The organism is Stenotrophomonas sp. YJH_SMC_21 (genome assembly GCF_059369555.1).
Genome location: NZ_JCAFSU010000001.1, coordinates 1 through 226,822, shown reverse-complemented (window position 1 = coordinate 226,822; position 226,822 = coordinate 1). Strand labels below are relative to the sequence as shown.

The 226,822-nt window shown below is 66.8% G+C and carries 194 protein-coding genes, 1 tRNA gene, 1 other RNA gene, 1 pseudogene and 1 riboswitch (1 of these 198 cut by a window edge); of the genes and pseudogenes, 98 read left to right on the top strand and 99 right to left on the bottom strand.

From position 1 onward, the window contains the following. Window positions 1-852: the 3' portion of a D-alanyl-D-alanine carboxypeptidase family protein gene (locus AC5P67_RS00985; RefSeq protein WP_005411069.1), read on the top strand. It extends 366 nt beyond the left edge of the window; only the last 852 of its 1,218 coding nucleotides appear in the window; the start codon falls outside the window, past its left edge; its stop codon occupies window positions 850-852. 348 nt (window positions 853-1,200) lie between these two features. Here AC5P67_RS00985 and AC5P67_RS00980 read toward each other — a convergent pair whose 3' ends face one another. Further along, a complete protein-coding gene (locus tag AC5P67_RS00980) occupies window positions 1,201-2,259 on the bottom strand; it encodes a lipid A deacylase LpxR family protein (RefSeq protein WP_005411068.1) in 1,059 nt (352 codons plus the stop codon). 351 nt (window positions 2,260-2,610) lie between these two features. Here AC5P67_RS00980 and AC5P67_RS00975 point away from each other — a divergent pair, with 351 nt between their 5' ends. From AC5P67_RS00975 to gnd, 7 genes are all read left to right on the top strand, one after another. Continuing rightward, window positions 2,611-2,889, top strand: coding sequence for a YbeD family protein (locus AC5P67_RS00975; RefSeq protein WP_005411067.1), 279 nt, complete (start codon window positions 2,611-2,613; stop codon window positions 2,887-2,889). Further along, on the top strand, window positions 2,877-3,587 hold the full coding sequence (gene lipB, locus AC5P67_RS00970) for a lipoyl(octanoyl) transferase LipB (protein ID WP_005411066.1): 711 nt from the start codon (window positions 2,877-2,879) through the stop codon (window positions 3,585-3,587). Before AC5P67_RS00975 ends, lipB begins: the two co-directional genes overlap by 13 nt. A 17-nt stretch (window positions 3,588-3,604) precedes the next feature. Next, window positions 3,605-4,615 carry a lipoyl synthase gene (gene lipA, locus AC5P67_RS00965; protein WP_005411065.1) on the top strand — a complete coding sequence of 337 codons (1,011 nt, stop codon included), beginning with the start codon at window positions 3,605-3,607 and terminating at the stop codon, window positions 4,613-4,615. A gap of 279 nt (window positions 4,616-4,894) precedes the next feature. After that, window positions 4,895-7,072: a carboxy terminal-processing peptidase gene (locus AC5P67_RS00960; RefSeq protein ID WP_308310008.1), complete on the top strand. Its 2,178-nt coding sequence runs from the start codon at window positions 4,895-4,897 to the stop codon at window positions 7,070-7,072. 244 nt (window positions 7,073-7,316) lie between these two features. Further along, on the top strand, window positions 7,317-7,907 hold the full coding sequence (locus AC5P67_RS00955) for a DUF2242 domain-containing protein (RefSeq protein ID WP_024957044.1): 591 nt from the start codon (window positions 7,317-7,319) through the stop codon (window positions 7,905-7,907). 17 nt (window positions 7,908-7,924) lie between these two features. Continuing rightward, window positions 7,925-9,160: a hypothetical protein gene (locus tag AC5P67_RS00950; RefSeq protein ID WP_308310009.1), complete on the top strand. Its 1,236-nt coding sequence runs from the start codon at window positions 7,925-7,927 to the stop codon at window positions 9,158-9,160. A gap of 10 nt (window positions 9,161-9,170) precedes the next feature. Next, window positions 9,171-10,076: a phosphogluconate dehydrogenase (NAD(+)-dependent, decarboxylating) gene (gnd, locus tag AC5P67_RS00945; protein ID WP_005411061.1), complete on the top strand. Its 906-nt coding sequence runs from the start codon at window positions 9,171-9,173 to the stop codon at window positions 10,074-10,076. A 290-nt stretch (window positions 10,077-10,366) separates the two neighbouring features. Here gnd and AC5P67_RS00940 read toward each other — a convergent pair whose 3' ends face one another. After that, entirely contained in the window at window positions 10,367-11,410 is a 1,044-nt protein-coding gene (locus tag AC5P67_RS00940; RefSeq protein ID WP_024957042.1) for an oxidoreductase, read from the bottom strand. Between the two features lie 171 nt (window positions 11,411-11,581). Between AC5P67_RS00940 and AC5P67_RS00935 the strand changes: the two genes are divergently transcribed. From AC5P67_RS00935 to AC5P67_RS00920, 4 genes are all read left to right on the top strand, one after another. Continuing rightward, the gene (locus AC5P67_RS00935; RefSeq protein WP_005411059.1) at window positions 11,582-11,965 is read left to right on the top strand and encodes a BON domain-containing protein; all 384 of its coding nucleotides are present in this window, start codon (window positions 11,582-11,584) and stop codon (window positions 11,963-11,965) included. 234 nt (window positions 11,966-12,199) lie between these two features. Continuing rightward, the gene (locus AC5P67_RS00930) at window positions 12,200-14,017 is read left to right on the top strand and encodes a sensor histidine kinase (RefSeq protein WP_308310006.1); all 1,818 of its coding nucleotides are present in this window, start codon (window positions 12,200-12,202) and stop codon (window positions 14,015-14,017) included. Then, a complete protein-coding gene (locus AC5P67_RS00925; RefSeq protein WP_005411057.1) occupies window positions 14,014-14,454 on the top strand; it encodes a response regulator in 441 nt (146 codons plus the stop codon). The genes AC5P67_RS00930 and AC5P67_RS00925 overlap by 4 nt, the downstream gene beginning before the upstream one ends. Window positions 14,455-14,458: 4 nt before the next feature. Beyond that, the gene (locus AC5P67_RS00920) at window positions 14,459-15,970 is read left to right on the top strand and encodes an ATP-binding protein (protein ID WP_059035445.1); all 1,512 of its coding nucleotides are present in this window, start codon (window positions 14,459-14,461) and stop codon (window positions 15,968-15,970) included. Between the two features lie 988 nt (window positions 15,971-16,958). Here the strand turns inward: AC5P67_RS00920 and AC5P67_RS00915 are convergent. Then, the gene (locus tag AC5P67_RS00915; RefSeq protein WP_012481280.1) at window positions 16,959-17,702 is read right to left on the bottom strand and encodes a proteasome-type protease; all 744 of its coding nucleotides are present in this window, start codon (window positions 17,700-17,702) and stop codon (window positions 16,959-16,961) included. A gap of 92 nt (window positions 17,703-17,794) precedes the next feature. Between AC5P67_RS00915 and folK the strand changes: the two genes are divergently transcribed. Beyond that, a complete protein-coding gene (gene folK, locus AC5P67_RS00910) occupies window positions 17,795-18,280 on the top strand; it encodes a 2-amino-4-hydroxy-6-hydroxymethyldihydropteridine diphosphokinase (RefSeq protein WP_308310005.1) in 486 nt (161 codons plus the stop codon). A gap of 31 nt (window positions 18,281-18,311) precedes the next feature. Here folK and AC5P67_RS00905 read toward each other — a convergent pair whose 3' ends face one another. After that, the gene (locus AC5P67_RS00905; RefSeq protein ID WP_060381102.1) at window positions 18,312-19,049 is read right to left on the bottom strand and encodes a pteridine reductase; all 738 of its coding nucleotides are present in this window, start codon (window positions 19,047-19,049) and stop codon (window positions 18,312-18,314) included. Window positions 19,050-19,108: 59 nt separating this feature from the next. Here AC5P67_RS00905 and AC5P67_RS00900 point away from each other — a divergent pair, with 59 nt between their 5' ends. Together AC5P67_RS00900 and AC5P67_RS00895 are read left to right on the top strand one after the other, a co-directional pair. Beyond that, window positions 19,109-20,293: a class I SAM-dependent methyltransferase gene (locus AC5P67_RS00900; protein ID WP_060381101.1), complete on the top strand. Its 1,185-nt coding sequence runs from the start codon at window positions 19,109-19,111 to the stop codon at window positions 20,291-20,293. Next, the gene (locus AC5P67_RS00895) at window positions 20,290-20,682 is read left to right on the top strand and encodes a VanZ family protein (RefSeq protein ID WP_308310004.1); all 393 of its coding nucleotides are present in this window, start codon (window positions 20,290-20,292) and stop codon (window positions 20,680-20,682) included. The genes AC5P67_RS00900 and AC5P67_RS00895 overlap by 4 nt, the downstream gene beginning before the upstream one ends. 105 nt (window positions 20,683-20,787) lie before the next feature. On the opposite strand, the gene AC5P67_RS00890 is transcribed toward AC5P67_RS00895, so the two are convergent. From AC5P67_RS00890 to AC5P67_RS00880, 3 genes are all read right to left on the bottom strand, one after another. Next, a complete protein-coding gene (locus tag AC5P67_RS00890) occupies window positions 20,788-23,145 on the bottom strand; it encodes a family 20 glycosylhydrolase (protein WP_308310003.1) in 2,358 nt (785 codons plus the stop codon). Between the two features lie 111 nt (window positions 23,146-23,256). Continuing rightward, on the bottom strand, window positions 23,257-25,965 hold the full coding sequence (locus AC5P67_RS00885; protein ID WP_005411048.1) for a TonB-dependent receptor: 2,709 nt from the start codon (window positions 25,963-25,965) through the stop codon (window positions 23,257-23,259). Window positions 25,966-26,108: 143 nt separating this feature from the next. Next, the gene (locus AC5P67_RS00880) at window positions 26,109-27,128 is read right to left on the bottom strand and encodes a glucokinase family protein (RefSeq protein ID WP_024957032.1); all 1,020 of its coding nucleotides are present in this window, start codon (window positions 27,126-27,128) and stop codon (window positions 26,109-26,111) included. 378 nt (window positions 27,129-27,506) lie between these two features. On the opposite strand from AC5P67_RS00880, the gene AC5P67_RS00875 reads away from it, so the two are divergent. The 6 genes from AC5P67_RS00875 to AC5P67_RS00850 all read left to right on the top strand — a co-directional run bounded on the left by AC5P67_RS00875 (window position 27,507) and on the right by AC5P67_RS00850 (window position 36,483). Next, on the top strand, window positions 27,507-28,796 hold the full coding sequence (locus AC5P67_RS00875) for a sugar MFS transporter (RefSeq protein WP_005411046.1): 1,290 nt from the start codon (window positions 27,507-27,509) through the stop codon (window positions 28,794-28,796). 39 nt (window positions 28,797-28,835) lie between these two features. Next, window positions 28,836-29,903, top strand: coding sequence for a LacI family DNA-binding transcriptional regulator (locus AC5P67_RS00870; protein WP_005411045.1), 1,068 nt, complete (start codon window positions 28,836-28,838; stop codon window positions 29,901-29,903). 7 nt (window positions 29,904-29,910) lie between these two features. Further along, a complete protein-coding gene (locus tag AC5P67_RS00865; RefSeq protein ID WP_049450606.1) occupies window positions 29,911-30,939 on the top strand; it encodes an SIS domain-containing protein in 1,029 nt (342 codons plus the stop codon). Then, entirely contained in the window at window positions 30,939-32,087 is a 1,149-nt protein-coding gene (gene nagA, locus AC5P67_RS00860; RefSeq protein ID WP_005414488.1) for an N-acetylglucosamine-6-phosphate deacetylase, read from the top strand. The genes AC5P67_RS00865 and nagA overlap by 1 nt, the downstream gene beginning before the upstream one ends. Next, window positions 32,087-33,154: an acyltransferase family protein gene (locus AC5P67_RS00855; RefSeq protein WP_099474228.1), complete on the top strand. Its 1,068-nt coding sequence runs from the start codon at window positions 32,087-32,089 to the stop codon at window positions 33,152-33,154. The genes nagA and AC5P67_RS00855 overlap by 1 nt, the downstream gene beginning before the upstream one ends. Window positions 33,155-33,453: 299 nt before the next feature. Then, the gene (locus AC5P67_RS00850) at window positions 33,454-36,483 is read left to right on the top strand and encodes an autotransporter family protein (protein ID WP_495214265.1); all 3,030 of its coding nucleotides are present in this window, start codon (window positions 33,454-33,456) and stop codon (window positions 36,481-36,483) included. Window positions 36,484-36,692: 209 nt separating this feature from the next. On the opposite strand, the gene AC5P67_RS00845 is transcribed toward AC5P67_RS00850, so the two are convergent. Then, the gene (locus tag AC5P67_RS00845; protein WP_043034009.1) at window positions 36,693-37,127 is read right to left on the bottom strand and encodes a hypothetical protein; all 435 of its coding nucleotides are present in this window, start codon (window positions 37,125-37,127) and stop codon (window positions 36,693-36,695) included. 411 nt (window positions 37,128-37,538) lie between these two features. On the opposite strand from AC5P67_RS00845, the gene AC5P67_RS00840 reads away from it, so the two are divergent. The 3 genes from AC5P67_RS00840 to AC5P67_RS00830 are packed head-to-tail and all read left to right on the top strand — an operon-like array spanning window position 37,539 to window position 39,408. Beyond that, the gene (locus AC5P67_RS00840; protein ID WP_111117933.1) at window positions 37,539-38,576 is read left to right on the top strand and encodes a S41 family peptidase; all 1,038 of its coding nucleotides are present in this window, start codon (window positions 37,539-37,541) and stop codon (window positions 38,574-38,576) included. A gap of 3 nt (window positions 38,577-38,579) precedes the next feature. Next, window positions 38,580-38,924, top strand: a complete 345-nt coding sequence (locus AC5P67_RS00835) for a hypothetical protein (RefSeq protein ID WP_329754660.1) — start codon at window positions 38,580-38,582, stop codon at window positions 38,922-38,924. Between the two features lie 49 nt (window positions 38,925-38,973). Then, on the top strand, window positions 38,974-39,408 hold the full coding sequence (locus AC5P67_RS00830; RefSeq protein ID WP_005411035.1) for an SseB family protein: 435 nt from the start codon (window positions 38,974-38,976) through the stop codon (window positions 39,406-39,408). A gap of 79 nt (window positions 39,409-39,487) precedes the next feature. On the opposite strand, the gene AC5P67_RS00825 is transcribed toward AC5P67_RS00830, so the two are convergent. Both AC5P67_RS00825 and AC5P67_RS00820 read right to left on the bottom strand, forming a co-directional pair. Next, complete coding sequence (locus AC5P67_RS00825) at window positions 39,488-40,708, bottom strand: multifunctional CCA addition/repair protein (protein ID WP_495214264.1); 1,221 nt, start codon at window positions 40,706-40,708, stop codon at window positions 39,488-39,490. Between the two features lie 204 nt (window positions 40,709-40,912). After that, window positions 40,913-42,898 carry a transglycosylase SLT domain-containing protein gene (locus tag AC5P67_RS00820; protein ID WP_495214263.1) on the bottom strand — a complete coding sequence of 662 codons (1,986 nt, stop codon included), beginning with the start codon at window positions 42,896-42,898 and terminating at the stop codon, window positions 40,913-40,915. A 151-nt stretch (window positions 42,899-43,049) separates the two neighbouring features. Here AC5P67_RS00820 and AC5P67_RS00815 point away from each other — a divergent pair, with 151 nt between their 5' ends. Continuing rightward, window positions 43,050-43,457, top strand: coding sequence for an ExbD/TolR family protein (locus AC5P67_RS00815; RefSeq protein WP_043034017.1), 408 nt, complete (start codon window positions 43,050-43,052; stop codon window positions 43,455-43,457). A gap of 9 nt (window positions 43,458-43,466) precedes the next feature. Here the strand turns inward: AC5P67_RS00815 and AC5P67_RS00810 are convergent, their stop codons facing one another. Next, the gene (locus tag AC5P67_RS00810) at window positions 43,467-43,808 is read right to left on the bottom strand and encodes a hypothetical protein (protein WP_134948574.1); all 342 of its coding nucleotides are present in this window, start codon (window positions 43,806-43,808) and stop codon (window positions 43,467-43,469) included. A 362-nt stretch (window positions 43,809-44,170) separates the two neighbouring features. On the opposite strand from AC5P67_RS00810, the gene AC5P67_RS00805 reads away from it, so the two are divergent. Both AC5P67_RS00805 and AC5P67_RS00800 read left to right on the top strand, forming a co-directional pair. Next, window positions 44,171-47,032, top strand: a complete 2,862-nt coding sequence (locus tag AC5P67_RS00805) for a TonB-dependent receptor plug domain-containing protein (RefSeq protein WP_005414478.1) — start codon at window positions 44,171-44,173, stop codon at window positions 47,030-47,032. 125 nt (window positions 47,033-47,157) lie between these two features. After that, window positions 47,158-48,339, top strand: coding sequence for a hypothetical protein (locus AC5P67_RS00800; protein WP_012481258.1), 1,182 nt, complete (start codon window positions 47,158-47,160; stop codon window positions 48,337-48,339). Window positions 48,340-48,479: 140 nt separating this feature from the next. On the opposite strand, the gene fhuE is transcribed toward AC5P67_RS00800, so the two are convergent. From fhuE to AC5P67_RS00785, 3 genes are all read right to left on the bottom strand, one after another. Then, the gene (fhuE, locus tag AC5P67_RS00795) at window positions 48,480-50,639 is read right to left on the bottom strand and encodes a ferric-rhodotorulic acid/ferric-coprogen receptor FhuE (protein WP_111117932.1); all 2,160 of its coding nucleotides are present in this window, start codon (window positions 50,637-50,639) and stop codon (window positions 48,480-48,482) included. A gap of 171 nt (window positions 50,640-50,810) precedes the next feature. Next, the gene (locus AC5P67_RS00790) at window positions 50,811-51,362 is read right to left on the bottom strand and encodes a M23 family metallopeptidase (RefSeq protein WP_049396487.1); all 552 of its coding nucleotides are present in this window, start codon (window positions 51,360-51,362) and stop codon (window positions 50,811-50,813) included. A 9-nt stretch (window positions 51,363-51,371) separates the two neighbouring features. Beyond that, on the bottom strand, window positions 51,372-51,854 hold the full coding sequence (locus AC5P67_RS00785; protein ID WP_012481255.1) for an Lrp/AsnC family transcriptional regulator: 483 nt from the start codon (window positions 51,852-51,854) through the stop codon (window positions 51,372-51,374). A gap of 72 nt (window positions 51,855-51,926) precedes the next feature. Here AC5P67_RS00785 and AC5P67_RS00780 point away from each other — a divergent pair, with 72 nt between their 5' ends. Next, entirely contained in the window at window positions 51,927-52,796 is an 870-nt protein-coding gene (locus AC5P67_RS00780; RefSeq protein ID WP_012481254.1) for an EamA family transporter, read from the top strand. A 109-nt stretch (window positions 52,797-52,905) separates the two neighbouring features. Here AC5P67_RS00780 and AC5P67_RS00775 read toward each other — a convergent pair whose 3' ends face one another. The 4 genes from AC5P67_RS00775 to AC5P67_RS00760 form a co-directional block, all read right to left on the bottom strand. Continuing rightward, complete coding sequence (locus AC5P67_RS00775) at window positions 52,906-53,643, bottom strand: endonuclease/exonuclease/phosphatase family protein (RefSeq protein WP_005411026.1); 738 nt, start codon at window positions 53,641-53,643, stop codon at window positions 52,906-52,908. A 53-nt stretch (window positions 53,644-53,696) separates the two neighbouring features. Continuing rightward, on the bottom strand, window positions 53,697-54,533 hold the full coding sequence (locus AC5P67_RS00770; protein ID WP_005414471.1) for a thiol:disulfide interchange protein DsbA/DsbL: 837 nt from the start codon (window positions 54,531-54,533) through the stop codon (window positions 53,697-53,699). A 106-nt stretch (window positions 54,534-54,639) separates the two neighbouring features. Beyond that, window positions 54,640-55,290 (bottom strand): thiol:disulfide interchange protein DsbA/DsbL, encoded by a 651-nt coding sequence (locus AC5P67_RS00765; protein ID WP_005411024.1) that lies wholly within the window; start codon window positions 55,288-55,290, stop codon window positions 54,640-54,642. A 106-nt stretch (window positions 55,291-55,396) separates the two neighbouring features. Further along, window positions 55,397-56,197 carry a c-type cytochrome gene (locus AC5P67_RS00760; protein ID WP_005411023.1) on the bottom strand — a complete coding sequence of 267 codons (801 nt, stop codon included), beginning with the start codon at window positions 56,195-56,197 and terminating at the stop codon, window positions 55,397-55,399. Between the two features lie 156 nt (window positions 56,198-56,353). Between AC5P67_RS00760 and yihA the strand changes: the two genes are divergently transcribed. Then, window positions 56,354-56,956, top strand: a complete 603-nt coding sequence (gene yihA, locus AC5P67_RS00755; RefSeq protein ID WP_005411022.1) for a ribosome biogenesis GTP-binding protein YihA/YsxC — start codon at window positions 56,354-56,356, stop codon at window positions 56,954-56,956. A gap of 72 nt (window positions 56,957-57,028) precedes the next feature. Here yihA and AC5P67_RS00750 read toward each other — a convergent pair whose 3' ends face one another. From AC5P67_RS00750 to AC5P67_RS00740, 3 genes are all read right to left on the bottom strand, one after another. Then, window positions 57,029-58,000, bottom strand: coding sequence for an MBL fold metallo-hydrolase (locus AC5P67_RS00750; RefSeq protein WP_111117931.1), 972 nt, complete (start codon window positions 57,998-58,000; stop codon window positions 57,029-57,031). A gap of 676 nt (window positions 58,001-58,676) precedes the next feature. Then, entirely contained in the window at window positions 58,677-59,501 is an 825-nt protein-coding gene (locus AC5P67_RS00745) for a helix-turn-helix transcriptional regulator (RefSeq protein ID WP_005411020.1), read from the bottom strand. Then, a complete protein-coding gene (locus AC5P67_RS00740; RefSeq protein WP_012481248.1) occupies window positions 59,498-60,202 on the bottom strand; it encodes a VIT1/CCC1 transporter family protein in 705 nt (234 codons plus the stop codon). The genes AC5P67_RS00745 and AC5P67_RS00740 overlap by 4 nt, the downstream gene beginning before the upstream one ends. A gap of 152 nt (window positions 60,203-60,354) precedes the next feature. Between AC5P67_RS00740 and AC5P67_RS00735 the strand changes: the two genes are divergently transcribed. Further along, window positions 60,355-61,719, top strand: a complete 1,365-nt coding sequence (locus tag AC5P67_RS00735; RefSeq protein WP_495214262.1) for a glutamate--cysteine ligase — start codon at window positions 60,355-60,357, stop codon at window positions 61,717-61,719. A gap of 91 nt (window positions 61,720-61,810) precedes the next feature. Here the strand turns inward: AC5P67_RS00735 and AC5P67_RS00730 are convergent, their stop codons facing one another. Beyond that, complete coding sequence (locus tag AC5P67_RS00730; protein WP_024956059.1) at window positions 61,811-62,869, bottom strand: NAD(P)-dependent alcohol dehydrogenase; 1,059 nt, start codon at window positions 62,867-62,869, stop codon at window positions 61,811-61,813. A gap of 107 nt (window positions 62,870-62,976) precedes the next feature. Here AC5P67_RS00730 and AC5P67_RS00725 point away from each other — a divergent pair, with 107 nt between their 5' ends. After that, on the top strand, window positions 62,977-63,861 hold the full coding sequence (locus AC5P67_RS00725; RefSeq protein WP_024956058.1) for a LysR family transcriptional regulator: 885 nt from the start codon (window positions 62,977-62,979) through the stop codon (window positions 63,859-63,861). A gap of 157 nt (window positions 63,862-64,018) precedes the next feature. Here the strand turns inward: AC5P67_RS00725 and AC5P67_RS00720 are convergent, their stop codons facing one another. After that, window positions 64,019-64,681 (bottom strand): TetR/AcrR family transcriptional regulator, encoded by a 663-nt coding sequence (locus tag AC5P67_RS00720; RefSeq protein ID WP_005411015.1) that lies wholly within the window; start codon window positions 64,679-64,681, stop codon window positions 64,019-64,021. Window positions 64,682-64,757: 76 nt separating this feature from the next. On the opposite strand from AC5P67_RS00720, the gene AC5P67_RS00715 reads away from it, so the two are divergent. Beyond that, on the top strand, window positions 64,758-65,453 hold the full coding sequence (locus AC5P67_RS00715) for a DAPG hydrolase family protein (protein WP_005411014.1): 696 nt from the start codon (window positions 64,758-64,760) through the stop codon (window positions 65,451-65,453). A gap of 12 nt (window positions 65,454-65,465) precedes the next feature. On the opposite strand, the gene AC5P67_RS00710 is transcribed toward AC5P67_RS00715, so the two are convergent. Beyond that, a complete protein-coding gene (locus AC5P67_RS00710) occupies window positions 65,466-65,882 on the bottom strand; it encodes a VOC family protein (protein WP_049403557.1) in 417 nt (138 codons plus the stop codon). 114 nt (window positions 65,883-65,996) lie between these two features. Here AC5P67_RS00710 and AC5P67_RS00705 point away from each other — a divergent pair, with 114 nt between their 5' ends. Continuing rightward, window positions 65,997-66,674 (top strand): SMI1/KNR4 family protein, encoded by a 678-nt coding sequence (locus tag AC5P67_RS00705; protein ID WP_005411012.1) that lies wholly within the window; start codon window positions 65,997-65,999, stop codon window positions 66,672-66,674. 101 nt (window positions 66,675-66,775) lie between these two features. Here AC5P67_RS00705 and AC5P67_RS00700 read toward each other — a convergent pair whose 3' ends face one another. Next, the gene (locus tag AC5P67_RS00700; RefSeq protein WP_005411011.1) at window positions 66,776-67,879 is read right to left on the bottom strand and encodes an alkene reductase; all 1,104 of its coding nucleotides are present in this window, start codon (window positions 67,877-67,879) and stop codon (window positions 66,776-66,778) included. A 129-nt stretch (window positions 67,880-68,008) separates the two neighbouring features. On the opposite strand from AC5P67_RS00700, the gene AC5P67_RS00695 reads away from it, so the two are divergent. The 6 genes from AC5P67_RS00695 (at window position 68,009) to AC5P67_RS00670 (ending at window position 73,298) form a co-directional block, all read left to right on the top strand. Further along, on the top strand, window positions 68,009-68,914 hold the full coding sequence (locus AC5P67_RS00695) for a LysR family transcriptional regulator (RefSeq protein ID WP_049396494.1): 906 nt from the start codon (window positions 68,009-68,011) through the stop codon (window positions 68,912-68,914). A gap of 70 nt (window positions 68,915-68,984) precedes the next feature. Continuing rightward, the gene (gene frmR, locus AC5P67_RS00690) at window positions 68,985-69,260 is read left to right on the top strand and encodes a formaldehyde-responsive transcriptional repressor FrmR (protein ID WP_005411009.1); all 276 of its coding nucleotides are present in this window, start codon (window positions 68,985-68,987) and stop codon (window positions 69,258-69,260) included. 59 nt (window positions 69,261-69,319) lie between these two features. Beyond that, entirely contained in the window at window positions 69,320-70,429 is a 1,110-nt protein-coding gene (locus AC5P67_RS00685) for an S-(hydroxymethyl)glutathione dehydrogenase/class III alcohol dehydrogenase (protein ID WP_108270532.1), read from the top strand. A gap of 8 nt (window positions 70,430-70,437) precedes the next feature. Further along, window positions 70,438-70,797 carry a YqcC family protein gene (locus AC5P67_RS00680; protein WP_005411007.1) on the top strand — a complete coding sequence of 120 codons (360 nt, stop codon included), beginning with the start codon at window positions 70,438-70,440 and terminating at the stop codon, window positions 70,795-70,797. 63 nt (window positions 70,798-70,860) lie between these two features. Continuing rightward, window positions 70,861-71,691: an S-formylglutathione hydrolase gene (gene fghA / locus AC5P67_RS00675; RefSeq protein WP_049459665.1), complete on the top strand. Its 831-nt coding sequence runs from the start codon at window positions 70,861-70,863 to the stop codon at window positions 71,689-71,691. A gap of 161 nt (window positions 71,692-71,852) precedes the next feature. After that, a complete protein-coding gene (locus tag AC5P67_RS00670; RefSeq protein ID WP_133050311.1) occupies window positions 71,853-73,298 on the top strand; it encodes a GGDEF domain-containing protein in 1,446 nt (481 codons plus the stop codon). Window positions 73,299-73,337: 39 nt separating this feature from the next. Here the strand turns inward: AC5P67_RS00670 and AC5P67_RS00665 are convergent, their stop codons facing one another. Both AC5P67_RS00665 and AC5P67_RS00660 read right to left on the bottom strand, forming a co-directional pair. Next, entirely contained in the window at window positions 73,338-73,808 is a 471-nt protein-coding gene (locus tag AC5P67_RS00665; RefSeq protein WP_005411004.1) for a hypothetical protein, read from the bottom strand. Window positions 73,809-73,813: 5 nt separating this feature from the next. Then, on the bottom strand, window positions 73,814-74,260 hold the full coding sequence (locus AC5P67_RS00660) for a universal stress protein (protein WP_495214261.1): 447 nt from the start codon (window positions 74,258-74,260) through the stop codon (window positions 73,814-73,816). A 141-nt stretch (window positions 74,261-74,401) separates the two neighbouring features. Here AC5P67_RS00660 and AC5P67_RS00655 point away from each other — a divergent pair, with 141 nt between their 5' ends. From AC5P67_RS00655 to AC5P67_RS00640, 4 genes are all read left to right on the top strand, one after another. Further along, window positions 74,402-75,319: a LysR family transcriptional regulator gene (locus tag AC5P67_RS00655; RefSeq protein ID WP_005411002.1), complete on the top strand. Its 918-nt coding sequence runs from the start codon at window positions 74,402-74,404 to the stop codon at window positions 75,317-75,319. Between the two features lie 153 nt (window positions 75,320-75,472). Continuing rightward, window positions 75,473-77,002 carry an MFS transporter gene (locus tag AC5P67_RS00650; RefSeq protein WP_495214260.1) on the top strand — a complete coding sequence of 510 codons (1,530 nt, stop codon included), beginning with the start codon at window positions 75,473-75,475 and terminating at the stop codon, window positions 77,000-77,002. 21 nt (window positions 77,003-77,023) lie between these two features. After that, the gene (locus AC5P67_RS00645; protein ID WP_012481236.1) at window positions 77,024-78,106 is read left to right on the top strand and encodes an HlyD family secretion protein; all 1,083 of its coding nucleotides are present in this window, start codon (window positions 77,024-77,026) and stop codon (window positions 78,104-78,106) included. After that, on the top strand, window positions 78,103-79,515 hold the full coding sequence (locus AC5P67_RS00640; RefSeq protein WP_012481235.1) for an efflux transporter outer membrane subunit: 1,413 nt from the start codon (window positions 78,103-78,105) through the stop codon (window positions 79,513-79,515). Before AC5P67_RS00645 ends, AC5P67_RS00640 begins: the two co-directional genes overlap by 4 nt. A gap of 144 nt (window positions 79,516-79,659) precedes the next feature. On the opposite strand, the gene AC5P67_RS00635 is transcribed toward AC5P67_RS00640, so the two are convergent. The 6 genes from AC5P67_RS00635 to AC5P67_RS00610 all read right to left on the bottom strand — a co-directional run bounded on the left by AC5P67_RS00635 (window position 79,660) and on the right by AC5P67_RS00610 (window position 85,266). Next, the gene (locus AC5P67_RS00635; RefSeq protein WP_049459660.1) at window positions 79,660-80,223 is read right to left on the bottom strand and encodes a DUF3916 domain-containing protein; all 564 of its coding nucleotides are present in this window, start codon (window positions 80,221-80,223) and stop codon (window positions 79,660-79,662) included. Between the two features lie 245 nt (window positions 80,224-80,468). Continuing rightward, window positions 80,469-80,807, bottom strand: coding sequence for a hypothetical protein (locus AC5P67_RS00630; RefSeq protein ID WP_005410998.1), 339 nt, complete (start codon window positions 80,805-80,807; stop codon window positions 80,469-80,471). A gap of 77 nt (window positions 80,808-80,884) precedes the next feature. Beyond that, window positions 80,885-81,826, bottom strand: a complete 942-nt coding sequence (locus AC5P67_RS00625) for a DegV family protein (protein ID WP_478437371.1) — start codon at window positions 81,824-81,826, stop codon at window positions 80,885-80,887. 94 nt (window positions 81,827-81,920) lie between these two features. Then, the gene (locus AC5P67_RS00620) at window positions 81,921-82,553 is read right to left on the bottom strand and encodes a 2-hydroxychromene-2-carboxylate isomerase (RefSeq protein ID WP_005414448.1); all 633 of its coding nucleotides are present in this window, start codon (window positions 82,551-82,553) and stop codon (window positions 81,921-81,923) included. A gap of 20 nt (window positions 82,554-82,573) precedes the next feature. Then, window positions 82,574-83,857 carry an amidohydrolase family protein gene (locus AC5P67_RS00615; RefSeq protein ID WP_111117777.1) on the bottom strand — a complete coding sequence of 428 codons (1,284 nt, stop codon included), beginning with the start codon at window positions 83,855-83,857 and terminating at the stop codon, window positions 82,574-82,576. Continuing rightward, a complete protein-coding gene (locus tag AC5P67_RS00610) occupies window positions 83,857-85,266 on the bottom strand; it encodes an amidohydrolase (protein WP_111117778.1) in 1,410 nt (469 codons plus the stop codon). The genes AC5P67_RS00615 and AC5P67_RS00610 overlap by 1 nt, the downstream gene beginning before the upstream one ends. Before the next feature lie 154 nt (window positions 85,267-85,420). Between AC5P67_RS00610 and AC5P67_RS00605 the strand changes: the two genes are divergently transcribed. Both AC5P67_RS00605 and AC5P67_RS00600 read left to right on the top strand, forming a co-directional pair. Further along, a complete protein-coding gene (locus AC5P67_RS00605; protein WP_005414446.1) occupies window positions 85,421-86,197 on the top strand; it encodes an AMP nucleosidase in 777 nt (258 codons plus the stop codon). 43 nt (window positions 86,198-86,240) lie between these two features. Then, window positions 86,241-86,780: a DUF924 family protein gene (locus AC5P67_RS00600; RefSeq protein WP_005410992.1), complete on the top strand. Its 540-nt coding sequence runs from the start codon at window positions 86,241-86,243 to the stop codon at window positions 86,778-86,780. A 77-nt stretch (window positions 86,781-86,857) separates the two neighbouring features. Here the strand turns inward: AC5P67_RS00600 and grxD are convergent, their stop codons facing one another. Beyond that, a complete protein-coding gene (gene grxD / locus AC5P67_RS00595) occupies window positions 86,858-87,784 on the bottom strand; it encodes a Grx4 family monothiol glutaredoxin (RefSeq protein ID WP_033835209.1) in 927 nt (308 codons plus the stop codon). A 59-nt stretch (window positions 87,785-87,843) separates the two neighbouring features. Here grxD and AC5P67_RS00590 point away from each other — a divergent pair, with 59 nt between their 5' ends. Further along, window positions 87,844-88,623, top strand: a complete 780-nt coding sequence (locus AC5P67_RS00590; protein ID WP_049396506.1) for a polysaccharide deacetylase family protein — start codon at window positions 87,844-87,846, stop codon at window positions 88,621-88,623. A gap of 120 nt (window positions 88,624-88,743) precedes the next feature. Here AC5P67_RS00590 and AC5P67_RS00585 read toward each other — a convergent pair whose 3' ends face one another. Genes AC5P67_RS00585 through AC5P67_RS00575 form a run of 3 tightly spaced genes read right to left on the bottom strand, consistent with a single transcriptional unit; the run spans window position 88,744 to window position 91,362 of the window. Continuing rightward, window positions 88,744-89,463: a class I SAM-dependent methyltransferase gene (locus tag AC5P67_RS00585; protein WP_285315480.1), complete on the bottom strand. Its 720-nt coding sequence runs from the start codon at window positions 89,461-89,463 to the stop codon at window positions 88,744-88,746. A gap of 4 nt (window positions 89,464-89,467) precedes the next feature. Continuing rightward, entirely contained in the window at window positions 89,468-90,085 is a 618-nt protein-coding gene (locus AC5P67_RS00580; protein ID WP_242874942.1) for an SGNH/GDSL hydrolase family protein, read from the bottom strand. A gap of 2 nt (window positions 90,086-90,087) precedes the next feature. Further along, window positions 90,088-91,362 (bottom strand): pyridoxal phosphate-dependent aminotransferase, encoded by a 1,275-nt coding sequence (locus AC5P67_RS00575; protein ID WP_049459653.1) that lies wholly within the window; start codon window positions 91,360-91,362, stop codon window positions 90,088-90,090. 114 nt (window positions 91,363-91,476) lie between these two features. On the opposite strand from AC5P67_RS00575, the gene rsgA reads away from it, so the two are divergent. Both rsgA and AC5P67_RS00565 read left to right on the top strand, forming a co-directional pair. Continuing rightward, window positions 91,477-92,586 carry a ribosome small subunit-dependent GTPase A gene (gene rsgA / locus AC5P67_RS00570; protein WP_032965961.1) on the top strand — a complete coding sequence of 370 codons (1,110 nt, stop codon included), beginning with the start codon at window positions 91,477-91,479 and terminating at the stop codon, window positions 92,584-92,586. Window positions 92,587-92,792: 206 nt separating this feature from the next. Then, window positions 92,793-94,046, top strand: coding sequence for a flavohemoglobin expression-modulating QEGLA motif protein (locus tag AC5P67_RS00565; RefSeq protein ID WP_005414439.1), 1,254 nt, complete (start codon window positions 92,793-92,795; stop codon window positions 94,044-94,046). A 438-nt stretch (window positions 94,047-94,484) separates the two neighbouring features. Here the strand turns inward: AC5P67_RS00565 and AC5P67_RS00560 are convergent, their stop codons facing one another. The 5 genes from AC5P67_RS00560 to AC5P67_RS00540 form a co-directional block, all read right to left on the bottom strand. Then, window positions 94,485-96,782: a TonB-dependent receptor gene (locus AC5P67_RS00560; RefSeq protein WP_049396509.1), complete on the bottom strand. Its 2,298-nt coding sequence runs from the start codon at window positions 96,780-96,782 to the stop codon at window positions 94,485-94,487. A gap of 160 nt (window positions 96,783-96,942) precedes the next feature. Beyond that, window positions 96,943-97,467, bottom strand: coding sequence for a hypothetical protein (locus AC5P67_RS00555; protein WP_062605671.1), 525 nt, complete (start codon window positions 97,465-97,467; stop codon window positions 96,943-96,945). A 209-nt stretch (window positions 97,468-97,676) separates the two neighbouring features. Next, window positions 97,677-98,417 carry an acetoacetyl-CoA reductase gene (phbB, locus tag AC5P67_RS00550; protein ID WP_005414435.1) on the bottom strand — a complete coding sequence of 247 codons (741 nt, stop codon included), beginning with the start codon at window positions 98,415-98,417 and terminating at the stop codon, window positions 97,677-97,679. Window positions 98,418-98,441: 24 nt separating this feature from the next. Continuing rightward, window positions 98,442-99,770: a CitMHS family transporter gene (locus AC5P67_RS00545; protein WP_012481220.1), complete on the bottom strand. Its 1,329-nt coding sequence runs from the start codon at window positions 99,768-99,770 to the stop codon at window positions 98,442-98,444. A 74-nt stretch (window positions 99,771-99,844) separates the two neighbouring features. Next, window positions 99,845-100,984, bottom strand: a complete 1,140-nt coding sequence (locus AC5P67_RS00540; protein WP_043034042.1) for an OprO/OprP family phosphate-selective porin — start codon at window positions 100,982-100,984, stop codon at window positions 99,845-99,847. A gap of 242 nt (window positions 100,985-101,226) precedes the next feature. Here AC5P67_RS00540 and AC5P67_RS00535 point away from each other — a divergent pair, with 242 nt between their 5' ends. The 4 genes from AC5P67_RS00535 to AC5P67_RS00520 are packed head-to-tail and all read left to right on the top strand — an operon-like array spanning window position 101,227 to window position 105,037. Beyond that, window positions 101,227-101,916 carry a response regulator gene (locus AC5P67_RS00535; RefSeq protein WP_043034043.1) on the top strand — a complete coding sequence of 230 codons (690 nt, stop codon included), beginning with the start codon at window positions 101,227-101,229 and terminating at the stop codon, window positions 101,914-101,916. Continuing rightward, entirely contained in the window at window positions 101,909-103,306 is a 1,398-nt protein-coding gene (locus AC5P67_RS00530) for a sensor histidine kinase N-terminal domain-containing protein (protein WP_495214259.1), read from the top strand. The genes AC5P67_RS00535 and AC5P67_RS00530 overlap by 8 nt, the downstream gene beginning before the upstream one ends. Then, a complete protein-coding gene (locus tag AC5P67_RS00525) occupies window positions 103,303-104,358 on the top strand; it encodes an ABC transporter substrate-binding protein (RefSeq protein ID WP_005414429.1) in 1,056 nt (351 codons plus the stop codon). Before AC5P67_RS00530 ends, AC5P67_RS00525 begins: the two co-directional genes overlap by 4 nt. Before the next feature lie 28 nt (window positions 104,359-104,386). Continuing rightward, window positions 104,387-105,037, top strand: a complete 651-nt coding sequence (locus AC5P67_RS00520; protein ID WP_005410976.1) for a response regulator — start codon at window positions 104,387-104,389, stop codon at window positions 105,035-105,037. A gap of 558 nt (window positions 105,038-105,595) precedes the next feature. Here AC5P67_RS00520 and AC5P67_RS00515 read toward each other — a convergent pair. After that, window positions 105,596-108,238 carry a hybrid sensor histidine kinase/response regulator gene (locus AC5P67_RS00515; protein ID WP_495214258.1) on the bottom strand — a complete coding sequence of 881 codons (2,643 nt, stop codon included), beginning with the start codon at window positions 108,236-108,238 and terminating at the stop codon, window positions 105,596-105,598. A gap of 66 nt (window positions 108,239-108,304) precedes the next feature. Beyond that, a complete protein-coding gene (locus tag AC5P67_RS00510; protein ID WP_005414426.1) occupies window positions 108,305-109,474 on the bottom strand; it encodes an OprO/OprP family phosphate-selective porin in 1,170 nt (389 codons plus the stop codon). Between the two features lie 332 nt (window positions 109,475-109,806). Between AC5P67_RS00510 and AC5P67_RS00505 the strand changes: the two genes are divergently transcribed. Beyond that, entirely contained in the window at window positions 109,807-111,150 is a 1,344-nt protein-coding gene (locus AC5P67_RS00505) for a dicarboxylate/amino acid:cation symporter (RefSeq protein WP_005410972.1), read from the top strand. 231 nt (window positions 111,151-111,381) lie between these two features. Beyond that, entirely contained in the window at window positions 111,382-113,673 is a 2,292-nt protein-coding gene (locus tag AC5P67_RS00500) for an NADP-dependent malic enzyme (RefSeq protein WP_012481213.1), read from the top strand. Window positions 113,674-114,249: 576 nt separating this feature from the next. On the opposite strand, the gene AC5P67_RS00495 is transcribed toward AC5P67_RS00500, so the two are convergent. Then, window positions 114,250-114,993 (bottom strand): basic secretory protein-like protein, encoded by a 744-nt coding sequence (locus AC5P67_RS00495; protein ID WP_032966989.1) that lies wholly within the window; start codon window positions 114,991-114,993, stop codon window positions 114,250-114,252. Next, window positions 114,990-118,334: a GH92 family glycosyl hydrolase gene (locus AC5P67_RS00490; protein ID WP_495214257.1), complete on the bottom strand. Its 3,345-nt coding sequence runs from the start codon at window positions 118,332-118,334 to the stop codon at window positions 114,990-114,992. The genes AC5P67_RS00495 and AC5P67_RS00490 overlap by 4 nt, the downstream gene beginning before the upstream one ends. A gap of 421 nt (window positions 118,335-118,755) precedes the next feature. Here AC5P67_RS00490 and AC5P67_RS00485 point away from each other — a divergent pair, with 421 nt between their 5' ends. From AC5P67_RS00485 to AC5P67_RS00470, 4 genes and pseudogenes are all read left to right on the top strand, one after another. Next, complete coding sequence (locus AC5P67_RS00485) at window positions 118,756-118,953, top strand: zinc-finger domain-containing protein (protein ID WP_005410967.1); 198 nt, start codon at window positions 118,756-118,758, stop codon at window positions 118,951-118,953. A 15-nt stretch (window positions 118,954-118,968) separates the two neighbouring features. Then, window positions 118,969-120,084 (top strand): glycosyltransferase, encoded by a 1,116-nt coding sequence (locus AC5P67_RS00480; protein ID WP_065183165.1) that lies wholly within the window; start codon window positions 118,969-118,971, stop codon window positions 120,082-120,084. Further along, window positions 120,065-121,396, top strand: coding sequence for an O-antigen ligase family protein (locus AC5P67_RS00475; RefSeq protein WP_012481209.1), 1,332 nt, complete (start codon window positions 120,065-120,067; stop codon window positions 121,394-121,396). The genes AC5P67_RS00480 and AC5P67_RS00475 overlap by 20 nt, the downstream gene beginning before the upstream one ends. 149 nt (window positions 121,397-121,545) lie before the next feature. Continuing rightward, window positions 121,546-121,910, top strand: a pseudogene (locus tag AC5P67_RS00470) (transposase). 42 nt (window positions 121,911-121,952) lie between these two features. On the opposite strand, the gene AC5P67_RS00465 reads toward AC5P67_RS00470, so the two are convergent. Then, window positions 121,953-122,870, bottom strand: coding sequence for an LpxL/LpxP family Kdo(2)-lipid IV(A) lauroyl/palmitoleoyl acyltransferase (locus AC5P67_RS00465; protein WP_005410964.1), 918 nt, complete (start codon window positions 122,868-122,870; stop codon window positions 121,953-121,955). A 60-nt stretch (window positions 122,871-122,930) separates the two neighbouring features. Between AC5P67_RS00465 and waaA the strand changes: the two genes are divergently transcribed. Both waaA and AC5P67_RS00455 read left to right on the top strand, forming a co-directional pair. Beyond that, on the top strand, window positions 122,931-124,229 hold the full coding sequence (gene waaA, locus AC5P67_RS00460; protein ID WP_099527286.1) for a lipid IV(A) 3-deoxy-D-manno-octulosonic acid transferase: 1,299 nt from the start codon (window positions 122,931-122,933) through the stop codon (window positions 124,227-124,229). Between the two features lie 216 nt (window positions 124,230-124,445). Next, on the top strand, window positions 124,446-125,663 hold the full coding sequence (locus tag AC5P67_RS00455) for an amino acid transporter (protein ID WP_495214256.1): 1,218 nt from the start codon (window positions 124,446-124,448) through the stop codon (window positions 125,661-125,663). A gap of 203 nt (window positions 125,664-125,866) precedes the next feature. On the opposite strand, the gene gmtX is transcribed toward AC5P67_RS00455, so the two are convergent. The 6 genes from gmtX to AC5P67_RS00425 all read right to left on the bottom strand — a co-directional run bounded on the left by gmtX (window position 125,867) and on the right by AC5P67_RS00425 (window position 133,669). Continuing rightward, window positions 125,867-126,547 (bottom strand): gamma-mobile-trio protein GmtX, encoded by a 681-nt coding sequence (gene gmtX / locus AC5P67_RS00450; protein WP_049417537.1) that lies wholly within the window; start codon window positions 126,545-126,547, stop codon window positions 125,867-125,869. Continuing rightward, a complete protein-coding gene (gmtZ, locus tag AC5P67_RS00445) occupies window positions 126,544-129,141 on the bottom strand; it encodes a gamma-mobile-trio integrase GmtZ (protein ID WP_049417539.1) in 2,598 nt (865 codons plus the stop codon). The genes gmtX and gmtZ overlap by 4 nt, the downstream gene beginning before the upstream one ends. Window positions 129,142-129,143: 2 nt before the next feature. Then, on the bottom strand, window positions 129,144-130,535 hold the full coding sequence (gene gmtY / locus AC5P67_RS00440; protein WP_049417540.1) for a gamma-mobile-trio recombinase GmtY: 1,392 nt from the start codon (window positions 130,533-130,535) through the stop codon (window positions 129,144-129,146). A 294-nt stretch (window positions 130,536-130,829) separates the two neighbouring features. After that, the gene (locus AC5P67_RS00435; RefSeq protein WP_005410961.1) at window positions 130,830-132,188 is read right to left on the bottom strand and encodes a TolC family outer membrane protein; all 1,359 of its coding nucleotides are present in this window, start codon (window positions 132,186-132,188) and stop codon (window positions 130,830-130,832) included. A 16-nt stretch (window positions 132,189-132,204) separates the two neighbouring features. Further along, window positions 132,205-132,852 carry a protein-L-isoaspartate O-methyltransferase family protein gene (locus tag AC5P67_RS00430; protein WP_005414414.1) on the bottom strand — a complete coding sequence of 216 codons (648 nt, stop codon included), beginning with the start codon at window positions 132,850-132,852 and terminating at the stop codon, window positions 132,205-132,207. A gap of 136 nt (window positions 132,853-132,988) precedes the next feature. Next, window positions 132,989-133,669 (bottom strand): TetR/AcrR family transcriptional regulator, encoded by a 681-nt coding sequence (locus AC5P67_RS00425; RefSeq protein WP_005410959.1) that lies wholly within the window; start codon window positions 133,667-133,669, stop codon window positions 132,989-132,991. 117 nt (window positions 133,670-133,786) lie between these two features. On the opposite strand from AC5P67_RS00425, the gene AC5P67_RS00420 reads away from it, so the two are divergent. Next, window positions 133,787-134,917: an efflux RND transporter periplasmic adaptor subunit gene (locus tag AC5P67_RS00420; protein WP_005410958.1), complete on the top strand. Its 1,131-nt coding sequence runs from the start codon at window positions 133,787-133,789 to the stop codon at window positions 134,915-134,917. 4 nt (window positions 134,918-134,921) lie between these two features. Next, window positions 134,922-138,083: an efflux RND transporter permease subunit gene (locus tag AC5P67_RS00415; RefSeq protein WP_005410957.1), complete on the top strand. Its 3,162-nt coding sequence runs from the start codon at window positions 134,922-134,924 to the stop codon at window positions 138,081-138,083. 81 nt (window positions 138,084-138,164) lie between these two features. On the opposite strand, the gene AC5P67_RS00410 is transcribed toward AC5P67_RS00415, so the two are convergent. Continuing rightward, window positions 138,165-139,070 (bottom strand): LysR family transcriptional regulator, encoded by a 906-nt coding sequence (locus AC5P67_RS00410; RefSeq protein WP_495214255.1) that lies wholly within the window; start codon window positions 139,068-139,070, stop codon window positions 138,165-138,167. A 117-nt stretch (window positions 139,071-139,187) separates the two neighbouring features. Between AC5P67_RS00410 and AC5P67_RS00405 the strand changes: the two genes are divergently transcribed. Further along, window positions 139,188-139,961 carry an SDR family oxidoreductase gene (locus AC5P67_RS00405; protein ID WP_005414410.1) on the top strand — a complete coding sequence of 258 codons (774 nt, stop codon included), beginning with the start codon at window positions 139,188-139,190 and terminating at the stop codon, window positions 139,959-139,961. Window positions 139,962-140,062: 101 nt separating this feature from the next. Here the strand turns inward: AC5P67_RS00405 and leuB are convergent, their stop codons facing one another. From leuB to ilvC, 9 genes are all read right to left on the bottom strand, one after another. Beyond that, the gene (leuB, locus tag AC5P67_RS00400; protein ID WP_005410954.1) at window positions 140,063-141,124 is read right to left on the bottom strand and encodes a 3-isopropylmalate dehydrogenase; all 1,062 of its coding nucleotides are present in this window, start codon (window positions 141,122-141,124) and stop codon (window positions 140,063-140,065) included. Beyond that, complete coding sequence (gene leuD, locus AC5P67_RS00395; protein ID WP_005410953.1) at window positions 141,114-141,692, bottom strand: 3-isopropylmalate dehydratase small subunit; 579 nt, start codon at window positions 141,690-141,692, stop codon at window positions 141,114-141,116. The genes leuB and leuD overlap by 11 nt, the downstream gene beginning before the upstream one ends. Further along, window positions 141,692-143,110: a 3-isopropylmalate dehydratase large subunit gene (gene leuC, locus AC5P67_RS00390; protein WP_043034057.1), complete on the bottom strand. Its 1,419-nt coding sequence runs from the start codon at window positions 143,108-143,110 to the stop codon at window positions 141,692-141,694. The genes leuD and leuC overlap by 1 nt, the downstream gene beginning before the upstream one ends. 60 nt (window positions 143,111-143,170) lie before the next feature. After that, a complete protein-coding gene (locus AC5P67_RS00385) occupies window positions 143,171-143,950 on the bottom strand; it encodes a class I SAM-dependent methyltransferase (protein WP_005410951.1) in 780 nt (259 codons plus the stop codon). Between the two features lie 10 nt (window positions 143,951-143,960). Then, the gene (locus AC5P67_RS00380) at window positions 143,961-145,547 is read right to left on the bottom strand and encodes a 2-isopropylmalate synthase (RefSeq protein WP_043034058.1); all 1,587 of its coding nucleotides are present in this window, start codon (window positions 145,545-145,547) and stop codon (window positions 143,961-143,963) included. Further along, window positions 145,544-146,635, bottom strand: a complete 1,092-nt coding sequence (locus tag AC5P67_RS00375) for a threonine dehydratase (RefSeq protein ID WP_033835631.1) — start codon at window positions 146,633-146,635, stop codon at window positions 145,544-145,546. The genes AC5P67_RS00380 and AC5P67_RS00375 overlap by 4 nt, the downstream gene beginning before the upstream one ends. Window positions 146,636-146,731: 96 nt before the next feature. Then, window positions 146,732-146,983: an ACT domain-containing protein gene (locus tag AC5P67_RS00370; RefSeq protein WP_005410947.1), complete on the bottom strand. Its 252-nt coding sequence runs from the start codon at window positions 146,981-146,983 to the stop codon at window positions 146,732-146,734. Then, on the bottom strand, window positions 146,967-148,703 hold the full coding sequence (ilvG, locus tag AC5P67_RS00365; protein ID WP_005414404.1) for an acetolactate synthase 2 catalytic subunit: 1,737 nt from the start codon (window positions 148,701-148,703) through the stop codon (window positions 146,967-146,969). Before ilvG ends, AC5P67_RS00370 begins: the two co-directional genes overlap by 17 nt. A gap of 39 nt (window positions 148,704-148,742) precedes the next feature. Continuing rightward, the gene (gene ilvC, locus AC5P67_RS00360) at window positions 148,743-149,717 is read right to left on the bottom strand and encodes a ketol-acid reductoisomerase (RefSeq protein WP_005410945.1); all 975 of its coding nucleotides are present in this window, start codon (window positions 149,715-149,717) and stop codon (window positions 148,743-148,745) included. A gap of 659 nt (window positions 149,718-150,376) precedes the next feature. Here ilvC and ggt point away from each other — a divergent pair. Continuing rightward, entirely contained in the window at window positions 150,377-152,095 is a 1,719-nt protein-coding gene (gene ggt / locus AC5P67_RS00355; protein WP_495214254.1) for a gamma-glutamyltransferase, read from the top strand. 565 nt (window positions 152,096-152,660) lie between these two features. Here ggt and AC5P67_RS00350 read toward each other — a convergent pair. Then, window positions 152,661-154,238: a BCCT family transporter gene (locus AC5P67_RS00350; protein WP_005410943.1), complete on the bottom strand. Its 1,578-nt coding sequence runs from the start codon at window positions 154,236-154,238 to the stop codon at window positions 152,661-152,663. Between the two features lie 220 nt (window positions 154,239-154,458). Next, window positions 154,459-154,559, top strand: a riboswitch (TPP riboswitch). A gap of 82 nt (window positions 154,560-154,641) precedes the next feature. On the opposite strand from AC5P67_RS00350, the gene thiC reads away from it, so the two are divergent. The 6 genes from thiC to AC5P67_RS00320 all read left to right on the top strand — a co-directional run bounded on the left by thiC (window position 154,642) and on the right by AC5P67_RS00320 (window position 164,303). Then, a complete protein-coding gene (gene thiC / locus AC5P67_RS00345) occupies window positions 154,642-156,486 on the top strand; it encodes a phosphomethylpyrimidine synthase ThiC (RefSeq protein ID WP_005410942.1) in 1,845 nt (614 codons plus the stop codon). A 132-nt stretch (window positions 156,487-156,618) separates the two neighbouring features. After that, a complete protein-coding gene (locus tag AC5P67_RS00340) occupies window positions 156,619-157,290 on the top strand; it encodes an ion channel (protein ID WP_005410941.1) in 672 nt (223 codons plus the stop codon). 269 nt (window positions 157,291-157,559) lie between these two features. After that, window positions 157,560-159,890, top strand: a complete 2,331-nt coding sequence (locus AC5P67_RS00335; RefSeq protein ID WP_461292000.1) for a winged helix-turn-helix domain-containing protein — start codon at window positions 157,560-157,562, stop codon at window positions 159,888-159,890. A gap of 114 nt (window positions 159,891-160,004) precedes the next feature. Then, the gene (locus AC5P67_RS00330; protein WP_005414398.1) at window positions 160,005-160,904 is read left to right on the top strand and encodes a helix-turn-helix transcriptional regulator; all 900 of its coding nucleotides are present in this window, start codon (window positions 160,005-160,007) and stop codon (window positions 160,902-160,904) included. 49 nt (window positions 160,905-160,953) lie between these two features. Further along, window positions 160,954-163,917 carry a TonB-dependent receptor plug domain-containing protein gene (locus tag AC5P67_RS00325; RefSeq protein ID WP_005410938.1) on the top strand — a complete coding sequence of 988 codons (2,964 nt, stop codon included), beginning with the start codon at window positions 160,954-160,956 and terminating at the stop codon, window positions 163,915-163,917. Window positions 163,918-164,108: 191 nt separating this feature from the next. Continuing rightward, the gene (locus AC5P67_RS00320) at window positions 164,109-164,303 is read left to right on the top strand and encodes a hypothetical protein (RefSeq protein WP_223846439.1); all 195 of its coding nucleotides are present in this window, start codon (window positions 164,109-164,111) and stop codon (window positions 164,301-164,303) included. Between the two features lie 57 nt (window positions 164,304-164,360). Here the strand turns inward: AC5P67_RS00320 and AC5P67_RS00315 are convergent, their stop codons facing one another. Beyond that, on the bottom strand, window positions 164,361-165,482 hold the full coding sequence (locus AC5P67_RS00315; protein WP_005410936.1) for an HDOD domain-containing protein: 1,122 nt from the start codon (window positions 165,480-165,482) through the stop codon (window positions 164,361-164,363). A gap of 152 nt (window positions 165,483-165,634) precedes the next feature. Continuing rightward, complete coding sequence (gene ppa / locus AC5P67_RS00310; protein WP_005410935.1) at window positions 165,635-166,171, bottom strand: inorganic diphosphatase; 537 nt, start codon at window positions 166,169-166,171, stop codon at window positions 165,635-165,637. Window positions 166,172-166,355: 184 nt separating this feature from the next. On the opposite strand from ppa, the gene AC5P67_RS00305 reads away from it, so the two are divergent. From AC5P67_RS00305 to AC5P67_RS00290, 4 genes are all read left to right on the top strand, one after another. After that, window positions 166,356-166,829, top strand: a complete 474-nt coding sequence (locus AC5P67_RS00305; protein WP_044570834.1) for a hypothetical protein — start codon at window positions 166,356-166,358, stop codon at window positions 166,827-166,829. 72 nt (window positions 166,830-166,901) lie between these two features. After that, complete coding sequence (locus tag AC5P67_RS00300; protein WP_005410933.1) at window positions 166,902-167,402, top strand: RNA polymerase sigma factor; 501 nt, start codon at window positions 166,902-166,904, stop codon at window positions 167,400-167,402. 104 nt (window positions 167,403-167,506) lie between these two features. After that, on the top strand, window positions 167,507-168,442 hold the full coding sequence (locus AC5P67_RS00295; RefSeq protein WP_227415624.1) for a FecR family protein: 936 nt from the start codon (window positions 167,507-167,509) through the stop codon (window positions 168,440-168,442). A 201-nt stretch (window positions 168,443-168,643) separates the two neighbouring features. Beyond that, window positions 168,644-171,562: a TonB-dependent receptor gene (locus AC5P67_RS00290; protein ID WP_495214253.1), complete on the top strand. Its 2,919-nt coding sequence runs from the start codon at window positions 168,644-168,646 to the stop codon at window positions 171,560-171,562. Window positions 171,563-171,712: 150 nt separating this feature from the next. Here the strand turns inward: AC5P67_RS00290 and AC5P67_RS00285 are convergent, their stop codons facing one another. Next, the gene (locus tag AC5P67_RS00285) at window positions 171,713-171,970 is read right to left on the bottom strand and encodes a DUF2789 domain-containing protein (protein ID WP_024957127.1); all 258 of its coding nucleotides are present in this window, start codon (window positions 171,968-171,970) and stop codon (window positions 171,713-171,715) included. A 107-nt stretch (window positions 171,971-172,077) separates the two neighbouring features. Here AC5P67_RS00285 and AC5P67_RS00280 point away from each other — a divergent pair, with 107 nt between their 5' ends. From AC5P67_RS00280 to AC5P67_RS00260, 5 genes are read left to right on the top strand one after another with little or no spacing between them, the layout of a single operon-like run. Then, on the top strand, window positions 172,078-172,665 hold the full coding sequence (locus AC5P67_RS00280) for a biliverdin-producing heme oxygenase (RefSeq protein WP_005410929.1): 588 nt from the start codon (window positions 172,078-172,080) through the stop codon (window positions 172,663-172,665). A gap of 31 nt (window positions 172,666-172,696) precedes the next feature. Next, a complete protein-coding gene (locus AC5P67_RS00275; protein WP_043034067.1) occupies window positions 172,697-173,164 on the top strand; it encodes a YbaN family protein in 468 nt (155 codons plus the stop codon). Continuing rightward, window positions 173,151-173,879 carry a tonB-system energizer ExbB gene (gene exbB / locus AC5P67_RS00270; protein WP_049396214.1) on the top strand — a complete coding sequence of 243 codons (729 nt, stop codon included), beginning with the start codon at window positions 173,151-173,153 and terminating at the stop codon, window positions 173,877-173,879. Before AC5P67_RS00275 ends, exbB begins: the two co-directional genes overlap by 14 nt. Before the next feature lie 9 nt (window positions 173,880-173,888). Continuing rightward, entirely contained in the window at window positions 173,889-174,314 is a 426-nt protein-coding gene (exbD, locus tag AC5P67_RS00265) for a TonB system transport protein ExbD (protein WP_005410926.1), read from the top strand. Next, window positions 174,311-175,030, top strand: coding sequence for an energy transducer TonB (locus AC5P67_RS00260; protein ID WP_111118081.1), 720 nt, complete (start codon window positions 174,311-174,313; stop codon window positions 175,028-175,030). The genes exbD and AC5P67_RS00260 overlap by 4 nt, the downstream gene beginning before the upstream one ends. Before the next feature lie 77 nt (window positions 175,031-175,107). Here AC5P67_RS00260 and AC5P67_RS00255 read toward each other — a convergent pair whose 3' ends face one another. Next, a complete protein-coding gene (locus tag AC5P67_RS00255; RefSeq protein ID WP_329754667.1) occupies window positions 175,108-177,135 on the bottom strand; it encodes a sodium-translocating pyrophosphatase in 2,028 nt (675 codons plus the stop codon). A 354-nt stretch (window positions 177,136-177,489) separates the two neighbouring features. Between AC5P67_RS00255 and AC5P67_RS00250 the strand changes: the two genes are divergently transcribed. Beyond that, complete coding sequence (locus AC5P67_RS00250) at window positions 177,490-177,993, top strand: hypothetical protein (RefSeq protein ID WP_005410923.1); 504 nt, start codon at window positions 177,490-177,492, stop codon at window positions 177,991-177,993. A 72-nt stretch (window positions 177,994-178,065) separates the two neighbouring features. Here AC5P67_RS00250 and AC5P67_RS00245 read toward each other — a convergent pair whose 3' ends face one another. After that, window positions 178,066-178,455, bottom strand: a complete 390-nt coding sequence (locus AC5P67_RS00245; RefSeq protein ID WP_005410922.1) for a DUF488 domain-containing protein — start codon at window positions 178,453-178,455, stop codon at window positions 178,066-178,068. Between the two features lie 118 nt (window positions 178,456-178,573). Further along, on the bottom strand, window positions 178,574-179,830 hold the full coding sequence (locus tag AC5P67_RS00240; RefSeq protein WP_005410921.1) for a 6-phosphofructokinase: 1,257 nt from the start codon (window positions 179,828-179,830) through the stop codon (window positions 178,574-178,576). Window positions 179,831-179,966: 136 nt separating this feature from the next. Between AC5P67_RS00240 and AC5P67_RS00235 the strand changes: the two genes are divergently transcribed. From AC5P67_RS00235 to AC5P67_RS00225, 3 genes are all read left to right on the top strand, one after another. Next, the gene (locus AC5P67_RS00235; protein ID WP_005410920.1) at window positions 179,967-180,530 is read left to right on the top strand and encodes an adenylate kinase; all 564 of its coding nucleotides are present in this window, start codon (window positions 179,967-179,969) and stop codon (window positions 180,528-180,530) included. A gap of 330 nt (window positions 180,531-180,860) precedes the next feature. Beyond that, window positions 180,861-182,225 (top strand): UDP-N-acetylmuramate:L-alanyl-gamma-D-glutamyl-meso-diaminopimelate ligase, encoded by a 1,365-nt coding sequence (gene mpl, locus AC5P67_RS00230; RefSeq protein ID WP_114618190.1) that lies wholly within the window; start codon window positions 180,861-180,863, stop codon window positions 182,223-182,225. Then, window positions 182,222-182,800 (top strand): LON peptidase substrate-binding domain-containing protein, encoded by a 579-nt coding sequence (locus AC5P67_RS00225; RefSeq protein ID WP_012481182.1) that lies wholly within the window; start codon window positions 182,222-182,224, stop codon window positions 182,798-182,800. Before mpl ends, AC5P67_RS00225 begins: the two co-directional genes overlap by 4 nt. 150 nt (window positions 182,801-182,950) lie before the next feature. On the opposite strand, the gene AC5P67_RS00220 is transcribed toward AC5P67_RS00225, so the two are convergent. Further along, complete coding sequence (locus AC5P67_RS00220; RefSeq protein ID WP_114618189.1) at window positions 182,951-184,948, bottom strand: bifunctional DedA family/phosphatase PAP2 family protein; 1,998 nt, start codon at window positions 184,946-184,948, stop codon at window positions 182,951-182,953. Between the two features lie 85 nt (window positions 184,949-185,033). Here AC5P67_RS00220 and AC5P67_RS00215 point away from each other — a divergent pair, with 85 nt between their 5' ends. Beyond that, window positions 185,034-185,696: a serine/threonine-protein kinase gene (locus tag AC5P67_RS00215; RefSeq protein WP_114618188.1), complete on the top strand. Its 663-nt coding sequence runs from the start codon at window positions 185,034-185,036 to the stop codon at window positions 185,694-185,696. A 14-nt stretch (window positions 185,697-185,710) separates the two neighbouring features. After that, on the top strand, window positions 185,711-186,199 hold the full coding sequence (locus tag AC5P67_RS00210; protein WP_217279012.1) for a DUF2867 domain-containing protein: 489 nt from the start codon (window positions 185,711-185,713) through the stop codon (window positions 186,197-186,199). Between the two features lie 51 nt (window positions 186,200-186,250). On the opposite strand, the gene AC5P67_RS00205 is transcribed toward AC5P67_RS00210, so the two are convergent. Next, the gene (locus AC5P67_RS00205) at window positions 186,251-186,934 is read right to left on the bottom strand and encodes a hypothetical protein (RefSeq protein WP_005414380.1); all 684 of its coding nucleotides are present in this window, start codon (window positions 186,932-186,934) and stop codon (window positions 186,251-186,253) included. Window positions 186,935-187,042: 108 nt separating this feature from the next. Here AC5P67_RS00205 and AC5P67_RS00200 point away from each other — a divergent pair, with 108 nt between their 5' ends. Together AC5P67_RS00200 and AC5P67_RS00195 are read left to right on the top strand one after the other, a co-directional pair. After that, the gene (locus tag AC5P67_RS00200; RefSeq protein ID WP_329754668.1) at window positions 187,043-187,861 is read left to right on the top strand and encodes an SDR family oxidoreductase; all 819 of its coding nucleotides are present in this window, start codon (window positions 187,043-187,045) and stop codon (window positions 187,859-187,861) included. Window positions 187,862-187,954: 93 nt separating this feature from the next. Continuing rightward, window positions 187,955-188,947 (top strand): YiiG family protein, encoded by a 993-nt coding sequence (locus AC5P67_RS00195; protein ID WP_100438083.1) that lies wholly within the window; start codon window positions 187,955-187,957, stop codon window positions 188,945-188,947. A 55-nt stretch (window positions 188,948-189,002) separates the two neighbouring features. Here AC5P67_RS00195 and AC5P67_RS00190 read toward each other — a convergent pair whose 3' ends face one another. After that, window positions 189,003-189,875, bottom strand: coding sequence for an ion transporter (locus AC5P67_RS00190; protein WP_005410911.1), 873 nt, complete (start codon window positions 189,873-189,875; stop codon window positions 189,003-189,005). 63 nt (window positions 189,876-189,938) lie between these two features. Between AC5P67_RS00190 and AC5P67_RS00185 the strand changes: the two genes are divergently transcribed. Continuing rightward, window positions 189,939-191,165: an acetylornithine transaminase gene (locus tag AC5P67_RS00185; RefSeq protein WP_329754669.1), complete on the top strand. Its 1,227-nt coding sequence runs from the start codon at window positions 189,939-189,941 to the stop codon at window positions 191,163-191,165. A gap of 53 nt (window positions 191,166-191,218) precedes the next feature. Here the strand turns inward: AC5P67_RS00185 and AC5P67_RS00180 are convergent, their stop codons facing one another. Next, window positions 191,219-191,821: an HAD-IA family hydrolase gene (locus AC5P67_RS00180; RefSeq protein ID WP_005410909.1), complete on the bottom strand. Its 603-nt coding sequence runs from the start codon at window positions 191,819-191,821 to the stop codon at window positions 191,219-191,221. A 122-nt stretch (window positions 191,822-191,943) separates the two neighbouring features. Between AC5P67_RS00180 and azu the strand changes: the two genes are divergently transcribed. Further along, entirely contained in the window at window positions 191,944-192,393 is a 450-nt protein-coding gene (gene azu, locus AC5P67_RS00175) for an azurin (protein ID WP_012481174.1), read from the top strand. Between the two features lie 72 nt (window positions 192,394-192,465). Here the strand turns inward: azu and hemL are convergent, their stop codons facing one another. Together hemL and thiE are read right to left on the bottom strand one after the other, a co-directional pair. Beyond that, complete coding sequence (gene hemL / locus AC5P67_RS00170; RefSeq protein ID WP_329754670.1) at window positions 192,466-193,755, bottom strand: glutamate-1-semialdehyde 2,1-aminomutase; 1,290 nt, start codon at window positions 193,753-193,755, stop codon at window positions 192,466-192,468. 16 nt (window positions 193,756-193,771) lie between these two features. Beyond that, on the bottom strand, window positions 193,772-194,398 hold the full coding sequence (gene thiE, locus AC5P67_RS00165; protein WP_049460853.1) for a thiamine phosphate synthase: 627 nt from the start codon (window positions 194,396-194,398) through the stop codon (window positions 193,772-193,774). 34 nt (window positions 194,399-194,432) lie between these two features. On the opposite strand from thiE, the gene AC5P67_RS00160 reads away from it, so the two are divergent. Further along, entirely contained in the window at window positions 194,433-194,657 is a 225-nt protein-coding gene (locus tag AC5P67_RS00160; protein WP_005410905.1) for a rubredoxin, read from the top strand. A 78-nt stretch (window positions 194,658-194,735) separates the two neighbouring features. Here AC5P67_RS00160 and AC5P67_RS00155 read toward each other — a convergent pair whose 3' ends face one another. The 8 genes from AC5P67_RS00155 to AC5P67_RS00120 all read right to left on the bottom strand — a co-directional run bounded on the left by AC5P67_RS00155 (window position 194,736) and on the right by AC5P67_RS00120 (window position 198,868). Further along, complete coding sequence (locus AC5P67_RS00155) at window positions 194,736-195,581, bottom strand: SirB1 family protein (RefSeq protein ID WP_495214252.1); 846 nt, start codon at window positions 195,579-195,581, stop codon at window positions 194,736-194,738. Between the two features lie 144 nt (window positions 195,582-195,725). Continuing rightward, window positions 195,726-196,169 (bottom strand): DUF192 domain-containing protein, encoded by a 444-nt coding sequence (locus tag AC5P67_RS00150; RefSeq protein ID WP_005410903.1) that lies wholly within the window; start codon window positions 196,167-196,169, stop codon window positions 195,726-195,728. A gap of 21 nt (window positions 196,170-196,190) precedes the next feature. After that, window positions 196,191-196,838 (bottom strand): ribose-5-phosphate isomerase RpiA, encoded by a 648-nt coding sequence (gene rpiA / locus AC5P67_RS00145; RefSeq protein WP_005410902.1) that lies wholly within the window; start codon window positions 196,836-196,838, stop codon window positions 196,191-196,193. Between the two features lie 22 nt (window positions 196,839-196,860). Next, window positions 196,861-197,340 carry an EVE domain-containing protein gene (locus tag AC5P67_RS00140; RefSeq protein WP_005410901.1) on the bottom strand — a complete coding sequence of 160 codons (480 nt, stop codon included), beginning with the start codon at window positions 197,338-197,340 and terminating at the stop codon, window positions 196,861-196,863. After that, on the bottom strand, window positions 197,337-197,930 hold the full coding sequence (locus tag AC5P67_RS00135) for a 5-formyltetrahydrofolate cyclo-ligase (RefSeq protein WP_087802398.1): 594 nt from the start codon (window positions 197,928-197,930) through the stop codon (window positions 197,337-197,339). Before AC5P67_RS00135 ends, AC5P67_RS00140 begins: the two co-directional genes overlap by 4 nt. A gap of 83 nt (window positions 197,931-198,013) precedes the next feature. Further along, window positions 198,014-198,199, bottom strand: a non-coding RNA gene (ssrS, locus tag AC5P67_RS00130) — 6S RNA. A gap of 154 nt (window positions 198,200-198,353) precedes the next feature. Next, window positions 198,354-198,650, bottom strand: coding sequence for a cell division protein ZapA (locus AC5P67_RS00125; protein ID WP_005410899.1), 297 nt, complete (start codon window positions 198,648-198,650; stop codon window positions 198,354-198,356). Beyond that, the gene (locus AC5P67_RS00120; protein ID WP_005410898.1) at window positions 198,647-198,868 is read right to left on the bottom strand and encodes a TIGR02449 family protein; all 222 of its coding nucleotides are present in this window, start codon (window positions 198,866-198,868) and stop codon (window positions 198,647-198,649) included. Before AC5P67_RS00120 ends, AC5P67_RS00125 begins: the two co-directional genes overlap by 4 nt. A gap of 153 nt (window positions 198,869-199,021) precedes the next feature. On the opposite strand from AC5P67_RS00120, the gene AC5P67_RS00115 reads away from it, so the two are divergent. Together AC5P67_RS00115 and AC5P67_RS00110 are read left to right on the top strand one after the other, a co-directional pair. After that, the gene (locus AC5P67_RS00115; RefSeq protein WP_005410897.1) at window positions 199,022-199,570 is read left to right on the top strand and encodes a YecA/YgfB family protein; all 549 of its coding nucleotides are present in this window, start codon (window positions 199,022-199,024) and stop codon (window positions 199,568-199,570) included. A gap of 5 nt (window positions 199,571-199,575) precedes the next feature. Continuing rightward, the gene (locus AC5P67_RS00110; RefSeq protein ID WP_086010248.1) at window positions 199,576-200,898 is read left to right on the top strand and encodes an aminopeptidase P N-terminal domain-containing protein; all 1,323 of its coding nucleotides are present in this window, start codon (window positions 199,576-199,578) and stop codon (window positions 200,896-200,898) included. Window positions 200,899-201,441: 543 nt separating this feature from the next. On the opposite strand, the gene pepQ is transcribed toward AC5P67_RS00110, so the two are convergent. The 7 genes from pepQ to rph form a co-directional block, all read right to left on the bottom strand. Continuing rightward, window positions 201,442-202,773, bottom strand: coding sequence for a Xaa-Pro dipeptidase (pepQ, locus tag AC5P67_RS00105; protein WP_059035314.1), 1,332 nt, complete (start codon window positions 202,771-202,773; stop codon window positions 201,442-201,444). A 75-nt stretch (window positions 202,774-202,848) separates the two neighbouring features. After that, window positions 202,849-203,223 carry a PilZ domain-containing protein gene (locus AC5P67_RS00100; protein ID WP_005410894.1) on the bottom strand — a complete coding sequence of 125 codons (375 nt, stop codon included), beginning with the start codon at window positions 203,221-203,223 and terminating at the stop codon, window positions 202,849-202,851. Further along, window positions 203,220-205,499, bottom strand: coding sequence for a DUF1631 family protein (locus tag AC5P67_RS00095; protein WP_329754920.1), 2,280 nt, complete (start codon window positions 205,497-205,499; stop codon window positions 203,220-203,222). Before AC5P67_RS00095 ends, AC5P67_RS00100 begins: the two co-directional genes overlap by 4 nt. Window positions 205,500-205,701: 202 nt before the next feature. Then, window positions 205,702-206,928 (bottom strand): radical SAM family heme chaperone HemW, encoded by a 1,227-nt coding sequence (gene hemW, locus AC5P67_RS00090; protein ID WP_033834955.1) that lies wholly within the window; start codon window positions 206,926-206,928, stop codon window positions 205,702-205,704. A 56-nt stretch (window positions 206,929-206,984) separates the two neighbouring features. Next, window positions 206,985-207,581, bottom strand: coding sequence for an RdgB/HAM1 family non-canonical purine NTP pyrophosphatase (gene rdgB, locus AC5P67_RS00085; RefSeq protein ID WP_005410891.1), 597 nt, complete (start codon window positions 207,579-207,581; stop codon window positions 206,985-206,987). After that, window positions 207,578-207,967, bottom strand: a complete 390-nt coding sequence (locus AC5P67_RS00080; RefSeq protein ID WP_005414366.1) for a VOC family protein — start codon at window positions 207,965-207,967, stop codon at window positions 207,578-207,580. Before AC5P67_RS00080 ends, rdgB begins: the two co-directional genes overlap by 4 nt. Further along, window positions 207,964-208,689 (bottom strand): ribonuclease PH, encoded by a 726-nt coding sequence (rph, locus tag AC5P67_RS00075; protein WP_043034086.1) that lies wholly within the window; start codon window positions 208,687-208,689, stop codon window positions 207,964-207,966. Before rph ends, AC5P67_RS00080 begins: the two co-directional genes overlap by 4 nt. Window positions 208,690-208,813: 124 nt before the next feature. On the opposite strand from rph, the gene AC5P67_RS00070 reads away from it, so the two are divergent. Then, complete coding sequence (locus AC5P67_RS00070) at window positions 208,814-209,674, top strand: YicC/YloC family endoribonuclease (RefSeq protein ID WP_005410888.1); 861 nt, start codon at window positions 208,814-208,816, stop codon at window positions 209,672-209,674. Window positions 209,675-209,731: 57 nt separating this feature from the next. Here the strand turns inward: AC5P67_RS00070 and selD are convergent, their stop codons facing one another. The 8 genes from selD to fdnG all read right to left on the bottom strand — a co-directional run bounded on the left by selD (window position 209,732) and on the right by fdnG (window position 220,298). Next, a complete protein-coding gene (selD, locus tag AC5P67_RS00065) occupies window positions 209,732-210,811 on the bottom strand; it encodes a selenide, water dikinase SelD (RefSeq protein ID WP_043034087.1) in 1,080 nt (359 codons plus the stop codon). A gap of 26 nt (window positions 210,812-210,837) precedes the next feature. Further along, a tRNA-Sec gene (locus AC5P67_RS00060) sits at window positions 210,838-210,933 on the bottom strand. A gap of 24 nt (window positions 210,934-210,957) precedes the next feature. Next, a complete protein-coding gene (gene selB, locus AC5P67_RS00055) occupies window positions 210,958-212,889 on the bottom strand; it encodes a selenocysteine-specific translation elongation factor (protein ID WP_087802591.1) in 1,932 nt (643 codons plus the stop codon). After that, window positions 212,886-214,310, bottom strand: coding sequence for an L-seryl-tRNA(Sec) selenium transferase (gene selA / locus AC5P67_RS00050; RefSeq protein WP_495214251.1), 1,425 nt, complete (start codon window positions 214,308-214,310; stop codon window positions 212,886-212,888). The genes selB and selA overlap by 4 nt, the downstream gene beginning before the upstream one ends. A 4-nt stretch (window positions 214,311-214,314) precedes the next feature. Next, a complete protein-coding gene (gene fdhE, locus AC5P67_RS00045; protein WP_495214250.1) occupies window positions 214,315-215,298 on the bottom strand; it encodes a formate dehydrogenase accessory protein FdhE in 984 nt (327 codons plus the stop codon). Between the two features lie 359 nt (window positions 215,299-215,657). Then, window positions 215,658-216,305, bottom strand: coding sequence for a formate dehydrogenase subunit gamma (locus tag AC5P67_RS00040; RefSeq protein ID WP_005410882.1), 648 nt, complete (start codon window positions 216,303-216,305; stop codon window positions 215,658-215,660). Further along, the gene (gene fdxH / locus AC5P67_RS00035; protein WP_005410881.1) at window positions 216,302-217,219 is read right to left on the bottom strand and encodes a formate dehydrogenase subunit beta; all 918 of its coding nucleotides are present in this window, start codon (window positions 217,217-217,219) and stop codon (window positions 216,302-216,304) included. Before fdxH ends, AC5P67_RS00040 begins: the two co-directional genes overlap by 4 nt. Window positions 217,220-217,229: 10 nt before the next feature. Beyond that, the gene (gene fdnG, locus AC5P67_RS00030; RefSeq protein WP_146200850.1) at window positions 217,230-220,298 is read right to left on the bottom strand and encodes a formate dehydrogenase-N subunit alpha; all 3,069 of its coding nucleotides are present in this window, start codon (window positions 220,296-220,298) and stop codon (window positions 217,230-217,232) included. A 291-nt stretch (window positions 220,299-220,589) separates the two neighbouring features. Here fdnG and gmk point away from each other — a divergent pair, with 291 nt between their 5' ends. From gmk to recG, 5 genes are all read left to right on the top strand, one after another. Next, window positions 220,590-221,255, top strand: coding sequence for a guanylate kinase (gene gmk, locus AC5P67_RS00025; protein ID WP_049465727.1), 666 nt, complete (start codon window positions 220,590-220,592; stop codon window positions 221,253-221,255). A gap of 110 nt (window positions 221,256-221,365) precedes the next feature. Continuing rightward, on the top strand, window positions 221,366-221,665 hold the full coding sequence (rpoZ, locus tag AC5P67_RS00020) for a DNA-directed RNA polymerase subunit omega (protein WP_005410877.1): 300 nt from the start codon (window positions 221,366-221,368) through the stop codon (window positions 221,663-221,665). A gap of 105 nt (window positions 221,666-221,770) precedes the next feature. Then, window positions 221,771-223,933: a RelA/SpoT family protein gene (locus AC5P67_RS00015; RefSeq protein ID WP_005410876.1), complete on the top strand. Its 2,163-nt coding sequence runs from the start codon at window positions 221,771-221,773 to the stop codon at window positions 223,931-223,933. 183 nt (window positions 223,934-224,116) lie between these two features. After that, the gene (locus AC5P67_RS00010; RefSeq protein WP_005410875.1) at window positions 224,117-224,503 is read left to right on the top strand and encodes a RidA family protein; all 387 of its coding nucleotides are present in this window, start codon (window positions 224,117-224,119) and stop codon (window positions 224,501-224,503) included. A gap of 7 nt (window positions 224,504-224,510) precedes the next feature. Continuing rightward, entirely contained in the window at window positions 224,511-226,622 is a 2,112-nt protein-coding gene (recG, locus tag AC5P67_RS00005; protein ID WP_012481152.1) for an ATP-dependent DNA helicase RecG, read from the top strand. The last annotated feature ends 200 nt before the right edge of the window (window positions 226,623-226,822 follow it).

Here is a 226,822-nt window from a genome sequence, read left to right as displayed (position 1 = left end):
TACAGCGGATTCCCGGTCAACCAGACCGCGCGCCTGGAAGACATGGAAAAGGGCATGGCGATCCAGTCCGGCAATGATGCCGCGATCGCCTTGGCCGAACATGTGGCTGGCAGCGAAGAGGCCTTTGCCTCGCTGATGAACAGCTACGCCGCCAAGATCGGCATGAAGGACTCGCACTTCGTCAACGCCCATGGCCTGACCGCGCAGGGCCACCACAGCACCGCCTACGATCTGGCGCTGCTGGGCCGCGCGATGGTCCGCGATTACCCGGAAACCTACGCGTACAACAAGATCAAGGAATTCCAGGTCGGCAACATCAAGCAGCCGAACCGCAACCTGCTGCTGTGGCGCGATGGCAGCGTGGACGGCATCAAGACCGGCCACACCTCCGAGGCGGGCTACTGCCTGATGAGCTCGGCCCAGCGTGGCGACCAGCGCCTGATCGCGGTGGTGCTGGGCGGTGCGTCGGAGAAGCAGCGTGCCGATGACAGCCTGGCCCTGCTGAACTGGGGCTTCCGCTTCTTCGAGACCCACCGCCTCTACGAGCCGGGCAAGGCCGTGGCCGAGCACAAGGTCTGGAAGGGCACCACCGACAAGGTGCAGCTGGGCGTGGCCCAGCCGATGCTGGTCAGCGTGCCGCGCGGCCGCTACAACGACCTGAAGCCGAGCATCGACGTGCCCAAGACCCTGGAAGCACCGTTCACCGCCGGCCAGCAGATCGGTACCGTGAAGGTCACCCTGGATGGCAAGGTCATCGCCGAGGCACCGCTGGTGGCCGTGGCCGCCGTCGAGCAGGCCGGCTTCTTCAAGCGCCTGTGGGACAGCTTCTGGATGTGGTGGGAATCGGAATGATCCACGCCCTGGCGTGGTGAACGAAAAGGCCGGCGAATGCCGGCCTTTTCCGTTTCGGGATGCCGGCTCCGCATGATTCCCGCCGGATATGGGTAGTGCCGGCCGCTGGCCGGCTCCCCATGAACCCATCCGGATGTGGGTAGTGCCGGCCGCTGGCCGGCTCCTCATGGACCCATCCGGATGTGGGTAGTGCCGGCCGCTGGCCGGCTCCCCATGAAGCCATCCGGATATGCCGGCAGCCGGCCAGCGGCCGGCACTACCCTCAGCCCCTCGCTTACAGCGAGCCATGCAATAACCGGTGTGCCGACCAACGGTCGGCACCTACCCGCTTCACCCTCAGCCACTCGCTTACAGCGAGCGGCTGATGGTGAAGCTGCCGAACACCGGTGCTTCGCGCTGGCCGTTGAACTCGCGTGTGCTGTGGTAGCGCGCCGCGGCGAACTTCCAGCGCCCGTACATCACGGCCACGCCGTAGCCGCCGTAGGCCACCACATGGCGCTTGTCCACGCTGTGACTGTTGCGGAACGTGTTGCCATCCAGCGTGATGTCGCGGATCACCCAGGCCGCGTCCGAGGTCGCGAACAGGTGCCAGGACCAGCCATTGGGACGGCCGCCGCGGGTCGGCGCAGTGTTCTCGCCGGCCGGGCGCAACGGCGTGCTGCCGAAGTCGTCCGGCAGCTTCCAGCCGAAGCGCACCTCACCGCCGAGGTTGGCCTTGGTTTCCAGGTTGCCGATCGACCCGCCGTAGTGGCTGATCGCGTCCCAACCCCAGCCGTCGGCATTGACGCTGGCATCGCCCGGCCAGCGGCGCATGCGCTCATGGGTGAGCATGAACAGGGGCTCGTTGTGCAGCTGGTTGTCCCATCCCTTGAATTTCTCGTCGCCCAGCACTTCGTGCACGGCATTCTGCACCTGCTTGCCCTGTGCCCACGGGCCGACCACGCCCAGCGTCAGCTGGGTGGTCTGCAGGCGGTCGCCGCTGCGCGCATTGAAACCGAAGTTTGCGATCAGTACGCCGGCGTAAGGACGGTCGTCCTCGATCAGGTCCCTGCGGCTGAAATCGGTCGGGGTGAAGATGCCCTGGCCGATGCTGAAGATCATGTTCTGCTGTTCGAACCTGCCCGGATGCAGCCCTTCCAGGTACTGGTTCACCCAGCGCGCCATGCGCGGCAGGCAGGGGTCGTCGGTGTAGTCGACCAGATTGGGCGAGACCAGGGTCAACAGCGCCCCGTTGGTGTAGCCCTGGTCCTGGTGGCGGCCACCAAACAGGTCGTTGTCGACGCGGAAGTTGATCTGCGGCGGGTGGTCGCGCATCGCGTCCGGGCCACATTGTTCGGCCGCCTGGGCGGCAAGGGGGAGGGCAGAGGCCAGCAGGCCGGCCAGCCCCAAGGCTGCGACACTACGCATGGATGGAATGCTCATGGGGAAGGGGACGGTTTTCAGTCGTTGTATGCAACGCTACGGTACTCGCGCCCGCGCGGCGGAACGAGCACGTTCGAATCACTTGTCTGTTCCGAAAACAACATTGTCCAGCGGACACAATTTGTTACCCGCGCAAGCGCCGCGGGTCTGGTGTGAAGGTGACCACTGGCCGCCATACGATGCCTGGGCCAGTGCGTGACAGCAGATTGCAGTCAGCTGCCGTTGGGCTTTCGCCCCGCGCCTCTGGGTGCTCTGCAACGCAGCAGGCCGCCGGTGCCGTCTTTGACGTTGATGAATACTCTTGGGTTTGTTGCCCTGCGGCCCGATAATGGGTCCATGGAAATCAAGTCCGACAACCCCGACCACGGCTTCCAGTTCCCCGGCCAGTTCGAGCTCAGCGCCATGGGCCCGGCCAACCGCGGCCTGGAACATGAGCTCCCCCGCCTGCTGCTGGCTGCCGGCATCGATGTCGTCAATGAACGCATCAGCTGGAAGCATTCCTCCAACGGCAAGTACGTGTCCGTCCGCATCGTGTTCAAGGCTGAGAGCCGCGAACAGTACGACCTGGCGCACCAGGCGCTGCGCGACCACCCGGAAGTGAAGTGGACGCTGTAGCCGACAGCTGCCCGGCTGAAGCCGCCCCCGAGGACCGCGCGCCGCGTCCGGCGCTGGTGCGTGACCTTGGCCGCCAGGCGTACGAGCCGGTGTGGCGCGCCATGCAGCGCTTCACCGACCAGCGCAGCGACACCGATGCCGACGAATTGTGGGTGGTCGAACACGACCCGGTGTTCACCCTGGGCCAGGCCGGCAAGGATGAGCATGTGCTGGCGCCGGGCGATATCCCGGTGCTGCATGTGGACCGTGGCGGCCAGGTGACCTATCACGGCCCCGGCCAGATCGTGGTCTACCCGCTGCTGCGCCTGCCGCGCCTGGGCATCGGTGTGCGCGATTACGTGTGCCGCATCGAGCAGGCCATCATCGATACGCTGGGCGAGTGGAACATCGGTGCCGAACGCCGGGAGGGCGCCCCGGGCGTCTATGTCGGCGGCGCCAAGATCGCTGCCCTCGGCATCCGCGTGCGTCGCGGCTGCACCTTCCACGGGCTGGCCTTCAATGTGGCCATGGACCTGGAACCCTTCCACCGCATCAATCCCTGTGGCTATCAGGGGTTGCAGGTGACCTCGGTGGTAGACTTGGGCGGTCCCTCCGGGATGGAGGCCGTCAAGCCGGTGCTGCTGGACCACCTGGCCCGCCAGTTCGGCCTGCTGCTGCAGCACACCCCCGAACTGCCCGATCTTTCTGCGGCCGCCTGACCGCCCCCGGAACTGCCATGACTGAAACCACCGCCCGTTCCATTCCCCTGCAGATCGTGCAGGGCGACTCCCCGTCCGCCGCGCCGTTGCAGGCCGGGGTCAAGCAGCTGGGCGGTGACAAGATCAACCGCTCGCCGGTGCAGTTCGCCGACGCGCCGGTGCTGCGCAAACCGTCCTGGATCCGCGTGCGCATTCCTTCGGGCAATGCCGTGCAGAACCTGAAGGCCAAGCTGCGCGAAAACCGCCTGGTGACCGTGTGCGAGGAAGCCAGCTGCCCGAACATCCACGAGTGCTTCGGCCACGGCACCGCCACCTTCATGATCCTGGGCGAGGTCTGCACCCGCCGCTGCTCGTTCTGCGACGTGGCCCACGGCCGCCCGAAGCCGCCGGATGCCAACGAACCGGCCAGCCTCGGCCAGACCGTGGCCGACATGGGCCTGAAGTACGTGGTGGTGACCAGCGTCGACCGCGATGACCTGCGCGACGGTGGTGCCCAGCACTTCGTCGACTGCATCACCGCCATTCGCGAGAAGTCGCCGGGCACCCGCATCGAAGTGCTGACCCCGGACTTCCGTGGCAAGGGCCGCATGGAGCGCGCGCTGGAGATCCTGGCGCAGAACCCGCCGGATGTGTTCAACCACAACATCGAGACCGTGCCGGACCTGTACCGCAACGTGCGCCCGGGTGCGGACTACCAGTGGTCGCTGAACCTGCTGAAGAACTTCAAGGCGCAGCATCCGGACGTGCCGACCAAGAGCGGCATCATGCTCGGCCTGGGCGAGGACTTCGAACAGATCAAGGCCACCCTGCGCGACCTGCGCGCACACGACGTGGACATGATCACCATCGGCCAGTACCTGCAGCCGACCGCACACCACCACCCGGTGCTGAAGTACTGGACCCCGGAAGACTACAAGGCGCTGGAGGACTACGGCTACGAGCTGGGCTTCAGCCATGTTGCTTCCGGCCCGATGGTGCGCTCGTCGTATCACGCCGACGTGCAGGCCAAGGGCGCCGGCGTCTCCTGAGGTGGGAGCGGACCTCCTCACTGGTGGGTGCGGACCGTTGGTCCGCACGCTTCCGCCGGGCATGGCCCGGCGCTACCGGTAGCTGCTGACCTCTTCCCGGGTGGGTGCGGACCGTTGGTCCGCACGCCTTCGCCTGCATTCACAATTTGCTACACCGGCCCGGCTAGGCTGGTTTTCCACCGAGCGCGGCCGGGTGACAAACCCGGCAACTTTCGGCACTGTCGTGGTGTCTTAACACCCCGCAGTCTTCCCCTTGGCAAGGCGCCTTCGAGCACGTCAATGAAATTCAAAGCCCCCGCATTCCTGATGGCCCTGGCGCTGGTCGCGCCACTGGCGTTGGCGGCCAAGGCCGACTCGCCCGCATTGCCCGCGGCGGCCACCGCCGACCAGGTGACCACCTCCAAGCTGGTGTACGGCCTGCTGTCCGACAGCCGCTACGCCTATCGCCCGCGCGCGCTGGACGAGGCCACCTCCAAGGACGTGTTCAAGCGCTATCTGGAAACGCTTGACGGCGGCAAGCAGTACTTCACCCAGGCCGACGTGGCGCGCTTCGCACCGTTCGAGGCCAACATCGCCTCGGCCATCCGGGGCGGCGAGCTGGAGCCGGCGTTCCAGGTGTTCGCCGTCTACAAGCAGCGCGTCGGCGAGCGCGTGGCGTACGCGCGCAAGCTGCTCAAGCAGGAGCCGGACTTCACCACCGACGAGCGCTTCGAGTACGACCGCAAGAAGGTGCCGTGGGCGGCCAGCAGTGCCGAGCTCGATGAGCTGTGGCGCAAGTCGGTGAAGAACGATTGGCTGCGCCTGAAGCTGGCCGGCAAGAAGCCGGATGACATCCGCAAGACGCTGGACAAGCGCTACGCGACGCTGGAGAAGTCGGTCAATGAACTGAAGGGCGAAGACGTCTTCCAGTTCTTCATGAATTCGTACACCAGTGCCGTTGACCCGCACACGGATTACTTCACCCCGCGCACCGCCGAGAACTTCAACCAGGCGATGTCGCTGTCGCTGGAAGGCATCGGTGCGCAGCTGCAGCGCCAGGACGATGTGGTGGTCATCCGCGAGATCATTGCCGGTGGCCCGGCCGCGGTGGATGGCACGCTGAAGCCGGGTGACCGCATCGTCGGCGTTGGCCAGGGCAAGTCCGGCCTGGTCGAGGACGTGATCGGCTGGCGCATCGACGATGTCGTGGCCAAGATCCGCGGCGCCAAGGACACCCAGGTCAAGCTGGAATTCATCCCGGCTGCCGAAGGCGCCGATGGCAAGCACCACACCCTGGTGCTGACCCGCCAGAAGGTGCGCCTGGCCGAACAGGCTGCCAAGGGGGAGACCATGACCATCCCGGCTGCCAACGGCGAGCCGGCACGCAGGATCGGTGTGATCAAGCTGCCGACCTTCTACCAGGACTTCGAAGGCCGTCGCCGCAATGCCGCCGACTACGCCTCGGCCACCCGCGACGTGGCCAAGCTGCTGGCCGGCTTCAAGAACGACAAGCTGGACGGCGTGGTGCTGGACCTGCGCAACAACGGCGGTGGTTCGCTGGATGAAGCGATCGAACTGACCGGCCTGTTCATCGAACAGGGGCCGGTGGTGCAGGTGCGCGAATCCGGTGGCCGCGTCACCGTCAACAGCGACCGCAACCAGGGCGTGGCGTGGGATGGCCCGCTGGCGGTGTTGATCAACCGTGGTTCGGCCTCGGCCTCGGAGATCTTCGCTGGCGCCATCCAGGACTACGGTCGCGGCCTGGTGATCGGTGAAACCAGCTTCGGCAAGGGCACCGTACAGAACATCGTCGACCTTGACCGCTGGCCGAGTGGCGAGACCCAGCGCTTCGGCCAGGTCAAGCTGACCATTGCCCAGTTCTTCCGCATCAGCGGCAGCAGCACCCAGCACAAGGGCGTGGTGCCGGACCTGGCGTTCCCGGCCAGCGTCGATGCCACCGAGTTCGGCGAGAGCACCTACGACAACGCACTGCCGTGGACCCGCATCGCCGCCGTGCCGCACACCCAGTACGGCAACTTCGCGCCGTTGCTGCCGAAGCTGGAAACCCGTCACGACGCGCGCATCGCCACCGACAAGGAGTTCCAGTGGTGGAACGAGGACGTGCAGCAGTTCCGCACCGAAGCGGCGAAGAAGTACATCTCGCTCAACGAGGCGACCCGTCGCGCTGAGCGCGAGCGCCAGGATACCCAGCGCAAGGAGCGCCAGGTGCAGCGCAAGGAGCTGGGCCTGGCCCTGGACCCGCTGGCCGATGACAGCAGCGATGACGGCCTGACCGGCAACGAGCGCGACATCGTCAAGGATGCCGCGCGCGAGAAGGCTGCCGAAAAGCGCCCGGACCCGCTGCTGCGCGAGTCAGCCTGGATCCTGGCCGACGCGGTGAACCTGCTGGCCAACGACCGCCCGCTGTCGGCGCAGGTGCTGCCGCAGTCCACCGGTGCCGGCCGCTGGGCGGACTGAGCCGGCGACGGCATGTGATACCCGAGGGGCCGGCATTGCCGGCCCTTCTCCGTTTGGGGGACCTCGTTCACGGTAGCGCCGTGCCATGCGTGGCGGGGCGAAGTGCCACAAACGACTTAATCCCCTCCGTCCCCTTTTCCGTGCATGAACCGGCAGCAACGGCGGGGGCTGGCGGGCGTACTTTCGACCTGCCGCACACGGCCGCAGGACTACCCTTGGCGGTACCGTCCTCGCAGGAGTACCCATGCGGGCCTCCCGTCTTTCCAGTGTTGCCGTGGCGCTCGCCAGCGCCCTGATCCTGTCGGCCTGTGGTGGCCGCGCTGCTGACAGTACGTTGCTTCGCGAATCCTTTGATTCCGGCGACACCTTCTCGCGCACCGTTGATGGCCGTCCCGGTGACGCCTGCGAGGCCGCACGGCGCACCCTGCTCAGCCAGGGCTATGCCATCGCCCGTTCCGACGCGGCGCAGGTGGAAGGCAACAAGAACTTCCAGCCGCGCGAGGACGATCACGAGCAGCTGGTGCTGCGTATTTCCTGTGCACCGCGCGGGAGCCAGACACTGGTATTCGTCAGTGCCGTGCAGGATCGCTATGCGTTGAAGAAGAGTCCGACCTCGGCCAGTGTTGGCGTCGGTGCGCTCGGATCTGTATCGCTGCCGTTCGGCAGCAATGACGACTCGCTGGTGAAAGTGGCCAGCAGCACGGTTACCGATGCTGAGTTCTATCGTCGCTTCTTCCAGCGCCTGCAACAGTACCTTCCGGCGGAGGCAGGCAAGCCCGTTCCGCCCGTGGTCACAACCCCGGAGCCCGCACCGGCGAGCACGGACCAGGATTGAACGTGCGCGGCAGATGGATGGGCGTGGCCCTGCTGCTGCCCGCGCTGGGCGCGGCAGCCACGCCGCTGGACTGTACACAAGGCCTGCTGCAGCGCCTGGGGTGGCACTTCGAAACACGCGCGATCGGTGCACCGCAAGTGCATGGTGGCCCTGTGTGCACGCGCGCGTCGCTGCAGGAGGCTCAGGCGGCAGGCGATCTACGCGTGCAATGGCCGGCGGACATGCCCGCTGCAGCGCGCAAGGCGTTGCTGCAGCAGGTGCTGGACGATCCGGCTACGGTTTGCGCCTACGCCTTCCAGCTGGGTGCAGCCACGCAACGTGCCGCTGCTGCACTGCAGGGCAATGCAGGATTCCGCTTCTCTGGCCTGCAGCTCGGTTGGATCGGCTTCGGCCTTCACGGCGCACAGGCGCAAGGCTGGCAGCGCACGCGAAGCTTCGGCCGTGGTTTCGTGCCCATCAAGGGCAACAGCCAGGCGCTGCAGGCGTTCTACAGCGGCAATGTACGCGCCGAATGTGGAGTCGGTCGCCAGGTCGCACAACTGGCCACACAGCGCGAGCTGTATGGCGATGCGGCCTTCGACGCTGGATTCTCCGCAGAAGAACTGTCGATCGGTACGTTCCTCGCGCTGCACGATACCGACAGCATCCTGCTTGGCGCACACGCCGGTGACTACTTCGCCGATGGCAAGGCGGTGCGCACCTCGGCGATGGGCCGCCAGGCCTTCGTCGGTGTGCCTGGTTTCATCGAACATGTGTACGACAAGGGCATGCTGGACGACCTGAGCAACCAGGCCGAAAACTTCGTGGTGGTGTCGGTGGGCGAGGAGGCCGCGCAGGCGTTGGCCGCGCACGGCGGCCTTGCCTGGTACGACCAGCGCAATGCCGAGCTGTGGGCGCTGGCGCAGGACATCCCGCGTATCGGCCGGCGCTACTTCGAACGCCTGTTGTTCGAGCGCGACCCGGACCTTCGTGCACGGCTGGAACCGCGCTACCACGCCACGCTGGCACGCATGGACCGCCTGCTGGACGATCCGTTCTACCAGCAGTTCGTGATCTATGTGCATCCGCGCGGTATACGTCCCATCGGCTACCACATCGCCCGCCTGCTTGACCGCAACCCGCGAACCCCCTTTTCGATCGACCTGGCGGTGCACAATCTGCATACCACGCTCTACCGGCGTTGGCGCGAGGCGCAGCTGCGCCACTGCGCGGCTACCGGCAGGCCAGGCAGCCTGACCCTAGACCCCAACTGAAGGTGAAACAATGGATATTGCAATGATCGGCCTCGGCCGCATGGGCGCCAACATGGCCCAGCGCCTGCATCGCGGCGGCCACCGCGTCGTCGGCTACGACCCGGGCGAAGGTGCCCGCCAGCGCGCCGCCGAGGCCGGCCTGGAGGTGGTCGATTCGCTGGCCGCCGCGGTGGCCGCGCTGCCGGTGCCGCGCGTGGTGTGGCTGATGGTGCCGGCCGGCGAAACCGTCGACCAGACCCTGGGTCAGCTGACTCCGCACCTGGCCGAGGGTGACATCGTCATCGACGGCGGCAACTCCAACTACCAGGACTCGATCCGTCGCGCCAAGGCGCTGGCCGAAGACGACCTGGGCTACGTCGACTGCGGCACCAGCGGTGGCGTGTGGGGCCTGCAGGAAGGCTACAGCCTGATGGTCGGTGGTGAAGCGGCGGTGGTGGAGCAGATCGCACCGCTGCTGCGCACGCTGGCACCGGCCGAAGACCGTGGCTGGGGTCGTGTCGGCCCGTCCGGCGCTGGCCACTTCACCAAGATGGTCCACAACGGCATCGAGTACGGAATGATGCAGGCCTACGCGGAGGGCTTCGCGCTGATGGAGCGCAAGCAGGAAATGGAACTGGACCTGGCCCAGGTGGCCGAAGTCTGGCGCCACGGCAGCGTGGTGCGTTCGTGGCTGCTGGACCTGAGCACCGAAGCCCTCAAGCGCAATCCTTCGCTTGATGGCATTGCCCCGTACGTGGAGGATTCCGGTGAAGGCCGCTGGACCGTGGCCGAAGCGATCGCGCTCGATGTGCCGGCACCGGTGATCACCCTGTCGCTGCTGGAACGCCTGCGCTCGCGCGAATCCAATTCGTTCACCGACCGCCTGCTGTCGGCGATGCGCAATGAATTCGGCGGCCACGCCATCAAGAAATCGTAAGCACGAAGCTGGGGTCGGATCCCTTTCCGCAGGAAAGGGCTCTGACCCCATGCAGGCAGTCGAGCATGGCTCGACTCTGCAAAAGCCGTCTCCGATGGCTTCCACGTCGATGTGTCGACCAAGGTCGACACCTACCGTCGGGCGCGGGAATCTGTCGAAGGCGGGGTGGGTCCGGCTCCCCGCAACCGGACCCATCCCGCCATCTCACGGATAGCCGGTTTTTGCCGTTGCTGTTGAGGTTGCCGGCCAGCGGCCGGCACTACCGCGGGTGCAGGGCGCAGCCCTGCCGATCACCCCAACGCGATCCGCCGCCCTTCGCGCGCACTGTCCATGCCTGCCTGCAGCAGCCGCATCAGCTGCAGCGCCTGCACCGGATCGACCGTGGCTTCGCCGTCGCCATGCATGGCCGCGGCGAACTGCGCATACAACCGACGGTAGTCACCGGGCAGATTGTCGACGGTGCCGCGCTGCACGTTGTCCTCGGCATCACAGCGCACCAACTCGCCATGCCGCGGGTCGATGCCCCAGCCGGGCGCACCGGGCGCCACACCGCGGCGCAGCTGCGCTTCCTGTACATCCAGGCCGTGCTTGATCCAACTGGCCTTGCTGCCATGCACGCTGAAATGCGGCGTGGGAGCTGCCACCAGGGAACCGGAATGCACGATCGCGCGATGCCGCGGGTAGTGCAGCACGGCGTGGAAGTAATCGATGGCGCTGCCGCCATCGCGCTGCACGGCCAGATCAGCATCGATCGCTTCGGGCCAGCCGAACAGCACCAGCATCTGGTCCAGCAGGTGCGGGCCCAGGTCGTACCACAGGCCACTGCCGGGACCGTCCTGCTCGCGCCAGCGGTCACGCACCTGCGGGCGATAGCGATCGAAATGCACATGGCACTCGGCGATGTCGCCCAGTGTCCCGTCTGCAAGCAGCGCCTGCAGCGTGAGGAAGTCGGCATCGAAGCGCCGGTTCTGGAAGACGGTGGCGATGCGTCCGGCATCGCGTGCCGCAGCCAGAACGGCTTCGGCTTCAGCGACATCCAGCGCGAACGGCTTGTCGACCAGCACGTGCTTGCCGGCGGCCAGCGCTGCGATCGCCAGCGGCGCGTGCTGTTCATTGGGCGTGGCGATCACTACGGCATCCACCGCCGGGTCGTCGAACACCTCCTGCGGCGTGGCACGCACGTGCACGTCACTGAACGCGCGCAGCAACGTGTCTCGCTGCGAACTGACGATGCTGTGCAGCACCAGGCCGGGTGTGTGCTGGATCAGCGGTGCGTGGAAGACACGGCCGGCGAGGCCGTAGCCGATCAGGGCCAGTTGCAGGTCGGGGCGCATGACAGAGCTCCGGCAGTGGGGAAGGGCAGGGTAAACGACGCGGGCTCACGGGCCAAAGCTGAACGGTTGTCGTTGCAGATAGCCCGATTCACAGCGGCATGACCGCAACCCCACGCCTGCTCTACGCCGGGTTGTCCAGACTGGCAGCACATTCCGAAGGAGTACGACACGATGAGCAATACGACCCGCACGCTGATTGCCTCCGCCCTGACGCTGGGCCTGGCGCTGTCCTCCTCGGCCGCATTCGCCAAGGATCCGGCCGCGAAGAGCCCGCCGACCAGCGCGCACCCGGCGACCCATGCTGATCGCCACGATTCCAACGAGCCGGTGACCGATACCTGGATCACCACCAAGGTGAAGGCCGACCTGCTCGCCAGCAGCAACGTTCCGGGTACCGAAATCAAGGTGGAAACCGTGAACGGCGTGGTCAGCCTGAGTGGTGCCGTAGCGAGCCAGGCCGAGAAGGACAAGGCCGTCACCACCGCCAAGGGCATCAAGGGCGTGACCCGCGTTGATGCAGCCGCATTGAAGGTCAGCGCTGCCGCCAAGCGCTGAACCTGATGGGCGCCCCCTCGCGGGGCGCCCGTTGAGCTGTAGGGCCGCGGCCATGTTCGGCTGGAACTCCAAGGCAGCCGAGCATGGCCCGGCTCTACAGGTCTGAGGACTGCGAACCTGTTCAGCCAACCAGGGGGGAAACCCCTGCGTTGTGACCGCCTGCGCTATATTGCCGGTTCCGCCGCAGCCGGACAGGGTCCGGCCGACGCCCTGCGGCCGTGCTGAAGAGGAACTATGGCGCTGGTTTTCAGTGACGACATCTGGGACCGCTGGCGGTTGCCGGCCCTGGCGCTGGCGGCCGCAGCGATCATCGTGGTGCCGTGGTTGACCCTGCGCAAACTGCAGCAGGACAACGAGCAGGCAATGGCCTGGGTCAACCATACCCAGGCGGTGGGCGTGGCCCTGCAGCAGCTCCAGGCTGATGTGCGCGACGTCGAATCGGCCGCATTGACGCTGTCCAAGGGCGTGGACGCACCCGGGCTGCGTGAGCGCATGGCCGCAGCCAACGACATTCCCGGTCGCTTGGCCGAACTGGGGCGGATGACCCGCGACAACCCCGACCAGCTGATCCGCATCGGCCGTATCGAATCGATGCTGGAAGGGCGGATGGCGCTTGCCCGCGAGCTGGCCAGATCTGAACCCAACAGCGATCAACGCGAGCTGGTGAAGGACCTGAGCACGCGCTATCCGATCCGTGGCCTGGTGGAAGAACTCCAGGCCAGCGAACAGCAACTGTTGACACTGCGGGCCGAGCAGGCGGCGCGCCAGCGCAAGCAGACCGAGCTGGTGTCTTGGAGTTCGCTGGTGATCCAGCTGGGACTGCTCGGCCTGGTGCTGTGGCTCCTGCAGCGGCAGATCGGGCGGCGCCTGCACGCCGAACGCCAATCGCTGCGCTCGGCGGCACGCGCGGCATCGGTGTTGCAGACCGTGCGCGAACCCATCGTGCTGCTCGACCGCGACCTGCGCGTGCAGTTGCATAACCCCGCCTTCGCCGAGCTGTACGGGCTGCAGGACGAACGCGCCGATGGCCTGCTGCTGGAAAGCGTCGGCGACGGTGCCTGGAAGGACGCCGTCGTGCGCCAACGCCTGTCCGACGTGCTGCTGCGCGGCCGCGAGCTGTGGGATTTCGAGCACGAACAGCGCACCGCCGACGGCATGGCGCGCTACATGCTGCTGAACGCACGGCGCATGCCGCTGCCCGATACCGATGATGAAGTGGTGCTGCTGACGGTCAGCGATGTCACCATGCAACGCGCAGTCCAGCTGCGCGTTGAAGAGCTCAACCGCCAGCTGGAAGGCAAGGTCGCGCAGGTGTCCGAGGTCAACCGCGAGCTGGAGGCCTTCAGCTACTCGGTCTCGCATGACCTGCGCGCACCGCTGCGCCACGTCGCCGGATTCTCCGACAAGCTGTCGCGCCACCTGGGCGACGCTGCCGATGACAAGAGCCGTCATTACCTGGACGTGATCTCCAGTTCGGCCCGGCGCATGGCGGCGCTGATCGATGACCTGCTGGTCTACTCGCGCCTGGGCCGCGCGGCGATGCGCCAGCAGGCGGTGGACATGCAGTCGCTGGTGGCCGATACCCGTGCCATGCTCGATTCCAACCTGCAGGCCGAGGCGGAGAACAGTGGCCATGTGCACCAGGTGGAGTGGAGCATCGCGCCGCTGCCGATCGTGGTCGGCGATGAGAACATGATCCGCCAGGTCTGGCTGAACCTGCTCGGCAACGCGGTGAAGTACTCGGGCAACCGCGAACCGGCGAAGATTCGCGTGGACTACCAGCCGCAGCCTGACGGCGGTCATCAGTTCACGGTCAGCGACAATGGTGCAGGCTTTGACATGGCCTACGCCGGCAAACTGTTCGGCGTGTTCCAGCGCCTGCACAAGGCCAGCGACTACCCGGGTACCGGCATCGGCCTGGCCAGCGTGCGCCGCGTGCTCACCCGTCATGGCGGCCGTATCTGGGCCGAGGCTGAACCGGACGTCGGCGCCACCTTCCACTTCTACCTGCCTCCCGCGATCGATGCGGAAAAACAAGGGCCTTCTGCATGACCACTTTGCGCACCATTCTTCTCGCCGAAGACAGCCCGGCCGACGCCGAAATGGCGATCGACGCCCTGGAAGAGGCGCGTCTGGCCAACCCCATCGTGCACGTCGAGGATGGCGTGGAAGTGATGGACTACCTGCTGCGGCGCGGCGCCTTCGCCAACCGCGAGGAAGGCCTGCCGGCAGTGCTGCTGCTGGACATCAAGATGCCGCGCATGGATGGCCTGGAAGTGTTGCGGCAGATCCGCGAACACGAAGAGCTCAAGCGCCTGCCGGTGGTGATCCTGTCGTCCTCGCGCGAGGAAAGCGATCTGGCCCGGAGCTGGGACATGGGCGTGAATGCTTATGTGGTCAAGCCAGTGGACGTGGACCAGTTCTTCGGCGCCGTACAGACGCTGGGCAAGTTCTGGGCGTTGATCAACCAGGCACCGGAACTCGAGTGAGCCCATGCCCTTGACCGGTCCCGCCCTGGGGGCGCTGCGCATCCTGCTGGTGGAGGACTCACCGGAAGATGCCGAGCTGATGTCCGAACAGATGCTCGATGCGGGCCTGGAGGCCCGCTTCGAGCGTGTCGAGAGCGAGGCCGAACTGCGCCAGGCACTGGCCGCGTTCCAGCCGGACATCGTGCTGTCCGACCTGAGCATGCCGGGGTTTTCCGGTGATGATGCGCTGCGCATCGTGCGCGAGACCTCGCCGGAAATACCCTTCATCTTCGTCTCCGGCACCATGGGTGAGGAGAATGCGGTGGCGGCGCTGCAGAAGGGCGCCAATGACTACATCATCAAGCACCAGCCGGCGCGGCTGCCGTCGGCGGTGGCACGTGCGATCCGCGATGCACGCAGCGCGATCGAGCGCGCACGGGTGGAAACCGAGCTGATGCGCGCACAGCGCCTGGAAAGCCTGTCGCTGCTCGCAGCCGGGCTCAGCCACGACCTGCGCAACATCCTGCAGCCGTTGCTGATCATGCCGGACCTGCTGAAGGCGCGTACCGACGATCCGCAGCTGCACCACCTGGCCGATGTCATCGCCGAGTGCGGCCGCCGTGGCCATGAGATGGCCGAATCGATGCTGTCGTTCGTGCGCGGTTCGCGCAAGCCGAGCGAGCGCATCGAGATCGATGGCCTGTTCGATGCGGTGGCACTGCTGTTGCGCAGCAACGTGCCTGATGCGGTGCGCCTGGAGTTGCAGGTGCAGGACGAAGGCCTGGTGGTCGACGCCAACTACACCGAACTGCAGCAGGTGATGCTGAACCTGGCGCTCAACGCGATACAGGCGATGCCCAACGGTGGCCGCCTGAGCCTGACTGCCAGCCATGCCGGCCATCGCGATGGCGTGGACTGGATGCACATACGGGTCGCCGACGAAGGCATCGGCATGGATGCGGACACGCTGTCGCACCTGTTCAATCCGTTCTTCACCACCAAGGCCGACGGCACTGGCCTGGGGCTGATTTCCTGCAAGCGCATCGTCGAAGGTGCCGGCGGCAGCATTCACGTCAGCAGCCAGCCGGGGCAGGGCACCTGCTTCGAACTGCGCCTGCCGATGCACGACGCCATCGATGGCAGCGAGCCGATCGAACAGCTGGTGGCCTTGGGCAGCGGCCAATCGATCCTGGTGGTCGATGGCGAAGCCACGCGTCTATCGCTGCTGGGCAATGCGTTGTCCAGCCAGGGCTACCAGCTGCAGTTGGCTTCCGATGGCCCGGCAGCGCTGCGCTGGATGCAGCAGGAGGCGATGCCCGCGCTGGTGATTGCCGATGCCGGCTCCAAGCTGCTGCCGGCCAGCCAGCTGCTGGGCGAGATGGCGACGTTGGGCTATCGCGGCCCGGCACTGGTACTGGAAGACCCGGCAGTGCCGGTCGCGGCCGATGCCTTCCCGGACGGCGTGGAGGTGCATGTGCTGCACAAGCCGCTGCAGATGCAGCAGGTCTTCCGCGCCGTGGCCGAAGCGCTGGGCTGATGCCCCGGTAGTGCCGGCCGCTGGCCGGCATCCCTGTGTGGCGGGATCAATGCGGTTGCCGGCCAGCGACCGGCACTACCGTTCGGCAGTTTGCCAGGGGAAGCGTGGCAGGGCGTCCACCGCCTGTTCCAGCCGCTGCAGATGCAGCAGGTCTTCCGCGCCGTGGCCGAAGCGCTGGGCTGATGCCAGGTAGTGCCGGCCGCTGGCCGGCATCCCTGTGTGGCGGGATCAATGCGGTTGCCGGCCAGCGGCCGGCACTACCGTTCGGCAGTTTCCCAGGGGAAACGCGGCAGGGCGTCCATCGCCTGTTCCAGCCGCAGCAGATGCAGCTGGTCTTCCGCGCAGCGGCCGAAGCGCAGGGCTGATGCCAGGTAGTGCCGGCCGCTGGCCGGCATCCCAGTGTGGTGGAATCAATGCGGTTGCCGGCCAGCGGCCGGCACTACCGGTCCACGGTCTCCCAAGGGGAAGCGTGGCAGGGCGTCCACCGCCTGTTCCAGCCGCAGCAGATGCAGCAGGTCTTCCGCGCCGTGGCCGAAGCGTTGGGTTGATGCCCCGGTAGTGCCGGCCGCTGGCCGGCATCCCTGTATGGTGGGATCAACGCGGTTGCCGGCCAGCGGCCGGCACTACCGTTCGGCAGTTTCCCAGGGGAAGCGTGGCAGGGCGTCCACCGCCTGTTCCAGCCGCTGCAGATGCAGCAGGTCTTCCGCGCCGTGGCCGAAGCGCTGGGCTGATGCCCCGGTAGTGCCGGCCGCTGGCCGGCATCCCTGTGTGGCGGGATCAATGCGGTTGCCGGCCAGCGGCCGGCACTACCGTTCGGCAGTTTCCCAGGGGAAGCGTGGCAGGGCGTCCGCCGCCTGTTCCAGCCGCTGCAGATGCAGCTGGTCTTCCGCGCAGCGGCCGAAGCGCAGGGCTGATGCCAGGTAGTGCCGGCCGCTGGCCGGCATCACAGTGTGGTGGAATCAATGCGGTTGCCGGCCAGCGGCCGGCACTACCGTTCGGCAGTTTCCCAGGGGAAGCGTGGCAGGGCGTCCACCGCCTGTTCCAGGCGCCGTGACCAGTTCTGGTGGATGTCCGCATACAACGTTGAATCCGCGCCGAGCCGCAGCTGCTGCCCGATGCGCAGTTCACCATCACGCAGCAGCGCCAGGTCGATCGGCAGGCCTACCGACAGATTGGAGCGAATGGTCGAATCCAGCGACACGATTGCCGTGCGCGCCGCGTCCTCCAGGCGTGTGGCCGGGCTGAGGATGCGGTCCAGGATGGGCTTGCCGTACTTGGACTCACCGATCTGAAGATAGGGCGTCTCCGGCGAAGCGGCGATGGCGTTGCCGAGCGGGTAGATCATGTACAGCCCGGGCCGCTCGCCAGCGATCTGGCCACCGAAGATCAGCGTCGCCTGGGTGTTGACCCCGTCATGGCCGTGCTCGCTGTGGCTGCTGTGCACCTGGCTGTCCACCAGCAGCTGGCCGACGTACTCGGCAGCTTCGAACAGATGGGTCATGTCGCGCAGGTTGGGCGTGCGCCGTTCACCGGCGTCGCGCCCCAGGCGTGACACGAGCAGCTGGGTGGTGGCCAGGTTGCCAGCCGCCATCAGCACGTAGGCTGCCTGGCCGGGGTACTCGAACACGTGCAGCTTGCGGTGCACGCGCACATCGTCCAGCGAGGCATTGGTCCGGGTGTCGGCAGCGAAGACCAGGCCTTCGTCCACCTCGATTCCAACGCAATAGGTCATGTCGGTGCCCTATCATGTGCGTCCCGGATTGTAGGCAGGCCGCCGTGACGACGGCATGTCCACGCCACCCCAAGTGCCGTCACCTGAACCGCATGACCACCGTGCTCCTGAGCCTGGGCAGCAACGTCCAGCCCCGCCGCTACCTCCACGCCGCGGTGACGGCCCTGCGCGAGCGCTTTGGCGCACTGCAGGTGTCACCCGCCTACCGTACTGCCGCGGTCGGCTTCGATGGCCCGGCCTTCCTCAACAATGCGGTGGCGATCGAGACCGATCTGCCACTGCAGGAACTGGACGACTGGCTGCATGCGCTGGAAGACGTGCACGGCCGCGATCGCAGCGGGCCGCGCTTCTCCGACCGGACCCTGGACATCGACGTGGTGTTCTACGGCGACCTGGTGGTGGAAGGCCCCGGCCACCTGCGCATTCCGCGCCCGGAACTGAAGCATGCCTTCGTGCTGAAGCCGCTGGTGGACATCGCGCCGGGATTCATCGACCCGGTCAGCGGGCAGGACCTGGCCACGCTGTGGCGGGCGCACGCGCAGTTTGGCGAAGCGTTCGAGGTGGTGGACCTGGAATGACGGCGGTTGCCGGCCAGCGGCCGGCACTACCTCAACTGACCGTGCGCCCACCATCCACGCGCAGGGTGTGGCCGGTGACGAAGCTGGCTTCGGCCACCAGCCAGTAGACCGCTTCGGCGATCTCCTCGACCGTGCCGATCCGTGCCAGCGGCGTGCGCGCCAGCAACGCCTCGCGGGCGAAATCGTCCTTGCCCTGCTCCGGCCACAGGATCGCACCCGGGGCCACCGCATTCACACGCACCTTCGGTGCCAGCTCCAGCGCCAGCGCGCGGGTGGCCATCTCCAGCGCGGCCTTGGCCATGGTGTAGGCGATGTGGTCGCGCATCGGGTCGGTGCCGTGCAGGTCGGTCAAATTGACGATGCAGCCCTGCTGGCGGCGCAGGTAGGGCGCCGCCGCCTGTGACAGCAGCAGCGGCGCGCGCGCGTTGACCGCGTACAGCTCGTCCATTGCCTCGGCGGTGACTTGGCCGAGCGGGGTGGGGAAGAAGTTGGAGGCGTTGTTGACCAGCGCGTCCAGTCGGCCGAAGTGGGTGACCGCCTGTTCCACCAGGTCGGCCAGGGCGTCGGCGTCACGCAGGTCGGCCTGCAGGGCCAGCACGCTGCCCGGGCGCACGTTGTCGAAATCGAACGCGGCCTGCTGCAGCTCGGCGCTGGAGGCATTGGCGTGCAGCACCACCGACCAGCCACAGGTGTGGAACTGGCGGGCGATGGCCGCACCGATCCGGCGCGCGCTGCCGGTGATCAGGACCACGGGGTGGGTATCGCTCATCGAGGGTCCTCCAAGGCTCGGCTATCCTGTGCACCATTGTCACCGCATTCGAAGACGCCATGCAGCCCACCTTTCCCCTGCCCGAAGCCGATGCCCTGGCCCATAGCGACCAGCTGGCGGCCGCCCTGCGCGCCGAGATCCTTGCCCAGGGCGGGGCGATGCCGTTCTCGCGCTTCATGGAGCTCTGCCTGTATGCCCCCGGCTGGGGCTATTACAGCGCCGGCGCCAGCAAGTTCGGTGGCAGTGGCGACTTCACCACCGCGCCCGAGCTCGGCAGCCTGTTCGCCGGCAGCGTGGCCAATGCGCTGGCGCCGGTATTTGCACAGCTGGGTGCGCAGGCGCGGATGCTGGAACTGGGCGGCGGTACCGGCGCCTTTGCCGAGGCGGTGCTGCTGCGCCTGGCCGAGCTGGATGCGCTGCCGTCGCGCTACGCCATCCTGGAACCCAGTGCCGACCTGCGCGAGCGCCAGCAGCAGCGCCTGCAGCAGAACCTGCCGGCCGAGCTGGCCGCGCGCGTGGACTGGGTCGACCGCCCGTTCGAGGAGGACTGGGAAGGGGTGGTGTTCGCCAACGAGGTGATCGACGCGCTGCCGACCCCGCGCTTCCTGATCCGGGATGGCGAGGTCTACGAGGAAACCGTCGAGCTGGACGCCGAGGGCAACTTCATCCGTGGCGCGCAGCCGGCCGACATCCTGCTCAACGGTGCGGTGCGCCATATCGAGCGCTACCTGGAAAAGCCTTTCGCCGAGGGCTACCGTTCCGAAGTGCTGCCGCAGCTGCCGTACTGGCTGCAGGCGGTGGCCGGTGGCATGCAGCGTGGTGCGATGCTGTTTGTCGACTACGGCTACAGCCGCGGCGAGTTCTACCAGCACGACCGCGACGATGGCACCGTGCGTGCGTTCTACCGCCACCATGTGCACAACGACGTGCACCGCTGGCCGGGGTTGCAGGACATCACCGCGTCGGTGGATTTCACCGCGATGGCCGAGGCCGGCATGCACGGCGGATTCGAGCTGGCCGGCTACTGCAGCCAGGCCAGCTTCCTGCTCGGCAACGGCCTGGACCAGGTGCTGCTGCTGGCCGAGGAACGCACCGATGAGGTCGGCCGCATCCAGCTGCGCGACCAGGTGAAGAAGCTGACCCTGCCGACCGAGATGGGCGAGCTCTTCCAGGCCATCGGCCTGCAGCGTGGCGTCGACTTCGAACCGGCCTTCGAGCTGGGTGACCTGAGCTGGCGCCTGTGAGCGAGGTGTTGCCGGCGATCAAGCCGCTGCGGCGGCCGCGGTTGTGGGCCGGGCTGTGGGCGACGGCAGTACTGCTGGTGATCGTGGTCTGCCTGATTCCACCGCCGCCGATTCCGTTGCCGGAAGACAGCGACAAGGGCGAGCACTTCCTCGCCTACTTCATCCTGGCCGGCAGCGCGGTGCAGCTGTTCCGTCGGGGCCGCCCGCTGCTGTGGGTGGGCGTGGGCCTGGTGTTGATGGGCATCGGCATCGAATTTGCCCAGGGTGCGCTGACCAGCAACCGCATGGCCGACCCGATGGATGCCATCGCCAACACGGTCGGTGTGCTCGCCGGCATGGCCACCGCACTGACCCCGCTGCGCGACCTGCTGCTGCGCTGGCGCGGGTAAAGGCGTGCCAACCCAGGTTGGCACCTACCCGTAGATCCACGCCATGCGTGGATGCTCTGCCCGAGGTGCCGACCAAGGCCGGCACCCACCTGGACAGGCCTGCCGTCATTTCCCCAGGGTCACCTCATCCAGCACCCACATCGCCGGGCGCGTGTCGCCGGTGAAGTTGATGCACAGGTCACCGCTGCCCTGCGTGCCCTTCGGCAGCGTGGCCTTCAGCGTCACGAAGCCATCGGCATCCGGCGTGGCCGGCAGCGGTACTTCCGCGAGCACCTTGCCGCTGCAGTCGCCACGGCGTACCTGCATCTCGCCATGCGCGCGCTTCGCTTTCTCGAAGCGACGCTTGGGCTCGTCGTGGGCCAGCTGGAAGTAGTACGGAATGCGACCCGCGCGGACCTCCACGCTGCCGATGCCGTCCAGCTGTGCCTGCGGCCAGCGCCAGCACGGCTGGAAGATGTCCACGTTGAACACCGCACGGTTGCCTTCGCGTGGGCCATCGTCTTCCAGGCGCAGCACCAGGCCCTTCTTGCCCACGCAGCTGAGCAGCTCATCGCTGCGGCGGCTGAGCAGCGACTGTGCGGTGAAGGTGGCAATGGTCGGTTTCGCCGCCAGCATCTGGCCCTGGTAGAACGCGGCAGCCTGCACGGTGGTTGGCAGTTTTCCGGTCAGCGGCTGCTGGTACAGCGGTGACTGCGCGCTCACCGGCTGGCCATCGGTGCTGTAGCGCACTTCATAGCCCAGCGGATTGGCCAGCGACACCGTCACCGTGTTGTCCGCGCGATTGTCGGTGTAGTCCACGCCCACTTCGAACGGAGTCTGCGCATAGGCCAGGCCCCAGGCACGGTAGCGCTGCAGCTGGGACGGCAGGCGCGCGAGGAAATCGCGGAAATCGCGATGTTCCGGCGTGCTCCAGCCGGTCTCGGCCACGGCGGCCAGGCGTGGGAACAGGTTGTGCTGCAGGCGTGCGTAGCTGCGCGTGTGCTCGGTGAACATGTTGGCCTGCAGGCCGAGGATGTGCCCGCGCTTGTCAGCGGCCAGCTCGGCCGGCACCGGCTCGAAGTTGTACAGCTTGCCGAGGTTGACTTGGGTCGGGCGGCCGGGCGGTTCGTTCGGCGAGGCCGTCTGCAGGTAATCCAGATAGAGGTAGCCGACCGGCGACATGATCACGTCATGGCCGGCGCTGGCCGCAGCCAGACCGCCTTCGGTGCCCTGCCAGGACATCACCGTGGCCTGCGGCGGCAGCCCACCTTCGAGGATCTCATCCCAGCCGATCAGGCGCCGGTCGTGCTCCTCCAGGAAGGTCTCCAGGCGCTTGATGATGTGGCTCTGCATGGCCATTTCATCCTTGATGCCCAGCGCACGCATGCGCTGCTGCACCTGCTTCGACGCTTCCCACTGGTCCTTCACCGCCTCGTCGCCACCGACGTGCACGTACTTGGCCGGGAACAGGTCGATCACTTCTTCCAGCACGTTCTCGAGGAAGGTGACGGTGCTGTCTTCAGTGTTGAACAGGTTGGGGAACACGCCCCATTCACTGATCGGTTTCAACGGCGTATCGATGGTGCCCAGCTCCGGATACGCAGCAATCGCGGCAGTCGCGTGGCCCGGCACATCGATTTCCGGAATCACCTGGATATGCAGCTTCGCCGCATAGGCGATCACCTCGCGAATCTGGTCCTGCGTGTAGAAGCCGCAATACGGATGCTCCTTGCCAGTGACCGGATCGATGCCACCGTCGCCGGCCGGCAGGCGGCAGCTGCCCACGTCGGTCAGCTTCGGATAGCGCTTGATCTCCATGCGCCAACCCTGGTCATCGGTCAGGTGCCAGTGGAAGGTGTTGAGCTTGTGCGCGGCCATCGCATCGAGCACGCGCTTGATCTCGTCCAGGCTCTGGAAGTGACGTGCGGAATCGAGCATGAAACCGCGCCAGCTGAAGCGCGGCGCGTCCTGGATCTGCACCGCCGGCAGCACGCCATTGCTGCCGCCGGTGGCGAGCTGGGCGAGGGTGGTCGCGCCGTAGAACAGGCCGGTTTCGTTGCCGGCCTGGATCAGCACGCCCTGCGCGGTGCTCTCCAGCGTGTAGCTTTCGCCGCTGTCGCGGAAGGTGGGCACGATCTGGAAGCGGATGCTGCCCGACGTGCCTGCCGCCTTGCCCCTGGCTGGTGCAAGGCGCGGACCACCGCTGCGGGCCAGCAGATCGGCGAACTGGCTGGCGACGCGCTGCGCGGCTTCGCCTTCGGCCTGCAGCACGGTGTCGGCGCGGACGGTGATGCCGCTGCCCTGGCCGCGCTGCACGGTGGCCGGGGCAGGAATCAGCATCAGGTTGCCGGCGCGCAGCAGGGGGCCGGGTGCTTCAGTGGCGGGCGTGGGGTCGGCGGCAAGTGCCGGCAGTGCCGGCAACAGGGCGAGCAGGCTGCCCAGCAGCGCTGCGCTGCGCATCCGGGCGCGGGAAGGCTTGACCATCGGTACGACTCCTTGGATCGGTGCGATGAACGCTATACATGAAAAACGCCGGGCCCGGAATGACCCAGGCCCGGCGTGCGTGCACGACTCGGCGATGTTGCCGCCGCTGGATCAGTACTTGAAGCGGAAGTTGAGGTAGTACTGGCGACCGTTGCTGTAGAACGAGGTCGGGATGGCCGCGGTCTGGTAGTACTTGTAGGTCGGGTTGTTGAGGTTGAGCGCATCGAAGCTGATGCTCAGCCAGTCGGTGGCCTTGTAGCTCAGCGACGCCGACAGGGTGCCGAAGTCATCCTGGTAGTACGGGTTGGCGCCGGACAGGCCGATCAGGAACGACGAACGGCGGGTATAGCTGACGCGTGCACCGAAGGTATCGTTCTCGAAGTAGGCACCGACGTTGTAGGTGTTCTTCGAAGTACCCAGCAGGTTGTCGCTGCCATCGGCCCAGGTGTGGTCGGTGCTGCCATCGGCGTAGGTGTAGTTGGCATTGACACCGAAGTACTCGCCGATCGGCTGCTCATAGGCCACTTCGATACCGCGCACCTTGCCGTCGGCATTGCGCGGGCGGGAGATGTTGTATTCCTCGAGACGGTTGGTCAGCTCGCTGAACAGCATTTCCTTCTCGGTGCTGAAGGCGACGTAGTCCTTCAGGCGCATCGAGTAGGCACCGATCGACAACATGCCGCGCGGCATGAAGTACCACTCCAGGTTGGCGTCGAAGTTGGTCGACACCACCGGCTTCAACTTCGGATTGCCGCCACCGCCGGTCCGGTTCAGGTCCGAACCGTAGGACGAGGCACCCAGTGCCGAGAAGTCCGGCAGGGTCTGGGTCTGCGATGCGGCCACGCGCAGCACCAGGTCGTCACGCAGGTCGTACTTGAAGTTGGCGCTCGGCAGCACACGGTTGTGCTTGTTCTCGAAAGCTTCGCGGGTCCACGCGCCGAACAGGCTGCTCACGTCCGGCACGGTCGAGCCGGTGGCGGCGGCGTAGGTATCGATATCCTGCTTGATGTTGACGTAGCGCAGGCCGACGTTGCCGCTCCAGCGGTCGCCGCTGAAGTTGCCCTGTACGTAGGCAGCAAAGTTCTTCTCGGACACCTTCCACTCGGCGCCGTAGTTGTGGCGGCCGGTCGGGCCGTCATTGCCGGACAGCCAGGTGGAGTTGTTGGTCACTGCTTCCTTCAGTGCGCCCGGGGTGAAGTACCACAGGTCACGCGGGAAGCTGCCACCGATGCCGTTGGCGAAGCCACCGGGGAAGTTGGCAGTGGCGCCGTTCTTCAGCGCATTCCAGATCGCGCCCGGGGTTGCGCCTTCCGGCGACTTGGCCTCGCGCTTGTGGTCGCCGAAGCGGGCGCCGAAATCAATCGAGTTCAGTACGCCAGCGTCGGCGAAGTACTGGTTGAAATCGAGCGTGGCCCACTTTTCCTTGTCGATCGCGGTGACCTGCTGGTTGCCCCAGGTACCGAAGTCGGTCACGCCGCTCGGGCCGATGTTGCCACCGACGTTCCAGTCGATCGGCGAGCCGTTGCCGTGGGTTGCCCAGGTGGCGCCGCCACCACGGGCCAGGTTGACTTCGGCGATGTACTGGCGCGGCGTTTCGCCGGTGCCCTTGGTGCTGCCAGCCTGGAATTTCATGCCCAGGTTGTCGCTGATCTGCCAGTCGGCATCGAAGGTGATGTAGTTGGTCTTGGCCTTCGACTCGCGGTAGATCATGTCGTACACCGCGTAGTCGCGGTCGGCCTGGCCGGCGAAGGTGGCGTTGGACAGTACGCCATCCTTGATGACGTAACCCGGATTCGGGGCCTGGCCCGGAATCAGGATCTTGTTGCCATTGGCATCTTCAACGGTGCGGTCGTTGAGGATGCGGCCACCCCACAGCATGAAGTTGCGGTTGTAGTTGTTCGCCTTCAGTTCCGAGCTGAAGCCTTCCAGGCCCAGGGTCAGGTTGTCCATCGGCTTGAACTGCAGCGACACCAGGCCGCCCTTGCGCTCGCGGGTCTGTTCGAACAGGGTCGAGCCGAGCAGGCCCGGCGCGTATACGCCGGCCAGGTCCGGGTTGGACTTGGCCACGGTGCCATTCGGATCGATCTGGAAGAAACCGCCCGGGATTTCCTGCGCTTCGCGGCGCAGCTCGCGCTTCTGGCTGAAGGCCTGCACCATCACGCCGAAGTTGCCTTCGTCGTTCTTGTAGTTGAACAGTGCCGACAGCTGCGGGTCGTTGGACTTGGCCTGGTCCGAACGCACCATGCCGATGGAGCCTTCCGCAGTGAGCTGCTTGGAGAATTCCAGCGGCTTGCGGGTGAGGATGTTGACGGTACCGGTGGTGCCGCCGTCCTGCAGCTTGGCCTGCGAGGACTTGTTCACTTCCACCGAGCGCACCAGTTCCGACGGCAGCAACGAGTAGCTCACGCTGCGGCCGACGTTGTTGCCCTGGCTGAGCACGAACCAGTCGGCGGTGCCGACGGTGTGGCCGTTGATCAGGGTCTGGGTCAGGCTCGGGCTGGTACCACGCAGGCTGACGCGGTCGGCTTCGTCGAAGCCGCCTTCGTCGGCGCTGGACGAGCTGATGTTCACGCCCGGCAGGCGCTGCAGGGTGTCGGCGACGTTGTGCGCGGGCAGCTTGCCCACGTCTTCGGCGGTGACCACTTCCACGCGCGCATTGGCTTCGCGCTTGGTGTCCAGCGATTTTTCCATCGACCCACGGATGCCGGTGACCTGCACGGTATCCAGGTCGGTGGCGGTCTGGGCGGCCTGCTGCGCATGTGCACTGAAGGCGATGCAGCTGACGATGGCGGCCGAAAGCAGGGTCTTGCGGGTGTTCATGATGTCTCTCCTCATCACTCGATTGGATGCCGGCGGCGGTGTTCGATTACGGTTGCGATGACATGCGCGGGGCGGCGGCGAAGTCCCGTGCGTTGGCGTGCCACGTACTGCGTGCTGCGATTGCGTTGAAGCCTGTTGCGGTGTCAGGCGGCCGACTGCTGCTGCAGGTACCAGCTGGCAGCGCCGACCACGCCCAGCTGGCCGTGCTCGACGACCTTCACCGGGATGCGTGCCAGCGCTTCGCCCATCGGCCCCTTCTGCAGGTAGCGTTCGACGAAGGTGCTGGCGTGCAGGTATTCGCGGATCTGCGGCAGGATGCCGCCGGCCAGGTAGACGCCACCATGGGCGCCGTAGAACAGCGCCATGTCGCCGATGGTGCTGCCGAGCAGGCCGCAGAACACATCCAGCGCCTGGCGCGCATGTGCATCGCTGTCGGCCATGGCCGCAGCGGTGACCGCGTCGGGGCTGGCCAGGGTCGGCGCCTGGCCCTGCAGTGCGCACACCGCGCGGTACAGGTTCATCAGGCCCGGGCCGGAGATCGCATGCTCGATCGACACGTGCGCGCGGTCGCGCTGCATGTGGCGGACGATGGCCATCTCCAGTTCGGTGCTGGCGGCCAGGGTCGGTTGGCCGGCTTCGGTCGGGAGCACCACCGGGCCGTGCGCGGTGGGGATCCACAGCGCGGCGCCGAGGCCGGTACCGGGGCCGACCACCAGGGTCGGGCCGCGGGCGGCGGTTTCCGGTCCGCACAGGTGCAGCACGCCACTGGCGTCAACCTGCGCAGCGGCATAGGCCACGGCTTCGAAGTCGTTGACGATGAAGACCCGCTGCAGGCCGACGTCGGCTTCCACCTGGCGCGCCGACAGCGGCCACGGCAGGTTGGCGGTGATCACCGTGCCGTCCTCGCGGGCGTAGCCGGCACTGGCGACCACGCAGTGCGTGGGCCGCGGGCCTTCGCCGAGGAAGTCGGACAGGATCGCGCTGAGGCCTGCATGGTCGGCGTTGCGGTACTTGCGGTACTCCAGCACCTGCACCGGATGGGCGGCATCACCGCTGGCCTGGACCCGGGCCACACGCACATGGGTGCCACCGACGTCGGCGGCCAGGAACGAGGGCGCGATTCGGGACAGGACATGGGCCGGGGCGGGGTGGCTGGCGGTCACGCGGGCTCCTGCTGCAGGTGGGGCCGTCCCCAAGGCTCGAGGGCGGCGATTGGGGCGGAGTCTGTAACCGCGCTGACAACGATGTCAACGAGTTCGTGACACTTTCGTTGCTGCGTCGCAACGAATGCGGCGTGCAGTAAACGTTTACATGGCGTGAGCATGGGTTTCACGCTGGAGCCGTTGCTGCACGGGGCTCAAGGGCTGCGGCGCATTCAGCACGATCCGCTGCCATCGGGTTGCGCAGTGCAGCACGAGGTTCACGCGGCCTCGCGGGGAAGTTGACAAACCGCGGTTGTCCATCGAAAGAATGTGACAACGTTGTTCCCAGCCACTCTCCGACGCCGCGTTCTGCGGCCGTCGCCGCAGGAGCCCTTCCCGATGTCCGCCGTCTCCGCTGCAAGCGTGCGCCCGAACGTGGCCACCTCCATCGCCATCGTCGGCGTGCTGTTCTTCCTGATCGGCTTCTTCACCTGGCTCAACGGCCCGCTGATCACCTTCGTCAAGCTCGCCTTCGAACTCAGCGAGGTCGGCGCCTTCCTGGTGCTGATGGTGTTCTACCTGTCCTACTTCTTCCTGGCCCTGCCGTCATCGTGGATCCTGCGCCGCACCGGCATGAAGAAGGGCCTGAGCCTGAGCCTGCTGGTGATGGCCGGGGGCGCCGCGCTGTTCGGCGAATTCGCCACCCAGCGCTGGTATCCGGGCGCGCTCGGCGGCCTGTTCGTGATCGGCAGCGGCCTGGCCCTGCTGCAGACCGCGATCAACCCCTACATCTCCATCCTTGGGCCCATCGAGACGGCGGCACGCCGCATCGCGTTGATGGGCATCTGCAACAAGATCGCCGGCATGCTCGCGCCGGTGCTGATCGGTACCGTGGTGCTGCATGGCATCGGTGATCTGTCGGCCACGGTGGCCGCTGCCGATGAAGCGACCAAGGCGCAGCTGCTCAACGAATTCGCCGCCAAGATCCATGTGCCGTACCTGGCCATGGCCGGCCTGCTGGTGCTGCTGGCGGTGGCCGTGCTGTTCTCGCCGCTGCCGGAAATCAAGTCGTCCGAAGCCAATGCCACGCCGGTTGCGGCCGGTGCCGCCGAGCGTCGCAGCATCTTCCAGTTCCCGCATCTGTGGCTGGGCGTGCTGTGCCTGTTCGTCTACGTGGGCGTGGAGGTGATGGCCGGCGATGCCATCGGTACCTACGGCCACGGCTTCGACCTGCCGCTGGACCAGACCAAGATGTTCACCTCGCTTACCCTGGGCGCAATGCTGGTCGGTTACGTGGTCGGCCTGCTGCTGATCCCCAAGGTTGTCTCGCAGTCGCGCTACCTGACCATTTCGGCGGTGCTGGGCGTGGTGTTCTGTCTTGGCGCCTGGGCCACCCACGGCTACGTGTCGGTGGCTTTCGTGGCCCTGCTGGGTTTTGCCAACGCCATGATGTGGCCGGCGATCTTCCCGCTGGCGATCCGTGGCCTGGGCCGCTTCACCGAGACCGGTTCGGCGCTGCTGGTGATGGGCATTGCCGGTGGCGCGATCATTCCGCAGCTGTTCGCCGTGCTCAAGCAGCACATCGACTTCCAGCTGGTGTTCGTTCTGCTGATGGTGCCGTGCTACCTGTACATCCTGTTCTATTCGGTGATCGGGCATCGCGCCGGCCTGCCGCAGGACAAGGCCTGATCGGCGATGATGGACGGCAGCCAACCCCAGGGAAAACCCATGCGCAGAGCGACCATCAAGGACGTTGCGGAGAAAGCCAAGGTCTCGCTGAAGACGGTCTCGCGCGTGATCAACAACGAGCCCTCGGTGATGCAGGCCACCCGCGCGCGGGTGCTGCGTGCCATCGCCGAGCTGGACTACGAGCCCGATCCGTCCGCGCGCAACCTGCGCAGCGGCACCACCTTCGTGATCGGGCTGGTCTACGACAACCCGAACCCATACCACATCATCGGCGTGCAGAACGGCGTGCTCGCCGCCTGCCGCGAGACCGGGTTCGGGCTGCAGATCCATCCCTGCGATTCCAGCTCGCCGCTGCTGGCCGATGAACTGGCCGACTGGGTGCAGCGTTCGCGCCTGGCCGGGCTGGTGCTGACCGCACCGATGTCCGAGCGCCGCGACCTGATCCAGGCGCTGACCGCGCGCGGCATCAAGCTGGTGCGCATCATCGCCGCCACCGAAGACCCGGCCGATGGCGCATGTGTGTTCGTGGACGACCGCGAGGCCGCCTACGAGATCACCGAGCACCTGATCCAGCTGGGCCACCAGCGCATCGGCTTCCTCTGGGGCGGCAGCTCGCACCGCTCCTCTGGCGAACGCTATGCCGGTTACGAAGCCGCGCTGAAGGACTACGGCATGACCGTGGACAAGCATCTGGTGGTGCAGGGCGACTACACCTTCGACGATGGTTTCCGCGGCGCGCGCCGCCTGCTGGCGCTGCGCGAGCCGCCCACCGCCATCTTCGGTTCCAACGACGAAATCGCCGCCGGCGTACTGGCCGCCGCCAAGTCGGCCGGCATGAACGTGCCCTACGACCTGTCCATTGCCGGGTTCGAGGACAGCCCGTTCTCGCGCCAGTCGTGGCCGCCGCTGACCACCGCCAAGCAGGCCACCGAGGACATCGCCCGCCACGCCGCGCGCCTGCTGATCGCGCAACTGCGCAGCGATGCCTACGACGATGCGCCGGCGCCGCTGCACAACCAGGGCTTCGTGCCGCAGCTGGTGGTGCGTGGTTCGACCGCGCCGATGCGCCCCGCCGGCGCACGCCCCCTTCCTTCCGATCCTGCCTGAGCCTGCCATGTCGCTGTCAGACCCCACGTCCACCCTGATGTTCGCCGAGGCCGCTGAAGCGGCCGACGTGGTCGCGCGCCAGTTCTCGCGCAACCACGCCACCATGGAAACCCTGGCCGCCAGCCTGCGTGCTGAACCGCCGCCGTTCGTGGTCACCTGTGCACGCGGCAGCTCCGACCACGCCGCCACCTATGGCAAGTATCTGCTGGAAACCCAGCTGGGCCTGGTGGTCGCGTCGGCCTCGCCATCGGTGGGGTCGGTCTACGCCGCACCATTGCAGCTGCGCGGCGCACTGTTCATCGTCATCTCGCAGTCGGGCAAGAGCCCGGACCTGCTGCGCAACGCCGAGGCCGCCAAGGCGGCCGGTGCGCGCGTGATCGCGCTGGTCAACGTCGAGGATTCACCGCTGGCGCAGCTGGCCGATACGGTCATTCCGCTCCACGCGGGTGCCGAAAAGAGCGTGGCGGCGACCAAGAGCTACCTGGCGTCGCTGGCCGCGCTGCTGCAGCTGGCCGCGTACTGGAAGCAGGACAGCAGCCTGCGCGCTGCGCTGGACCTGCTGCCCGACGCGTTGCGTGAGGCGTGGCAGTGCGACTGGAGCGCGGTGACCGAAGGCCTGGTCGAGGCCACCAACCTGTTCGTGCTCGGCCGTGGCCTGGGCCTGGGGGCGGCGCAGGAAGCGGCGCTGAAGTTCAAGGAAACCTGCAGCCTGCATGCCGAAGCCTACAGCTCGGCTGAAGTGAAGCACGGCCCGATGGCGCTGGTCGACCGCGGCTTCCCGGTGCTGGCCTTTGCCCAGCCGGATGAAACCGGCGCCGGCACCCGTGCCGTCGTCGAGGAATTCACCGCGCGTGGCGCACAGGTATGGATGGCCGGTGCTGGCGGCAACCTGCCGGTGGCTGCTGCGCCGCACCCGCTGTGCGCACCGCTGCTGACCGTGCAGAGCTTCTACCGCGCGATCAATGCGCTGGCGCTGCGTCGTGGCTTCAACCCGGACCTGCCGCCGCACCTGAACAAGGTGACGGAGACCGTGTAATGGCGACCGTCCTGCGCAATGCCCGCATCCTGGCGGGCGACGACTTCCGTGATGATCTGGCGCTGGTGATCGAGAACGGTCGCATCAGCGCGCTGTTGCCCGACGCCGCACCGCAGCTCGGCCATGCCGCCGAGCAGGTGGACCTGGGTGGCGGCTGGCTGCTGCCCGGCTTCATCGATGTGCAGGTCAATGGTGGCGGTGGTGCACTGTTCAACAACACGCCGGACGTGGCGGCACTGCGCACCATCGCGCAGGCGCACCGCCGTTTCGGCACCACGGCGATGCTGCCGACCCTGATCAGTGATGACGTGGCAGTGATGCGCGAAGCGATCGCTGCGATGCGCGAGGCGATCACGCAGGGTGTACCAGGCGTGATCGGCATCCACCTGGAAGGCCCGTACATCGCACCGGCGCGCAAGGGCACGCACGATGCCAGCAAGTTCCGCGTGCCGGACGAAGAAGAAATCGCGCTGGCGGCATCGCTGGACAACGGTGTGACCGTGCTGACGCTGGCGCCGGAGCGCGTGCCGCTGGAGACCATCCGTGCGCTGGTCGAGCGTGGCGTGATCGTTGCGGCCGGGCACACCGCAGGTACCTACGAAGCGATCCGTGCCGGCCTGGATGCCGGTGTGCGTGGCTTCACCCACCTGTACAACGCGATGTCGCCGCTGCAGGGCCGTGAGCCCGGTGCGGTGGGCGCCGCATTGGAGGACCGCGACAGCTGGATCGGCATCATCGTTGATGGCGTTCACGTGCACCCGGCCAGCCTGCGCGTGGCGCTGGCGGCCAAGCCGCGAGGCCGCCTGCTGCTGGTGACCGATGCGATGCCGCCGGTCGGTGCCGACGATCCCAGCTACGTGCTGTACGGCGAAACCATTACCGCCGTCGACGGCGTGGTGCGCAATGCTGCCGGTTCGCTGGCCGGCTCGGCGCTGGACATGGCCACCGCGGTGCGCAACACCGTGCAGCTGCTTGGCCAGCCGCTGGCCGAAGCGGCGCGCATGGCATCGACGTACCCAGCGCAGTTCCTCAATGTCGATGATCGCCTGGGCCACATCGCCGAGGGCTACCAGGCTGACCTGGTGCTGCTGGACGACGCCCTGCAGGTGCGCGGTACCTGGATTGCCGGACAGTACGAGGCCGCCTGATGAACAGTTCGCCGCCACGCCGGCTGGGCTCGATCGATGCCCTGCGCGGCATCACCGTGGCGGCGATGCTGCTGGTCAACAATCCGGGCGACTGGAGTGCGGTGTTCGCGCCGCTGCGTCACTCGGAATGGCATGGCTGCACGCCCACCGACCTGGTGTTCCCGTTCTTCCTGTTCCTGGTGGGCGTGTCAATGGCCTTCAGCGTGGCACCGCGCGCGCAGGATGCGGCGGCGCGACCCGCGTTGGCGCGCGGCGTGCTGGAGCGCGCGCTGCGCATCCTGGTGGCCGGTGCGCTGCTGCATCTGCTGATCTGGTGGGCACTGGATACGCATCACTTCCGCATCTGGGGCGTGCTGCAACGCATCGCGGTGTGTGCGGCGTTGGTGGGCGTACTGGCGGTCTACGCGCGACCACGCGTGCAGGTGGGCGCTCTGATCGCGCTGCTGGTGGGGTACACCCTGTTGCTGCTGGGCATCGGCGACCTGGCGCCGTGGACCAACCCGGCCAGCCGCCTGGATACCGCGCTGTTCGCACCGTGGATCTACCAGTGGCATGCCGATACCGGACTGGGCCATGACCCGGAAGGATTGCTGAGCACGCTGGGGGCGCTGGCCAGTACCGTGCTCGGCCTGCTTGCCGGTGGCCTGCTGCGCAACGGGCGTTCGGCGGCATTGGCAGGGCTGGGCGTGGCGACCGCTGTGCTGGGCCTGCTGCTGGCCGTGGTTCTGCCGTTGAACAAGCAGCTGTGGACGCCCAGCTACGTGCTGTGGACCGGCGGCCTGGCCGCGCTGGCGCTGTGGCTGGGCCACGTGCTGATCGACCAGAAGGGTTGGCCGGCACTCGGCCGGCGCTTCGGGGTCAATGCGATCACCGCGTACCTGGGGGCATCGGTGATGTCGGTGGTGCTGATGGCCACCGGGATCTGGGGGTGGATCTGGCAGCAGCTGGCCACCGCGATGCCGCAGGCGCTGGAGCTGGCGTCGATGCTGCAGGCGCTGGTGTTCGTCGCACTGTGGTGGGGCGTGGCGTGGTGGCTGGATAAGCGGAAGATCTACCTGAAGATCTGACCCCATCCGCCAACGGCATCCAGGCATGACGTAGATTTACCAGGTGCCATGAGCGAATCGATTGGCGATGCAGGATCAGTAGATCCACGCCATGCATGGATGCTTTGCGCGTGATTCCGGATGCCGGGAAAAATGAATGATTTCAGCCACATCACATCGGCGTGAGGGCTGGGCGATTTCACATCTGAACTGTGATTTCCCGCACGCAAGTTCACCTATCGAAATGGTTCACCACACGGCAGACTGCAAGCGCCGTGCCGCACATACGCAGTTCCTGATTGCCCGCCCAGGAGTGCCCCATGTACCGTGCCGTTCCGCGTGCGTTCCGTCCGCGCCGCCTTGCTGTTTCCGTGTTGCAGGCCCTCGCCGTTCCCTCCCTGCTTCTGACGACCGCCAGCGTTGCCTGGGCCGGCTGCAACAGCCCGGCACCGACCGCCGGCCAGACGGTCACCTGTGATACCAACGCGCCGAATCCGCAGACCACTCCCGTTACCGCAAATGGTGCGGCCGGCATCACCGTCAATGTCGCCGCCGGTGCACAGCTGCAGCAGAGTGGTGGTGGATCGGCCATCGCGCTGGTCGGCGCCGGTGGTCACCTGCTGTCAAACCAGGGCGCGATCAGTTCGGTCGGCGGTGTAACCGTGCAGCTTGGGGGGGGCAGCCGCGTCGACAACATCGGCAGCATCAGCACCGGCAACAACACCGCCCTGCAGTTCGTCGGTGCGGGCGACAGCGTGCTGGTCAATCGAGGAGCGATCAGCGGGCGCACCGGCGTACAGTTCGATGCGGGCAATGATCGCCTCGAGATGCAGAGCGGCAGCATCACCGGCGGCGTCCTGCAGGGCGATGGCAATGATGTGCTGCTGCTCAGCGATGGCACGATCGACAGCGTCGACCAGGGCGGCGGCGATGACCAGATGACCGTCACCGGCGGCGCCGTCACCGGCGTGGTGGCGCAGGGCAGTGGCCGCGATGATTTCATCATGAGTGGCGGCACGATCGGCGCGCTGCAGCAGGGCGACAACATCGATACCTTCCGCATGAGCGGTGGCCGCATCATCGGCGCGTTCGAGGATGGCGACCAGGCCTGGATGACCGCTGGCCGCATCGGCCGCGTCAACATGAAGCTGGACAAGAACCTGTGGGACCAGTCTGGCGGTACGGTTGACGGCAACGTGGTGACCGGCTTCGACACCGATACCATCATCATCTCGGGCACGGCCTACATCGGCGGCAACATCAGTGTCAGTGGCGGCAACGACAGCGTGACCATCACCGACGGCACCGTGCGCGGGCAGGTGCTGCTCAGTACCGGCAGCGACACCTTCAACTGGAGTGGCGGTGGCATCGTCTACGGCGCGATCGACATGGGGCCGGACAACGACGTGGCCAACCTCAGCAGCCTCAACCAGGGCAACCTCGGTGCGGTGCCGCTGTTCGACGGCGGCAGTGGCATCGACCAGCTCAACTTCAACAACGTCAAGACCACGGGCGTGGCCCGCTTCCAGAACTGGGAGGCGATCAGCCTGGCCAACAGCACCGAGATGACCTTTGATGGCGATCTGGTGCTGGGCGACAGCGCAACCGGCACCGGCACGCTCACCGTGGATGACACCAGTACCGTGTATGCGGGCAGTGGCGGCCATGCCATCCGTCCGTTCAACAGCGCCGCACTGGTGGAGATGGTCAATGCCGGGCGCATCGACCTGACCGGTACCGGTGCCGGCGACGTGTTCACCGTGCGTGGCAACTATCGCGGTGATGGCGGTGGCCTGTACCTGCGTACTGTGCTGGGCGCGGACAATTCCACCAGCGACCGCCTGGTGATCGATGGCGGTTCCGCCACCGGCACCACTGGCATCGGCGTGCTCAATGCCGGCGGCAGCGGTGCCGCCACGCTGGCCGATGGCATCCTGGTGGTGCAGGCCTTGAATGGTGGCCGCACCGCGCCGGGCGCGTTCTCGCTGTTTGCGCCGGTCGCCGCCGGTGCCTACGAGTACTTCCTGTTCAAGGGGGGTGTCAGTGCCGGTACCAGCGAGAACTGGTACCTGCGCTCGACCCTGGTGGCCGGCCCGGCACCAGCGCCAAACGGAAGCGGTATCAATGGCGTGCCGCCGCCGCCGACGCCACCCGTCGCACCACCGCCGCCGATCACCCCGGCACCGCCACCGCCGCCTGAAGGCGCTACCGATCCGGACCTGACTGCCGGCGAGGCCGCGCCGCCGCCGCCGCCACCGGAACCAGCGCCTGTGGCGCCGCCCAGTGATCCAGCGGTGCCGGACGTGCCGGTGGCCGGCGGTGCGCTGCCCGGAACCGGTACGCCGCCGACGCCGGGCGCACGCCCCGCTGAGGGCGCAGTGGTACCGCTGTACCGCGTCGAGACTGCCACCTATGCCGTGGTGCCGCCGCTGCTGCGCGAGACCACGCTGGCCAGCCTGGGTACCTTCCACGAGCGCCAGGGCGAGCAGCGCTTGCTGTACAACCGGGGTGCGTTCCGCACCGCCTGGGGCCGTCTGGTGGGGCAGAGCAGCGAGATCCATTGGAAGGGCGATGCGCAGCCGGGCTTCGATGGCGATGTGATGGGCCTGCAGGCCGGTCTGGATGTGTGGGCTGCTGCCTCTGACAACCACCGCAACCAGATCGGCGTGTTCGTCGGCCGCACCCGCGCGCAGGGCAAGACCACCGGCCTGGCACTGGGCTGGGAGAACGTGCAGGTAGGCCAGAACCGCCTGGACGACAAGCACGTGGGCCTGTACTGGACCTTCACCGGCAGCAGTGGCTGCTACATCGACGCCGTGGCGATGCAGAGCCGCTACGACGGCCGCGTACGTTCCTCGCGCGGGCTCGGCTTCGGGATCAAGGGTGATGGCACCAGCGTGTCGGTGGAGGCGGGCAAACCGCTGCTGCACTTCGGTCAGTCGGCGTGGTGGCTGGAACCGCAGGTGCAGGTGATCTGGCAACGCACCTCGCTGGACGACCGCCGCGATGAGGTGTCGAGCGTACGCTTCGACAACGACAACGCCTGGACCGGCCGCGTCGGCCTGCGCCTTGCCGGCGACTACCAGCTGGCCGACAACGGCTGGCAGCCGTACTTCAAGCTCAACTACTGGCATGGTCGTTCCGGCGAGGACCGTATCCGCTTCGACGATGACGTGATCTTCAATTCGCAGCGCGCGCGCGCGCTGGAAGCCGGTGTGGGTGTGGTCGGGCGCTTCAACCGCACCATCAGTGCGTACGCGGTGGCCGACTACACCCGTGAACTGGGTGGCGACCGCAACGAGAAGCGCCGCATCATCGAAGGCAACATCGGCCTGCGCGCGGACTGGTAGCGCGCGGTGCAGATGTCATGACCCGCTCTGGTGGGTGTCGACCTTGGTCGACACAGGGCCAATCGACGCCATGATCCGCTCTGGTGGGTGCCGACCTTGGTCGGCACGGTGCTTTCCACTGCCATGACCTGCTCTGGTAGGTGCCGACCTTGGTCGGCACGAATCCCACCGATGCCATGACCTCCGCGCAGCCCAGCAACGGCTCGGCTCTACAGCAGCGGTGCGCACGCATCCGGTTCCACCAGCGCGCCGGCATGATCGGCCAACACCACCATTGCGTGCAGCAGGCCTTCCTCCACCTGCGGCGGACACTGCGCCTGCGCATCGTCCGTCTCGCGCGCAGACTGTGCAGCCAGCAGTACCCCGCCGCACGCAGACAACGCCGCCAGGCAACGCGTCGCCTCGGCCAGTTCCCGACCGCGCCCCTCGCTGAGTTGCCGCTCGCGCCACGCCTGGCCGTCCGCTGCGTGGCTGTGAGCGATGCCACGCAACCGCGCGAAGAATGCGGAGGGCGGCGCCTGTTCGTTGGCTTCGGCGAGTGCATCTTCCAACGCTTCGGCGGCGGTAGTGGGCAGCTGCAGGCCGGGCAGTGCAGCGCCGAGCAATGCCTGCAGGCGTGGATAGGTGGGGTGGGGCGTGTTCATGGCGGCAACCTCACGAGGCAAGGCCACCTGCGGCGTGCAAGGTGGCGGGCGGTGCGGGTTGGCGTGCCGGTCAAAATCGAAACGAAAAAAAGCCGACGGATCACGAGGATCCCCACGCACCGCCCGCCATGGGCAAGCCGGTGCATTGTCGCGATTGCCGCTGAGGCGGCAACTCGATCGTTTCGATGTTTGATTCAGGACGCCAATCCCGGCCAGCGCAGGAGGCGCCGACGGAGGCAACCTTCTCGCGTTCTACGTGGCAATGACATGGGCAAAGTTGAAATTTACTGATCGCGTGCACGCTGTCTTGCTGCAACCCGCGGCGGGGCCAGATACGACAGTTCGCGCATGGCGAAAGCCATCACCTGCGGGCTATGCTGTGCGCCTGCCTCAACGACAAGGAAACGTCACATGCAGGTTCGCAAGGGAGTGCGTCGCATCGGCGCGCTGATGCTCGTGTTGCTGGCGACCGGCGCCATGGCCGATACGCCAGGCGCGGTCGAGGTGCCCTCGCCGGTGGCCCAGGCCGAGATCCTCAATCTGCTTGAACGCCAGGCGCTGTATCGCGATCGGGTGGACTGGGCCGCCACCCGCGTACGCCTGCAATCGGCGCAGGGCGACCCCGCGCAACGGCTGGCCGTTCTGCGCGAAGCCATTGCGGTCAGCACGGGCAATCACGGCGTATGGACGACGACCCAGCGCCAGAGCGAATTCCTTGCGCGGGCGCAGCAGGCCGGCGCCGCCGCCGTGGACCGGGCCAAGGCGGCCGATGCGGTGGATATGCGCATCGGCTGGGTGGTCATCGAGGGCTACGCCTCCACGCCGGGCGCGACGCCGCAGGAAAAGTTCCGCCAGGACATCGAGCGTGCTGCGCGGTGGCAGCAGGTCATCCGCAGCAAGGACGACGGCGCGCGCTGTGGCTGGATCGTCGACCTGCGTGACAACAGCGGTGGCAACATGTGGCCGATGCTGCTGGGCATGGCACCGCTGCTGCGCACCTCGGTAGTGAACAACGAAGATGTGGGGTCGTTCGAAACTGCACAGGGGCTTGAGCGCTGGACGTTGACCGCGACCGCCGTGCAGCGTGCAGGCAAGTCGGTGCTGGACTTCGGCCAGTCCGGCTATGTGCTGCGGCAGCCCGGCGCGCCGGTGGCGGTGCTGTTCGGGCCGCGCACCGGCAGTTCGGGCGAGGCCTCGGTGCTGGCGTGGCGAGGTCGTCCGCAGACGCGGAGTTTCGGTCAGCCCACTGCGGGTGTCTCCACTGGCAATGTCGTGCAGACGCTTGCCGATGGCAGTCGCCTGCTGCTGACCACCACCGTGATGCGCGACCGCAATGATCGTGGTGATGGCTTGAAGATCGAGCCCGACCAGCGTATCGAGGGTGATGCCGCCACTTTGGCCGCCGCCCAAGCCTGGCTGCTGGCCCAGCCCGCCTGCCAGGCGCGCTGACCCATGATCCTGATCGGCCAGCAGGAGCGGGTGGTGGTGGTCGGCCCGACCGAAGCCCACCACTGCCTGCGCTGCCAGACGGAAACCGAGTTCGCCCCGCAACTGCGCTACAAAATGGCGCGCATCGACCTGCTGTTTGGCCTCACCTACCAGCGCCGCTACGAGCTGGCCTGCACCCGGTGCGGGCACGGCTGGGTGCTGGATACCGAGACCATGGACCAGCAGCTGGGCGGGGTGCCGATCCCGTGGCGGCACCGCTTCGGCCTGCCGTTGATGCTGGCCGGGCTGGCCGGGCTGGCCGGGCTGGCCGCGCTGGGCTGGCTGTGGCGGCATGGATTCCTCGGTTGAGGAGCGGGCCTGTTAAAGTCTGCCCTGCAACCACGTACCGGAACCGACCATGGACCACGACACCCCGTTCGAACCCCTCAACGACCTCGAGGTGCGCCTGCTGCAGGCCCAGGACGGCACGCTGACCGCATCGCAGTTCCTCGATGGCCTGCTGACCTCGACGGCGTTCGTGCTGCTGGACAAGGCCATCGGCGAAGACGGTGCCTGGGACGAGAGCATCTCGCCGCTGGTGCTGACCAGCGAGAGCGGCGAGCCGATGTTCGCGGTGTTCACCGCGCCCGAGCGCGCGGGCCTGTGGCACGAGCAGCTGCCGCAGTTCGCGCATGCCATGCCGATCGCGGTGCACGCGCTGCTGGCCGGGATCGGCGACGGCGTCGGCCTGGTGCTGAACCCCGGCCTGGACGTGGGCATGGAGATGATTCCCGATGCCGTGGCCCAGCTGAAACAGCGGGCGGCGGCGATCACCCGCGGGATGGCGCATTGAAGCCAGCGATATAGGGTTGCCGGCCAGCGGCCGGCACTACCCATTGGAGTCGGTGCGCGGCCGCCACGGCGGTTGCGGATCAGCGGGCGGCGGCGATGGCTTTTACGCGCGCCTTGGCCAACGCTTCACCGATGGCCGGGCCCTTCAGATGGGTGGTATCCAGGTCCCGCGCCTGTACTGACAGTGCCGCCTGGTGCAGGCGCTTGAGCGTTTCGCCCTGCGGGTAGTCGGCGTCCTCGAAGCCGAGCCGGCCGCGTTTGTCGGCCTCGCAGCACAGTGCGATGCGGGCCACGCGCTCCGGCCGGCGCAGCGCATCACAGCGGCCCAGTAGTTCCAACACGGTGGCATCGCGGAGTTCGTCGATGCGGTGCACGTTCAAGTGCTCCCGGCAGACCGCTTCGGCCAGCTGCTGGTGCTCGGCAGGAATCTTCAACCGCGCGCACAGCGCCTTCAGGGGTTTGATACCGCGCTGTTCGTGCATGATGTGGCGCGGCCACTCCTCCGGCGGGGTCAGGCCCTTGCCGAGATCGTGGGTAAGCGCGGCAAAGCCGACCAGGTCATCGCCGGGGGCCAGCTTCGCCGCCATGTCGCTGACCATTTCCTGGTGGATACCGGTATCGACTTCCGGGTGGAATTCGGCACGCTGCGGCACGCCATACAGTGCTTCGAGCTCGGGCAGGATCGGGCCCAGTGCATGTGCATCGTGCAGCGTGCGCAGGAAGGCGGAGGGCTGCTCACTGACCAGCGCCTTGCGCAGTTCCTGCCACACTCGCTCCGGCACCAGTGCATCCAGTTCGCCACTGGCGGCGATCTCGCGCATCAAATCCATCGTTTCCGGCGCAACGGTGAAGCCCAGCGGGGCGAAGCGCGCCATGAAGCGCGCCGCGCGCAGCACGCGCAACGGATCTTCCACGAACGCAGGGCCGACATGGCGCAGCACGCGCTGCTCGATATCACGCACGCCGCCGTAAGGATCGACCAGCGTGCCGGTCTCCTCATCGCAGGCAATCGCATTGATGGTGAAGTCGCGGCGCTGCAGGTCTTCTTCCAGCGTCACTCCCGGGTCGGCATCGACCACAAAGCCGCGATAGCCGCGGCCGGATTTGCGCTCGGTGCGCGCCAGTGCGTACTCCTCACCGGTCTTTGGATGCAGGAATACCGGGAAATCGCGGCCGACCGCGGTGTAGCCCTGCGCTTCCATCTGCGCGGGCGTGGCGCCAACCACCACCCAGTCGTGGTCGCCGGCGGGGCGCTGCAGCAGGCGGTCGCGTACGGCGCCGCCGACAAGATAGATCTTCATGGCTGGAATCATCGCATGCCCGGCGCAGATGCACCGGTAGTGCCGGCCGCTGGCCGGCAACCGCAGTCACCCCGAAGCTGCCGGCCAGCGGCCGGCACTACCGATACAGCGGCCAGCCTGATCCAGGCCAGCAGGCTCATCGTTTCACTCCTGGGCGTGGATACCGGGGAATGCCGGCCAGCGGCCGGCAGTACCGTGTTGCGATCAATCCCCGCCCTGCTCGGCGTTGGCGGCGCAGCTGAAGTTCTTGCGCTTGTCCACCAGGCGGCCCATCAGGCGGTCGCTCAGCGGCAGTGCATCACCATTGAGGCGCCAGTCGTAGATCACGCTGAAGGCCAGCACGCGCGCCACGTACTCGCGGGTTTCCTTGTAGCTGATGGTCTCGATCCACAGGTCCGGGTCAAAGCCCGGGCGCTGGCCCTGCCAGCGCGCGGTCGGGGTCGGGCCGGCGTTGTAGGCGGCGATGGTCACGTACGGCAGGCCGTCGTACTTGTTCATCAGCTGGCGCAGGTAGGCGGTGCCGATGGCGATGTTGGTGTCCGGGTCGTAGAGGCTGTCGGCGCCGCCGTAGCCGGTCAGGCCGATCGACTTGGCCACGCCGGCACCGGTGGCCGGCAGCACCTGCATCAGGCCCATGGCGTTTGCAGGCGAGCGCGCACGCGGGGTGAAAGTGCTCTCGGCGCGGATTTCCGCCGCCACCCAGGCCGGGTCGATTGCATTGCGTGCTGATTCACGGCGGATGGTGGCGTCGTGGTGCAGCGGGAAGCGCAGGTCGTACAGGCGCTGCTCCTGCGGTTGCTTGCCCAGTGCGAACACGGCGCGGTCGAACCAGCCGTTGTCCTGCGCCACGCGCACGGCGAGGCGGCGCTGGGTGTCATCGAAGCGCGACAGCGCGCTGTTCCATTCGGCCACGGCCCAGCCGGTGCGGTCGATCTGGTACAGCGCCATCGCGCGCTGGATGGCCGGGTCACGCGCGATCACCTCCTGTGCCTGCGCGCTGTCATTCGGCTTCCAGGGGCACAGGGTATAGCCCTGCTGCAGCTTGTCGGCAGCCAGGAAGCCGTGGAAGGTCGGTGCGCGCGCGGCCTCGCGGAACAGCGGCTGCGCCTGCTGGGACTGGCCGGTCTTCTCCAGCATGCGGCCTTCGAAGTAGCGCCAGCGCGGGTCGCTGCGCTGCTTGCTGGCCATCTTGCGGATCGCGGTCAGTGCCGCCGGCCAGTCACCGCGCGACATCGCCTCGCGCACGCGCCATTCATGCAGGCGTTCGTCATACGCCGATTCAGGCACTGCGTTGAGGCGGCGTGCCGAATCGGGCAGGTAGGAAGCCACCGTCCACAGCGCGATCTGGTACAGCACCTGGCCCTGCTGCTCGGCACTCAGGCCGAGCGCCTGGGCGTACTGCGGCAACTGCTGTTCGGTGGCGGCCGGGTCGGCCTTGGCCAGCTTGGCCAGGCCGTCGGTGGCGATGCGCCGGCTGCGCTCGTTGCGCGGCCAGTTCAATGCGCTGGCATTGGGCTTGTCGACGAAGGCGGCGTAGCTGTTGGCCTGCGCCAGGTCCGCGGCGGGCAGGCCGCGTGCGGCGCTGCGCATCACGGCCGGCTGCTGTGCGTCGGCGGCGGCATCGATACGCTCCCAGCGCAGGGCGTCGCTCAGGCCGCCTTGTGCCTGCAGCACGGCGAATACCGCGTCGCAGCCGTCCGGCAGCGACTTGCCGTTCTTGCGCCACAGGTCCTGTGCCTCGCTGATCCACTGCGGATCGACCTTGCCCGTCACCTGGCGCGCGGTCAGCTGCGCACAGCGCAGCCCGACGTTGTCGGTGGGCGCCCAGTTGGCGAGCAGGGTGGGCCAGTCCTGGCGGCGTGCGACCGAGGGCAACCACACGCTGCGGAACGTGTTGGCCACGGCCTGGCCGTCATAGCGCTTGAGGAAGGCCTGCGCCTGCGCGGTATCGACGGTGTCGATGTTGCGGCGCAGGTTGGCGTACTCAAGCCAGCCGTAAGCCGGATGGCGACTGAGTGCGGCGGCCTGGCCGGGGTCGAACTGGCCGCGTTCGGCGGCAGCGATCGCGGCCTTCAGCTGCGCGTTCTGGGCGTCGAGGGACTGGGCATTGGCGCAGCCGATCAGCAGCGTGGTGGCCAAGGGCAGCAGGGACAGGGCGGTCGAAGAGCGTCGGGTCATGGCGCCCAGCATAGCGGGGGCTGGCTGAATTCAGTTTCGCATTGTGTGCACGCCGGGCGTTGGCAACGACAGCTGAATGAACCCGTACAGGCCACTGCCGCAGGTGACGGAAGGCGACGTACTGTCGGCCTTGGGCGAACGGCCCGGCTGCACGGAGCGGCACATGGCGTTCAGTAGCGCAGGAAGAAGCGGCCCGCTGGCGGACATCAATGTCACGCCACTGGTGGATGTGATGCTGGTGCTGTTGATCATCTTCATCGTGACCGCGCCGATCGTGGCCCGGCCGATTGCCGTGCAGCTGCCACAGTCCACCGATCGCACGATCGATCGCCTCGAACCGCCACCGCCGATCGAGCTGAGCCTGGACGCTGGCAACCAGCTCAGCTGGAATGGCCAGCCGATGGTCATCGGCGATCTGCAGGCGCGCCTGCAGGCACAGGTGGGCGAACATGCCGGCAACCTGCCGGAGCTGCGCATCGCCACCGATCCGGCGGCCGAGTACGAAGGCATGGCGCGGATTCTGGCCGCTGCCGAGGCCACCGGTATGGAGCGCATTGCGTTCGTGCGGTAGGGCGTTGTCTCACTGCCGCTCATGCGGTGATTGCTGCATGAGCGGCGCTTGCCCTGCTGACAGTGTCGCATCCAGGATCCGCAGAAAAGCCATTTCAATCTGCGCTGGAACCGCTGTCGGATGTGCTCGCCACTTTCTGCTCTCAGGGTCATGTTCAACGTCGAAAGCAGTCAACTCGGCTCTCTCGAAATCCACCACAACCGTCAGTCCCTCTCCCGAGGCCAAGGCCGCATCGCTGGGAGAGGGGCAGTTGTTGCACTCGATCACGCCGCCTGCCCTTGATTCGCCTGCCAAGGAAAGAAGCAGCGTCAGTACCATCATGACGCCCGGCACGGCAGTTGCTGCTTTCATGATCGATCCTCCCGCGAATGGCTGCAGGTGCGAGTCTGCACGGGGTCGACTAGCGGGGCCTTCTAAACGAAGGAATTTCAAACTATTCCTGAAACGGTCCGGCAAAGACCTTTTTCATGAATGCGGCAGTTCCCGGCGCGCGCTGTCGCAGCCAGCATCAAGGCTGCCTGCTGCGAACAGTATCGTCCGGTCATAACCTGCAGCTATCTGACGTAATCGGCCTGCAATTGCGTCAATTCCGCGTGAAATAGTGTCGATCATCACGCCGTGATTTTTACCACTTGTTTACAAAGGAGACGCTGCCGCCACGCAGGGGGGAGCGCGGCAGTCCATGTCCCGACATTCCTTTGGAGAGAGAGCGAATGATTCACCTGCATCACCGCCCGTTGGCGGTTGCCGTTGCGCTGTGCGTGACGGCCCTGGCACCGTTGGGTGCCGCTGCGCAATCCACCACCAACCTCGATGCGGTGGAAGTCACCGGTACCCGCATCAAGCGCGCTGAAGTCGAAGGCCAGGTGCCGATCCAGACATTGACGCGCGGTGACATCGAACGCACCGGCCTGACCTCGATCGGCGAAGTGCTGCAGCAGCTCACCGGTTCCGGTTCGGCGCTCAACGCCAAGTTCAACTCGTCCGGCAACTTCGGTTTCCCGCCCGATGGCAGTGGCGTGGGTGCCGGCTCGGCGCAGGTCGATCTGCGCCACCTGGGGGCCAAGCGCGTGCTGGTGCTGGTCGATGGCATCCGCTGGGTCAATGAGTCGTCCGCCTCCGGCGTCGGCTCGGCTACCGATCTCAATACCATTCCGCTGGCCATCGTCGAGCGCATCGAGGTGCTGGAAGATGGCGCGTCGTCGCTGTACGGCTCCGATGCCATTGCCGGCGTGGTCAACATCATCACCCGCCGTGACTTCGATGGTGGGCAGGTGACGCTGAACTACGGCGAGTACAGCAAGGGCGACGGCACGCAGAAGGGCGTGGACCTGGCCTGGGGCAAGAGTGGCGACCGCTTCAGCCTGTTCCTGGGCGCCAGCTGGACCAAGCAGGATCCGGTATTCGCCAAGGACCGCGAGCAGTCGCGCTTCCCGATTCCCGGCACCGGCCTGGCGTTCGGCAGCGGTGGCATTCCGCAGGGCCGTTTCATGTTCACCGACCCGAACACCGGTGCGGTGCAGAACATCGTGCCCAATACCGGCGTGAGCAATCCGCGCTACGACGGCAGCGCCGGCTGCAGCCGCACGGATGACTACCACTGCTTCACCACCGCCGACCGCTTCAACTTCGCCGAATACAACATGGTGCTGACGCCGTCGGAGCGCAAAGGCCTGTTCGGTCAGTTCCGCTTCGACATCACCGACAACGTGCAGTGGTACGTCAAGGCCCTGGGCAACCGTCGTGAGTCGACCAACCAGGCCGGCCCGGAGCCGCTGTTCTTCGGCCCCGATGGCGCGACCGGCAATCCGCTGGCCGACAACATCGTGGTCTCGCGCCTGAATCCGTACAACCCGTTCGGCTTCGATCTGGTTTCCGGCGACAACATGAGCCTGATCGGTCGTCGCCCGGTGGAAGGCGGTGCGCGCGTGTTCAAGCAGAAAGTGGACACCACTTACTTCGCCACCGGCCTGGTCGGTGATTTCCATGCCGCCGACCGCAGCTGGTACTGGGACGTCAACGGCATGTACAGCAAGAACAAGGCCGAACAGACCAACTACGGCAGCTATGACATCTACAAGGTGAACATGGCGCTGGGCGATCCGTCCGTCTGTGCGGCCACGCCGGGCTGCGTGCCGTTGAACATCTTCGGCGGCGTCGGTTCGATCACCCCGGACATGCTGAAGTGGATCCAGCCGGTGGTGCGCGACCGCAGCCAGAACGAACTGAGCCTGTTCACCGCCAACCTGTCCAGCGAGCTGTTCTCGCTGCCGGCCGGTCCGGTATCCTTCGCCACCGGCTTCGAGTACCGCAAGTACAAGGGCTCCTACCAGCCCGATCCGCTGACAGTGATCGGCCACTACAACGGCGTGCCGTCGCAGCCGACCTCCGGTTCCTACGACGTCAACGAGGCCTACCTGGAGTTGAGCGTGCCGATCTTCGCCGATTCCTCGTTCGGCAAGAAGCTGGACCTGAGCCTGGCCGGCCGCTATTCGGACTACTCCACCTTTGGTGGTGAATTCACGCCCAAGTACGGCCTGCGCTGGCAGGTGACCGATGACTTCGTGCTGCGCACCACCTACGCCGAGGGCTTCCGCGCACCGTCGATCGGTGAACTGTACGGCTCGGCGGCGCGTGCCGACCTGCAGCTGTTCGACCCGTGCTCGGTGGGTCTGGGCGGCACTCCGCCGCGTGGCAGCGCCGCCAACTGTGCCGCGCTGGGCGTGCCGGCCGGCTTCCAGCAGGCCAACTCGCAGATCTCGGTGACCACCGGCGGCAACCGTGAGCTGGAGCCGGAACGCTCGCGCAGCTTCAGCGCCGGCTTCGTGTGGAGCCCATGGTTCGGCAACAATGCGTCGTGGTCGGAGCGCTTCGACGTGGAAGTGACCTTCTACCGCCACGCCATCGATGGTGCGATCCAAGCGATCAACGCGCAGACCCAGCTGGACCTGTGCGTGGATACGCTGGACCCGGTCTACTGCGATGGCATCACCCGTGCCAGCACCGGTGCGGTCAGCAGCTTCAACAACCGCCTGACCAACCTGGGGTCGATCAAGACCGACGGCTGGGACGTGGATCTGTTCTGGACCCTGCCGCAGACCTCCATCGGCCAGTTCAAGCTGGCGTGGAAGAACACCTTCGTCGGCCGTTACGAGGCCACCGGCGCGGCCGGGCAGAAGCAGCCGCAGAAGCCGGGCGTGGAAGTGGCCGACAGCTCGATTCCGGAGTGGACCAGCAATGCCAGCATCGGCTGGACGATGGATCGCTGGAGCGCCAACTGGACGGTGCGGCACATCTCCGAGCTGACCGAGAACTGTGGCGATGCCGCGGCCTTCCCGGTGTGCAGCAACCAGGCAGCGGGCACCAACACGCTGTCGGCCACCACCTTCCACGACATGCAGGTGGGCTACAAGATCGACTGGATGAAGGGGTTGCAGCTGACCGCCGGCCTGAACAACGTGTTCGACAAGGATCCGCCGATCTGCCTGTCGTGCTCGTTGAACGGCTACGACGCTTCGACCTACGACATCCCGCGTGGCCGCTACTGGTACCTGCGCGCGGATCTGCGGTTCTAGTTTGAAGTGCCGGTGCCGGGGTAATTCCGGTGCCGGTATTTTTTGACGATGATGAGAATCATGAAGTTGGCAGGGTCATCTCGATAGCGCTAAATTGTCGTCGAACCTTCCAGTCAAGGAACGACATGTTCTCCAAAGAAATCTTGGTCGAGATCAACGAGAAGAGTTGGAAGAAGAAGTCTGTACCACCATGGGGGTTGAAGGCGCAGCCAAAGCAAATAGTCGACATTGGTCAGTCCCTGCTTCTCCTTGGTGCGCTAACTTCGCCAAATGGGCTGTCTGCAGGGTCGCCAGAGAGGTACTGGGCATGCGTCAGATATTTTTCTGCATGCGCTGCTACCGACGATCTTCGAATAAGTCTTCCGTTCACAAATTTGGATCCTCACCAGCGAGGGATTCTCAGTGATGACTTTGGAGTTGCCCTGTCTGTAAATTGGCTGGTCGAACAACTCGGTGGGGCGAAAAATATTGTTGATGGCCGTCAGTTCATAGTCAACATGGGGGTGAGGAAGAGTAAGAAGAAGATCCCTAAGGTTGGTCCTGGGAAGTGTCCGGATTTTGTCATTGAAGATAAGAATGGGCTCATGCATGTACTCGAGTGCAAAGGTACCCAGAGCGGAAGATCCTATCTTGATCGGGCTATGGCTACGGGTAAGGAGCAGAAGAAGGGGATCCGCATTGAGGGAGGGCTGCGTGGGGAAAGCCTTGTCATCGGTGTGCTGCTCAGTGATGAAAGAAGTCGATCCTCGTCGAGGATAGTTGTGGTTGATCCAGAGCCGCCGGCACTCACTGTTGTTAATGCAAGAAATAAAGGCAGGGCTCAGGAGGTCATGAAGCGACTTAGCTTTGCTAAGGCGATTAATTTGTCCGGATTCTCGCGTCTTGCGTTCGAAGTAGCTTGGCCGGATTCGCAAGGTATGGGTGACACTGAGATGAAATTACTTACGCCAATGGAGCGGCGTAGTGCCATGTCTGATCCAGATGATCGCTGGCGGGCGGTTCAGGCAGAATTGGATCTGGAGTTGGAGGGGCTCAGGCAGGAAGATCAGGGGGCGTTCTCAGTGAAGACCGTGCAGGTTGAGATCCCTGCGATTAAGTTGGACTCAGGGGAAATTGCCCGTCGCCTAACAATACGCAGAGGTATCAGCGCTCCTGCAGTGCTTGAGTTTTCTCAGGACAAAAGGGATGTCCGAAGTGTGCTGGAACAAGTGGCTCCAGGTGAGCAGGCAATTTCCATCGTCACTGAAGGCAATCATTCGCGCCTTGATTACGGTGACCTATTCTTCAGTGAAATGATATTTGACTGAGGCATTGGTCCGGGCCTACGCCTGTACGCACTGACTGCTGAGGAAGCAGAGCGATGATGCTGTTGTGAAATGAATGTGCTGAGCATGCGCTCGGCTTTCCACGTGCTGTGAGCGCCGGGATCAACCCGGCGCTGTTTACATCAGAACGACCAGGTGAACGTCAGCGAGCCGTTGCGGCCATCGCCATACGCACCGTAGCCGTTGATCTGCGACAGGTACTTCTTGTCCAGCAGGTTGTTGAGGTTGGCCTGCACGCTGAACTCCGGCGAGATGCGGTAGCGCACGAAGGCGCTGACCAGTGCATAGCCACTCTGCTTGATGCGGCCGTAGGCAGGTACCGGGTAGTAGATGCGGTTCTGCCAGTTGGCGCCGCCACCGACGGTCAGTTCCTGCAGCGACTGCGGGGTGTAGCTGGTGAAAAGCTTCAGGGCGGTTTGCGGCAGGTTGGTGTTGATGTCGGCGTCGTTGATGTCCTTGGCCACGTAGCGCGAGGCGCCGAAGGTGGCATTCCAGCCCGGTGCCAGTTCACCGTTCACCTCGAACTCGAAGCCACGGCTGACGGTGCCGCGTGCGGCGCGATAGGCGAACTCGTTCGGGCTGCCCTGCACCGGCTCGCCGGTGGCTTGGCCGACGTTGTCCTGTTCGATGCGGAACACCGCCAGCGAGGCATTCAGGCGGTTGTCGAACCATGCCCCCTTGACGCCCACCTCGTAGCTCTTGCCATCGACCGGATCGAGATAGCTGCCGTCGCGATCCTTCAGCGTCTGCGGCTGGAAGATCTCGGTGTAGCTGGCGTAGGTCGAGTACGTATCGTTGATGTCGAACACCAGCCCTGCATACGGCGTGGTGACCTTGTGTGCGCGGTCGGCGCCTTCGCCTTCGCTCTTCCAGTCGGTGTAGCGGGCGCCGATGATCAGCTTCAACGGATCGGCCAGTGACAGGCGTGCGGCGGCGTAACCGGCCTTCTGGGTGATGGTGCCCTGGCTGGCCAGTGCCAGCGGGTTCCAGTTCGGCTCGCTGATGTTGCCGGTCCAGTGCAGGTAGCTGGTGAACGGGTCCCAGGTCTTGCCGGCGCCACCGACCTGGTAGTCGCCATAGTTGGCATAGTCTCGCTTGTTGTAGCTCAGTCCGGCCATGAACTGGTGCTCGCGGCCGAACAGCTGGAACGGACCGTCAACGTAGCCATCAACACCGGTGACCTTGCGCTCGGTGTTGTAGAAACCCGCGGAAGGCGAGATGCCCGTGCCGTTGGTTCTGTCGAAGTTCGATGCGCCCGTGGTCCAGTCGTTGTATGCCGGGTAGAACAGCTTGTCGTCGGCCTTGGTCTCATCGTGCGTGGCACCGACCTTGAACTTCCAGCCATTGCTGAAGGCGTGCTGCAGGGTGGCGAACGCGCGCTTGCTGGTGGTGTCCCAGTAGGTCCAGTTCGGGCTGGCGTTGAACGATTCGTCATAGCCGGTGCGCGAGCCATCGGAGTACAGCATCGGGAAGCCGCCCCAGGTCGCGCCGTTGGCGCGCTTCTGCTGGTAGTCGTAGCCCACGCTCAGCTGGGTGTCCGGGGTCAGGTCGGCGTCGATGACCGCATAGCCCAGCGTCTTGCGCTGGTTGTAGCGATCCATCTGGCCGTCGGTGTCCAGGTAGCTGCCGATCACGCGGCCGCGCACGGTGCCGCTGGCGTTCAGCGCACTGCCCACGTCCACGGTGGTGCGGGTGCGGCCCCAGCTGCCGACGTTCACCGAGACGCTGCCGTTCAGTTCGGCGCTGTCGGCATGCTTGCGGATCAGGTTCACCGACGCGGACGGATTGCCGGCACCACTGAGCAGGCCGGTGGCACCACGCACCACTTCCACGCGGTCGTACAGCGCCAGGTCCAGGCCGGAATCACCGTAGCTCCAGTTCTGCACCATCTGCGTCGGCAGGCCATCGAACTGGTAGGCATCAATGTAGAAACCGCGCGCGTAGAACTCGGTGCGTTCGCTGTCGGACTGGGTGCTGGTCACGCCGGTGGTGTTGGCCAGCACGTCGATGATGTCGTCCAGGTTCTGATCTTCGATGCGCTGGTGGCTGATGATGCTGATCGACTGCGGGATCTCGCGCGGGGCCAGGTCGAAGCGGGTACCGGCCGAGGTGCGGCGCACCGAATAGCCTTCGGCGCGTTCACCCTTCACCACCACCTTGTCGAGGTTGGTCGGATCGGCGGCGGTTTCGGCGAAGGCGGCCGGGGCCACGGCGCAGAGAACGGCGAGCACGGCAACGGACAGCCGTTGTGGCTGCGGCGTACGGAAGACGGAACGGGTCATGGGGGTCCTGGACGAGCACGCGCGCTCGGCCGGCATCCAGAGGCGAGGCGCTAAGGGTGGGAAACGGACGGGCAGGCCGTCCTGGCACCACCGGAAACGAAAGAAATGGTAATACGAACTATTCCTATTTACAAATCATGAACAGATCGGTCTGCGGGTGCGCAGTGGCAGTCAGCGCAGCAATGGCAGCGGGTCGCGCGCGCCGTCGGTGCCGTAGACGCCCCAGTGCAGGTGCGGCGGCGTGCCCTTGGCGTTGCCGCTGTCGCCGACATGGCCGAGCAGATCGCCGGGTTGCACCACCTGGCCGCGTGCCAGGCCGTCGGCCCAGTCCTCCAGATGCGCGTAGTAGTAGCGTTCGCGCCCAGGCCCGATCACCCAGACCTGACGCCCGCCGAGCCCGCGTTCGCTGACATCCGCGACGACACCGGCCGTGGCGCTGCGCACTGGGGTGCCGCGTTTGGCGAAGATGTCGATGCCGGCGTGGGAGCGGTCACGGCCACGTGGCGCGCCGAAGGTATCGGCGATCTGGCGTGGCCGCACGCCGTCCACCGGCACCGGTAGTTGCGTGGCCGGCGGCATCCGCGAGAGCTCCCACAGCATCTTCGGTGCGGCCGCCCATGGGCTGTTCCACAGCGTCATCGCCGCGATGAGCGCAATGGCCAGCCACAGGCTACGCAGCAACCAGCGGCGCAGGCGTTGGGCGTGGGAGGACGGTGTATTCATGGCTCGACGCTACAGAACCGGTGCCAGCGGGACCTCGAAACTCCGCTTCAACGTGCCCAGCGCCACCGAGGTGCGGAAGCGCTCGATGTTGTCATCACCGCCGAACAACCGCTCGGTGATGGCCTCGTACTCTTCCATCGACGCCGCCGAAAGCAGCAGCAGGAAATCGCCATCGCCGGTGATGGAGTAGCACTGCTGCACCGCAGGGTCGTCCTGCACGCGGCGCCTGAACGGCGCCACGCGGTCGCGCTGCTCGCTGACCACGCGCACCTCGACGATGATGGTCAGCGGCCGACCGATCTTGGCTGCGGCGACCACCGCCACGTTGGCCGCGATCACGCCACTGTCCTGCAGGCGCTTGATGCGCCGTTGCACGGCCGGGGTGGACAGGTGCACGGACTCGGCGATTTCGCGCTGCGGCAGGGTGTTGTCCCGCTGCAGGAGGTCGAGGATGGCGCGGTCGAAACTGTCGAGCACGGGAGCGATGGCCATGGCGAGCAGAAGTTGCACGAACAGGCTATCAATTGAGCCAAGTGCTCGGCGCCGACGCAATAGACTTTGCGGATGCAGACCTCACGACTTGCGCCGATGTTGCCGGCGCTGGCGGTGCTCGGCTCGGTCACCTCGCTGGCCATCGGCACTTCCTACGCAAAACACCTGTTCCCGCTGATCGGTGCGCAGGGCACCAGCGCGCTGCGCGTGGGCTTTTCAGCGCTGTTGCTACTGCTGTTCTGGCGACCATGGCGCTGGAAGACCAGCCGCGTGGATGCAATCACCATCCTGCGCTACGGGCTCACCCTGGGGCTGATGAACCTGCTGTTCTACATGGCCCTGCGCACGATTCCCTTCGGCATCGCGGTGGCCATCGAGTTCACCGGGCCGCTGACGGTGGCGATGCTGTCATCACGACGCCCGATCGATTTCCTCTGGGTAGGCTGCGCGGCGGTGGGGCTGCTGTTGCTGCTGCCGATCGGCGGTGGCCCCGCGCTGGACCCGGCCGGCGTGCTGTACGCGATGGGCGCTGCGGCCTGCTGGGGCCTGTACATCGTGTTCGGCAAGCGTGCCGGTCATCTGCATGCCGGGCACTCGGTCTCGCTGGGGCTGCTGGCGGCGTCTCTGGTGGTGGTACCGGTGGGCGTGGTGCATGCCGGTGCGGCGCTGCTCGACCCGAAGATCCTGGCGGCGGGCCTGCTGGTGGCACTGGTGTCCAGCGCGATCCCGATGTCGCTGGAAATGATGGCGCTCAAGCGCCTGCCGAAGGAGACCTTCGGCATCCTGATCAGCATGGAGCCGGCGGTGGCCGCGCTGTGGGCGATGCTGTTGCTGCACGAGCACCTGCACGGGCTGCAGTGGCTGGCGATCGGCTGCACGGTGTTGGCCTCGGTGGGCAGCACGATGACCGCGCGGCGGTTGAAGGCACCCGTCACCGCCTGAAAAAGGGGACGGAGGGGATTAAGTCGTTTGTGCCCCGATTTAGGGGGCGCCGGGCGGCGCCCGGCGCAGAGCGTGCGGACCAACGGTCCGCACCTACCGTAACGGCGAGTCAGCGCAGGGCGTCGGCCGGGACGTCGATCTGCATCGCCAGGGCGAGGTGATCGGAGAACGCGGCCGGTACGGCTTCCACGGTGCGGGTCTGCAGGCCGCTGCTGACCAGGATGTGGTCGATGGCGCGGTCCGGGCGCCAGCTGGGGAAGGTCGGCACGATGCAGCCCGGGGGCTGCAGCCGGGTCTTCTGGTACAGCACCTGCATTTCCGGGCGCTCGGCCAGGCAGTTGAAGTCGCCCATCAGCACCGCGTTGGGGTGGTCGGACAACAGCTCGGCGATGAAGCCCAGCTGCGACATCCGCGATCCCGCGCCCAGCGACAGATGGGCCACAGCCACCGCCAGGCCATCGGCGCCATCGCCGAACTTGGCCAGCAGCACGCCGCGCCCGCCGATGCGGCCGGGCAGGGCGTGATCCTGCACTTCAACCGGTTCCAGCTTGCTCAACAGGCCGTTGGCGCTGGAGGCGACCCCACCCATGCGCCGGTTCGGCTGGTGGCTCCAGTAATTGAAGCCGGCGCGCTGGGCCAAATAGTGGGTCTGGTTGGTGAAGCCCGAGCGCAGGCTGCCCGGGTCGGCCTCCTGCAGGCCGACGATGTCATGGTCGCGCGCCAAGGTGGCGATCGCGTCAAGGCTGCTGCGCTTGCGACCCGCCGGCAGCGCATGTGACCAGCTGCGGGTCACATAGTCGCTGTAGCGGCGGGTACTTGAGCCGGCCTGGATGTTGGCCGTCAGCAAGCGCAGGGTCCGTGTACGGGGGGAATTCACGGCCGGGAAACGCTTCTCTTGGATCAGTGAGCCTGGGCCGCACCGCGTTCGCGGGCGATCAGGTGGTCGGCGATGCGCAGCATGTCCGGGAAGCTCTTGCCCTTCACCAGGTACTTGCCGTTGACGATGATCGACGGGGTGCCGCTGATCTGGCTGCGCTGCGCGAACTGCTTGGCCGAGTTGGTCTTGGCATTCACCGCGAAGCTGCCCATGGTGGCGGCGAACTGCTTCGGATCCACGCCGTAGGCACCGTAGAACTTGGCGATGTCTTCCACCGAATCACGGCCGCGCTCGCCCTTCAGGGTCTTCTGCGAGTGGATGGCGGCGTACAACGCTTCGTGGGTCTTCTCCTGCACGCCCAGGGTCTGCGCTGCGTAGAAGGCACGGGCGTAGTCATCCCAGGTGCCGCCGAACATGGCCGGCACGTAGACGAAGTTCACGTCGCTCGGCAGGCCGGCCTTCCACGGGCCGACCAGCGGCTGGAATGCGGCGCAGGCCGGGCAGACGTAGCCGAAGATCTCGGTCACTTCGATCTTGCCGGTGGCCGGCTGGAACGGCTGGCCGTTCGGGATCACCTGGTAGTCGGCACCTTCCACCGGGGCCGGGCCGGTCAGTGCGGCGGTGGTCGGGGCCGGTGCGGTGGCCGGAGCCGCTTCGGCCGGGGCCTTCTCGCCTTCAGCGGCAGCCGGCGCGGCGCCTTCGCTGCCCGCCGCCGGCGCAGCAGCCGGTTCGGTGGTGGCTGCCGGGGCTGCAGCCGGTTCGGCCGGGGCCGCGGTGGTGTTGGTGCTGCCGTCATCAGCCTTGCAGGCAGCCAGGATCGGCAGCAGCGCTGCGAGGGCGAGGGCGTAACGGATCTTCATGGAAACGTCTCCAGCATCTGGAATGGTGGGGCCGGCGCCAGGCGCCGGCCAGAGGGAAATGATGACATGCGGCGGCGACAGCGCCGTGTCGGTGGTGGGTGTTGGTTCAGCGGCCGCGGGCAGCGCGGGCCTGGGCGATCAGCGCCGAGGCGATGCGCAGCTGGTCGTCGAAGCTGTTGCCACGCACCAGGTACTGGCCGTTGATGATCAGCGCCGGGGTCCCCGGGATCCTGGTGCGCTGGGCGAACGCGCGCGCGGCATCGACCTTCTTCTGTACGGCGTCGCCGCGCAGGGCCTGCAGGTAACGGTCCGGGGTCACGCCATACGCCTTGTAGAAGGTGGCGAGCTCATCGGCCGAGACGTTCTGCATCGGCAGCGATCCCTGCTCGTGCAGGGCCTTGAACACGGCAGCGTGGCTGCGCTTGGCCACGCCGACCTCGTCGGCGGCGTAGTAGGCAAGTGCCCAGGCATCCCAGGCGCCACCGAAGGCAGCCGGGACCGGGGTGAAGCGCACGTCGGCCGGCAGCTTGGCCGCCCAGGCTTCCAGCTGCGGTTCGAAGTGGGCGCAATGCGGGCAGGTGTAGCCGAAGACCTCGACCACCTCGATCTTGCCGGCCAGCGGCTGGAACGGGCCCGGCTGGGCGATGCGCTCGTAGTCTTTGCCCTCGACCAGCGGGGCATTGGCGGGGGTAGCGGCGCAGGCTGCCAGCGGCAGCAGCACCAGCACGGACAACAGCAGGCGGGAAATCAACCTCATCGACACGCATCTCCGTTGAAAAAAGCAACGCCGGCGCGGTCGCCGGCGTGAAGGAAACATACCGCAGGCGCGGGCCGTGGTGGCGGCCCGGGCCGACCAGTGGTGGTCAGGGGGCGGCAGCCGGTTGCGCCGACGGGGGGGCAGTGGCCACATCGTCGGCCTTGTTGTGCAGGCCCTGCAGGTAGCTCGACAGCGCCTGCACCTCCTGCTCGCTCAGCTTCTGCGCGACTGTCGCCATGATCTGGAAGTGGGCCTTGTCGGTCTCGTTGGTCTGGCCGGCCTGGTATTCCTGCAGGCGGCGCGCGACATAGCTGGCGTGCTGACCACCGATGTGCGGATAGGCCGGACCCGGATTACCGGCACCGCTGGGGCCGTGGCACGCCATGCAGGCCGGCAGGCCGCGCTTGGCGTCGCCGCCACGGTACAGCTGCTGGCCGATCTCGTAGAACTTCATGCCCTTGTACGGGCCGTCGGTGACTGCCGTGTCATCGGCGATGCCGGCGGTGGCCTTCTGCGTGGCGAAGAACGCGCCGATGTCGCGCATGTCCTGCGGGGTGAGATTCTGCACGAACGGCACCATCGCCACCGCCGCACCGGAGCTGCGCTGCCCATTGGCGATCAGGGCCATCTGCTGGGCGACGTAGCGTTCGCTCTGGCCGGCGATGGACGGGTACATCTCCACCGTGGAATTGCCGTCGGCGCCATGGCAGGCCGCGCAGGCCGAGGCCTTGGTCTGGCCGGCCTTGGCATCGCCCCAGTGGGTCTTGCTGAAATCCACCTCCAGCGAGGCGGTGTTGATCGGCCCGTTGTCGGGCAGCGGGGTCAACGTGGTCTGCGCGAACGCAGCAGCGGCAACGACTACAGCAGTGGCAAGGGCGGATACGGCAAGAACGCGAGCGTGGCGCATGCTGAAGCTCCGTATGGACCGGGCCGGGCGGTGGCCGCCGGCATCGCCCGGATTATCAACGCCGTTTCCGCGCACGGTCAACGCAGCAGTGCAGCAAAATGCCCGCAGGGGCCGCCGGCACGGGCGCGCGGCGCCGCAACATGCGATCCTAGGCACATGTCATTGCTCATCGAACGCGCCCGTTACCACCTTTCGGCCCACAACGTGCGGCAACTGCCGCCCGACGAAGGGGCCGAAGTGGCCTTCGCCGGCCGCTCCAACGCCGGCAAGTCCAGTGCGCTGAACGCGCTGACCCGCCAGAACGCCCTGGCCCGTGTCTCCAAGACCCCTGGCCGTACCCAGCAGCTGGTGTTCTTCCAGGTCACCCCGGAAGCGCATCTGGTCGACCTGCCAGGTTATGGCTATGCAAAGGTGCCGCTGGACCTGCAGGCGCACTGGCAGGCCTTCATCGACAAGTATTTCCGCACCCGCGAAGCCCTGAAGGGGCTGGTGGTGGTGATGGACATCCGCCATCCGCTGAAGGACTACGACCGGCAGATGCTGTCCTACGCCGTGCAGCGCGGCCTGCCGGCGCACGCCCTCCTGACCAAGGCCGACAAGCTCAGCCGCAGCCAGCAGATGCAGTCCCTGCAGAAGGTGCGCAAGGAACTGCAATCGGCCTACGGCGACAGCGTCAGCGTGCAGGTGTTCTCCGGCGAAGACCGTACCGGCGTGGACGAAGCCCGCGGCGTGATCGGCGGCTGGCTGGGGCTGGAATAAGGCATTTCCGGTCGCCCGGCTGGCAGCCGGGCGCTACCCGATCGGTGGGTGCCGACCTTGGTCGGCACACCCTCACAACGGCGAATACTCCGCCGGCACCCACGCATAGGCCTTGCCCTCGCCACGCACATGGCCCAGGCCTGGGAAGGGCAGGTGCGCACCGGCCACCCACCAGCCGTTGGCGGTGGCCTGCTGCAGCAGCCCGCGACGGCTGGCGATGGCCGCTGTGCGGTCCGAATCGGCCTCGAATGCCGCCTCCGGGTGCGCGAACTGCACCGCATGGAAGTGCAGCACATCACCCCATACCAGCAGTGACTGGCCCTGGCTGTCGAACCGGTAAGAGACATGGCCGGGCGTATGGCCATGGGTGTCCATCGCCACCGCGCCGCCGGGCAGGGCGTCGCCGGGGCTGAAGGTGCGCAGGTGGCCGCTGGCCTGGTATGGCGCGACCGCATTGCGTGCCAGCGGGAAGGCGAAGCGCACGCCCTTTGGCGCGGTGCCCTCGCTGGCCGGGTTGAGCCAGTAATCGGCATCGGCCTTGGACAGCCACACCGTGGCATTGGGATAGGCCGGCTTGCCCTGCGCGTCGAGTACGCCGCACAGGTGGTCCGGATGGGCGTGGGTCAGCAGCACCTCATCTACCTCGGCCGGGTCCACGCCGGAGGCGCGCAGATTGCCCAGCACCTGGCCCAGGCCGGGTCCGAAGCACTGCGCGGTGCCGGTGTCGACCAGGGTCAGGTGGTTGCCCTGGCGGATCAGGAACGCATTGATCGCGGTCTGCAGGCCCTTCTTGTCTTCCGGCACGTAACGGCCTTCCAGCAGGCGGCTGACCAGCGTCGGCGGCACGTCCACCACTTCCTGCCGGCCCAGCGCGACCACGCCGTCGAACAGGGCGGTGACCTGCAGCGCACCGACGCGCTGGTGATAGACGCCGGGCACCTGCTGGGTGGGGGCGGGCGAAGTGGCCTCGGCCAGCGCGGCCAGCGGCAGGGACGACAGGGCCAGCAGCAGGGCGCCGCGCAGCGGCAGGTGACGCAGGGTCATGGCGGTTCTCGGTGGATGACGGGCGGTTCCGTTGCCGCATAGCGTGCCGTGGCCGGCGTGTGCACGGCGCTCAAACCACTGCGCGGAATGCTCAGGGAGGGGGTGTTGTCTGCAGGGCTGCGCCCTGCACCCGCAGAGGCAACGGCCGCAGCCAAAGCAACGTCAAAAACTGGTTTCCTGTGGGATGGCGGGGTGGGTCCGGTTGCGGGGGACGCTGCAAGTACATCCATGTAGCTCGGTCGCCGCATCCATGCGGCTCACGCCCCCGCAACCGGACCCACCCCGCCTTCGACAGTTTTCCGCGATCTGTTGGAACGACGTATTGCCCCGGTGGGTGTCGACCTTGGTCGATACAGTAGATCCACGCCATGCGTGGATGACTCATTCGATATGTGACAGATGTGTCGACCAAGGTCGACACCTACCAACAGCCGCGCGGAACAAAGCCGCAGTTGCCAACAGCCGAGTGAACCTGTCGAAGGTGGGGCGGTGTGGGTGGGCAGGACCGTTGGCGCCATGGATGGCGCCATCGAGCCCCCAGGGACGGGTTTACGGCGTGTCCTGCCCACCCACACCGCCCCGCCATCCCACGGAATGCACGCTGTTGCTGTTGCTGTTGCTCCGGCTCTTGCTCTCGCTTCGGCGGGTGCAGGGCTGCAAGCCCTGCCGAAACCCTTCAAATGTCTGTGGGAGCCAGTCCGTACTGCTCGGCGAAGCGCTTGCTGAAACTCGCCGCAGACCGGTAGCCCGCGCGCGCTGCCACGGTCTTCAACGGCAGGTCCGTGGTGTAGAGCAGCTGCATGCCATGCGCCAGCCGTGCCTCGGTGAGCAGCTGGCGCAGGCTGGTGTCCTCGGCGGCAAGACGGCGGCGCAGTGTCGCGCCGCTCAACGCGAACTGTTCTTCCACATCGCGCGATTGCCAGTCGCGGGCCGGTTCGGCGGCGATGCGGTCGCGGATCTGTTCGCCCAGGCTCGGTGCCTGCGGCAGCAGCAGGTTGCCGTGGCCCTGCCGGCACAAGGTCAGTACCAGCGAGGCCAGGGCCAGCCGCGCTTCGCTGTAACGGCCGTCCTGCAGCGATTGCCGCCACTGGCGCAGCACCGCGCCATGATCGATCAACGGCAGTCGCGCCATCGCCTGGCCTGGCGCGGGAAGCTCCTCGCTCCACAGTGTGCGAGCGGCCGCCAGCACTTCGGCACACAGCGGCACGATGGCGCTGAGGTAGCGGCCACTGCGTGGGTCGGGGGTGTTGACCACATCGATGCGGCAGCGCTGGGTCAGCAGCAGGATGTCGCCGGGGATGAACTCCAGCGACTGGTGCGCGGTACGCACCTGCTTGCGGCCTTCCAGCAGGATCGCGAACTGCGGTTGCGGAATCTCCACCGAGCTGGCGCCATGTTCGCGCCGAGCGGTGATGCACGCATAACCTTCGGCGCGTGCGCAGCCGGCCAGACTGGCCATCTCGGCCAGCAGTGCGGTAACTGGCGGCAGCATGCCGGTCATGTCACCTGGGCGCCGAACAGGCGACCGACGCCTGCAGCGGCGGCCATTGCCAGTGCACCCCAGAACATCACCCGTATTGCGCCGCGTACCGGCGGGGCGCCGCCGGCCTGGGCTGCCACCGCGCCGGTCAGGCACAGGCCGAGCAGGGTACTGGCCGTGGTCATCAGTGCGACCTTGTCGACCGGCGCCAGCAGGGCGGTCAGCACTGGCAGCGCCGCACCGCAGGTGAACGCACCGGCCGAGGCCAGCGCTGCCTGCAGCGGGCGGGCGCGCAGGGTATCGGTGATGCCCAGTTCGTCGCGGGCGTGGGCACCCAGCGCATCGTGGGCGGTGAGCTGTTCGGCCACCTGCCGCGCCAGCGCAGGCTCCAGGCCGCGGTGGCGGTAGATCGCGGCCAGCTCCTCCAGTTCGCTGTGCGGATCGTCGCGCAGCTCGCGCTTTTCCATTGCCAGGTCGGCCGCTTCGGTGTCGGCCTGGGTCTGCACCGAGACATATTCGCCCGCCGCCATCGACATCGCGCCGGCCACGGTACCTGCCACGCCGGTGGCCAGGATGGTCGCAGCCGAGGCGCCGCTGGCGGCCACGCCGACCACCAGGCCAGCCACCGAGACGATGCCATCGTTGGCGCCCAGCACGGCGGCTCGCAGCCAGCCGACGCGCTCGGAGCGATGCAGTTCGGGGTGTCGTGAATGGCGGCTCATGGCTCTGAGTGTACGAGGGTCAAGAGGGCGTCGGTAGGATGCTGAAACCCGTCACCGTCGCATGACGCAACGGGGTGCCACGCTATAGTGCGCCCTTGCGATGGAAGGCCGCGAGCCCCACATCCCCCGCCACCGTCCAGCGAGCCTTTCCCTTGTCGAGCCCCAGCCACGTCGCCGATACCCCCATTACCGACCGCTCGCAGCTGGTGGAGGTGATCGCCTCCGGCGAGAAGCCCCGCGCGCAGTGGCGCATCGGCACCGAGCACGAGAAGTTCGGGTTCCGCCTGGATGACCTGCGCCCGCCGACCTTCGAAGGCGAGCGCGGCATCGAAGCGCTGCTCAACGGCCTGGTCCGCTTCGGCTGGGAGCCGGTGCAGGAGAACGGCAACACGATCGCCCTGCTGCGCGATGGCGCCTCGGTGACGCTGGAACCGGCCGGCCAGCTGGAACTGTCCGGCGCGGCGCTGGAGACCATCCACCAGACCTGCGTGGAGACCGGCACCCACCTCAACGAAGTGGCGCAGGTGGCCGGCGAACTGCAGCTGGGTTTCCTCGGCATGGGCTTCCAGCCGAAGTGGAAGCGCGACGAGATGCCCTGGATGCCCAAGGGCCGCTACAGGATCATGCGTTCGTACATGCCCAAGGTCGGTTCGCTCGGCCTGGACATGATGACCCGCACCTGCACGGTACAGGTGAACCTGGACTACGCCACCGAAGCGGACATGGTGAAGAAGTTCCGCGTATCGCTGGCGCTGCAGCCGATTGCCACCGCGCTGTTCGCTGATTCGCCGTTCACCGAAGGCAAGCCCAACGGCTACCTGAGCTACCGCTCGCACATCTGGACCGACACCGACGCTGACCGCACCGGCATGCTCGACTTCGTGTTCGAGGATGGCTTCGGTTACGAGCGCTATGTCGATTACCTGCTCGACGTGCCGATGTATTTCTCCTACCGCGATGGCATCTACCACGACGCCAGCGGGCAGAGCTTCCGCGATTTCATGCAGGCCAGGCTGCCGGTGCTGCCGGGCGCGCTGCCGACGCTGCGCGACTGGTCGGACCACATGACCACCGCGTTCCCGGAAGTGCGCCTGAAGAAGTATCTGGAAATGCGCGGCGCCGATGGTGGTCCGTGGAGCCGCCTGTGTGCGCTGCCGGCGTTCTGGGTCGGGCTGCTGTACGACGACACCGCACTGGATGCCGCCTGGGACCTGGTGCGTGACTTCACCCTGGCCGAGCGCCATGCACTGCGCGACGGCGTGCCGAAGCATGCGATGAGCCTGCCGTTCCGCAATGGCACGGTGCGCGACCTGGCCCGCGAAGCCGTGAAGATTTCCGTCGAAGGCCTCAAGCGCCGCGCGGCGCGCAATGCCGACGGCCAGGACGAGAGCAAGTTCCTGGACGTGCTGCAGGAGATCGTCGAATCCGGGCTGACCCCGGCCGAGCGCAAGCTGGCGCTGTTCCATGGCCGCTGGCACGGCGACGTCGATCCGGTGTTCCGCGAGTTCGCGTACTGATCGCCATGCGGGGGTGCCGGCCAGCGGCCGGCACTACCAGAAGAAAAACCCCGGCATTGCCGGGGTTTTTCTTTTTCGCATCTGCCCTGGATCAGGCCGCGTTCTTCATCGTCGCCATGTCGATCACGAAGCGGTAGCGCACATCGTTCTTTGCCATGCGTTCCCAGGCTTCATTGACGTTCTTGATGTCGATCATCTCGACGTCGCTGACGATGCCGTGCTCGGCACAGAAGTCCATCATTTCCTGGGTTTCGGCCATGCCGCCGATCGCCGAGCCGGTCAGGTGCTTGCGGCCGAAGATCACGCTGCCACCGGTCAGCGGCGGGTCCAGTTCGGTCAGCACGCCGACCAGGCACATGGTGGCTTCACGCTTGAGCAGGCCCATGTACGGGTTGGTGTCATGGCCAACAGGGATGGTGTTGAGCAGGAAGTCGAAGCTGCCAGCGTGCGCCTTCATCTGCGCGGCATCGCGCGAGACCAGCACCTCATCGGCGCCCAGGCGCTTGGCGTCGGCACCCTTTTCCGGCGTGGTGGTGATCATCACCACGTGCGCGCCGAGTGCCTTGGCGAACTTCACGCCCATGTGGCCGAGGCCACCGAGGCCGATCACGCCGACCTTCTGGCCCGGGCCGACCTTCCAGTGGCGCAGCGGCGACCAGGTGGTGATGCCGGCGCACAGCAGCGGGGCGGCGGCCTTCAGGTCGAGGGTGTCGGACACCTTCACCACGAAGCGCTGTTCGACCACCACGTGGTCGGAATAGCCGCCGTAGGTCGGCGCGCCGCTTTCGCGTTCACGGCCGTTGTAGGTCCAGGTCGCGCCCTCTGCGCAGTACTGCTCCAGGTCGTGCTCGCAGGCATCGCAGTGGCGGCAGGAGTCGACCATGCAGCCGACGCCGGCGTGGTCGCCGACCTTGAAGCGGGTGACGTTGCTGCCGACTTCGGTCACCCGGCCGATGATCTCGTGGCCCGGCACCATCGGGTAGATCGAGCCACCCCAGTCGTCGCGGGCCTGGTGCAGGTCGGAGTGGCAGATGCCGCTGTAGAGAATCTCGATGCGCACATCGTCCGGGCCGACCGCGCGGCGTTCGAACTCGAAGGGCACCAGCGGGTCGGTATGGGAGTGGGCGGCGTAACCACGGGCGAGGGACATGGGGAATCCTTGGCAGGGTTTGTCGAAAGGCGTTTTACAATACGCCCCGTACCCAGCCGCAAGAAGCACGGATATCGGCATGATTCATCAAGTGAAACTGCACAATCATGGCCACTGACAATCTCACCCACCTGGCCGCGTTCGCCGCGGTCGCCCGTCACCGCAGCTTCCGCCGTGCCGGCGCCGAGCTGGCGCTGTCGACCTCGGCGGTGAGCTATGCGATCCGCGCGCTGGAGGAACGGTTGGGCGTGGGCCTGTTCCATCGCACCACCCGCAGCGTGGCCCTGACCGAGGCCGGGCAGCGCCTGCTGGAACGCCTGCAGCCCGCGCTGGGCCAGGTGAATGACGCGCTGGAGGAGATGAACCAGTTCCGCGCCGCGCCGGCGGGCCTGCTGCGTATCAATGCTACCCGCGCCGCAGTGCCGACCCAGTTGGGGCCACGGCTGGCGCGCTTCCTGCACGCCCATCCCGACGTGCGGGTGGAGCTGACCGAGAACGATGGCCTGGTCGATATCGTTGCCGAAGGCTACGACGCCGGCGTGCGCCTGCACGAGTTCGTACCCGAGGACATGGTGGCGGTGCCGATGGGCCCACCGCTGCGTGGCTTGATTGTCGGCTCGCCGGACTACCTGCGGCGGCGCCCGGCGCCACAGCATCCGCGCGACCTGGCCGCACACGAATGCATCCGCTTCCGCTTCGCCAGCGGGCATCTGTACAAGTGGCAGTTCGAGCGCGGTGGGCAGGCGCTGGAGATCGATGTACCGGGGCGGCTGACGCTGTGCGAGCAGGGCACCGTGGTCAGAGCGGTACTCGATGGCATCGGCCTGGCCTATGTGCTGGAAGACACCGCACGGCCCTACATCGAATCGGGGCAGATGGTGGCGGTGCTGGAAGACTGGAGCGAACCGTTCGCCGGCTTCGCGCTGTATTACCCGAAGCAGCGGCAGATGCCTGGAGCGCTGCGCGCGTTCGTGGACATGCTGCGCGAGTGAGTTGCTGCAGGAGTGCCGAACAACGGTCGGCACCGTGGAAGGCCATTGCCGACCAACGGTCGGCACCCACCGGGGAAGGCCATTGCGGGGCAGGCCATTGCCGACCAACGAATCGGGACCGGCCGGTAGATCCACGCCACGCGTGGATGGAGCAACCTTACGGCGCCTGCAACACCGGCGCCAACAACGCCACGCAGTCGCGCAGGTGCACGTCCACCGGCGCATCCTCGGCCACCACACCGATCACGCGTTCGCGCAGCGGCTCGGCCACGGCCATCGCCAGCAGCAATCGCGCCATGCGAACAGGATCACCCTCGCGCAGCAGCCCACGCTGTTGCTGGCGCGCCAGCCAGTCGGCCAGCAGCGCACGGCCGCGTTCGATGCCGTTGTCCAGATAGGCCTGCAGCAGCGCGTCCTTGCCGGGAAAGTCGGTGGCCAGCAGGCGGAATACCTGCACCGCCTGCGCCGACAGCGCCTGCGCGCACACCGCGTGCAGGATGTCCTGCAGCAACGGCACGACCTCTTGGGCATTGCGCGCATCGCGCTGCAGTTGTGGCGCGAAGCCGTCGGTCCACTCACGCACCGCCAACCCAACCAGTTCCTCGCGGTTGCTGGCGTGGCGGTAGACGGTCTTCTTCGCCACCCCGGCGTGCGCCGCCACCGCTTCGATGGTGGTGGCCTCGTAGCCCTGCGCCAGCAGCAGTTCCAGCGTGGCCTGCAGCACGGCGTGGCGGACTTCGGCTTCCGGCCGCGCAGGGCGGCCGCGGCGGCGGGTCGGTGATGTGGGCTCGGGCACGGTGGTGCTGTTCATTGCGCCCATCTTACCGCATCCGGACAATTGCGAAACGGATAGCGTTTCCGTATTGTCGGGACTCCCAACACCGCAGGAGACCCCGATGGATACCGCTGTGAACGCCCGCGCCTGGCTGGACCACCACGATCTGCTTGACCCGGCACCGATGCACCTGGAGACCGGCATCCAGCGCCGCGAAGACGGCACCCTGCTGGTGGCGGTGCGCACCGATCTGCACGGCTGCAAGGGCCGCATGCTCGACTGGTGGTTCACCTTCTTCGAGACCACCCAGCACATCCGCTGGTGGCATCCGGTCGATCATGTCGAGCATCGCGGCTGGGACGCGGCCTGGCAGCGCGGGCGCAGCTACCACGGCGCCAGCATCCATGCCGTGGAATCACTGGCCGACATTCCGCCGGTGGCGGCGCGCCTGAAGTTCCATGACCCGCGCACGTTGCTGGTGCCCGAGCGCCTGCAGGCGGCACAGGATGCAGGCGATGTATCGGCGGTGATCGCCGCGCGAATCGGCTTCGGCGACCAGGTCCGTCTGGATGCAAACGCTGACCCCTGCGACGGGCAGATGCTGCACGTCGCACGCGATACGCCGTTTGGCTGTGTGCTGCGCAGCCGCTTCGTGCTCGGCCTGGACAGCACCGATCCGCACCGCGATGCCGGCGATGCGGTCGGGCTGGGCCTGCTCAAGCACTGCTACACGGAGTTCAGCTTCCTCTCGCGCCTGCTGCCGTCGCTGTACTACGGCGAGCGCGCCAACGGCGAAGCGGTGCCGTTGCCGTGGTGAACAGCGCAACGGTCATTCGACCAGCGCGTCGTAGCCTTCGCCACTGAACTGGATCAGGCAGAAGCCGTGGCCGAACGGATCGGCCAGCACGGCGATGTGCCCCCAGCGACGCTCGCGTACGGATTGCTCGAGCGTCGCTCCGGCTGCGACTGCACGTACCAGCGCGGCTTCGATGTCATCCACCACCCAATCCAGGTGCAGCGGCGTCCAATGGCGCTCGTAGTCGCGCACGTCGCCGTCTTCGGTGGCGGCGCTGCCGGCGTCGTTGTGCAGCAGGTAGAGCGGCGTTGGCCCACCGAGCAGCTCCACGGCGCCCGGGCCGAGACGGCGGCCGATGCGCAGGCCGAAGGCCCGGATGTAGAAGTCTTCGGCGGCGGCCAGGTCGGGCACGTCGAGGTTGACGATGAAGCTGTGGGCAGTGGCGTTCATGGCAGCGATGGGCGGCATCCGGTGGTCGCAGTCTAGTCCTGCCGCGTGCTGCGGCCGGTTCATCTCCTGCGCGGATTCGGGCAAGCTGGGCGGTCTCCATCGACAAGGACATCCATGAGCGCGCTATCCGGCATCGAACAGGCCACCGGCCAGTCCTTCCCGCCCCTGTTCAAGCAGCTGCACGCAGCGGATCGGTTGAGTTGGGGTGCCCCACATCCGGAATGGTCCGAGGTGGTATTCCCGACGCTGCAGGCGGATCCGCCGGTGCTGCTGTATGCCCAGGACTATGAGCCCCTGGAGGACGATGAGCTGCTCGAGGCGTGGCAGGAGTTGACTGCGGAGGATCATTACAATCCCCTGCGCACTGACCTGCAGTTGCTGCCCTTTGCGCGGACCGGCGGTGGCGACAGCTACTGCTTCTGGAGCAACGCGCCCGGCTTTGCCGAGCCCCCCGTCGTGCTGGTGTGGCATGACGATGATCGTGCCGATGTGCTGGCGGCCAGCTATCAGGATTTCCTGTTCCGCAAGATGGTCGAAGCCGTTGCTGACTACCAGGGGCCGTACACGCTGCTGTCGCACGGCGAGCTGGCCAGCAACCTGCGGCGCTGGCTGCAGAGCCACCAGCCGTTCCTGCGCGATGACCAGTACGCAGCCCTGCAGCGGCTGTTCGCCCGCGTTGACGATATCGCTGAAGGAAACATCAGCGACGAGGATGCACAGGCCATCGTCGCTGAGGTGATCGGCTTCGAGCGGTTGGACGAGTCGTTCGCCTACGTGCGCGAGGACGCCTGAAGGCCGGGGTCGGATCCGCGCGCAGCGTGGCTCTGACGCCTTGTGCGCCGAACAGGGGTCAGAGCCCTTTCCGTTGGAAAGGGCTCCGACCCCGTGGGGGATCAGCCCGCGGCCGGGTAGTCGAGGTAGCCTGCTTCGCCGCCACCGTAATAGGTGCTGCGGTCGGGCGTGGCCAACGCGATGTTGCGCTGCAGGCGTTCGACCAGATCCGGGTTGGCGATGAACGGCTGGCCGAACGCGGCCAGGTCGATGGTGCCCGCTTCGACCAGCTGCAGGGCGCGTTCGCGGGTCATGCCACCTGCCAGGATGACGGTGCCACCGTAGGCCTGCTTGAACTGCCGCAGGAACGCCTCGCCCAGCACCGACCGGCCCGCCTGCAGGTTGTCGTTGAGGTGCACGTAGGCCAGCCCACGCTTGCCCAGTTCCTCGGCCAGGTACAGATAGGTGGCTTCATTGTCGGGATAGAACGGCATGTCGAAGGTGAGGTTGTTCGGTGCCAGGCGCACGCCGATGCGATGCGCACCGATACGCTGCGCCATCGCATCGACGGTCTCCAGGATCAAGCGCGCACGATTGGGCAGCGAGCCGCCGTAGCGATCATCACGCTGGTTGATGAGCGGGTTGAGGAACTGCTCGAACAGGTAACCGTTGGCCGCATGCAGTTCGATGCCGTCGAAGCCGGCCGCAATGGCGTTGTCTGCCCCGCGCACGAAGTCGTCGACGATACCGGGGATCTCCGCGGTCTCCAGTGCACGTGCCGGAGTGGGATCGGCGTGGCCGCGGCTGCCATCGTCCAGGTACACGAACGAGGTGTTCTTCGGTGCGCTGGCCACCGGGCGGGTACCGGCGCTGACCGGTTGCCCACCGTCGGGCTGCAGCGAGGAATGCGACATGCGGCCGACGTGCCAGAGCTGGGCGAAGATCGTGCCCTGTGCGGCATGCACCGCCTCGGTGACACGCTTCCACCCTGCCACCTGCTCGGCCGACCAGATGCCCGGCACGTCGATGTAGCCCTGGCCCTGCGGCGAGACAGGCGTGCCTTCGCTGATGATCAGGCCGGCGCTGGCGCGCTGCCGGTAGTACTGCGCGGTGAGTTCGTTGGCGACCGCTCCGGGGTTGCGGGCACGGGTCATCGGCGCCATCGCGATGCGGTTGCGCAGGGAAGTGCCTGCAAGGTCGAAGGGGCGGAACAGGGCGGCGGTCATGTCGGTCATCTCGGTGCGGGGGAAGGCGCCAGCGGCGCGATGCACACAGGATGGAGTTGACATGCGGGCGCATAAAGCGCTTCGATCTCTCTGGGTGCGGGACTATTTGTCCCCAATGGAGCGCGAACGATGCTGCCGCTGGAATCGTTGAATGGCCTGGTCACGTTCGTCACCACGGCCCGCTCAGGCAGCTTCACCGAGGCCGCCGACGCGCTGGGCATCTCGCGCTCGGCGGTGGGCAAGGCCGTCGCCCGGCTGGAAGCGCGGCTGGGGGTGCGCCTGTTCCACCGCACCACGCGGCGCATCGCGCTGACCACCGATGGCGAGGCGTACTACGCATCGTGCGCGGCGGCGCTGGAAGAAATCTCCGCCGCCGAGGCCTGCCTGGGTTCGGCCGGCCTGCCCAGCGGGCGGCTGCGCATCGACATGCCATCCTCGTTCGGGCGCCTGGTGGTGCTGCCGGTGCTGTTGCGGCTGTGCCGGCAGTACCCGGACCTGCAGTTGACGATGACCTTCACCGATCATTTCGTCGATCCCGTCGAGGAAGGCATCGACCTGCTGATCCGCTTCGGCGGGCTGCACCAGGCCGAGCATCTGGTGGCGCGGCGGCTGGGGCGTCAGCGACTGGTCACCTGCGCATCGCCGGAGTACCTGCAGGCGCACGGCGTGCCACGCACGGTGGAGGAACTGGCGCAGCACCGCAGCATTGTTGGCTTCCGCCACGGGCAACCGGTGTGGTGGCGGATCGGTAGCGAGGAGGACGAAGGGACATTCATCCCGAATGCGCCGTATCAACTCAATGACGGCGACGCGGTGATCGAGGCGGCCATCGCCGGGCTTGGTATCTGCCAGATGCCGGTTTCACTGGTACGCCGCCACCTGGATTCCGGCGCGTTGCGGTCGGTGCTGGATGCGCACATGCAACGGCACATCGATATCCACGCACTGTGGCCACCGACGCGCCACCTGCGGCCCAAGGTGCGCTACGTGGTGGATGAGCTGACCCGGTTGGCGGGTGAGGGATTGTTTGATTGAACCGGCCGGGATTGAGTCCGTGGCTCCGGTTTGTATACTATCCCCCAGTATAGTTCCAAGGTGGCCCGCCATGCCGCACTCCCCCGAAGAGAAGAAAAAGGTCCTGGCCCGCGTGCGCCGCATCCGTGGCCAGTGCGATGCGCTGGACCGCGCGCTGGAAGCCGGCGCCGACTGCGGGCCGGTGCTGCAGCAGATCGCCGCCATCCGTGGCGCGGTCAACGGCCTGATGTCCGAGGTGATGGAGGCTCATCTGCGCGAGGAGTTCGGGCAGCCCGCGGCCTCCGATGAACAACGCGCCGAACGCGTGCGCGACATGAGCGCGTTGATCCGCTCGTACCTGAAATAAACGATGGCGCAACATGGCGCCGCCCATCCTGTCATTGCCTGTCTCTGGAGAGTCCACCCATGAAGTCCCGTGCCGCCGTCGCCTTTGGTCCCGGCCAGCCGCTGAAGATCGTCGAGATCGACGTCGCCCCGCCGAAGAAGGGCGAAGTGCTGGTCAAGATCACCCACACCGGTGTCTGCCACACCGATGCGTTCACCCTGTCCGGCGATGATCCGGAAGGTCTGTTCCCGGTGGTGCTGGGCCACGAAGGCGCCGGCATCGTGGTGGAGGTCGGCGAGGGCGTGACCAGCGTCAAGCCCGGCGACCACGTGATTCCGCTGTACACCGCCGAGTGCGGCGAGTGCCTGTTCTGCAAGAGCGGCAAGACCAACCTGTGCGTGGCCGTGCGCGCCACCCAGGGCAAGGGTGTGATGCCCGATGGCACCAGCCGCTTCAGCTACAACGGTGAGCCGCTGTACCACTACATGGGTTGCTCGACCTTCAGCGAGTACACCGTCGTTGCCGAAGTCTCGCTGGCCAAGATCAACCCGGACGCCAACCCGGAACATGTCTGCCTGCTCGGCTGCGGCGTCACCACCGGCATCGGCGCGGTACACAACACCGCCAAGGTGCAGGAAGGCGACAGCGTGGCCGTGTTCGGCCTCGGTGGCATCGGCCTGGCGGTGATCCAGGGTGCACGCCAGGCCAAGGCCGGCCGCATCATCGCGGTGGACACCAACCCGTCCAAGTTCGAGCTGGCGCGCGAATTCGGTGCCACCGACTGCATCAATCCGAAGGATTTCGACAAGCCGATCCAGCAGGTCATCGTTGAAATGACCACCTGGGGCGTGGACCACAGCTTCGAGTGCATCGGCAACGTCAACGTGATGCGCGCGGCGCTGGAATGCGCGCACCGTGGCTGGGGCCAGAGCGTGGTGATCGGCGTGGCCGGTTCGGGCCAGGAGATCTCCACCCGTCCGTTCCAGCTGGTGACCGGGCGCAAGTGGATGGGCACCGCCTTCGGCGGCGTGAAGGGCCGCAGCCAGCTGCCGGGCATGGTCGAGGATGCGATGAAGGGCGATATCGAACTGGCTCCGTTCGTCACCCACACCATGGACCTGGACAAGATCAACGACGCCTTCGACCTGATGCATGAAGGCAAGTCGATCCGTTCGGTGGTCCACTACTGAGCCGCGTCATGGGCTGGTTCGATGCCCTGCGCCGGCCGCGTGCGGAAGACCCGCGCGCGGCCCTGGTGGTGCCGATCGAGCAGGCGTTGCGTGCGCTGGGCTGGGTCGACGGCGAGGTGGGACCACCGCGTGCGGTGACTTCGGCCTTCGGCAGCGACGATGGCATGCCGTTCGAGCAGTGGCTTGCGCAGGTATTCCTGCCGCGCCTGCACGAAGCCCGCGCCGACGGCCAGTGGCCACCACGCAGCGACGTGGCGGTGGCGGCGTATCGCAACCTGGACGGCCAGCCTGGCGTCGAATCATTGCTGCGCCTGCTGGCACAGCTGGATGAACGGATCAACCAAGGCATCCACGCCGGGCGTGGATAACCCGACCAAGGTCGGCATCTACCAGAAGCACGCGTGCGCTGACGCGCCGCGCAGGAGAGCACCATGGAACGCATTGAACACCGCGCATGTTTTGGCGGCTGGCAGGACGTCTACCGCCATCATTCGACCACGCTGGGCTGCGACATGCAGTTCGCCGTGTACCTGCCACCGCAGGCGGAAACACAGAAGCTGCCGGTGCTGTACTGGCTGAGCGGCCTGACCTGCACCGAGCAGAATTTCATCACCAAGGCCGGCGCGCAGCGTTATGCGGCCGAGCACGGTGTGATCATCGTCGCGCCCGACACCAGCCCGCGCGGTGATGACGTAGCCGATGCCGAGGGCTACGACCTGGGCAAGGGGGCAGGGTTCTACCTCAATGCCACCCGCGCACCGTGGGCGAAGCACTACCGCATGCATGACTACGTGGCGCAGGAGCTGCCGGCGCTGATCGAGGCGAACTTCGCGGTGACCAACGCGCGCGCGATCAGTGGCCATTCGATGGGCGGCCATGGCGCGCTGGTGATCGCGCTGCGTAACCCCGGGCGCTATCGCAGCGTGTCGGCGTTTTCGCCGATCGTCGCGCCCAGCCACGTGCCGTGGGGGCAGAAGGCCTTCCATGCCTATCTGGGCGACAACCCGGCCGACTGGGCGCAATGGGATGCCTGCGAGCTGATCGCTATGGCTGACGAGCGCCTGCCGCTGCTGGTCGACCAGGGCGAGGCGGACGAGTTCCTGCAGACCCAGTTGCAGCCGCAGCGCCTGCAGCAGGCCTGCGACGCCGCCGGCCATCCGCTGACCCTGCGCCTGCAGCCCGGCTACGACCACAGCTACTACTTCATCGCCAGCTTCATCGGCGAGCACATCGCCCACCACGCCCGCGCCCTGCAGGGCTGAGCGCCCTGGGAAAAAGGGGACGGAGGGGATTAAGTCGCATTTGCCGCTGTGCCGCAAACGACTTAATCCCCTCCGTCCCCTTTTTCAGCGATGGATCACACCCTTATGGCGCCGCCCCGCGCTATCGTGCGCGTAGACGGCCTTGCGGATCGGGGGGATGCATGCCGGTAGTGCTGGCGCTGCTGTATGTGCTGTGCCATGGCCTGGTGCTGGCCCTGTGGCCTGGCCCCGCCGGGGCAGGCTCCTTCGTTTTCCTGACCGGCGCCCCGTTGCTGGCGGCGGCCGCCTGCCTGTGGCGGGCCCGTCGCGACCGCGCGGCACTGGGGTGGCGCGCCACGGCATTGGCACTGCTGCTGTGGGCCGGCGGCATGGCGTTCAACATGATCGACGCCTTGGGCGCCGGGCGTGCTGATTTCACCCCGCGCGCAAGCCTGTTCCTTTACGTGCTGTATGGCGTGCCCCTGGTGTTCATCCTGGCGCGGGCACGCCGCGAGCGCCTGAGCATCAGCCTGATCGACGCGGCGATGGCGGCGCTGCTGGGTGTGCTGTTCTTCGTGCACACCGCATCGTTCGCCGCCCGTGTCGAGGTCGACGCCCATGCGATGTCCAACATGCAGCGCATGTTCGACATCCAGAACCTGTGTATCGCCGCGTTCGCCGTGGTGCGATGGCTGGCCGGCGACGTGCCCGAACGGCGCAGGTTCTTCCGCGCACTGGCGCTGTACGCACTGGCCTATCTGCTGGTGGCCTACTACATCAACCACTACACCTCCGATGATGCATTCGGTGCGTTCAACGATCTGCTGATCGACGTACCTTTTCTGCTGATCGCCTGCCTGGCGCTGGACACGAGGCCGGACACAGGCACCACGGCACACCCGCGGCTGGCGAGGACGGTGCAGGCCGCCGGTCCGATCATCCTGCCATTGCTGCTGCTGGTGGTCGGCACGCTGGTGGTCGATCATGCGCGGCCGTTGGCCGTTGCCGGCTTCGTCGTAGCCACCCTTGGCTTCGGCCTGCGCAGCGTCCTGCTGCAGACCGATCTTCTGGAACGCCAGGCAGCACTGGATCAACTGGCGCGGCAGGATGGCCTGACCGGCGTGGCCAATCGCCGCGAGTTCGACGCACGGCTGACGTCCGAGTGGAATCGCGCACGGCGCAGCGGCACCGAGCTGGGCCTGCTGCTGGTGGATATCGACCACTTCAAGGCCTTCAACGACCAGCACGGCCATCCGGCCGGTGATCGTTGCCTGCAGGCGGTGGCCGGGGTGCTGAAGGCCATAGCCGGTCGCGGTGGTGACAGCGTTGCGCGTTATGGCGGTGAAGAGTTCGCCGTCATCGTGCCCGGAAGCCCGTTGTCGGGCGTGCTGGCGCTGGCCGAGCGGCTGCGCGAAGCGGTCGAAGCGCTGCCATTGCCGGAAGGCCCGGTCAGCATCAGCGTCGGCGTGGGTTACCTGCATCCGCCGGCTCTGGCCAGTGCCGATCAGTTGCTGGCAGACGCCGATGCCGGCCTGTATGCCGCCAAGCGGGCTGGCCGCAACCAGGTGATCCTGCATGCGCACGTGCTGGATGACGAGGGCAGCACGCACGGAACGATGGACTGCTGAGCAGCTCTCTGCATGCGATCACACGGGGGGCGCGACGGCTTATCGCTGCCGCAACCAGCCGGTCGGATCGAGCAGCCTCAGCCCGACCGGTGACAATGAGCGTTGCCGCAACGGCAGGTTTGCCGCCTGCACGGCCATCGCACAGCGTGCCAGTTGCCGGCGCAACGGTGCCAGCGTGTCGTCTTCGCGGGGCCGCGCATGCCGCCATTGTGCGATGCGCAGCAGGCAGACCAGCAGGTCCAGTTCGCTGGCGGCAATGAAGGGAGAGCCGGCCGGCAGCAGATCGATCGGAGCGGCGGGGGTGGCCAGCAGCGGCAGCAGGCCGATGAAGGCGTCGCATCCCTCCTGGCCAAGCCCGAGTCCGCTCAGCTGGGCAAGGCCATCGGCCTGCAGATCGGGGTCGCGCAGCTGCCGTATCGCGCCCAGCAGCGCCTGTTCGCCGCGGCCGAACTGTCGACCGAAGGCGCGGTAGTTGACCCGGGTGGGAAACAACGGGGAACGGGAGGCCATGGTGGCTAGGGCTGTGGGTCGCGGGTTTCCACCAGCACCGGACAGGGCGCGTGGTCGATGGTCCATTGCCCGATCGAGGGTTCGAACAGGCGTTCCAGCCGGGACAGGTGGCGGTGGCCGATGACGATCAGGTCGCACTTCAGGCGCCGGGCCTGCTCGCTGATCACTTCGCCCGGGTCGCCGGAGGGAATCTGCGCGATGGCGTCAATGCCGCGTTCGCGCAGCTCGGCCAGGGCTTCGGCCAGCACCGCTTCGGCCCGCGAGCGTTGGCGGGCGGCTTCCGGGTACTCGATGCGGTCGGCTTCGCTGGCATCGGCCGCCAGCGCGAATTCGGGGTCGAGCACGCACAGCAGGTGCAGGCGGCTGTGGGGGCCGGCGATGGCGGCGGCCAGGTCCAGCACGCGTACGTGCTGGGGGCCACCATCCAGGGCGACCAGCAGGGTATTGAACATGGATGTCTCCTTGGCAGGCCGGGGATGGTCGCCGATGTCACCGCGCGCACCCATGCCGTGCGCGTCAGTCAATGAATGCGTCGAACGCAATCCACCGTGGTTGCAAGTGCCGTAAAGTCATCTGATTTACTGGAGACTGTCATGCCCCTGCCGGACCTGAACCTGTTGCTGGCACTGGACGTGCTGATTGACGAATGCAGCGTGGCCGCCGCCGCGCGCCGGATGAACCTGAGCGCGCCGGCGATGAGCCGTACCCTGGGCCGGATCCGCACCGCGCTGGGCGACCCGGTGCTGGTGCGTGCCGGCCGCGGTCTGGCGCCCACGCCCCGCGCCCTGCAGCTGCGCGAGCAGGTCCGCGATGTAATCGAGCAGGCCCACCGCGTCTTCAACGCCGGTCGCGAGGTAGACATGCGCGTGCTCGAGCGAACCTTCAGCGTGCGTGCCAATGATGTGTTCGTCGGGGGGTTCGGCGGACGCCTGCGCGAGCTGTTCCGCCAGCAGGCGCCGCGCGCAGTGCTGCGCTTCGTGCCCGAAGGCGATACCGACGACGATGCGATGGCGCAGGGCCGGATCGACCTGTACATCAGCACGGCCGGCAAGCATGCGCCCGATACCAAGGTGCAGAACCTGTTCAGTACCTCGTTCATGGGCGCCGCGCGCGAAGATCATCCGTTGTTCGATGAGGAGATCAGCGCCGAGCGTTTTGCCGCCTGCGACCACATCGCGGTGTCGCGCCGCGGCCTGCCGCGTGGTCCGATCGACGATGATCTGGCCGCGCTGGGCCTGCAGCGGCGGGTGGCGCTGATCAGCCCGACCTTCCACGGCGCGATCTTCGCGGCGGCCGAATCGGACCTGATCCTGCCGCAGATGCCGAGCGTGATGCTGGAGCGGATCGTCAGCATGCGCCTGCCGCTGCGCCTGTTCCCGCTGCCGATCCCGGTGCGGACCGCCGCCATCGTGCAGGCCTGGCATCCACGACTGGACAACGACGCCGCCCACCAGTGGCTGCGGCGGTCGATCAAGACCATGTGCGAAAGCGCAGGGGAGGCCCCGCGCTGACATCTGCATGCGTGCGCCTGGCGCACGCCTGGGATGCGGGTTGCGCCATTTTTCGCAGGGTACCGGCTCCCTAGACTGCGCTCCCCGGAGTTTCACTGAGCGCATTCCAATGACCCCCAATATGCCGTGCACTGCACGGATAGGTGCCCGGCGATGAGTACGCCGGCCGCCGCTGTCCCGGCCGCCGCAGCGCCCCGTCCTGCCGCCGCCCCCGGGCTCGATCGCCGCATTCTGGTCGGCCTGTGTGGCGTGCTGCTGGCGGTGCTGGTGTCGGGCTTCAACGAGAACATCACCAAGGTCGCCCTGGCCGACATCCGTGGCGCGATGGGTTTCAGCGTCGACGACGGCAGCTGGGTCGTCGCCCTCTACAGCGCGATGTCGGTCAGCGCGATGGCCTTCGCACCGTGGTGTGCCGCCACCTTCTCGCTGCGCCGCTTCGCATTGGCGATGATCGGTGGCTTCATGGTGCTGGGCGTGCTGTGCCCGCTCGCCCCGAACCTGCAGGTGTTCCTGCTGCTGCGCGCGCTGCAGGGCCTGTGCGGTGGCGCGCTGCCGCCGCTGCTGATGAGCGTGGCGCTGCGCTTCCTGCCCCCGGGCATCAAGCTGTACGGCCTGGCCGGCTACGCACTGACGGCGACGTTCGGCCCGAGCATGGGCACGCCGCTGGCCGCGTTCTGGGTCGAGCAGGTGGGCTGGCACTGGGCGTTCTGGCAGATCGTGCCGTACTGCCTGGCCGCCATGGCGATGGTCGGCTGGGGCCTGCCGCAGGACCCGCTGCGGCTGGAACGCTTCGCCCAGTTCGATGGCGTCGGCCTGCTGCTGGGCCTGCCGGCGCTGGTGCTGCTGGTGCTGGGCCTGGTGCAGGGCCCGCGCCTGAACTGGTTCGACTCGCCGATGATCACGCTGATGATCGGTGGCGGTGCCGGCCTGATGGTGCTGTTCATGATCAATGAATGGTTCCATCCGCTGCCGTTCTTCAAGCTGCAGCTGCTGGCCAACCGCAATCTCAGCTACTCGCTGGTGACGCTGGGCGGCGTGCTGTTCGTGCTGCTGGCGGTGATCTCGATCCCGTCCGGGTTCCTGGCCAGCGTGCAGGGCTACCGGCCGCTGCAGACCGCACCGATGCTGCTGTGGGTGGCGCTGCCGCAGGTGATCGCGCTGCCGCTGGTGGCGGCGCTGCTGAACATCCGCGCGGTGGACTGCCGCTGGGTGCAGGCCACGGGCCTGGCGATGCTGGCGCTGGCCTGCTGGCTGGGCTCGCACCTGGACGTGGCCTGGATCCGCGACAACTTCCTGTGGGTGCAGCTGCTGCAGGTGTTCGCGCAACCGATGGCGGTGCTGCCGCTGCTGATGCTGGCCACCGGCGGCCTGGCGCCGCAGGACGGCCCGTTCGCCTCGGCCTGGTTCAACACGGTCAAGGGCTTCGCTGCCGTGCTCGCCGGTGGCGTGCTGGATGCCGTCGCCCAGGGCCGCCGTCATTTCCATTCCACCGTGCTGGTCGACCGCCTTGGCGAGCAACCGTGGCTGGCCGATGGCCCGCAGCTGGGCGCGCGCCTGCATGCACAGGTGCAGGCGCTGTCTTCGGCCGACCTGTACTGGGTGGTCGCACTGGTGGCGCTGGCCTTCATTCCCCTCATTGCCTGGATGCCCACCCGCATCCATCCGCCACGTGCCGTGGCCTGAACCTTTCGCAGGAACCCCCTCATGACGATCAATCGAACCACCCTCAACACTGGCCTGGGCCTGGGCGTGCTGGCCCTGGCCGTCGGCGCGTGGCTGCTGCTGCGCGATGGCGGCCACCAGACCACCAACAATGCGTACGTGGTGGCCGACTACACCTTGGTAGCGCCGAAGATTCCCGGCTTCGTCAGTGCCGTGGAAGTTGAGGACAACCAGTCGGTGAAGGCCGGTGATGTGCTGGCCCGCATCGACGACCGCGACTACCAGGTCGCCCTGCAGGCGGCCCGTGCCGACCTCGCCAATGCCCGTGCACAGCTGGCCAATGCGCAGGCCGCACTGGCCCAGCAGGACTCGTTGATCGCGCAGGCCAGGGCCAGTGTCGATGTCAGCCGTTCCGAACTGACCCTGGCCAGTGCCGACCAGCAGCGTTACCGCGAACTGGCCCGTGACGGCGCCGGTACCGTGCAGAACGCGCAGCAGGCGCAGTCGAAGCAGGCCGTGGCCAGTGCGCATCTGCAGCAGGGCCAGGCCGCGCTGTCGACCGCACGCCAGCGCACCGACATCCTCAGCGCGGGCGTGCAGGCTGCACAGGCGGCGGTGCAGCGTGCGGAAGCGGCGCAGGCACGCGCCGAACTGGATCTGTCGCACACCGTGCTGCGCGCACCGATCGATGGCATGGTCGGTCGCCGCGCGGTGCGCGTGGGTGCCTACCTGACGCCGGGTACGCCGGTGGCTGCGGTGGTGCCGCTGAAGCGCGCCTTCGTGGTCGCCAACTTCCAGGAAACGCAGATGACCCGCATGCAGGCCGGCCAGCAGGTCGAACTGAAGGTGGACGTATTCCCGGGCAAGCCGCTGCGCGGGCACATCGACAGCATTGCACCAGCCACCGGCGTCACCTTTGCTGCCGTCGCACCAGAGAACGCCACCGGCAACTTCACCAAGGTGGTGCAGCGCATTCCGGTGAAGATCGTGCTGGAGCCGGGCCAGCCGCTGCTGGACCAGCTGCGTGCCGGCATGTCGGTGGAAGCCAGCGTTGACCTGGGCAGCCGCGCGCGCGCGCAGAGCGTGCAGCACAGTCCGGGCCACAAGAGCGGGGAGGGCGCATGAGCGCAGTCACCGTGTTCCGCACCTTCGTTGCGGCCAGCCTGTGCACGGCCCTGGCTGCCTGCACGATGGGTCCGGACTTCGTACGTCCGCAGGCGGAACTGCCCAGCCACTGGCAGAGTGAGGCCGTCGCCGGCAACGCCATCGACCAGGACGCGGCCTGGTGGGCCGGTTTCGACGATCCGCTGCTGGGGCAGCTGGCCAACCAGGTGCTGGCGGCCAACCTGGACCTGCAGCTGGCGGCCAACCGCGTGCAGCAGAGCCGTGCTGCACGCGGCATCACCGCCGCCGATCGCCTGCCCAGCGTCAGCGCGAGCGCCAGTGGCGTGCGTGCACGCAACAGCGAGGTGGGCCTGAATGATCCGTCCGGCAACGGCGGCCGTGATGACTACGGGCTGTTCCAGGCCGGTATCGGCCTGAGCTGGGAACTGGACCTGTGGGGCCGCGTGCGGCGGCAGGTGGAAGCGGCCGACGCGCGCGTGCAGATGGCCGAGGAGGATGCACATGCAGTGCGCATCGCGCTGCTGGCGGAAACCGCGCGTGATTACCTGCAGCTGCGCGCGACGCGGCAGCTGCTGGCGATCACCGAGGACAACCTCAGCATCGCCCACGACATCAAACGCCTGACCGAAGCACGCCAACGCCAGGGTGTGGCCAGCACGCTGCAGGTGTCCAGCGCGGCCGCGCAGGTGGCATCGCTGCAGGCACGCATCGCGCCGTTGCGGCATCGCGAATCGCAGCTGCGCAATGCGCTGGCGTTCCTGCTGGCGCAGCCGCCGCAGGCGCTGGACGCGCAGCTGCAGGATGCACGCCGTGACTGGCCGGCGTTGCCGGCCGTAGCGGTGGGGCTGCCCAGTGAACTGGCCGAGCGTCGCCCTGACATCCGTCGTGCCGAAGCGGCACTGCATGCGGCAACGGCAGGCATCGGCGTGGCCAAGGCCAGTTTCCTGCCGCGCATCACCTTGAATGGCGACGCCGGCTTCCAGGCCAAGCAGCTCGATGATCTGGATGGCTGGAACGCGCACCGTTTCAGCATCGGTCCGTCGATCAGCCTGCCGATCTTCCAGGGCGGACGGCTGAAGGCCAATCTCGCGCTGAGCAGGCTGCAGCAGCAACAGTCGGCCCTGCAGTTCCGCCGTACCGTGCTGCAGGCATGGCACGAAGTGGATGACGCCATGGATGGCTACAGTGCCGAGCAGCAGCGCACGGTGCAGCTGCACGTGGCAGTGGATGAGAGCGAGACGGCACTGGGGGCGGCGCGCCGGCAGTATCAGGCCGGCGTGGTCGACATGCTGGACGTGCTGACCACCCAGCGCATCGCACTGGACAACCAGGCCGCGCTGGCCAACAGCCAGGCCACCGCCGCGATCGCGCGTGTAGAGCTGTACCGCGCGCTGGGCGGAGGCTGGTAGCGATAGGGAAACGCCGGGCCATGCCCGGCGGTTCGTCGGTAGTTGCCAACCTTGGTTGGCAGTTTTTTTGGAGCGCCAACCAAGGGTGGCGTCTACCAGAGCCCGTCGTGCGCCGGGCCACGTGCTGTGGACCCGGTGGACGCATCAACGCCGGTCCGCTACCTCGCCGTAAAACCAGTATTCCTGTTCCAGACCGTCATCGTGGTCGGTGGGAGGAATGCTGACCTGCACACCTCGCTCCTCAACGCCTTGGGGTAGGACGAGCTGCCATTCGGCGGAAAGACTGCGCGAGGTGATGGCGGTGACCTGGCCATCCGCTGTCGAGGCGACGTGGCCCTGGAAGTACGCTTCGTCCAGGTAAAGGCAAATCTCGCTGGAGAACATCCCTGGCTGGGCGATGCAGCAGGTTACCCGCACAGTAGCTTGTGAAGCGGGCCGCGACTGGATCAGATTTGCGCAGGCGCTGATGAGCGATTGGGCGCAGGCACGCTGGATTCTCAGGGTGGTGGCCGGGCCTTCGATCAGACCGGATCGGGTCGGAACCTTGTAGTTCCAGTAGCGAGCTTGACTGCCCAACTCCTCTGGCGAGGGAAACGCACCACTGAAGCAGTCAGCCCAATGCTGCAGGTCGCGTAGTCGGCGTGGGGCATCGCGCAGCTTCTTCTCGCCGCGCGTACCCGGCCGGGTGATGGCATCTCTGTTTCTCATTCCCACAGTGTGCCAGCCACATGCGCGGCGGGTTGGAAAGCGCCAACCGAGGTTGGCATCTACCGGAGCAGCCCTCGGACGCGCCGGGCCATGTCCGGCGGCGCGTCAGTAGTGGCCAACCTTGGTTGGCAGCCGTTTGTGCAAGCGCCAACCAAGGTTGGCGTCTACCAGAGCATGGTCATCGGCACCGGGTCGATCACGACACGGGCACGGTAGCGCCGGGCCATGCCCGGCGGGCGGGTGCCTCAACGCACGTCGCGCAGTTCCCAGTGGCTGCCGGCCAGCAGGCGCAGGCGCTGCTTGAACACGTCACTGTCGATGCGGGTGGTGGCGACCAGGTTGATGCGCAGGTCCTTCTGCTCGCCGGTCACGGTGGCCTCCGGATCGGTCACGCCCCACTGCGGTTCCACCGCGTCCGGGTCGGGCTGCTTGGCCTTCCAGCGCTCGAACAGCGTGCCGCTGCGCAGGGCATCCTGCAGCTCTTCGGCAAAACCGGCGGCGCCCTGCGAGTGGAAGGACAGGTCAGGGTCATTGCCACGGGCCTTGGACGGGTCGGGCAGGCTGATGTGGTACTGCGCAGGCATGGAGTTCTCCTTGAAGTGCGGCAAGACTGGCACAACCGCAGTGGAATCGATGTGCAGATTCCGGCCGTGGCTAGCGCTCATTCGAACCGATGCGGCCCATCGGCGAAGCCTACGGTGACCGCGCCCTTGCCGACGTTGACCATGCCGGTCAGGCTCATCACCGATTCGTACACGGTCACGCCATGGGTGGCGCAGACCTCTTTCAGCTGTGCGTAGCCGGGCAGGGCACGCAGCTCGTCCAGTTCTCCGCCGTAGCTGACGCACACCGTCGGCGTCATCAGTCCGGCATGTACGCGCTGGCCGACCACCGCGAACAGCTTCTGCACGGCATTGTCGAAGCCCTTGATCTTGGCTACCGGCCCGGTTTCGCCGCGGTAGCCGTGCAGCACCGGCTTGATGTCCAGCGCGCTGCCCAGCGCCGCACTGAGCAGGCCGACACTGCGGTCGCCCTTGTGCCGTGCGCGCGCACGCATGTAGTACAGGTCACGGGTGACCATGTAGCCGTGCACGTTGCCAGCCAGTTCCTCCAGCCGCTCGCGGATCTGCTGCACGCTGGCGTTGCTCTCGCGCAGGCGCACGGCTTCCACCGCGGTCACTGCCTGGGCAGCGAACAGGTTCTGGGTATCGAGCACGCGCAGCGCGAAGGGTGAGTTGTAGCCTGCCGCCTGGCGCACCGGCTTGTAGTCGTTGAGGATGGCGAAGCTGGCCTGCAGCGCGTTGTCATGGATCGGGCTGCGGGTCTTGGTGATGGTCATGCAGAACACGTGGTCGTAATCGATCACCAGCTGCTGCAGGAACAGGTCGCGGATCTGGTTGACACTGAAGGGAATGGTTTCCGCCTCGGCGCCGTGTTCGGCCACGTGCGCGTGCAGGAAGCTCAGCGTGGCCTGCTCATCGCGGTGATCGGCCAGCACGGCTTCGCCGATGCGGACGGTGATCGGCAGCAGCACGATGTTGTGCTCGGCAATGAAGTCCTGCGGCAGGTCGCAGGCCGAGTCGACGACGATTCCGATGCGCATCCGCGGCTCCCCCTCCAGGGCGGTTGTAGGTTCGGAAACGTGAAATCTATCTCAAAACCAGAGCCCGCGCCCGAGGGAAAGGCGCCACCCCTGTTCAGCGATCGCGCTGTACCGCCACCGGCAGGCTGTCCAGGCGTTGCCATTCGGGCTGCTGCAGCAGGGCGGGATCGGCCAGCACGGCCGCCATCAGCGGATGGGCGTCGTTGCCCCAGAACAGTTCCTGGTCGATGGCCAGGGTCGGGACCCCGAACACCCCGGCGCCGATTGCGGCCTCGGTGTTGCGCCGCAACTGTTCCTTGACCGCCGGGGCGGCGATGGCGCTGGCGACATCCTCGATGCCCAGCTGCGCACCCGGTTCGCGCAGGGCTTCGGCGCTGTCACCGGCATGGCCGTCGCGCCAGATCCAGTCGAACAGCACGTCCACCGCCTGTGCGCTGGCTCCGGCGGCCAGGCACAGGCGCAGCGCCGACAACGGATTGAACGGATGGCCGGGCGGGAAGCGCATCGGCGTGCCCTCGGCCTGCGCGGTCCATTGCAGCTGGCGGTACATGAAACGGCGCTTGGCCGGGATCTCGGCCGGCCCGAGATTGCCCAGGTGATGCAGCACCGCGCCGAAGGCGATCGGCACGGTCTGGATCTGCGCGAACTGCGGCAACTGTTTCAGCTTCTGCCAGTGCAGGTAGGAGTAGGGCGAGACGAAGTCGAAGTACCAGCGCAGGGTGGCCATGGTGGTGTCCTTCAATGCGGTCAGGGCTGCGCATTGCGCTGCAGGTAGCGATCACGCAGGTCGGTCTGGCGCGAGCGCATCGGCATCGCACGCCCGCCCAGCCAGACCTGTTCGGCATAGTGCGCCACGTCCAGCGGGTCGCCTTCCCACAGCACCAGGTCGGCGCGCTTGCCGGGCTCGATGCTGCCGATCTGGTCGGCCACGCCGAACGCCTGTGCGGGTACCCGGGTCAGCCCGGCCAGACCGTCAGCCCAGGGCAGGCCGTTGGCCACTGCATTGCCAGCCAGCTGGCGCATCTTGCGCGCATTGTGGGTGGCGTCGCCGCGCTGCACGAACGACACCGGCACGCCTGCACGCTGCAGGCGCGCGGCGTTTTCCAGGGTGGCACCGATCTGGTCGAAGCTGGCTGGCAGGTTGGCCAGCACGTCGACGAATACCGGCACGTGCGCAGCGGCCAGCTCCGGCGCGACCTGCCAGGCTTCGCTGGCACCGGCAATGGCGATCTTCACCTTCTCGCGTGTGGCCCAGCGCAGCAGCTGGCGGATGTCCGAGGCACGATCCACCTCCACCACGATGCGGCCCTGGCCGGCCAGGTAGCGACTGAGTGTGCGGCGCCCGGCCGGGGGCAACAGCGCGTGCGGCGAATCCACAGCAACCTGGCCGCGTGCTTCGTCGACCATCTGTTGCAGCAGCATCCATTGCGCGGCGCGCGAATGGCCGGTCAGTTCGGAGGCGGCCGCGCCGATGCGCAGGAACAGGGCACGCGGGCCGATCGGGTCGGCGCTGCCGTCCAGCCGCATTACGCCGCCCTGGCCGGCCACGAAACCACCACCAGTGGCTGCCCCCAATGCAGTGAAGCCGATGCCTTCCAGGCGCGTGACCGGAATCAGCACCGAGGCCGGGTTGTAGGCGAGGGTGACGTCGAATTCCGGGCGCAGCGGCTGCTCACCGAGCTTCAACGAACTGTCCACCGTGCTCGATTCACCCGAGACCTCTTCGATGCCGGTTTCGGTGATGCCACCGAACAGGGCCGGGGTCAGCGGTCTGCCACTGGCTTCGACCACGGTCGCCCCGGCCGGCGCGGACAAGCCGGGGCCGACCGCGCGGATGATGCCACCCTGGACCAGCACATCGGCGTTGTGCAGGCTGCCGCGTGCGCTGGCCGTGTGCACCGTTGCGTTGCGCACCAGCAGGTCCTGTGCCTGTGCGGATGCGGAGATGCAGGCCAGCACCATGACAGTAGCGCCGAACCATGCTCGGCTGCCCTTCGCGGCAGACTGCGTCAACTGCTTGAGCACCATCATCAACGCACCTCCTGGCCGAGCTGGAAATCAGAACTCGGCGTCGCTGCCGGTGCACTGCGGTCGTACAACCTGCGGCCATCAATGAAGACCTGCTCGGCCAGCGCATACGAACTGAAGGGGTTGCCGTTCCAGACCACCACGTCGGCCATCTTGCCGGCCTCCAGGGTGCCGGTCTGGCCTTCAATGCCCAGCGCCTTGGCGGCGTTGGCGGTCATCCAGGTGATGGCGTGTTCGGGCGTGATCTCCGGCATGCGCGCGCGGCGCGCGGACGCCATCACCTTGGCTGCTTCCTGGTTCAGGCGCTGGATGCCCTCGGGTGAATCGGAGTGGACGATGGCGCAGCTGTTCTTCGGCCGGTCGACCAGCGCGATGTTCTCCGGAATGCCGTCGAAGGCTTCCATCTTGAAGCCCCACCAGTCGGCCCACAGCGCACCGCAGACGCCGTCGGCGGCCAGCCTGTCGGCCAGCTTGTAGGCCTCCACGCCGTGGTGGAAGGCGGCTACCTTGAAGCCGAATTCCTTGGCCAGATCGAGCATGGTGGCCATCTCGTCGGCGCGGTAGCAGTGGATGTGCACGCGGATGTCGCCTTCGATCGCGCCGGCCAGCGTGTCCAGCTTGAGATCGCGCTTGCCGCCGGCATCACCGGCGCTGTCGCCCTTGTCGCTGCCGAACCAGCTCTTGCGCTTTGCCGGCTTGGGCTTGTTCTTGGCGATGTAGTCGGCGGCATCGATGAAGGCGGCACGATAGCCGGCCACGTTGCCCATGCGCGTGGCCGGGGTCACGCCCTTGCCCTCGCCATAGACCCGCTTGGGGTTCTCGCCGCAGGCCATCTTCAGGCCCCACGGTGCGCCGGGGAACTTCATCGCCTGGTAGGTGATGGCCGGGACGTTCTTCAGGGTCACGCCGCGACCGCCGACCAGGTTGGCCGAGCCGGGCAGCACCTGCATGCTGGTCACGCCGCCGGCCAGCGCCGTGGCGAAGCCCGGGTCCTGCGGCCACACCGAGTGCTCGGCCCAGACATTGGCGGTGACCGGTGCGGTCATCTCGTTGCCGTCGCTGTGCGCACCGACACCGGGGCTGGGGTACACGCCCAGGTGCGAATGCACGTCGATCAGGCCGGGGGTGACCCACTTGCCCTGTGCATCAATGCGGGTGACGCCCGCATCGGCCTGCAGCTGGCGGCCGACGGCAACGATGCGGCCGTCGCGCAGCAGCACGTCGGCGTTGTCCAGGCGCTGGCCGGTACCGGTCAGCACCGTGGCGTTCTGGATCAGCACCGGCGCATCGGGATGCGCCTGGTAGGTGCTGGGGTAGGGATCGGCGACGAAGCGCGAGGCGCCCACCGCCGGAGCCGTGCTCAATGAAAGCAGCGCCAGGGCCACCCCGGCGCGCAACAACGTCGATGCCATGCAGTTCCCCTTGCAACCTGGTCCAACCGCCGACGCTAGCCCGGTGGTGGCGGGCTTGCCAAGTGACCTTCTTCACAGGACGGTCGACGGCGGCTCGACTGCACCGGCCGGGTGGCCGAAAATACCCGGTCCCCCCCGCCGTATCGGACCGCCCATGAAAAGCAAGCAGGAAATCGTCGACAACTGGTTGCCCCGGTATACCGGCGTGCCTCTGGACCAGTTCGGCCAGCACATCCTGCTGACCAACTTCGGCGGCTACCTGCATACCTTTTCCGAGCTGACCGGTGCGCCGGTCATCGGCCTGGACCGGCCGATGGCAAGCGCCACGATCGACGGCATCACCATGATCAACTTCGGCATGGGCAGCCCCAATGCCGCGATCATCATGGACCTGCTGTCGGCGGTGATGCCCAAGGCGGTGCTGTTCCTGGGCAAGTGCGGCGGCCTCAAGCGCAAGAACCAGCTGGGCGACCTGGTGCTGCCGATCGCTGCGATCCGTGGCGAGGGTACCTCGGGTGACTACCTGCCGCCGGAAGTGCCGGCGTTGCCGGCGTTCGCGCTGCAGCGTGCGGTCTCGACCATGATCCGCGACCTCGGCCACGACTACTGGACCGGTACCGTCTACACCACCAACCGCCGGGTCTGGGAGCACGACGAGGCCTTCAAGGAGCGGCTGCGGGCGATGCGCTGCATGGCCATCGACATGGAAACCGCCACCGTGTTCGCCGCCGGCTTCGCCAACCACATCCCCAGCGGTGCGCTGCTGCTGGTGTCGGACCAGCCGATGATCCCCGATGGGGTCAAGACCGAAGCCTCCGATGCCAAGGTCAGCTCCCAGTTCGTGGAAAACCATATCCAGATCGGTATCGAGGCGCTTAAGCTTATCCGGCGCAACGGCAAGTCGGTCCGCCACCTGCGCTTCGACGAATGATGATGATGGCCTGGCGCGGCGCGCCGGCCTTGGGGAGTAGGTGATGGACGTTGCCGCGCAAGTGGTGGAATTCTGGAAGGAGGCGGGCCCTGCGAAGTGGTTCGCCCGCGACGACGCGTTCGACGCGCAGTTCCGCCAGTTGTTTCTGGATGAGCATTTCGCCGCCGCTTCGCGCGCGCGCGAACATTGGCTGGGCAGTGCCGAAGGGGCGCTGGCCCTGATGCTGCTGCTCGACCAGTTCCCGCGCAACTGCTTCCGGGGTACTGCCCATTCCTACGCCACCGATGGCCTGGCCCGGCATTACGCCATGCGCGCCATCGAGGAAGGCCTGGATCTGCAGCTGGTGCCGAAGCTGCGCGCCTTCATCTACCTGCCGTTCGAGCACTCCGAGGATCCGCTGGACCAGGACCGCTCGGTGGCGATGTTCGACGTGCTGGGTGACAAGGAATACCTGCAGTACGCCGAACTGCACCGCGACATCATCCGCCGCTTCGGTCGTTTCCCGCATCGCAATGCCGTGCTCGGTCGCTTCCCCACGGCGGAAGAACTGGATTACCTGGCCGAAGGCGGGTTCGCCGGCTAAGAAAAAGGGGACGGAGGGGATTAAGTCGTTTGTGCCATAAACGACTTAATCCCCTCCGTCCCCTTTTTCAGTGCCGATCAGTACTTTGGCACGCCGTTGTCCACTTCTTCCGACCAGGCGTTGATGCCGCCGGTGACGTTGAACACCTTGGTGAAGCCCAGTGCGCGGAACTGCTCGGCAGCCTGTGCGCTGCGGCCGCCGTGGTGGCACATGAAAGCCAGTGCGGTGTCCTTCGGCAGGGCCTCCAGCTCTGCACGGCCGTTGCCGTCGAAACTCTTGAACGGCACGCCCACGGCAGCGATCTCGCGCTCCTCGGCCGGGCGCACGTCCACCAGGGTGATGTTGCCGGCACGCACCAGGTCATCGGCATCACGCACGCTGATTTCCTGCACCGGCTTGGGTGCGTTCGGATTGTCGATGGCCAGGCCCTTGCCGCGGATGTCGTCCACCCAGTCGATGGTGATGCCGTTGGCGCGACGCGCGCTGGCCAGGTCGAACTGCACGCGCAGGCCGTTGGACTCGGCAGCGATCGCGCCTTCGTCGTGCGGAGCCAGCTGGAAGTTCGGCTGGAAGCCGGCGTCGATGCTCAGCTGCAGGGCAGCGCCCGGAGCGTCGGCCAGCGCGCCCTTGAGCATTTCCACGGCGGCCGGGGTGACGGTGATGCTCGGCGGGGTGCGGTCCGGTGCGGCCAGGCCCAGCACGCTGCTCAGCTCGCCGCTGGCGGCCATCTGCAGCACGATGTCGCTGCCACCGACCAGTTCGCCGTCGATGTACAGCTGCGGGATGGTCGGCCAGTCGCCGTAGGCCTTGATGCCTTCACGGATTTCCTGGTCGGCCAGCACGTTGACGTGGGCGAACTCGACGCCGAGATCCTGCAGGGCGCCCACGGCCTTGGCCGAGAAACCGCACTGCGGCATCGACGGCTGGCCCTTCATGAACAGCACGACGCGGTTGGCGTTGAGGATGGATTCGATGCGCGAACGCAGGGCGGGATCGAGGGACATGGACGTCGGGTTTCCGGGAATTCGAATCATCAATTCTACCCCTCATGGCATCATGGGGGATGAGCAACGCAGGAACATTGCATCGCATCCCGACCCGGCCCTGGCGCTGGCTGCCCTGGCTGGTGGCGTCGCAGTTGGCCGTGATCCTGGTATGGGCACTGGCAGGCTGGCACTGGGGCCTGCCGCTGATGGTGGCCAGCCACGCGCTGTTCATGGTGCCGATATTCCTGCCCAACAGCCGCTTCTACGCACCGGTGCTGAGCCGGTTGCCAGAGGCCGGCAACAGCGTCTGGCTGACGATCGATGACGGCCCTGGCCCGGAAACCCGCGCCGTGCTCGACCTGCTGGACCGCCACCAGGCGCGCGCCACCTTCTTCCTGGTGGGGGAACGTGCGCTGGCACAGCCGGAACTGGTGCAGGAGATCCTGCGCCGCGGCCACGACCTGGGCAACCACAGCCACAGCCACCCACAGGCGCGCTTCTGGCGTCTGGGCCCGGCGGCGATGCGGGCCGAGATCGAGGGCTGCCAGCATGCACTGCAGGCCCTGAGCGGGCATCCAGTGCGCTGGTACCGCTCGGTGGTGGGCATGACCAATCCGTTCGTGGCACCGGTGTTGAAGGCGCTGGGCCTGGTGCGCGTGGGCTGGAGTGCCCGGGGCTACGACGGCGTCGGCTGCACGCCGGAGGGCGTGCTGTCGCGGCTGTTGCCTGACCTGCAACCCGGCGCCATCGTGCTGCTGCATGAGGGCGCCGCCCACGGTCACAATCGGGTGATCATCGAACGCGTGCTGCAGGCGCTGGACGAGCGGGGGCTGAAGGCGCGGCTGCCGGTCCTGTAAACCAGGCTTCTGGCCGCTTGGGGCAGCCGGGCTTGGGCTCGCCCCTACAGGAATGGTCGCGAGACCATCCACGCACGGCGTGGATCTACCGCAACAGCACAGCCGGGCGTGGGTTCGGCCCTACAACGCGGGGCGTTTGGCCACCAGCAGCCAGCTGTTGAAGGGGGTACGCCCGTGCAGCGGCCGGGGTGCGGTCACCTGCAATCCGGCTTCGGTCAGCGCCGCCTGTAATACCTGCGGATCGGGATAGTGGCGCGGTCGCGTGCCCATCCAGCCGACCAGCCAGGCCAGCCGGTCCGCCACCCGCGTGGTGCGGTCGCGGCCATCGCCGGTGGCCAGCGGCGTGCGCAGCAGCAGGCGGCCGCCGCGGGCCACCTGTGCGCTGGCCGCGCGCAGCAGTGCCTGCTGTGGGCCCGCGTCCAGGTACTGCAGCACGTCCAGCAGCAGGACGTGCCCGGCCTGCGCCGGCAGCGGCGCCTGCACATCCACGCAATCGAAGCGCACGTCATGCAGGTCGGCGGCAGCACGCTGCGCGCGGGTGATCTTGCCGGCATCCACGTCCACGCCAAGGTAGCGCTGGGTACCGCCGCGCTGGCGCAGTACATGGGCGAACAGGCCCAGCCCGCAGCCCAGGTCCAGCACCGGCTGCCCATCGTCAGGCAGATGCTGCAGCACGCCGTCGTACAGCGGATCGCTGCCGAGCTTGCCACGGGTGTAGTAGTAGTCGCGGCGGCTGCCCCAGGCCTGCGCCGGGCGGAAGGCCTCGGCAATCAAGCGGGCCTGCGGGGCCGTCAGGGGAGTGCAGGGCAGGGGCGGGCCGTTCCGTGGCGTGCCGTCCATCGCCTCAGTCCGTGCCGCCGAGCAGGTGCGCGGCCACCGGAAGGGCGCGTGCGCTCCACAGCGCGTACATCCGCGCCGAAGGGTGCAGGCCATCCTCGGCGATCATCGTCGGGTCTTCGCCCTGTGCGCGGCTGATATCGGTGATGTCGACGAAGGCCACGCCCTGCTGGGTGCTGATCACCTCGGCTGCCGCGTTGAACTCGTCGGTCTCGATCTCGATCCCGGCCAGGTCGCGGCCACTGCCTGCGCCGAACGGGGTCGCGCCCCAATCGGGGAAGGACAGCACCAGCACGCGTCCGGCATCACCGCCAGCGAAGCCGATCGCCCGCTGCAGAAGCGCCTGGAACTGGCTGCGGTATTCGTCCAGCGGACGCCCGCGGTACTGGTTGTTGACGCCGATCAGCAGGCTGACGAAATCGAACGGCCCCTGCGGCGCAGCCGCATCGATGCCCGCATCGAGTTCGTCGGTGGTCCAGCCGGTGGTCGCAATGGTCTGCGGATCGGACAGCTCAATGCCCTGCGCACGCAGCGTGGCGGCCAGCTGGTGCGGCCAGCGGCCTTCGACTGCAACCGCTTCACCGATGGTGTACGAATCGCCCAGCGCCAGGTAGGACAGCGCCACGCTCAGGCCACCGAACGGCGCGGCTTCAGCGGCACGACCTTGGTCGCGTCCTCGGCACGCCGCGCCAGCACGCGGTCGATGCGCGCGAACACATCGCGCATCACCGAGGCCTCCGGCATCAGGGTCACGCGGAAATGATGGCGGTAGGGCACGTTGAAGCTCGAGCCCGGCACCACCAGCACGCCTTCGTTGTTCATCAGGTCCAGCGCGAAGCTGTGGTCGTCGAAGCCCTTCGCAGCGGCGCCGACCACGGCCGGGAACGCGTACAGCGCGCCGGCCGGTGCGACCAGCGACAGGTGCTCGCTGGCTTCGCAGGCCTCGATGACCGCGCGGCGGGTTTCATACAGGCGGCCGCCCGGCGTGCACAGTTCGGAAATGGTGTCCGGACCGTTCACTGCGGCCTCGATGGCGTACTGGCCCGGCACGTTGGCGCACAGGCGCAGCGCGCCCAACAGGTCCAGTGCCGCGCGGAAGTCACCCAGGCGGGCATCGTCGCCGCTGAGGTGGGCCCAGCCCACGCGCCAGCCGCAGGCGCGGTGCACCTTGCTCAGGCCGCTGAAGGTCAGGCACGGATGATCACCGGCCAGCGGCGCGACCGGCTGGAACACCGCGTCGTCGTACAGGATCTGGTCGTAGATCTCGTCGACCAGCAGCAACAGGTTGTGGCGGCGTGCGATCTCGACCACGCGCTCCAGCAGTTCGCGCGGGTAGCTGGCGCCGCTGGGGTTGTTCGGATTGATCAGCACGATGGCGCGGGTGCGCGAGGACACCAGCGTCTCGATCTCGCTCGGGTCCGGCTGGAAGCCGTTCTCCGGTGCGCAGCGGTAGTACACCGGACGGCCATCGTTGAGGATGGTCGAGGCCGACCACAGCGGGTAGTCGGGCGAGGGCACCAGCACTTCATCGCCCGGGTTGAGCAGCGCACGCAGCGACAGGTCGATCAGCTCGCTGACGCCATTGCCGAGGAAGACACGGTCAGGGTGCGCATCGGGCGCGCCACGACGGGCGTAGTAGCTGGCGATGGCTTCGCGCGCCACCGGCAGGCCCTGCTGGTGCGTGTACGGGTCGGTGCGGCCCATGTCGTCGGCGATCGCACGCTGCAGGTGCTCCGGCGCGCGGAAGCCGAAAGCGCCCGGATTGCCGATGTTGAGCTTGATCAGCTTGCGGCCCTGCGCCTCCAGCTCCCGGGCTCGCCGCGCCAGTTCTCCGCGGATTTCGTAGCGCACTTCGGAAAGGCGCTCGCGGATGGCCAGGGGCTTGGGCGAGTTGGTGGACATGGGAGCTGGGCCGTCAAAAGGCATGGGGCTTCCATCCTACCGGAATTGCTGCAATGCATGGCAAGGGCGCCGGGCCCGTCATTGCTGGGCTGGCAGGGCGCCGGCACAGGTAGAATGGCGGCGATGACCCAGACCCCCGATTTCATCGCCCTGCAGACCATTGGCTGGCCCTGGCCGGGCCCGGCGCAGCAGGCCGACTGGCAGGCCGCAATGGCCGCACATCCGCAGGCCCGCCCGGCACGGGTGATCGAACAGCACCGCACCCACTACGTGGTGGCCGATGGCCCGGATGCGTCGATCAAGGCCGAGTCGCTGCCGGAATGGCAGCGCCCGCGCTTCCCCAGCCATGAACGGCCGGCGGTGGGTGACTGGGTGCTGCTCGATGGCATCCGCATCGTCGCCCTGCTGCCACGCCGCACCGCGATCAAGCGAGGCGCCGCCGGCGAGCACTACCACCAGCAGGTGATCGCGGCCAATATCGACACGGTGTTCATCGTCTGCGGCCTGGATGCCGACTTCAATCCGCGCCGCATCGAGCGCTACCTGCTGCTGGTCGGCGGTGGCGGTGCCGAACCGGTGGTAGTGCTGACCAAGGCTGACCAGACCGAGTACAGCGAAGACGCGCTGGCGGTGCTGGAAGAGCTGGAGATGCAGGGTATCGCGCTGCATGCGATCAATGGCCTGGATGCCGACAGCGTGGCGGTGCTGCAACCGTGGCTGGGCCCGGGCCGCACGGTGGTGCTGGTGGGCTCGTCCGGTGCCGGCAAATCGACGCTGACCAACACCCTGCTGGGCGAGCAGCGGATGAAGACCAACGCGGTGCGCGCCAACGATTCGCGCGGACGCCACACCACCACGCACCGCGCACTGATGCCGCTGCCGACCGGCGCCTGCCTGATCGACACCCCCGGCATGCGCGAGCTGAAGCCGACCGGTGAAGAGACGCTGTCCGAAGGCGGCTTCGCCGATATCGAAGCGCTGGCCGCACAGTGCCGTTTCAACGACTGCAAGCACCAGCAGGAACCGGGCTGTGCCGTACGCGCAGCGATCGACGCAGGTGAGATCGAAGAGAGCCGGCTGCTCAACTACTTCAAGCTGAAGGAAGAAGTGGCCGCCGCCGCCGCCAAGCTGGCGGTCCGCCAGGCCGAGACCGCGCAGGAGCGTGGCGGCAAGAAGGGCAAGGGCCAGCAGTTCCGCCCGGCCGGCAAGCCGCGTAGGCGCTGATCGGTACCGCGGGGGCGGATCCCATTGCACCGCAATGGGCGCTGACCCCAATGAACCCGCCTCTGCCTGCTTCGGGCAGATGCCAACTGCCCGCTCCTGACAGGTGCCAACCCTGGTTGGCACGGGTGTGTCCGAAGCCCACCGTCGGCGGACGCCAACCAACGTTGGCACCTACCAAAGCAAGGGCAGGGCGCTATAGTCCGCGCATGGAACCGACTGCGACGCTGGACCGTGACGTGGCCCACCATGCAGCGCTCGATGCGCGCCTGGTCGAGGCCGTGGGAGGCATCCGCCTGCTGGGCCTGACCAGTTGGCCGGCAACGGTGCAGGCACCGTTCCTGGATAGCGTGGCACGTGGTCAGCCGGTGCTGCCGAAGGTGGATTACCCACGGCTGGACTTCAGCGAAGAACGTCGCGCGCTGGCCGCGATCGCCGCCGACTGCGACGACAGCCACCCACTGGGCCACTACGTGCGGCAGTCGGCGCAGAGCTGGGACCTGGCCGCGCAGCTGCTGGAAGGGCTGGGCACCGCCGCGGTCGATACCTGTTCGGTGCAGCTGTTCGGCGCACCCGAGCAGCCGCTGCCGGGCAATGGCCCGAGCACGCGCGAAGCAGCGCGCCACTTCATCCAGATTGCCGCCGAACTGGACCACGAACTGCTGGCGCCGGAAGAGCAGGTGCCAGTGTCGGCCATCGCCCTGCAGCTGCAGCTGCAGAACGACCTGGATGCCTTCTTCGAATCGCGCATCATCCAGGTGCAGCTCGACCCGGAACTGGTGTCCAAGGCGGCTGCCGGCCCGACCCGCATCCGACTGCGCACCAGTGCCCGCTTCAGTGCCTACGACCGCGCGCAGCTGTTCCACCACGAAGCGCTGGTGCATTCGCTGACCGCATTGAATGGCCGCGAACAGCCGGTGCTGCCGAGCCTGGCATTGTCTTCGCCGCGGGTGACCGCGACACAGGAAGGCCTGGCCACGTTCGCCGAGCAGATCACTGGCAGCATCGACATCGAGCGCCTGAAGCGCATCAGCCTGCGTACCGAAGCGATTGCGATGGCACGCGAAGGCGCCGATTTCATCGAAGTGTTCCGCTATTTCTGCGACGCCGGGCAGAATGCGGAGGAGAGCTTCGCCTCGGCACAGCGCGTGTTCCGCGGCGTGCCGCCGAATGGCGGCCTGGCCTTCACCAAGGACACGGTGTACCTGCGCGGCCTGGTGTCGGTGCACACCTTCTTCCGCCACATGCTGGCCGAGGACCGCCTGCAGGTCTGCCGCTGGTTGTTCGCCGGCAAGATGAGCCTGACCGATGCGATCGCGTTCGCGCCGTTGTTCGAGGCGGGGGTGCTGAAGCCGCCGCGCTGGCTGCCGCACTGGGTGAGCCGGGCGAACGGCCTGGCCGGGATGCTGGCGTTCTCGCTGTTTGCCAACCGGATACGGATGGACCAGCTGGCGCCGGAATGAAATGCGTTGGCGGGATGATGCGCTGGCGCCTCGATTGATGTCGCTGGGCGGCGGTGGGGCACCCTGGCCAGGACACGCCGTAAACCCATCCATGGGGGCTCGATCGGCGCATCCATGCGCCTCACGGTCCTGGCCAGGGTGCCCCACCGCCGCCAGACAGTTTCCCGCGCGGGCGGCAGCACATCATCGCGCCGAAGGGATTGCGCTTGAAAAGCAAAGAGCCGGGCAATGCCCGGCTCTTTGCTTCTGCTCTTCTTTGCCTTCCGCACCGTGGCGCGGGAAGCCGTCGAGCAGGGTCGGATGGGCCGGCGCAGGACCGTTGGCGCCATGGATGGCGCCATCGAGCCCCCATGGATGGGTTTACGGCGTGTCCTGCGCCGGCCCATCCGGCTCTGCCCCGCGATGATAATCAAGACGCTGCGGAGCAACGCTTTCGACTTAGAACTCCGCCGCCACCGTCATGAACAACTGACGCGGTGCGCTCGCATGGATCGCATAGCGCGTGCCCTTCGGATCGGTCGGCGCGAACGAGCTCAGTTGGCCGGCATAGCGCTTGTTGGTCAGGTTGGTCGCGTTCAACGACACCCGCACGTTGCGCAGGCCCAGGCCCGGGCCGAAATCGTAGCCCGCACCGGCGTCGAAGGTGGTCACGCCCGGCACCGACTGGTCGTTGGTGTAGGTGTAGTAGCGCTTGCCGGTGTACTTGGCACGCAGGCTGGCGAAGAAGCCATCGCGGTTCCAGCTGATCTCACTGGAGGCCATGCGCTGCGGCGTATCCACCGTGATCTTGCCGGCCACCGGAACGATGGCGCCGCCCGAGGTGTAGTCATCCTCGTAGGTGGTCTTGTTCCAGGACAGCGCGTTGTACCACTGCAGGCCGTCGATCGGCTTGAGGATGAAGGTCAGTTCCGCGCCGTAGCTCTTCACCGAACCGACGTTGATGAAGCGCGTCACGCACTCCGGACGCGTGCCGACTTCGATGCTCGAGCACGGGTTCAACGACAGCAGGCGGTTGTCGAACTTCACGTTGTAACCCGCGATCGACGCCTGGTACTTCTCGCCGAAGGTACGGAAGCCGGCTTCCAGGCTCTTGGACTTCTCCGGCTCCAGGCCGGCGCTGGCCGCGAACGATTCCGGCGACACCTGCAGCGGGCCGCCGCTGCCACCGCCGACGAAGGCGGCGATGTTTTCGGCGTACGAGGCGAACAGCTCGTTGTTGGCGTTGAGCTTGAAGCCCAGGCCCACCTGCGGCAGCACCGATTCCTTGGCGGTCAGCGTGCCCGAGGCGATGCTGGTTTCCACGCCCGGCTGGGCGGTGGCACGCATGCGGGTGTTCGGGCTCTTGATGCCCACATCCACGGTCAGGCGCTGGTCCAGGAAGCGCATGCGGTCCTGTACGTAGAACTGGCGCGTGCGGATGTCGAAGTCCTGGTTGAACAGCAGGCGGTCCGGGTTCTTCAGGTACAGGTCGTCCAGGAACGGGCCACTGATGTAGTAGAAGTTGCGCGAGACGTTGTGGTCGTTCTGCTCGTACCACAGGCCGGCTTCCAGTTCGTGGATGCCCACCGTCCACGACAATGCGGCGGTCAGGCCATCGCGGTTGATCGTGTAGTTGGTGCTGCGGATCGAGATCGGCAGCATCCTGTCGGTGCCCGGGTAGGATGGCTGGCCCGGTGCCCACCAGTGGCCCTGACCACGGTTGTCGTGGTGATAGGCCAGCAGCTTCAGGCGGCCCTGCTCGCCCAGGCGAAGGTCGGCATCGACCGAATAGAGATTGTCGTCGCGCAATGCGCGGCTCTGGTAGTAGGCATCGTCGATGCTGTTGACGCCGCCGCTGAACTTGCAGCGCGCCTTGTTGTAGGTGCCCGGCGCGCAGTACGCAGCGGCCACGGCGCGATCCCAGTCCGGCGCGTAGATGTTCCAATCCCAGCCCAGGCCACGCGCCAGCATGTCCTTGGACAGGTAGGCGTAGTTGGCCTGGCTGGCGCGCGAGGTGGCCACGAACGCCCCGAAACGGTGGTCGCCGACATTCCACACTGCCTTGGCGTTGAACTGGCGGGTGGTCTGGTTCTGGTAGGGCGCGGCCCACATGTCCTGGTCCTGGTGCACGCCGGACACATAGGCCGAGAAGCCGTTGATGTCACCGGTATCCACGCGCAGGTAGCCACGGCGCTGGCTGTTGTCGCCGACGGTGACGCTGGCGCGGCCACCGAATTCGGTGGACGGGTCCATCGAGAAGTACTGGATGGTGCCGCCCAGGTTGCTGGTCGAGGCCACGCCCAGCGAACCGATGCCCTGCGACAGCTCGGCACCGGCCAGGTTCTCGGCGATGATCGCGCGGGCGATGCTCAGGCCGTTGTAGTTGCCGTAGCTGTTGTCGCCCAGCGGGATACCGTCCAGCGTGTAGCCGAGGCGGCTCTTGTCGAAGCCACGCAGGCTGATGGTCTGCGATTCCTCGTTGGCACCGAAGGCGTCGTTGGACTGCACCGACACGCCCGGCAGGCGGTCGAGGATCTTCTGGCCGCTGGTGCCCGGCGGCAGCACCTGCTTGTCGACGGTGGTGATGCGCTGCACCTGGCGGGTCTCGCCCTGGCCGATCACGGAGACGGTATCCAGCGTCTGCGCGCTCAGCGCGGCATCGGTGCTGGCGCCGGTATCGGCGGCGGTGGCGGCATGGGCGCTGGTGGCGGCGGAGAGCGCGATCGCCACGGCGATCGTCAGGTGTCGGGTCTGCATGGTGGTCCGTTGCATTGGGGGTGGTCACCGGCACGCGTGCGCGGTGCATGGCCACTATGCGAACGGAACATGAAACCTTCTTTACGGAAAACCAACGAACGGTGCAGGGCAGTGGTGCGTGTCCTGCAACATGTTCGTCATGGTGGTAGGCCGGTGGGAATCAGAAGCGCTCCCCAGGCCAGCTCAATTTGAGCTGGTCCATGCAGTCGCGGTCATGTTCGGAGAATGAGAACCCGATCTGGATGCCGTTCACTACTGTGCCGAACACCGTCGACTCGTCCAGGCTATGCCCTGACGGCACGGAAAGGACATTGAAGTCGGGGTAGCGACGACCCATCTGCTTTCGCGAGATGCAGGCGCCGCTCAGCCGCAGCGTAATGCCTTTGATGATTCGCCCGGACGCGTCGGTGTAGATCTGGCCAGAGGGCCCCTTGATCCTCCCAGCGACCACGAATGGCGCCAGATCGATGGTGGCGCTGTCGCCCCGGCCCATTCTTGCTTCCGAACGCGAGCCGGCCGGAGCCAGGGGTGATAGCTGCGCGACAAGGTCAGAGCGTGACAGCTGCAAGGACCAGCGCTCCACGAGCCGCCAGGTTGCACCCGCCTCTTCCGCAGTGGCAGCGGGTGGCGTGGCCGCCAGTGGTGAGCTGGCGACCACAAGAAGCGCAATCAGCAATGCACGCATGCCTACCTCCTTGATCCGCGATTCCGGCCGTTCGTCCATCGGGCTCAGCGAGCGTTGGCAGGTATAGCACCGGTTCTGCCGATGTATCGGGCAATGCGTCCCGAATATGCAGAAGCAAAAAAAGGGGCCGCATCCCCCTCGCAAGCGAAGGTTCACCGGCCCCGCGCACTCCGTGGGGGAGGAGGTCCACGCCTTGCGTGGAGACGGGCTCAACCCATGTACAGACCACCGTTGACCGCGTAGTCGGCACCGGTCACATACGAGGCTTCATCCGACGCCAGCCACGCGCACAGGCCGGCCACTTCCTCGGGGCGGCCCAGGCGGCGCACTGGTACCGAGGCAGCCAGCCGGTCCAGCACATCCGGCGGGAAGCTGCTGATCGCCTGGCTGGCGATGTAGCCCGGCGACAGCGTGTTGACGGTGACCCCGCGCGACGCAACTTCGGCAGCCAGCGCACGGCTGAAGCCATGCATCGCGGCCTTGGCGGTGGCGTAGTTCACCTGGCCGATCTGTCCCTTGTGGGCACTGACCGAACCGATGTTGATGATGCGGCCCCAGCCCCGCGTGGCCATGCCGTCCACCACCTGCTTGGTCAGGTTGAACAGCGCGTTGAGGTTGGACGCGATCACCGCGTTCCAGTCCTCCACCGTCATCTGCCGGAACAGCAGGTCGCGGCTGCCGCCGGAGTTGTTGACCAGCACGTCCACTTCACCGACTTCGGCGCGCACCTTGGCGAACGCCGCGCTGGTCGAGGCCCAGTCGGTCGCGTTGCCTTCGGAGGCGATGAAGTCGAAGCCCTGTTCGCGCTGCTCGCGCAGCCAGTTGGCCTTGCGCGGCGAGTTCGGCGCGCAGCCGGCAACCACGGTGTGGCCGCTGCGGGCCAGGCTCTGGCAGATGGCAGTGCCGACACTGCCCATTCCACTGGTGACGTAAGCGATTCGAAGCGTCATTGCAGAAGGCTCCTTGGCAAAGGGTCAGGCGGCGAGGGGATACAGGCCGAACAGCAGGCTGCCGACCATCAGCAGCATCGAGATGGCGATGGCCCACTTCAGGGTGAACTTCTGGTGGTCGGCGAATTCGACCTTGGCCAGGCCCACCAGCAGGTAGGTGGACGGCACCAGCGGGCTGAGCAGGTGCACCGGCTGGCCGGCCAGCGAGGCGCGCGCCATTTCCACCGGGGTGATGCCGTAGTTGCCAGCGGCCTCGGACAGGATCGGCAGCACGCCGAAGTAGAACGCGTCGTTGGACATGAAGAAGGTGAACGGCATCGATGCCACCGCGGTGATCACCGCCAGGTACGGGCCCCACGATTCCGGAATGACGGCCAGGAAGCTGTGCGACATCGCTTCGACCATGCCGGTGTTGTTGAGGATGCCGGTGAAGATGCCCGCGGCGAAGATCAGCGACACCACCGACAGCACGTTGCCGGCATGGTTGACCACGCGACGGCGCTGCTCGGCCAGGTTCGGGTAGTTGATCACCAGGGCGATGGCGAAGCCGACCATGAACAGCACCGGCATCGGCAGCACGCCGATGATCAGCGCGGTCATCAGCGCCACGGTCAGGGCCAGGTTCACCCACAGCAGCTTCGGGCGCTTGATGTCTTCGGCGTCTTCCACGGTCGGCAGCGGATTGCTGTCATCGGACACGCTGTTGTCCATCCAGCTGCCGCCCTTGGGCAGGGTCACCACGCCGAGGCGACGGCGTTCCTTCAGGCCCAGGTACCAGGCCAGCAGCAGCACGCCGGCACAGGCGATCACCATCGACGGGATCAGCGGCACGAACACGTCGGCCGGGTCCACGTGCAGCGCGGTGGCCGCGCGTGCGGTCGGGCCGCCCCACGGGGTCAGGTTCATCACGCCGCCGGCGAGGATGGTCACGCAGGTCATGTTCAGCGCGTTCATGCCCAGCCGCTGGTACAGCGGCAGCATCGCCGAGACGGTGATCATGTAGGTGGTCGAGCCATCGCCATCGAGCGAGATCAGCATCGCCAGCACTGCAGTGCCAAGCACGATCTTCATCGGGTCGCCCTTGACGAAACGCAGGATCACCCGCACCAGCGGATCGAACAGGCCGGCGTCGATCATCACCCCGAAGTAGAGGATGGCGAACATCAGCATCACGCCGGTCGGCGCGATCTTCTTGATGCCCTCCAGCATCATCTCGTCGATGCCGGCACCGAAGCCACCGATCAGCGCGAACAGGATGGGAATGGTGATCAGGGCGACGAGCGGCGACAGGCGCTTGCTCATGATCAAGTACATGAACGTAATGACCATGCCAAAGCCGAGGATGCTCAGCATCATCTGCGGACTCCTTGCGAAAACAGGACGTGGGGAGTGGAAGGGGCCCGGGCGGAATGCCCGGAATGTCGGGCCTAGAAGTCGTACTGCAGGCGGCCGGTGACCGCGCGCGTGCGGTCCACCGTCACCCCGGCCAGGCGATCACGGTTACGGCTTTCGATCACGTTGAGCATGAAGCGCAGGTTGTCGCGCAGGTACCAGTTGCCACCCAGCGTCCAGGCTTCGGTACTGCCGCGACGCAGGTCCGGCGCACCGTCGAGATGCTGCGCGCCCCACATCTGGTCGTAGCGCAGCGCCACTTCGAAGGCACCGGCCTTGTGCCGGATGTCCTTCACCCGCGCGAATCGACCGGTCTTGCGGTCGTAGGCACGACTTTCGCCGGTGACGAACCAGCTGAGCATGCCGTAGGCCGCCATTACATCGCCGCGCTGCGCGCCGTCGTCGAAGGTTGCGCCACTGAACTCGCCCTGCCACGACAGCGGGCCGCGCACCTGCGCGTATTCCAGCGACCACTTGTTGACGTCGGTATCGCGGCCGGCGGAGAAGTCGACCAGGGTCAGGCGGCTGTTGTCGGACAGATGGCCGGCCGGGCGCGGGCGGATGCGCAGGCCGGGCACGCCGTTGGCGCCGGGGTTGTCGTAGGCCTCGCGGGCCAGCGACAGGCCCAGGTGCAGCACGTCGCCATCGCTGGGCGAGGGCGCCCAGGTGACGCGGCCACCGGCAGCGCGACCCTTCACCTGCCAGGCGTCGATGCTCTCCAGGCTGTAGAGGCTGACCGCCCAGGTGAAGTCACCGGGGTTGGCCTGCCAGGACGCACCCAGGCGGTACAGCGGCGCCAGCGTGGTGCCGGCGTTGCCGCGCTCCAGGAAGCTGCCGTAGTTGGAGCTGGTACGGTCATCCAGCGAGAAGTACTGCTTGAACTGGCCGACGGTCAGCTTGCCGGCCTTACCGAAGCTGCGTGCCAGGTACACGTCCTTGGCCTCGACGCGGTCGCCGGAGAAATCGGCTTCCAGCTTGTAGTCGACCACGAAGAACTTGCCGGACACGTCAACCCACGCACGGCGGATTTCGGTGTCGTCCTTGTTCGGGGTGCCCCGGTTGTCGTTGTCGAAGGTGGCGAAGTCCAGGTGCAGGCGACCACCGAGGGTGGCGGTGACCGGACGGTCGTCTTCGGCGGCAATGGCCGGCGCCGACAGGGCAGCCAGCGCCATCATGGCGGCAGGGCGCCGCCAGGCAAACGTGAATTCCACAAACCCTCCCAGGTGCGCGCCAGGCGCGCGGCAATCGTGGGCACCGGACGGTGCGCGGCCGCAGTCTGGGTCGGGCAAGCTGTCATCGTCCTGTCAACGGATTGTGCGGTGCAGCGTAAAGCGGCCCGCTGCTGCCTCCGGGCGGGGCCCGGCGAGCGCGGCAGCGGCATGCGGTAGCATTCGTTTCCCCTCCCATCCCCGTGCCCATGCGCCTGCTGCTGGTCGAAGACAACCCGGACCTGGCCGATGCGATCATCCGCCGCATGCGCCGCAGTGGGCATGCCGTGGACTGGCAGGCCGATGGCCTGGCGGCGGCCAGCGTACTGCGCTACCAGAGCTTCGACCTGGTGGTGCTGGATATCGGCCTGCCCAAGCTCGATGGCCTGCGCGTGCTGGCCGGCATGCGCGAGCGCGGCGACAGCACGCCGGTACTGATGTTGACCGCGCGCGATGGCATCGAAGACCGCGTGCAGGCGCTGGATGTCGGCGCCGACGACTACCTGGGCAAACCGTTCGATTTCCGCGAGTTCGAAGCACGCTGCCGCGTGCTGCTGCGGCGTGCGCGTGGCCAGGCCAGCGAAGTGGTGCAGATCGGCGGCTTCCAGTTCGATAACGCCGCGCACCGGGTCAGCCTCAACGGTGAACCGATCGAACTGCCCAACCGCGAATATCGGTTGCTGGAAATCCTGGTCGGGCGCATTGGCCAGGTGGTCGGCAAGGACGAAATCGGCAACGGCCTGTTCGGCTTCGACGACGAAGCCGGTCCGAATGCCATCGAACTGTATGTGGGTCGCCTGAGAAAGAAGCTGGCAGGCGCACCGCTGCGCATCACCACGGTGCGCGGCGTTGGCTACCTGCTGGAAGCCAGTGACGGCAGCGCCGACGCCGATGGCTGACGCGCGTACCGCGAATGCCGCACCGGGCTCGCTGCGGCGCACGTTGCTGCTCTATCTCGGCGCGTTGCTGGCGGTGTTCGCGGTGGCCCTGCTGTTTGCCGCGCGCGGCTATGGCCAGCGCGCCGCCAACCGTTCCTACGATCACCTGCTGGTGTCCTCGGCGTTGTCCATTGCCGATTCGGTGGCCCTGGTCGATGGCCAATGGCAGGTCGATCTTCCCTATGCCGCGCTGGACCTGCTGGCGATGGCTCCGGAAGACCGTGTGTTCTATCGGGTCGCCGACAGTCGCGGCAACCTGATCACCGGCTACGGCGACCTGCCGGCGCCACCGCGCCGGCCCGGCCCGCAACCGCAGCTGTTTGATGCGGCGTACAGCGGCGAGACCGTGCGCTTCGTGGTCGTCGGCCGCAGTTTCGCCGCCGCGTCGGCGCAGGGCGAGGTGCAGGTGCAGGTCGGCCAGACCCGGCGTGCACGTGAAGCGGTTGCGCAGGACATGGTCAACCGTGCATTGCTGGCGATCGGTGTGCTGTCCGGGCTGCTGCTGGCGCTGGTGGCCTTTGGCGTGCATCGCGCGTTCCGGCCATTGGTGCGGGTGGAACGCGAGCTGTCGCGCCGCGAGCCGTCCGATCTGAAACCGCTGGATGCGCGCGTGCCGCGCGAGATGGACCAGATGGTGGCGGCGTTGAACCGCTTCATGGAACGACTGTCCAGCAGCAACGAGACCTTGCGCGCGTTCATGGCCGAGGCCGCGCACCAGATGCGTACGCCGTTGGCTGCCCTGCGCGCGCAGGCACAGCTGGCGCTGGATGACGACGACCCCGAGGACATGCGGCGCAGCCTGCAGGCGATCGAACGCAATGCCACCCACATGAGCCGGTTGCTGAACCAGCTGCTCAGCGATGCCAGCGTGATCCATCGCTCGCATCTGCAGCGCTTTGCAGCGGTGGACCTGGCCGAGACCGTGCACCAGGCCCTGCATGAGGCGCTGCCGCAGGCCGGACCGGCACCGCGCGTGCAGCTGGCGATGACTGCCGAGCCGGTGCAGGTGCAGGTGCATGGTGATGCACTGCTGCTGCGCGAGGCGATCAAGAACCTGGTCGACAACGCCCTCAAGTACGGCGGTGACGGCCCGTTGCAGATCGCGTTGACCGTGGAAGGCGGGCAGGCCGTGCTGACCATCGCCGACCACGGTGCCGGCATTGCCGCCGCCGATGCCGAACGCGTGTTCGAGCGCTTCGCCCGTGGCGAAGGCGCGCCGTCCGGCGGCGCCGGGCTGGGCCTGGCCATCGTCAAGCGCGTGGTCGACAGCCATGGCGGTCGCATCGACCTCAGCAATCGCCCACAGGGTGGGCTGGTCGCCACCATCCGCCTGCCCCGGAGCAGTCCATGATCCGCCTGTTTGCTGCTGCTGTTGCCTTGCTGCTGGCCCTGCCGGTGCTTGCAGCACCGGGCGACGTGCGCCGCTTCCCGGCCCAGGCAAAGGCCACTGCGCAGCTGCGCATCCACGGCACCACCGACATCGAAGTGTTCGCGGTAGTGATTGCCGACTACCAGCGGCTGCACCCCGGCACTGAGGTGGTGTACGAGGACATCATCACCCAGGACCTGTACGCGCGGTACCTGCACGACCGCGGCGGACCGGCATCGCCGGACCTGCTGATCTCCAGCGGCATGGACCTGCAGACCAAGCTGGTCAACGACGGCCACGCGCTGCCGCATCGTTCGGCGCAGACCGCTGCGCTACCGGCCTGGGCGCAGTGGCGCAACGAGGCCTTCGGCATCAGCTACGAGCCGGTGGTGATGGTCTACAACACCCGCGCACTGCCGGCTGCGAAGGTGCCGCACACGCGTCGGCAACTGCTGGACCGGTTGCGCGCGGAGGGGGCACCGCTGCGCGGCAGGGTCGGTACCTATGACATCGAGCGCAGCAGCGTCGGCTACCTGTTGTCTACCCAGGATGCACAGCGTGGCAGCATCGCCGGCGCGTTGCTGGGCGCGCTGGGCGACAACGACGTGGTGCGCGAGGAGCGCACCGGCGTGCTGCTGGACAAGGTCGCCAGCGGACAGCTGTCGCTGGTCTACAACGTACTCGGCTCCTACGCGCAGGCGCGCATCGACGCGGGTGCGCCGCTGGCGATCGTGGAGCCCGAGGACTACACGCTGGTGGTGCTGCGTACCGCGGTGATTCCACGTACCGGCCCACACCCGGAAGAAGCCCGGCGCTTCCTCGACTACCTGTTGTCACCGCGTGGCCAGCAGGTGCTGTCGCGCGAGGCACGCCTGATGCCGATCGTGACCGGCAACGCACGTGGTGACGATGCGCCCGGCCGCAGCCGCCGCCCGATCCAGCTCGGCCCGGGCCTGCTGGTGTACCTGGACGCGCTCAAGCGCCGCCAGTTCCTGGATGCCTGGCGCAGCAGCGTGGAGCCGGCGGGGCGCTGAGGCTCCGGCCTGCCCGTACAATGGCGGCATGAGCGAATACACCATCCTGATCGCCGATGACCACCCGCTGCTGCGTTCGGCGGTGGTGCAGTCATTGCGGCAGAGCCTGCCGCTGGCGCAGGTGCGCGAGGTGGCCAGTGCCGATGCCCTGGCCGAAGCGCTGGATGCCCACCCGGATGTGGACCTGGTGCTGCTGGACCTGACCATGCCCGGCGCGCACGGTTTCTCCGCGCTGCTGCACGTGCGCGGCTCGCATCCGGACATTCCGGTGGTGATCCTCTCGTCCAACGACCACCCGCGGGTGATCCGTCGTGCCCAGCAGTTCGGCGCGGCTGGTTTCATTCCAAAGTCTGCTCCGGCCGAGACCATCGGCGAGGCGGTGCAGGCGGTGCTCGATGGTGGCCTGTGGTTCCCGGCGATGGCCGCCGAACGCTCCGAGGCCGACGCACTGCTGGCCAGCCGCCTGGCCCAGCTGACCCCGCAGCAGTTCCGCGTGCTGCTGTGCCTGGCCGATGGCCTGCTCAACAAGCAGATCGCCTATACGCTGGGGTTGGCCGAGAACACGGTGAAGGTGCATGTCACCGCGATCCTGAAGAAGCTCGAATGCCACAGCCGCACACAGGCAGCGGTACTGGTGAAGGCGCTGGAGCCTGAGGGCGACGCCGGCATCGGGTTGTAGTTTCCAGCCAACGGCGCAGCCCCTCGTGGGTGGGTTTGGGTTGGTCGCTGAAAGCAGAAGCTGCGAGCGGGCCGGTCGGGTTGGGTGCGCGGGGGACGCCGTGAATCCGTCCCTGGAGGCTTGGCAGCCGCATCCATGCGGCTGACACCCCCGCGCACCCAACCCGACCGGCCTCTGACAGATTTCGGTGGCCTGTCACCCACGGAAGAGAAAAGAAGATCAAAAGCAAAGGCAGCCTGGCAGGCCATTTTTCGTAGAACCGAGCCCACGCTAGGCTGCTTTCTGGCCGGTCCGTGAAGCCGAGCATGGGCTCGGCTCTACACGAGCAAGCGCAGCGCGCGACCCGCTTTTGATCTTTTTTCTTCTCCGAGGGTGGACGCGCACGGAACGTGTCCGTGGCCGGGCAGATGGGCTGCACAGGGGCGTGAGCCGCATGGATGCGGCGACCGAGCTTACAGGGACGTACTTGCAGCGGCCCCTGTGCAGCCCATCTGCCCGGCCCCACCGATGAACTGCTTTGTGCGACCACCCACGAGGGGCTGCGCCGTTGGCTGGGAACTACCCGCGATGGCGGATCAACAACTGGCTCATCAACGCCCGCAGCGCCGGCGGCTTCACCGGCTTGGCCATCATTCCCCAACCGCGCTCGGCGGCCATCTCACGCAATCCCGCATCGCGCTCGGCGGTGACCAGCACCACCGGCGGACGGGCCTGCCACAACTCGGCCAGCGTCTCGTACAGCACCGGCCCGTGGTGATCGCCCATGCGCACATCCAGCAGCACCAGCTCCGGCACCGCGCCTGTTGCCGCCAGCTGCAGCGCCGCCTGCGGGCCGTCGGCCAGCGCCACCTCGCAGCCCCAGCGCTCCAGCAGCGCGCGGCTGGCGGCGCAGACGTGCGGATCGTCGTCGATCACCCACACCCGGCGACCGCGCAGCGGGTTGTCCGCGGCCGGTTCCTGCACCAGCACCGGCACAGGAGCAGTAGCGGGAATCGCGCTGGCTTCGCCGAACGGCACGCCCACCGCGAACACGCTGCCCTGGCCCAGCTGCGAGCGCAGGCGGATCGGGTGGCCGAGCAGCCGACCGATGCGGTCGACGATCGCCAGGCCAAGGCCGGCGCCGCGCTGCTGGCCGTCGTGCAGGCGGCGGAACTCCTCGAAGATCTCGCCCTGCAGCGCATCGGGAATGCCGGGGCCCTGGTCGTGAACTTCGATCCACAGCAGGCCTTCGCGGCGACGGCAGCCGAGCAGCACGCGGCCACGTTCGCTGTAGCGCAGTGCGTTGGACAGGAAGTTCTGCAGGATGCGGCGCAGCAGCGCTTCATCGCTGACCACCACCGCAGCGGTATCGACCCAGTCGACCACCAGCCCACGTGACTGCGCGGCGATGCCGAACTCGCGTGCCAGCGTCTGCAGCAAAGGCCCGAGCCGGAACGCCTGTACGCGCGTGGGCAGGCTGCCCGATTCCAGGCGCGCGATATCCAGCAGGCTGTTGAGGATCGCATCCTGCGCGGCCAATGCAGCATCGATGTGGTCGCTGGTCTGTTGCTGCGCCGGGTCACTCAGCTTGCCGCGCAGCACCGAGACGAACATGCGCGCCGCGTTGAGGGGCTGCAGCAGGTCGTGCACGGCCGAGGCAACGAAACGGGTCTTGTAGCGGTTGGCCTGCTCGGCTTCGCGGCGGGCTTCTTCCAGATCATGGGTGCGCTCGGCGATGCGGTGTTCCAGCGCATCGGCCAGGGAGCGCAGTTCGCGCGCGGCGTTCTTGTAGCTGGTGATGTCGGCATAGCTGGTGACGAAGCCGCCGTCAGGCAGCGGATTGCCACGGATCTCCAGCACCGTGCCGTCGTCCTTCTCGCTCTCGCGCATGTGCGGGCGGCCGCTGCGCAGGTGGTTCAGGCGACGCTCGATTGCTTCATCGACCGGGCCCGGACCGAGCAGGCCACGGCGTGCGTTGAAGCGGAACAGTTCCTCGATCGGCCGGCCGACGCGAACCAGGTCCTGTGGGAAACGGAACAGTTCCAGGTAGCGCGAGTTCCACGCGACCAGGCGCAGTTCGCGGTCGATCACCACCACGCCCTGCGGCAGGTGTTCGAGGCTGCGGCTGAGTCCGCTGTCGGCGTCGGTGGCCGCCTGCAGCAGGCCATCCTGTGCGGTGCGCAGTTCCTGTGCGTGCTGCTTGAGCAGGGTTTCCAGTTCGCGGCGGCTGCGCAGGCGATGCTTGGCAAGGCGTCGGCGCTGCTGCACGAACAGCACCAGGAAGCCCAGCGCCAGCCACGCGGCACCTCCGGTGAGGGCGGCTGCGCGACCGGCGGTGGTGGCGGCGCTGGCGTCGTGCAGCAGATGCAGGTTCCAGCCTTCGGCGGGCAGCGGCAGGCTTTGCCACAGCATCGGCTGCGGCAGTGTGGGATCGAGCAGGCGCACCATGCGGCCACCATCGGCAAGCACGTCTTCAGTACGCGCGCGCAATGGCTGCAACGCGCGGTCGGCGTATTGGCGGGCGTCCAGCATTTCGCGGCGCTCATCGGCGCCCAGCGGGCGCAGCAGGCGGTAGCGCCAGCTGTCACGGTTGGCCAGGAACACCACGTCATGGTCGTCGCTGGCCAGCACCACGTCCGGGCTGCTCAACCATTCCTGTTCCAGCGCCGACAGCTCGACCTTGATCACCACCACGCCGAGCCGCTTGCCGTCTTCCTCGATGGCCTGCGACAGGTAGTAGCCGGGTACGCCGGTGGTCATGCCGATGCCGTAGAAGCGGCCGCGGCCCTGCGCCAGTGCCTGCCGGTAGTAGGGGCGGTAGCTGTAGTTCTCGCCGACGTTGCTGGTCGGCTGGTCCCAGTTGCTGGCCGCCACTGCCACGCCGTCGTGGCCGACCAGGGTCAGGGTCGAGGCACGGGTGACTTCATTGGCGCGTTGCAGCTTGAGGTTCAGCCGCTGCTGTTCGGTGGGCGAGGGCGGCACACGCAGGGCGTGCAGCAGATCCGGATCCAGCGCCAGTACCTGCGGCAACGTGCCGAAGCGGTCGATGCGCTGCTGCAGGCCCTGGCCGTACAGCTGCAGCTGGCGTTGCACCTGGCTGCTTTCCTCGCCGAGGGCGCGCCGCCAGGCGTAGTGGCCGGCGGCGACCGCACAAAGCACGGTGCCTCCGACCATCACCAGGATGGTCAGCAACAGCATCCGGTGGCGGCTGAGCCAGTACATGGCGGCAGTCTACGCAGGGCCGGCGGGCGTGACGTGCACGCCCGCCGGGATCTGACGTGGAAGGGGTCAGAAGTGCATCTGCGCGCGCAGCTCGAAGATCTCCGGCGTGCTGTGCACACCACGACGGCTGGCGTCGACCTTCACGTAGTTGGCCTGGAACTTGAAGTGGCTGGTCAGGTACCAGTTCGCGCCCAGGGTCAGGTCGTGCTGGCGGCCACCAAGGATGCTGCCATCGTCCAGGTCCATGCGGCTGTAACGGGCCACCAGTTCCACCGCGCCGTAGTCGTGCGCCGGCTTGATGTTGGCCACGGCACCTGCGTTGTACGGGCGCGACTCGCCGGTCAGCACCCAGCTGGCCATCGCGTACTGGCCGCTGCCGGTGTAGTCGGGCTTGCCGTCATGGCGGGTGACCGTGGCGCGCAGGGCTTCGGCCTGCAGCGAGAACGGACCGCGGATCCAGATGCCTTCCAGGCCGGTGCGGCGGATCTGGTCGGCGGTGACCAGGGCGCCGGAATCGACGTAGCGGATGTCGGTCAGGCCGGCTTCCGGGCGTGCGCGAAGGCGCGCGCTGGCCTCGTGGTGCACGTCACGGCCATCGCTGTAACCGCGCGGATTTTCCTGCGAGTAGGCCAGTCCCAGGTGGATCACGTCACCGGGCGCCTTCACCGGGGTCCACACCGCACGTACTGCCTGGGTGGTCCCGGGGTTGTCACCCTGCAGGTCCTTGCCGCCATAGGCGCCGGCCTGCAGCAGGTACTGCGGACGCTCCAGCACCCATTCCACGCCGGTGCGGCGGCCTTCGTAGAAGGCCTGCACGGGCAGTGCGGTTTCCAGGAAGCTGCCGGCGCGCGAAGAGGTGTTCGCATCCAGGCCGACCGGCGTCTTCATGTAGCCGAAGCGGAAGCGACCGATGTCGCGACCGAAGAAGGCCTTGCTCTCGAAGCGCACGAACACGTCCAGCCAGGTATCGGACTGGAAGTCGTAGTAGACCATCGCGTCGTAGACGCCCTTCTTCTTCAGCGTCGCACCGAACTCCTTGCGGCGCACGGCGTCGTCGTCCTCCAGGCCGCTGCCCGAGGAGAAATCGTTGTAGTCGTAGGCGATGTTGGCGGTAGCGGCCAACTCGGTGCCGTCGCCGAAGGCGTACTTGGTCGGCCAGTTGTCGAAATCGGCAGCCGAAGCGAAGGCGGGAAGCGCGGCCAGCGACAGGGCCAGCAAGGTGGGAATCGGGCGCATGTTGGGTGCGGCTCTCTCAGATTGCGTGTGGACAGGACAACAACGGCCGCAGGGGCCGAAACTTTCGCAATGACGCGCCCGGCCGTTCAGCACGGGCCACCGGCCTCCCCAGGATCGGGCGGTGCGGCGCCAGTGTAGGCATCGCCGCCACCTGAACCGGGGGGCTAGTACCAATAGGTTATCTGCGCCGGCGTGCCCGGCGCGTACAAAGGCGTCCATTGGTCGCACCTCCTGCGCATGCAGCACAGGGCCTGCGATCAGTTTCCACGGTAACGGTTCCCGTGCTGTCCCGGGGCCGTACGTGCCTGAAAACGCCACTTCCGGAGTCCGCCATGCACATCCCGACCGCAGCCCCGGCGCCTGCAAAGCCGTTGCCGATCTATCGCCAGCTGTATTTCCAGGTGATCGTGGCGATCGTCCTGGGCGCCATCCTCGGCCACTACGAACCGCTGATCGGCGAGAAGATGAAGCCGCTCGGCGATGCCTTCATCAACCTGGTGAAGATGATCATCGCGCCGGTGATCTTCCTCACCATCGTCACCGGCATCGCCAGCATGACCCACCTGCGCACGGTGGGCCGGGTGTTCGCCAAGGCGATGGCGTACTTCCTGTTCTTCTCCACGCTGGCACTGATCGTGGGCATGATCGTGGCGCACGTGGTGCAGCCCGGCGCCGGCATGAACATCAACCCGGCCGAGCTGGACCAGACCGCGGTGCACAGCTACGTCGAGAAGTCGCACGACCTGACCCTGGTCGGTTTCCTGATGGACATCATTCCGAAGACGCTGGTGAGCGCCTTCGTCGACGGCAACATCCTGCAGGTGCTGTTCATCGCGGTGCTGTTCGGCATCGCGCTGGCCTCGGTGGGCGAGAAGGGCAAGCCGATCCTGAACTTCCTGGAGGCGCTGGTCGCCCCGGTGTTCAAGCTGGTGCACATCCTGATGAAGGCCGCCCCGATCGGTGCCTTCGGCGCCATCGCCTTCACCATCGGCAAGTACGGCGTCGGTTCGCTGGTCAACCTGGCGTGGCTGGTGGGCTCGTTCTACCTCACCGCGTTCCTGTTCGTGGCAGTGATCCTCGGTGTGGTCTGCCGACTGTGCGGCTTCTCGGTGTTCAAGCTGGCGCGCTACCTGAAGGCCGAGCTGCTGCTGGTGCTGGGCACTTCCTCGTCGGAGTCGGCGCTGCCGTCGCTGATGGAGAAGATGGAACGCGCCGGTTGCAGCAAGTCGGTGGTGGGCCTGGTGGTCCCGACCGGCTACTCGTTCAACCTGGACGGCACCAACATCTACATGACCCTGGCGGCACTGTTCATTGCCCAGGCCACCAACACCGAACTGACCCTGGGCCACCAGATCGCCCTGCTGCTGGTTGCCATGCTCAGCTCCAAGGGTGCGGCCGGCGTCACCGGTGCCGGCTTCATCACCCTGGCCGCCACCCTTGCCGTGGTGCCGGAGGTACCGGTGGCCGGCATGGCGCTGATCCTGGGCGTGGACCGTTTCATGAGCGAATGCCGCTCGCTGACCAACTTCATCGGCAATGCGGTGGCCACCGTGGTGGTTTCGCGCTGGGAAGGCGCGCTGGACCGCAACCGCCTGCAGCTGGCGCTGGATGGCCGCGAAAGCGAGCTGCCGCCGCCGGTGGACGCACTGCCCGAGGCGCTGCCGGCCAAGGGCTGACCCAGGTGTGTGGTACCGCGGGGCCGATCACGACAGTGGTACGGCCCCGCGGCGTTTCAGCGCGTCCCATGGCTGTCATCGGGGGCGCCGATGCTTGGCATCCCGGTACCGTCGCATACGGCACGGAATTGTGCAGTCGCAGCATGCCTGCGACAGGATAGCGACAGGTCCAGACGCTCCAACGGGGGTATCATCCCCTGTCCCTTCTGCCCATTCATGTAACCCACATCGATGTCCAACGAAGATTTCAAACAGGCCGCCCTCGATTACCACCGGATGTCCCCGCCGGGAAAGATCAAGGTTTCCGCTACCAAGCCCATGCTGACCCAGCGCGACCTGTCGCTGGCGTATTCGCCGGGCGTGGCGTACGCCTGTGAAGCGATCAAGGCCGACCCGCAGCAGGCCAGCGAGCTGACCGCCCGCGGCAACCTGGTGGCGGTGATCTCCAACGGCACCGCGGTGCTGGGCCTGGGCAACATCGGCGCGCTGGCCGGCAAGCCGGTGATGGAAGGCAAGGGCGTGCTGTTCCAGAAGTTCGCCGGCATCGATGTGTTCGACATCGAAGTGGATGAAACCGACCCGGACAAGCTGGTCGACATCATCGCCTCGCTGGAGCCGACCTTCGGCGGCATCAACCTGGAAGACATCAAGGCGCCGGAGTGCTTCGTGGTCGAGCGCAAGCTGCGCGAGCGCATGAAGATTCCGGTGTTCCATGACGACCAGCACGGCACGGCGATCATCGTCGGTGCGGCCGTGCTCAACGCCATGGCGATCACCGGCAAGAAGATCGAGGACGTGAAGCTGGCGACCACGGGCATGGGCGCGGCCGGCATTTCCTGCGTGAACATGCTGGTGCAGCTGGGCCTGAAGCCGGAAAACATCCTGGCCTTCGACCGCGAGGGCGTGATCCACACCGGTCGTACCGACCTGGATCCGGAAAAGCAGCGCTATGCGCGCGACACCGACAAGCGCACCCTGGCCGAGATCGTCGACGGCGCGGACATCTTCCTGGGCCTGTCGGCACCGGGCATCCTGACTGCCGACATGGTTAAGACCATGGCGCCGGACCCTGTGATCTTCGCGCTGGCCAACCCGACCCCGGAAATCATGCCGGAGGTGGCGCGCGCCGCGCGTCCGGACGCGATCATCGGCACCGGCCGTTCGGACTACCCGAACCAGGTCAACAACGTGCTGTGCTTCCCGTACCTGTTCCGCGGTGCGCTGGACGTGGGCGCCACCGCGATCAACGAGGAAATGAAGATCGCCTGCGTGCGTGCCATCGCCGCGCTGGCCCGTCGTGCGGCCACCGACATGGGCTCGGCCTACGGTGGCGAGACGCCGAGCTTCGGCCGTGAATACCTGATCCCGCGCCCGTTCGACCGCCGCCTGCTGGTGGAGCTGTCGGCCGCCGTGGCCCAGGCCGCGATGGACTCGGGCGTGGCCTCGCGCCCGATCGAGGACATGGGCGCCTACCGTGACAAGCTGGCCCAGTTCGTCTACCGCACCAGCCTGATGATGAAGCCGGTCTACGACCGCGCGCGCAGCGACAAGCAGCGCGTGGTGTACGCCGAAGGCGAAGAGGAAGTGGTGCTGCAGGCGGTGCAGAACGTGGTCGACGACGGCCTGGCACACCCGATCCTGATCGGCCGCCCGGAAGTGATCGAATCGCGCATCGAACGCCTCGGCCTGCGCCTGAAGATCGGCGAGAACGTTGAAGTCACCAACATCAACGACGACCCGCGCTTCAACGAATACTGGCAGTACTACCACGGCCTGACCGGCCGTCGTGGCGTGACCGTGGCCGCGGCGAAGAACCTGATGCGTTCGCGCCCGACCCTGATCGCGGCGGTGATGGTGGCCCGTGGCGAAGCCGATGCGATGCTGACCGGCATCGTCGGGCGCTTCCACAAGAAGCTGGGCTACGTGCGCAGCGTGCTGCCGCTGGAGCCGAAGGTCACCTCGACCTCTGCGATGACCGGCGTGATCAACCAGCAGGGCGTGTTCTTCTTCGTCGATACCCACGTGCAGGAAGACCCGACCGCCGAGCAGCTGTGCGAAGCGACCCTGCAGGCGGCCTACCGCATGAAGCTGTTCGGCATCGAGCCGAAGGTGGCGCTGCTGTCGCACTCCAACTTCGGCAGCCACGATTCCAAGGACGCGCTGAAGATGCGCCAGGTGCGCGAGCTGCTGCTCAAGCGCAACCCGCGTCTGAACGTGGACGGCGAAATGCAGGGCGACACCGCATGGGATGAAGCGCTGCGCCAGAAGCTGCTGCCGGGCTCGACCCTGCAGGGTCGCGCCAACCTGTTCGTGCTGCCGAACCTGGAAGCGGCCAACATCGCCTACAACCTGGTGCGTGTGTTCACCGACGGCGTGGCGATCGGCCCGATCCTGATGGGCGTGAACAAGCCGGTGCACATCCTGACCACCAGCGCGACCTCGCGCAGGATCCTGAACATGACCGCGATTGCAGCGGTGGATGCGCAGATCAGGAAGCAGATCGAAGCGGAAAAGAAGGCCTGAGGCTTTCTTCCCGATTCGATCTGCAGAAACGCGCCCTACGGGGCGCGTTTCTGTTTCCGCAAAGCGGAAACGGGTAGAGTCGACTGTTAGTCGACTGCTCTTGATTCGGGCGCCGAAAATCCCGCGCTATCGCGCGATAGTCGACCAACGGTCGACTCTACCGGTCCCAACGCCGGTCCCGATGCCGGTCCCAACGCCGGTCCCACCGCTGCCACACGCGCTACGCAACCCGGTCATGTCCCTGCAACGCCGTTGCGGCCCAATACGCCCACGCGGCCCGGCCGTGGGAAGGGACCGGACCGGCCTTCCCACCCTGGGCCCGACCAACTTTCCACGGGTGAGGGTGTCATGCGCAATCGAGTGACGCGGCGGTACTTCCAGCAGTTGTTCGCGCTGTACGCCGGCTTCGTGCAGTCGCGCTGAGGCGTAGACGCCAGCGAGGTAGAGTCGACCGTTGGTCGACTATCGCGCGAAGCGCGGGGTTTTCGGGGGCTGTACGAAAGGCAGTCGACTAACAGTCGACTCTACCCAGTCGCCGCAATACCCAGTCGCCGCAATACCCAGTTGATCGCCCAGTCAGCGCCGCTTGCCGCGGCGCGCTGGTGCCGGCGGCGGTGCATCCGAACGCGGCTTGGCGTACTGCGTCCACAGCGCCGGCAGTGCCTTGCCGGTGTGCTTCTGCCACAGCGCCGGCGTATAGCGGCCGTCGCGCAGGGCCTTGTCCAGCGCCAGCACCAGGCCGGGATACTCGGCCTCGGCCCATTTCAGGAAAGCACCGGTCACCCGGTAGCCGCTGTCGAAATTCTGCCCCTTCTCGACCTTGCCCGGCAGTACCCAGCCTGCGGCGGCATTGTCCATGCCGTAGCGGTCGCGTGCGTAGTCGGCGATGCCTTCCACCAGCCACCCCGGCACCCGTGCATCGCCGTAACCTGGATAGCCCTGCACGATGTGCATCGCCTCATGGGTGACCAGGTCGATGTCGTTCGGGTGCTGCGCCAACCAGCCTGGGTTGATGGTGATCGTCGCTGCCTGGTCCTTGTCGCCGACGAAGGCGATGCCGGTGTAGGCCGGATCGATCACGATGCGCACCATCGCCGGCGCGGCCGGGTGAAAGTCCGCGCGTTCGCGCAGGTAGGCGAAGAAGAACGTATCGATCACCCGCTTGCGCTGCGGCGCGGCCAAGGCGCCACGGGCGTCCTGGTAGTTCAGCGTCACGCCGTCGCGGGTCAGCTGCGTATCGAACGCCTGGGTCTGGCCGAAACTTGAGAAGGACAGGGCAACAAGGGCCAGAGGCAGAAGACGGTAGCGCATGCGGCTCATTGTACGGTGCCGGCCGCCAGCAGTTCGATCTCCGCCAGTGGCAGCCGTGCCGGTGCCGCCAGGCGCAGGCGGTATTCGCTGTAGCGGCCGGGTCTGGCGATGCGGAACGGACGGGTCTGGCGGGCGGATTCGAAGTCTTCGCCGCTGCGCTGGTCGAGCACGGTCCAGCTGCCGCCGCCGTTGCGCGCCTCCAGCGTCCACTCACCGCCCTGGATGCGGCCGTCGCCGCTGGTGAGCGTGTACATCGTCGGCGTGCCGTCGCTCAGTCCGGTCAGCGCGATGGTTGCGCCGCCGCCCAGGCCCACGGTGGTACTCGCATCGTCATCGACCAGTGCGGGCAGGGCGCGGCCATCGGCCAGCGTCGCCTTCGCGCCGCTGCCGAGCAGGTCGTGCAGCAGCTGCGGGCGCTGGCCGCGCGCGGTCAACGAGCGCGGCACATCGTCCACGCCGCTGCCCCAGCGCGACGGACGGGGTCCCATCACGAAGTCGAGGGTCGCGCCCTTGGCGATCAGGTCGTGTGGCACCCAGGTCTTCGTCCACGGCTTGCCGTTGATCTTCAGCGACTGCACGTAGACGTTCTCGCGCGAGTTGTTGGCCGCGTTCACGGTCAGCACCGCGCCACCCTGCAGCTCCACGCGTGCATGTTCGAAGGCCGGCGAGCCGATCACGTACTCCGGGGCGCCCATGCGCAGCGGGTACAGGCCCAGCGAGGCCAGCACGTACCATGCCGAGGTTTCGCCGTTGTCCTCATCGCCCGGATAGCCCTGGCCGATCTCGCTGCCGACGTAAAGCCGCGACAGGATCTCGCGCACGTGCTGCTGGGTCTTCCACGGCTGCCCGGCATACAGGTACATCCACGGGATGTGGTGCGCCGGCTGGTTGCTGTGCGCGTACATGCCCATGCGCACGTCGCGCGCTTCGGTCATCTCGTGGATGGTGCCGCCGTAGGAGCCGGCCAGTGCCGGGTCTGCGGTTTCCGGCGTGGCGAAGAAGGTATCCAGCTTCGCCGCCAGCTTGTCGCGGCCACCGTACAGCGCGGCCAGGCCTTCGCCGTCATGGGCGGCAGTGAAGGCGAAGGTCCAGCCGTTGGATTCGGTGTAATCGTGGCCCCACACGCGCGGGTCGTAGTCCTTGGCGTCCACGCGCCAGCGGCCATCCGCCTTGCGGCCCTGGAAGAAGCCGGCGGCAGGGTCGAACATCGTCGCGTAGCTGGCAGCGCGGTGGCGGAAGTAGTCGGCTTCGGTGCTGTAGCGCTCGCGTGCGGCCGGCGTGGCCGCGCGCTTGGCCAGCGCATCGGCCATGTTGGCGATGCCGAAGTCATTGAGTGCGCCTTCCATCGTCCACGACATGCCCTCATGCACGTCGGCGCTGGCGTAGCCCCGGAAGGTCGAACGGTCCATGCCCTTGCGGCCGACATGGCGGTCGGGTGGTACCACGGTCGCGTTCTTCAGCGCGGCGGCGTAGGCCTCGCCCGGATCGAAGCCGCCGACGCCCTTCAGCCACACATCGGCGAAGGCCACGTCCGAGCTGGTGCCGACCATCAGGTCCGCGTAGCCCGGCGACGACCAGCGCGCGATCCAGCCGCCAGCGCGGTACTGCTCGATGAAACCCTGCACCATCTGCCCGGCATCGTCGGGCGTGAACAGCGCGTAGGCCGGCCACGTGGTGCGGAAGGTGTCCCAGAAGCCATTGTTGACGAACACCTTGCCATCGCGCACGGCGGCAAAGGTGCGGGTCGCGCTGCCATCGGTGTTGTCATCGCTGGCGCTGGCCTGGTTGGCGTAGCGCCACTCCGGTGCGGCGGTGCTGCCCACGTTTTCATGGCCGGAATTCGGGTACAGGAACAGCCGGTACAGGCTGGAATACAGCGTGGTCTTCTGGTCGTCGCTGGCATCGCCGATGTCGAAGCGGGCCAGGCGTGCGTCCCATGCATCCTGCGCACGGCCGGCCACGCTCTCCAGCGTATCGGTGGCGGCGATTTCCAGCGCCAGGTTGTGTCGTGCCTGCTCCACCGAGATCAGCGAAGTGGCGATGCGCATGGTCACCCGTCGTTCGCTGCCGGCATCGAACTTGATGTAGCCGGTCGGTCGGCCGGTGTCGAGGCGCCCACTGCTGCGCCACGGCTTGTCGAAGCGGGCCACCACGTACATGCGGCTGGCGCCGTTGGACAGGCCGCTGCGCGTGTCGGTGTAGCCGGACAGCGTCTGCGTGGCGGCGTCCAGAGTCAGGCCACCGCGTGCATCGACATTGTCGAACAGCAGGTTGGCGTCGCCGTCCTCCGGGAAGTCAAAGCGGAACAGCGCGGCATGGTCGGTCGGCGCGATCGATGCCGCGACGCCGTTGTCGAAGCGCACGTCGTAGCGGTAAGGGCGGGCGCTTTCATGGCTGCGGTCGAACGACAGGGCACGCTTGCGGCGGTCAGCCTCCGGCACGCCACGACTGGCCGATGGCATCACCTGGAAGGTCTGGCGGTCGCCCATCCACGGGCTGGGTTGGTGGCTCAGCGCAAGCGCCTGCAGCTGAGGACGGTTCTGCGCGTCGTTCTGCTCGTTCCAGCGGTACAGCCAGTTCAGCGCACCGGCATCGGTGACCGGGGTCCAGAAGTTGAACCCGTGCGGCACCGCCGTGGCCGGGAAATTGTTGCCACGCGAGAAGGTGCCGTTGGCCTGGGTACCGCGGGTGGTCAGTACCCAGTCGGAGACGCGCGCTGGCTGCTGCCGTGGCACGGTGTCCAGGCGAACGTCATCAATCCAGCCGGAGACCGGTGCGCCGTCGGCACTGGCCACCTCCAGTTCGATCGCCACCACGCGGCGGCCCTTCAGCGCGGGCACATCGCCCAGCCGCACCGCCTTGCGCGCCCATTGCTGCGGGTACAGCGTCTTCGAGTCGCCCTGCGCGCGGGCGCCGAGGGCCACCCCATGCTGGTCACGCGCAGCGCCGGCCGAAACCCGACTGCCATCGTCCAGCAGCAGGTCCAGAGACACATAGGTCGAAGCCACGGTGTCCTTGCCGACGATCTCCGGCAGCACCAACCACGACAGGGTGGTATCGGCCTCGATGGTCACGTCCGCCTTGAACAGTTCGCGCCGCGCATTGCCACCTCCACTGCTGTAGCGCAGTGCGTGCAGGCCGCTGTAGCCGACATTGCGCTTGGCGGCGTAGGGCGCCGCGGGGCCATTGCCGATCGTGACCTGCAATGCGCCTGCGGCCGGTTCCGGAGCCGGCTGGCCCGGCTCGAACGAGCTCTGCAGTCCCTGTGCCAGCACCGGCATCGCGGTAGTCGCACAGGCCAGGGCCAGGGCGAGCGGAAGCAGGGCGCGGCGTGGATCGGACAGGGTCATGCAGGGGTCTCCCGGAAGGGCTGGCGGCGGGCAGAACCCGCATCGGCGGACACCACGGACAGCATCGCTCCGCCCGCCGCGATGGCAGTGGAAGAGGCGATGCCGGTCCGGTGGGGGCGGGCCATGCGATCGGGTCGGATTGGGATAGGCCGGTTCACGACCTGGCCCGATCCTGCAACAGCCGTGGCAACCTGACAAGTGCCATTTAGTTCGATCCAAATGCGGTAAATATCGTTGTCGGTGGTTTCCCGGGGTGGATCTGCAGGATCGGTCGGGAATTCCCACCGGCACCTCATCCCGAAGTGGCATGCAAGGTCGCAGGGAATCGGCCCGGTACGCGCAAAGACCCGTTGCGGCGCAATGTCGGGGCGGCCTGGATGCTAGAATCACAGGCCTCGCAACCCGTTCATCGACATCCGCCATGAGCCATACCGCCACTGCGCCCGCCAACGCCGAGAAGCGCTACACCGTGCACCGCAGCGATCTGCCGCTGAGCTGCCCGACCCCGGAAATGGCGCTGTGGAACTCGCATCCGCGCGTGTACCTGCCGATCGAAGACGAGCCCAATGGCGAAGCGCAGTGCCCGTACTGCGGTTCCGTGTTCGTGCTGGCCGACTAAGCGGCCGCCCCTTCGATGCGCCGATTGACCGTGGTGCAGTTGCTGCCGGCGCTGCACTCCGGCGGCGTCGAGCGCTCGACCCTGGAAATCGCTGCGGCCCTGGTCGCCGCCGGCCATCGCGCGCTGGTGGTTTCCGCCGGTGGCCGCCTGGTGCAGCCGCTGCTCGACAGCGGTGCCGAGCACCTCACCCTGGACATCGGCCGCAAGTCGCTGCTGACCCTGCGCCACTTGCCGACCCTGCGCCGCTTGTTTGCCGAGATTGGTGCGGACATCGTGCATGCCCGCTCGCGGCTGCCGGCCTGGCTGGGTCTGTATGCAATCCGTGCCCTGCCTGCCGCGCAACGCCCGCACTGGGTGACCACCGTGCATGGGCTGAATTCGCCCAGCCGCTACAGCGCGGTGATGACCAGCGGCGAACGCGTGATCTGCGTGTCCAACACCGTGCGCGATTACGTGCAGCGGCACTACCCGACCGTGCCCGAACAGGCATTGCAGGTGATTCCGCGTGGCGTCGATGTGGCCCAGTTCCCGCGCGTGGCGCGTGCCGATCGCCGTCCGCGGATGGCGCTTGCGGCAGAGTACCCATGGCTGGCGCAGGTTGAAGGCCCCTTGCTGCTGTTGCCGGGGCGTGGCACCCGCCTGAAGGGCCACGCACACGCATTGCAGCTGCTGGCGGATGTGCGCGCCGCCGGCGTGCCGGCACAGTTGTGGATGCTGGGCACCGATGAGCCCGGCCGTGAAGCCTACGTGGCCGACCTGCGCCGGCAGGCGGCCGCGCTCGGCGTGGCCGAGGCCGTGCACATCAGCACGCCGACCGCACGCATCGCCCAGGCCTACGCGGCCAGCGACCTGGTACTGCAGCTGTCGGACAAGCCCGAAGCGTTCGGCCGCACCGTGGTCGAGGCGTTGTCGGTGGGCCGGCCGGTGCTGGGTTGGGACCATGGCGGCGTCGGTGAGCTGCTTCGGCAGCTGCAACCCGCAGGTGCCGTGCCGCTCGGCGATGCGCGGGCATTGGGTGAACGTGCGCTGGCCCTGCTGGCCCAGCCCCCGTCCTTGCCGACCCGCATCCCGTTTACCCTGCAGGCCATGCAGCGCGATACCCTCCGCCTCTATGCCAACCTCGCCGGCTGACCCCGCCGTCATCGTGCGCGACGACCGCGCCGGGCGCTGGGCGCCCTGGTGGGTGCTGGCGTACGTGGCGATGTGGCCGTTGCCAGGCATCGCCGAAACCGTGTTGGGCCTGGGCGCGCTGTACGCGGCGGCGCGCATGGTGACGCGCCGCCTGCAGCGCCGCCCGCATCTGTTGAGCACGGCGGCCTGGGCACTGACTTCGATCCTGTTCCTTGGTTACTGGCTGCCGCAGGCATTCTCCGCATTCGATGCGATCGATCCGGCGGCCTCGTGGACCAAGGCTGCTGCGGGCCTGCGCTATCTGCCCTTCATGTGGCTGGTGGCGATCGCAGTGGCTACGCCGGAGCGGCGGCGGCTGACCTTCGCGGGGCTGGCACTGATCACCGGCGCATGGACGCTGGATGCGCTGGTGCAGGCGGTGGCCGGCACCAGCCCATGGTTCTGGTCGCTGGAACACCTGAAGCTGGCGGTCAGTGGCCACGCACTGTGCCCGGCCGACGAGGCCGCACTGGCAGATCGCCTCAGTGGCGCACTGGGACCGTGCAACCTGAAGTTCGGCCAGGTGCTGGCCAGCCTGTCGCCGTTCCTGCTGCTGCCCGCCGCGCGGCGCTTTGGCAATACGGGCTGGCTGCTGGCTGCGGCAGCGCTGGGCAGCGTGCTGCTGTTGGCCGGTTCGCGCGCCTCGTGGATCACCTTCGCGCTGGTGCTGGCCTACAGCGGCGTGCGCCAGTTCGGCTGGAAACGGCTGGCGGCGCTGGCGCTGGTGGCGGTGCTCGGCGCCGGTGCGCTGACCGCCAGCGTGCCGCAGCTGCGCGAGCGCTTCGCGCGAACGGCCATGGCCCTGGATGGGGGTGAGCGTGGTGTCGACGAGGCCCTGTCAGGGCGCGCGCGGATCTGGGAAGCCGCCGCCTGCATGATTGAAGAGCACCCGATCAATGGCGTGGGTGCACGTGGTTTCCGCGATGCCTATCCCGCTTGCGTGGCGGAGGACGGGCCGGCCGTGTGGGGCAATGCCCCGGCGCTTCATGCCCATCAGATCGTGCTGGAAATCCTCGCAGAGACTGGAGTGATTGGTCTGTTGCTGTGGCTGGCGGCGGTGGCCCAGGCCTGGCGCGCATGGCGCTACGCGCCGGCAATGGCCCGCGAACGCGCGCGTCCGGCGATGCTGGCGCTGGCGGTGACCGTGTTCCCGCTGAACACCCATCTGGCGTTCTATTCGGCCTTCTGGGGTGGCCTGACCGTATTGCTGGCCGCGCTGTTCGCCGGCAGCCTGCTGGCGCGCGACGCGGACGACACGCCGACGGCGGTGTGATCGTCCATCCAGCATGGCGTGGCTCTACTGCGCGTACCGAACGGAGATTGCTGTGGTGGATCCACGCCATGCGTGGATGGAGCTTTCCCGACGCAAACACAGGTAACCCACCCCCACCGGTGTTTCCATGCGTATCGTACGCTCGAGGCATGGCCAGCCCAAGACTCCGCTACGGTCGATATTCCCGATCCGGCAACGTGTACTCATTGACCACGGCAACCCTTGGCCGTGAACCGTTGTTCGCCGATGCGGCGAACATGGCGATCCTGATCGACACCCTGCGCTTCGTCGAGCGTAGGGGCTTCCGCCACAATCTCGCCTGGGTGGTGATGCCCGACCATCTGCACTGGCTGATGGAACTGCGCAGTGGCAGCGCGCCTATCACGACCATGCAGTGCGGACCGACGAATCACTTCACGAGAAGGCGATGTACATCCTGGCCAATCCGGTCCGTGCGGGCTTGGCGTGCGTGGTGGGGGAGTACCCGTACGCCTGGTGCCGCTGGCCGTTGTGAATCCCGGCACGGAATCGAAGAGCATCCACGCATGGCGTGGATCTACTTGTAGAAATCGCTCCGCCCGCCTGGCTGGCGCTTGAAGCGGCGGTGGATCCACAGGTACTGGTCGGGCGCCTCGCGCACCATCTCTTCGATGGCCTGGTTGACCCGCGTGGTATCGGCTTCCACGTCGTCGCTGGGGAAATTCTCCAGTGGCGCGCCGATCTTCAGGAAGTACTTCCCGCCTTCGCGGCGATGGAAATACGGGATCACCGCACAGCCGGTCATCCGCGCCAGCTGGTGGGTGGCGGTGATGGTCGAAGCGGTGTGGCCGAAGAACGGCACGAACACGGTGTCCTTGCCGCGCATGTCCTGGTCGGGCGCGTACCAGAGGAAGCCGCCCTTCTTCAGGTGGCGCACGGTGGCGCGGATGTCCTCATTGGCGAACATTGCCTTGGCGTAGCGCAGGCGGCCGAACTTCACCGCCCACTCGTACACCGGGTTCTTGTGCTTGCGGTACATGCCTGAAAGATCAACGTAGTCGCACAGCAGGCGCCCGCACATTTCCAGGGTCATGAAATGGCCGGACACCAGCAGCACGCCACGACCTTCGGCCTGCATCTGCCGCAGATGTTCCAGTCCTTCGATCTGCACCTGCGGGCGGATGCTGTCGATGCTGCCCCACCAGGCGCGGATGCACTCGAACACGCCCACACCCAGGGCATCGAAGCTGTCGCGCACCAGGCGCTGGCGCCAGGCCTCGTCCTTCTCGGGGAAGCACAGCTGCAGGTTGACCTCGGCGGCGCGGCGACGGCTGCCCAGCAGGCGCCAGGTGATCCAGCCGACGCCCCGGCCCAGCGCACGCTGCAGCATCCACGGCAGGCGGGCGATGGCGAAGGCGCCCAGCATGGCGGCGAACATCGGCCAGTTGCGGGGATCGCGCAGCGACGGGCGGACGGCGGTGGTGGCATCGGACATTGGCCCATTCTACCAAGGCGGCCGCGTGTCTTTCCCGGGGGGCTCCCGTATCCTTGCCGCATGCGTAAAGACCCTGTCGAATGGATCCTGCGCGGCCTGTATTCGGTCGTGCTCTACATCCTGCTGCCGATCACCGTGTACCACCTGGTCTGGCGCGGCTTCCGGGTCCGTGAATACTTCCGGCGCTGGGATGAGCGCTATGCCTCCTATCCGCAGCCCACCGGCCAACCGCGGGTCTGGCTGCACGCGGTCTCGGTGGGCGAAGTCAATGCCGCTGCGCCGCTGGTGAACGCGCTGCGCAAGGAGCGCCCGGACATCCGCTGGGTCATCACCACCATCACCCCGACCGGCTCCGAGCGCGTGCGTGCGCTGTGGGGCGAGGCCCTGGACCACGTCTACCTGCCGTATGACGTGCCCGGCAGCGTCAACCGCTTCCTCGGCCACTTCCAGCCCAGCCTGGCGCTGATCCTGGAAACCGAACTGTGGCCGAACATGCTGTTCGGCTGCCGTGACCGTGGCATTCCGGTCTACATCCTCAACGCGCGCCTCTCGGCACGTTCGCTGCGGGGCTACCGGCTGCTGGCGTCATTGATCCGCCGCGCACTGCGCACGGTCACCTGCGTGGCCGCGCAGTCGCAGGACGATGCCGAGCGTTTCGTGCAGCTGGGTGCCGCGCCGGAGCAGGTGCAGGCGCTGGGCAACCTGAAGTTCGACATCACTACGCCGGACGTGCAGGGCTTCGTCGAGCAGTTCCATGCCCGCGTGCCGGCCCGGCGGCCGGTGTGGATCGCCGCCAGTACCCATGATGGTGAAGAACAGGCGGTGATCGATCTGCATCGTCGCCTGCGCCGGCAGCACCCCGACCTGTTGCTGCTGTGGGCGCCCCGGCATCCCGAGCGCTTCCCGAAGGTGGAGGCGCTGGCGCGGGAGCAGGGCTGGAACGTGGCAACCCGGCGCGCGAAGCAGTGGCCGGAGGTTGGAACCGATGTGTTCGTCATCGATACCCTGGGCGAGCTGATGCCGTTCTATGCCTGCGCGCAGGTGGCGTTTGTCGGTGGAAGCCTGCAGCCGATCGGTGGCCACAACCTGCTGGAGCCGGCGGCGATGGGCACCGCTGCGGTGACGGGCCCGCACCTGCACAACTTCTCGGAGATTTCCCGTCGGATGCGCGAGGCGGGCGCGCTGTTGATCGGCGAAGACGTGCAGGCGGTCGGCGAACTGCTGCAGCACCTGCTCGAAGATCCACAGGCACGCGAGGACATGGCGCGGGCAGGCTGCACGCTGATCAGCAACGGACGCGGTGCCCTGCAGCGTACGCTGGCGCTGGTCGGACCGCACCTGCCGCCGCCTTGCCGCTGAGTCCGAAGGGCCGGCGCACGCGACGTGACTGTCGTGAAAGACCGCGTCAATTCTGCTTAGCGACCTGGAATCTGTCGTAGCGGGACCGGGAGCTTCCTTGCCAACGTGCCTGCCGTCACATCGTGATGCGCATGGCGCGTATTCCGATACCGCCTCCCGGCACAGGCTGTCAGTCTGCTGTCGACCGCGCTTGGGCGGATATCAAGGGAACTTGCGATGGACAGCGACAGCAGCCCCGGCATCGATGAGCCCGGGTACGGCGATCGCCTTGTGGTGGTGGCACTGACCTTGCTGCTGGGAGGCGGCGTGGTCGCGCTGGTCGGCCAGCACACCGCAGGCCAGGCAGGCCCGGCCATCGTCCTGAGCCTGCTGCTGGCCGCGCTGGGCACAGGGCCGCTGCTGTACTGCCTGCACGTTCTGAACCAGCAAAGGCCCGCTGCCGATGGCCTGCATGGCGTGGTGCGGGACTGCTGGGGAGGCGTGCCGGCCGTTCTGCTCGGTGGCGCGCTGCTGCTGGAACTGGTGGTGACTGCCGCTGGCGTTGCGCAGTCCGTCGCCAACCATCTGCATGTACTGCTGGCTGGTTGTGGAATAGAGGCCAGCAACGGGATGCCGGGTCAACTGATGGCTGCTGCCAGCCTGCTGTTGCTTGCAGGGGTCGGATTGCTGCGGCCACACCGTGTGGTGCTGGTTGCCTGCGTGCTGCTGACGGTGAAGGTCGGCGCCGGCCTGCTGTTGCTGGTGCTGGCAGCCCGCCATGTGCACTACGCGTACTGGATTCCATGGCTGCCGCCGGCAACGGCTCCCTATCGCTTCGGGTTCGGCGGTGTACTGGCGGCGAGCGTGCCGCTGTACGGTGTGTTCGCCACCGTTGGCCTGGCGCTGGGATTTCCTGGCATCGGCAGGCAGGCGAGGGCACGGCCGTCGCTGCTGCCGGCGTGCGTGCTGCTGGCCATGGTGCTGCTGATCGTACTGGCCGCGTTGCAGGCGGGCCTGGTCGAATTTCCGGCCCTGGCCAGCACGCGGCCTTTGTCGGTCGCCCTGCAGCATCACCCGCAGTTGTACTGGGTGATGCCCTTGCTGCCGCTGGCGGGAGCGGCAGGGTTGGTGGCGCTCATCCTGGTGCTGCTGATGTTGGCTGCGCGGGTGGCGATGCAGCTATGGCCGACGGCAGGTGACCGATCCCTGGAGTTCCGGGAGAGACTGGTGCCGGTTGCCGTCGTCCTGTCGACGGCATTGCTGGCGTTGTGGGCGCCCATGGGCAGCCTGCCGGTACTGCCTGGTCCGGCAACCCTGTTGGTGATGGGGGCCGTGTGCGTGGCCGTGCTGCGCGGACGGGCACCGCGGTCACGCGCCCTGCCGGTGCTGGCTCCCGTAGCCATCGCACTGTGTCTGCTGGCCGCAGTCGAACGGATGCGGGTCTGGCCCGGCTGACGGTCGGTGGGTGCATGCTTCCGTCCGCGCGACCAACAAAAAAAGCCACCTCTCGCGACTCATACCCTAAATGTACATAGGATGCATGGGTGGCTTCCTATGTCACTGATACGTATACGGATGTACTCGATTGCATTGCTATGTATAGATGCATAGCAATGCATCGTACGGTGGAGGCGCCGACGGTGACGTCGGCGCTTTTTCTATCGGCCTTTGGTGATCGAATCTCCAAGAATCTTGCGGATCGCTCTTGCAAAGCCAACCTCAAGCACGACCCGTCCCCGTTCGTTGATGATTTCTCCGTGAGTTCCTTCCTTCAGGCCCCGCTCTTGCAGGTAGTCTGGTGATATCGCTTTCCTGAGTGCCTCGCGTTCTGATGGTGTGAACTGCTCAGACAGCGTGAATACAGCCAGAGGCGGTGCTACGCCAGTCGCCGAGATCGTGGCGCCCAGGGGGCGGCGATCAACTGTCACTTGCGTGTGGGCCTTCAGCAAATTGAGCTGCGATTTGAGCCTGTCACGTTCGGCGATGATGCCCTGCATGATGGATCGAATAGCCGGATCTTCGATACGCATCAGATATTCATCACTCGCCAAGACCTTCTTGACTCTCGGTAGAGGCGGGCCAGCGTAGGCCGCCCAAGCCTCAATGAGCGACCGGTAGTCGGCGGATGCTGCGTTATAGAGTGCTCGACCTTTTAGCACTCCTTCGGCCTCTGCCAAGCGGCCAATGGTTGAAATCGAGAAGTCTCGCGAGCCGGTGGCGTGCTGATTACTACAGATCTCATGCATCCTAGCCAGATTCGCCTGCCGATTTGAACGCCCTCCTTTTGCCAGCAGTGCGGCAAGCACAGCGTCGGGGTGCACATTCGTTGTGTCGGTCATGCTTTCACTTCTTCCAGAAGAACCCGGTCGACAGGGATTCCTTGCGCCGGATGTTGAGATACAGACAGCAGATGCGAGAGATCGACGTCGAAGTGCTGGCTGAGACGCACACCGGCGTCCATCAAACGGATCACTTCTCGTTGGCCGAGTATTGGATTGGTTGGATCCATCTGCTGAGATAGATGCCGCATGAACGCATTGCCCGCCAGTAGCTGCTCTTGTTCGCTGAGCGTCATGAACAAGGGCGGTCGGCCATCGTTGTAGAGCACGGCATCGAGAAGCTGACTTCGGCGGAATACCGCCTTTCCTGGGTCAAGATCCGGATACATCTCAACGCTATCGCATATGCCCGTCAGCTGTAGGAGTTCTGACTCTGTCTCCTCGAAGACAGCCTGTACATCAACCATTTCGCCAGCGGCAATCAACTGCGTACCGCCTTCTTGCGAATCGCCGAGGGCCAACTTGCAGCGTTCAATTAGACGCCAGCAAGCCACCAGGTCTTCTGCCAGATCACTGAAGCGCTTCATGGCGCTTTCCCACACCCGCTCTGCCTGTCGGTGTGCGTTCAACGCAACAAAGGGATGCCCGCTGTCCTCAGCGTCAGCCTTCTGCCTTTTGATATTCTGAAGTTCTTCTTCGCGCGTGAGGCAAGTGTTGCGCGCTTCGTCAAAGTGATAGGCGAGTGTGTTGAAGTGCGCGGCAAGCGCTGGGAGGTGATGTGGCTCGGTCACAAACCAGCGGCAGCGTACGCAGTTGCGACTGCCGCCGGGGACAGGTCCGTACTTTTGAGACGTTGCTGATCCCAAGTATGCCCCTCCGTTGTAACAGCCACCTATCGCACTATTGCCCTCATTCTCACTGGTATTGCCTCCAACCAGGCACAACCCATGGTGCATTGGCATCCAGCCCACTGGATTGCGTACGGAGGGATGTTGAGGGATGGCCACGGCGAGGCTAGGGACGCTATTGCAGACCGCCTTTTGAAGCAATTCTTCGTGAGCCGTATCGAGAAGGAAATTCTGAATGCTGACTTCCTTTCCTGCCTCAAGCCGTTCCGCAGCGCTATGCAACAACTTGCGAACATGGGTCGGCCCCGGCTTTGTATAGTAGAGGGTCATCAGCAGCCGACTGTGACCGACGAGCTTCTGCAGAACGGGGAACGGAACTTGTCCTTCTAAGGCCAGTGCGGTGATGAGCGAAACGCGTAGGCTATGAAGCGGAAAGAGAGTGGTCAGCCCGCAATTTTGTTCCTCCACAGGCGGAAGGAATTGAATTGGCGCACCGTTAGAGTGAGTCTCGCCTCGCTCAGCAATGCGGATTTGCAGTGCTGACAGGAGGCGGAACCAGCAGCCCTCAAGCTGGCCGGCGCGCTGCAGAGGTAGATTGGAGGATCCATCGCATTCCTCCGGCAATCTAAACAAGAAGCAGGCATCCGGATAACTACTTAGCTGTATCTCGCTTTTTGCTTGGACGTGACGTGCGTCGAGCTCTCCCCAGGCTGTTCGCCTCGAGACAGGATTGTACTTTTCCTGCCAGTTACGCATCTTCTCTAGCCAATAGAAGACGTCTTGATGGATCGGCCCACCTGCGCACCACGGCATTAGGTAGCCTTTGTCCTCACCAGCCTTCGCCATGTCAGCAGTCTTATTGGTGTTGATGTAGAGCACCGCCCCGGAGGACTCACTCTCACCTAGCTGCTGGCTACGTCGAAATACGCCTAGCTGGACGGGGCGTCGCTCACTTCCCCCAGCGAGGGGACTGGGATTCAACGTCCAAGAACCTGCTTCAAAGCGCCAAGTGTCGGCTTCGCCGGAATCAAGGAATCGTACCTGGTGAGTACGCAGTGGCAGGATTAGCTTTACGAGTAGCGCAACCCAGCGCACCGGGCTCCACATCTCCAGAACCTGTCCGCCACGATATCCCGACTTGAGTTTGCGGATACGCCATACGCAATCTGGGTCTGTTCGATCTATTTGCGCCTCTGTTACCTCAAACCAGTCAGGAGCAGTTCTACCGCGCGTACCAGCTTTCGCCCCCAGTGCCTGCTGCGCCCATTGCCAATCGCGGAAGTGTGGTCCAGCAGCAAGAATCTGGCGAAGTTCGTCGATGTATCCATAGGGCAGCGGCGAATGAACACTCTCATCACGCCTGGGTAGACCCTCTCTGGACATACGAGGGACGGGATTGTGAAACGCCGGGGATACAACCAACTGGCCGTTGTCAGTCTCCTCGCTGAACTCCTTTAGCAGCACGTATTGAAGGAAGGAATTGATGTGATTGTTGTTCTTGATGCCGTCAAAAGAGTTCGGACAAGCAGTGAGATAGAAGTTGGGCACGCTCGTGCTACGAGCGAGGAACACGCTAGGTTCGTGGGGCAACCCCTGTCGCGCAATGAAGCGATCGAAGAAGGCTGATAAGGCTCTCAGCCTGCTGGGCAGCCCCCGAGTCTCGCCTTTCAGCCATTCAACTGCCAAGATTCGCCAAGCAGTTAGGTGCGGATGCTCACGATCGAGCCATCCAAGAGATGTGTCCTGCTCGCGTCCTGCCCCCTTCTTCTTGAGGTGTGCATTCGCCCCTTTATTGATCTCAGTCATCCTTAAATTCCAGAACTCAGATTTATGTCAATCACATTGGCCGTGCTGAGTCCCCTATCTCGCATTCGTTGTGCGGCCGCCTCAAGTGCCATCAGCGCTTCACGGGTACTCGGCTGTGTATAGACCTCTTGGCTTGCTTCAGAGGAGTGGTGCATGAAGCGGCGTATATGCGCTTTTTCAACACCTGCGGTACGCAGCCGGAGGCCGTAGGCATGTCGGTGGCCGTGAGGTGTAGTACCTAATGCCTTGCCCACAGTGAGCCCGATACGCTCGCAGGCGGCCGCATGTGCCTTGTTGTACTGGGTCAGCGTGTACATGGCACCCACGGGCTGGCGGATCAGGTTGATAAAGGCGAATGGGTGGTTGCGATCAATGCGAGCGACCTGTTCCAGATAGCGGTGCCACAACTGCAGGAACCATTCGCCATACTCGGGCACAAACCAGTACGCCTGCTTGTAGTAGGCCTGGTCATGCATGCCGCCCTTCCATCCCGCATGGCGCCGATCCATGACCAAGGTGCGAGGCGCCAAGCCGAATTGTTGGGAAAGGTATTCAGCGCGGGTACCTTTACGCACCCTTCCGCGTTCGTCACGCCAGTCACTAGGAGCAGAGCCGTGGCTCGGATGGTGGATGAGCACTTTTGCCCCCTCTAGGTTGCCCGGGTCTGGAAAAACGTCCGAAATGTAGAGGTGGAAGGGTTCCGACTCGCGGAAGCCTGCGCCGTGCAACAGCAAGGTAATGAGCATGCCGCGGTAGTCCTGGCGTCTACCTGCACGAAATCCTCTCGTTAACAATTCCTCGAATCGCTCTTCGGGAAAGGCGGGAGGCTCCCCGCTCTGCACCTTCGGCAGGCGTTGGCTTCGGACACGATGTCCAGTTTCGGTTGGATGTGCATTTGCTGCCCAGGTGTGACCTAAGAACGCTTTGCTGCGGCGGAACTGATAAGCAGCCTCATCTATCTGTCGATCGAAGGCCCCACCTTGATATCGCGGGTTCAGCCGAGCAGCTTCAGGTCGTATCTCGCTTAACCACGCAAAGAAGTCCGTCAAGTGGGTAACGATGTTCGCGGCATCCTGCGGTGCGCGTGGAGCCCAACAAAGACCGCTCGGATCGAGCCCCGTTTTTCGGTCGAAGGTGCCTGTATACAGCCGCTGCGCAAAGTTCTGGAACAAACGATAGGTGTCACGCTCGGCAGGGTTGGAGAGCAGGTACTCCAGGAACAGCCGTACAGAACGGGTGACTTTCGACATCCACGTCAGGCTACGGTCATGGCTACGGTGCAAGCAATAGTCAAGAAGTGGCTCCAGCACCCCTGCAGGAGTTAGCAGTGCGGGCAACTCAGAATAGGCCCCTGTGGCATCTGTATAGATGCGGGCCTTCACGGTCACGAACATAGACCTACGCCATCTGACCGCGCATCCAGTAGATCGCGCTCAGGGACTGATGGAGATCAGGATGCCTGGCTACATCCAACGGCAAGTTGTCGACAGTCATTGGAGCATCTGAACAGGCGCCACAGTCACATACCATGTAATTTTAGGGGAGAAGTTCATGGGGCGCTAGGCGTAAAAAAGCCCCTACGAGAGGGGCTCTGGGGTGTTTCCAGGGGCTAATCCACCCCAACTATGTATCTTTAGCTGGGGGGAATAACTCGCGGGTGGCTTCTTCGTGACCGGCAGGCTGACGACTCAGTGCGTGGTGGTTGCCGGGTTGCCCGCGTCCTGGGTCAGCAGGCGGTTGACGTCCTGCAGCTCGGCCACGTCCAGCGCACCCAGCGACTGGCTCAGCAGCAGGCGGTTCTGCAGGAAGGTGTAACGGGCCTGGGCGTAGTCCAGCTGCGCCGAGAACAGGATGCGCTGGTTCTGGATCACGTCCAGCACGGTACGGGTACCGACTTCCAGGCCGACCTGCGAGGCGTCATAGGCGCTCTGTGCCGAGACCACCGCCAGGCGGCGGGCTTCCACTTCGCTGATGCCCTGTACCAGGGTCTGGTAGGCATTGCGGGTGTTGCGGTCCAGGGCACGCTTCTGCTGCTCGTAGCCGTCCTGGGCAATGTCACGCTGGGCCAGTGCCTGGCGCACGCCGGACTGGGTAGCACCGCCGGCGAAGATCGGCACGTTCAGGGTCAGGCCGATGCTGTTGGTGCGGGCGTCGGGGGACAGCGAGCCGGAGCCGGTGCTGTCGCCCCAGGTCGCGGTCTTGCCCCAGCTGCCGCCCAGCGACAGGGTCGGGTAGTGGCCACCACGCGCGGCCTGCACGCCGGCTTCGGCGGCGCTCACCTTCAGTTCCTGCGCCTTCAGCGCCGGATTCTGGGTGGTGGCCTGGTGCACCAGCTCATCGATGTTGCCACGGTTGGCCGGCACTTCCGGACGGAAGTCGGCCGGCAGGCCGCGCAGGTTGACCACCGGCTGGCCGGTCAGTTCGGTCAGGGCCTGGTAGTTATCGGCCAGGGTGTTCTGCGCAACGATGGTGTTGGCACGCGCCTGGTCGTACTGGGCGCGTGCTTCGTGCACGTCGGTGATCGGCGCCAGGCCCACTTCCAGGCGCTTGTCGGCGAAGTCGAACTGCTTCTTCGCAGCCGCTTCATTGGTCTGTGCGGCGTTCAGCGATTCGATCGCCACCAGCACGTTGAAGTAGGCCGCCGAGGTGCGCACGATCAGGCTGTCGTTGGCAGATTCGAGGGTGAAGTCCGCCGCCTTGCTCAGCTCACGCTGCGAACGCAGGTTGTTGATCTGGGTCCAGTTGAACAGCGTCTGGCTGCCATCGATCGTGTAATTGCGGCGCTTGTTGGTGAACGAGCCGGAGTTGATGTCGGCGTTCGGCTCGCTGCGCGTGCGGTTCAGCGTGGCCTGGCCGTTGATCTGCGGCAGCAGGGCGGCGCGCGCCTGCACGGCGCCTTCCTTGTCGACCAGCCGGGTCGATTCGGCGGCGGACAGCTGCGGATCGCCGTTGCGTGCCATTTCGTAGACCTGCAGCAGGTCGGCGGCATGGGCAGACAACGGCAGCAGGGCAGTGGCCAGCGCAACAGCGAGGGATCGGCGGATCATTGCGGCTTCCTTGGACTCAGAGGTGGAACTGGGGTGCCGGGGCGGCACCACGCAGGTAATCGATATCGGTCTCGAACAGGGACTCGGTGCTGCCGTCGGCCTTGACCAGCAGGGCCTCCATCGCCGGCGAGCGGCCGTGGATCACGAACAGGCGACCACCCGGACGCAGCCACGAGGCGAACTGTGACGGCACCACGTCGACCGCACCAGTGACACAGATCACGTCAAAGCGGCGTTCGGTCTGCCAGGACAGGGCGTCAGCCACTTCCACGCGGACGTTGGTGCCCAGGCCGGAGGCGTCCAGGCGGGCACGCGCGGCGGCGGCCAGCTCCGGGTCGATCTCCAGGCTCAGCACGTCGCGCGCGAGCGCGCCGATGCAGGCGGACAGGAAGCCGCTGCCGGTGCCGATTTCCAGCACTTCGTCACCCGGCTGCAGATCCAGTGCCTGCAGGGTACGGCCCTCGATGACCGGCTTCATCATCTTCTGGCCGTGGCCGATCGGCAGTTCGACATCGGCGTAGGCCAGCGCCCGGTGTGCATCGGCGACAAAAGCCTCGCGCGGCAGGCGGGCCAGAACGTCGAGCACCTTGATGTCCAGCACGTCCCAGGGACGGATCTGCTGTTCCACCATCAGTTCGCGGGCGTGGGCGTAATCAATCGTCATGAGGTTCAAATCCAGCGCAGTGGGCCGGCCATTTTACCGGTGCCGGAGGCCGGCGGCGCGCCCAGAGCATCAGCTGCCGGGTGGCCGGGGTCGCAGTGCCGGAAGTCATCGCGACCTCCGGTTCGTTCAGTTTTGGTTATTCAGCCGTCCCGGCCCCTCGCGGCGCATAGGCGCGCAGGAAGAAGTCGATGCTGGCGGTCACGTGGGCAAGAGGGTCGCACTCCACCGGTGACAGTGGCATGCCACACATCATATGCATGTGCACTTCGCCCTTGACCAGGGTCAGGAACTGCTCGCCAGCCAGCGAATAGTCGGTGATTTCCAGCTCGCCGCGCTCGGCGCGTGCCCGCAGGAAGTCAGCCAGGGCCTCGCAGGTACGTTCCGGTCCTGCCTTCCAGAACAGCTCGCGCAGGCGTTCGTCGGTCTCCGGCGCCATCATCATGCGCTGGATCGAGATCGCCGCATCGGAAGTGATCAGTTCGAAGAAGGCCAGGCCGATGCCGATCAGCTGGTCGCGCAGCGGGCCGTCCGCGTCGGCCACGAACAGGGCATCGGGCAGCATTTCAATGCACTTTGACTGCACGGCCTCGGAGAACAGGGTCTCCTTGTCGCCGAAGTGGCTGTACACGGTCAGCTTCGAGACGCCGGCCTGGGCGGCAATGGCGTCCATGCTCACGCCGGTATACCCCTGTTCGATGAACAGTACCTTGGCTGCTTCAAGGATCGCCGCGCGCTTGCCCAGATCCTTGGGGCGCCCGGGTCCGGCGGCCTTGGCAGCGGGCTTGGCCGACGGCTTGCGGGAAGTGGAAGAACTCATCGCAACAATACTAGACCAAGCGGTTCGATATTTATACTATACCGGCCGGTTTATTAAATTGGGCCGGCAGTCGCGGCTCCCCCTTGTTGCAACCCTGCGTTTTCAGGACGTTGACCGATGAAGATCGTGCGCTGGATGGGCGGTATGGTGTGGGTGGCTGCGCTGGCAGCCTGTTCGGGACAGGAACAGGCGCCGCAGGCGGCCGTGCCGGTACTGGTGGTTCACCCCGGCGAACAGGCCGGACAGGCGCCGGCGGCATTCCCGGGCACGGTGCGTGCCCGTCAGGAAAGCCCGCTGTCGTTCCGCGTCGGAGGCAACCTGGTCAAGCGCCACGTCGATGCCGGCCAGCGGGTGAAGAAGGGCGACGTGCTGGCCGAACTGGACGTGGCTGACTTCGCGCTGCAGGCCCGTGCCTCACAGGCGCAGCTGGCTGCGGCCGAGGCCGACCTGGTGCGTGCCCGCGATGACCTGAAGCGCTACCAGGTGCTGGCCGACCAGCAACTGGTCAGCCGCTCGCAGCTGGACCAGCAGTCCGCGGCGTTCAAGGCCGCGCAGGGCCAGGCCAATGCGGCCCGCGCCAACCTCGATGTGCTGCGCAACCAGGCCGACTACGCGCAGCTGCGCGCGCCGGCCGATGGCGTGATCGCCAGCCGCGAGGCCGAAGCCGGGCAGGTGGTGTCCGCCGGCCAGACCATCTTCAACCTGGCCGCCGATGGCGGCCGCGAAGTGCTGATCGACCTGCCCGAGGCGACCATCCGCGACTACGCGGTCGGCCAGCCGGTCGAGGTGGAACTGTGGAACCGCCCGGGCCAGCGCCTGCCCGGTACGATCCGCGAGATCGCCGCCGCCGCCGATCCGCAGGCACGCACCTATGCCACCCGCGTCAGCCTGGCCGCCGATGCGCTGGCCGATGTCGAACTGGGCCAGAGCGCACGCGTCTACAGCAGCGCCGGTCGCCACGGCACCCTGCAGCTGCCGCTGGGCGCGCTGCAGCGCGGTGCCAACGGTGCCGCCAGCGTGTGGGTGGTCGATCCGGCCAACAGCACGCTGAAGGCCGCCTCGGTCACCACCGGTGCGTTTGGCAGCGAGACCGTGCCGGTGCTGTCCGGCGTGAACGCGGGTGACTGGGTGGTTGCCGCCGGTGGCCACCTGCTGCGAGCGGGCCAGCCGGTGATCGCCGTGGACCGGCAGAACCGCCCGGTGCTGAAGCCGGCCGCGCCGGCCGCTGCCGCCAAGGCCAAGGAGTAAGCCGGTGCGCCGCTTCAATCTTTCCGAGTGGGCGCTGGCCAATCGCCCGCTGGTGCTGTTTGCGATGCTCGCCTTCGCCTTGATCGGCGCGTGGTCGTACAAGCATCTGGGCCAGTCCGAGGATCCACCATTCACCTTCAAGGCGATGGTGGTGCGCACGCTGTGGCCGGGCGCCACCGCCGAACAGGTCTCGCGGCAGGTGACCGAGCCGATCGAGAAGGCGCTGATGAACACCGGCGAGTACGAGTTCATCCGCTCCTATTCGCGCCCCGGCGAATCGCAGGTCATCTTCATGGCCCGCGACAGCCTGCGTTCCAGGCAGATCCCGGACCTGTGGTACCAGGTGCGCAAGCGCGTGGGCGACATCCGTGCGACGCTGCCGCGCGAGATCGTCGGTCCGTTCTTCAACGATGAGTTCGGCGACACCTACGGCAACATCTATGCGTTGACCGGCAAGGGCTTCGACTACGCGGTGATGCGCGACTACGCCGACCGCATCCAGCTGGAACTGCAGCGCGTGCCCGATGTCGGCAAGATCGACCTGGTCGGCCTGCAGGACGAGAAGGTGTGGATCGAGCTGTCCAACACCCGCCTGGCCACGCTGGGTGTGTCGATGCAGCAGGTACAGCAGGCGCTGGCCGACCAGAATGCGGTCACCGGCACCAGCTTCTTCGAGACCGCCACCGACCGCGTGCAGCTGCGCGTGACCGGCCAGTTCAACGACATCGAAGCGATCCGCCAGTTCCCGATCCGCGCCGGTGACCGCACCGTGCACCTGGGCGACATCGCCGAGGTCAAGCGTGGCTTCGCCGATCCGGCGTCGCCGAAGATGCGCTTCATGGGTGAAGAGGCCATCGGCCTGGCAGTGGCGATGAAGGATGGCGGTGACATCCTCAAGCTCGGCGCCAATCTCGATGCCGAGTTCGAGCGCCTGCAGAAGACCCTGCCGGCGGGCATGCAGCTGCGCAAGGTGTCCGACCAGCCGCAGTCGGTGGAAGAGTCGGTCGGCGAGTTCGTGCAGGTGCTGACCGAAGCGGTGGTGATCGTGCTGCTGGTCAGTTTCTTCTCGCTGGGCCTGCGCACCGGCCTGGTGGTGGGCGTGACCATTCCACTGGTGCTGGCGATGACCTTCTTCGTCATGCACTACTTCGACATCGGCCTGCACAAGATTTCGCTGGGTGCACTGGTGCTGGCGCTGGGCCTGCTGGTGGACGATGCGATCATCGCGGTGGAGATGATGGCCACCAAGATGGAGCAGGGTTACGACCGCCTGCGCGCGGCCAGTTTCGCCTGGGAATCCACCGCGTTCCCGATGCTGACCGGCACGCTGATCACGGCGGCCGGCTTCCTGCCCATCGCTACGGCGGCCTCGAGCACCGGTGAGTACACGCGTTCGCTGTTCCAGGTGGTGACCATCGCGCTGGTGGTGTCGTGGATCGCGGCGGTGCTGTTCATCCCGTACCTGGGCGACAAGATGCTGCCGGACCTGTTCAATCCGCAGCCGCCGAAGCCGGGCAGCGTGTCCGCGCGCTGGCATGCCAAGCGCCAGCAGTGGGCCGACCGCTATCCGGCGCTGGCCAACCTGATCGCGCCGCCGCAGCACGGGCACGACCACGATCCGTACCAGCGCCCGTTCTACCGCAGCTTCCGTCGCTTCCTCGATGGCTGCCTGCGCCACCGCTGGTGGGTGATTGCCGCGACCATTGCCCTGTTCGTGTTCTCGCTGATGATGTTCCGCTTCGTGCCGCAGCAGTTCTTCCCGGATTCGACCCGGCCGGAACTGATGGTGGACATCGAGCTGGCCGAGGGCGCATCGCTGCGCTCGACCCAGGCCCAGGCCGAGAAGCTGGAGAAGCTGCTGTCCAGCCGCGAGGGCATCGCCAACTACGTGTCCTACGTGGGCACCGGTTCGCCGCGCTTCTACCTGCCGCTGGACCAGCAGCTGCCGGCCACTAACTTCGCCCAGTTCGTGGTACTGGCCAAGGACATCAAGGCGCGCGAAAGCACACGTGACTGGCTGCTGCACGAGGTGATTCCGAAGTTCCCGGACGTGCAGATGCGCGTGACCCGCCTGGAGAACGGCCCGCCGGTCGGCTATCCGGTGCAGATGCGCATTTCCGGCGAGCACATCGAGAAGGTGCAGGCGATCGCGCGCCAGGTCGAAGCCAAGGTGCGCGAGAACCCGCACGTGATGAACGTCAACCTGGACTGGAGCGAGCCGAGCAAGGTGGTGCGGCTGGTGATCGACCAGGAGCGTGCGCGGGCGCTGGGCGTGAGCAGTGCCCAGGTCAGCCAGTTCCTGTCCAGTTCGCTGGCCGGGCAGTCGGTGAGCGTGTACCGCGAAGGCAACCGCCAGATCGAGATGCTGCTGCGTGGCCCGGCCGATGAGCGCAACCAGCTGGAGCTGCTGTCCAGCCTGTCGATGCCGACCGCCAACGGCGGCAGCATCACGCTGTCGCAGGTGGCGACGATGGAGTACGGCTTCGAGGACGGCATCATCTGGCACCGCAACCGCCTGCCGACGGTGACCGTGCGTGCCGACATCAGCGATGGCATGCAGCCGCTGGACGTGGTGCATCAGATCCTGCCGACGCTGGATGGCATCCGTGCCGAGCTGCCGAACGGTTACCTGCTGGAAACCGGCGGTACCGTGGAGGATTCGGCACGTGGCCAGAACTCGATCAAGGCCGGCATGCCGCTGTTCCTGGTGGTGGTGGCCACGCTGCTGATGCTGCAGCTGCGCAGCTTCTCGCGTGCGGCGATGGTGCTGGTGACCGCGCCGCTGGGCATCATCGGCGCGACGTTGTTCCTGCTGCTGTTCCGCGCGCCGTTCGGCTTCGTGGCACTGCTGGGCACGATCGCGCTGGCCGGCATGATCATGCGCAACTCGGTGATCCTGATCGACCAGATCCAGCAGGACATCGATGCCGGGCATGACCGCTGGCATTCGATCATCGACGCGACGGTGCGCCGCTTCCGCCCGATCGTACTGACCGCGCTGGCGGCCGTGCTGGCGATGATTCCGCTGTCGCGCAGCGCGTTCTATGGCTCGATGGCGATCTCGATCATGGGCGGCCTGATCGTCGGCACGGTGCTGACCCTGGTGTTCCTGCCAGCGCTGTATGCGGCATGGTTCCGGGTGAAGCCGGACGAATCCGGGGCGTAATGCCCCGGATTCTGCGACCACCGCCCTGGTAGGTGCCAACCTTGGTTGGCACTGCGGCACGCATCCACGCATGGCGTGGATCTACTGTAGCTGCAGGCCGCTCCGTAGCACCGGCAGCAGCCATTCGATGAACACCTGCACGCGTTGCGCGCGGTGCTGCCGGTGCGGCTGCAGCAGGGTCACCGGTAACGGCTGCGCCACGTACTGCGGCATCACCTCCACCAATGCGCCTGACTGCAGTTCGGCCTGTACGTCGTAGCGCGGAATCTGCAGCAGCCCCAGCCCCGCCACGCAGCACGCAATCGATGCCTCGGCACTGTTCACCCGCACCCAGCCGGGCATCGGCAATGTGCGTAGCTGCGTACCCTCCTGCCACTCCCACGGTTCCACCCGCGCCGTGGTCGGCGACGCGTAGTTCACCGCCCGGTGCTGCTGCAGGTCGGCAGGTTGCTGCGGCACACCGTACTCGCGCAGGTAGGCCGGCGCGGCAACGTTGACGAAGTCCAGCTGGCCCAGCGTGCGGGCCACCAGGCTGGAATCGCCCAGCTGGCCGACCCGCAGCACCGCATCGCAGCCGTCTTCGATCAGGTTCACCGCGCGGTCGGTCATGCCCAGGTCGACTTCCACCTGCGGATGGCGCGCGAAGAAGTCGGGCAGCGCCGGGGCGATGATGCGGCGGCCGATGCGACTGGGCACGTCGATCTTCAGCAGACCCACCGGCTGCGCATCGTCCTGCCGGAACAGCGATTCGGCGTCTTCAACCTCGGCGATCAGGCGCAGGCAGCGGGCATGGAACACGTCGCCGTCGTGGGTGGTCGACACCCTGCGGGTCGAACGCTGCAGCAGGCGGGTACCGAGACGCTGCTCCAGCTCCGCAATGGCTGCCGAGACGGTGGAGCGGGGCAGGCCGAGCTGGTCGGCGGCGCGGGTGAAGCTGGCGCACTCCACCACCCGGGTGAAGATGCGGAAGCGATCGATCCGGTCCATTGTTCGCTGGCTCTGGAAGGTTAAGTCAATGCGGCGGGCTTTATCCGCATTTTCTGCACGATATCGTCGTCAGGGCAGGGTTGCCACCCCGGACAGCCCACTTCCGAGACCGAGGCCATGACCGACCATTCCCTCAAGGGCAAGACCGTGCTGATCGCCGGTGGCGCCAAGAACCTGGGCGGACTGATCGCCCGCGACTTCGCCAGCCAGGGCGCCAAAGCCATCGTCATCCACTACAACAGCGCCGCCACCCAGGCCGATGCAGAGGCGACCGTGGCCGCCGTACAGGCCGCTGGCAGCAAGGCCGTTGCCCTGCAGGGCGACCTGACGTCGGCGGCAGCGATGGAGCGCTTGTTCGCCGATGCCGTGGCCGCAGTCGGCCGTCCCGACATCGCCATCAATACGGTCGGCAAGGTGCTGAAGAAGCCGCTGCTGGAGATCAGCGAAGCGGAGTACGACGAGATGAGCGCGGTCAACGCCAAGGCCGCGTTCTTCTTCCTCAAGGAGGCTGGACGCCACGTCAACGACGGTGGCCGCATCTGCACTCTGGTCACCTCACTGCTGGGTGCGTTCACGCCGTTCTATTCCAGCTATGCCGGCACCAAGGCGCCGGTCGAGCATTTCACCCGCGCCGCATCGAAGGAGTTCGGTGAGCGCGGCATCTCGGTGACTGCGATCGGCCCGGGTCCGATGGACACGCCGTTCTTCTATCCCGCCGAGAGTGCCGATGCGCAGGCGTACCACAAGACCGCGGCCGCGCTCTCGGCGTTCACCCGTACCGGACTGACCGACATCGCCGACATCGTGCCGTGGATCCGCTTCCTGGTCACCGATGGCTGGTGGATGACCGGGCAGACCATCCTGGTCAATGGTGGGTACACCACCAAATAATGCAGCCACGCATGGCGTGGCTCTACAGTAGAGCCACCCCATGGGTGGCGGCCCGCAATGTGCGAAGGGAGAGGCGCCACGCGTGGCGTGGCGCTATCGGATCAGTTGAGTTTGGCCAGCACCGCGTCGGTGGCGGCTGCCGTGCTCACCGCCTGGCCCTTGGCGGCCAGATCGGCGGTGAACACGCCATCGTCCAGCACGGCGTGCACGGCGGCTTCCACCGCAGCGGCTTCCGTTTCCAACCCCAGCGAATGGCGCAGCAGCATCGCGGCGCTGAAGATCGTCGCGTACGGATTGGCGATGCCCTTGCCAGCGATGTCCGGGGCCGAACCATGGATGGGCTCGTAGATGCCGACTGCACCGGGTTCGCCCAGCGAGGCCGACGGCAGCAGGCCGAGCGAGCCGGCCAGCATCGAGGCTTCGTCGGTGAGGATGTCGCCGAACATGTTCTCGGTCACGATCACGTCGTACTCGCGCGGCTTGGCCAGCAGGTGCATGGCCATGGAATCGACCAGCTGGTGCTCCAGTGCAACGTCCGGGAATTCCTCGCGGCCGATGCGCGCGGCCACGTCACGCCACAGGCGCGAGGTCTCCAGCACGTTGGCCTTGTCCACCGAGGTGACCTTGCCGCGGCGCTGCCGGGCCAGGCGGAAGGCACTGCGCAGCACGCGTTCGATCTCGGCCACGGTGTAGCGGCACAGGTCGCTGGCGCTGTCGGCGTCGCGGGTCTTGTCGCCGAAGTAGATGCCACCGGTCAGTTCGCGTACCACGACGAAGTCCACGCCCTGCAGCAGCTCGGCCTTGATCGGCGAGGCGTGCAGTGCGGCTTCGTGGGTACGCACCGGGCGCAGGTTGGCATACAGGCCCAGCGCCTTGCGGATCGCCAGCAGGCCCTGTTCCGGGCGCACCTTGGCGTTGGGATCGGACCACTTCGGGCCGCCGACCGCACCCAGCAGCACCGCGTTGGCGGCTTGGCAGGCAGTCAACGTAGAGGCCGGCAGCGGCTCGCCGTGGCGGTCGATGGCGATGCCACCGATGTCGTGCTCGCTGAAGGTGAAGGTGTGGTTGAAGCGCGTGGCGACAGACTTCAGGACGGCGACTGCCGCGGCGGCCACTTCCGGGCCGATGCCATCACCGGGCAGGACAACAATTTCAGCGTGCATGCTCACTCTCGTAGCGTTCGATTTCAGGGACACGGCCCAACAGATACCCCAACTGGTCGACGCCTTCCAGCAGGCAGGTCTGCGAGAAGCCATCCAGCGGGAAGGAATAGACGCGCCCATCGGGCGTGCGCAGCTCACGCGCGGCCACGTCGATGGTCAGCTCGTCGTCCGGGCGCTGCATCAGCGCCTGCACGTCGGCTTCGTCCAGCACGATTGGCAGCAGTCCGTTCTTCAGCGAGTTGCCGCGGAAGATGTCGGCGATCTCGCTGCTGACGATGGCGCGCAGGCCCAGATCGGTCAATGCCCACGGTGCATGCTCGCGCGAAGAACCGCAGCCGAAGTTGCGGCCCGCCAGCAGGATGCTGCGGCCGGCGTTGTGCGGCTGGTTGAAGGCGAAGTCGGCCACCGGCGAACCGTCGGCCTGCCAGCGCCAGTCATTGAACGCGTTGCGGCCCAGGCCGGCGCGTTCGGTGGTGGACAGGAACCGCGCCGGAATGATCTGGTCGGTGTCGATGTTGGTCTGGCGCAGCACCACGCTGGCCGAGGTCAGGGTACGGAAACCGGCCATCACGCCACCTCCTGTGCGAACAGTTCGCGGGTATCGGCGACGTGCCCGTTCACCGCGGCCCACGCCGCGCTCATCGGCGAGGCCAGCAGCGTGCGCGAACCAGGGCCCTGGCGGCCTTCGAAATTGCGGTTGCTGGTGCTCACGGCCAGCTGCCCGGGTGCGACCAGATCGCCGTTCATGGCGATGCACATCGAGCAGCCCGGCTCGCGCCACTCGGCACCGGCCGCGCGCACGATCTCGTGGATGCCTTCGGCCTCGGCTTCGCGCTTGACGATCTCCGAGCCCGGCACCACCAGCATGCGCACCCGGTCAGCGACGCGACGACCGCGCAGTACCTGCGCCACTTCGCGCATGTCGCTCAGCCGACCGTTGGTGCACGAACCGACAAACACCACGTCCACCGGCGTTCCGGCCAGCGCCTTGCCGGCCTGGAAATGCATGTAGTCCAGGCCCTTCTGTGCGGCGGCATCGTTGGCCGCCGGAATCGGCGCATCCACCGCGATAGCCGTGCCCGGATGGGTACCCCAGGTCAGGGTCGGGCGGATGTCGGCGGCGTCAATGTGCGCTTCGCTGTCGAAACGCGCGCCCTCATCGCTGCGCAGCTGCTGCCAGCGCGCCACGGCGGCGTCGAAATCGGCGCCCTTCGGCCCGCGCGGCGTAGCGGCGACGAAGTCGAAGGTGACCTGGTCCGGCGCCACCATGCCGGCACGCGCACCCGCCTCGATCGACATGTTGCACAGGGTCATGCGCTGTTCCATGTCCATCGCTTCGATGGTGCTGCCACGGAACTCGATGACGTGGCCGGTGCCGCCGTTGACGCCGATCACGCCGATGATGTGCAGGACCACGTCCTTGGCGCCGACGCCGGGCGCCAGCGGGCCATCGACGGTGATCGCGAAGGTCTTCGCCTTGCGCTGCAGCAGGCACTGCGTGGCCAGCACGTGGCCGACTTCACTGGTGCCGATGCCGAAGGCCAGTGAACCGAACGCACCGTGGGTGGAGGTGTGGCTGTCGCCGCAGACGATGGTCATGCCGGGCTGGGTGAAGCCTTGTTCCGGCGCGATCACGTGGACGATGCCGCGGTTGTCCGAGGCCATGTCGAACAGTTCGATGCCGTGTTCGGCGCAGTTGCGTGCCAGGGTGGCGACCTGCGCTTCGGACGCAGCGCTGGCGTAGGGCAACGTGCCGTCGGCGGCAGGCGGCAGGGTTGGCGTGGAGTGGTCCATCGTCGCCTTGGTGCGGTCCGGCCGGCGCGGCGACAGGCCGCGCTCGCGCAGTTCGGTGAACGCCTGCGGCGAGGTCACCTCGTGGATCAGGTGCAGGTCGATGTACAGCACGGCGGGGGCGCTGTCGGTTTCGGGAACCACCACGTGGGCGTCCCACAGTTTGTCGTACAGGGTGCGGGGTGCGGAAGTCATGCGTATGCCTGGCAGAAGTACGAAATAGCGAACATCAGTAAAGGAAACGGAACGGTCAAGTCAGCGACGGCGGGCGAGCACGCGCAGGCGCACGTAGTCGGCCAGCGGCTGGCCGGCGGCATTGCGCGGCAGCTCGGCCAGCAACGCGGTGGCGGCCTCGCGCACGGTAGCGCGGGCCTCGGCCGGCAGGTCGTCCAGCAGTGGTGCAGCGAAGACCCGCAGCCAGCCGGCCACGCCGGTCGGCAGTGCGGTCGGGCGCGGCGTGCACTCGATCAGTTGCACCTGGAAGCCATGCTGGCGCAGGCGGTCGGCGTAGGCATCGGCGGTCGGGAAATACCACTGGAAGGTGCTGGCGCCATGGCCGTGGGCCACGCGCGCGGCCTGTACCGCCGCGATGATCGTGGCCACGTTGCCGTGGCCACCGAATTCGGCGACAAAGCGGCCGCCGGGGCGCAGGGCGCGGCGCACGCCTTCCAGCACGCGGTCCGGAGTCGTCATCCAATGCAGTGCGGCATTGCTGAACACTGCATCGAACTCGCTGTCGAACGACAGCGCGTGGCCGTCCATCACCTGCGCGTCGACACCGCGTGCGCGGGCGGCGACCACCAGTTCCGGCGAAGCATCCACGCCGTGGATGCGTGCGCCGCTCAGCGCCAGTTCGGTACTGAGTACGCCATCGCCACAGCCCAGGTCGAGGATGCGCTCACCGGCGCGCGGGTCGAGCAGGCGCGAGACCGCGCCGCCGAGCAGCGGGACGAAGCCGGCGTCGATCGCATAGTCCTGGGCGTTCCACTGCTGGCCAGCGGCGCTGGCCGGGGTGAAGGTGTCGAAGGCGCTCATGGCGGGTTCCTCAGGCGGTGGCAGGGGTGGGAACGTCGGTGCTGTTGTGGGCGGTGGCCTGGCGCTGGCGCAGCAGGCGGTTGGCCACATCCAGCCAGGCCAGCGCGGAGGCTTCGATGATGTCCTTGCTGGTGCCGGTGCCGTCGTACTCCACGCCTTCGTGGCGCACGCTCAGGTTGGCCTCACCGCGCGCATCGGCGCCGATGCCGACGCTGTGCACGTGGTAGCTGTCGAGCATCAGCTGCACGCCGGTAGCGGCCGACAGCGCGCCGAACAGCGCATCGACCGGGCCATCGCCCTGCGCGGTCTCGGCCACGCGGTTGCCGTCCGGGTCGGACAGTTCGACCAGCGCGTTGGCGCGGCTGCCGACATCGCTGATGGTCATCGAGGCCAGGCGGTAGCCCTGCGCGTTGGAGCCGCCCTGCATCAACGTCTGCAGGTCGGCATCGGTGACCACGCGCTGCTGTTCGCACAGGCCCTTGAACTGCTCGAACACCAGTTTCAGTTCGTCTTCGTCCAGCCAGAAGCCCAGCGCACGCAGGCGCGCTTCAACAGCGGCGCGGCCACTGTGGCGGCCCAGCACCATCTGCGAGTCCTCCCAACCCACGTCTTCCGGGCGCATGATTTCGTAGGTGCCGCGATGGCGCAGCATGCCGTGCTGGTGGATGCCCGATTCGTGGGCGAACGCATTGGCGCCGACGATGGCCTTGTTGCGCTGTACCGGCATGCCGACCAGGCGCTGCAGCAACTGCGAGGTGCCGACGATGCGCGGGGTGTTGATCGAACTGTCCTGCTCGTAGAAGGCCTGGCGCACCTTCAGCACCATCGCGATCTCTTCCAGCGAGCAGTTGCCGGCGCGCTCGCCGATGCCGTTGACGGTGCACTCGACCTGGCGCGCGCCGCCTTCGATGGCGGCCAGCGAGTTGGCCACGGCCAGGCCCAGATCATTGTGGCAGTGCGCGCTGAAGATCACGTTGGCCGCGTTCGGTACATCGGCGACGCCGGCGATGACCTGCTGGAACATCGCGCGGATCTCTTCGGGCGTGGTGAAGCCGACGGTATCGGGCAGATTGATGGTGGTGGCGCCGGCGGCAATGGCCACGCGCGAGACTTCGATCAGGTAGTCCAGCTCGGTGCGGGTGGCATCCTCGGCCGAGAACTCGACATCGTCGATGTAGGAGCGGGCCAGCGATACGTGCTTGCGTACCGACTCCAGGACCTGTTCGCGGGTCATGCGCAGCTTGTGCTCGCGGTGCAGCGGGCTGGTCGACAGGAACACATGCAGGCGCGGGTTGGCCGCGGCTTCCAGTGCGCGTGCCGAGGTCTCGATATCGGCCTGCAGGCAGCGGGACAGCACCGCCAGGGTCAGGCTCGGGCGGCGCAGTTCGCGGCCGATCAGTGCCATCGCTTCGCGGTCGGACTGCGAGCTGGCCGGGAAGCCGGTCTCGATGATGTCCACGCCCAGTTCGTCCAGCGCACGCGCCATCACCAGCTTCTGCGGCGGGCTCATGCTGCAGCCAGGGGACTGCTCGCCGTCACGCAGGGTGGTGTCGAAGATGCGGATGCGCGGGGTGGTAATTCGTTCGATGGTGGTCACAGGGAAATCTCCTCGACAGCGGGCGTTGCGGCTTGCAGGTGGGAAGGGGAAGGCATGGGGGAGGGCGGCGCGCTGGCCTTGGCGGGCGAGCGGGGTGTTTCGCTGCGCCGTCGCCGTGGCTTGCGCGGCGGGCGCGGTCGGATGTCGGTAAGCAGGCCGGCCAGCACGCCGGCATCGATGTTCCCGCCGGAGACCACCGCGCACTTGCGGCGGCCCGCGACGCGGCGGCCAGCGGCCAGCGCCAGCGCGCCGGCACCCTCGGCAATGATGTGTTCTTCCAGTGCCAGCCGGACCAGGGTTTCGCGCAGTTCGGCTTCGCGCACGATCACCACATCGTCCAGCAGCGAGGTGCACAGGCGACGGGTCAGGAAGCCGGGGATCTTCACCCGCACGCCGTCGGCCAGCGAGGCGACGGGTGCGATCTCGCGTACGTCACCGCGGATCGCACGTGCCATCGAATCAACGCCTTCCACCTGCGCGCCGACCACGCGCACGCCCTGTGATTTCAGCGCCAGGGCCACGCCGGAAGCCAGGCCACCGCCACCGATCGGCACGATCACCACGTCCGGGGCGTGCGCGGCCAGCTCGATGCCGACCGTGCCCTGGCCGGCGATCACGTCGGCATCGTCGAACGCGGACAGGAAGCGGTAGCCGTGGCGTTGTGCCAGTTCGACCGCGAAGGCGTAAGCCTCGTCATAGCTGTTGCCGTGCTGGCGCACGGTCGCGCCCCAGTGGGCGACGCCGGCGATCTTTGTGGCGGGTGCACCATGCGGCATCACAGTGATGGCCGGCACATCCAGGCGATAGGCGGCCCAGGCCACGCCCTGGGCGTGGTTGCCGGCCGAGGCGCAGATCACCGGCCGGGTGTCGCCGCGTTCGCGGCCGGCCAGCAGTGCATTCAATGCGCCGCGCACCTTGTAGGAACCGGTGCGCTGCAGGTTCTCCAGCTTCAGCCAGGTACCGAAGCGTTCGGCGTGGTGCAGCGGGGTGGGCGGCAGGAAGCGGCGCAGGCGGGCCTGCGCTGCCAGGACGTCGGCGACGCTTACGTCGCCGACATCGCTTTCCTGGCTGGTGTCAGCGGCCGGCATGGGCCACCACCGCGGTGCGGAAGACCGCCGCATGCGGGCACGGGCGGCGAAGAAGACGCCTCCGTACCGGCACCGTGGTCGCTACGGTACGGGTGTTCATGGCGATACTCCTTCCACGGCGGTGACCTGCACGGACACGCAGTCGTAGATCTTCTCGATCTGCCGGCACAGCGTTTCCGCCGGGCGCTGGCCATCGACGACCAGCTGCAGGTGCCAGCGGCCATCGTCGGCGGCCACCGGTGCGCCGCTGATCGCACGCGGCGCAAAGCCACGGCGTTCTGCCATGCCGATCACGCGCAGCAGCGCGCCCTCGGCCGGGTGCAGCACCAGGTCAAGCCGGTATTGCATTGGGGGTCTCCTGGCGGGCATGGGCGGGGTTGCTTTCCAGCATCGTGCTGTTGGCGGTGTTCGGCGGCACCAGCGGCCACACGTTGGCGCGTGCATCGATGGCCACGTGCAGCAGTGCCGGGCCCGGTTCGGCCAGCAGCGCGGCCAGGCCGCCTTCCACGTCGTCGCGGTTGTCGATGCGGGTGGCGGCAATGCCGAACACCTGCGCCAGGGCTACGAAGTCCGGGTTGTCGGACAGGTCGATCTCGCTGTAACGCTCGGCGAAGAACAGTTCCTGCCACTGCCGCACCATGCCCAGCGAACTGTTGTCCAGCAGCACGATCTTCACCGGCAGGCGGCAGCGGGCGATGGTCGCCAGCTCCTGCACGTTCATCATGAAGCTGCCGTCGCCGGACACCAGTACCACGGTGCGCTCCGGACAGGCGAACTGCGCACCCATCGCCGCTGGCAGGCCGAAGCCCATCGTGCCCAGTGCGCCACTGGTCAGGTGGTTGCGGGGATGGTTGAAGCGGCAGTGCTGGGCCACCCACATCTGGTGCTGGCCGACATCGCAGGCGATCACCGCATCGGTCGGTGCCAGCTCGCTCAGGCGCTTCAGCAGCGCCGGGGCGTAGATGTGCTGGCCCGGTGCGTCGTAGCGGGCAGCGAAGCGGTCGCGGTGCTGCGCACAGCGCTTGCGCCAGGCGTCCTGGTGGGCCCTGGGGGAGGGGAAGGCCGCACGCAGGGCACGGATGGCGTGACCGACGTTGCCCGGCACGGCGATGTCGGCAGTGCGCAGCTTGGAGATCTCGTAGGCGTCCGCATCGATGTGGACGACGCGGGCGAATGGCGCGAACTCGGCCAGCTTGCCGGTCGCGCGGTCGTCGAAGCGCGCGCCCAGCACCAGCAGCAGGTCGCTTTCCTGCACCGCCATGTTGGCTGCGCGGGTGCCGTGCATGCCCAGCATGCCCAGCGACTGCGGATGGTGGGCCGGCAGTGCACCCAGGCCGCGCAGGGTCATCACGGTGGGGATGGCACTGGCCTCGACGAAGTCGCGCAGGTCCTGCACGGCATCACCCAGGGCGATGCCGCCACCTGCGTAGACCACCGGCTTCTCGGCCGCCGCCAGCGCGGCGATGGCCTCGGCGATGGCGGCCTCGGCCGGCGCCGGCGGCGGTTCGACGCTGCTGGGCACGTGCGCCGGCAGATGGCTGGCATCGGCCAGCTGCACATCCTTGGGCAGGTCGATCAGCACCGGGCCGGGGCGACCCTCACGGGCAATGCGGAACGCATCGGCCACCACGCGCGGCAGGTCATCGACGCTGCGCACCAGCCAGCTGTGCTTGACGATCGGCATCGTCAGGCCGAACACATCCAGTTCCTGGAAGGCGTCGGTGCCCAGCAGCGGCGTGCCGACCTGGCCGGTGATGCAGACCATCGGTACCGAATCCAGCATCGCATCGGCAATGCCGGTGACCAGGTTCGAGGCGCCCGGGCCGGAGGTGGCCACGCAGACGCCCACCTGGTTGCTGGCGCGGGCGAAGCCGTTGGCGGCCAGCGCCGCGCCCTGCTCATGGCGTACCAGGATGTGCTTCAGCGACGAATCCACCAGCGCGTCGTAGAACGGCATGATGGTGCCGCCGGGATAGCCGAACAGCGTGCGGACGCCTTCGGCCTCCAGCGCCTGGGTCAGCCAGCGCGCGCCGTTGGGCGGCGCGCTGCGATGTGTCGAAGAGTTCATGGGGGAACCTTGCAAAGCGGGTGGGGGAGGGCCGCGTGGTTACGCGGCCTGTCCTTGCAACCAGACCATCTTGGCGCGCAGTTCCTTGCCCACCTTCTCGATCGGGTGCTCCAGGTCGGCCTGCTTGAACCTGTTGTAGTTCGGCAGGCCCGCTTCGTACTCGGCCACCCAGTTCTTGGTGAAGGTGCCGTCCTGGATGTCCTTCAGCACCTCCTTCATGCGCTCCTTGGTGCCGGCATCGATCACGCGCGGGCCGCTGACGTAGTCGCCGTACTGCGCGGTCTCCGAGATGAACTCCAACATGCGCGAGATACCGCCTTCATAGAAAAGGTCCACGATCAGCTTCAGTTCGTGCAGTACTTCGTAATAGGCGATCTCCGGCTGGTAGCCGGCTTCCACCAGGGTCTCGAATCCGGCCTGCACCAGCGCCGAGGCACCGCCGCACAGCACCGCCTGCTCGCCGAACAGATCGGTCTCGGTCTCTTCCTTGAAGGTGGTCTGGATCAGGTTGGCGCGCGCACCGCCGAGGCCGGCCGCATAGGCCTGCGCATGCTGCGCGGCCTTGCCGCTGATGTCCTGGTAGACCGCCCAGATGCACGGCACGCCACGGCCGATCTCGTACTCACGGCGCACCAGTGCGCCGGGGCCCTTCGGCGCGACCAGCACCACGTCCAGGTCGGCACGCGGCTCGATCATCCCGTAATGCACGTTCAGGCCGTGCGCGAACAGCAGGCATGCACCCTGTTTCATGTTCGGCGCCAGCACGTCGTTGTAGAGCTTCTTCTGCACCATGTCCGGGGTCAGCACGGCAACCAGGTCGGCATCCTTCACTGCCTCGGCGGGCGCGATCACGGTGAAGCCATCGGCCTGCGCCTTGGCTTCGGTCGGGCCGCCCGGACGCAGGCCTACCACCACGTCGAAGCCGGATTCGCGCAGGTTCAGTGCGTGGGCGCGGCCCTGGCTGCCGTAGCCGATGACGGCGATCTTGGTCTGGGGCAGGTCGTTGGTGCTCATGGGGGAGGTTCCTTGCGGTGGGAAGAAAAAAGAACGGCCGGTCGTCGAGGTGACGTGCCGGCCGGTCAGGGGAAAGCGGTGGAGGAGGCGCCGCGCATCGCACAGGCACAGCCACCACGAGGCGTGGTGGTGCAGGTCCGGGTTGTGCGATGAGCGTTGGTCATGGTGGTTGCGTCTGAAACCAGGTTCTGAAATGAAAAAACCCGCACCGGGGCGGGTGCGGGTTTTTGAAGAGTTCCGGTGTGTGTGTGTTGCTTACACGCTGGCTCGTCCCGCACCTGTTGGTTGGGTAATAAGTACGAGCACAAGAATCGAACGCAGCGAGGCGGCGCCGGTGTCGGCGGCTTCGATGTGGGTTCGCGGTGGCGTGTTGTGATGCAACATGTGATCGAGAGAAACACAGCCATTTCGACGGTGTCAACCCTCGCGACGGATTTTCTATCGGTTTCCGCTGCATCCAGCGCAATCGCTTGCGGCACAAGGATGGTTGCTGCTGAAAGTGTTTCGGTGAACCCGAATTCACTCCTTTCAGGGCGGTTTTTGCGCGGAATCCGGTGGATTTTTCCGCCCAAGGATCAACGTCCATGACGTCTGTCCGATACCGCGTGAAGGCCGCAGCGGCGAAGATCGGGGAACCACCCGTCCATCGGAACCCGACCGTGTCCCGACGCCTTGCCCGTTCCCTGCTCGCCGCCGCCGTACTGGCTACCTTACCCGCGCTGTCCTTCGGCGCCGACCGCATCACCGGCCACACCTTCGCCACCCGTTCGGAGGTGATCGCCCCGCATGCGATGGCCGCGACCTCGCAACCACTGGCCACCCAGATCGCGCTGGACGTGATGAAGGGCGGCGGTTCGGCAGTGGACGCGGCGATTGCCGCCAACGCCGCGCTCGGCCTGATGGAGCCGACCGGCAACGGCATCGGCGGCGACCTGTTCGCCATCGTGTGGGATCCGAAGACGCAGAAGCTCTACGGCTACAACGGCTCGGGCCGCTCGCCGAAGTCGCTCACCCTTGCCGAGTTCCAGCGCCGTGGCCTGAAGGACATCCCGGCCACCGGTCCACTGCCGGTGTCGGTGCCGGGTGCCGTCGACGGCTGGTTCGCGCTGCACGACCGCTTCGGTCGCAAGCCGATGGCCGACAACCTGGCGCCGGCCATCCGCTACGCCCGCGAGGGTCACCCGGTGGCCGAGGTGATCGCCTACTACTGGGACCGTTCGGTACCCAAGTTGTCGCAGTACCCGGGCTTCAAGGAGCAGTTCACGATCAACGGCCACGCCCCGCGCAAGGGCGAGATGTGGAAGAACCCGAACCTGGCCAGCACCCTGCAGAAGATCGCCGACGGTGGCCGCGACGCCTTCTACAAGGGCGAGATCGCCCACACCATCGGTGACTACTTCAAGGCGAATGGTGGCTACCTGAGCTACCAGGACATGGTTGACCATCATGGCGAGTGGGTCGAACCGGTCAGCAGCAACTACCGTGGCTACGACGTGTGGGAACTGCCGCCGAACAGCCAGGGCATCGCCGCACTGCAGATCCTCAACGTGCTGGAAGGCTACGACTTCTCGAAGATCCCGTTCGGTTCACCGGAACACGTGCACCTGTTTGTCGAAGCGAAGAAGCTGGCCTTTGCCGACCGTGCGCGTTTCTACGCCGACATGGCGTTCCAGCCGGCACCGGTGCAGAAGCTCATCTCCAAGGAGTACGCCGCGCGGCGTCGTGCGCTGATCTCGATGGACAAGGCGTTGAAGGAAGTGCAGCCGGGCACGCCGAAGCAGCTGGAGGAGGGCGACACGATCTACATGACCGTGGCCGACGCCGACGGCATGATGGTTTCGCTGATCCAGTCCAACTACCGTGGCATGGGCAGCGGCATGGCACCGCCCGGTCTGGGTTTCATCCTGCAGGACCGTGGCGAGATGTTCGTGCTGCAGAAGAACCATCCCAACGGCTACGCGCCGGGCAAGCGTCCATTCCAGACCATCATTCCGGGGTTCATCACCAAGGGCGGCAAGCCGTATGCCAGCTTCGGCGTGATGGGCGGCGCGATGCAGCCGCAGGGCCATGCGCAGATCGTGATGAACCTGGTGGATTTCGGGATGAACCTGCAGGAAGCCGGCGATGCGCCGCGCATCCAGCACGAAGGCTCGACTGAACCGACGGGTCAGGCCACGGCGATGACCGATGGCGGCGAAGTGAATCTGGAAACCGGCTTCCCGTACGAGACGGTGCGTGCGCTGATGCGCAAGGGGCATCGCATCGTGTTCGCCGATGGGCCTTATGGCGGGTACCAGGCGATCATGCGTGATCCTGATACCGGGGTGTATTACGGTGCGTCGGAGAGCCGCAAGGATGGGCAGGCGGCGGGGTATTGAGGTTTCCCGGCCACCGGGCTGAGCCCCCTCTGCGGTGGTGGTTCGTGGAAGCGGGATCATGTGATTGGGCCGGGCGGGTGGGCTGTTCGGGGGACGCCGTGAATCCGTCCCTGGAGGCTTGGCAGCCGCATCCATGCGGCTGACACCCCCGCCCAGCCCACCCGCCCGGCCCCTGACAGTTTCCGTGGCCGCCACCGCAGGAAGAGAAAGAAGAAGATCAAAAGCAAAGACAACAGCAACGGCAACAGCCGCGCGCTGTGTATTGGGGTCGGATCCGTTTTCCACAGGAAAACGGATCCGACCCCTTCTTGTTTTCCGATACACCTCTTCCACGCATGGCGTGGAAAACCAACCGTCACCGGGAAATTGTCGGAAGCGGGGAGGGGGCCGATGGCGGGACCGTCCACGGCATGGATGCCGTGGCCGAGCCTACAGGGACGTACTTGCGGCGTGTCCCGCCATCGGCCCCCTCCCCGCCAAACCAGCAGAAATCCAGAGCCGCTTTTGAAGTTGTTGTTGCCGTTGCTTGAAAAAAGCGGTGCAGCCGCAGGCTGCAAAACAACCCTCAATCCTGATCGTGCGCGCGCGCTGCCTCGGCCTGCGTCTCCTCCTGCGCCGCCATCTCGCGTGCAATCCACGCATCGATCATGTGCCGCTGGCGCTGCGCCTGCCGCCGCTCCCGCGTGTACTCCTGGTCCAGCACCCGGTACAGCGACACCATCACCAGCACCATCAGCAGCGCGAATGGCAATGCCGCGATCGTGATCATGCCCTGCAGCGCGTCCAGGCCTCCGGCCAGCAGCAACGCCGCTGCGATCAGTGCCACCGCAATGCCCCAGGCCAGCTTGCGCTTCAACGGTGGGTCGCCGGCCTCGTCGGTGGACATGCTGGCCAGCACCAGGACCGCCGAATCGGCCGAGGTCACGAAGAAGATCATCAGCAGCACCAGCGCGATGCACGACAGCAACAGCGGCAGCGGCATGCTGTCGAACAGTGTGAACAACACCGTCTCGTAGCCATTGCCAAGCGCCTGCACCAGATCGGCGTGGCCGAAGATCTGTGCCCACAACGCAGTGCCGCCGAACACCGCGAACCAGAAGAAGCCCAGCAGCGTCGGTGCGAGCACGACGCCGATCACGAACTCGCGAACGCTGCGGCCGCGCGAGATGCGCGCAATGAACGATCCCACGAACGGCGCCCACGAGATCCACCAGGCCCAGTAGAAGATCGTCCAGTCCGCCACCCAGGTGCTGCCGGAGAACGGTGACATGCGCAGGCTCATCGTCACCAGCTGGTTGAGGTAGGAGCCCAGCGTGGTGGTGAACGTATCGAAGATGAAGCCGGTCGGCCCCAGCACCAGCAGGATGGCTGCCAGCAGGGCAGCCAACGCCAGGTTGAAGTTGGACAGCCACTTCACACCTCGCTCCACGCCACTGGCGGTGGAGGCCATGTACAACACGAAGGCGACGGCAATGATGGTCATCTGCACGGCGACGGTAGCCTGCACGCTGAAGACGCGTTCGATACCGGCAGCAATCTGGATGGTGCCGAAGCCGAGCGTGGTGGCGACACCGATCGCGGTGGCAACTACGGCGGCGATGTTGACCACCCGACCGATCCAGCCGCGATGGTGGCGGCCGATGATCGGCTGCAGCATGTCGCTGACCAGGCCGCGTCCATTGCGGTTGAACTGGAACCAGGCCATCGCCAGGCCGATCAGTGCGTAGATCGCCCACGGGTGCAGGCCCCAGTGGAAGAACGCATAGCGCATCGATGCGCGCGCCGCATCCAGGCTTTGCGGCGCCAGGCCTTCCGGCGGCTTGCTGAAATGCGAGATGGGCTCGGCCGCACCCCAGAACACCAGGCCGATGCCCATGCCGGCGGCGAACAGCATCGACATCCAGCTGGCACGCGAGAACTCGGGTTCGGCGTCCTCGCCGCCGATGCGCAGGTTGCCGAAGCGGCCGAACGCCAGGTACATCAGGAACACCAGCGCCAGGAACACCACTAGCAGGTACAGCCAGCCGACACTGCGGATGACTTCTGCCAGCATCGACTGGACCACGGTGTTGAAGGGGCCGGGGGCGATACCGGCGAGCAGCACCAGCAGCAGAACCAGTGCGATGGAAACGCGAAACACCATGAAGGAGCTTCTCCGATCAAGGGGGATTGAGGGGAGCGAGCAGAGCTTGCGGCGAAGGGCCGGCGGCATGCAGCACGGACCGGGCAGGGGCCGCGAAGGCGGCGGGGAACGCATCGATCTCAGCAACGCGATGGCGTGCACGTTACTGAACGCGGCGTCATGGTTCCGTTAACGAATGGCGACCTGGTCCCGGAGGCGGGCGGTCTATGCTCTAATGCGCACCAAGAAGCGGGGGTACCGGGCCATGTGGCCACGGTTGAGACAGTCCCTTGGAACCTGATCCGGCTCATACCGGCGTAGGGAAGCTTTGCAATGCAGCCGTGCCCGGACTCCGCCCAAGGACCGTCCGTGCGCGGGTGCCGTGCGCCGCCGCTTCGTCCCTGACCTTCCTGGACGATGCCCGATGAACGCACAGCTCTCCGCCCTGCAGCAACAGGCCCAGCAACTCTCCGCATCCGTGACCCGGCCCATTCCCGGCTCGCGCAAGATCCACGTGCCCGGTTCACGCCCGGATCTGCAGGTGCCGATGCGCGAGATCGCGCTGACCCGTACGCCGACGCTGTTCGGTGGCGAAGAGAATGCGCCGGTGACCGTTTACGACACGTCGGGCCCGTACACCGACCCGGAGGTGCGCATCGATCTGTCCGCCGGTTTGCCGGCACTGCGTCGCGGCTGGGTGGAAGAGCGCGGTGATACCGAGCAGCTCGAAGGACTGAGTTCTTCGTTCGGCCGCGATCGCGAGCATGACCCGAAGCTCGACGCGGTGCGTTTCCCCGCGCGCAGCCTGCCACGCCGCGCACGTGCCGGTGCCAACGTCACCCAGATGCATTACGCGCGCCGCGGCATCATCACGCCGGAAATGGAATTCGTCGCCATCCGCGAGAACCAGCGCCTGGACGCGATCCGCGATGCCGGCCTGCTGCAGCAGCACCCGGGCGAGGCGTTCGGCGCGTCGATCCAGAAGATCATCACCCCGGAGTTCGTGCGCGACGAAATCGCCCGTGGCCGTGCGGTGCTGCCCAACAACATCAACCACCCGGAAAGCGAGCCGATGATCATCGGCCGCAATTTCCTGACCAAGATCAACGCCAACATCGGCAACAGTGCGGTGTCTTCCGGCATCGCCGAGGAAGTGGAGAAGCTGGTGTGGGCGATCCGCTGGGGCGGTGACACGGTGATGGACCTGTCCACCGGCAAGCACATCCACGAGACGCGCGAATGGATCATCCGCAACTCGCCGGTGGCGATCGGTACCGTGCCGATCTACCAGGCCCTGGAGAAGGTTGACGGCCGCGCCGAGGCACTGACCTGGGAGATCTTCCGCGACACCCTGATCGAGCAGGCCGAGCAGGGCGTGGACTACTTCACCATCCACGCCGGCGTGCTGCTGCGCTACGTGCCGCTTACCGCCAAGCGTGTTACCGGCATCGTCAGCCGCGGCGGCTCGATCATGGCCAAGTGGTGCCTGGCGCACCACAAGGAGAACTTCCTCTACACGCATTTCGAAGACATCTGCGAAATCATGAAGGCCTACGACGTGACCTTCTCGCTGGGCGACGGCCTGCGCCCGGGTTGCATCGCTGATGCCAACGACGCGGCGCAGTTCGGCGAACTGGAAACGCTGGGTGAACTGACGAAGATCGCCTGGAAACACGATGTGCAGACCATGATCGAAGGCCCCGGCCACGTGCCGATGCAGCTGATCAAGGAAAACATGGACAAGCAGCTGCGCGAATGCGGCGAAGCGCCGTTCTACACGCTGGGGCCGCTGACGACCGACATCGCGCCGGGCTACGACCACATCACCAGTGCGATCGGCGCGGCGATGATCGGCTGGTTTGGCACGGCCATGCTCTGCTACGTGACGCCGAAGGAGCACCTGGGCCTGCCCAACCGCCAGGACGTGCGCGACGGCATCATGGCTTACCGCATTGCCGCGCACGCGGCCGACCTGGCCAAGGGGCATCCGGGCGCACAGGTACGCGACAACGCGCTGAGCAAGGCGCGCTTCGAGTTCCGCTGGGAAGACCAGTTCCACCTCGGCCTGGATCCGGAGAAGGCCAAGGAATTCCATGACGAGACGCTGCCGAAGGATGCGCACAAGCTGGCACACTTCTGCTCGATGTGCGGCCCGCACTTCTGTTCGATGAAGATCACCCAGGACGTGCGCGACTACGCCGAGGCCGGCATGAAGGAGAAGTCGCAGGAGTTCCGTGCTGGCGGGGCCGAGGTCTACCGCCAGGGGTAACGGGTAGTGCCGGCCGCCGGCCGGCATTCCGTCGTGCACGGGACCGGGGAGAGTGCTGGCCAATGGCCGGCACTACCGTTCATCACGCCGCGCCCGGCTATCCTCCGCGCATCGCCCAGGGGAAAGGACGCCATGCCCGTTGCCACGACCACCCGCTGGCTGGCCATCGCCCGCCGCCATCCTTCGGCCTGGCTCCTGGCCGCCCAGTTGATCGCGGTGCTGCTGTATCCCGCCCTCGATGACACCGCCGCTGGCCGGGCGGCGCTGGGCATGTTCGGCATGGCGGTACTCGGCCTGGCGCTGTGGGTGGTCCAGCGCAGTCCGCTGGGAACCTGGCTGGCATTGCTGCTGGCCATTCCATCGGTGGTGTTCTCGCTGGCTGGCGCCCTGCTTGACCGCAGCGCGCTGCTGACCACCGCGCAGCTGCTGGAAAGCCTGCTGTACTTCTATACGGCCGGGGCATTGATCGCCTACATGCTGCAGGACCATCGAGTAACACGCGACGAACTGTTCGCGGCCGGGGCAACCTTCACCCTGCTGGCCTGGGGGTTCGCCTTTGCATTCGCGGTGTGCCAACAGTGGTATCCAGGCAGTTTCCAGGGCGCGACGGCTGGCCCCGAGCGCAGCTGGATGGAGCTGCTTTATCTGAGCTTCAGCTTGTTGTCCGGAGTTGGATTGAGTGACGTCGTGCCGTTGCACCCGCAGGCACGGGCCTTGGTGATGCTCGAACAGTTCGCAGGCGTCATGTATATCGGCCTTGTGGTGTCGCGTCTGGTCGGATTGACCATGCTTCGGCGCATGTGAAAATGAACGCCAGATAAAAATTTCGCGCCCATAAGGGCGCGAATGGTGATGCAGATTATGTGAATGCGTCGGCGAGAGAGAGCCTGAGTGTCGACCCCGTCATAGGCGGGGTAACCGGCTTAGGCTAATATCCGGGGGCGTTATTGTTTTTGCGGTATGCGCCGATGCTTTGTGCGGAATCTGGCTTTTCGATGGCCCTGTCCAGGGACGGTGGGGACGGTATTGCTGGTGAGCCCTGCCCAGGTCCCGTCCCTACTGTATAGCGGAAAATGAACAGCAGCGAACTCACGCCCATTGACGCCGACCGCGTGCAGGTCGGCGACTGTGTCATTACCTTGTCCTCGCGTGAGGTCGAGGTTGAAGGCGCGCGCCGTCCGCGGCGGCTGACGCCGAAAGCGCTGGGCGTACTTCGCGTGTTGATGCGGCAGCCTGGGCGCGTGGTCACCCGTGAAGAGCTGTTTGCCGAGGTCTGGCCCGATACGTTGCCGACCAATGACGTGCTGACCCAGGCCGTCACCCAGCTGCGCAAGGCGTTCGCCAACGACGATGACAATGGCCAGGCCTACATCGAGACCATCGCCAAGAGCGGCTATCGGCTGCTGGTACCGGTGCAGGCGCTGGACGACTTCGAGCCGGTGGCGGAAGTGGACGCGCTGGCCATTGCGGATGTGATGCCGTCGCCGGACGGTGCCGGCATGATTCCGGCGCTGGCCGTGCCGGCAGCGGCTTCACGCCGGCGTGGCTGGCGCCAGCTGCGCCGCCAGCTGTTGTGGGTGCTGGGCGTGATGATGCTGGCCGCGCTGCTGGTCATGGCTACATTGTTGCTGCGGCGCGGGCCGGAGCCGAGTTCACCGGTGGATGCAGCGGTCGAGAACGGCGTGCGGGTGATCGGCAGCCCGCAGCGTCCCTATCGCCTGATCACCGCTACCAGTGGTTTTGAAACCTATCCCACACTTTCGCCGGACGGCTCCCAGGTTGCCTACGAAGGCGCCAACGAGGATGGCGCCGGAGGTGGTGTGATCAAGGTGCAGACCTCGGGCAATGCGCCGGCCCGGCAGCTGGCGCTGCCGCCGAAGGGGGCCAGTGACCGTTTCCCGAGCTGGTCACCGGACGGGCGCGAGATCGCTTTTGCCCGCTTTGGAGCCGACGGCGGTTGCCAGGTGCTGATCGCCAGCGCCACTGGCGGCGGCGTGCGCCAGGCGACCCGTTGCGATGGAACCGAGCTGCTCAGCTTCGACTGGACACCGGATGGCCGCGGCCTGGTCTTTGGCAGCATGGTGGGCCGCTATGCCCATCGCGGCATCCGTGTGCTCGACCTGGCCAGCGGCCAGTGGCGGGCGTTGGACTACGCGGTCGATCAGGATGATTTTGACTACGCGCCACGCTATTCGCCCGACGGCAAGTGGCTGGTGTTCGTGCGCAATCCACAGATGGGCGACCTGTGGCGGATGCCGGCCGGAGGCGGTGAGCTGGAGCAGTTGACCAACGAATCCGCCGAACAGCGTGGCTGGGCCTGGCTGGGCGATGGGCGCAGCATCGTGTTCGGCCGGCGCGTGGACAGCGAGGTGCGGTTGTACTACCTGGACGTGGAGCGCCGCACCTTGCGTGATGCGGGCCTCGACGACGCACAGTGGCCTGCGGTGTCGCGCCACGGCGACGTGCTGGCCTTCGTTCACCGCCGTGCCCAGTTCGGCGTGTTCAAGGTGCCGATGGCCGGCGGCAGCGCCGAGCGGCTGTTCGCGTCCAGTGGGCGCGACGGGCAGCCGATGGCGGCGCCCGACGGTCGCCAGCTGGTCTTCACCTCCGATCGTTCCGGCAGTTTCGCGCTGTGGTGGGCGGACATGCAGCGGCCCGACTCACTGCGGCCGATCGAGGGCCTGCGTCCGGAGGGGCGGCAGGCGCCGGACTGGTCGGCCGACAGCCGCCAGCTGCTGGTGGTCGGGCGTGACGAGCATGGGCGTACCGTTGTCTACGAGATCGCCCCGCGCGACGAGCACCTGCAACCGCTGCCGGTTCCGGTGGATCAGCCGCTGCAGGCCCTGTACGGGGCAACCCCGGAGCAGCTGCTGGTAGTCGAGCGCGATGCAGAGCAACGCACCCGGTTGAGCCTGTTCGATCGCAGCGTGACCCCCTGGCGCCGCCTGGCCAGTATCGACGGCGTCTCCCAGGCGCGTTTTGATCGCGGCGATGGCCGCGTGCTGTTCACACGCCTGGCGTCCGGCGGCTTGTGGTCGGTGGATGCGGCACTGTCCCCGGCCAGCGTGCAGCAGGTCAGTGAAGACCGGCCCAGCCGATGGCGCTATCGCACCTGGACGGTGGCGGGCACCGGTGGTATCGGCTATCTCGGCAACTCGACCGAATGCGGTACGACCTTGATCCATATCCAGGCCGGCACCGAAGCCCCCGAGCGCTGCCTGGACCGGCAGCGGCTCAGCGCGGGCAACGGCATCAGTGCCAGCGCCGATGGCCGGGATCTGTACGTCGCCCTGGCGGTCAGCGATGGTGCCGACATCGGCGTCATGCAGCTGCCCCAGTCGACGCCAGCACTGTTCCCGGCCTTTCTCAAGTCATTGATCCTGAAGAAAAATATCTCTTCGTGATTTTTTCGTGGAGTTCTCGCCGCGAATTCGTGGCGATCTCGGTGGATTTTCCTGACGGGCTGACGCCTGATTAGGCAAAACGGAAGCCTGTATCAGGCAAACCCGTGGTGCCCCATGCGTCAACTCTCGCTGGCCGATCGTGGCCAAACCGTCTCCCTCGACAAGGCGCTGGACGATCTCGCGCCGACCTGCATGGGCGTGGCCCGGCTCGGCAGCCTGCAGACGGCAGGGTCAAGCTTCACTGTCTGGCTGCAGGTGCGGGGCAGTTCCTGGGTGGAAGCCAAGGAAGGGCGTTTCCGCCTGCGCCATGGCGAGTGGATTGCCTTCGAGAAGGAGTCGCGCCCGTTGGTGCAGGCCGGCCGTAACGGACTGTGCGTGGGCCTCAGCCTGACTGCGGAGGCGATGCGGGTGCTATCCGAGATGGCCGACTGCGGCCTGTATGCCGGTCGTGGTCGCATGAGCCGCGGTGACGCCCGCGTTGCCCTGCGCCTGTGGCGCGATGCGCTCGACAGCGGCCTGCCAGCGCAGGCGCTGCGCCCGCTGTTGTTGCATCTGGCCGGCCTGCAGCGTGACCTGGCCGACAACGTACAGCGCTGCCCCGGTCGCTCACGCAGCCGCAAGCGCCAGGTGTTCGGCCGCATGCAGCGCGCCCGTCTCTATCTGGAGGGCAACAGCCACCGCGTGGTGCGGATCGGCGAGCTGGCCGAGCTGACCAACTTCTCCAGCTGGTACCTCTCCAAGACCTTCCAGAGCCTGTATGAAGAGAGCCCCCAGTCGCTTTCGGCACGGTTGCGCCTGGAGCGGGCCGCCGATCTGCTGCGCGACACCGACATGATGGTGGGCGAGGTCGCCGCGGCCAGCGGATTCGACAACTGCTGCAGCTTCGCGCGGGCCTTCCGCGCCCGTTACGGGCAGTCTGCTTCCCGGTTCAGGGAAAACGGCGGCTTGCTCCCGCCACACTCTGCAAAGTCTACGGTTGGGTCGCGCAAATACAGCATCGCAACGCAATCGTAACGTGCTGGAGCGTTTTAACACGCTACTAACACGTACCTTGGAGAGATTGATGAACGTTCGCACCCCTGCCGTGCGGCTGGGCCTGCTGCCCGCCGGCATCGCGCTGGCGCTGGCACCGGCATTTGCTTCCGCACAGGAAGCCAGTGCCCCGACCACCCTTGATCGCCTGGAAGTCACCGGCTCCCGCATCCGCTCGGTGGATGTGGAAACCTCCCAGCCGGTCCTCACCGTAAGCCATGAGGACATCCAGCGTTCGGGCCTGGTCAGCGTCGGCGACCTGCTGCAGAACCTGTCCGTGGCAGGCACCCAGACCTTCAGCAAGGCGGCCGTGCTGGCGTCCAACCCGGAACAGGGCGGCCAGTACGTCAGCCTGTACAACCTGGGTGAGCAGCGCACGCTGGTGCTGGTCAACGGCAAGCGCTGGAGCACCAGCCTGGCCGGCTTCACCGACATGTCGACCATCCCGACCTCGCTGATCGAGCGCATTGAAGTCCTGAAGGACGGCGCCTCGGCGATCTACGGTTCCGACGCCATCTCCGGCGTGGTCAACATCATCCTGCGCAAGAACTTCGACGGCGCCGAGGCCAGTGCCTACTATGGCCAGAACAGCCACGGCGACGGTTCCAAGACCCAGTACAGCCTGACCCTGGGTGCCAGCGGCGAGCGCTCCTCGATCGTGTTCGGCGCGAACTACATCAAGGAAGATCCGGTGTGGGCCAAGGATCGTGGCCTGACCAAGTACTCCTATGGCCAGGGCCACAAGGAAGACGGTCTGAGCCCGGCTGGCCCGTGGGGTCGTTTCACCGATCCGCGTGCCGAAGGCACCGCCGGTGCTGGCGAATACAACAAGGCTGGCAAGTGGGTCCCGAACACCTGGGTGGTCAACCACACCGGTTCCTGGGACACCCCGGTCGGCGTTGGCCAGCCGTCGAACAACTTCAACAACTACCACCTGATTGGTCTGGACGACTACTACAACGCCTCGCAGCAGATGATGCTGAACCAGGGCGCTGAGTCGAAGACCATGTTCACCTCGGCCAGCTACGACATCAACGACAACCTGCGTCTGAAGTCGACGGCGATGTACTCCGAGCGCGATTCCAAGCGCCAGATCGCCGGCTACCCGCTGACCGGCACCTCGCAGCCGCAGTTCCCGGTGGCGATCAGCAAGGACAGCATCTACAACCCGCTGGGCAACTGGGCCAACCCGGGCGCCGGCGTTGACATCGGTGGCTGGGGCCGTCGTATCTTCGAACTGCCGCGCATCACCCAGAACAACGTCAAGTCGCTGCACTTCGACGCGGCCCTGGAAGGCAACTTCGACTTCAACAACCGTCCGTTCGACTGGGATGTGGGCATCAACTACAACCAGTTCGACGTGACCCAGACCAGCTCGGGCAACATCAACCTGCTGGCCCTGAAGAACGCCCTCGGCCCGTCGTTCATCAACGCCAACGGCGTCGCCCAGTGCGGCACCGCTGCCAACCCGATCGCGCTGGGCACCAGCCCGGGCAGCTGCGTTCCGTTCGACCTGCTGGGTGGCGCCAGCGCCGCGACCCCGGATGCGCTGAAGTACATCAACACCCTGCTGAACTCGACCGGCCAGAGCAAGAGCAAGCAGTACTTCGCCAACATCACCGGTTCGCTGTTCGACATGCCGGGCGATGCGGGCGAGTTCGCCTTCGCTGCCGGTTACGAGCATCGCGAAGTGTCGGGCTACGATCACCCGGACGCACTGTCCTCCTCGGGTTACACCACCGAGCTGGCCGCGCAGCCGACCGAAGGCAAGTACAAGACCAACGAGTTCTACCTGGAACTGATGGTGCCGCTGCTGCGTGACCTGCCGGGTGCCAAGGAGCTGTCGCTGGATATCGCCAGCCGCTACTCGGACTACGACAAGTTCGGCAACACGGTCAACAGCAAGTTCAGCGTGACCTGGAAGCCGATCGACGACCTGCTGGTGCGTGCGACCTACGGCGAGGGCTTCCGTGCCCCGACCCTGGACGACACGTTCGGTGGTGGTTCGCAGACCTTCGACAAGTTCACCGATCCGTGTGATGCCGTGTTCGGCCAGCGCAGCAACCCGGCCGTTGCAGCCCGTTGCGGTGCTGAAGGCCTGGCGTCCGACTTCCGTCAGACCGACGCTGCCGGTCGTCCGATCAGTGCCCGTGACACCCAGGGTAACAACCCGTTCAACTCGGGTGTGGGCAACGACAAGCTGCAGCCGGAAACCAGCAAGACCCGCACCGCGGGCCTGGTCTGGAGCCCGAGCTTCGTCAGCGGCCTGAACGTCTCGCTGGACTGGTACAAGATCACTGTCGACAACGTGATCACCGCGCTGTCGGCGAACTACGTGCTGAACCAGTGCTACCAGAACGGTGTGCAGGCCTTCTGTGACCAGTACAGCCGTGGCGACGTCGCCAACGGCCAGCAGGTCACCGGCCTGAGCCGCGGCAACGCGAACCTGGGGTCGCTGGAAACCGAAGGCTACAACTTCGGCGTCCGCTACCGCATGCCGGAATACAGCTTCGGTACCCTGTCGTTCAACCTGGACACCAACTACCTGACCAGCTTCCGTCAGCAGGCCACCAAGGGTGCTGCATGGGATGACTACGCAGGCTACTGGAACTACCCGCGTGTCCGCGGCACCCTGGCCAGCACCTGGACCAAGGGCGACCTGTCGGCCACCTGGACCATGCGTTACTACGGCGGCTTCCGCGACTTCTGCTACGACCAGGAAAATGGCCTGGAGTGCAACCAGCCGGATTACTACACCGAGAACGGTGGCTGGAGCGGTGGCCTGGGTGCCAACAAGAAGGGCGCGATCGTCTATCACGACATCTCGGCCACCTGGCAGGCCCCGTGGAACGGCAGCGTGACCGTCGGTGCCCGCAACGTGTTCGGCAAGACCCCGCCGATCACCTACGCGGTGACCAACGCCAGTGCCGTGCAGCTGGACCCGATGCTGGATTACGACCGCTTCCTGTTCATCCAGTACAACCAGCGCTTCTGATCCATCGAAGCCTGAAGGCAAGACGAGGAGGGCGGGCCGCAAGGCCCGCCCTCTTTGCGTTTGGCAGAGCCGGGTCGGGAAATTCTGAATCGGGCAGTTCAGCGACAAAGGTCACGCTTGTCGCAACTGGACCGCTGGTAGGTTCGCAGAGGTCCATTCCGGACCAGGGAGAGCGCGAAATGAACAACGCGATGCCACGTATGTTTGCTGCTGCAGTTCTCGCCGTCCTGAGCCTGGCCGGCAGTGTGTCGGCCGGTCCGCTGGTGTGTGCCAATGGCCGTTATTGCGCGGAGGTGCGCAGCAACTGCATCAAGGCCGGTGAGGATGCGGCGTACTGCCAGTTCCTGTTCGAGCGCTGCGTGTACGACCACTGCGCGCAGCCCTGACGCAACGAAGGCGCGTCCCTGCGGACGCGCCTTCATCGTGTGGATTGCCGGTGGAACTCAGGCTTCGCTCGGCGTAAGCCCCATCAGGCTGTTGGCATGTTCACGCCACTGCGGCAGTTTGTTGAGCACGCCCGCGCGCTGCAGATAGTCCTCATCCACCGGGTCGCCGTTGACCAGCGCCAGGGCCACGTGCACCGCACCGGTCACCCAGAAGCTGCGGGTGTTGGCGCGCTGCGGCTGCAGGTGGAATGCCACCGCTTCGATGATCGGCATCGGCAGGCCCCACAGCCCCAGCAGATAGGCACCGGCTTCGGCATGGCCTGGGCGGGTATCACCGGCCAGCGACGGCTCGGTGCGCTCGTTGCGTACGCCGGGCAGCAGCAGGCCGATGTCGGCCAGCAGTGCCGCGGTTGCGCCCAGTTCGGCACTGGATTCGGGCAGCAGGCGTGCGGCCAGGCGCGAGGCGAGCAGGGCGCGCTGCTGCAGCGAGTTGCGTTCGGCAGTCGACAGCGTCGGCGCCGAGAACACTTCACTGGCCAGCACCAGGTCACGCAGCGTGGCCAGGCCCAGCCGGGTGACTGCAGTACGCAGGTCGGCAATGGTGCGGCCCTGGCTGAAGAACGCCGAGTTCGACAACTGCAGCACCTTGGCGGCGATGGCCGGATCGGCGGCCACCAGCTTGGCCACGTCGGCGCTGTCGGCGTCGTCGTCATGCTCCAGCGCCTGGGTCAGGCTCAGGTACAGGTGCGGCGGCGACGGCAGTTTCTCGATGCGGCCGATGGCATCGCGCAGGCGCGGGCTGTCCAGCACTTCGCGCAGCTCTTCCAGGCTGGTCAGCGCTTCCAGCAGTACTTCCGGTGCCAGTGGCAACGGCAGGAAACGGTGAGCGACACCGATCAGGCGTGCCGGCGGCGGCCGGTTGCCATGCTGTGCGTCCACCAGCGCGATGCGGATGGTTTCCGGACGCAGGGTCCTGATCTGGCCGAGCAGCGTGGTGGCATTGAGGTCCGGCAGCTGCGGGCAGACAATCACCGCGTCCACGCCCTGGGTGGCAACCGCGGTCATCGCGGTCTGGCCATCGGTGGCGGTCAGCGGCTGCCAGTCTTCCCCAAGATCGGCAATGAATTCGGTCAGCTCAGCCGGCAGGCTGGCTGCATCCCCAACAAGCAGAATACGCACGACACATTCCCCTGGCTGTCTCGACGATGGATGTCGATGACGTGTGAAGTGACGCAATTTACCTAATACGGCAGCAAGAGTGATGTGCCGTCATCATGAAACGTGACCCGCATCGCTCCGGCAGGGTACCGCCGGAGCGATCCGGTTCAGGCTCAGGCCTTGCTGTCGAGGTGGCGCTGGTGCGCCTCGATCAGGATCTGCTTGGCCTCAGCGGCGCCGCCCCAACCGTCCAGCTTGACCCACTTACCCTTCTCGAGGTCCTTGTAGTGCTCGAAGAAGTGGCCGATGCGCTCCAGCCAGTGGCTCGAAACCTGGGCGATGTCTTCAACGTGGGCGTAGCCACTGAAGATCTTCGAGACCGGCACGGCCAGGATCTTCTCGTCGCTGCCCGCCTCATCGCTCATCTTCAGCACGCCGACCGGACGGCAGCGCACGACCGAGCCCGGCACCAGCGGGAGCGGCAGCACCACCAGCACGTCGGCCGGATCGCCGTCGCCGCACAGGGTGCTCGGCACGTAGCCGTAGTTGCAGGGGTAACGCATCGGGGTGGACAGGATGCGGTCGACGAAGATCGCGCCGGTTTCCTTGTCCACTTCGTACTTCACCGGCTCCGAGTCCTTCGGGATCTCGATGATGACGTTGATTTCTTCCGGCGGGTTCTTGCCGGGCGAGACGAGTTCCAGACCCATGGTCGTGCTCCAGGTGGGGGATATAGACGGATAGCCCCCCATTTTATGCCTTTGCCGGGCGCTGTGCAGAGGGAGGGGCTGACCGCTGCGTGGGGCAGGGACCCACGCGGCAGGCCGGGGTTGGCTGATAGGGCCGGCCGGTGCGGGGGCGCAGGCTGGATCGACCTTGCCAAGGAGTCCGCCGATGAAAGTGTCTGCCCTGCCGTTCGCCCTGTTCTGCATGCTGCTGGTTGCGCCGTTGGCCCAGGCCTCTCCTTACGTCGACCTGATCGACTACCCGCGGCAGGAAGCCAACTGGGACCGCTTCTTTGCCCTGGAGGGACGTCTGCAGTACGGGTTCGACGCGATCTGCGGCGATACCTTCTGCGAAGGCGAGTACAGCGATATCCGCGCCCTGCGCCTGCGCTGCTCGGTGGACGCGATGCGCGGCACGGTGCATGAGTGCCTGTGGGCATTTGCCGCCAGTGACCTGGCTGTGTCGCGGCATGACGGTGCGATCGTCGCCCGGCAACCGACCTGGCTGTGCCGCCTGCCGCTGGAGCCTGGCACACCGGTGGAGGCCTTCCATGCCGCGCTCGCCGCCCGCAATCCACTGCATGACCCGTTGCCGGGGACCTCGCAGAGCGTCTATGACGGGCTGACCGGGTGCATCCATTGATGCGAACGTGACTGATTCTCATTAACGGAGTAGCATGCGCGGCGCCTTCCGTCTGTCGTCCCGGTTCCGCGCATGTCCTCCAATGCCGCCTCCCTCACCGAACTGCTGATCCGCGAGCGGCCTGCGCTGCTGCGCCGGGTGCAACGCATCCTGGGGGGCGACAACGGCGCCGAGGACGTGATCCAGGCGGTGTGGTTCAAGGCGCGTGGTGTCGATGACAGCCAGGCCATCGACAATCCGCGTGCCTACCTGTACCGGCTGGCCGCCAACCTGGCCACCGACCACGGCCGCGAATCGACCCGGCGCAACCGCCTGCTGGCCGACCACTACCTGTGGGGAGCGGACGAGGTCATCTCGACCGAGGAACAGGCCATGGCCCAGGACGAGCTGCAGCGTGTGCTGGATGCGGCCGGACACCTGCCGGAGCCGACCCGCACCATCTTCCGGCTCAACCGCCTGCAGGGCCTGACCCAGGCCGAGATCGCCCGCCGCCTCGGGGTGTCGGTGACCACCGTCGAGAACCATGTGCGCACCGCGTTGCAACGCCTGGCCTGGGCGCGCAGCGGCCGATGATCGCCCCGGCTTGGGGCTGGCCCTCGCTGAAACGTCTTGATCACTGGACCGTGGATGCGGTCTAGTTCCCCCGCCCGCGCTTGAATGCGCCTGTCCGCCAGCCGATGAGCCCGCCGAACACGCTGCCCGCCGCCAATGACGATGCCCTGGCCGAACAGGCCCGGGGCTGGATTGCGTGGCTGGCCTCGGGTGACATCGGCGAGGGGCGCATGCACGAGTTCGAGCGCTGGCTGGCAGAACCGGGGCACCGTCGGGCCTTCGAGCACGAGCGAGCGCTGTGGCGCAGTGTCGGGCCACGCCCGCAGGCCCGGTCCGCCGAACGCCGCCGCCCGCATCGAATGCGCTGGGCGATGGCCGCTGCAGCTGTGCTGGCGATGCTGGTGGCATGGCCGGAGGCCTGGTTGCGGCTGCAGGCCGACCATCGCAGCACGCACGTCGTGCAGAACGTAACGCTGCCCGATGGCAGCCGCGCAGTGCTGGATGCGGACAGCGCGATCGCCGTGCGCTTCGATGCGCACGCACGCGAGGTCGAGCTGCTGCGCGGGCGCGTCTGGTTCGAGGTCAGCCCGGATGCGCAGCGGCGTTTCAGCGTGCGTGCCGGCAATGGCGTGGTCGAGGACATCTCCACCGCGTTCACCGTCGCGCGTGGCGATGGCGGGGTGGAAACCCAGGTCGGGCAGGGCAGGGTGCGCGTGGCCAGCCCGGCCGACGGTGGCTGGACCTACCTGCAGGCGGGCCAGCGTGCCGTCTATGGCGAGCGCAACGGCGTGACGCGCCTGCAGGATGTGGCGGCCGACAGCGTGGGCGCGTGGCGCCAGGGCGAGCTGCTGCTGGAGCAGGCCAGCGTCGCCGACGCCGTGCAATGGGTGGGGTGCTATCGTGCCGGCCCGACGTTCGTGCGCGGTGATCTGTCGCGACTGCCGGCGATCAGTGCGGCGCTACGCATCGATCGCCCGGAACAGGCGCTGGACGCGTTGGCGGCGACGGCAGGTCTGCAGGTCACCCGCCTGCCGCTCGGCGTCGCCATCATCCATCAGTAGATCCACGCCATGCGTGGATGATGTTCCCGATGTGCCGGCCAACGGTCGGCACCCACCGCGACCGCAAATCGCCCTTGGGGTTGCCGTGCGCCCAGCCGTCTTACCCCGCGAACGTACCCGCCGCCGCCACGTACGTCGCCGTGTCCGCCTGTGTTGCGGATGACGCCGCGCCTGCGGCACCGATTACCTGACAGGTTCCCCATGTTCGACTCCCACCGTCCGGGCCGCGCGCCGCGCCCGTCCCGCCTGTGCATTGCATTGCTGGCTGCCGGCCTGGCCAGTGCCACGCCATCCGTGCTGGCACAGAACGCCCGTGGCGATCACGCCGCCGTACAGCGCTTCGACATTCCAGCGCAGCCCCTGGACGAGGCGCTGCGCAGCTACATGCGCCAGTCCGGCGTGCAGGTCGTGTATCCGGCCATCCTGGCCCACGGGGTGAGCTCGCGTGCGGTCAATGGCAGCCTGCCGGCCAACGAGGCGCTGCAGCAGCTGCTGCAGGGCAGTGGCCTGGCGGTGCGCCGGGTCAGCGCAGATGCAGTCACGCTGGAAGCGGCAACGCCGGCGCAGGCCGACAGCGGCGTGATCGTCACCGACACGCTCAGCGTGGCCGGCGACCGCGTCGACAGTGGCGCGGCCAGCGACGAGGCGCGCCTGCTCGACAGCTATCGCAGCGTCGGTTCCACCACCACGCTCAACCGCACGCACCTGGAGCGTTTCCGCGGTACCTCCAACGGCGACATCGTCAAGGGCGTGGCCGGCGTCACTGCCGGTGACCCACGCGTCGGCAATGGCTTCGACGTCAACATCCGCGGCATCCAGGGCCAGGGCCGCGTGCCGGTGATCATCGACGGTGGCCAGTCCAGCATCGATACCTACCGCGGCTACGCCGGTCAATCGCAGCGTACCTACCTCGACCCGGACCTGATCTCCAGCCTGACCATCACCAAGGGCCCGAGCCTGCAGGCCAACGCCTCTGGCGGCATCGGCGGCGTGGTCGAGATGGAGACGCTGAAGATCGGCGACGTGCTGCGCGAAGGGCGCGACTTCGGCATGCGCGTGCGTGGCGGCCTGGCCAACAACAGCGCCAACAACCTGCCTTCCTACAGTGCCGCGCCGCGTTCCGACCGCAGCGCCACCGGCAGCCAGTTCTTCAACGTGGCTGCGGCAGGTCACTGGGACCGCTTCGATCTGGTCGCCGCCTACGCCTACCGCGACAATGGCAACTACTTCTCCGGCAAGCACGGCTACGACGACTTCCCACAGACCCGGCGCACGCTGGCACCGCTGAATCCGCCGCGTACCGAGGTCTTCAATACCTCGGCGCGCTCGAAGTCGGCGCTGCTCAAGGGCACCTGGCGTATCGACGATGCACAGACCCTGGAAGCGGGCTACCGCCGCTACGAAGGCACCGCCGGCGAGATCATGGCCTCTCAGATTATCCGCGTCGATCGCGACCGCGTTCCGCAATGGGATCCGGGCCACGTCGACATGGACAGCTACACCCTGCGCTATCGCTTCAACCCGGACAGCGAGCTGGTCGACCTGCGCGTCAACGCCGCGTACACCGACACCGACAGCGTGATGTACAACAGCCTGACCGGCATCACCCCCTGGTACTTCGATCGCCGCACCGAGTGGTACGACGCGCCCAGCTTCAGTGGTGACCCCGGCTACAAGGATGCCTACCGCAATCCGCTGCGACAGAAGCGCTTCGGACTGGATGCCAGCAACACCTCGAGGTTCGACACTCGTGCCGGTGCGTTCACCCTCGACTACGGCCTGTCCTACAGTGACGAAGACATCGCACCGGGCAGTTCCGGCCCGGTCATGCACGACGATCTGGTCAACAACCGTTTCCTGCGCAATGCCGAGCGCAAGGAATACAGTGCCGTGGCCTCGCTGAAGTGGCAGCCCGATGAGCATTGGGAACTGCTGGCCGGCGGCCGCTGGAACCGCGTGGATGTGCATGACCGCAACCGCCTGGCCACGCCCGATGCCTATGAAGTGCAGGGCCAGTACCGCTACACCGAACTGCTCAATGGCAACCCGGCGCTGCCGTCGTGGCGGGCCAAGCGCATCGCGCTGCTGAACTGGTATCCGGATGCCAACGGCAACTTCACCCGGGAATCGCTGCTGGCCTCACCGTACAAGAAGGGCACGGTGGGCGACATCGGTGGCTGGAACTTCTACGACGCCGGCAAGGCGCAGGACCTGGAAGTGCCGGTCAGCTGGACCTGGTCGCAGCCGATCCGCCGTCGTGACACCGCGTTCTCGCCGACTGCCAGCGTGGCCTACCGCTTCAGCGAAGACACCATGGTCTACGTGAAGTATGCCGAAGGCACCAAGCTGCCGAGCCTGTTCGAGACCACGCTGGGCCTGTTCACCGCCGCCAAGCCGGTGGGCGAGCTGAAGCCGGAGCGCGCGCGCAGCTGGGAAATCGGTGCAAGCACCATCCGCTACGACCTGTTCACCGCCGGCGATCGCCTGGCCCTGAAGCTGGCGTACTTCGATACCCGCATCGACGACCTGATCACCCGTGACTACCGCACGCTGTCGGCCGGCCTGATCCGCAACGTCGACCAGTTCAGGGTCTCCGGCATGGAGTTCCAGTCCAGCTATGACAGCGGCAAGGTGTTTGCCGATCTGTCCGCGCACTACTACTTCAAGGCCAAGACCTGCGCGCCGGATATCGCCGCCGAGCGCCGTGCCTATGGGGCGCAGCGCAGGAACGGCGAGCTGGCCAACACGCCCGACTGCGTGGACGGCGGCTTCGAGGGCTCGTACACCAATACCCAGAACCCACCGCGCTACATGGTCAACCTGACCCTGGGCTCGCGCCTGTTCGACGAGCGCCTGACCTTCGGCACCCGCGTGGTCCACAACGCCGGCCCGATCAGCAAGCTGGACAAGGACTGGAACGTGGGCCTGTCGGCGATCCAGCAGCTGTACCGGCCAACCACGCTGGTGGACCTGTTCGCCAGCTGGAGCTTCAACGACCAGCTGTCGGTGGAAGCCGGCGTGGACAACCTGACCGACCGCTACTACCTGGACCCGCTGGCCCTGGGCGTGATGCCAGCCCCGGGCCGCACCGCGCGACTGGCGTTGACCTGGAAGTACTGATCGGTCGCGGATGAGTGGTGGGGTCGGATCCCTTTCCTGCGGAAAGGGCTCTGACCCCAGCGAGCCCCAACCGCCCTCGGTGGGCGCGGACCTTGGTCCGCACCGCTTCTGCCGTGCAATCGACAGCGCCGGGCCATGCCCGGCGTCTATTTACAGCCCGCTCGAAGCCTTTACCGCATCCTCGTGCAGCGACTCGTTCAGCTCGTCCACCACGGTGCTCCATGCCGCATCGGCCTGCAGCGATTCAGACAGGAACTGGCGTTGGGCATCGTTCCAGTACGGTGCTTCGACCACTTCGACATCGGTGGCCAGCTGGTGTTCGCGGATGAAGCGGGCGATGCCCTCTGCGCTGGCATCCAGGCCCAGCTGCAGGAACAGGTTGGTCATGCGCGGTTCGGTGGTGATCATCGTCGGTTCCGGATGGACAAGGGGATGGCCCATTATCGGTGTAGACGGCCTTGGGGAAAGCCCCGTGGCAGACGTCTACAGCACGACGACCCCCTTGGCATTCCCCCATGAACGCACACATCGCCCCTGAAGAAAGCCGCAGCCTGCGGCTCAAGGCCGCCACCCGCGACAGCCACGGTGCCCTGGACAAGCGCATCATGGCCGGCGACATCTTCGCCGACCGCAGCAATTTCGCCCGTTTCCTGCGCGTGCAGTATCGCTTCCACCGCAGCATCGATGCGCTGTATGCCAACCCTGCGCTGGACGCACTGCTGCCGGACCTGGGCGAGCGCCGCCGCCTGACCCAGGTCGCGCGCGACCTGCAGGACCTGGAGCAGACCCTGCCGGGGGCTGACATCGCGGCGTTGCCGTCCGATCTGGAACTGCCCGCCGCGTTGGGGTGGCTGTACGTGGCTGAAGGCTCCAACCTGGGCGGCACCATTCTGTACAAGATGGCTGCCAAGCTCGGCCTGGACCGTGATTTTGGCGCCCGCCACTTGGCCGCGCATCCCGATGGCGCGGCGCGCCACTGGCGTGAGTTCACCGCGGCGCTGGACGCGGTACCGCTGAGTGTCGAGCAGGAGCAGCAGGTAATCGATGCGGCCGACGCCGCGTTCCGCAGCGTGCACGGCCACGTCGAAGTGGAATTCGCCTGATGCACGGCGTGCGCCCACAGGTGCAGCGCTGATGCGCTGGCTCTGGTTCGCGCTGGGCTGGCTGATGGTCGGGCTCGGGGTGATCGGCGCGTTGCTGCCGGTGATGCCGACCACCATCTTCCTGATCCTGGCCGTGGGCTGCTTCGCGCGCAGCTCGCCGAAGTTCGAGCAGCGCCTGTTGGCGCATCCGCGCTACGGCCCGTCGCTGCGGTTGTGGCGCGAGCAGGGCGCGGTATCGCGCAAGGGCAAGGCGTTTGCCAGTGCCGGCATGGCGCTGGGCTTTGCCCTGTTCTGCTGGGGCGCGCACCCGTCCTGGCGCCTGCTGTTGGGCGTGGGCCTGTTCTTCGCGGTCAGCGCCGGCTACGTGCTGAGCCGACCGGCCCCCCGGCTGGAGTCCCATCCGGTCGTGGAAGTGGACGACGCCAATGATCCGCGCGCGGCCCGTCGTCGCGCAGCGACCCCTGATGCTGATGGAAACCGAGACGATGCTGCCTGCTGACCTGGCCCCCGTGGCCGCCCCCGCATTGACCCCATGGGGCATGTACCTGGCCGCCGACGTGGTGGTGAAGGCCGTGATGATCGCGCTGGCACTGGCGTCGCTGGCCACCTGGACCGTGCTGCTGGCCAAGGGCTGGGAGCTGGCCCGCCAGGCCCGGCAGCTGCGCGCGGCGCGCGCGCTGTTGCTGCAGTCCGCACAGCTGCCGCCGCAGAGCGAAGAGGCAAGTCTGCAGCAGGGCATCGCGCTGGCGATGCTGGACGCCGCCCGCACCGAACTGCGTCTGTCGCAGGATCTGGATAGTCGCGACGGCATCAAGGAGCGCATCGCCTCGCGCCTGGACCGCATCGAGCTGGAGACCGCGCGCGTGCAGCGGCGCGGCATCGGTGTGCTCGCCAGCATCGGCGCGGTGGCGCCCTTCGTCGGCCTGTTCGGCACGGTGTGGGGCATCATGAACAGTTTCATCGGCATCGCACACAGCAACACCACCAACCTGGCGGTGGTTGCGCCCGGCATCGCCGAGGCCCTGCTGGCGACCGCACTCGGCCTGGTCGCGGCGATTCCCGCGGTACTGGTCTACAACCATTTCAGCCGCGTGCTGGCCGGCCTGCGGGGCCTGCTCGGCGATCTGTCGGCGGCCGTGCAGCAGCTGGTCTCGCGCGATCTTGATCGTGCCGTGCCGCGTACCGCAGCGGCACCGCTGCGCGCGGTGCACTGAGGCGCGACGATGGCGATCAGGACCGCGTCCGACCGCGACGACGCACCGGAAGAAGCACACGAGATCAACGTCACGCCCTTCATCGACGTAATGCTGGTGCTGCTGATCATCTTCATGGTAGCCGCACCGCTGGCCACCGTATCAGTGCCGGTGCAGCTGCCGGCCAGCAGCGCCAGTGCCACGCCGCCCGAACAGGCGCCGGTGTATGTGACCGTGCAGGCCGATCTGTCGCTGCGCGTGGGCGAGCAGGCGGTGGCGCGTGACGGGCTGGCCGCTGCATTGCAGGCGGCCACCCACGGCGACACCGCGCAGCGCATCTTCCTGCGTGCCGATACCCGCGTGCCTTACGGTGAACTGATGGCGACGCTGGACGCGCTGCGTGGCGCAGGCTACCTGAAGGTGGCACTGGTTGGACTGGAGCAGGGCGCGCGATGAGCGGATTGCGGCGCTGGGCGACCAGCCTGGCGATCGTGCTGCTGGTGCACGCGCTGCTGATCGGCGTGGCCTGCTGGTGGGCGGCGCGCGCACCGGCGGTGGCCGCCGCAGCGCCGCCCGCTGCATTGATGCTGGAGTTGGCGCCGATGGCACAGGCGCCTCCGGTGCCGCCGCGCGAGGTCGCCACCGGTCCACTGCAGCAGCAACAGCAGCGGCAGGCGCCGAAGCCGGCCCTGCGCGAGCAACCGGAGGCGCCGGTGCAGCCGCAGGGTGACCTGCCACCGCCGCGTACACCAGAGCCGACGCCCTCGCCGGATGTCGCCGACGCCAATGTCGCGCAGACCAGCGCACCGCCACAGGTGGCCGCTGACGCCGCCGCGCGCTACGCCGCACCGCAGACCACGGCGGGTGAGCGCAGTCGCGCCGAGGCAAGCTGGGAAGGTCGCCTGCTGGGGCACCTGCAGAAGCATCGCCGCTATCCGCGCCAGGCCGAGCGGCTACGCCAGCAGGGCGTGGTCTACGTGCGCTTTGCCGTGGCCCGCGATGGCGCGGTCTCGGGGTTGAAGCTGGGCCGCAGCAGTGGCTTCGCGCTGCTTGACCAGGAGACGCTGGACACCGTGCAGCGCGCCAGCCCGGTACCGGCGCCGCCGGCCGAAGTGGCCGGCGACCCGGTGGACGTGATGGTGCCGGTGTCGTTTTTCCTGCGCGGGCGGTGATTGACGGTGGGGTCGGATCCCTTTCCTGGGAAAGGGCTCTGACCCCATCGAGGCCGTCATCCACGCATGGCGTGGATCTACAGCAACGGCACCAGCAGCAGCGCGACGATGTTGATGATCTTGATCAGCGGATTGATCGCCGGGCCGGCCGTGTCCTTGTACGGGTCACCGACGGTATCGCCGGTCACCGCAGCCTTGTGCGCCTCGCTGCCCTTGCCGCCGAAGTGGTCATCTTCGATGTACTTCTTGGCGTTGTCCCAGGCGCCACCGCCGGTGGTCATCGAAATGGCCACGAACAGGCCGGTCACGATCGTGCCGATCAGCAGGCCACCCAGTGCGCGTGGCCCCAGCAGCAGGCCGACCACCACCGGCACCGCCACCGGCAGCAGCGAGGGCACGATCATTTCGCGGATCGCCGAGCGGGTCAGCATGTCCACCGCCTTGTCGTACTGCGGCTTGCCGGTGCCCTGCATGATGCCGGGGATCTCGCGGAACTGGCGACGTACTTCCTCCACCACCGCACCCGCCGCGCGGCCGACCGCTTCCATCGCCATCGCACCGAACAGGTAGGGAATCAGGCCGCCGATCAGCAGGCCGATGATCACCGTGTGGTCGCTGAGGTCGAAGCGGAATTCCTGCCCCGGATGTGCAGCCTGCAGGTTGTGCGTGTAGTCCGCGAACAGCACCAATGCGGCCAGTGCGGCCGAACCGATCGCATAGCCCTTGGTCACCGCCTTGGTGGTGTTGCCCACCGCATCCAGTGGATCGGTGATGTCGCGGATCTCCGAGGGCAGCTCGGCCATCTCGGCAATCCCACCGGCGTTGTCGGTGATCGGCCCGTAGGCATCGAGAGCGACGATCATGCCGGCCATCGACAGCATCGCGGTGGCGGCGATGGCGATGCCGTACAGCCCGCCCAGCGCGAACGCGCCCCAGATCGCCGCACACACGGCCACCACCGGCAGCGCGGTGGACTTCATCGAGATGCCGAGGCCGGCGATGATGTTGGTGCCGTGGCCGGTGGTCGAGGCCTGCGCCACGTGCTGCACCGGCTTGTACTGGGTGCCGGTGTAGTACTCGGTGATCCACACGATCAGCCCGGTCAGGACCAGGCCGATCAACGCGCAGCCGTACAGGGCCATCGGCCCGTGCACGTTGTCACCCATCAGGCCGGTAGTGATCGGGTAGAAGGCGATGGCGGCCAGAACGCCGGAGACGATCACGCCCTTGTACAGCGCGCCCATGATCGAGCCGCCAGGCTTCACTTTGACGAACAGCGCGCCGATGATCGAGGCGATGATCGATACGCCGCCCAGCACCAGCGGATACAGCACCGCATTGGCGCCTGCCTCGGCCAGCATCAGGCTGCCCAGCAGCATCGTTGCGATGACGGTCACCGCGTAGGTTTCGAACAGATCGGCGGCCATGCCGGCGCAGTCGCCCACATTGTCCCCCACGTTGTCCGCGATCACCGCCGGGTTGCGAGGGTCGTCCTCGGGAATGCCGGCTTCCACCTTGCCGACCAGATCGGCGCCGACGTCGGCACCCTTGGTGAAGATGCCACCGCCCAGCCGCGCGAAGATCGAGATCAGCGACGAGCCGAAGGCCAGGCCGACCAGCGCATGCAGCGCCTGTTCCATCGGCAGGCCCATGCGCAGCAGCAGCGCGTAGTAGCCGGCCACGCCCAGCAGGCCGAGGCCGACCACCAGCATGCCGGTGATGGCACCGCCGCGGAAGGCGACGTCCATTGCGGCGCTGATGCCGTGGCGTGCAGCTTCGGCAGTGCGCACGTTGGCGCGTACCGACACGTTCATGCCGATATAGCCGGCCGCGCCGGACAGTATCGCGCCGACCGCGAAGCCGATCGCGGTGTACCAGCTGAGGAACACACCGACCAGCACGAACAGCACCACACCGGCCACGCCGATGGTCAGGTACTGGCGGTTGAGATAGGCACGCGCACCTTCCTGGATCGCCGTGGCGATCGCGATCATGCGTTCATTGCCGGTGGGTTGGCGCAGGATCCAGCGCGCCGAGACGATTCCGAACAGGATCGCGAGAATGGCGCAGCCCAGCGCCAGTGACAGCCCGTGACGTTCCAGCATTAGACCCCTCCGCAGAATGGATGTAGGCATCCAGTGGCGATGAACGGCACCACGAGGGGGACGACGGGCTGCAGCCTGGAACCAACCCGTACCGACCTTGGCGGTCGTCCGACGTATGGCGGTGTTCAGCATTCCCTGGTGCCCGCAGTATGCGTGCCGTGCACTGTAGAGTCGAGCCGTGCTCGACTGGCTTCTGCGAGCCGCGCCTCCTGATCCTGTGGGTGCCCTCAGGGTGGAAGGCATCGCCATGCGCGCGGGCCCTGCCGCCGGGCCATGGGCACGAGAGTCACAGGCCTTTGCACCCCGTTAAGCCAAGCTCTGCAAGCCTGCGCTCAGTCCTGTAGGAGATCTCCCATGCGCCTGTCCCTGTTGATGCTTGCCGCCCTGGTCCCGGCTGTACCAGCACTCGCCGCGGAAACCCCGGAGCTACAGCGCGCCGTGGGTGCTCCGCAGGCGGTAGGCGCGGTGCATACGCTGCGGCAGATCCCCGAGGCCTGTGCGCGCCTGGAAGGCGCCTTCACCGGGCAGGCGGCCGAGCCGTACCGCTTCTCTGCGGTGCGTACCAGTGAGCAGTGCCAGCCGCGCGCGCGCTTCGTCGATTACGCCAAGGCCCAACCGAGTGCCGACAAGGGTTGGAAGCTCAATGATGTGATCCGCGTGCCCAGCGCCGCGTGCCCCGCACAGCAGGCGGTGGTGCGCGTGTGGCGGCTGCCGTCGACCAACAAGGTCGAGCTGGACGGTCAGGGCCAGTCGCGCATCTATCTGGAGGAAGCGAAGAAGCAGGCCGCTGCCGGCCAGATTCCGCAGGTGACGATGTTCGCCGCGCAGCTGCAGATGGAAGGCAAGGCCTGCAACTGAAATTGCCTGGGCGGTGTACCCAAGCGGTCATCCACGGGTAGTGCCGGCCGCTGGCCGGCAACCCTGCAATCATCACTCCGCCAGCGTCGCCCCGCGCGCCACCAGCAGCTCGCGCAAAGCCCTGCGATGGCAGTGCGCCTCATCCTCGCAGTAGCACCCCACGCTGATGTCGTTGTGCTGCGACAGTGCGGCAAGCAGGTCCAGTGCATGGGCGGCATCCGGCGCTTTCATCTCGGCCTTGTAGTGGCGGAAGAACGCGGTCCAGTCGGCGGCCGTCTTCGCCTCATGCGCCCGCTTCACCAGTTCCGCGCTCGGTGACAGGGTCGGGAACCAGACGTCGTACCAGTCCTGTCGGGCGAACTCGCTGCGCGGCACGCCGCGCGGCGGCCGCCGCACGGTGCCGATGCGCAGGCCCTCGCCAGGCACGCGCGGCGTACCGAGTCGAACAACACGCAATGCCATGGTGTTCCTCCACTAAAAGGGGACGGAGGGGATTAAGTCGTATCCGACCCACTGCTGACGCTGTTGGAGATGACAGAGGGGCGTATGCGACTTAATCCCCTCCGTCCCCTTTTTCGGGTCAGCCCTCGAACGGCGGCAGCTTCTGCTTCACCGCCACGTTCTTCAGGGTGACGTATTTCGGCAGGCCGTCGGCGCCATACGGCAGCGGTGCTTCGCCCTTGATCAGCGGCGACAGGTAGGCCCGCGCCCTGGCGGTGATGCCGAAGCCGTCGCGGCGGATGAAGCCGGCGGGCATCTTCTTTTCATGGTTGGCGATCTTCGACAGTGGCGCCGCCTCGATCTTCCAGCGGTAGGGCGCATCGCTGCTGCGCACGATCACCGGCATCACGCCGTTCTGGCCCTTCAGCGCCAGCTGCACGGCGGCCTTGCCGACCGCCTGCGCCTGCTCCCAGTCGGTCCTGCTGGCCAGGTGCCGGGCCGAGCGCTGCAGGTAGTCGGGCAGCGCCCAGTGCACCTTCAGGCCCAGCTGGTCCTTGACCCGGCCGGCCAGGTGCGCGGCCACGCCGCCCAGCTGCGAGTGGCCGAACGAGTCCTTGCCGCCGCCAGCGTCAGCGACGAAGCGGCCATCGGCGGTGGCGATGCCCTCCGACGCCACCACCACGCAGTAGCCGACGCGCTCGACCACCGCTTTCACCTTGGCCAGGAACGCCGCCTCGTCATAGGCGCGTTCGGGCAGCAGGATGATGTGCGGCGCTTCGTCATCGCCGTTGCCGGCAAGGCCAGCGGCCGCGGCCAGCCAGCCGGCGTGGCGGCCCATCGCCTCGTAGATGAAGACGCGGGTGGAGGTCTCGGCCATCGCCGCCACGTCCAGCGCCGCCTCGCGTACCGACACCGCAGTGTACTTGGCCGCCGAGCCGAAGCCGGGGCAGGTGTCGGTCACCGCCAGGTCGTTGTCGATGGTCTTGGGCACGCCGATGCAGGTCAGGTCGTAGCCGGAGGCCTTGGCCAGCTGCGAGACCTTCAGCGCGGTATCGGCCGAGTCGTTGCCGCCGTTGTAGAGGAACCAGCGCACGTCGTGCGCGCGCAGCACCTCCAGCAGGCGGTCGTAGCGGGCGCGGTCGGCGTCCAGCGATTTCAGCTTGACCCGGCAGGAGCCGAACGCGCCGCCCGGGGTATGGGCGAGGGCGCGGATGGCCGCAGCGCTCTCCTTGCTGGTGTCGATCAGTTCCTCGCGCAGCGCGCCGAGGATGCCGTTGCGCGCGGCCAGGACCTTGATGCCCTTGGCCCGGGCCTGCTCGATCACCGCCGCCGCCGTGGCGTTGATGACCGCGGTGACACCACCGGATTGGGCGTAGAGGAGAGTACCGTTGCGCATGCGTCTACCTGCTCGGGGGAAAGGACATTGCAGGGACATTACCCGGATGCGGTAAAGTGGCGCTATTGCGGTGCAGCGATACCGGTCCGTCCGGGACGCGAACCTTCTTTGTTTTCAACACGTTGGAGTCAGGTCAATGCGATTGGTTCTGTTGGGACCGCCCGGTTCGGGCAAGGGGACACAGGCGACGCGCCTGAAGGAAAAGCTGGGGATCGCCCACATTTCGACCGGTGACATGCTGCGCGCGGAAATCGCCGCGGGCACGGAGCTGGGCAAGCAGGCCAAGACGGTGATGGATGCCGGCAACCTGGTGTCGGACGACATCCTGCTGGGCATGCTGGAGTCGCGCCTGACCCAGCCCGATGTCGCCAAGGGCTTCATTCTTGATGGCTACCCGCGCAATGTGGCCCAGGCCAATGCGATGGACGGCCTGCTGGCCAAGATCGGCCAGCCGCTGGATGCCGTGGTGCAGCTGGACGTGGCCACCGAGCTGCTGGTCGAGCGCATCGCCGGTCGTGCCAAGGAACAGGGCCGCGCCGACGACACGCCGGAAGCGGTGCGCCAGCGCCTGCAGGTCTACAACGACCAGACCGCCCCGGTGGTCGACTTCTACGCCGGCCGTGGCACCCTGGCCCGCGTCGATGGCGTCGGTGAGCTGGACGAGATCGAAGCCCGCATCCTGGCGGCGATCAAGGCCTGATCCGGCGGGGGCCGGCCTGTTGCCGGCCCTTCGGGCGCAAAAAAACACAGGCCTGGTCCGTGAGGATCAGGCCTGTGTCGTTTGACAGGCGCCAGCGAAGGGCTTGCTCAGGGCCCCGCAGCATGAGCTCCCTTGGGGATGGCCTCTTGGGGAGTAGGACCGGTTCGGGTACTGCGGCTGGCAGTTCGAATTGTGTCCGGGTTCACAGAACATCGCTATCGGGAATTCCCTGACAGGTGATTGGAGTTTTCTCACATCCCGTGTAGGACTTGTCTTACCCGGGGGCGGACATTGGCCCTATACAGCCGTCATCGGTCACAATCCTCGGTCATGAGCAGCGTACATATCCTTGCAATCGCCGGCACCTTCATGGGCGGCGTGGCCGCCCTGGCGCGGGAACTGGGCCATACGGTCAGCGGCAGCGACCAGGCCATCTATCCGCCAATGTCGACCCAGCTCGAGCAGCTGGGCATCGCCCTGGACCAGGGCTACCGCGCCGACAGCGTGCCGGCCGGCACCGATGACGTGGTGATCGGCAACGCCCTCTCGCGCGGCAATGCCGCCGTTGAGGCCGTGCTCGACGCCGGCCAGCGCTACATTTCCGGAGCGCAATGGCTGTCCGAACAGGTACTGCCGGGTCGCGACACCCTGGCGGTGGCAGGTACCCATGGCAAGACCACCACCACCACCATCCTCACCTGGCTGCTGGAAAGCGCCGGTCGTTCGCCCGGTTTCCTGATCGGCGGCGTCTCCGAGGATTTCGGCGTCTCCGCCCGGCTGGGCCAGGGCCGCGAGTTCGTGGTCGAGGCCGACGAGTACGACACCGCGTTCTTCGACAAGCGCAGCAAGTTCGTGCACTACCGGCCGCTGGTGGCCATCCTCAACAACCTTGAATACGACCACGCCGACATCTTCCCGGACGTGGCCGCGATCCAGCGCCAGTTCCACCACCTGGTGCGCACGGTGCCGGCGCGTGGCCGACTGATCGTCAACGGCGAGGACCCGCATCTGGCCGAAGTGCTGGCGATGGGCTGCTGGACCCCGGTCGAGCGCTTCGGCTTCGACCCGTCGCTGGAATGGCATGCCGAGCTGCTGGCCGCCGATGGCAGCGCCTTCCGCGTACACCACCGCGGGCAGGCAATGGGCGATGTGCACTGGTCGTTGCTGGGCCGCCACAACGTGCTCAACGGCCTGGCTGCGCTGGCTGCCGCACATGCGGTGGGCGTGGCGCCGGCCGACGTGATTCCTGCGCTGGCGCGCTTCCGCAGCGTCAAGCGCCGCATGGAAGTGATCGGCCGCCATGACGGCATCACCATCTACGACGATTTCGCCCATCACCCGACCGCGATCGCCACCACGCTGGAAGGCCTGCGTGCCAAGGTGGGTGACGCGCGCATCGTGGTCGCGATGGAGCCGCGCAGCAATTCGATGCGGCTGGGGGCGCACGCGCAGGCGCTGGCCCCGTCGCTGGCGTTGGCTGACGAGGTCGTGTTCCTGCATCGCCCGGAACTGGCCTGGGATGCGGCCGCGGTGATCGCCGCGGTGCGCGGCGAAGCGCACGCGGTGCCCGATACCGACGCGCTGCTGGCGCAGCTGCAGGCCAGCGCGCGCAGCGGCGACCACGTGGTGTTCATGTCCAATGGGGGCTTCGACGGCGCACCGCGCCGCTTCCTCGCCGCGCTGCAGGCCCGATGAGCAGCGACACGTCACTGCCGCTGTTTCCGCTGCACACCACGCTGGTGCCGGGTGCAGCGGTCGGGCTGCGCGTGTTCGAGCGGCGGTACCTGGATCTGGTCCGCGACAGCGGCCGCAGTGGCGAGGGCTTCGGTGTCTGCCTGATCCTCGACGGCCAGGAAGTGGGAGCCCCGGCGACACCGGCAGCGTATGGCGTGCAGGTACGCATCGAAGACTTCGATGTCGGCGCCGACGGCGTGCTGCAGTTGCGCCTGCGAGGCACCCGCCGCTTCCATGTCGAGCGCACCCGCGTACGCGACAACGGCCTGGTGGTGGCCGACGTGCGCTGGTGCGACGAAGACCCCGACGATGAGCTGCGGCCGCAGCATGCGCTGCTGGCCACGGTGCTGGGGCACATCATCGAGCAGGCCGGTGAGGCCTATGCGCCGGCCAATCCGGCGTTGCTGGACCAGGCCAGCTGGGTTGGCTGGCGGCTGGCCGAACTGCTGCCGCTGAGCGAGCAGCAGCGCCTGCAGCTGCTGCAGATGGACGACCCGCACCAGCGGTTGCAGCAGTTGCTGGGCTGGATGCCGTAGCAGCCTGCTTTGGGTGGGTGTGCACCTTGGTGCACACGCTGGTGCATGCGGGGAATGTCATCCACGCATGGCGTGGATCTACTCCGCCGGGCATGGTTCGGCGCTACCTGTCCGTGTTCCGGCAGCGCCGGGTCATGCCCGGCGTCGGCCTCAGGGCGTTGTCGTCCTCAACCGCAGCACCGGCAACCCGGTTTCGCTGTGCACGTCCTCGCGCTGCGGCAGGTCCTGCACGGCGTCCTTCACCGCGTTCAACGCCGGGTCGACGCCACGCAGCGGGTGCCACATGCCGATCCACTCGAAGTGGCGTTCGTAACGCAGGGTCTGTGCACTGCCCAGCCACAGCGGCGTGTTGCCCGCCTGCAGCTGCGCGGGTGCCGGCCACAGGCGCAGCACATAGCGTTCGTCCGGCTTCGCACCCTGGCGCACCATCAGCAGTGCTTCCACGCGGGTGTCCAGCGTCGCCGGCAGCACCGGCAGTTCATCGGCGCCGGTGTTCTTGTCCAGCATCAGCAGCGCCTGCTGCCAGCCGGCCTGTTCCTGCCGCTTCCAGCCACGCGCTTCCAGCTGCGCCTGCAGCGGTGCCAATGGCCCGGCCACCTGCACGTCCAGCGGCCAGCGCTGGTCGTCGTCGAACTCGTTGCGGCGCGCCGGCAGCGTGGCCCAGTCGTGCTGCCACCAGGCCTGCATGTCCATCGCCTGCGGGGCCGGCAGGGTCGGTTCGAAGCGTTCCAGCTTCACCGGGATGTTGCGCGGTGCGTACCACATCGCCGCCACGGCGAAGACGCCGTAGAACAGCCAGGCCACCGGCTTCACCCAGAACGAGCGGTTGAAGCGGCGGCGATAGGCGATGCCCAGCACCAGCAGCCAGAACGTGCCGAACAGCATGCCGCCGATCACGTCGCTCAGCCAATGCGCGCCCAGGTACAGGCGCGAGAAGCCGATCAGGCTGACCACGATGCCCGAGACCAGGTACGGCCAGACGCGGGTGCGGCCGGGCATCTCGCGTGCGATCAGCACCGCGAAGAAGCCGAAGGTGATGGTAGCCATGGTCACCGACACCGACGGGAAGCCGAAGCCGCTGCTGGCGTCGATCGGGCGCACCACATCCACGGTGGCGCCCAGCAGCATGGTCAGCGCCAGGCCGAAGGCCAGTGCCGCCAGCCAGTGTGCAGCGGCCATCCAGCGTCGGCGCCAGATCAGATAGCCCATGGCCGCGGCGGTGGCCGGCAGCAGGACCTGCCAGGCCCCGAGCGACGCCAGCGCAGCCATCGGGTAGTCGGCCAGCGGATTGCGCAGCGCCAGCATGGCCTGGTGCACCAGCAGGTCGATCGCCAGCGGCTCGCCGTGTGCGACCACCACGGTCAACAGCGCGAACCAGCCCCAGCCCAGCAGGAGCAGCATCAGCGCCAGCATCGCCAGCGGCACCGATTCGCGCCGCTTCGGGTCCAGCACGCCAACGGTGTAGCGGCCCAGCGTCGGGTGGCGGTTGGACCAGTCCAGCAGGCGTGCCAGCCAGTTGTCCATGCGTGCGGCCGACCAGCGGTAGCCGTACAGCACGATGGCCCAGACCAGGCCAAGGATCACCGCCAGCAGGCCGACCACCACCACCAGCCGCCCGGCCACAGCAGCCACCGCGTCGTACGCTTCGCCGAGGATCCAGCCCGGCGCCAGGAACAGCACCGCCCAGGAAATGCTGGCGATGCCGCTGGCCTGCACGTAGCGGCTGGCGGGCATCTTCATCATGCCGGCGATGGCCGGCACGAACGGGCGGATCGCGCCGACGTAGCGTGCCACCAGGATGCTCTTGAAGGCATTGCGGCGGAACAGGTTTTCGCCGCGGTCGAGCAGCTGCGGGTAACGGCTGAACGGCCACACGCCGCGCAGGCGGTCGCCCCAGCGGCGGCCGATCCAGTAACTGATGCCATCGCCGGCAAACGCACCCAATGCCGCAGCCGCCACCGCGTACGGCCCGGAGATCTGGCCCAGGCCAATGAACACGCCCACCGCGAACAGCAGTGGCAGCGCCGGCACGATGGCGCCAAGAATGATGACCGCATCGCAGAACGCGATGAGGAAGATAACGGCGCCCGCCAGCACGGGGTGAGCGGCAATCCACGCGAGCGTGGCGTCGATCCATGAAGAGTCCATTGCCCGATTATAGGGGCGTGAAGGTGACTGGTTCCCAGCCGCTTCGTGACCGTTTGCAACCGGCGCCATCGCCTAGAATGGAGTCATGCCGCATACGCCAGACGCTCCCCACCATGCTCTGAAGGCCGACAGCTTCGGCCGGATCCTTCTTGTGAAAGGGCCCGATGGCCGGTTCGTACGCCGCGATCTGGGGGCCACGCCGCTGTGGCTGCGGTTGCCCGCGTGGTGGCTTGCACGTCGCGAAGCACGCGCGCTGCGCCATATCCATGGCATGGCCGATGTGCCGCAGCTGCTGGCCTGGGATGGCCGCCACCTCGACCGCAGCTTCATGGCCGGCGATGCCATGTACCAGCGTCCGCCGCGCGGCGATCTGGCTTGGTTCCGCGCCGCGCGTCGCCTGCTGCAGCAGCTGCATCGCAATGGCGTGGCCCACAACGACCTGGCCAAGGAAGCCAACTGGCTGGTCACTGAAGATGGACGACCGGCGCTGATCGACTTCCAGCTGGCGGTGATCGGCAACCCGCGCTCGCGCTGGATGCGGCTGCTGGCCCGCGAGGACCTGCGCCACCTGCTCAAGCACAAGCGCATGTACTGCCGCGAATCACTCACCCCGGTGGAGAAGCGCGTGCTCAAGCGTACGTCGTGGGTGCGCGAGCTGTGGTTCGCCACCGGCAAGCCGGTCTACCGCTTCGTCACCCGCCGCATCCTGCACTGGGAAGACAACGAGGGGCAGGGACCGAAGCCGTGAGTGCATCGCAGGTGATGAGCGCGCCGCCGAGCGCGGGCAGCGTGCTGCGAACTCAGCTGCCCGGTGCGGATTTCGTGCATGCGTGCCATGCGACCACCCGTCGTGACGGGCGCTCGGCCTTGCAGGCCTATCGCGACATGGCCGCGAGCATTCCCGGTTGGTTCGACGGTCTGATGGCGCTGCGCAACCACGGCATGCGCCTGCTTGGGATGAAGCACCTTGGCTCATTGCGTGCGGTGCAGGACACCGACGATCCGGCTGCCGGCCAGCGGCTGGGCATCTTCACCCTGCAGTCGCTGGATGACGATGCCATCGTGCTGGAAGACGATGATCGCCACCTGCGCGTACAGCTGGCCCTGCAATGGCAGGGCGATGTGCTGGAAGTGGTGACGGTGGTGCATACGCATAACGCATTCGGGCGCCTCTACATGCTGCCGGTCGCGCCCGTGCACAGGTTGATCGTGCCGCATCTGCTGCAGAAGCAGGTGCAGGCGTACCGGTGATTCGACACTGCGCTCGCCGGGCCATGCCCGGCGACACGCGGCGTTTCCGGATTACGGCGTCGCCGGCACCACCTGCTGGCCGATGAAGTTGCGCTTGGCATCGAAGTCATAGGCGATCTGCAGCTGGCCCACGTCCGGGCAGGCGTGGCAGTCGCGCAGCGGTGTGCGGTACAGCAGGCGGATCCCGCCGCCCTCCAGCGGTGTCGCTCCGGCCGATTGCGCCGGCGCGAATGGCGTGGCCTGCGGGTTGGCCTTCAACAGCTCCTGCACGGCCGGGTCGGCACGCAGCGTGTCGTCCAGCTGTACGGCATCCACATCGATGCGCTTGCCGCTGGCGTCGACCAGGCGGGTGCCTTCGTTGGTGTTGGCCCGGAAGGGATACTCGACCGTGGCAATGCCCAGCCCCTCGTTCTCATGCCAGGCGGTGACATACGCCAGTTCCCCGGCGCTGGACAGTTGCTCGGCCGCGGTGATCGCCTCGGCGCTTGCTCCCCCCGCTCGCATCGCATCGCGCAGGCAATCCCGGGTGGCGGCATTCTCGCCCTGGCGGCATGCGTTCAGATCGCCATCCCAGACCACGGCCTCGCTCCAGCGCATCTTGCCGTCGGCGGCGGCCTTCTCCGCGCTGGGCGCGTCACCGGCGGGTGGCTCCTTGCCGGGTTCCGGCGAACGGCCCTGGCAGGCAGTCAGCAGGGCAAGCCCCAGGGCAGGCAGCAACAGGCGGGAACGGCGCATGGCGTGGACCTCGTGCGTTGGCTGGAGGCCCGAGTATCGTCAAGGCCGGGTGAACTCCGCGTCGGCGCGGCATACTAGCGGCTCATTGCATACGCTGGAGTGTGGAACGTGGGCAGTCTGCAGGGCAAAACGCTTTTCATCACCGGAGCCTCGCGTGGGATCGGCCTGGCCATCGCACTGCGCGCTGCGCGCGACGGCGCCAACGTGGCCATTGCGGCCAAGTCGTCGGTGCCGAATCCGAAGCTGCCGGGCACCATCCATACCGCGGCCGAAGCGGTGACGGCGGCAGGCGGGCAGGGACTGGCCCTGAAGTGCGACATCCGCGAGGAAGAGCAGGTGCACGCGGCGGTTGCGGCCACGGTCGATACCTTCGGTGGCATCGACATCCTGGTCAACAACGCCAGCGCGATCTGGCTGCACGGTACGCTGGATACGCCGATGAAGCGTTTCGACCTGATGCAGCAGGTCAATGCGCGCGGCAGTTTCCTGTGCGCGCAGGCCTGCCTGCCGTACCTGCTGCAGGCGCCGAATCCGCACATCCTCACCCTTGCACCGCCGCCCAGTCTGGAGCCGAAGTGGTGGGCACCGCATACCGGCTACACGCTGGCGAAGATGGGCATGAGCTTCGTTACCCTGGGCCTGGCCGCGGAATTCGGCCCGCAGGGCGTGGCGGTGAATGCGCTGTGGCCGCGCACGGTCATCGCCACCGATGCGATCAACATGATCCCGGGCGTGGATGCGGCCGGCTGCCGCATGCCGCAGATCATGGCTGATGCCGCGCATGCGGTGCTGGTGCGCGAAGCGGCGGGCTTCCATGGCCAGTTCCTGATCGACGATGACGTGCTGGCGCAGGCGGGTATCACCGATCTTTCGGGCTACGCAGTGGATCCATCGCGTCCGTTGCTGCCGGATCTGTTCCTGGATTGATCGTACGTCGCCGGAAGAGGCCGAGGGCTGCGAGCTTCGGCCTGCTGCGCTAGAATGTGCGTCTGTAATCGTTTTCAACAGGGATGTGAACACATGCCACGCACTCTTTCCGTCGCGGCGCTGGCCGCTTCGCTGTCGTTGATCCTGGCCGCCTGCGGTGGCAAGGCACCCGCCGCTGCGGGCGGCGGCGCTGCCTCCGGCACGCCGGACGCCAGCGCGGCGCCGTCCGACCCGCAGCAGCAGTTGACCGCCAAGCTCAACGCCTACATCGGCTGCTTCAACGCGCTTGATTCGAAGACCCACGGCAGCATCGAGTCCTATACGCGCTGGATCAAGGATGTCGCCGCCGGCCCGACCGGTCGCGAGACACAGGTGTACGGTCCGTTCGAGATCAGCGATTACGACATGAAGCAGTGCGATGCCCCCGTGACCGAGGCGATCGCTGCCAAGCCAGTGCTGGCCGAACTCGATGCTGCTGCCGGCCACTACCAGCAGGCGCTGAAGGCGCTGGTGCCGATCAGCAAGGACGCGCACGACTACTACGATCGCCAGGACTACGAAGACGACCAGTTCGCCAAGGGCAAGCAGCTGCACGCGCCCTTGATGGCCGCCTTCAAGGATTTCGTGGCTGCCAGCGAAACGTTCAATGCCGAGCTGGAGCGCCAGAACGACGCCGCCCAGCGCGAGCAGCTCAAGGCACTGGAGCAGGCCGAGGGTCGCACGCGCGAGTACTACCGCCTGGCGATGATGCTGGAAGCCAAGGCCATCATGGATCTGATGAGCGAGGATGATTTCGATCAGGCCAAGGCCCGCGAGCGTCTGGATGCGTTCAACCGCATTTCCGACGAAGCGCATGCGAAGGTGGCTGATCAGGAACCGGGCAAGCTGGACTGGAACAGCTTCGAGCGTGAGGCCGAGAACTTCCGTCGGGAAGGCAAGGCGCGGCTGCAGCGCGTCAGCGAGAAAGAGCCTTACACCGATTTCGAACGACGCATGCTTGATTCGCCGTCGATGGCGCCGCGTGGATCGGCCAGCAAGCTGATGCAGGAATACAACACGCTCGTTTTCCAGAGCAACCGCCAGTAGTGCTCCCGCTCATGGCGTGATCAGCGTGCGCCGGTGTATATCGCCGGCGCTCGCATCAATGACTGAACGCATCCGGCAGCTTGCCGCCGCACTTGCGGCAGTGCAGTGCATCCGGTTCATGGCCTTCCAGCCCACAGTCCGGGCAGCCACGCGCATCGCGGCGTGCGGCCTGCTCGGCTTCACGCATGGTGCTGGCCAGTTCGGCGGTGTAGATGCCGGTGGGCACGGCGATGATGCTGTAGCCGATCAGGATCAGCACCGAGGTGACGAAGCGGCCGAGCACGGTCTGCGGCACGATATCGCCGAAGCCGACCGTGGCCATGGTCACCACCGCCCAGTACATGCTGGCCGGGATGTTGGTGAAACCGTGTTCGGGGCCCTCGATCACGTACATCAGCGCACCGGCGATGATGGTGATGGTGATCACCGTGAACAGGAACACCAGCACCTTGCGCCGGCTGCGCCACAGCGACGTCATCAGGACGCCGCTTTCCTCGATGTAGCGGGTCAGCTTCAGTATGCGGAACACCCGCAGGATGCGCAGCGCGCGCACCACCAGCAGGCTCTGCGCGCCGGGGATGAACATCGACAGGTAGGCGGGCAGGATCGACAGCAGGTCGATGATGCCCCAGATGCTCACTGCATACCGCAGCGGGCGCTTGACCACCGCCAGCCGCAGCAGGTACTCGGCGGTGAAGATGATCGTGAAGCCCCATTCCAGGATGTACAGGCCGGTGGACCATTCGGCATGCAGGTGCTGCACGCTGTCGATCATCACCACCAGGATGCTGGCGACGATCGCCACCACCAGGATCAGGTCGAAATTGCGCGAAGGGCGGGTGTCATGGCGGTAGATGATGTCGAACCACCGACGGCGCCAGCCGGTCTCGGTGGCGGGGTTGAGCTGGGGGGCGGAAAACGGTCGCATGGGCGCATTGTGCCGCAGGGGTTCCGGCGCGAGAATGGGCGTTCCTGAACCCTGCCGACTGCCATGACCGCCGCGACCGATCCGCTGATCTCCCTTTCGCACTATTACCTGCCGGTCTACAAGCCCCGCCAGGTGGTACTGGAGCGAGGCCAGGGCGCCCGCGTATGGGACAGCCAGGGCCGTGAGTTCATCGACCTGGCTGCCGGCATCGCCGTGTGCGGCCTGGGCCACAACGATCCGGACCTGGTGGCCGCGCTGGTCGAGCAGGCCGGCAAGCTCTGGCACACCAGCAACGTGTTCTACAGCGCACCGCCGCTGCACCTGGCCGAGGAACTGGTGAAGGCCAGTCGTTTCGCCGAGCGGGTGTTCCTGTGCAACTCCGGCGCCGAAGCCAACGAAGTGGCGATCAAGATGATCCGCAAGTGGGCCTCCAGCCAGGGCCGCCCGGCCGACAAGCGCGTCATCATCACCTTCCGTGGCAGCTTCCACGGCCGCACCATGGGCGCGGTGACCGCTACCGCGCAGCCGAAGTACCAGGAAGGCTACGAGCCGCTGCCGGGTGGCTTCCGCTACATCGATTTCAACGACGAAGTGCAGCTGGAAACCGCGATGGCCGCCGGTGACGTGGCGGCGGTGATGCTGGAGCCGATCCAGGGCGAGGGCGGCGTGATGCCGGCCAAGTCCGGCTTCCTCAAGCGCGTGCGCGAACTGTGCGACCAGCACGACGCGCTGCTGGTGCTGGACGAGATCCAGGCCGGCATGGGCCGCACCGGCACGCTCTTCGCGCACTGGCAGGACGACGTGGTGCCGGACATGGTCACCCTGGCCAAGGCACTGGGTGGCGGCTTCCCGATCGGTGCGATGCTGGCCGGCCCGAAGGTGGCCGAGACCATGCAGTTTGGCGCGCACGGCACTACCTTCGGTGGCAACCCGCTGGCCGCTGCGGTGGCCCGCGTGGCGCTGCGCAAGCTGGCCTCGCCGGAGATCGCCGCCAACGTCAGCCGCCAGTCGAAGGCGCTGCGCGATGGCTTCGCGCGCATCAACGAAGAGTTCGGCGTGTTCAGCGAGGTGCGTGGTCGCGGCCTGATGCTGGGTGCGGTGCTGAGCAAGGATTTCGCCGGCCAGGCTGGTGCGATCCTCGACCACGCTGCCGGGCAGGGGCTGCTGACCCTGCAGGCCGGCCCGGACGTGCTGCGCTTCGTGCCGTCGCTGAACATCACCGACGAAGAAGTGGCTGAAGGCCTCAAGCGCCTGCGCGCGGCAATTGCCGCGTTCATCGCCGCGCGCTGACGCCTTGGCGTCGGGGTCGGATCCCTCTCCTGCGGAGAGGGCTCTGGCCCCGATCAGCCCACCGCGTAACGCTTCAACACCTTGCCCAGCCCACGGCCATCGCGCACGGTTTCCGCGTGCAGGCCGGCGGCGCGTGCGCCGCGCACGTTGGCGAACAGGTCATCGACGAACAGCGTGCGCGCAGGTGCCACGTCCAGTGCTTCCAGCGTGCGCAGGAACACCGCGGGCGCCGGTTTGCGCAGGCCGAACTCCGCGCTGCAGAACACGCGCTCATGCAGGGCCGGGAACAGTTCCGGTAGCAGAGTCGGCAAGGCCTGCTGCATCAGTGCGCCATTGTTGGTCAGCACCGCCATCGGCAGCTGCAGGGCCTGCAGCCGCTGCAGCACGGCCGGCTGTGGATGGCTGGCGGCCTGTCGCGCCGCGATCCACGTGTGTACATCAACGGTGCGGCCCAGCTGTTTGCTCAGCTGCGCCAGATAGGCCGGGCCATCCAGCGTGCCATTGTCATGTGCTGCTTCCAGCCCGCTGTCGTACAGCGCGGCCTGCACGGTTTCCGGCGCGACATCCAGCGCCTGTGCCAGATGCAGCACGCGCTGCGCGCGCTGGTACTGCACCAGCACGCCGTCCACATCCAGCAGCAACAGATCGATCCGCATCAGCCGAGCATGCCATCGCGGTGGATGCGCGGAAACCCTGGAGTGCGCGTGCGACAGATGGTCGCAGACGCGGCCACAGGGGGCTGCCTAGAATGGCGCTTGAATCCGCAGGAGATGCAACGATGAAGGCTTGGATGGTGGCAGTGGGACTGGGCGCGCTGATGCTGGCGCCGTCGGCGATGGCGCGGGTATGTGCGGTCAGCATCGACAGCACCGACCAGATGAGCTTCAGCAGCCGCGAGATCAAGGTCGCCACCGACTGCACCGCCGTGGACCTGACCCTGCGCCACACCGGCAAGCTGGCTGTCACCGCGATGGGTCACAACTGGGTGCTGACCCGTACCGCCGATTACCAGCCGGTGGCGATGGCGGGCATGCGCATGACCCTGGCCGACAGCTACCTGCCGAAGGCCGACAAGCGCGTGCTGGCGCACACCAAGGTGATCGGCGGTGGCGAGACCACGCGCGTGCGCTTCTCCACCCAGGGCCTGCAGAAGGGCGGTGACTACACCTTCTTCTGCTCGTTCCCTGGCCACTTTGCGATGATGAAGGGCAAGTTCGTCTTCGGTTGAAAAAAAGGGGACGGAGGGGATTAAGTCGTTTGTGCACAAACGACTTAATCCCCTCCGTCCCCTTTTTTGCGATCAGCCCTTGGCAGCCTTGAACGCCACGCGTGCTGCGGCCAGCGTCGCCTCGATCACGGCATCGTCGTGCGCGCTGGACAGGAAGCCGGCCTCGTACGCCGACGGGGCCAGGAACACGCCCTGCTCCAGCATCGCGTGGAAGAAGCGGTTGAACGCCGGAATGTCACAGGCGGTGGCCTGCGCATAGGTCTCCACCTTCTCGCTGGTGAAGAACAGCCCGAACATCGCACCCACGCAGGTGGTGGTCACGGCCACACCGGCGTCGGCGGCGGCCGCTTCCAGACCCGCACACAGGCGTGCGGTGCGCTCGGCCAGGTCGGCATGGAAACCCGGCTGCTGGACCAGCTCCAGCATCGCCAGGCCGGCAGCCATTGCCACCGGATTGCCGCTCAGCGTGCCGGCCTGGTAGATCGGGCCGGCCGGTGCGATCTGCTGCATCAGCTCGCGGCGACCACCATAGGCACCCACCGGCATGCCACCGCCGATGATCTTGCCGAAAGTGGTCAGGTCCGGGGTGATGCCGTAATGCGCCTGCGCACCGCCAAGGGCAACACGGAAGCCGGTCATCACTTCGTCGAAGATCAGCAGCGCGCCATGCTTCGTGCACAGCGCACGCAGGTGTTGCAGGTAGCCCTCGCGCGGCGGGATGCAGTTGGCGTTGCCGACCACCGGTTCGATGATCAGGCCGGCGATGTCGCCACCCTGCTGTTCGAACAGGGCGGTGGCCGCTTCGAAGTCGTTGTAGGGCAGGGTCAGGGTCAGTTCGCTCAGGCCGGCCGGGACGCCCGGCGAGGTCGGCACGCCCAGGGTCAGCATGCCGCTGCCGGCCTTGACCAGGAACGAGTCGCCGTGGCCGTGGTAGCAGCCTTCGAACTTGACGATGCGGTTGCGGCCGGTGGCGCCACGCGCCAGGCGGATCGCCGACAGCGTGGCCTCGGTGCCGGAGTTGACCATGCGCACCATCTCGCACGATGGCACCAGGCGGGTGATGGTCTCGGCCATGGTGACTTCGGCCGCGCACGGCGCACCGAAGGACAGGCCATTGTCGATCGCCTTCTTCACCGCCTGGCGCACGGCCGGGTGGTTGTGGCCGACGATCATCGGGCCCCAGGAACCGACGTAGTCGATGTAGCGGTTGCCATCGACGTCGTACAGGTAGGCGCCATCGGCGCGTTCAACGAAGAACGGCTCGCCGCCGACCGACTTGAACGCACGTACCGGCGAATTGACGCCGCCCGGCAGCAGCTGCTGGGCACGGGAGAACAGGGCGTGGGACTGGTCGTGGTTCATGGGGCTTTCCTGGGCATTACGCGAACTGGGCGAGATAGGCGCGCTGGGTCGCGACCGGGTCCGATGCGGCATAGATACCGCTGACCACGGCCACCAGATCGGCGCCGGCGTCGATGATGGGACCGACATTGTCCGGCGTCAGGCCGCCGATCGCCACCCGCGGCACGCCGAGTGCGGCGCTTTGCCGCAGCAGGTCGGTGTGGGCGCGGCTGCTGGTGACCTTGGTGGTGGTCGGGAAGAAGGCGCCGAAGGCCACATAGCTGGCGCCGGCCGCCACGGCCTTCTCGGCATTGGCCAGCTGGTCGTAGCAGGAGGCGCCGATGATGGCCTCGGCACCGAGCAGCGCGCGCGCGCTGGGGATGTCCCCGTCGGTGCCGCCCAGATGCACGCCAGCCGCGCCCACGGCCTTGGCCAGCACCGGATCGTCGTTGACGATCAGCGGCACGCCGTGGGCGGCGCACAGGCCTTGCAGGGCCGTCGCCTGTTCCTGCCGCAGCGCGTCGCTGGCGGTCTTGTGGCGGTACTGCAGCCAGGTGGCACCCGCGGCCAGCAGCGGCGCGGTACGGGCCAGCAGGCGCGCGGTATCGGGCTCGTCGGGGGTGATCAGGTAGACGCCGCGGGGCGCCGGGGAAGCAGAAGTCATCGATGGCTACCGGTGCGTGGGCTGCAATGGGACAATGGCCGCCCGTGAATCCAGCCCCGATTATCCGATGAGCGACGCCAGCCCCACCACCCTGCGAACCTGGATGTGCGTGGTCTGCGGCTTCCTGTACAGCGAAGCGGAAGGCTTGCCGGAGGAGGGTATTGAGCCCGGGACGCGTTGGGAGGACATTCCCGAGACCTGGACCTGCCCGGACTGCGGGGTGACCAAGGCCGATTTCGAGATGGTCGAGGTCGACTGACCGGCGGGCCACCCGGCCCATCCTGTGGGTGCGGACCGTTGGGGTGGGTGTGGACCGTTGGTCCACACACCGACACCCTCAATGCAGCCGCGGCATCGGCCCGCCGAAGTCGATCAGCTTCTCGCGCAGCCACTGCGCATCGCTGGCCTCGGGATTGCGCTTCAGGTACTGCCCCAGGTCATGGCGGGCACCGGCCAGATACTCCAGTTGCAGGTACGCCAAGCCGCGGTCGCGCAGCGCGTCGTCCTGCTCGGGCGCCAGTTTCAGCAGGCGGTCGGCACTGCGTGCGGCACGATCCCATTCACCGGCTTCGGCGTAGACACCATGCAGGTTGCGCAGCATGCGCATCAGGATCGCGCGCGCCGGCGCCGGGTCGAGGATCTGCGCCAGCACCTGGTCATCGGGCATCTGTCCGCCCAGGTGTGACTTGGCGCGTTCGCGCAGTTCGTCCACGTCCAGTGGCCGGCCACCGTTGAACGGGTCCATCACCAGCACGCCGTCGTCCACCGGCAAGCGCACCAGGAAGTGGCCGGGGAAGGACACGCCATCCAACGGTATGCCGAGCCGGCGCGCGACTTCCATCTGCACCAGCGCCAACGAGATCGGATTGCCCAGGCGCCGCTCGAACACCTGGTTGAGGTAGCTGTTGCGCGGGTCGTAATACTCGTCGTGGTCGCCGCTGTAGCCCAGCTCGTCGAACAGGTGGCGGTTGATCGCCGCCATTTTCAGTGGGCTGTTGTCGATGCTCTCCACTTCCGAACGGAGGTGGTCGACATGGCTCTGGATCAGCGCGTCGTAGGTGGACGGCTGCAGATCGGGGTATTCATCGCGCGCGATCAGCAGCGCGGTCGGCAACAAGGGCAGCGCCTCGTCTTCGAGGTCGGCCAGTGCATCCCAGTCGGGGAGTGTGATCCGGTCCTGCATGACCACAGACTGGCGTCATTCGCAGGCGGTTTCAAGCGGTGCCGCGTGAAAAATCCGGGGGTCAGATCCCTTTCGCGTGCGAAAGGGAGCTGACCCCTGCAGGGTTGCCGGCCAGCGGTCGGCACTACCGCGGGCAGAACCCTGTTACTCGATGCCTGGGCCGAACTTCAGCTCCGTGCCGTCCTTCAGCTTGAGCTTCTCGGCCTGGCCGGCGTTGAGCTCCAGCACGTAACGTGCCGGGCCACCGCTGGGGTAGGGCGGGCACATGTCGCCGGCCGAGCACGGCGGCACATCACGCTGCTGGCTGACCAGCTTGCGCTGGCTGTCGAAGTACAGGATGTCCAGCGCGATCCTGGTGTTCTTCATCCAGTACGCCTGCATTTCCTCGCGGTCGTGGATGAACAGCATGCCGTGGTCGGCCGCCATCTGGTCGCGGAACATCAGACCGCGTGCGCGGGTTTCATCGTTGGTGGCCAGCTCGACCTGGTAGCGGGCGCCATCCAGTTCGACCCAGTGGCGGGCCGCGTCGGTGGCGCAGCCAGCCAGGGCCAGCAGCGGGAGCATCAGCAGCGAACGCAACAGCGACATCGTCAGGATCCTTCGAAAGGGTCAGAGCACGACCGGCGGCTCGCCGCCGACGATCACCACATCGGCGCGGCGGCGTGCGAACAGGCCAACGCAGACCACGCCCGGCAGCTGGTTGAGCTCGCGCTCCAGCTTTTCCGGATCGGTGATCTGCAGGTTGTGGATGTCCAGGATCTGGTTGCCGTTGTCGGTGACCACGCCTTCACGCCAGGTCGGCTGGCCGCCGGTCATGTCGCGGATCTGGCGGGCGACCAGGCTGCGCGCCATCGGGATCACTTCCACCGGCAGCGGGAACCTGCCCAGCACCGGCACCTGCTTGCTCGGGTCGATGATGCAGATGAAGCGCTCGCTGGCCTCGGCGATGATCTTCTCGCGGGTCAGCGCGGCGCCGCCGCCCTTGATCAGGCACTTGTTGGCGTCGCACTCATCGGCGCCGTCCACGTACAGCGACAGGTTGCCGCTGTGGTTCAGCTCGATCACCTCGATGCCGTGCTGCTTCAGGCGCGCGGTGCTCTGCTCGGAGCTGGAAACAGCGCCCTTGATGCGGTGCTGGATGCGGGCCAGGGCATCGATGAAATAGGCCACGGTGGAACCGGTGCCGACACCGACGATCATGCCGTCTTCAACGTACTCGATGGCTTTCTCGGCGGCCAGGCGCTTGGCTTCGGACATGGGAGAACTCTCAGGCAGGGAATCAGGATTTCTTTTCCAGCGACAGCAGCAGCTTCCACTGCGCGGCGGTCACCGGGAACACCGACAGGCGGTTGCCCTTGGCAACCAGCGGGAAGCCCTCGCCGAGTTCTTCGGCGTGCAGCTTGATCTCGTCCAGCGCGATCACCTGCTTGAGCTTGCGGTCGAAGGCCACGTCCACCAGCATCCAGCGCGGGTTTTCGCGCGTGCTCTTGGGGTCGTGGTAGTCGGATTTCGGATCGAACTGGGTGTCGTCCGGGTAGGCCGTACTGGCCACCGTGGCCAGGCCGACGATGCCCGGCACCTTGGTATTGGAGTGGTAGAACAGGATACCGTCGCCCACCTGCATGCCATCGCGCATGAAGTTGCGCGCCTGGTAGTTGCGCACCCCGTTCCAGGGTTCGACCTTGACCTTGGCCAGGTCATCGATGGAGAAGGCGTCCGGTTCGGACTTCATCAGCCAGTAGCGCTTGCGGGCGGTCATGCGTTCACGGGGGCAGCGGAGGGGAACAGGGTGCCGTCTTCGGTGCAGATCGCATCCACCGGCACGTCCCACGACGCCACCGGCAAGGACTCGACCTGCTGCACCGCGAACGCAGCACCGACCAGCCAGGGCGGCGCCGGCCGGTCGTGGCGGAAGGCGAAGCTGCGATCATACCAGCCGCCCCCCATGCCCAGCCGCCGGCACTGCGTGTCGAAACCCACCAGCGGGGCCACCACCAGCGCCATCTGTGCTGGTTCCAGTGTGTCTTCCAGCGCCACGTCCGGCTCGGGAATGCCGTAGCGGTTGCTGGTCAGCGGCTGCCCCGGCCGCCACGGCGCGAAGCGCAGCACGTCGCCGGCCAGCATCGGCAGGCAGTAGGTGAGGCCTTCGGGCAACTGCAACTGCCAGCGGTGCAGGGCGATCTCGCCATCCAGCGCCCAGTAGCCGGCCACGGCGCCTTCGCGCGGGGCGAACGGCAGGGCGAGCAGGGCATCGGCAAGCGATTCGGCGGCGGCGATGCGCTCAGCGGCGGAAAGGTCGCGGCGGCGTTGCCGCAGGTCGTGGCGCAGGGCCTGGCGCGGGTCGGTCATGGCAGCGTGCGGCAAGGATCAGCCGTCATTGTGCCGGAAAGAACAAGGGCGACGCCCGAAGACGCCGCCCTTGCTGGAATATTGCATTCTCCGCAATGTCGATGCATGCGAAACGACCTTGAACCCGGGGGCTCAAGTGGGAACGCTGGAGAACCATCGGGCTTCCCGCTGCAAGGCGGACCTGCACTCCCGGCGCTGTCGCGCTCCCGGTGTCGTTCTTAAGGGACAAGGCGAATGTTTGCACATGCCGTCGAGTACCGCAGAGAACGCGTGGCCATTATAGCCAGCACGCAGGATCTGGATAGGCCGTTCGTCGGCAACAGTCCGTGCCAATTCAGATATGCGAAAAGGGGACGGAGGGGATTAAGACGTTTCCGGCACGGATGGGGGCGAATGCGCCTTAATCCCCTCCGTCCCCTTTTTCTAGGGGGTGCCGTCGATGGCGCGGTCCAGGCGCCGGTTCAGATCGGCCAGCGTCTGCTGCAGCGCCACCGCCTGGCGGGCGTTCTCGTCGCGCAGCAGCTGCAGTTCGTGGGCCAGGTTCAACGCGGCCAGTACGGCAACGCGATCAACCGCGGCCATGCGGTTGCTGCCGCGGATCTCGCGCATGCGCGCATCCAGCAGGCGTGCGGCGGCCATCAGGCTGTCACGTTCATCGCCGCCGACGCCCACGGTGTATTCACGATCGAGGATGCGGACACTGACCGGTTCGGCGCTCATGTGTGCTGCTCCAGGGATTTGAGCCGGCTGATCATTGCTTCCACCCGCGAACGTGCCTGCTCATTCTTGGCCAGCAGCGTCGAGCGCTCGGCCACCAGCTGTTCCTGCTGGTGGCGCAGGCTGCGGTTCTCCTCGGCCAGGCGCTGGTTGCGTTCAAGCAACGCTTCCACGCGGGCGGCGAAGTCCTGCAGCTGGGCAAGGGGATCGGCGGGTTCCATGCGGGCACGATAGGCAAGCCGGGCAAGGGCGGTCAAGCGTTGTCGCAGCAAGGCTGGACGCCTGCGGAGAGGATGCCGTCGGGTTGCTACACTACGGGGTCTCACGGGCGCGCGCGTGCGCGCCCCGGGTTTCCTTTCCGAACGAGCCGCACGATGACCGAACTTCCCTCCGTCGACGACGTTACCCGCGCCAGCCAGGCGTTGGGCCTGGGCGCCACCGCTGCCGAGCTGCACGGCGCGCTGTGCGGCTGGCTGGCTGCCGGCGGTGCCCCCGGCAACGACTGGCCGGCGCGCGTGCTGGCCGACGACAACCTGCCGCCGGTGGCTGCCGACAGCGTGCTGGGACAGCTGCTGCAGGCCACCATCAAGCAGCTGGAAGACCGCGACTTCGCCTTCGAGCTGCTGCTGACCGACGGCGACGACGTATCCGCGCAGGCCGATGCCATGTTCAGCTGGACCCGTTCCTTCCTGGGCGGCTTCGGCCTGGGCAGCGGCGGCCGCCGCCCGACCCTGTCCGAAGAGGGCGAGGAAGCGCTGACCGACATGGCCAGCCTGGCGCGTGCCTCCAGCGAGGATTTCGAGGCCGGTGGCGATGATGACGACGAAGCTCTGTCGGAGATCGAGGAATTCATCCGCGTGGCGGTGCTCTTGCTGCACGGCGACGTGGTGCTGGCCTCGCGCCATCGTCAGCGCCTGAACTGATGGATATCAAGCAGCGCACCGGCATTGCCGCCGGCGAGTACAAGCGTCGCCGCCGCCAGCTGATGGACATGGCCGGCGAGGACGCGATCCTGGTGCTGCCGGCCGCGGCCGAGAAGGTGCGCAGCCTCGATACCCATTATCCGTTCCGGCAGGATTCGGATTTCCAGTACCTGAGCGGCTTCCCGGAGCCGGAAGCAGTGCTGGTACTGATCCCGGGCCGACGCCACGGCGAGGCCATCCTGTTCTGCCGCGAGCGCGATGCCGAACGCGAAGCCTGGGACGGCAGCCGCGCCGGCCAGGAAGGCGCGGTGGCGCAGTACGGCATGGACGATGCCTACCCGATCGATGATCTGGACGACATCCTGCCGGGCCTGCTGGAAGGCCGTTCGCGCGTCTACTACCACTTCGGCCGGGATGCCGACTTCGACCTGAAGCTGATCGGCTGGGTCAACCGCGTGCGTTCGCAGGTGCGCCACGGTGCGCAGCCGCCGCACGAGTTCCTCGAACTGGGCCACCTGCTGCACGAGCAGCGCCTGTTCAAGTCCGGTGCCGAAGTGGCGTTGATGCACCACGCCGCGCAGATCAGCGTGCGTGCGCATCTGGCCGCGATGAAGGCCGCCAGGGCCGGCATCCACGAGTACGAACTGCAGGCGGAGCTGGAACGCGTGTTCCGCGCCAACGACGCCGTGCCGGCCTATTGCAGCATCGTCGGTGCCGGCCGCAACGGCTGCATCCTGCATTACCGCGACAACAACGCGCGTTCGCGCGACGGCGAGCTGGTGCTGATCGACGCCGGTGCCGAGTACCGTGGCTACGCCAGCGACATCACCCGCACGTTCCCGGTGAATGGCCGCTTCAGCGCCGAGCAGCGTGCACTGCACGACCTGGTCGGCGATGCGCAGGCCGCTGCGTTGGCCCAGGCCAGGCCGGGCGTGCCGTACGAAGCCGGTCACCTCGCCGCAGTGCAGACCCTGACCGAGGGCCTGCTGCGGCTGGGCCTGCTGAAGGGTACGCTGGAAAAGAACCTGTCCGAAGGCCTGTACCAGCGCTTCTACCGGCACAAGACCGGGCACTGGATCGGCATGGACGTGCACGACGTGGGCGACTACCGCCTGGCCGGTGACTCGCGTCTGCTGGAGCCGGGCATGGCGTTCACCATCGAGCCGGGGTTGTACATCGGCGTGGATGACACGACGGTGGAACCGCGCTGGCGCGGTATCGGCATCCGTACCGAGGATGACGTGCTGATCACCGATGACGGCCATCGCGTGCTGACCGAAGGCCTGGCGCGCAGCGCCGACGAGATTGAAGCGGTGATGGCGGGGTAAGGGGTGTTCTGCAGGGCTTGCAGCCCTGCACCCGCTGCAATCAACGGCAACTGCCAATGCCAGAGCGGCATTCCGTGGGATGGCGGGGCGGTGTGGGTGGTCAGGACACGCCGTAAACCCATCCATGGGGGCTCGATGGCGCCATCCATGGCGCCAACGGTCCTGCCCACCCACACCGCCCCACCCCTGACAGATTCCTGTGGCTGTTGGTGGGTGCCGACCGTTGGTCGGCACATCTGTCAGATATCGAATGAATCATCCACGCATGGCGTGGATCTACGGGCAATTGCGGCTGTTGGTAGGTGTCGACCTTGGTCGACACAGAGCGAGCGCAGCGAGCGACCCGCTTTTGCTTTTCTTTTTCTTTTCCGTGGTTGGACGCGCGCAGGAAACTGTCAAAGGCCGGGCGGGGTGGGTTTGCAGGACCGTTGGCGCCATGGATGGCGCCATCGAGCCCCCATGGATGGGTTTACGGCGTGTCCTGCAAACCCACCCCGCCCGGCAAAGCGCGGCTTTTGCTCCAAGCGACCAACCACGAGGGGCTCAGCCGTTCGCCGCCGCAAACGCCGGTCGCGTCAGGTTGTCCGCCTCGCCATCAGTGCACAGCACTTCGTCTTCAATGCGGATGCCACCATACGGACGGAAGAAGTCCACGCGCTCCCAGTTGATCGCATCACCATGGCCGGCGTCCTTCACTTCGTTCAACAGCATGTCGATGAAGTACAGGCCTGGCTCGATGGTCACCACCATGCCCGGTTCCAGCACGCGGGTCAGGCGCAGGTAGGGATGGCCGGCCGGGCGCTCGATGCGGCCACCTTCGTCGCTGGCGGCGAAGCCGGCCACGTCGTGCACCTGCAGGCCGATCAGGTGGCCGATGCCGTGCGGGAAGAATGCGGCGCTGACGCCGGTCTCCAGCGCGGTCTGTGGCGACACCTTGATCACGCCGAAGTCCTTCAGCACGCCCATCAGCGAAAGATGTGCGTCCACGTGCAGCTGCTTGTAGTCGAAGCCCGGGCGCACCGCTGCGCACATCTGCTGCTGGGCCGCGTCGACGGCCGCAATCATCGCGGCGAATTCGTCGTGGCCCTGCGCGGCGTAGGTGCGGGTGATGTCGCTGGCGTAGCCGTGCGCACTGGCGCCGGCGTCGATCAGGAAGCTGCGCAGCGGCTGCGGTGCCTTGCGGCCCAGCTCGGTGTAATGCAGCACGGCGGCGTGTTCGTTCAACGCCACGATGTTGCCGTAGGGCAGTTCGTTGGCATCCTGGCCGACGGCCTGGCAGTACGCCATGTGGATGCTGAATTCGTCGGCACCGTTGCGGAACGCGGCCTCGGCGGCGCGGTGGCCGCGCACGCCCAGCACCTGGGCCTGGCGCATCAGTGCGATTTCATACGGTGTCTTGCTGCCGCGGTGCCATTCCAGGTAGTTCACCACCGGCGCTGGATTGTTCGGCACGTAGTTGCACAGTGCGCTCTGCGGCTCGCCCAGGATCGCGCAGCGCGACGGGTCGGCCGGCAGCAGGGCCAGCGCCTCTTCGGGCTTGCGGATGATGTGGATGTCGAAGTGCTCCACCCACCAGCCACTGGGGGCGTCCGGTACCACGTGCCAGTAGTCGAAGGGCTGGTGGAAGATCACCGCCGGGCGCTTGCCCGGGGTGAACACGATCCAGCTGTTGGGCACGCGGGTCAGCGGCAGCCAGGCCTTGAACTGCGGGTTGACCGCATACGGGTAGTCGCGGTCGTCGAACACCTGGTAGTGCAGGGTGCCACTGGGCACCACCAGATGGTCGAAGCCGCCGCGGGCCAGCGCCTGTTCGGCGCGTCGGCACAGCACGGCCAGGTGGTCGGAATACAGGGCGCCGGGGTCTTGCTGGATCATTGCGGTGGCTCGACACGGAAAACGGCCCTAGATTCTGCCGCATACCGCGAAAAACCGCTGTGCCGGAACCGGCACTCAGGCCGTCGAAACCGGTCCCTCGTCGCTGTCCTCGCCCACCCACTGCCGCAGCAGCTGCCGATGCTCGCGCGACAGGGTCAGGAAGCGGAAGCCGGTCCAGCTCTGCCCGGGAACGTGTGCGGGCTCGCTCCACAGCAGATGCACGCCTACGTCGATGGCCTGCTGGCGGCCATCACCCAATGGCAAGGGAAAGCGCAGCTGGTACAGCGCATCCTCGCGCAGCGGCATGCTGGCCAGCATCAGCATGCCAGTTTCGGAGACATTGCCGAGGCGCCCGACCACGCACTCGCGCATCTGGTCGGTAACCGGCACCAGGTCCGAGACCTGGCGCCGCGGCGCGCGGCGGGTGTCCTGCGGCGGTACGGCTTTCATGCGGGGGTCTCCTGTGCGCGAGCCGTGGCCAGTGCGCGCAGCGCACCGAGGCTGGCTTCCCAGGCACGGTCGACCAGCCGGCCCTTGTCTTCGGTGACCAGCTGCGCGCGCCCGGCACTGATCTGCCGTGCCAGCGCATCCAGGTCGGTATCGGTGATCTTCTGCCCGCGCGCATTGACGAACAACGCGTGGCCGGTCAGCAGGCTGTACCAGGACAGGCGCTGGCGGCGCATCGTGCCATCGCCCATGTCGATGTCGAACCAACTGCCGAACGGCAGGCTGGACAGCTGTTGGTAGGCCGCTTCTTCGGCGCTGCTGCGCGGCGTGGCAGGTGCGGCGCCACTGTTCGTGCCGGCGTGCTCGCCCAGGCGCGCACGTGCCTTGAGGCGTGCGCTGAGCTCGGTACGCGAGGTGCTTTCATCCTCGCCGCCGGGCGTGGCCAGCCTGCGCGCGACAGCGGCGGCTTCCTCGGCGTGGTAGCCGACCTGCAGCAATGCGGCCTCCACGTCCGCTGCCAGTGCGGTATCGGTGCCGCGGGGGGCGTCGATGGCCTGCGCGGTGATGGCAGCGATGCGCTCGGTCTGTTGCAGGCGCTCCTGCCATTGCGGTGAATCGTCGCCATGGCGCAGGCGGGTGAGGGTCAGTGCATCGGCCCAGGCCTGGCGCAGCAAGGTCTGCACGAAACGCGGTGGCGACCGGGTGTCGCAGCACTGGTCGATCTGTGCGGTGGCCTGGCGACGGGCCAGTTCCAATCGTTCCTTGCCGCGCGCGGCTTCCACATGGCGGCGCTCGGCCAGTTCGGCACGATGGGCCGCCGCGCGCTGGTGCTGCTGCACGTCTTCACTGGCGGCGGCAAAGACTTCCGGCGCACGCGCATCCTGCCCCAGCAGGCCCTGCACGCTCTGCGCCATGCGCTGCAGCAGCTGCGGGTCGACATCCTCATCGCCCAGCCAGTTGGCGCCGACTTCGGCGATCTGATTGAGCAGCTCACGCGCGGGGTGTTCGTCGCGCACGAAGAAGCCCGGATCGGCCATGGCGGCGCGTGCCAGGGGTACCTGCAGGCGGGCCAGCAGCGCGGCCGGCACTGGATCGGGACGCTGCTGCTGTTGCACCTGCTGCATCAGCATGCGCAGCAGGTCGAGGTTGTCCCGGTCGTGACTGCCCAGCTGGGCCTGCGCACCATGCTCGCTGCGCAGCTGCGCGACCACGGCAGCCTGCAGGTCGGCCACACCGGTTGCCGCACTGGACTGGGCCTGCAGGCGCGCGAGTACCGCGTCGACTGCCGCGCTGGGCACCGCGCCGCTGTCCCCCGGGGCAGGGCTGCCGTGCCGTGCCTGCTGCAGCAGCTCATGCAGTGCACTGCCAGTGGAGGTGGTCACGCCCGGCGTGGCGGGGCCGGCTGCGCCGCCCTCGTGGAAGGCGTCCTGTACCAGGCTGGACCAGGAGCCGGCCGGTGCCGAACCGTTCCAGCCGGTCAAGGGGGCTGCGGTGCGCTTGGCCGGCTGCGTGGTGCGGCCGCCCCCCACCGACTGGGTGATGATCCGCCGCGTGCTCGACGAGCGTGCCAGGTAGGGGGTGTAGACCAGCCCCGGCAGTACACCGGACTGGGCCAGCAGGGCATTGGCACGGTCAAGGATATCGCCCAGCCGTTCCAGCACCTGCCGTTCGAAACTGCGATACAGCGCCAGCTGTACCTCGACGCTCAGCGCGTCCTGTTCGGCAATCCGGCGCACCATCGCGCACAGTGCCTGCGGTGCCAGTGGCAGGGTGTCGGCCTCGAAGGCCGGCGCCGCCGCCAGCACGCCCAGGCGTTGGCCCAGCAGGTTCAGTGTGTTGGTTGAACGCAGGGTTTCGCGCCGCACCATCTCGGTCAGCAGCAGGTCGCGATCCACTTCGTGCTCATCAACCAGCGACAGCCCGAGCATGCCCGGCAGCGCTGGCGGCCCAGCACTGGTACTGACACCGCTGACCGGTTCGCGCAACCGCGCGAGGGCGTCGGCCACGGCATCGAGCATGCGATCGGCGAAATGGCCGGCGAAGGCGTGCAGCTGTCCACGCTGGGCCATCAGCTCGGCCTGCTGCTGCGGATTGCGTGCGCGGTCGGCGTCGTGCAGCAGGGTCTGCTCCAGCGCCTCGACGGTCAGGATCAGGGGCGCCGCCAGCGTCTGCCGGCACAGGCCGATCAGCGCGCCCAGCAGCTCACGTACCCGCGGTGGCAGATCGCTGGCGGCCAGGCGGTTCTTGTCGGCAGGAGTGATGGAAAAGACAGCTGACATCGGCAGGCGGTACCCGGATTCCCGCGGATCGATCTGGTGAATCTACCGTGTCGGCCGATGTCGGCGCTACTTTAGGCTGAACGTGAATCGCATCCGCCGGGCCTGGCCCGACCGATGAACGGTAGTGCCGGCCGCTGGCCGGCAGATATGTCTTCACCGGATTGCCGGCCAGCGGCCGGAACGATCCTCTGTCAGGCGAGGATCAATCTTCCAGGAACAGGCTCACCACATCGTTGGTGAAGCGGCGGCCCAGCTCGGTCGGCTGCACATGCCCATCGGTCATGTCCAGCCAGCCGCGCTGCACGGCCTCGGCCAGGGGAGCGTCCAGCACGCTGCGCGGCAGCCCCGTGCGCGACTCGAAATCGCGCAGGCCAAAACCTTCGTGCAGGCGCAGCAGGTTGAGCATGTATTCGAACGGCAGGCGCTCCGGCGCGATCACATCGTCGCCGCCGAACGAGGCGGGCGTGCCGGCGCTGTCCAGGTAGGCCTGCGGGTGCTTCAGCTTCCAACGCCGCAGCACATGCTCCTCGGCGCCGGAACTGATCTTGCCGTGCGCGCCGGCACCGATGCCCAGGTAGTCGCCGAAGCGCCAGTAGTTCAGATTGTGCGCGCTCTGCCGGCCGGGGCGCGCATAGGCGCTGACCTCGTACTGGCCGAAACCGGCCTGTGCCAGCAATGCCTGGCAGTGTTCCTGCATGTCCCAGGCGTTGTCTTCATCGGGAATGCCCTGCGGCGGCCGCGCGAAGAACACCGTGTTCGGTTCCAGGGTCAGCTGGTAGTGGGAGATGTGTGCCGGCTGCAGCGCGAACGCGCGTTCCAGGTCGGCCTCGGCACCGGCCAGGGTCTGTTCCGGCAGCGCGTACATCAGGTCGATGTTGAAGTTGTCGTAGCCCGCGTCCTGCGCCATCTTCACCGCGCGCTCGGCTTCGCCACTGTCGTGGATGCGGCCCAGGCGCTTGAGCATGGCGTCGTCGAAACTCTGGATGCCGAAGCTGAGGCGGTTCACGCCGGCCGCGCGGTAGCGGTCGAAACGGCCATGCTCGGCGGTGCCCGGGTTGGTTTCCAGGGTGATTTCGGCATTGGGCGCGAAACGCAGGCGTGCGCTGGCCTGTTGCAGGAAGCGGTCGATCGCCTCCGGCGGGAACAGGCTGGGCGTGCCGCCACCGAAGAACACGCTGTGCACCACCCGGCCCCAGACCAGCGGCAGGTCCTGGTCGAGGTCGCGCAGCAGCGCATCGATATAAGCGTCGAACGGCAGCTCGCCCTTGGCCTGGTGCGAATTGAAATCGCAGTACGGGCATTTGCGCACGCACCACGGCAGGTGCACGTACAACGACAGCGGTGGCGGCACCAGCCGCGGCGGGTTGTCGTGGTCGGCGGAGCAGGCTTCGCCGGGCAGGTGGTTGCAGTGGTCGTGGGCGTGCGGCATGGGCTTCTTCGGTAGTGCCGGCCGCTGGCCGGCTTCCCTGGGTCGATCGGGTGGCGTCAGTACAGCGTCGCCAGCTGCTGCTTGAGCTGCTGCAGGGCAATGGCGCGGTGGCTGATGGCGTTCTTCAGCGCCGGCTCCATTTCCGCGGCGGTCAGGCCGTGGGTGGTGTCCAGGAATACCGGGTTGTAGCCGAAACCATTGGTGCCGCGCAGTTCGCGGATGATCTGGCCTTCCCAGCGGCCTTCGCAGATCAGCGGCTGCGGGTCGGTGGCGTGGCGCAGCAGCACGATCACCGCATAGAAGCGGGCGCTGCGCTGGCCATCGGGAATGTCGGCCATCGCGTCCAGCAGCTTGGCATTGTTGGCCGCAGCATTGGTCGGGTGGCCGGCATAGCGTGCGCTGTACAGGCCCGGCGCACCGCCGAGGGCATCGACGATCAGGCCCGAATCATCGGCCAGCGCCGGCAGGCCGGTCGCTTCGCAGGCTGCGCGTGCCTTCAGCAGCGCGTTCTCGACGAAGGTCAGGCCGGTCTCTTCCACATCGCCCAGGCCCAGTTCGGCGGCCGAGGTGATCTGCAGCGGCAGATCGGCAAGGATCTCCTGCATCTCCACCAGCTTGCCGGCGTTGTGGCTGGCCAGTACCAGTTTCTTCATTGACGGGGCTCCAGCAGGTCCCAGGTGTTGCCATACAGATCGCGGAACACCGCAACCGTTGCATAGGGTTCTTCGCGCGGCGCTTCCAGGAACTCGACGCCGGCGGCGACCATCGCCGCGTGGTCGCGGCGGAAGTCGTCGGTGTTGAGGAAGAAGCCGACGCGGCCGCCGGTCTGGTTGCCGATGCGGCTGCGCTGTTCCTCGTCGCTGGCGCGGGCCAGCAGCAGGGCGGCGGCACTGCCGTCGGTCGGGCCGACCACCACCCAGCGCTTGTGGCCCTGGTCGATGTCCTCCAACAGTGCGAAGCCGAGCTTGCCGGTGTACCAGGCAATGGCTTCGTCATAGTCGGCCACCACCAGGGTGGTCAGGGCGATGCGGCGGTTCATGCCGACAGCGCCGCCTGCTGTGCGGCCAGCAGTTCGCCCACGCCCTTTTCGGCCAGGCCCAGCAGCGCATCCAGTTCATCGCGACGGAAGGCGTGGCCTTCGGCGGTGCCCTGCAGCTCGATGAAGCCGCCACCGTCGTTCATCACCACGTTCATGTCGGTGTCGCAGTCGCTGTCTTCGGCGTAGTCCAGGTCCAGCACCGGGGTGCCGCGGTACACGCCTACCGATACGGCGGCTACTGCGCCCAGGATCGGGTTGCGCTTGATGTCGCCACGCTTGATCAGCACGTTCACCGCATCGACCAGCGCCACGTAGGCGCCGGTGATGGCGGCGGTGCGGGTGCCACCGTCGGCCTGCAGCACGTCGCAGTCGAGGGTGATGGTGCGCTCGCCCAGCGCGTTGCGATCCACGCAGGCGCGCAGGCTGCGGCCGATCAGGCGCTGGATCTCCAGCGTGCGGCCACCCTGCTTGCCACGGGCCGCTTCACGGTCACTGCGGGTGTGGGTGGCGCGCGGCAGCATGCCGTACTCGGCGGTGACCCAGCCTTCGCCCTTGCCGCGCAGGAAGCCCGGCACGCGGTTCTCGACGCTGGCGGTGCACAGCACACGGGTTTCACCGAAGCACACCAGCACCGAACCTTCGGCGTGGCGGGTGAAGCCGCGTTGGATGACGACCGGGCGGAGCTGGTCGGGCTGGCGGCCGCTGGGGCGGGAATCGGACATGGTGCGGGTTCCGTAATGGCAAGGGAGTACGCCGCCACGCCCGCGGCCTTCACGGGGCGGGCAAGGGGGCTCTGGTGAGGGCGCTAGGGTACCATTCCCCCTTTGCACGCACCGGACACAATCCATGATTCGAAGCATGACCGCCTATGCCGGCGGCGAGCGGGTCACCCCGTGGGGCACGCTGGGCTGCGAGCTGCGCTCGGTCAACCACCGCTTCCTGGAGGTCGGCACCCGCCTGCCCGAGGAGCTGCGGGCGCTGGAACCGCAGCTGCGCGAGCGCATCGCCGCGCGCCTGAGCCGTGGCAAGCTGGATCTGGTGATGCGCCTGCGCGCGCCGGAAGCGGCGGCCAACCTTCAGGTGGACGAGGCCCTGCTGGGCCAGCTGGGCCGCCTGGCGCACCGCCTGACCTCCGATTTCCCCAACCTGCAGGTCAGCTTCACCGACCTGCTGCAGCTGCCGGGCGTGACCCGTGGCGAGGCCACCGACGCCGCCGCCCTGCAGGTCGAGGCGCTGGCGCTGCTGGACCAGGTGCTGGATGGCTTCGTCGAGGCCCGTGAGCGCGAAGGCGGCAAGTTGGCTGCGGCCATCAGCGAGCGCGTGGACGGCATCGAACGCATCGCCACCGAAGTCCGCACGCTGATTCCGGCCATTCGCGACGGCCAGCGCGCCAAGCTGGCCGCACGCCTGGCCGACCTGCCGCACCCGGTCGACCCCGGCCGCGCAGAGCAGGAACTTGTCCTGTGGCTGCAGAAGCTGGACGTGGATGAAGAGCTGGACCGCCTCGGCAGCCACATCGTCGAGATCCGCCGCGTGCTCAAGCAGCGCGAGCCGGTCGGTCGCCGCCTGGACTTCCTGCTGCAGGAGTTCAACCGCGAAGCCAATACGCTGGGCTCGAAGTCGGTGGACAGCCGTACGTCCAATGCCGCGGTGGAGCTGAAGGTGCTGATCGACCAGATCCGCGAACAGGTGCAGAACATCGAGTGATGTTGCACCCAGCGGTACAGCAGGGGCGCCTTCGGGCGCCCTTGTCGTTCCAGCGCATCAGCGCACGCTGACGCCCGGCGCTCCTTCGCTCAAACGCCCGACCACGGCTGCCTGGCCGAACCCCGCGTCGTGGAAGCAGGCCAGCACCGCATCCGCCGCGTCCGGGGCGCACGACACCAGCAGTCCGCCGCTGGTCTGCGGGTCGGTCAGCAGCGGCTGCCAGTGTGCCGGCAACCCATCGGCGAAGCGCACCTCGGTGCCATAGGAGGCCCAGTTGCGGTTGGAGGCGCCGGTCACGCAGCCACGCTGCAGCAGCTCCAGCGCCTGCGGCAGCAGCGGCACCTGTGCACTGTCCACCTCGGCAGCGACACCACTGGCGCGGCACACTTCCAGCAGGTGGCCGAGCAGGCCGAAGCCGGTGACGTCGGTCATGGCATGCACGCCGTCCAGCGCAGCCAGCGGCACGCCCACGGTGTTCAGGCGGGTGGTCGACGCGATCATCTGCTGGTAGCCGTCGGCGTCCAGCACTTCCTTCTTCAGTGCTGACGAATACACGCCCACGCCCAACGGCTTGCCCAGCACCAGCACGTCGCCGGCGCGGGCATCGGCATTGCGCTTGAGTCGCTGCGGGTCGAGCACGCCGATCGCGGCCAGGCCGTAGATGGGTTCCACCGAATCGATGCTGTGGCCACCAGCGACCACGATGCCAGCATCGGCGCAGGCGCGTTCGCCACCCTGCAGGATGCCGCGGATCGTGTCCTGCGGCAGCGTATTGATCGGCATGCCGACGATGGCCAGTGCGAACAGCGGGCGCGCGCCCATCGCATACAGGTCCGACAGCGCGTTGGTGGCCGCGATGCGCCCGAAGTCGAACGGGTCGTCGACGATCGGCATGAAGAAGTCGGTGGTGGCGACGATCGCCTGCCGGTCATCGAGGCGATACACCGCGGCGTCGTCGCTGTTCTCACGGCCCACCAGCAGCTCAGCCGGTGCCGGAAGTGCTGTAACGCCACGCAGCAGTTCGCTCAGCACGCCCGGCGCGATCTTGCAGCCGCAGCCGCCGCCATGCGCGAGAGAGGTCAGTCGTTGCGGGGCATCGGCCGTTGAAGGGGCGGGGGACTGCGCGTGCGTGGCCATGCCGACATCTCCTGCGGGAACGCGAATGGCGGAAGGCAGCAGGAGTCGAACCTACCAGGGAACGATCGACGCCCCCTACTGGGTTTGAAGCCCAGCCGCATGCCCGGATGCGCATGCCTTCCGAAAGTACGGCGGTACCGGTGGGCTCAGTCGCGGGCTGCGTTCCACTGCAGGTCGCCGCGCGGCCGATGCTGGTCACCGACGCGTCGAGTGTAGCCAACGCGATTGAAGAACTCCAAGATCTGGATGCTACGTTTGCGGCCCAGGCCGATGGCATCGCGGAACGTGGCCGCATCCACCGTGCCGCTGGCCTGTGACAGCTGCGCGACGATCGCGGCGAGTTCCGCAATGCGTGCGGGTGCATAGAACAGGTCCGGCACCACCTGGAACAGCTCGCCACGTGCGGTGGCGCGGCGCAGGACGGCGCGGACTTCGTCTTCGGCCAGGCCGATCTCGGCAGCAAGGGTGCGCACCCACGGCGGATCGAAGCCACCGGCGTGCAGTTGCGGCAGCACGCGTTCCAGCAGCAGACGCTCGCGTTCCGGTGGCGCATGGTCATGCCCGGGCAGGCGCCACCAGGCACCCACGCGTTGCACGCTGCCGTCGTCCAGCAGGTCCTGCAGCAGCGCATTCCAGAGGCTCGCTGCAAGCGCGGGCAGGGTGCTGCGCTGCAGGCGGCCGCTGTCGACACCGGGTTCGTCCGGGCGTCGCTCATGCCATCCACGCAGTGAGGCGATCACCTGCTCGCGCAATGCCTGCCAGTGCGACACAAGGATGACTACCGTGTCTTCGCGGGTGACGATGCGTCGCGTGTCTGCAGGAAGATCGATCCGGTCGGCGGCGCGCCGGCAGTAGCGCTGCAGCGCGGCCATGGCAACGCCGAAGGGCGCCTGCTGCAACAGTGGACCGATTCCCGCACCCGCGGCCAGTTGCTCCAGTGCTCCCAGCCATGCGAGCCGTGCAGGACTGCGCCGGCGCCGCTGTGGCGGGTCCGGATCGAGCACGAGGCCGCCGCCCAGCGTGTGGGTGGCCGCTGAATCGCGGGCAATGAAGCGATCGCCACACATCGCACAGACCGGAGCATCGAACACCAGCTGCACCAACTGCCCATCACCGTGGTCATGGTCCTCCAGCAGCACCACATGGGCCTGCCGGTGCATCGTGCCCCAGTGGATATGCAGCGGTGCCCAGTCGCGCAACGGTGCGGCCAACGCGGACAGCCGCAACCGCACATCAACGCGGGTGGTGGCCAGCAGTGCGCGTGCGTCGGCGATCCAGTCACCGCGGTGGATATCGTCACGGGCAATGGCCGCCAGGTTCAGCGCGCAGCGCTGCCCGGCCATCGCGTGGTCACTGGCCTGGTTCTGCGCGTGGATGCTGCGTATGCGCACTTCAGTGGCGGCCGGCATCAGTTGCAGATGCTCACCCACCGAGGCGATGCCGCCGTGCACTGCGCCGGTCACCAGCGTGCCGTGGCCGGCCAGCGAGAACACGCGGTCCACCGGCATGCGGAACAGCTCGCTGCGCAGTTCGGCCTGGCGCGTGCTGGCGTCGTCCGCCGCCCACGCGTGCAGCTGGGTACGCAGCGCGTTGATGCCAGCATCGTCCGGTGCGGTGCTGTTGCAGGTGAACACAGGGGAATCCTGCAGCGGCGTGCCGGCCAGCAGGGCAGCGACCTCGATCTCGACCCGGGCCAGGCGCGCCGCATCCACACGGTCGATCTTGGTCAGCGCCACCGCACCCCGGTTCACGCCCAGCAGCTGCAGGATGGCCAGGTGCTCGCGGGTCTGTGGCATCACGCCGTCGTCGGCAGCGATGACCAGCAGGGCGACGTCGATACCCGTGGCGCCGGCCACCATCGTGTGCACGAAGCGCTCGTGGCCCGGCACGTCGACGAAACCCAGTGTCGCGACAGGACCTGTGCCGTCCCTGCGTTCCACAGGAACATAGGCATAGCCCAGCTCGATGGAAATACCACGCGTACGCTCTTCCTGCAGGCGATCGGTTTCGATGCCGGTCAGTGCCCGCACCAGGCTGGTCTTGCCATGGTCGATATGCCCGGCGGTGCCGACGATCATGCCTTCAGCGTGCTCCACTGGTCGAGGAAGCGCGCTTCGTCGGCGGGTTCCAGGCAGCGCAGGTCCAGCCACAACGCATCATCGGAGATGCGGCCCAGCACGGGTCGCGGCAGCTGACGCAGGCGCTTGGCCAGCAGATCCAGTCCGCCACGGCGCGCGCTGGTAATGCGCAGTCCGGCGCTGGCCAGCTGCGCCTGTGGCTGCGCGCCGCTGCCAATCTGGCTGTGCATCGAAGCAGGCTCGAGGCTGTAGTCCGCCGCCAGTGAGGCACGCATCGGCTGCAGCAGGCGCTGGGCCTGCGCATCAATGTCATCCTGCGTGCGCGAGAGCGTGCGCAGTGTCGGCAGCCGCTGTGCCAGCAGCTCGGGTTCGCGGTACAGGGCCAGCACCGCTTCCAGTGCGGCCAGGCCCATCTTGTCCATGCGCAGTGCCCGCTTCAGCGGGTTGCGGTTGATCCGTGCAATCAGGTCGGCGCGACCGGCGATGATGCCGGCCTGCGGGCCACCCAGCAGCTTGTCGCCGCTGAACGAAACCAGATCGGCGCCGTCCGCCAGTGTTTCCTGCACGGTGGGCTCGTGCGGCAGGCCGAACGTGGCCAGATCGCACAGGCTGCCACTGCCCAGGTCCACCACCAGCGGCAGGCCGTGTTCGTGCGCGATCGTGGCCATCGCCGCCGTGTCGACCTTGGCAGTGAATCCGCTGATCGCGTAGTTGCTGGCATGCACCTCCATCAGCAGCGCTGTGCGCGCGCCGATGGCGTTGGTGAAGTCGGCCGGATGGGTGCGGTTGGTGGTACCTACTTCCAGCAGCCGCGCGCCCGCGCTGCGCATCACATCGGGGATGCGGAAGGCACCACCGATCTCCACCAGCTCGCCGCGCGACACCACCACCTCGCGGCGGTTGGCCAGGCTGTTGAGCAGCAGCAGGACCGCTGCCGCATTGTTGTTGACCACAGTGGCGGCTTCGGCACCGGTCAGTTCGCAGATCAATGCCTGTACCCGCGCATCGCGGTCGCCGCGACGGCCACGGATGACGTCGAACTCCAGATCGACCGGCGCGGTCATCGCGCGGGTGACTGCCTGCACCGCGGCCTCGGGCAGCAATGCGCGACCCAGGTTGGTATGCAGTACGGTGCCGGTCAGGTTGAACATCGGTTGCAGGTCCCGCCGTGCATCGGCTGCCAGTGCGGCCTCGACCGCTGCCACCAGCACCGGGCCGTCGACCGCTTCCTGCAGCTGCGCGGTCGACAACTGGCCGGCGCTGACACGCTCACGCAGCACCTGCAGGTGCGAACGCAGCAGCTGGGTGATGCGGCTTCGACCGTGGCCTTCGATCAGTGGCGCCAGTGCAGGCAGGCGCAGCACCCGGTCCAGCGAGGGCAGGGCGGCGGCCGATGCCGGGGCGGGGGGCATGGCTGTCATCGCCTCAATCGCCGTCGGATTGCCACAGCAGAGGATTCTGGCTGGCACGCGCATAGCCTTCCTCGGCCAGCAGCAGATCCAGCGCCAGCGTGCCGAGGTCATCGGCCACCGGCTCCAGTGACGGGTCCTTTTCCAGATACAGGATCTTGCGGTAGCTGTGGCAGTGGTCGCAGGTCTCGGCACGCACCGCGCTCTCGCGCACCGCCTCGCCGCTGTCGCCGTCCACATCGGCCAGGGCGCGATAGACGATGTCCTTGCCGGCGGCACCACACTGGCTGCACTGCACGCGCACGTAATGCCACTGGCAGGCGCACAGCGAGCACGACAGGTAACGGTAGGACGCATAGGGTGGGCGTGCCTGCACCACGCTGGTCACCGGCAACGTGCCGCACAGCGGGCACAGCCCTGGCGCATCAGCCAGCGGCTTCAGGTCGGTAGGGCGGAAGCTGGCTGCGAGCACCGCCCAGTAAACCTGCAGTGCGTTCATCACCAGCAGCGCAGCGACCGCATCCACCGACGGCGCGTCATCGCGCTCCAGCACCGCGTGCGCCTGCGCATCCAGCCAGGCGTCGTCGGCCGCGGCGACGCGTTGCAGCTCCTGCCGGGTTTCCAGCGGCAGCCCCGTTTCGTCGGCACAGTGCTGGCACAGCGTGCGCAGCCAGTCGCGCCAGCATCCATCCAGTTGAAGCGTGTTGGCCGGCCGCAACGGCATGCCGGCACCGGCCGCCGCACTCGACTGCTGCGCACGCGCCTGCGACTGCAGCGCCTCGCGCTGCTGCGGTGTCAGCTCATCCAGCAGCGCCTGCTGTGCATCGGCCAACGCCGCCAGCAGCTGCAGGTAGCCGCCGATGGCACTGTGCGCGGCCAGGCTGCGCAGGCGCGTCGCGCGCTCGGCGAACAGTGACTCGATATCGGGCAGGATGATGCGCGGCACATCGCGCGAGGCGAGCGTCTCGATCTCACCGGGTTCAAGGATGCGTTGCGCCATGCAGAGCGAGCCAGAAGAACCAGCCTCCATCCTCGCCGTTGTCAGCGCTCGCGTCCAGCGCGTTCAAGCAACGCAGTCGAGCAAAGCAGTCGAGCACGGCTCGACTCTACAAAAACCGGTTTCGGTCGTTGCCATGTTCATCGTGTCGACCAAGGTCGACACCCACCAACAGCAGCGGGAAACTGTCGAAGGCGGGGCACTGTGGGTTTGCGGGGTGTCCGCGGCATGGATGCCGCGGCCAAGCCCCCAGGGACGGGTTCACGGCGTCCCCGCAAATCCACAGTGCCCCGCCATCCCACGTATAGCCAGCTTTTGACGTTGACGTTGCCTCTGCGGGTGCAGGGCCGCAGGCCCTGCCGCTAACCCTCTTCCCGACGTCCGCGCAGGATGTCCCTGAACCACTGCCGGTGGTGCTTGTACGCCCACCCATAGGTCACCTTGCCCTGGGTCATCGCCCGCACCGAGCCCTTGATCCAGATCGCCGCATAGATGTGCACCACGATCGCGCACACCAGCACCCAGCCGAACAGCGCATGGGCCAGCACCGAGAAGCGGATCACCCCGATCGGGAAGAAGTGGCTGAAGTACTGCCGCCAGATCACGAAGCCGGTCAGCAGCAGCGCCGACAGGCAGCCGATGATGGCCCAGAACAGCAGTTTCTGGCCGGCATTGAAACGGCCCACCGGCGGCAGCTTCTCATCCTCGTTGCGCAGTACATCGCGCATGCCGCGCATCCATGCGCGATCGTCGGCCGTCGGCAGATTGTCGCGCCACATGCGGAACGCCAGCAGCGCAAAGCCCACCACCATGGCCAGCCCGATGAACGGATGCAGGATGCGCGTCCAGGGGCCGCCACCGAACAGCTGGGTCAACGGGAACAGGGCAGGGTGGAACAGCGCCAGCCCGGACAGCGCGGTCAGCACGAAGCAGATCGCCACGATCCAGTGGTTGATGCGGGTCGGTGCGCGGTAGCGGATGATCTGGCGCGGGTGCGGGGCGTACTTCATGGCCGCTGCTCCTCTTCGATCTTCTTCGCCTCGTGCTCGGCTTCCTCTTCTTCCTCGTCATTGACCGTGTTGCGGCCGATGCCGATGTAATGCAGGAAGCCGGCGAAGGCGGTGGCGGCGATCGCCAGCACGCCCAGCGGCTTGGCCACGCCCTTCCACACCTCCACCATCGGGCTGATGCGCGGATCCTTGGGCAGGTCGGCATACAGCTCCGGCTTGTCCACGTGCTGCAGCACGTACATCACGTGGGTGCCGCCGACGCCCTGCGGATCGTACAGGCCGGCGTTCTCGTAGCCGCGCGATTTCAGGTCTTCCACGCGTCCGGCCGCGTGCTCGGTCATCGCCTGCTTGCTGCCGAAGGTGATCGCGCCGGTCGGGCAGGTCTTCACGCAGGCCGGCTCCTGGCCCACCGCCACCCGGTCCGAACACAGCGTGCACTTGTAGGCCTTGTGGTCCTTCTTGGAGATGCGCGGCACGTCGAACGGACAACCTGTCACGCAGTAGCCGCAGCCGATGCAGTTCTCTTCCTGGAAGTCGACGATGCCATTGGCGTACTGGATGATGGCACCGGGCGACGGACAGGCCTTCAGGCAGCCCGGATCGCTGCAGTGCATGCAGCCTTCCTTGCGGATCAGCCACTCCAGCTTGCCCTTCTCGTCCTCGTACTCGCGGAACTTCATCACCGTCCACGACTGGTCGCTCAGGTCGGGCGGGTTGTCGTAGCTGCCAACGCAGCTGCCCACTTCGTCGCGCAGGTCATTCCACTCCATGCAGGCGACCTGGCAGGCCTTGCAGCCGATGCACTTGCTCACATCGATCAGCTTGGCGACCTGGCCGGTGTGCGCACCACGCGCCTCCGGCGAGGGCGTGGTGGTGGCCGAGCGGCGGATGATGTCCAGGGATTGCAGTGACATGGCGTGTCTCCTACACCTTCTCGACCTTGACCAGGATGCACTTCGATTCGGGCGTCTGCGAGTTGCCGTCACCGATGGCGTTGGTCAGCGTATTGGCGATGTATCCGGGCTTGGCCGCACCGAGGAAACCCCAGTGGATCGGCACGCCCACCTGGTGCACGGTCCGGCCATCGATCTGCAGGGCCTTGATGCGCTTGGTCACCATGGCGACCGCTTCGATGTGGCCGCGTTTGGAACTGACCCGCACGCGGCTGCCGTTGTTGATGCCCAGCTCGTCGGCCAACGCCGCGCCGATCTCGACGAACTGCTCGGGCTGGATGATGGCGTTCAACTTGCCGTGCTTGGTCCAGAAGTGGAAATGCTCGGTCAGGCGGTAGGTGGTGGCCACATGCGGGAACTCGTCCGGCGAACCGATCTGTGCGCGATCGCTGGCGAATACGCGGGCGGCCGGGTTGTTCAGCGTCAGTGCCTGGCCGGGGCTGAGTGGGTTGCTGCGCAGCGGTGTATCGAACGGTTCGTAGTGCTCAGGGAACGGGCCTTCGGCCATGCCGGCCTTGGCGAAGAAGCGCGCGATGCCCTCCGGGTTCATGATGAACGGGCCCATTCCGCCGGCGGGATCTTCGTCGGCCTTGAAGTCGGGCACGTCCACGCTGCCCCAGTTTTTCCCGTTCCACGCCAGCAGCGTGCGCCGCGGATCAAATGGCTTTCCGGCGACGTCGCACGAGGCGCGGTTGTACATCACGCGACGATTGGCCGGCCACGCCCAGGCCCAGCCCAGCGTGTTGCCGATGCCGGTGGGGTCGCTGTTGTCACGCCGCGCCATCATGTTGCCGGTCGGGCCCCAGGCACCGATGTAGATCCAGCAGCCGGAGGCGGTGCTGCCGTCGTCGCGCAGGTCGCCGAATGCGGCCAGCTGCTCGCCGGCCTTGCGCACCAGCTTGGTTGGGTCCTTCGGATCGAACACGTCGGCCAGCGCCTTGCCGTTGTATTCCATCGCCAGTTCTTCGGGCGTGGGTACCTCAGGGTTGGCGTAGTTCCAGGCCAGGTCGCGCACCGGCTCCCACCACGCACCGCCGTCCTTCTCGTACATCGCTTTGATGCGATGGAACAGCTCGGACATGATCTCGATGTCGCTGCGTGCTTCTCCTGGTGGGTTGGCACCCTTCCAGTGCCACTGCAGCCAGCGCGAGGAATTCACCACCGCGCCGTTCTCCTCGGCGAAGGAGGTGGTCGGCAGGCGGAATACTTCGGTCTGGATCGTGCTCGGGTCGACGTCGTTCAACGCACCGTGGTTCTGCCAGAAGGCGATGGTCTCGGTTTCCAGCGGGTCCATGCTGACCATGAACTTCAGCTTGGAGAACGCGCTGATCAGCTTGCCCTTGTTCGGCGCCGAGGCCAGCGGATTGAAGCCTTGGCAGATGTAGCCGTGGATCTTGCCTTCGTTCATCAGCTCGTACGCCTGCAGCATGTCGTACGGCTTGTCGAGCTTGGGCAGGTAATCGAAACACCAGTTGTTGTCGGCGGTGGCGGCGTCGCCCCACCACGATTTCATCAGGCTGACGTGGAACTTCGGGTAGTTCTGCCAGAACGACATCTGGTTGGCGCGCAGCGGCTTCTGCGTGCGCTTGGCGATGTAGGCCTCGTAGTCCTGCTCGTCCTGTTTCGGCAGGGTCAGGTAGCCGGGCAGCAGGTCGGACATCAGGCCGATGTCGGTCAGGCCCTGGATGTTGGAATGCCCGCGCAAGGCGTTCATGCCGCCACCGGCCACGCCGATGTTGCCCAGCAGCAGCTGCACCATGGTGCCGGCACGCACGTTCTGCGCGCCGATCGAGTGCTGCGTCCAGCCCAGCGCGTACAGGATGGTCATCGCCTTGTCCTTGCCGGCGGTGGACGCGATCATGTCCCAGATCTGGCGGATGCTGTCGGCCGGCGTGCCGCAGATGCGTTCGACCATCTCCACCGTGTAGCGCGCATAGTGCTGCTTGAGCAGGTTGTAGACGCAGCGCGGGTCCTTCAGCGTCGGGTCGCTGCGCACGAAGCCGTCGTCACCGTAGGCGTAGTCCCAGCTGGAGCGGTCGTAGCTGCGCTTTTCTGCGTTGTAGCCCGAGTACAGGCCGTCCTTGAAGGCGAACTCGTCCTTCACCAGGAACGACATGTCGGTGTAGTTCAGCACGTACTCGTGCTGGATGCGGTCCTCGGTCAGCAGGTAGTTGATCAGGCCGCCCAGGAACACGATGTCGGTACCGGTGCGGATCGGCGCGTACACGTCGGCCACCGCCGCCGAGCGGTTGAAGCGCGGATCGACCACGATCAGGCGTGCCTTGTTGTGTGCCTTGGCCTCGGTTACCCATTTGAACCCGCACGGGTGTGCCTCGGCGGCATTGCCACCCATGATCAGGATCAGGTCGGCATTCTTGATGTCGACCCAGTGGTTCGTCATCGCACCACGGCCTAGCGTCGGGGCAAGACCTGCCACCGTCGGGCCGTGTCAGACACGTGCCTGGTTGTCGAATGCCAGCATGCCCAGGGAGCGGACGACCTTGTGGGTCAGCACCGCGGTTTCATTGCTGGTGGCCGAGGCCGCCAGCATGCCGGTGGTCAGCCAGCGGTTGACCGTCTGCCCGGCTTCGTTCTTCTGCACGAAGTTGGCATCGCGGTCTTCCTTCATCAGCCGCGCGATGCGGTCCAGCGCATCGTCCCAGCTCAGCCGCTTCCACTCGTTGGAGCCCGGCGCGCGGTACTCGGGGTAGAGCAGGCGCGACTTGCTGTGGATGATGTCGGCCAGGCCGGCACCCTTCGGGCACAGCGTGCCGCGGTTCACCGGATGGTCCGGGTCGCCTTCGATATGGAAGATGCTCGGTTCGGCGTTCTTGGCGCCATCGCCGAGGCTGTACATCAGGATGCCGCAGGCCACCGAACAATACGTACAGGTGTTGCGGGTCTCGGTCGCGCGGGTCAGCTTGTATTGCCGGACCTCCGCGAGCGCGATGCCGGGCGCGAAGCCCATCAGTGCCAGGCTGGAGCCGACCAGGGTTGTCCCGGTCACTTTCAGGAACTGGCGGCGGCTCATCGATGGCATGCCGTTCTCCTGGGATGGCGGGGAGGCGCAGGCCTCCGGGCTGTCGTTGGGTACGGGCCGGTTATAGCACAGGCCCCCGCATGCCCATGTGGCACAAGGCGCGGCGCCTGCCGGACGGGCCCGGAAAGGGCCTGCTCTGGTAAAGTTGCGTGCCCGCCCCCCCGGGGAAGCGTCTGCCGGGCCTGGTTCCAGGATGTTCCGCGCAGCCCCCGCCGTCCGGCCGCGATCCGCCGCGCCGGATCTGGAACACCGAGGAAAAATTTTGCGAAATCAACCAGTTGGGAGCCGTGCATGAGCGCCCCGTCGAAGCCGTCGGACGCCGTTGCGCGCGGCACGCTGTACATCGTGGCCGCCCCGTCCGGCGCCGGCAAGAGCAGCATCGTCAACGCCACCCTGGCGCGTGACCCGCAGATCGCCCTGTCGATTTCCTTCACCTCGCGCGCGATGCGCCCCGGTGAGGTGAACGGCCAGCACTACCACTTCGTCAGTGCCGAGAAGTTCGAGCAGATGATCGCCGCCGGCGACTTCTTCGAACACGCCTGGGTGCACGGCGACTGGAAGGGCACGGCCCGGCAGTCGGTGGAGCCGCAGCTGGCCGCCGGCCAGGACGTGCTGCTGGAGATCGATTGGCAGGGCGCCCAGCAGGTGCGGCAGCTGGTGCCGGGCACGGTCACCGTGTTCATCCTGCCGCCGTCCAAGCAGGCGTTGCAGGACCGCATGCGCAAGCGCGGCCAGGACAGCGAGGCGGTCATCGCCCAGCGGCTGGGCGCAGCCCGCGATGAAATGCTGCACTTCAACGAGTTCGACTACGTCATCGTCAACGAGGTGTTCGACACTGCCGTGGACGAGCTGTGCGCCATCTTCACCGCCAGCCGCCTGCGCCGGGAGGCCCAGAAGGTGCGCCACGCCGCCCTGATCCAGGCCCTGCTGACCCCCGATCCGGGTGCAACTGACTGATTCCAAAAGAATCGGGTGGGGGTTGGCTTGATTTTGTCCAGCCCCTGCCAGTACACTCCGTCCCCTTTCCCTCATTCGACTGAGCGGCCGACCGGTCGCCGGGAGCCCGTATGGCCCGCATCACCGTAGAAGATTGCCTGGAAGTCGTTAACAACCGTTTCGAACTGGTCATGATGGCTTCCAAGCGTGCCCGCCAGCTCGCCAACGGCGTGCAGGCCACGCTGGACAACAGCGAGACCGAGGACAAGCCGACCGTGCTGGCGCTGCGCGAAATCGCCGCCCGCAAGATCGACAACGCGCTGATCGACGAAGTCGAGAAGGCCGAGCGTGAGCGCGCCGAGCGCGAAGCGCTGGAGTGGGCTGCCGCCGAAGTGGTCGCCGACGAAGACATGTCCAAGAACGACGATTGATCGCATCGATCAACGTCATTGCTGGATCGCCGAACAGCCCGCCCCGTGCGGGCTGTTTCGCATTCAGGATTTGCCGTAAACGTCGCGCTGGAATAGGCTTCGGGCATGAACCCAGGCCCCACTGCCAAGGTCGCCGCAGCCCCCGCTGCCGCCGTACCCGACTACGTCCTCCAGCTTGAACGCGCCGCCCATTACCTGCCGCCGGAACAGCTGCCGCTGCTGCGCCGTGCCTGGGAAGTCGGTGCCTCCGCGCACGCTGGGCAGACGCGCAAGTCGGGCGAGCCCTATATCACCCATCCGGTGGCCGTGGCCCAGGTGCTGGCCGAGCTCGGCCTGGACGTGGAAGCGCTGATCGCCGCGATCCTGCACGACACCATCGAAGACACCCCGCTCACCCGCGAGGCGCTGGCTGCCGAGTTCGGCGAGGCCGTGGCCGAACTGGTCGACGGCGTGACCAAGCTGGACAAGCTGAAGTTCCGCGACCGCCAGGAAGCGGCCGCCGAGAGCTTCCGCAAGATGCTGCTGGCGATGTCGCGCGACCTGCGCGTGATCATGATCAAGCTGGCCGACCGCCTGCACAACATGCGCACGCTGGGCGCGCAGAGCCGCGAAGCGCGCGGCCGCATCGCCCGCGAGACGCTGGAGATCTACGCACCCATCGCCCAGCGCCTGGGCATGAGCCTGGTCAAGAGCGAGCTGCAGAACCTCGGCTTCAAGGCGCTCTACCCGTGGCGCCACGCCATCATTGAAAAACACATCCGCAGCCAGCCGGTGGTGCGCCGCGAGGCGATGGCGCAGGTGGAAGTGCAGCTGTCGCAGCGCCTGGCCAAGGAGGGGATCGAGCATCGGCTGATCAGCCGCATCAAGACCCCGTGGAGCATCTACAACAAGATGCGCGACGAGAACAAATCCTTCGACCAGGTGATGGACGTGTTCGGCTTCCGCCTGGTCGTGCGCAGCGTGCCCAGCTGTTACCACGCGCTGGGTTCGGTGCATGCCACCTTCAAACCGCTGGATGGCCGCTTCCGCGATTTCATCGCCATTCCCAAGGCCAACGGCTACCAGTCGCTGCACACCGTGCTGTTCGGGCCGTATGGCTCGCCGATCGAAGTGCAGATCCGTACCGAGGAAATGGACCTGATCGCCGAGCGCGGCGTGGCCGCGCACTGGACCTACAAGTTTGGTGGCGATTCGCCCAACAGCGCGCAGAGCCGTGCCCACGCCTGGATCGTCGAACTGATCGACTCGCAGCGCGCTGCCGGCTCTTCGCTGGAGTTCCTCGACAACGTCAAGGTCGACCTGTTCCCGGACGAGGTCTACCTGTTCACCCCGAAGGGCAAGATCCTGGCCCTGCCGCGCAATTCCACCGCGCTCGATTTCGCCTACGCCGTGCATACCGATGTCGGCAACATGGCGGTGGCCTCGCGCGTTGACAAGAAGCTGGTGCCACTGCGCACCAAGCTGGTGTCGGGGCAGTCGGTGGAGATCATCACCGCACGCTCGGCCACGCCGAAACCGCAGTGGCTGGAATTCGTGGTTACCAGCAAGGCGCGCACTGCCATCCGCCACCAGCTCAAGCAGCTGGAACACGAAGATGCCGTGCAGCTGGGCCACCGCATGCTCGACCGTGCGCTGGAGGCGATGGATTCGTCGCTGGAACGGCTGCCGAAGGGGCGCCTGGATGCGTTCCTGGCCGAGCATCGTTTCCCGCGCCTGGAGGCGCTGCTGGCCGAGGTCGCGCTGGGCAACTGGATGCCGACCCAGGCCGCGCAGGCGCTGATGGCCTACGCCGAACTGCGTGGCGGCCCGCATTCGCGCCACCATTCGCAGGAGAAGATCCTGATCAACGGCAGCGAGCGCGGCGTGGTCACCTTCGCCGGCTGCTGCCAGCCGATTCCCGGCGACGAGATCATGGGCTACCACACCGCCGGCAAGGGCATCGTGGTGCACCGCATGGACTGCCCGAACCTGGCCGAGCTGCGCAAGTCGCCCGAGCGCTGGGTGCCGATCGGCTGGGACACCACCGTTTCCGGCGACTACGACACTTCGCTGGTGGTGGAAGTAGAGAACGGCACCGGCGTGCTGGCGCAGCTGGCCGCCGCCATCGCCCAGAGCCATTCCAACATCGAGCGCGTGGACTACCTGGACCGCGACTTCAACGCCGCCGTGCTGGCGTTCAACATCCAGGTACGCGACCGCAACCACCTGGCCGAAGTGATGCGCCGCCTGCGCCGCCTGTCGGTCGTGCAGTCGGTACGCCGCCAGTAGGTCCTGCGCGGACCCGGTAGTGCCGGCCGCTGGCCGGCAACGTCGCGGTGCTTCCGATGTTCATGAGGTTGTCGGCCAGCGGCCGGCACTACCGGAGCGGTGCGGTAGATCCACGCCATGCGTGGATGCACCCCCACCCGGTACAATCACCGCTCTGTTTTCCCCCAAGCACCGGAGCGACCCATGTCCCGCCAGATCATCAACACCGAAAAGGCCCCCGCCGCCATCGGCCCGTACTCGCAGGCCGTGCGCGCCGGCAACACCGTGTACTTCTCCGGCCAGATCCCGCTCGACCCGGCCACCGGCGACATCGTCGGCGCCGGCGACGTCGAAGCACAGGCCCGCCGCGCCTTCGACAACCTCAAGGCCGTGGCCGAAGCCGCTGGCGGCTCGCTGGACAAGGTCGTGCGTCTGGGCCTGTACCTGACCGATCTGGGCGAGTTCGCCAAGGTCAACGCGGTCATGCAGGACTACTTTCAGGCCCCGTACCCGGCCCGTTCCACCATCGAAGTCTCCGGCCTGCCCAAGGGCGCCAACTTCGAGGTCGACGCGGTGATGGTCATCGACTGACCGCCACGTGGCACGCAAGGCGGCGGTCACCCCGGTCCTGTCACCGTCCGGCGAAGCATCCCTGGCGATGCTCGCGGGCGTCGGTCCGGCCGTGGCCGCCAAACTGCAGGCGCGTGGCCTGGCCACCCTGCAGGATCTCTGGCTTCATCTGCCGCTGCGCTATGAAGACCGGACCCGGCTGACCCGCATCGAAGACCTGCGCAACGGCGTACCGGCGCAGGTGGAAGGGCGGGTGGTCGCGGTCGAGCGCGGCATGCGCTACCGGCCGATGCTGAAAGTGGCGGTGGAAGACGAAGGGCGGGGCACTTTGGTGCTGCGCTTCTTCCACTTCCGCCAGCAGCAGGTCGGCCAGTTCGCGGTCGGCAACCGGCTGCGCTGCTTCGGCACGCCCAAACCGGGCCAGCTCGGCCTGGAAATCGTCCACCCCAGCTACCAGGTGCTGGGTCGCAACGACGATCCCGAACTCGGCGACCGCCTCGACCCGGTGTATCCCACCGTCGAAGGCGTCGGTCCGATGACCATGCGCAAGCTGATCGGCCAGGCGCTGGACCGCCTGCCCGAGGAAAGCGCGCTGGAACTGCTGCCCAGCGGCTGGCTCGATGGCCTCGGCCTGCCGTCACTGCGCAGCGCGCTGCTGACCGTGCACCGGCCGCCACCAGATGCCGATCTGGTCGCGCTGGCCGCCGGCACCCACCCGGCGCAGCGCCGCCTGGCGATGGAAGAGCTGCTGGCCCATCACCTCAGCCTGCGTCGCCAGCGCATTGCCTTGCAGGCGCACCATGCGCCGCCGCTGGCCGGTCCTGGCAAGCTGGCCAAGGCGCTGCTGAAGCAACTGCCGTTCGCGCTCACCGGCGCGCAGGCGCGCGTGTTCAAGCAGATCCGCGAAGACCTCGCGCGGCCCAGCCCGATGCTGCGGCTGGTGCAGGGCGATGTGGGCTCCGGCAAGACCGTGGTCGCCGCGCTGGCGGCGATGCTGGCGGTGGAGCAGGGCAAGCAGGTTGCATTGGCTGCGCCCACCGAGCTGCTGGCCGAACAACATCTCAACAACCTGCGCGGTTGGCTGGAGCCGCTCGGTGTGCGCATCGCCTGGCTGGCCGGCAAAGTCACCGGCAAGGCGCGCGCCAAGGTAATGGAGCAGGTCGCCAGCGGCGAAGCGCAGGTGGTGGTTGGTACCCACGCGCTGATGCAGGAGGCGGTGGTGTTCCAGGATCTGGCGCTCGCCATCGTCGACGAGCAGCACCGCTTCGGCGTGCACCAGCGCTTGGCGCTGCGCGACAAGGGCGCGGGCGGCAACAGCGTGCCGCACCAGCTGGTGATGACCGCCACGCCGATTCCGCGCACGCTGGCGATGTCCGAATACGCGGACCTGGATGTGTCGGCCATCGACGAACTGCCGCCGGGCCGTACCCCGGTGCAGACCGTCGCGCTCAACAACGATCGTCGTCCCGAGTTGATCGAGCGCATCGCACTGGCCTGCCAGGAAGGGCGGCAGGTGTACTGGGTGTGCACCCTCATCGAGGAAAGCGAAGAACTGGATGCCACCCCGGCGCAGGCCACCTACGAATCGCTGCAGGCGCTGTTGCCGGGCGTGCGCGTGGGGCTGGTACATGGCCGTCTGAAAGCCGCCGAAAAGCTGGCGACGATGGTGGCGTTCAAGGCCGGCGACATCGACCTGCTGGTGGCGACCACGGTGATTGAAGTGGGCGTGGATGTGCCGAACGCCTCGCTGATGGTGATCGAGAATGCCGAGCGCCTGGGCCTGGCCCAGCTGCATCAGCTGCGCGGCCGCGTCGGCCGTGGTTCGGCGGTATCGCGCTGCGTGCTGCTGTACCAGGCACCGCTCTCGCAGATGGCACGCGAGCGCCTGCAGACCATGCGCGAAACCAACGATGGTTTCGTCATTGCCGAGAAGGATCTGGAATTGCGTGGTCCCGGTGAATTGCTGGGTACCCGGCAGACCGGCCTGGCCGGTTTCCGCATCGCCGACCTGGCCCGCGACGCCGGCCTGCTGCCCGGCGTGCACGACCTGGCCGAGCGCCTGCTGGACCAGCAACCCACGCTGGCCGATCGTGTGGTGCAGCGCTGGATCGGCACCGCCGTGCGCTACGCCTCGGCGTAGCGCCACCTTGATGGGTGTGGACCTTGGTCCACGCATCCACGCATCCACGCATCCACGCGTGGCGTGGATCTTATCTCTTGCCAATCTGGCACCTTGGGTGCCGAGAGCCCGGCGTGGGCGACCGTGTGGATCCAGGTCTTGCGACCGAGAAGTAGCTTGGGTCCCCACGCCGGATTCTCCCTGAACCGCCCGAACAGTTG

Excerpts from the sequence above, each read along its gene's own strand:
- AC5P67_RS00980 (WP_005411068.1), bottom strand. The coding sequence starts at position 2,259 with ATGCGTAGTGTCGCAGCCTTGGGGCTGGCCGGCCTGCTGGCCTCTGCC.
- AC5P67_RS00975 (WP_005411067.1), top strand. The coding sequence starts at position 2,611 with ATGGAAATCAAGTCCGACAACCCCGACCACGGCTTCCAGTTCCCCGGC.
- lipA (WP_005411065.1), top strand. The coding sequence starts at position 3,605 with ATGACTGAAACCACCGCCCGTTCCATTCCCCTGCAGATCGTGCAGGGC.
- AC5P67_RS00960 (WP_308310008.1), top strand. The coding sequence starts at position 4,895 with ATGAAATTCAAAGCCCCCGCATTCCTGATGGCCCTGGCGCTGGTCGCG.
- AC5P67_RS00955 (WP_024957044.1), top strand. The coding sequence starts at position 7,317 with ATGCGGGCCTCCCGTCTTTCCAGTGTTGCCGTGGCGCTCGCCAGCGCC.
- AC5P67_RS00950 (WP_308310009.1), top strand. The coding sequence starts at position 7,925 with ATGGGCGTGGCCCTGCTGCTGCCCGCGCTGGGCGCGGCAGCCACGCCG.
- gnd (WP_005411061.1), top strand. The coding sequence starts at position 9,171 with ATGGATATTGCAATGATCGGCCTCGGCCGCATGGGCGCCAACATGGCC.
- AC5P67_RS00940 (WP_024957042.1), bottom strand. The coding sequence starts at position 11,410 with ATGCGCCCCGACCTGCAACTGGCCCTGATCGGCTACGGCCTCGCCGGC.
- AC5P67_RS00935 (WP_005411059.1), top strand. The coding sequence starts at position 11,582 with ATGAGCAATACGACCCGCACGCTGATTGCCTCCGCCCTGACGCTGGGC.
- AC5P67_RS00930 (WP_308310006.1), top strand. The coding sequence starts at position 12,200 with ATGGCGCTGGTTTTCAGTGACGACATCTGGGACCGCTGGCGGTTGCCG.
- AC5P67_RS00925 (WP_005411057.1), top strand. The coding sequence starts at position 14,014 with ATGACCACTTTGCGCACCATTCTTCTCGCCGAAGACAGCCCGGCCGAC.
- AC5P67_RS00920 (WP_059035445.1), top strand. The coding sequence starts at position 14,459 with ATGCCCTTGACCGGTCCCGCCCTGGGGGCGCTGCGCATCCTGCTGGTG.
- AC5P67_RS00915 (WP_012481280.1), bottom strand. The coding sequence starts at position 17,702 with ATGACCTATTGCGTTGGAATCGAGGTGGACGAAGGCCTGGTCTTCGCT.
- folK (WP_308310005.1), top strand. The coding sequence starts at position 17,795 with ATGACCACCGTGCTCCTGAGCCTGGGCAGCAACGTCCAGCCCCGCCGC.
- AC5P67_RS00905 (WP_060381102.1), bottom strand. The coding sequence starts at position 19,049 with ATGAGCGATACCCACCCCGTGGTCCTGATCACCGGCAGCGCGCGCCGG.
- AC5P67_RS00900 (WP_060381101.1), top strand. The coding sequence starts at position 19,109 with ATGCAGCCCACCTTTCCCCTGCCCGAAGCCGATGCCCTGGCCCATAGC.
- AC5P67_RS00890 (WP_308310003.1), bottom strand. The coding sequence starts at position 23,145 with ATGGTCAAGCCTTCCCGCGCCCGGATGCGCAGCGCAGCGCTGCTGGGC.
- AC5P67_RS00885 (WP_005411048.1), bottom strand. The coding sequence starts at position 25,965 with ATGAACACCCGCAAGACCCTGCTTTCGGCCGCCATCGTCAGCTGCATC.
- AC5P67_RS00875 (WP_005411046.1), top strand. The coding sequence starts at position 27,507 with ATGTCCGCCGTCTCCGCTGCAAGCGTGCGCCCGAACGTGGCCACCTCC.
- AC5P67_RS00870 (WP_005411045.1), top strand. The coding sequence starts at position 28,836 with ATGCGCAGAGCGACCATCAAGGACGTTGCGGAGAAAGCCAAGGTCTCG.
- AC5P67_RS00865 (WP_049450606.1), top strand. The coding sequence starts at position 29,911 with ATGTCGCTGTCAGACCCCACGTCCACCCTGATGTTCGCCGAGGCCGCT.
- nagA (WP_005414488.1), top strand. The coding sequence starts at position 30,939 with ATGGCGACCGTCCTGCGCAATGCCCGCATCCTGGCGGGCGACGACTTC.
- AC5P67_RS00855 (WP_099474228.1), top strand. The coding sequence starts at position 32,087 with ATGAACAGTTCGCCGCCACGCCGGCTGGGCTCGATCGATGCCCTGCGC.
- AC5P67_RS00850 (WP_495214265.1), top strand. The coding sequence starts at position 33,454 with ATGTACCGTGCCGTTCCGCGTGCGTTCCGTCCGCGCCGCCTTGCTGTT.
- AC5P67_RS00845 (WP_043034009.1), bottom strand. The coding sequence starts at position 37,127 with ATGAACACGCCCCACCCCACCTATCCACGCCTGCAGGCATTGCTCGGC.
- AC5P67_RS00840 (WP_111117933.1), top strand. The coding sequence starts at position 37,539 with ATGCAGGTTCGCAAGGGAGTGCGTCGCATCGGCGCGCTGATGCTCGTG.
- AC5P67_RS00835 (WP_329754660.1), top strand. The coding sequence starts at position 38,580 with ATGATCCTGATCGGCCAGCAGGAGCGGGTGGTGGTGGTCGGCCCGACC.
- AC5P67_RS00830 (WP_005411035.1), top strand. The coding sequence starts at position 38,974 with ATGGACCACGACACCCCGTTCGAACCCCTCAACGACCTCGAGGTGCGC.
- AC5P67_RS00825 (WP_495214264.1), bottom strand. The coding sequence starts at position 40,708 with ATGAAGATCTATCTTGTCGGCGGCGCCGTACGCGACCGCCTGCTGCAG.
- AC5P67_RS00820 (WP_495214263.1), bottom strand. The coding sequence starts at position 42,898 with ATGCTGGGCGCCATGACCCGACGCTCTTCGACCGCCCTGTCCCTGCTG.
- AC5P67_RS00815 (WP_043034017.1), top strand. The coding sequence starts at position 43,050 with ATGGCGTTCAGTAGCGCAGGAAGAAGCGGCCCGCTGGCGGACATCAAT.
- AC5P67_RS00810 (WP_134948574.1), bottom strand. The coding sequence starts at position 43,808 with ATGAAAGCAGCAACTGCCGTGCCGGGCGTCATGATGGTACTGACGCTG.
- AC5P67_RS00805 (WP_005414478.1), top strand. The coding sequence starts at position 44,171 with ATGATTCACCTGCATCACCGCCCGTTGGCGGTTGCCGTTGCGCTGTGC.
- AC5P67_RS00800 (WP_012481258.1), top strand. The coding sequence starts at position 47,158 with ATGTTCTCCAAAGAAATCTTGGTCGAGATCAACGAGAAGAGTTGGAAG.
- fhuE (WP_111117932.1), bottom strand. The coding sequence starts at position 50,639 with ATGACCCGTTCCGTCTTCCGTACGCCGCAGCCACAACGGCTGTCCGTT.
- AC5P67_RS00790 (WP_049396487.1), bottom strand. The coding sequence starts at position 51,362 with ATGAATACACCGTCCTCCCACGCCCAACGCCTGCGCCGCTGGTTGCTG.
- AC5P67_RS00785 (WP_012481255.1), bottom strand. The coding sequence starts at position 51,854 with ATGGCCATCGCTCCCGTGCTCGACAGTTTCGACCGCGCCATCCTCGAC.
- AC5P67_RS00780 (WP_012481254.1), top strand. The coding sequence starts at position 51,927 with ATGCAGACCTCACGACTTGCGCCGATGTTGCCGGCGCTGGCGGTGCTC.
- AC5P67_RS00770 (WP_005414471.1), bottom strand. The coding sequence starts at position 54,533 with ATGAAGATCCGTTACGCCCTCGCCCTCGCAGCGCTGCTGCCGATCCTG.
- AC5P67_RS00765 (WP_005411024.1), bottom strand. The coding sequence starts at position 55,290 with ATGAGGTTGATTTCCCGCCTGCTGTTGTCCGTGCTGGTGCTGCTGCCG.
- AC5P67_RS00760 (WP_005411023.1), bottom strand. The coding sequence starts at position 56,197 with ATGCGCCACGCTCGCGTTCTTGCCGTATCCGCCCTTGCCACTGCTGTA.
- yihA (WP_005411022.1), top strand. The coding sequence starts at position 56,354 with ATGTCATTGCTCATCGAACGCGCCCGTTACCACCTTTCGGCCCACAAC.
- AC5P67_RS00750 (WP_111117931.1), bottom strand. The coding sequence starts at position 58,000 with ATGACCCTGCGTCACCTGCCGCTGCGCGGCGCCCTGCTGCTGGCCCTG.
- AC5P67_RS00745 (WP_005411020.1), bottom strand. The coding sequence starts at position 59,501 with ATGACCGGCATGCTGCCGCCAGTTACCGCACTGCTGGCCGAGATGGCC.
- AC5P67_RS00740 (WP_012481248.1), bottom strand. The coding sequence starts at position 60,202 with ATGAGCCGCCATTCACGACACCCCGAACTGCATCGCTCCGAGCGCGTC.
- AC5P67_RS00730 (WP_024956059.1), bottom strand. The coding sequence starts at position 62,869 with ATGTCCCTCGCCCGTGGTTACGCCGCCCACTCCCATACCGACCCGCTG.
- AC5P67_RS00725 (WP_024956058.1), top strand. The coding sequence starts at position 62,977 with ATGGCCACTGACAATCTCACCCACCTGGCCGCGTTCGCCGCGGTCGCC.
- AC5P67_RS00720 (WP_005411015.1), bottom strand. The coding sequence starts at position 64,681 with ATGGGCGCAATGAACAGCACCACCGTGCCCGAGCCCACATCACCGACC.
- AC5P67_RS00715 (WP_005411014.1), top strand. The coding sequence starts at position 64,758 with ATGGATACCGCTGTGAACGCCCGCGCCTGGCTGGACCACCACGATCTG.
- AC5P67_RS00710 (WP_049403557.1), bottom strand. The coding sequence starts at position 65,882 with ATGAACGCCACTGCCCACAGCTTCATCGTCAACCTCGACGTGCCCGAC.
- AC5P67_RS00705 (WP_005411012.1), top strand. The coding sequence starts at position 65,997 with ATGAGCGCGCTATCCGGCATCGAACAGGCCACCGGCCAGTCCTTCCCG.
- AC5P67_RS00700 (WP_005411011.1), bottom strand. The coding sequence starts at position 67,879 with ATGACCGCCGCCCTGTTCCGCCCCTTCGACCTTGCAGGCACTTCCCTG.
- AC5P67_RS00695 (WP_049396494.1), top strand. The coding sequence starts at position 68,009 with ATGCTGCCGCTGGAATCGTTGAATGGCCTGGTCACGTTCGTCACCACG.
- frmR (WP_005411009.1), top strand. The coding sequence starts at position 68,985 with ATGCCGCACTCCCCCGAAGAGAAGAAAAAGGTCCTGGCCCGCGTGCGC.
- AC5P67_RS00685 (WP_108270532.1), top strand. The coding sequence starts at position 69,320 with ATGAAGTCCCGTGCCGCCGTCGCCTTTGGTCCCGGCCAGCCGCTGAAG.
- AC5P67_RS00680 (WP_005411007.1), top strand. The coding sequence starts at position 70,438 with ATGGGCTGGTTCGATGCCCTGCGCCGGCCGCGTGCGGAAGACCCGCGC.
- fghA (WP_049459665.1), top strand. The coding sequence starts at position 70,861 with ATGGAACGCATTGAACACCGCGCATGTTTTGGCGGCTGGCAGGACGTC.
- AC5P67_RS00670 (WP_133050311.1), top strand. The coding sequence starts at position 71,853 with ATGCCGGTAGTGCTGGCGCTGCTGTATGTGCTGTGCCATGGCCTGGTG.
- AC5P67_RS00665 (WP_005411004.1), bottom strand. The coding sequence starts at position 73,808 with ATGGCCTCCCGTTCCCCGTTGTTTCCCACCCGGGTCAACTACCGCGCC.
- AC5P67_RS00660 (WP_495214261.1), bottom strand. The coding sequence starts at position 74,260 with ATGTTCAATACCCTGCTGGTCGCCCTGGATGGTGGCCCCCAGCACGTA.
- AC5P67_RS00655 (WP_005411002.1), top strand. The coding sequence starts at position 74,402 with ATGCCCCTGCCGGACCTGAACCTGTTGCTGGCACTGGACGTGCTGATT.
- AC5P67_RS00650 (WP_495214260.1), top strand. The coding sequence starts at position 75,473 with ATGAGTACGCCGGCCGCCGCTGTCCCGGCCGCCGCAGCGCCCCGTCCT.
- AC5P67_RS00645 (WP_012481236.1), top strand. The coding sequence starts at position 77,024 with ATGACGATCAATCGAACCACCCTCAACACTGGCCTGGGCCTGGGCGTG.
- AC5P67_RS00640 (WP_012481235.1), top strand. The coding sequence starts at position 78,103 with ATGAGCGCAGTCACCGTGTTCCGCACCTTCGTTGCGGCCAGCCTGTGC.
- AC5P67_RS00635 (WP_049459660.1), bottom strand. The coding sequence starts at position 80,223 with ATGAGAAACAGAGATGCCATCACCCGGCCGGGTACGCGCGGCGAGAAG.
- AC5P67_RS00630 (WP_005410998.1), bottom strand. The coding sequence starts at position 80,807 with ATGCCTGCGCAGTACCACATCAGCCTGCCCGACCCGTCCAAGGCCCGT.
- AC5P67_RS00625 (WP_478437371.1), bottom strand. The coding sequence starts at position 81,826 with ATGCGCATCGGAATCGTCGTCGACTCGGCCTGCGACCTGCCGCAGGAC.
- AC5P67_RS00620 (WP_005414448.1), bottom strand. The coding sequence starts at position 82,553 with ATGGCCACCCTGCGCTGGTACTTCGACTTCGTCTCGCCCTACTCCTAC.
- AC5P67_RS00615 (WP_111117777.1), bottom strand. The coding sequence starts at position 83,857 with ATGATGGTGCTCAAGCAGTTGACGCAGTCTGCCGCGAAGGGCAGCCGA.
- AC5P67_RS00610 (WP_111117778.1), bottom strand. The coding sequence starts at position 85,266 with ATGGCATCGACGTTGTTGCGCGCCGGGGTGGCCCTGGCGCTGCTTTCA.
- AC5P67_RS00605 (WP_005414446.1), top strand. The coding sequence starts at position 85,421 with ATGAAAAGCAAGCAGGAAATCGTCGACAACTGGTTGCCCCGGTATACC.
- AC5P67_RS00600 (WP_005410992.1), top strand. The coding sequence starts at position 86,241 with ATGGACGTTGCCGCGCAAGTGGTGGAATTCTGGAAGGAGGCGGGCCCT.
- grxD (WP_033835209.1), bottom strand. The coding sequence starts at position 87,784 with ATGTCCCTCGATCCCGCCCTGCGTTCGCGCATCGAATCCATCCTCAAC.
- AC5P67_RS00590 (WP_049396506.1), top strand. The coding sequence starts at position 87,844 with ATGAGCAACGCAGGAACATTGCATCGCATCCCGACCCGGCCCTGGCGC.
- AC5P67_RS00585 (WP_285315480.1), bottom strand. The coding sequence starts at position 89,463 with ATGGACGGCACGCCACGGAACGGCCCGCCCCTGCCCTGCACTCCCCTG.
- AC5P67_RS00575 (WP_049459653.1), bottom strand. The coding sequence starts at position 91,362 with ATGTCCACCAACTCGCCCAAGCCCCTGGCCATCCGCGAGCGCCTTTCC.
- rsgA (WP_032965961.1), top strand. The coding sequence starts at position 91,477 with ATGGCGGCGATGACCCAGACCCCCGATTTCATCGCCCTGCAGACCATT.
- AC5P67_RS00565 (WP_005414439.1), top strand. The coding sequence starts at position 92,793 with ATGGAACCGACTGCGACGCTGGACCGTGACGTGGCCCACCATGCAGCG.
- AC5P67_RS00560 (WP_049396509.1), bottom strand. The coding sequence starts at position 96,782 with ATGCAGACCCGACACCTGACGATCGCCGTGGCGATCGCGCTCTCCGCC.
- AC5P67_RS00555 (WP_062605671.1), bottom strand. The coding sequence starts at position 97,467 with ATGCGTGCATTGCTGATTGCGCTTCTTGTGGTCGCCAGCTCACCACTG.
- phbB (WP_005414435.1), bottom strand. The coding sequence starts at position 98,417 with ATGACGCTTCGAATCGCTTACGTCACCAGTGGAATGGGCAGTGTCGGC.
- AC5P67_RS00545 (WP_012481220.1), bottom strand. The coding sequence starts at position 99,770 with ATGCTGAGCATCCTCGGCTTTGGCATGGTCATTACGTTCATGTACTTG.
- AC5P67_RS00540 (WP_043034042.1), bottom strand. The coding sequence starts at position 100,984 with ATGATGGCGCTGGCTGCCCTGTCGGCGCCGGCCATTGCCGCCGAAGAC.
- AC5P67_RS00535 (WP_043034043.1), top strand. The coding sequence starts at position 101,227 with ATGCGCCTGCTGCTGGTCGAAGACAACCCGGACCTGGCCGATGCGATC.
- AC5P67_RS00530 (WP_495214259.1), top strand. The coding sequence starts at position 101,909 with ATGGCTGACGCGCGTACCGCGAATGCCGCACCGGGCTCGCTGCGGCGC.
- AC5P67_RS00525 (WP_005414429.1), top strand. The coding sequence starts at position 103,303 with ATGATCCGCCTGTTTGCTGCTGCTGTTGCCTTGCTGCTGGCCCTGCCG.
- AC5P67_RS00520 (WP_005410976.1), top strand. The coding sequence starts at position 104,387 with ATGAGCGAATACACCATCCTGATCGCCGATGACCACCCGCTGCTGCGT.
- AC5P67_RS00515 (WP_495214258.1), bottom strand. The coding sequence starts at position 108,238 with ATGTACTGGCTCAGCCGCCACCGGATGCTGTTGCTGACCATCCTGGTG.
- AC5P67_RS00510 (WP_005414426.1), bottom strand. The coding sequence starts at position 109,474 with ATGCGCCCGATTCCCACCTTGCTGGCCCTGTCGCTGGCCGCGCTTCCC.
- AC5P67_RS00505 (WP_005410972.1), top strand. The coding sequence starts at position 109,807 with ATGCACATCCCGACCGCAGCCCCGGCGCCTGCAAAGCCGTTGCCGATC.
- AC5P67_RS00500 (WP_012481213.1), top strand. The coding sequence starts at position 111,382 with ATGTCCAACGAAGATTTCAAACAGGCCGCCCTCGATTACCACCGGATG.
- AC5P67_RS00495 (WP_032966989.1), bottom strand. The coding sequence starts at position 114,993 with ATGAGCCGCATGCGCTACCGTCTTCTGCCTCTGGCCCTTGTTGCCCTG.
- AC5P67_RS00490 (WP_495214257.1), bottom strand. The coding sequence starts at position 118,334 with ATGACCCTGTCCGATCCACGCCGCGCCCTGCTTCCGCTCGCCCTGGCC.
- AC5P67_RS00485 (WP_005410967.1), top strand. The coding sequence starts at position 118,756 with ATGAGCCATACCGCCACTGCGCCCGCCAACGCCGAGAAGCGCTACACC.
- AC5P67_RS00480 (WP_065183165.1), top strand. The coding sequence starts at position 118,969 with ATGCGCCGATTGACCGTGGTGCAGTTGCTGCCGGCGCTGCACTCCGGC.
- AC5P67_RS00475 (WP_012481209.1), top strand. The coding sequence starts at position 120,065 with ATGCCAACCTCGCCGGCTGACCCCGCCGTCATCGTGCGCGACGACCGC.
- AC5P67_RS00465 (WP_005410964.1), bottom strand. The coding sequence starts at position 122,870 with ATGTCCGATGCCACCACCGCCGTCCGCCCGTCGCTGCGCGATCCCCGC.
- waaA (WP_099527286.1), top strand. The coding sequence starts at position 122,931 with ATGCGTAAAGACCCTGTCGAATGGATCCTGCGCGGCCTGTATTCGGTC.
- AC5P67_RS00455 (WP_495214256.1), top strand. The coding sequence starts at position 124,446 with ATGGACAGCGACAGCAGCCCCGGCATCGATGAGCCCGGGTACGGCGAT.
- gmtX (WP_049417537.1), bottom strand. The coding sequence starts at position 126,547 with ATGACCGACACAACGAATGTGCACCCCGACGCTGTGCTTGCCGCACTG.
- gmtZ (WP_049417539.1), bottom strand. The coding sequence starts at position 129,141 with ATGACTGAGATCAATAAAGGGGCGAATGCACACCTCAAGAAGAAGGGG.
- gmtY (WP_049417540.1), bottom strand. The coding sequence starts at position 130,535 with ATGTTCGTGACCGTGAAGGCCCGCATCTATACAGATGCCACAGGGGCC.
- AC5P67_RS00435 (WP_005410961.1), bottom strand. The coding sequence starts at position 132,188 with ATGATCCGCCGATCCCTCGCTGTTGCGCTGGCCACTGCCCTGCTGCCG.
- AC5P67_RS00430 (WP_005414414.1), bottom strand. The coding sequence starts at position 132,852 with ATGACGATTGATTACGCCCACGCCCGCGAACTGATGGTGGAACAGCAG.
- AC5P67_RS00425 (WP_005410959.1), bottom strand. The coding sequence starts at position 133,669 with ATGAGTTCTTCCACTTCCCGCAAGCCGTCGGCCAAGCCCGCTGCCAAG.
- AC5P67_RS00420 (WP_005410958.1), top strand. The coding sequence starts at position 133,787 with ATGAAGATCGTGCGCTGGATGGGCGGTATGGTGTGGGTGGCTGCGCTG.
- AC5P67_RS00410 (WP_495214255.1), bottom strand. The coding sequence starts at position 139,070 with ATGGACCGGATCGATCGCTTCCGCATCTTCACCCGGGTGGTGGAGTGC.
- AC5P67_RS00405 (WP_005414410.1), top strand. The coding sequence starts at position 139,188 with ATGACCGACCATTCCCTCAAGGGCAAGACCGTGCTGATCGCCGGTGGC.
- leuB (WP_005410954.1), bottom strand. The coding sequence starts at position 141,124 with ATGCACGCTGAAATTGTTGTCCTGCCCGGTGATGGCATCGGCCCGGAA.
- leuD (WP_005410953.1), bottom strand. The coding sequence starts at position 141,692 with ATGGCCGGTTTCCGTACCCTGACCTCGGCCAGCGTGGTGCTGCGCCAG.
- leuC (WP_043034057.1), bottom strand. The coding sequence starts at position 143,110 with ATGACTTCCGCACCCCGCACCCTGTACGACAAACTGTGGGACGCCCAC.
- AC5P67_RS00385 (WP_005410951.1), bottom strand. The coding sequence starts at position 143,950 with ATGAGCGCCTTCGACACCTTCACCCCGGCCAGCGCCGCTGGCCAGCAG.
- AC5P67_RS00375 (WP_033835631.1), bottom strand. The coding sequence starts at position 146,635 with ATGCCGGCCGCTGACACCAGCCAGGAAAGCGATGTCGGCGACGTAAGC.
- AC5P67_RS00370 (WP_005410947.1), bottom strand. The coding sequence starts at position 146,983 with ATGCAATACCGGCTTGACCTGGTGCTGCACCCGGCCGAGGGCGCGCTG.
- ilvG (WP_005414404.1), bottom strand. The coding sequence starts at position 148,703 with ATGAACTCTTCGACACATCGCAGCGCGCCGCCCAACGGCGCGCGCTGG.
- ilvC (WP_005410945.1), bottom strand. The coding sequence starts at position 149,717 with ATGAGCACCAACGACCTGCCCCAGACCAAGATCGCCGTCATCGGCTAC.
- AC5P67_RS00350 (WP_005410943.1), bottom strand. The coding sequence starts at position 154,238 with ATGGTGTTTCGCGTTTCCATCGCACTGGTTCTGCTGCTGGTGCTGCTC.
- thiC (WP_005410942.1), top strand. The coding sequence starts at position 154,642 with ATGAACGCACAGCTCTCCGCCCTGCAGCAACAGGCCCAGCAACTCTCC.
- AC5P67_RS00340 (WP_005410941.1), top strand. The coding sequence starts at position 156,619 with ATGCCCGTTGCCACGACCACCCGCTGGCTGGCCATCGCCCGCCGCCAT.
- AC5P67_RS00335 (WP_461292000.1), top strand. The coding sequence starts at position 157,560 with ATGAACAGCAGCGAACTCACGCCCATTGACGCCGACCGCGTGCAGGTC.
- AC5P67_RS00330 (WP_005414398.1), top strand. The coding sequence starts at position 160,005 with ATGCGTCAACTCTCGCTGGCCGATCGTGGCCAAACCGTCTCCCTCGAC.
- AC5P67_RS00325 (WP_005410938.1), top strand. The coding sequence starts at position 160,954 with ATGAACGTTCGCACCCCTGCCGTGCGGCTGGGCCTGCTGCCCGCCGGC.
- AC5P67_RS00320 (WP_223846439.1), top strand. The coding sequence starts at position 164,109 with ATGCCACGTATGTTTGCTGCTGCAGTTCTCGCCGTCCTGAGCCTGGCC.
- ppa (WP_005410935.1), bottom strand. The coding sequence starts at position 166,171 with ATGGGTCTGGAACTCGTCTCGCCCGGCAAGAACCCGCCGGAAGAAATC.
- AC5P67_RS00305 (WP_044570834.1), top strand. The coding sequence starts at position 166,356 with ATGAAAGTGTCTGCCCTGCCGTTCGCCCTGTTCTGCATGCTGCTGGTT.
- AC5P67_RS00300 (WP_005410933.1), top strand. The coding sequence starts at position 166,902 with ATGTCCTCCAATGCCGCCTCCCTCACCGAACTGCTGATCCGCGAGCGG.
- AC5P67_RS00295 (WP_227415624.1), top strand. The coding sequence starts at position 167,507 with ATGAGCCCGCCGAACACGCTGCCCGCCGCCAATGACGATGCCCTGGCC.
- AC5P67_RS00290 (WP_495214253.1), top strand. The coding sequence starts at position 168,644 with ATGTTCGACTCCCACCGTCCGGGCCGCGCGCCGCGCCCGTCCCGCCTG.
- AC5P67_RS00285 (WP_024957127.1), bottom strand. The coding sequence starts at position 171,970 with ATGATCACCACCGAACCGCGCATGACCAACCTGTTCCTGCAGCTGGGC.
- AC5P67_RS00280 (WP_005410929.1), top strand. The coding sequence starts at position 172,078 with ATGAACGCACACATCGCCCCTGAAGAAAGCCGCAGCCTGCGGCTCAAG.
- AC5P67_RS00275 (WP_043034067.1), top strand. The coding sequence starts at position 172,697 with ATGCGCTGGCTCTGGTTCGCGCTGGGCTGGCTGATGGTCGGGCTCGGG.
- exbB (WP_049396214.1), top strand. The coding sequence starts at position 173,151 with ATGCTGCCTGCTGACCTGGCCCCCGTGGCCGCCCCCGCATTGACCCCA.
- exbD (WP_005410926.1), top strand. The coding sequence starts at position 173,889 with ATGGCGATCAGGACCGCGTCCGACCGCGACGACGCACCGGAAGAAGCA.
- AC5P67_RS00260 (WP_111118081.1), top strand. The coding sequence starts at position 174,311 with ATGAGCGGATTGCGGCGCTGGGCGACCAGCCTGGCGATCGTGCTGCTG.
- AC5P67_RS00255 (WP_329754667.1), bottom strand. The coding sequence starts at position 177,135 with ATGCTGGAACGTCACGGGCTGTCACTGGCGCTGGGCTGCGCCATTCTC.
- AC5P67_RS00250 (WP_005410923.1), top strand. The coding sequence starts at position 177,490 with ATGCGCCTGTCCCTGTTGATGCTTGCCGCCCTGGTCCCGGCTGTACCA.
- AC5P67_RS00245 (WP_005410922.1), bottom strand. The coding sequence starts at position 178,455 with ATGGCATTGCGTGTTGTTCGACTCGGTACGCCGCGCGTGCCTGGCGAG.
- AC5P67_RS00240 (WP_005410921.1), bottom strand. The coding sequence starts at position 179,830 with ATGCGCAACGGTACTCTCCTCTACGCCCAATCCGGTGGTGTCACCGCG.
- AC5P67_RS00235 (WP_005410920.1), top strand. The coding sequence starts at position 179,967 with ATGCGATTGGTTCTGTTGGGACCGCCCGGTTCGGGCAAGGGGACACAG.
- mpl (WP_114618190.1), top strand. The coding sequence starts at position 180,861 with ATGAGCAGCGTACATATCCTTGCAATCGCCGGCACCTTCATGGGCGGC.
- AC5P67_RS00225 (WP_012481182.1), top strand. The coding sequence starts at position 182,222 with ATGAGCAGCGACACGTCACTGCCGCTGTTTCCGCTGCACACCACGCTG.
- AC5P67_RS00220 (WP_114618189.1), bottom strand. The coding sequence starts at position 184,948 with ATGGACTCTTCATGGATCGACGCCACGCTCGCGTGGATTGCCGCTCAC.
- AC5P67_RS00215 (WP_114618188.1), top strand. The coding sequence starts at position 185,034 with ATGCCGCATACGCCAGACGCTCCCCACCATGCTCTGAAGGCCGACAGC.
- AC5P67_RS00210 (WP_217279012.1), top strand. The coding sequence starts at position 185,711 with ATGAGCGCGCCGCCGAGCGCGGGCAGCGTGCTGCGAACTCAGCTGCCC.
- AC5P67_RS00205 (WP_005414380.1), bottom strand. The coding sequence starts at position 186,934 with ATGCGCCGTTCCCGCCTGTTGCTGCCTGCCCTGGGGCTTGCCCTGCTG.
- AC5P67_RS00195 (WP_100438083.1), top strand. The coding sequence starts at position 187,955 with ATGCCACGCACTCTTTCCGTCGCGGCGCTGGCCGCTTCGCTGTCGTTG.
- AC5P67_RS00190 (WP_005410911.1), bottom strand. The coding sequence starts at position 189,875 with ATGCGACCGTTTTCCGCCCCCCAGCTCAACCCCGCCACCGAGACCGGC.
- AC5P67_RS00185 (WP_329754669.1), top strand. The coding sequence starts at position 189,939 with ATGACCGCCGCGACCGATCCGCTGATCTCCCTTTCGCACTATTACCTG.
- AC5P67_RS00180 (WP_005410909.1), bottom strand. The coding sequence starts at position 191,821 with ATGCGGATCGATCTGTTGCTGCTGGATGTGGACGGCGTGCTGGTGCAG.
- azu (WP_012481174.1), top strand. The coding sequence starts at position 191,944 with ATGAAGGCTTGGATGGTGGCAGTGGGACTGGGCGCGCTGATGCTGGCG.
- hemL (WP_329754670.1), bottom strand. The coding sequence starts at position 193,755 with ATGAACCACGACCAGTCCCACGCCCTGTTCTCCCGTGCCCAGCAGCTG.
- thiE (WP_049460853.1), bottom strand. The coding sequence starts at position 194,398 with ATGACTTCTGCTTCCCCGGCGCCCCGCGGCGTCTACCTGATCACCCCC.
- AC5P67_RS00160 (WP_005410905.1), top strand. The coding sequence starts at position 194,433 with ATGGCCGCCCGTGAATCCAGCCCCGATTATCCGATGAGCGACGCCAGC.
- AC5P67_RS00155 (WP_495214252.1), bottom strand. The coding sequence starts at position 195,581 with ATGCAGGACCGGATCACACTCCCCGACTGGGATGCACTGGCCGACCTC.
- AC5P67_RS00150 (WP_005410903.1), bottom strand. The coding sequence starts at position 196,169 with ATGTCGCTGTTGCGTTCGCTGCTGATGCTCCCGCTGCTGGCCCTGGCT.
- rpiA (WP_005410902.1), bottom strand. The coding sequence starts at position 196,838 with ATGTCCGAAGCCAAGCGCCTGGCCGCCGAGAAAGCCATCGAGTACGTT.
- AC5P67_RS00140 (WP_005410901.1), bottom strand. The coding sequence starts at position 197,340 with ATGACCGCCCGCAAGCGCTACTGGCTGATGAAGTCCGAACCGGACGCC.
- AC5P67_RS00135 (WP_087802398.1), bottom strand. The coding sequence starts at position 197,930 with ATGACCGACCCGCGCCAGGCCCTGCGCCACGACCTGCGGCAACGCCGC.
- AC5P67_RS00125 (WP_005410899.1), bottom strand. The coding sequence starts at position 198,650 with ATGAGCGCCGAACCGGTCAGTGTCCGCATCCTCGATCGTGAATACACC.
- AC5P67_RS00120 (WP_005410898.1), bottom strand. The coding sequence starts at position 198,868 with ATGGAACCCGCCGATCCCCTTGCCCAGCTGCAGGACTTCGCCGCCCGC.
- AC5P67_RS00115 (WP_005410897.1), top strand. The coding sequence starts at position 199,022 with ATGACCGAACTTCCCTCCGTCGACGACGTTACCCGCGCCAGCCAGGCG.
- pepQ (WP_059035314.1), bottom strand. The coding sequence starts at position 202,773 with ATGATCCAGCAAGACCCCGGCGCCCTGTATTCCGACCACCTGGCCGTG.
- AC5P67_RS00100 (WP_005410894.1), bottom strand. The coding sequence starts at position 203,223 with ATGAAAGCCGTACCGCCGCAGGACACCCGCCGCGCGCCGCGGCGCCAG.
- AC5P67_RS00095 (WP_329754920.1), bottom strand. The coding sequence starts at position 205,499 with ATGTCAGCTGTCTTTTCCATCACTCCTGCCGACAAGAACCGCCTGGCC.
- hemW (WP_033834955.1), bottom strand. The coding sequence starts at position 206,928 with ATGCCGCACGCCCACGACCACTGCAACCACCTGCCCGGCGAAGCCTGC.
- rdgB (WP_005410891.1), bottom strand. The coding sequence starts at position 207,581 with ATGAAGAAACTGGTACTGGCCAGCCACAACGCCGGCAAGCTGGTGGAG.
- AC5P67_RS00080 (WP_005414366.1), bottom strand. The coding sequence starts at position 207,967 with ATGAACCGCCGCATCGCCCTGACCACCCTGGTGGTGGCCGACTATGAC.
- rph (WP_043034086.1), bottom strand. The coding sequence starts at position 208,689 with ATGTCCGATTCCCGCCCCAGCGGCCGCCAGCCCGACCAGCTCCGCCCG.
- AC5P67_RS00070 (WP_005410888.1), top strand. The coding sequence starts at position 208,814 with ATGATTCGAAGCATGACCGCCTATGCCGGCGGCGAGCGGGTCACCCCG.
- selD (WP_043034087.1), bottom strand. The coding sequence starts at position 210,811 with ATGGCCACGCACGCGCAGTCCCCCGCCCCTTCAACGGCCGATGCCCCG.
- selB (WP_087802591.1), bottom strand. The coding sequence starts at position 212,889 with ATGATCGTCGGCACCGCCGGGCATATCGACCATGGCAAGACCAGCCTG.
- selA (WP_495214251.1), bottom strand. The coding sequence starts at position 214,310 with ATGACAGCCATGCCCCCCGCCCCGGCATCGGCCGCCGCCCTGCCCTCG.
- fdhE (WP_495214250.1), bottom strand. The coding sequence starts at position 215,298 with ATGGCGCAACGCATCCTTGAACCCGGTGAGATCGAGACGCTCGCCTCG.
- AC5P67_RS00040 (WP_005410882.1), bottom strand. The coding sequence starts at position 216,305 with ATGAAGTACGCCCCGCACCCGCGCCAGATCATCCGCTACCGCGCACCG.
- fdxH (WP_005410881.1), bottom strand. The coding sequence starts at position 217,219 with ATGTCACTGCAATCCCTGGACATCATCCGCCGCTCGGCCACCACCACG.
- gmk (WP_049465727.1), top strand. The coding sequence starts at position 220,590 with ATGAGCGCCCCGTCGAAGCCGTCGGACGCCGTTGCGCGCGGCACGCTG.
- rpoZ (WP_005410877.1), top strand. The coding sequence starts at position 221,366 with ATGGCCCGCATCACCGTAGAAGATTGCCTGGAAGTCGTTAACAACCGT.
- AC5P67_RS00015 (WP_005410876.1), top strand. The coding sequence starts at position 221,771 with ATGAACCCAGGCCCCACTGCCAAGGTCGCCGCAGCCCCCGCTGCCGCC.
- AC5P67_RS00010 (WP_005410875.1), top strand. The coding sequence starts at position 224,117 with ATGTCCCGCCAGATCATCAACACCGAAAAGGCCCCCGCCGCCATCGGC.